General features: G+C 38.4%; 203 protein-coding genes, 1 other RNA gene, 7 pseudogenes and 1 riboswitch (2 of these 212 running past the window's edge). Of the genes and pseudogenes, 38 read left to right on the top strand and 173 right to left on the bottom strand.

What is annotated here, in order from left to right:
• Together nirB and NYE63_RS14245 are read right to left on the bottom strand one after the other, a co-directional pair.
• Positions 1-552, bottom strand: the 5' portion of a protein-coding gene (gene nirB, locus NYE63_RS14240) for a nitrite reductase large subunit NirB (protein WP_342601572.1). It extends 1,770 nt beyond the left edge of the window; only the first 552 of its 2,322 coding nucleotides appear in the window; its start codon is at positions 550-552; the stop codon falls past the left edge of the window.
• A 55-nt stretch (positions 553-607) separates the two neighbouring features.
• Positions 608-1,813 (bottom strand): nitrate/nitrite transporter, encoded by a 1,206-nt coding sequence (locus NYE63_RS14245; RefSeq protein ID WP_342601573.1) that lies wholly within the window; start codon positions 1,811-1,813, stop codon positions 608-610.
• Positions 1,814-2,784: 971 nt separating this feature from the next.
• Here NYE63_RS14245 and NYE63_RS14250 point away from each other — a divergent pair.
• Positions 2,785-3,327 (top strand): ribonuclease H-like YkuK family protein, encoded by a 543-nt coding sequence (locus NYE63_RS14250; protein WP_342601574.1) that lies wholly within the window; start codon positions 2,785-2,787, stop codon positions 3,325-3,327.
• A gap of 171 nt (positions 3,328-3,498) precedes the next feature.
• On the opposite strand, the gene ssrS is transcribed toward NYE63_RS14250, so the two are convergent.
• From ssrS to NYE63_RS14275, 5 genes are all read right to left on the bottom strand, one after another.
• Positions 3,499-3,685, bottom strand: a non-coding RNA gene (gene ssrS / locus NYE63_RS14255) — 6S RNA.
• 123 nt (positions 3,686-3,808) lie between these two features.
• Positions 3,809-5,290: a UDP-N-acetylmuramoyl-L-alanyl-D-glutamate--2,6-diaminopimelate ligase gene (locus NYE63_RS14260; RefSeq protein ID WP_342601575.1), complete on the bottom strand. Its 1,482-nt coding sequence runs from the start codon at positions 5,288-5,290 to the stop codon at positions 3,809-3,811.
• Positions 5,291-5,517: 227 nt separating this feature from the next.
• Positions 5,518-6,771: an MFS transporter gene (locus NYE63_RS14265; protein WP_342601576.1), complete on the bottom strand. Its 1,254-nt coding sequence runs from the start codon at positions 6,769-6,771 to the stop codon at positions 5,518-5,520.
• A gap of 442 nt (positions 6,772-7,213) precedes the next feature.
• Entirely contained in the window at positions 7,214-8,095 is an 882-nt protein-coding gene (locus tag NYE63_RS14270) for a mechanosensitive ion channel family protein (RefSeq protein WP_342601577.1), read from the bottom strand.
• A gap of 21 nt (positions 8,096-8,116) precedes the next feature.
• Positions 8,117-8,509: a sporulation protein gene (locus NYE63_RS14275; RefSeq protein WP_063233754.1), complete on the bottom strand. Its 393-nt coding sequence runs from the start codon at positions 8,507-8,509 to the stop codon at positions 8,117-8,119.
• A gap of 673 nt (positions 8,510-9,182) precedes the next feature.
• Here NYE63_RS14275 and NYE63_RS14280 point away from each other — a divergent pair.
• The gene (locus tag NYE63_RS14280) at positions 9,183-9,716 is read left to right on the top strand and encodes an IseA DL-endopeptidase inhibitor family protein (protein WP_342601578.1); all 534 of its coding nucleotides are present in this window, start codon (positions 9,183-9,185) and stop codon (positions 9,714-9,716) included.
• 172 nt (positions 9,717-9,888) lie between these two features.
• Here the strand turns inward: NYE63_RS14280 and NYE63_RS14285 are convergent, their stop codons facing one another.
• From NYE63_RS14285 to NYE63_RS14300, 4 genes and pseudogenes are all read right to left on the bottom strand, one after another.
• A complete protein-coding gene (locus tag NYE63_RS14285) occupies positions 9,889-10,881 on the bottom strand; it encodes a hypothetical protein (protein WP_342601579.1) in 993 nt (330 codons plus the stop codon).
• Positions 10,868-11,215 carry a PadR family transcriptional regulator gene (locus tag NYE63_RS14290; protein WP_061463248.1) on the bottom strand — a complete coding sequence of 116 codons (348 nt, stop codon included), beginning with the start codon at positions 11,213-11,215 and terminating at the stop codon, positions 10,868-10,870. Before NYE63_RS14290 ends, NYE63_RS14285 begins: the two co-directional genes overlap by 14 nt.
• Positions 11,216-11,376: 161 nt before the next feature.
• A pseudogene (locus tag NYE63_RS14295) lies at positions 11,377-11,681 on the bottom strand (GntP family permease); the annotation flags it as partial.
• A 3-nt stretch (positions 11,682-11,684) separates the two neighbouring features.
• The gene (locus NYE63_RS14300; RefSeq protein ID WP_342601580.1) at positions 11,685-12,830 is read right to left on the bottom strand and encodes a glycerate kinase; all 1,146 of its coding nucleotides are present in this window, start codon (positions 12,828-12,830) and stop codon (positions 11,685-11,687) included.
• Between the two features lie 242 nt (positions 12,831-13,072).
• Between NYE63_RS14300 and NYE63_RS14305 the strand changes: the two genes are divergently transcribed.
• Complete coding sequence (locus NYE63_RS14305; RefSeq protein ID WP_342601581.1) at positions 13,073-14,167, top strand: sugar diacid recognition domain-containing protein; 1,095 nt, start codon at positions 13,073-13,075, stop codon at positions 14,165-14,167.
• A gap of 143 nt (positions 14,168-14,310) precedes the next feature.
• Positions 14,311-15,918, top strand: a complete 1,608-nt coding sequence (locus NYE63_RS14310; protein ID WP_342601582.1) for an FMN-binding glutamate synthase family protein — start codon at positions 14,311-14,313, stop codon at positions 15,916-15,918.
• 90 nt (positions 15,919-16,008) lie between these two features.
• On the opposite strand, the gene NYE63_RS14315 is transcribed toward NYE63_RS14310, so the two are convergent.
• The 3 genes from NYE63_RS14315 to NYE63_RS14325 all read right to left on the bottom strand — a co-directional run bounded on the left by NYE63_RS14315 (position 16,009) and on the right by NYE63_RS14325 (position 19,192).
• Entirely contained in the window at positions 16,009-17,235 is a 1,227-nt protein-coding gene (locus NYE63_RS14315) for an MFS transporter (RefSeq protein WP_342601583.1), read from the bottom strand.
• Between the two features lie 205 nt (positions 17,236-17,440).
• Positions 17,441-18,379, bottom strand: coding sequence for an MBL fold metallo-hydrolase (locus tag NYE63_RS14320; RefSeq protein WP_342601584.1), 939 nt, complete (start codon positions 18,377-18,379; stop codon positions 17,441-17,443).
• A 219-nt stretch (positions 18,380-18,598) separates the two neighbouring features.
• On the bottom strand, positions 18,599-19,192 hold the full coding sequence (locus NYE63_RS14325) for a branched-chain amino acid aminotransferase (RefSeq protein ID WP_342601585.1): 594 nt from the start codon (positions 19,190-19,192) through the stop codon (positions 18,599-18,601).
• A gap of 172 nt (positions 19,193-19,364) precedes the next feature.
• On the opposite strand from NYE63_RS14325, the gene NYE63_RS14330 reads away from it, so the two are divergent.
• Complete coding sequence (locus NYE63_RS14330; RefSeq protein ID WP_342601586.1) at positions 19,365-20,483, top strand: FAD-binding oxidoreductase; 1,119 nt, start codon at positions 19,365-19,367, stop codon at positions 20,481-20,483.
• A 772-nt stretch (positions 20,484-21,255) separates the two neighbouring features.
• On the opposite strand, the gene NYE63_RS14335 is transcribed toward NYE63_RS14330, so the two are convergent.
• Positions 21,256-21,495: a DUF4238 domain-containing protein gene (locus NYE63_RS14335; RefSeq protein ID WP_342601587.1), complete on the bottom strand. Its 240-nt coding sequence runs from the start codon at positions 21,493-21,495 to the stop codon at positions 21,256-21,258.
• Positions 21,496-21,536: 41 nt separating this feature from the next.
• A complete protein-coding gene (locus tag NYE63_RS14340) occupies positions 21,537-22,364 on the bottom strand; it encodes a hypothetical protein (protein WP_342601588.1) in 828 nt (275 codons plus the stop codon).
• 228 nt (positions 22,365-22,592) lie between these two features.
• On the opposite strand from NYE63_RS14340, the gene NYE63_RS14345 reads away from it, so the two are divergent.
• Positions 22,593-23,078 (top strand): hypothetical protein, encoded by a 486-nt coding sequence (locus NYE63_RS14345; protein ID WP_342601589.1) that lies wholly within the window; start codon positions 22,593-22,595, stop codon positions 23,076-23,078.
• A gap of 97 nt (positions 23,079-23,175) precedes the next feature.
• Here NYE63_RS14345 and NYE63_RS14350 read toward each other — a convergent pair whose 3' ends face one another.
• Positions 23,176-24,375: a putative phage abortive infection protein gene (locus NYE63_RS14350; RefSeq protein WP_342601590.1), complete on the bottom strand. Its 1,200-nt coding sequence runs from the start codon at positions 24,373-24,375 to the stop codon at positions 23,176-23,178.
• 193 nt (positions 24,376-24,568) lie between these two features.
• On the opposite strand from NYE63_RS14350, the gene NYE63_RS14355 reads away from it, so the two are divergent.
• Positions 24,569-25,000 carry a hypothetical protein gene (locus tag NYE63_RS14355; protein ID WP_342601591.1) on the top strand — a complete coding sequence of 144 codons (432 nt, stop codon included), beginning with the start codon at positions 24,569-24,571 and terminating at the stop codon, positions 24,998-25,000.
• 116 nt (positions 25,001-25,116) lie between these two features.
• Here the strand turns inward: NYE63_RS14355 and NYE63_RS14360 are convergent, their stop codons facing one another.
• On the bottom strand, positions 25,117-25,902 hold the full coding sequence (locus tag NYE63_RS14360) for a hypothetical protein (RefSeq protein WP_342601592.1): 786 nt from the start codon (positions 25,900-25,902) through the stop codon (positions 25,117-25,119).
• A 310-nt stretch (positions 25,903-26,212) separates the two neighbouring features.
• Here NYE63_RS14360 and NYE63_RS14365 point away from each other — a divergent pair, with 310 nt between their 5' ends.
• The 3 genes from NYE63_RS14365 (at position 26,213) to NYE63_RS14375 (ending at position 27,452) form a co-directional block, all read left to right on the top strand.
• On the top strand, positions 26,213-26,818 hold the full coding sequence (locus NYE63_RS14365; RefSeq protein WP_342601593.1) for a hypothetical protein: 606 nt from the start codon (positions 26,213-26,215) through the stop codon (positions 26,816-26,818).
• Positions 26,819-26,943: 125 nt separating this feature from the next.
• Entirely contained in the window at positions 26,944-27,090 is a 147-nt protein-coding gene (locus NYE63_RS14370; protein ID WP_342601594.1) for a hypothetical protein, read from the top strand.
• 11 nt (positions 27,091-27,101) lie between these two features.
• Positions 27,102-27,452, top strand: a complete 351-nt coding sequence (locus tag NYE63_RS14375; RefSeq protein ID WP_342601595.1) for a hypothetical protein — start codon at positions 27,102-27,104, stop codon at positions 27,450-27,452.
• Between the two features lie 110 nt (positions 27,453-27,562).
• Here the strand turns inward: NYE63_RS14375 and NYE63_RS14380 are convergent, their stop codons facing one another.
• The 6 genes from NYE63_RS14380 to NYE63_RS14405 all read right to left on the bottom strand — a co-directional run bounded on the left by NYE63_RS14380 (position 27,563) and on the right by NYE63_RS14405 (position 32,760).
• Complete coding sequence (locus NYE63_RS14380; protein ID WP_342601596.1) at positions 27,563-27,778, bottom strand: hypothetical protein; 216 nt, start codon at positions 27,776-27,778, stop codon at positions 27,563-27,565.
• Between the two features lie 126 nt (positions 27,779-27,904).
• Positions 27,905-29,092, bottom strand: coding sequence for a recombinase family protein (locus NYE63_RS14385; RefSeq protein WP_342601597.1), 1,188 nt, complete (start codon positions 29,090-29,092; stop codon positions 27,905-27,907).
• A gap of 124 nt (positions 29,093-29,216) precedes the next feature.
• Positions 29,217-30,155: a glutarate dioxygenase GlaH gene (gene glaH, locus NYE63_RS14390; protein ID WP_342601598.1), complete on the bottom strand. Its 939-nt coding sequence runs from the start codon at positions 30,153-30,155 to the stop codon at positions 29,217-29,219.
• A gap of 327 nt (positions 30,156-30,482) precedes the next feature.
• On the bottom strand, positions 30,483-30,824 hold the full coding sequence (locus tag NYE63_RS14395; protein WP_251438000.1) for a DUF3870 domain-containing protein: 342 nt from the start codon (positions 30,822-30,824) through the stop codon (positions 30,483-30,485).
• Positions 30,825-30,853: 29 nt separating this feature from the next.
• Positions 30,854-32,071 (bottom strand): L-2-hydroxyglutarate oxidase, encoded by a 1,218-nt coding sequence (lhgO, locus tag NYE63_RS14400; protein WP_342601599.1) that lies wholly within the window; start codon positions 32,069-32,071, stop codon positions 30,854-30,856.
• Positions 32,072-32,085: 14 nt separating this feature from the next.
• Positions 32,086-32,760, bottom strand: coding sequence for a GntR family transcriptional regulator (locus tag NYE63_RS14405; RefSeq protein ID WP_063233736.1), 675 nt, complete (start codon positions 32,758-32,760; stop codon positions 32,086-32,088).
• A gap of 342 nt (positions 32,761-33,102) precedes the next feature.
• Here NYE63_RS14405 and NYE63_RS14410 point away from each other — a divergent pair, with 342 nt between their 5' ends.
• Both NYE63_RS14410 and NYE63_RS14415 read left to right on the top strand, forming a co-directional pair.
• Positions 33,103-33,414 carry an effector binding domain-containing protein gene (locus NYE63_RS14410; RefSeq protein WP_342601600.1) on the top strand — a complete coding sequence of 104 codons (312 nt, stop codon included), beginning with the start codon at positions 33,103-33,105 and terminating at the stop codon, positions 33,412-33,414.
• Positions 33,415-33,841: 427 nt separating this feature from the next.
• Positions 33,842-34,552, top strand: a complete 711-nt coding sequence (locus NYE63_RS14415) for a diphthine--ammonia ligase (protein ID WP_342601601.1) — start codon at positions 33,842-33,844, stop codon at positions 34,550-34,552.
• A 608-nt stretch (positions 34,553-35,160) separates the two neighbouring features.
• Here the strand turns inward: NYE63_RS14415 and NYE63_RS14420 are convergent.
• A complete protein-coding gene (locus tag NYE63_RS14420) occupies positions 35,161-35,733 on the bottom strand; it encodes a site-specific integrase (protein ID WP_194719377.1) in 573 nt (190 codons plus the stop codon).
• 1,467 nt (positions 35,734-37,200) lie between these two features.
• Between NYE63_RS14420 and NYE63_RS14425 the strand changes: the two genes are divergently transcribed.
• Together NYE63_RS14425 and NYE63_RS14430 are read left to right on the top strand one after the other, a co-directional pair.
• Positions 37,201-38,121: an SDR family oxidoreductase gene (locus tag NYE63_RS14425; protein ID WP_342601602.1), complete on the top strand. Its 921-nt coding sequence runs from the start codon at positions 37,201-37,203 to the stop codon at positions 38,119-38,121.
• A gap of 65 nt (positions 38,122-38,186) precedes the next feature.
• Positions 38,187-38,270, top strand: a pseudogene (locus NYE63_RS14430) (TetR/AcrR family transcriptional regulator); the annotation flags it as partial.
• Positions 38,271-38,378: 108 nt separating this feature from the next.
• Here NYE63_RS14430 and NYE63_RS14435 read toward each other — a convergent pair.
• The 14 genes and pseudogenes from NYE63_RS14435 to NYE63_RS14500 all read right to left on the bottom strand — a co-directional run.
• Positions 38,379-38,616: pseudogene (locus NYE63_RS14435) on the bottom strand (recombinase family protein); the annotation flags it as partial.
• A 156-nt stretch (positions 38,617-38,772) separates the two neighbouring features.
• Positions 38,773-39,744, bottom strand: coding sequence for a UV DNA damage repair endonuclease UvsE (gene uvsE / locus NYE63_RS14440; protein ID WP_342601603.1), 972 nt, complete (start codon positions 39,742-39,744; stop codon positions 38,773-38,775).
• Positions 39,745-39,927: 183 nt separating this feature from the next.
• Positions 39,928-40,431 (bottom strand): PCYCGC motif-containing (lipo)protein, encoded by a 504-nt coding sequence (locus NYE63_RS14445; protein WP_342601604.1) that lies wholly within the window; start codon positions 40,429-40,431, stop codon positions 39,928-39,930.
• Positions 40,432-40,849: 418 nt separating this feature from the next.
• Positions 40,850-41,953, bottom strand: a complete 1,104-nt coding sequence (locus NYE63_RS14450; RefSeq protein WP_342601605.1) for a GerAB/ArcD/ProY family transporter — start codon at positions 41,951-41,953, stop codon at positions 40,850-40,852.
• A 23-nt stretch (positions 41,954-41,976) separates the two neighbouring features.
• Positions 41,977-43,170, bottom strand: coding sequence for a Ger(x)C family spore germination protein (locus NYE63_RS14455; RefSeq protein ID WP_342601606.1), 1,194 nt, complete (start codon positions 43,168-43,170; stop codon positions 41,977-41,979).
• A gap of 28 nt (positions 43,171-43,198) precedes the next feature.
• Positions 43,199-44,698 carry a spore germination protein gene (locus NYE63_RS14460; RefSeq protein ID WP_342601607.1) on the bottom strand — a complete coding sequence of 500 codons (1,500 nt, stop codon included), beginning with the start codon at positions 44,696-44,698 and terminating at the stop codon, positions 43,199-43,201.
• 256 nt (positions 44,699-44,954) lie between these two features.
• Positions 44,955-45,644 (bottom strand): DUF1641 domain-containing protein, encoded by a 690-nt coding sequence (locus NYE63_RS14465; RefSeq protein ID WP_342601608.1) that lies wholly within the window; start codon positions 45,642-45,644, stop codon positions 44,955-44,957.
• Entirely contained in the window at positions 45,637-48,600 is a 2,964-nt protein-coding gene (gene fdhF / locus NYE63_RS14470; RefSeq protein WP_342601609.1) for a formate dehydrogenase subunit alpha, read from the bottom strand. Before fdhF ends, NYE63_RS14465 begins: the two co-directional genes overlap by 8 nt.
• Positions 48,601-48,778: 178 nt before the next feature.
• Positions 48,779-50,653, bottom strand: a pseudogene (gene pulA, locus NYE63_RS14475) (type I pullulanase); the annotation flags it as partial.
• A gap of 397 nt (positions 50,654-51,050) precedes the next feature.
• The gene (locus NYE63_RS14480) at positions 51,051-53,180 is read right to left on the bottom strand and encodes an ATP-dependent Clp protease ATP-binding subunit (RefSeq protein ID WP_342601610.1); all 2,130 of its coding nucleotides are present in this window, start codon (positions 53,178-53,180) and stop codon (positions 51,051-51,053) included.
• Positions 53,181-53,578: 398 nt separating this feature from the next.
• A complete protein-coding gene (locus NYE63_RS14485; protein ID WP_342601611.1) occupies positions 53,579-54,022 on the bottom strand; it encodes a C40 family peptidase in 444 nt (147 codons plus the stop codon).
• A gap of 214 nt (positions 54,023-54,236) precedes the next feature.
• Complete coding sequence (locus NYE63_RS14490; RefSeq protein ID WP_342601612.1) at positions 54,237-54,863, bottom strand: metal-dependent hydrolase; 627 nt, start codon at positions 54,861-54,863, stop codon at positions 54,237-54,239.
• 500 nt (positions 54,864-55,363) lie between these two features.
• Positions 55,364-56,269, bottom strand: a complete 906-nt coding sequence (locus NYE63_RS14495) for a hypothetical protein (protein WP_342601613.1) — start codon at positions 56,267-56,269, stop codon at positions 55,364-55,366.
• A gap of 243 nt (positions 56,270-56,512) precedes the next feature.
• On the bottom strand, positions 56,513-57,403 hold the full coding sequence (locus NYE63_RS14500) for a selenium metabolism-associated LysR family transcriptional regulator (protein WP_342601614.1): 891 nt from the start codon (positions 57,401-57,403) through the stop codon (positions 56,513-56,515).
• A gap of 133 nt (positions 57,404-57,536) precedes the next feature.
• On the opposite strand from NYE63_RS14500, the gene NYE63_RS14505 reads away from it, so the two are divergent.
• Positions 57,537-58,562, top strand: coding sequence for a YeiH family protein (locus NYE63_RS14505; RefSeq protein ID WP_342605769.1), 1,026 nt, complete (start codon positions 57,537-57,539; stop codon positions 58,560-58,562).
• Positions 58,563-58,586: 24 nt separating this feature from the next.
• Here the strand turns inward: NYE63_RS14505 and speD are convergent, their stop codons facing one another.
• The 6 genes from speD to NYE63_RS14535 all read right to left on the bottom strand — a co-directional run bounded on the left by speD (position 58,587) and on the right by NYE63_RS14535 (position 64,404).
• On the bottom strand, positions 58,587-59,423 hold the full coding sequence (gene speD, locus NYE63_RS14510; protein WP_063233717.1) for an adenosylmethionine decarboxylase: 837 nt from the start codon (positions 59,421-59,423) through the stop codon (positions 58,587-58,589).
• A gap of 174 nt (positions 59,424-59,597) precedes the next feature.
• Positions 59,598-60,260: an ABC transporter permease gene (locus tag NYE63_RS14515; RefSeq protein WP_063233716.1), complete on the bottom strand. Its 663-nt coding sequence runs from the start codon at positions 60,258-60,260 to the stop codon at positions 59,598-59,600.
• Positions 60,261-60,277: 17 nt separating this feature from the next.
• Positions 60,278-61,195 carry an osmoprotectant ABC transporter substrate-binding protein gene (locus NYE63_RS14520; protein WP_342601615.1) on the bottom strand — a complete coding sequence of 306 codons (918 nt, stop codon included), beginning with the start codon at positions 61,193-61,195 and terminating at the stop codon, positions 60,278-60,280.
• An 11-nt stretch (positions 61,196-61,206) separates the two neighbouring features.
• A complete protein-coding gene (locus NYE63_RS14525; protein ID WP_342601616.1) occupies positions 61,207-61,860 on the bottom strand; it encodes an ABC transporter permease in 654 nt (217 codons plus the stop codon).
• A 12-nt stretch (positions 61,861-61,872) separates the two neighbouring features.
• Positions 61,873-63,027: a betaine/proline/choline family ABC transporter ATP-binding protein gene (locus NYE63_RS14530; protein ID WP_342601617.1), complete on the bottom strand. Its 1,155-nt coding sequence runs from the start codon at positions 63,025-63,027 to the stop codon at positions 61,873-61,875.
• 201 nt (positions 63,028-63,228) lie between these two features.
• Positions 63,229-64,404, bottom strand: a complete 1,176-nt coding sequence (locus NYE63_RS14535) for an acyl-CoA dehydrogenase family protein (RefSeq protein ID WP_342601618.1) — start codon at positions 64,402-64,404, stop codon at positions 63,229-63,231.
• A 1,289-nt stretch (positions 64,405-65,693) separates the two neighbouring features.
• Between NYE63_RS14535 and NYE63_RS14540 the strand changes: the two genes are divergently transcribed.
• Complete coding sequence (locus tag NYE63_RS14540; protein WP_342601619.1) at positions 65,694-66,884, top strand: MFS transporter; 1,191 nt, start codon at positions 65,694-65,696, stop codon at positions 66,882-66,884.
• A gap of 315 nt (positions 66,885-67,199) precedes the next feature.
• Here NYE63_RS14540 and NYE63_RS14545 read toward each other — a convergent pair whose 3' ends face one another.
• From NYE63_RS14545 to NYE63_RS14615, 15 genes and pseudogenes are all read right to left on the bottom strand, one after another.
• Positions 67,200-67,598, bottom strand: coding sequence for a hypothetical protein (locus tag NYE63_RS14545; protein WP_342601620.1), 399 nt, complete (start codon positions 67,596-67,598; stop codon positions 67,200-67,202).
• Positions 67,599-68,244: 646 nt separating this feature from the next.
• Positions 68,245-68,697 (bottom strand): hypothetical protein, encoded by a 453-nt coding sequence (locus NYE63_RS14550; RefSeq protein WP_342601621.1) that lies wholly within the window; start codon positions 68,695-68,697, stop codon positions 68,245-68,247.
• Positions 68,698-68,929: 232 nt separating this feature from the next.
• The gene (locus NYE63_RS14555; RefSeq protein WP_342601622.1) at positions 68,930-69,316 is read right to left on the bottom strand and encodes a DUF192 domain-containing protein; all 387 of its coding nucleotides are present in this window, start codon (positions 69,314-69,316) and stop codon (positions 68,930-68,932) included.
• 333 nt (positions 69,317-69,649) lie between these two features.
• Positions 69,650-69,754, bottom strand: a pseudogene (locus NYE63_RS14560) (oxidoreductase); the annotation flags it as partial.
• A 641-nt stretch (positions 69,755-70,395) separates the two neighbouring features.
• Positions 70,396-72,069 carry a phospho-sugar mutase gene (locus tag NYE63_RS14565; protein ID WP_342605770.1) on the bottom strand — a complete coding sequence of 558 codons (1,674 nt, stop codon included), beginning with the start codon at positions 72,067-72,069 and terminating at the stop codon, positions 70,396-70,398.
• Positions 72,070-72,385: 316 nt separating this feature from the next.
• Entirely contained in the window at positions 72,386-72,637 is a 252-nt protein-coding gene (locus NYE63_RS14570; RefSeq protein WP_342601623.1) for a hypothetical protein, read from the bottom strand.
• Positions 72,638-72,728: 91 nt separating this feature from the next.
• The gene (locus tag NYE63_RS14575) at positions 72,729-73,967 is read right to left on the bottom strand and encodes a glycosyltransferase (RefSeq protein ID WP_342601624.1); all 1,239 of its coding nucleotides are present in this window, start codon (positions 73,965-73,967) and stop codon (positions 72,729-72,731) included.
• Positions 73,964-74,302, bottom strand: a complete 339-nt coding sequence (locus NYE63_RS14580) for a hypothetical protein (RefSeq protein ID WP_342601625.1) — start codon at positions 74,300-74,302, stop codon at positions 73,964-73,966. Before NYE63_RS14580 ends, NYE63_RS14575 begins: the two co-directional genes overlap by 4 nt.
• Positions 74,303-74,889: 587 nt before the next feature.
• Positions 74,890-75,894 (bottom strand): NAD-dependent epimerase, encoded by a 1,005-nt coding sequence (locus NYE63_RS14585; protein ID WP_342601626.1) that lies wholly within the window; start codon positions 75,892-75,894, stop codon positions 74,890-74,892.
• Positions 75,895-76,319: 425 nt separating this feature from the next.
• Entirely contained in the window at positions 76,320-77,501 is a 1,182-nt protein-coding gene (locus NYE63_RS14590) for a hypothetical protein (protein ID WP_342601627.1), read from the bottom strand.
• Positions 77,488-79,398 carry a glycosyltransferase gene (locus NYE63_RS14595; protein ID WP_342601628.1) on the bottom strand — a complete coding sequence of 637 codons (1,911 nt, stop codon included), beginning with the start codon at positions 79,396-79,398 and terminating at the stop codon, positions 77,488-77,490. The genes NYE63_RS14590 and NYE63_RS14595 overlap by 14 nt, the downstream gene beginning before the upstream one ends.
• Before the next feature lie 411 nt (positions 79,399-79,809).
• On the bottom strand, positions 79,810-81,129 hold the full coding sequence (locus NYE63_RS14600) for a UDP-glucose/GDP-mannose dehydrogenase family protein (RefSeq protein WP_342601629.1): 1,320 nt from the start codon (positions 81,127-81,129) through the stop codon (positions 79,810-79,812).
• Position 81,130: 1 nt separating this feature from the next.
• Entirely contained in the window at positions 81,131-82,036 is a 906-nt protein-coding gene (gene galU, locus NYE63_RS14605) for a UTP--glucose-1-phosphate uridylyltransferase GalU (protein ID WP_342601630.1), read from the bottom strand.
• 709 nt (positions 82,037-82,745) lie between these two features.
• Positions 82,746-83,402 carry a hypothetical protein gene (locus tag NYE63_RS14610; RefSeq protein ID WP_342601631.1) on the bottom strand — a complete coding sequence of 219 codons (657 nt, stop codon included), beginning with the start codon at positions 83,400-83,402 and terminating at the stop codon, positions 82,746-82,748.
• A 1,685-nt stretch (positions 83,403-85,087) separates the two neighbouring features.
• On the bottom strand, positions 85,088-85,684 hold the full coding sequence (locus NYE63_RS14615) for a serine/threonine protein kinase (protein WP_342601632.1): 597 nt from the start codon (positions 85,682-85,684) through the stop codon (positions 85,088-85,090).
• A gap of 342 nt (positions 85,685-86,026) precedes the next feature.
• Between NYE63_RS14615 and NYE63_RS14620 the strand changes: the two genes are divergently transcribed.
• The 3 genes from NYE63_RS14620 to NYE63_RS14630 all read left to right on the top strand — a co-directional run bounded on the left by NYE63_RS14620 (position 86,027) and on the right by NYE63_RS14630 (position 89,216).
• Positions 86,027-86,500, top strand: a complete 474-nt coding sequence (locus tag NYE63_RS14620) for an NUDIX domain-containing protein (protein WP_342601633.1) — start codon at positions 86,027-86,029, stop codon at positions 86,498-86,500.
• Entirely contained in the window at positions 86,500-87,588 is a 1,089-nt protein-coding gene (locus tag NYE63_RS14625) for a glycosyltransferase (protein WP_342601634.1), read from the top strand. Before NYE63_RS14620 ends, NYE63_RS14625 begins: the two co-directional genes overlap by 1 nt.
• Positions 87,589-88,427: 839 nt before the next feature.
• A complete protein-coding gene (locus tag NYE63_RS14630; protein WP_342601635.1) occupies positions 88,428-89,216 on the top strand; it encodes a HipA family kinase in 789 nt (262 codons plus the stop codon).
• Positions 89,217-89,278: 62 nt separating this feature from the next.
• On the opposite strand, the gene NYE63_RS14635 is transcribed toward NYE63_RS14630, so the two are convergent.
• Positions 89,279-89,848, bottom strand: coding sequence for a hypothetical protein (locus NYE63_RS14635; protein ID WP_342601636.1), 570 nt, complete (start codon positions 89,846-89,848; stop codon positions 89,279-89,281).
• Between the two features lie 517 nt (positions 89,849-90,365).
• Here NYE63_RS14635 and NYE63_RS14640 point away from each other — a divergent pair.
• The gene (locus tag NYE63_RS14640; protein WP_342601637.1) at positions 90,366-91,010 is read left to right on the top strand and encodes a 2OG-Fe(II) oxygenase; all 645 of its coding nucleotides are present in this window, start codon (positions 90,366-90,368) and stop codon (positions 91,008-91,010) included.
• 302 nt (positions 91,011-91,312) lie between these two features.
• Here the strand turns inward: NYE63_RS14640 and NYE63_RS14645 are convergent, their stop codons facing one another.
• The 8 genes from NYE63_RS14645 to NYE63_RS14680 all read right to left on the bottom strand — a co-directional run bounded on the left by NYE63_RS14645 (position 91,313) and on the right by NYE63_RS14680 (position 97,295).
• A complete protein-coding gene (locus NYE63_RS14645; RefSeq protein ID WP_342601638.1) occupies positions 91,313-92,092 on the bottom strand; it encodes a hypothetical protein in 780 nt (259 codons plus the stop codon).
• A gap of 605 nt (positions 92,093-92,697) precedes the next feature.
• Positions 92,698-93,123 (bottom strand): VOC family protein, encoded by a 426-nt coding sequence (locus tag NYE63_RS14650; protein WP_342601639.1) that lies wholly within the window; start codon positions 93,121-93,123, stop codon positions 92,698-92,700.
• A 432-nt stretch (positions 93,124-93,555) separates the two neighbouring features.
• The gene (locus NYE63_RS14655; RefSeq protein ID WP_063233687.1) at positions 93,556-93,984 is read right to left on the bottom strand and encodes a DoxX family protein; all 429 of its coding nucleotides are present in this window, start codon (positions 93,982-93,984) and stop codon (positions 93,556-93,558) included.
• A 73-nt stretch (positions 93,985-94,057) separates the two neighbouring features.
• The gene (locus NYE63_RS14660; protein WP_342601640.1) at positions 94,058-94,912 is read right to left on the bottom strand and encodes a M56 family metallopeptidase; all 855 of its coding nucleotides are present in this window, start codon (positions 94,910-94,912) and stop codon (positions 94,058-94,060) included.
• A complete protein-coding gene (locus tag NYE63_RS14665; RefSeq protein ID WP_342601641.1) occupies positions 94,909-95,325 on the bottom strand; it encodes a BlaI/MecI/CopY family transcriptional regulator in 417 nt (138 codons plus the stop codon). The genes NYE63_RS14660 and NYE63_RS14665 overlap by 4 nt, the downstream gene beginning before the upstream one ends.
• A 272-nt stretch (positions 95,326-95,597) precedes the next feature.
• Entirely contained in the window at positions 95,598-96,275 is a 678-nt protein-coding gene (locus tag NYE63_RS14670; RefSeq protein WP_342601642.1) for an NAD(P)H-binding protein, read from the bottom strand.
• 75 nt (positions 96,276-96,350) lie between these two features.
• A complete protein-coding gene (locus NYE63_RS14675; protein ID WP_342605771.1) occupies positions 96,351-96,923 on the bottom strand; it encodes a histidine phosphatase family protein in 573 nt (190 codons plus the stop codon).
• A 27-nt stretch (positions 96,924-96,950) separates the two neighbouring features.
• On the bottom strand, positions 96,951-97,295 hold the full coding sequence (locus NYE63_RS14680; protein ID WP_342601643.1) for a n-acetylglutamate synthase: 345 nt from the start codon (positions 97,293-97,295) through the stop codon (positions 96,951-96,953).
• Between the two features lie 241 nt (positions 97,296-97,536).
• On the opposite strand from NYE63_RS14680, the gene NYE63_RS14685 reads away from it, so the two are divergent.
• Positions 97,537-98,058, top strand: a complete 522-nt coding sequence (locus NYE63_RS14685; RefSeq protein WP_063233682.1) for a DUF2179 domain-containing protein — start codon at positions 97,537-97,539, stop codon at positions 98,056-98,058.
• Between the two features lie 106 nt (positions 98,059-98,164).
• Here the strand turns inward: NYE63_RS14685 and NYE63_RS14690 are convergent, their stop codons facing one another.
• From NYE63_RS14690 to pdxS, 27 genes are all read right to left on the bottom strand, one after another.
• Entirely contained in the window at positions 98,165-98,377 is a 213-nt protein-coding gene (locus tag NYE63_RS14690; RefSeq protein WP_342601644.1) for an HNH endonuclease, read from the bottom strand.
• Positions 98,378-98,392: 15 nt separating this feature from the next.
• Positions 98,393-98,791 (bottom strand): cytosolic protein, encoded by a 399-nt coding sequence (locus tag NYE63_RS14695; protein ID WP_342601645.1) that lies wholly within the window; start codon positions 98,789-98,791, stop codon positions 98,393-98,395.
• Positions 98,792-98,854: 63 nt separating this feature from the next.
• Positions 98,855-99,610: an exodeoxyribonuclease III gene (locus NYE63_RS14700; RefSeq protein WP_342601646.1), complete on the bottom strand. Its 756-nt coding sequence runs from the start codon at positions 99,608-99,610 to the stop codon at positions 98,855-98,857.
• Between the two features lie 75 nt (positions 99,611-99,685).
• The gene (gene cls, locus NYE63_RS14705; RefSeq protein ID WP_342601647.1) at positions 99,686-101,191 is read right to left on the bottom strand and encodes a cardiolipin synthase; all 1,506 of its coding nucleotides are present in this window, start codon (positions 101,189-101,191) and stop codon (positions 99,686-99,688) included.
• Between the two features lie 125 nt (positions 101,192-101,316).
• The gene (gene glgA / locus NYE63_RS14710) at positions 101,317-102,753 is read right to left on the bottom strand and encodes a glycogen synthase GlgA (RefSeq protein WP_342601648.1); all 1,437 of its coding nucleotides are present in this window, start codon (positions 102,751-102,753) and stop codon (positions 101,317-101,319) included.
• 16 nt (positions 102,754-102,769) lie between these two features.
• A complete protein-coding gene (gene glgD / locus NYE63_RS14715) occupies positions 102,770-103,876 on the bottom strand; it encodes a glucose-1-phosphate adenylyltransferase subunit GlgD (protein WP_342601649.1) in 1,107 nt (368 codons plus the stop codon).
• Positions 103,877-103,894: 18 nt separating this feature from the next.
• Positions 103,895-105,061, bottom strand: coding sequence for a glucose-1-phosphate adenylyltransferase (locus NYE63_RS14720; RefSeq protein ID WP_342601650.1), 1,167 nt, complete (start codon positions 105,059-105,061; stop codon positions 103,895-103,897).
• Complete coding sequence (glgB, locus tag NYE63_RS14725) at positions 105,061-106,989, bottom strand: 1,4-alpha-glucan branching protein GlgB (RefSeq protein WP_342605772.1); 1,929 nt, start codon at positions 106,987-106,989, stop codon at positions 105,061-105,063. The genes NYE63_RS14720 and glgB overlap by 1 nt, the downstream gene beginning before the upstream one ends.
• Before the next feature lie 258 nt (positions 106,990-107,247).
• Positions 107,248-108,261 (bottom strand): glycoside hydrolase family 15 protein, encoded by a 1,014-nt coding sequence (locus NYE63_RS14730; RefSeq protein ID WP_342601651.1) that lies wholly within the window; start codon positions 108,259-108,261, stop codon positions 107,248-107,250.
• A gap of 340 nt (positions 108,262-108,601) precedes the next feature.
• On the bottom strand, positions 108,602-108,928 hold the full coding sequence (locus NYE63_RS14735; protein ID WP_342601652.1) for an AzlD domain-containing protein: 327 nt from the start codon (positions 108,926-108,928) through the stop codon (positions 108,602-108,604).
• Complete coding sequence (locus NYE63_RS14740) at positions 108,919-109,659, bottom strand: AzlC family ABC transporter permease (RefSeq protein WP_342601653.1); 741 nt, start codon at positions 109,657-109,659, stop codon at positions 108,919-108,921. Before NYE63_RS14740 ends, NYE63_RS14735 begins: the two co-directional genes overlap by 10 nt.
• Before the next feature lie 30 nt (positions 109,660-109,689).
• Positions 109,690-110,208, bottom strand: coding sequence for a mismatch-specific DNA-glycosylase (locus tag NYE63_RS14745; RefSeq protein ID WP_342601654.1), 519 nt, complete (start codon positions 110,206-110,208; stop codon positions 109,690-109,692).
• Positions 110,209-110,946: 738 nt separating this feature from the next.
• Positions 110,947-111,846 carry a sulfite exporter TauE/SafE family protein gene (locus tag NYE63_RS14750; protein WP_342601655.1) on the bottom strand — a complete coding sequence of 300 codons (900 nt, stop codon included), beginning with the start codon at positions 111,844-111,846 and terminating at the stop codon, positions 110,947-110,949.
• Positions 111,847-111,999: 153 nt separating this feature from the next.
• Entirely contained in the window at positions 112,000-112,632 is a 633-nt protein-coding gene (locus NYE63_RS14755) for an NAD(P)-binding protein (protein ID WP_063233669.1), read from the bottom strand.
• Positions 112,613-113,374: a sirohydrochlorin chelatase gene (locus NYE63_RS14760; protein WP_342601656.1), complete on the bottom strand. Its 762-nt coding sequence runs from the start codon at positions 113,372-113,374 to the stop codon at positions 112,613-112,615. The genes NYE63_RS14755 and NYE63_RS14760 overlap by 20 nt, the downstream gene beginning before the upstream one ends.
• Complete coding sequence (cobA, locus tag NYE63_RS14765) at positions 113,374-114,150, bottom strand: uroporphyrinogen-III C-methyltransferase (protein WP_342601657.1); 777 nt, start codon at positions 114,148-114,150, stop codon at positions 113,374-113,376. The genes NYE63_RS14760 and cobA overlap by 1 nt, the downstream gene beginning before the upstream one ends.
• Positions 114,151-114,169: 19 nt before the next feature.
• Complete coding sequence (locus NYE63_RS14770; RefSeq protein ID WP_101225386.1) at positions 114,170-114,385, bottom strand: DUF3906 family protein; 216 nt, start codon at positions 114,383-114,385, stop codon at positions 114,170-114,172.
• A gap of 20 nt (positions 114,386-114,405) precedes the next feature.
• The gene (locus tag NYE63_RS14775) at positions 114,406-116,031 is read right to left on the bottom strand and encodes a nitrite/sulfite reductase (RefSeq protein ID WP_342601658.1); all 1,626 of its coding nucleotides are present in this window, start codon (positions 116,029-116,031) and stop codon (positions 114,406-114,408) included.
• A gap of 16 nt (positions 116,032-116,047) precedes the next feature.
• Positions 116,048-116,647, bottom strand: coding sequence for an adenylyl-sulfate kinase (gene cysC, locus NYE63_RS14780; protein WP_342601659.1), 600 nt, complete (start codon positions 116,645-116,647; stop codon positions 116,048-116,050).
• A gap of 46 nt (positions 116,648-116,693) precedes the next feature.
• Positions 116,694-117,842, bottom strand: coding sequence for a sulfate adenylyltransferase (gene sat / locus NYE63_RS14785; RefSeq protein WP_342601660.1), 1,149 nt, complete (start codon positions 117,840-117,842; stop codon positions 116,694-116,696).
• 29 nt (positions 117,843-117,871) lie between these two features.
• Positions 117,872-118,588, bottom strand: a complete 717-nt coding sequence (locus NYE63_RS14790; RefSeq protein ID WP_342601661.1) for a phosphoadenylyl-sulfate reductase — start codon at positions 118,586-118,588, stop codon at positions 117,872-117,874.
• Positions 118,589-118,757: 169 nt separating this feature from the next.
• Positions 118,758-118,901: a YezD family protein gene (locus tag NYE63_RS14795; protein ID WP_072273036.1), complete on the bottom strand. Its 144-nt coding sequence runs from the start codon at positions 118,899-118,901 to the stop codon at positions 118,758-118,760.
• Between the two features lie 172 nt (positions 118,902-119,073).
• A riboswitch (SAM riboswitch) is annotated at positions 119,074-119,182 on the bottom strand.
• Between the two features lie 279 nt (positions 119,183-119,461).
• The gene (gene ssuE / locus NYE63_RS14800; RefSeq protein ID WP_342601662.1) at positions 119,462-119,995 is read right to left on the bottom strand and encodes an NADPH-dependent FMN reductase; all 534 of its coding nucleotides are present in this window, start codon (positions 119,993-119,995) and stop codon (positions 119,462-119,464) included.
• 210 nt (positions 119,996-120,205) lie between these two features.
• A complete protein-coding gene (locus NYE63_RS14805; protein WP_342601663.1) occupies positions 120,206-120,793 on the bottom strand; it encodes a TetR/AcrR family transcriptional regulator in 588 nt (195 codons plus the stop codon).
• Between the two features lie 137 nt (positions 120,794-120,930).
• Positions 120,931-121,677: an SDR family oxidoreductase gene (locus NYE63_RS14810; RefSeq protein ID WP_342601664.1), complete on the bottom strand. Its 747-nt coding sequence runs from the start codon at positions 121,675-121,677 to the stop codon at positions 120,931-120,933.
• A 158-nt stretch (positions 121,678-121,835) separates the two neighbouring features.
• Entirely contained in the window at positions 121,836-122,432 is a 597-nt protein-coding gene (gene pdxT, locus NYE63_RS14815; protein ID WP_342605773.1) for a pyridoxal 5'-phosphate synthase glutaminase subunit PdxT, read from the bottom strand.
• A gap of 4 nt (positions 122,433-122,436) precedes the next feature.
• Positions 122,437-123,324, bottom strand: a complete 888-nt coding sequence (gene pdxS, locus NYE63_RS14820; protein WP_342601665.1) for a pyridoxal 5'-phosphate synthase lyase subunit PdxS — start codon at positions 123,322-123,324, stop codon at positions 122,437-122,439.
• A 133-nt stretch (positions 123,325-123,457) separates the two neighbouring features.
• Here pdxS and NYE63_RS14825 point away from each other — a divergent pair, with 133 nt between their 5' ends.
• The gene (locus NYE63_RS14825) at positions 123,458-124,852 is read left to right on the top strand and encodes a PLP-dependent aminotransferase family protein (protein WP_342601666.1); all 1,395 of its coding nucleotides are present in this window, start codon (positions 123,458-123,460) and stop codon (positions 124,850-124,852) included.
• 442 nt (positions 124,853-125,294) lie between these two features.
• Here the strand turns inward: NYE63_RS14825 and NYE63_RS14830 are convergent.
• The 8 genes and pseudogenes from NYE63_RS14830 to NYE63_RS14865 form a co-directional block, all read right to left on the bottom strand.
• Positions 125,295-126,010: pseudogene (locus tag NYE63_RS14830) on the bottom strand (D-serine ammonia-lyase); the annotation flags it as partial.
• Between the two features lie 43 nt (positions 126,011-126,053).
• Positions 126,054-127,802 carry an aminodeoxychorismate synthase component I gene (gene pabB / locus NYE63_RS14835; RefSeq protein ID WP_342601667.1) on the bottom strand — a complete coding sequence of 583 codons (1,749 nt, stop codon included), beginning with the start codon at positions 127,800-127,802 and terminating at the stop codon, positions 126,054-126,056.
• A gap of 93 nt (positions 127,803-127,895) precedes the next feature.
• Entirely contained in the window at positions 127,896-128,918 is a 1,023-nt protein-coding gene (locus tag NYE63_RS14840; RefSeq protein ID WP_342601668.1) for an LLM class flavin-dependent oxidoreductase, read from the bottom strand.
• 93 nt (positions 128,919-129,011) lie between these two features.
• Positions 129,012-130,010: an LLM class flavin-dependent oxidoreductase gene (locus NYE63_RS14845; protein WP_342601669.1), complete on the bottom strand. Its 999-nt coding sequence runs from the start codon at positions 130,008-130,010 to the stop codon at positions 129,012-129,014.
• A gap of 282 nt (positions 130,011-130,292) precedes the next feature.
• A complete protein-coding gene (locus NYE63_RS14850; protein WP_342601670.1) occupies positions 130,293-132,539 on the bottom strand; it encodes an AAA domain-containing protein in 2,247 nt (748 codons plus the stop codon).
• A gap of 231 nt (positions 132,540-132,770) precedes the next feature.
• Entirely contained in the window at positions 132,771-134,567 is a 1,797-nt protein-coding gene (gene pepF / locus NYE63_RS14855) for an oligoendopeptidase F (protein WP_342601671.1), read from the bottom strand.
• Positions 134,568-134,683: 116 nt separating this feature from the next.
• Positions 134,684-135,310 carry an FMN-dependent NADH-azoreductase gene (locus NYE63_RS14860; protein WP_342601672.1) on the bottom strand — a complete coding sequence of 209 codons (627 nt, stop codon included), beginning with the start codon at positions 135,308-135,310 and terminating at the stop codon, positions 134,684-134,686.
• A gap of 221 nt (positions 135,311-135,531) precedes the next feature.
• Positions 135,532-136,266, bottom strand: a complete 735-nt coding sequence (locus tag NYE63_RS14865; protein WP_342601673.1) for a YqcI/YcgG family protein — start codon at positions 136,264-136,266, stop codon at positions 135,532-135,534.
• A gap of 213 nt (positions 136,267-136,479) precedes the next feature.
• Between NYE63_RS14865 and NYE63_RS14870 the strand changes: the two genes are divergently transcribed.
• Positions 136,480-136,734, top strand: a complete 255-nt coding sequence (locus NYE63_RS14870; protein ID WP_342601674.1) for an alpha/beta-type small acid-soluble spore protein — start codon at positions 136,480-136,482, stop codon at positions 136,732-136,734.
• A gap of 145 nt (positions 136,735-136,879) precedes the next feature.
• Here the strand turns inward: NYE63_RS14870 and NYE63_RS14875 are convergent, their stop codons facing one another.
• Complete coding sequence (locus NYE63_RS14875; protein WP_342601675.1) at positions 136,880-138,100, bottom strand: iron-containing alcohol dehydrogenase; 1,221 nt, start codon at positions 138,098-138,100, stop codon at positions 136,880-136,882.
• Positions 138,101-138,228: 128 nt separating this feature from the next.
• Positions 138,229-139,116 (bottom strand): R2-like ligand-binding oxidase, encoded by an 888-nt coding sequence (locus NYE63_RS14880; protein WP_342601676.1) that lies wholly within the window; start codon positions 139,114-139,116, stop codon positions 138,229-138,231.
• A gap of 130 nt (positions 139,117-139,246) precedes the next feature.
• Here NYE63_RS14880 and NYE63_RS14885 point away from each other — a divergent pair, with 130 nt between their 5' ends.
• A complete protein-coding gene (locus NYE63_RS14885; RefSeq protein ID WP_098369533.1) occupies positions 139,247-139,933 on the top strand; it encodes a LuxR C-terminal-related transcriptional regulator in 687 nt (228 codons plus the stop codon).
• Positions 139,934-139,974: 41 nt separating this feature from the next.
• Here NYE63_RS14885 and NYE63_RS14890 read toward each other — a convergent pair whose 3' ends face one another.
• Positions 139,975-141,063 carry a branched-chain amino acid aminotransferase gene (locus NYE63_RS14890; RefSeq protein WP_342601677.1) on the bottom strand — a complete coding sequence of 363 codons (1,089 nt, stop codon included), beginning with the start codon at positions 141,061-141,063 and terminating at the stop codon, positions 139,975-139,977.
• Positions 141,064-141,752: 689 nt separating this feature from the next.
• Here NYE63_RS14890 and NYE63_RS14895 point away from each other — a divergent pair.
• On the top strand, positions 141,753-143,021 hold the full coding sequence (locus tag NYE63_RS14895) for an OFA family MFS transporter (RefSeq protein ID WP_342601678.1): 1,269 nt from the start codon (positions 141,753-141,755) through the stop codon (positions 143,019-143,021).
• 332 nt (positions 143,022-143,353) lie between these two features.
• The gene (locus tag NYE63_RS14900) at positions 143,354-144,421 is read left to right on the top strand and encodes an AI-2E family transporter (protein WP_342601679.1); all 1,068 of its coding nucleotides are present in this window, start codon (positions 143,354-143,356) and stop codon (positions 144,419-144,421) included.
• 322 nt (positions 144,422-144,743) lie between these two features.
• On the opposite strand, the gene NYE63_RS14905 is transcribed toward NYE63_RS14900, so the two are convergent.
• Entirely contained in the window at positions 144,744-145,196 is a 453-nt protein-coding gene (locus tag NYE63_RS14905) for a YueI family protein (RefSeq protein ID WP_342601680.1), read from the bottom strand.
• Positions 145,197-145,420: 224 nt separating this feature from the next.
• Between NYE63_RS14905 and NYE63_RS14910 the strand changes: the two genes are divergently transcribed.
• On the top strand, positions 145,421-146,164 hold the full coding sequence (locus NYE63_RS14910; RefSeq protein ID WP_342601681.1) for a L,D-transpeptidase family protein: 744 nt from the start codon (positions 145,421-145,423) through the stop codon (positions 146,162-146,164).
• A gap of 391 nt (positions 146,165-146,555) precedes the next feature.
• On the opposite strand, the gene NYE63_RS14915 is transcribed toward NYE63_RS14910, so the two are convergent.
• The 10 genes from NYE63_RS14915 to NYE63_RS14960 all read right to left on the bottom strand — a co-directional run bounded on the left by NYE63_RS14915 (position 146,556) and on the right by NYE63_RS14960 (position 153,640).
• A complete protein-coding gene (locus tag NYE63_RS14915; protein ID WP_342601682.1) occupies positions 146,556-146,729 on the bottom strand; it encodes a hypothetical protein in 174 nt (57 codons plus the stop codon).
• 66 nt (positions 146,730-146,795) lie between these two features.
• Positions 146,796-147,245, bottom strand: a complete 450-nt coding sequence (locus NYE63_RS14920) for a nucleoside 2-deoxyribosyltransferase (protein ID WP_342605774.1) — start codon at positions 147,243-147,245, stop codon at positions 146,796-146,798.
• Positions 147,246-147,571: 326 nt separating this feature from the next.
• A complete protein-coding gene (locus NYE63_RS14925) occupies positions 147,572-147,892 on the bottom strand; it encodes a hypothetical protein (RefSeq protein WP_342601683.1) in 321 nt (106 codons plus the stop codon).
• Positions 147,893-148,002: 110 nt separating this feature from the next.
• Positions 148,003-148,284, bottom strand: coding sequence for a DUF4190 domain-containing protein (locus NYE63_RS14930; protein WP_342601684.1), 282 nt, complete (start codon positions 148,282-148,284; stop codon positions 148,003-148,005).
• A gap of 332 nt (positions 148,285-148,616) precedes the next feature.
• Positions 148,617-149,267, bottom strand: coding sequence for an amino acid ABC transporter permease (locus tag NYE63_RS14935; RefSeq protein ID WP_063234989.1), 651 nt, complete (start codon positions 149,265-149,267; stop codon positions 148,617-148,619).
• Between the two features lie 14 nt (positions 149,268-149,281).
• Positions 149,282-149,920, bottom strand: coding sequence for an amino acid ABC transporter permease (locus NYE63_RS14940; RefSeq protein ID WP_089364247.1), 639 nt, complete (start codon positions 149,918-149,920; stop codon positions 149,282-149,284).
• A gap of 106 nt (positions 149,921-150,026) precedes the next feature.
• Entirely contained in the window at positions 150,027-150,854 is an 828-nt protein-coding gene (locus NYE63_RS14945) for a transporter substrate-binding domain-containing protein (RefSeq protein ID WP_342601685.1), read from the bottom strand.
• A 22-nt stretch (positions 150,855-150,876) separates the two neighbouring features.
• Positions 150,877-151,605 (bottom strand): amino acid ABC transporter ATP-binding protein, encoded by a 729-nt coding sequence (locus NYE63_RS14950; protein ID WP_342601686.1) that lies wholly within the window; start codon positions 151,603-151,605, stop codon positions 150,877-150,879.
• Between the two features lie 447 nt (positions 151,606-152,052).
• Entirely contained in the window at positions 152,053-152,466 is a 414-nt protein-coding gene (locus NYE63_RS14955; RefSeq protein WP_342601687.1) for a hypothetical protein, read from the bottom strand.
• A 271-nt stretch (positions 152,467-152,737) separates the two neighbouring features.
• A complete protein-coding gene (locus NYE63_RS14960) occupies positions 152,738-153,640 on the bottom strand; it encodes an AEC family transporter (RefSeq protein ID WP_342601688.1) in 903 nt (300 codons plus the stop codon).
• A gap of 259 nt (positions 153,641-153,899) precedes the next feature.
• Between NYE63_RS14960 and NYE63_RS14965 the strand changes: the two genes are divergently transcribed.
• The 3 genes from NYE63_RS14965 (at position 153,900) to NYE63_RS14975 (ending at position 157,345) form a co-directional block, all read left to right on the top strand.
• Complete coding sequence (locus tag NYE63_RS14965; RefSeq protein WP_342605775.1) at positions 153,900-154,352, top strand: nucleoside deaminase; 453 nt, start codon at positions 153,900-153,902, stop codon at positions 154,350-154,352.
• A 33-nt stretch (positions 154,353-154,385) separates the two neighbouring features.
• Positions 154,386-156,143 carry an adenine deaminase gene (gene ade, locus NYE63_RS14970; protein WP_342601689.1) on the top strand — a complete coding sequence of 586 codons (1,758 nt, stop codon included), beginning with the start codon at positions 154,386-154,388 and terminating at the stop codon, positions 156,141-156,143.
• A gap of 143 nt (positions 156,144-156,286) precedes the next feature.
• The gene (locus NYE63_RS14975; protein WP_342601690.1) at positions 156,287-157,345 is read left to right on the top strand and encodes a lactonase family protein; all 1,059 of its coding nucleotides are present in this window, start codon (positions 156,287-156,289) and stop codon (positions 157,343-157,345) included.
• Between the two features lie 61 nt (positions 157,346-157,406).
• On the opposite strand, the gene NYE63_RS14980 is transcribed toward NYE63_RS14975, so the two are convergent.
• The 5 genes from NYE63_RS14980 to NYE63_RS15000 all read right to left on the bottom strand — a co-directional run bounded on the left by NYE63_RS14980 (position 157,407) and on the right by NYE63_RS15000 (position 162,858).
• Positions 157,407-158,204, bottom strand: coding sequence for an endonuclease (locus tag NYE63_RS14980; RefSeq protein ID WP_342601691.1), 798 nt, complete (start codon positions 158,202-158,204; stop codon positions 157,407-157,409).
• A gap of 93 nt (positions 158,205-158,297) precedes the next feature.
• The gene (locus NYE63_RS14985; RefSeq protein WP_342601692.1) at positions 158,298-158,912 is read right to left on the bottom strand and encodes a CoA pyrophosphatase; all 615 of its coding nucleotides are present in this window, start codon (positions 158,910-158,912) and stop codon (positions 158,298-158,300) included.
• 320 nt (positions 158,913-159,232) lie between these two features.
• Positions 159,233-160,573 (bottom strand): aspartate aminotransferase family protein, encoded by a 1,341-nt coding sequence (locus NYE63_RS14990; RefSeq protein WP_063235000.1) that lies wholly within the window; start codon positions 160,571-160,573, stop codon positions 159,233-159,235.
• 70 nt (positions 160,574-160,643) lie between these two features.
• Positions 160,644-162,101, bottom strand: coding sequence for a CoA-acylating methylmalonate-semialdehyde dehydrogenase (locus tag NYE63_RS14995; RefSeq protein ID WP_342601693.1), 1,458 nt, complete (start codon positions 162,099-162,101; stop codon positions 160,644-160,646).
• 208 nt (positions 162,102-162,309) lie between these two features.
• Positions 162,310-162,858, bottom strand: a complete 549-nt coding sequence (locus NYE63_RS15000) for a GNAT family protein (RefSeq protein ID WP_342601694.1) — start codon at positions 162,856-162,858, stop codon at positions 162,310-162,312.
• Positions 162,859-162,979: 121 nt separating this feature from the next.
• On the opposite strand from NYE63_RS15000, the gene NYE63_RS15005 reads away from it, so the two are divergent.
• Positions 162,980-163,936 carry a D-2-hydroxyacid dehydrogenase gene (locus NYE63_RS15005; RefSeq protein ID WP_342601695.1) on the top strand — a complete coding sequence of 319 codons (957 nt, stop codon included), beginning with the start codon at positions 162,980-162,982 and terminating at the stop codon, positions 163,934-163,936.
• Positions 163,937-164,120: 184 nt separating this feature from the next.
• Complete coding sequence (locus tag NYE63_RS15010; RefSeq protein ID WP_029714163.1) at positions 164,121-164,321, top strand: cold-shock protein; 201 nt, start codon at positions 164,121-164,123, stop codon at positions 164,319-164,321.
• A 218-nt stretch (positions 164,322-164,539) separates the two neighbouring features.
• On the opposite strand, the gene NYE63_RS15015 is transcribed toward NYE63_RS15010, so the two are convergent.
• From NYE63_RS15015 to NYE63_RS15050, 8 genes are all read right to left on the bottom strand, one after another.
• Positions 164,540-165,394 (bottom strand): crotonase/enoyl-CoA hydratase family protein, encoded by an 855-nt coding sequence (locus tag NYE63_RS15015; protein WP_342601696.1) that lies wholly within the window; start codon positions 165,392-165,394, stop codon positions 164,540-164,542.
• Positions 165,395-165,608: 214 nt separating this feature from the next.
• Entirely contained in the window at positions 165,609-166,601 is a 993-nt protein-coding gene (locus NYE63_RS15020) for an oligopeptide/dipeptide ABC transporter ATP-binding protein (RefSeq protein ID WP_342601697.1), read from the bottom strand.
• Positions 166,602-166,614: 13 nt separating this feature from the next.
• Positions 166,615-167,628, bottom strand: a complete 1,014-nt coding sequence (locus tag NYE63_RS15025; protein ID WP_342601698.1) for an ABC transporter ATP-binding protein — start codon at positions 167,626-167,628, stop codon at positions 166,615-166,617.
• A gap of 49 nt (positions 167,629-167,677) precedes the next feature.
• Positions 167,678-168,607, bottom strand: a complete 930-nt coding sequence (locus NYE63_RS15030; RefSeq protein ID WP_342601699.1) for an ABC transporter permease — start codon at positions 168,605-168,607, stop codon at positions 167,678-167,680.
• Positions 168,607-169,536, bottom strand: a complete 930-nt coding sequence (locus tag NYE63_RS15035) for an ABC transporter permease (RefSeq protein WP_063235007.1) — start codon at positions 169,534-169,536, stop codon at positions 168,607-168,609. Before NYE63_RS15035 ends, NYE63_RS15030 begins: the two co-directional genes overlap by 1 nt.
• Positions 169,537-169,669: 133 nt before the next feature.
• Positions 169,670-171,304, bottom strand: coding sequence for a peptide ABC transporter substrate-binding protein (locus NYE63_RS15040; RefSeq protein WP_342601700.1), 1,635 nt, complete (start codon positions 171,302-171,304; stop codon positions 169,670-169,672).
• Positions 171,305-172,009: 705 nt separating this feature from the next.
• Positions 172,010-172,444, bottom strand: a complete 435-nt coding sequence (locus NYE63_RS15045; protein WP_342601701.1) for a DMT family transporter — start codon at positions 172,442-172,444, stop codon at positions 172,010-172,012.
• A 196-nt stretch (positions 172,445-172,640) separates the two neighbouring features.
• On the bottom strand, positions 172,641-173,204 hold the full coding sequence (locus NYE63_RS15050; protein ID WP_342601702.1) for a GNAT family N-acetyltransferase: 564 nt from the start codon (positions 173,202-173,204) through the stop codon (positions 172,641-172,643).
• Between the two features lie 528 nt (positions 173,205-173,732).
• Between NYE63_RS15050 and NYE63_RS15055 the strand changes: the two genes are divergently transcribed.
• Together NYE63_RS15055 and NYE63_RS15060 are read left to right on the top strand one after the other, a co-directional pair.
• Positions 173,733-174,359: a CAP domain-containing protein gene (locus tag NYE63_RS15055; RefSeq protein WP_342601703.1), complete on the top strand. Its 627-nt coding sequence runs from the start codon at positions 173,733-173,735 to the stop codon at positions 174,357-174,359.
• A gap of 1,231 nt (positions 174,360-175,590) precedes the next feature.
• Entirely contained in the window at positions 175,591-176,190 is a 600-nt protein-coding gene (locus tag NYE63_RS15060) for an exonuclease domain-containing protein (RefSeq protein WP_342601704.1), read from the top strand.
• A gap of 207 nt (positions 176,191-176,397) precedes the next feature.
• Here NYE63_RS15060 and NYE63_RS15065 read toward each other — a convergent pair whose 3' ends face one another.
• The 8 genes from NYE63_RS15065 to NYE63_RS15100 all read right to left on the bottom strand — a co-directional run bounded on the left by NYE63_RS15065 (position 176,398) and on the right by NYE63_RS15100 (position 189,310).
• Entirely contained in the window at positions 176,398-178,794 is a 2,397-nt protein-coding gene (locus NYE63_RS15065; protein ID WP_342601705.1) for a YhgE/Pip domain-containing protein, read from the bottom strand.
• A 392-nt stretch (positions 178,795-179,186) separates the two neighbouring features.
• Positions 179,187-180,185: a nitronate monooxygenase gene (locus NYE63_RS15070; RefSeq protein ID WP_342601706.1), complete on the bottom strand. Its 999-nt coding sequence runs from the start codon at positions 180,183-180,185 to the stop codon at positions 179,187-179,189.
• Positions 180,186-180,355: 170 nt separating this feature from the next.
• Positions 180,356-181,099 (bottom strand): Cof-type HAD-IIB family hydrolase, encoded by a 744-nt coding sequence (locus NYE63_RS15075; RefSeq protein WP_342601707.1) that lies wholly within the window; start codon positions 181,097-181,099, stop codon positions 180,356-180,358.
• A 176-nt stretch (positions 181,100-181,275) separates the two neighbouring features.
• Positions 181,276-182,271, bottom strand: coding sequence for a cation diffusion facilitator family transporter (locus NYE63_RS15080; protein ID WP_342601708.1), 996 nt, complete (start codon positions 182,269-182,271; stop codon positions 181,276-181,278).
• A gap of 261 nt (positions 182,272-182,532) precedes the next feature.
• Positions 182,533-183,291: a hypothetical protein gene (locus NYE63_RS15085; protein ID WP_342601709.1), complete on the bottom strand. Its 759-nt coding sequence runs from the start codon at positions 183,289-183,291 to the stop codon at positions 182,533-182,535.
• Positions 183,292-183,865: 574 nt separating this feature from the next.
• On the bottom strand, positions 183,866-185,284 hold the full coding sequence (locus tag NYE63_RS15090) for an amino acid permease (protein ID WP_342605776.1): 1,419 nt from the start codon (positions 185,282-185,284) through the stop codon (positions 183,866-183,868).
• Between the two features lie 810 nt (positions 185,285-186,094).
• Positions 186,095-187,225, bottom strand: a complete 1,131-nt coding sequence (locus NYE63_RS15095; protein WP_342601710.1) for a histidine kinase N-terminal domain-containing protein — start codon at positions 187,223-187,225, stop codon at positions 186,095-186,097.
• Between the two features lie 252 nt (positions 187,226-187,477).
• Positions 187,478-189,310 carry a sigma-54-dependent Fis family transcriptional regulator gene (locus NYE63_RS15100; protein ID WP_342601711.1) on the bottom strand — a complete coding sequence of 611 codons (1,833 nt, stop codon included), beginning with the start codon at positions 189,308-189,310 and terminating at the stop codon, positions 187,478-187,480.
• Between the two features lie 509 nt (positions 189,311-189,819).
• Here NYE63_RS15100 and NYE63_RS15105 point away from each other — a divergent pair.
• A complete protein-coding gene (locus NYE63_RS15105; RefSeq protein WP_342601712.1) occupies positions 189,820-191,301 on the top strand; it encodes an aldehyde dehydrogenase family protein in 1,482 nt (493 codons plus the stop codon).
• Between the two features lie 199 nt (positions 191,302-191,500).
• On the opposite strand, the gene NYE63_RS15110 is transcribed toward NYE63_RS15105, so the two are convergent.
• From NYE63_RS15110 to NYE63_RS15125, 4 genes are all read right to left on the bottom strand, one after another.
• Positions 191,501-192,205, bottom strand: coding sequence for a TerC family protein (locus NYE63_RS15110; protein WP_063235078.1), 705 nt, complete (start codon positions 192,203-192,205; stop codon positions 191,501-191,503).
• A 289-nt stretch (positions 192,206-192,494) separates the two neighbouring features.
• Positions 192,495-194,015, bottom strand: coding sequence for a tagaturonate reductase (locus NYE63_RS15115; protein WP_342601713.1), 1,521 nt, complete (start codon positions 194,013-194,015; stop codon positions 192,495-192,497).
• An 88-nt stretch (positions 194,016-194,103) separates the two neighbouring features.
• Positions 194,104-195,117, bottom strand: a complete 1,014-nt coding sequence (locus tag NYE63_RS15120) for a zinc-binding alcohol dehydrogenase family protein (RefSeq protein WP_342601714.1) — start codon at positions 195,115-195,117, stop codon at positions 194,104-194,106.
• 44 nt (positions 195,118-195,161) lie between these two features.
• Positions 195,162-196,667 (bottom strand): altronate dehydratase family protein, encoded by a 1,506-nt coding sequence (locus NYE63_RS15125; RefSeq protein WP_342601715.1) that lies wholly within the window; start codon positions 196,665-196,667, stop codon positions 195,162-195,164.
• A 199-nt stretch (positions 196,668-196,866) separates the two neighbouring features.
• Here NYE63_RS15125 and NYE63_RS15130 point away from each other — a divergent pair, with 199 nt between their 5' ends.
• Positions 196,867-197,736 (top strand): AraC family transcriptional regulator, encoded by an 870-nt coding sequence (locus tag NYE63_RS15130; protein WP_342601716.1) that lies wholly within the window; start codon positions 196,867-196,869, stop codon positions 197,734-197,736.
• A 96-nt stretch (positions 197,737-197,832) separates the two neighbouring features.
• On the opposite strand, the gene NYE63_RS15135 is transcribed toward NYE63_RS15130, so the two are convergent.
• From NYE63_RS15135 to NYE63_RS15170, 8 genes are all read right to left on the bottom strand, one after another.
• Entirely contained in the window at positions 197,833-199,074 is a 1,242-nt protein-coding gene (locus tag NYE63_RS15135; RefSeq protein WP_342601717.1) for an MFS transporter, read from the bottom strand.
• A gap of 157 nt (positions 199,075-199,231) precedes the next feature.
• Positions 199,232-200,233: a substrate-binding domain-containing protein gene (locus NYE63_RS15140; protein ID WP_342601718.1), complete on the bottom strand. Its 1,002-nt coding sequence runs from the start codon at positions 200,231-200,233 to the stop codon at positions 199,232-199,234.
• Positions 200,234-200,445: 212 nt separating this feature from the next.
• Positions 200,446-201,282, bottom strand: a complete 837-nt coding sequence (locus tag NYE63_RS15145; RefSeq protein WP_342601719.1) for an SDR family oxidoreductase — start codon at positions 201,280-201,282, stop codon at positions 200,446-200,448.
• A complete protein-coding gene (gene uxuA, locus NYE63_RS15150; protein WP_342601720.1) occupies positions 201,279-202,355 on the bottom strand; it encodes a mannonate dehydratase in 1,077 nt (358 codons plus the stop codon). The genes NYE63_RS15145 and uxuA overlap by 4 nt, the downstream gene beginning before the upstream one ends.
• 12 nt (positions 202,356-202,367) lie before the next feature.
• A complete protein-coding gene (locus NYE63_RS15155) occupies positions 202,368-202,988 on the bottom strand; it encodes a bifunctional 2-keto-4-hydroxyglutarate aldolase/2-keto-3-deoxy-6-phosphogluconate aldolase (RefSeq protein ID WP_342601721.1) in 621 nt (206 codons plus the stop codon).
• Between the two features lie 13 nt (positions 202,989-203,001).
• Positions 203,002-204,021, bottom strand: coding sequence for a zinc-binding alcohol dehydrogenase family protein (locus tag NYE63_RS15160; protein WP_342601722.1), 1,020 nt, complete (start codon positions 204,019-204,021; stop codon positions 203,002-203,004).
• 8 nt (positions 204,022-204,029) lie between these two features.
• A complete protein-coding gene (gene allD, locus NYE63_RS15165) occupies positions 204,030-205,040 on the bottom strand; it encodes an ureidoglycolate dehydrogenase (RefSeq protein WP_342601723.1) in 1,011 nt (336 codons plus the stop codon).
• Between the two features lie 27 nt (positions 205,041-205,067).
• The gene (locus NYE63_RS15170) at positions 205,068-206,024 is read right to left on the bottom strand and encodes a sugar kinase (protein ID WP_342601724.1); all 957 of its coding nucleotides are present in this window, start codon (positions 206,022-206,024) and stop codon (positions 205,068-205,070) included.
• Between the two features lie 403 nt (positions 206,025-206,427).
• Here NYE63_RS15170 and NYE63_RS15175 point away from each other — a divergent pair, with 403 nt between their 5' ends.
• On the top strand, positions 206,428-207,345 hold the full coding sequence (locus NYE63_RS15175) for a DMT family transporter (RefSeq protein ID WP_342601725.1): 918 nt from the start codon (positions 206,428-206,430) through the stop codon (positions 207,343-207,345).
• Positions 207,346-207,714: 369 nt separating this feature from the next.
• On the opposite strand, the gene NYE63_RS15180 is transcribed toward NYE63_RS15175, so the two are convergent.
• The 22 genes and pseudogenes from NYE63_RS15180 to NYE63_RS15285 all read right to left on the bottom strand — a co-directional run bounded on the left by NYE63_RS15180 (position 207,715) and on the right by NYE63_RS15285 (position 228,266).
• Complete coding sequence (locus NYE63_RS15180; RefSeq protein WP_342601726.1) at positions 207,715-208,353, bottom strand: urease accessory protein UreH; 639 nt, start codon at positions 208,351-208,353, stop codon at positions 207,715-207,717.
• Positions 208,350-208,826, bottom strand: a complete 477-nt coding sequence (gene larC, locus NYE63_RS15185) for a nickel insertion protein (RefSeq protein WP_342601727.1) — start codon at positions 208,824-208,826, stop codon at positions 208,350-208,352. Before larC ends, NYE63_RS15180 begins: the two co-directional genes overlap by 4 nt.
• Positions 208,823-209,731 carry a LarC family nickel insertion protein gene (locus NYE63_RS15190; RefSeq protein ID WP_342601728.1) on the bottom strand — a complete coding sequence of 303 codons (909 nt, stop codon included), beginning with the start codon at positions 209,729-209,731 and terminating at the stop codon, positions 208,823-208,825. Before NYE63_RS15190 ends, larC begins: the two co-directional genes overlap by 4 nt.
• Positions 209,712-210,482, bottom strand: coding sequence for a nickel pincer cofactor biosynthesis protein LarB (larB, locus tag NYE63_RS15195; protein ID WP_342601729.1), 771 nt, complete (start codon positions 210,480-210,482; stop codon positions 209,712-209,714). Before larB ends, NYE63_RS15190 begins: the two co-directional genes overlap by 20 nt.
• Positions 210,479-211,294 carry an ATP-dependent sacrificial sulfur transferase LarE gene (larE, locus tag NYE63_RS15200; protein ID WP_342601730.1) on the bottom strand — a complete coding sequence of 272 codons (816 nt, stop codon included), beginning with the start codon at positions 211,292-211,294 and terminating at the stop codon, positions 210,479-210,481. Before larE ends, larB begins: the two co-directional genes overlap by 4 nt.
• 215 nt (positions 211,295-211,509) lie before the next feature.
• A complete protein-coding gene (locus NYE63_RS15205; protein WP_342601731.1) occupies positions 211,510-211,662 on the bottom strand; it encodes a PfkB family carbohydrate kinase in 153 nt (50 codons plus the stop codon).
• A 23-nt stretch (positions 211,663-211,685) separates the two neighbouring features.
• Positions 211,686-212,549, bottom strand: a complete 864-nt coding sequence (locus NYE63_RS15210) for a fumarylacetoacetate hydrolase family protein (protein WP_342601732.1) — start codon at positions 212,547-212,549, stop codon at positions 211,686-211,688.
• A gap of 14 nt (positions 212,550-212,563) precedes the next feature.
• The gene (locus NYE63_RS15215) at positions 212,564-213,523 is read right to left on the bottom strand and encodes a C-terminal binding protein (protein WP_342601733.1); all 960 of its coding nucleotides are present in this window, start codon (positions 213,521-213,523) and stop codon (positions 212,564-212,566) included.
• Positions 213,524-213,590: 67 nt separating this feature from the next.
• Positions 213,591-214,538 (bottom strand): U32 family peptidase, encoded by a 948-nt coding sequence (locus NYE63_RS15220; RefSeq protein WP_048679730.1) that lies wholly within the window; start codon positions 214,536-214,538, stop codon positions 213,591-213,593.
• Positions 214,535-215,446, bottom strand: a complete 912-nt coding sequence (locus NYE63_RS15225) for a dihydrodipicolinate synthase family protein (RefSeq protein WP_342601734.1) — start codon at positions 215,444-215,446, stop codon at positions 214,535-214,537. The genes NYE63_RS15220 and NYE63_RS15225 overlap by 4 nt, the downstream gene beginning before the upstream one ends.
• A gap of 17 nt (positions 215,447-215,463) precedes the next feature.
• Positions 215,464-215,884 (bottom strand): annotated as a pseudogene (locus NYE63_RS15230) (enolase C-terminal domain-like protein); the annotation flags it as partial.
• A gap of 107 nt (positions 215,885-215,991) precedes the next feature.
• Positions 215,992-217,461, bottom strand: coding sequence for an alpha-ketoglutaric semialdehyde dehydrogenase GucD (gucD, locus tag NYE63_RS15235; RefSeq protein WP_342601735.1), 1,470 nt, complete (start codon positions 217,459-217,461; stop codon positions 215,992-215,994).
• Positions 217,462-217,483: 22 nt separating this feature from the next.
• Positions 217,484-218,641 (bottom strand): UxaA family hydrolase, encoded by a 1,158-nt coding sequence (locus tag NYE63_RS15240; protein ID WP_342605777.1) that lies wholly within the window; start codon positions 218,639-218,641, stop codon positions 217,484-217,486.
• Between the two features lie 4 nt (positions 218,642-218,645).
• Positions 218,646-218,945 (bottom strand): UxaA family hydrolase, encoded by a 300-nt coding sequence (locus tag NYE63_RS15245; RefSeq protein WP_289316193.1) that lies wholly within the window; start codon positions 218,943-218,945, stop codon positions 218,646-218,648.
• 11 nt (positions 218,946-218,956) lie between these two features.
• Positions 218,957-219,844: a fumarylacetoacetate hydrolase family protein gene (locus NYE63_RS15250; protein ID WP_342601736.1), complete on the bottom strand. Its 888-nt coding sequence runs from the start codon at positions 219,842-219,844 to the stop codon at positions 218,957-218,959.
• A 31-nt stretch (positions 219,845-219,875) separates the two neighbouring features.
• Positions 219,876-220,643, bottom strand: coding sequence for an IclR family transcriptional regulator (locus tag NYE63_RS15255; RefSeq protein ID WP_063235052.1), 768 nt, complete (start codon positions 220,641-220,643; stop codon positions 219,876-219,878).
• Positions 220,644-220,703: 60 nt separating this feature from the next.
• Entirely contained in the window at positions 220,704-222,908 is a 2,205-nt protein-coding gene (locus tag NYE63_RS15260; protein ID WP_342601737.1) for a dihydroxy-acid dehydratase, read from the bottom strand.
• Positions 222,909-222,972: 64 nt separating this feature from the next.
• The gene (locus NYE63_RS15265) at positions 222,973-224,223 is read right to left on the bottom strand and encodes a lactate racemase domain-containing protein (RefSeq protein ID WP_342601738.1); all 1,251 of its coding nucleotides are present in this window, start codon (positions 224,221-224,223) and stop codon (positions 222,973-222,975) included.
• A 24-nt stretch (positions 224,224-224,247) separates the two neighbouring features.
• Positions 224,248-225,288 carry a TRAP transporter substrate-binding protein gene (locus NYE63_RS15270; protein WP_342601739.1) on the bottom strand — a complete coding sequence of 347 codons (1,041 nt, stop codon included), beginning with the start codon at positions 225,286-225,288 and terminating at the stop codon, positions 224,248-224,250.
• Positions 225,289-225,354: 66 nt separating this feature from the next.
• Positions 225,355-226,632: a TRAP transporter large permease subunit gene (locus tag NYE63_RS15275; RefSeq protein WP_342601740.1), complete on the bottom strand. Its 1,278-nt coding sequence runs from the start codon at positions 226,630-226,632 to the stop codon at positions 225,355-225,357.
• On the bottom strand, positions 226,629-227,201 hold the full coding sequence (locus NYE63_RS15280; protein WP_342601741.1) for a TRAP transporter small permease: 573 nt from the start codon (positions 227,199-227,201) through the stop codon (positions 226,629-226,631). Before NYE63_RS15280 ends, NYE63_RS15275 begins: the two co-directional genes overlap by 4 nt.
• A 36-nt stretch (positions 227,202-227,237) precedes the next feature.
• A complete protein-coding gene (locus NYE63_RS15285; RefSeq protein WP_342601742.1) occupies positions 227,238-228,266 on the bottom strand; it encodes a TRAP transporter substrate-binding protein in 1,029 nt (342 codons plus the stop codon).
• Between the two features lie 903 nt (positions 228,267-229,169).
• Between NYE63_RS15285 and NYE63_RS15290 the strand changes: the two genes are divergently transcribed.
• Positions 229,170-230,686, top strand: the 5' portion of a protein-coding gene (locus tag NYE63_RS15290; protein WP_342601743.1) for a HAMP domain-containing methyl-accepting chemotaxis protein. It continues 334 nt past the right edge of the window; only the first 1,517 of its 1,851 coding nucleotides appear in the window; its start codon is at positions 229,170-229,172; its stop codon lies beyond the right edge, outside the window.

The raw sequence follows: 230,686 nt of genomic DNA on the forward strand, positions 1-230,686 counted from the left end.
CTGCCTTTCCATTAAATGGTCAGCAATATGAACGACATTCACTTCCATACCGAGGTTTAACAGCCCTCTCGCAGCTTCTAAACCTAATAAACCGCCTCCGATTACGACTGCTTTTTTATGCTTACGTGAAGTTTCAATCATCTTTTGGCAATCTTCAATCGTTCGAAATGCAATAACTCCTTCTTTATCAACACCGGTAACAGGAAGAATAAATGGGATAGAACCTGTGGCAATTATCAGCTTATCGTAGTAAACTTCCCGTTCTTTGTCTGTTTTTATCTTCCGGGTCTCTTTATCGATTTTTACAACGGTTTCCCCTGTAAACAATTGGATATCATTCTTCGTATACCAGTTTCGATCATTTATCGCAATATCATCAAACGAAGTGCTGCCTTGAAGCACAGTCGACAATAAGATTCTGTTATAGTTAACGTGTGGCTCACTTCCGAAAATAGTAATCTCAAAGGCAGTCGGATCCTTACTTATAATTGACTCAACACAGCGTAATCCCGCCATTCCGTTCCCTATTAAGACCAGTTTTTGTTTATACATTTTATCCCCCCAAAACAAGTACTGTAACAAACCAATATACCTAGTAAACAAAGTTCTAGATCTTAACTGAATTCTTTCCGAGTACCCACGTTTTTCTCCATGAAAGCTGAGCTAGGCCCAGGATAAGCAACGCCATGATTCCAACTGCGGAAAATACTAAAAATCCTGTAGCATATGTCCCAGTAATCTGTTTCAACGTACCTAGTATGTTTGGAACCAGGAATCCACCAACACCTCCGGCAGCTCCTACAATCCCTGTGATAAAACCAATTTCTTTAGAAAATCGCTGTGGAACTAACTGAAAGACAGCCCCGTTGCCCATACCGAGAAATAACATTCCGATGAACAGTAGGATCGTAACGACTGTAAGAGAATAAAGAAAACTAATCCCAAACATACATAATGTGAGTCCAAAAAATAAAAACATTAACAGTTTAACTCCACCTATTTTATCGGCAATAAATCCTCCGACGGGACGAAAGAAACTTCCGGCGATGACACATAATGTAACAAATTCCCCTGCCCTTATTCGTGATAACCCATACTCATCAACAAAAAAGATGCTTAAAAAGCTAGTAAACCCGACAAAGCCCCCAAAAGTCACACTGTAAAGAATACAGAAATACCAAGTGTCCTTTATTTTAAATACGTTGAAATATTCCTTGAGTGGTTTTGCAGGCGGTTGAGATGGTGCGTCTTTTGCGATTAAAATATAAATGACAAACACGATGGTTAAAGGAATCAAAGCTAATCCCATAACATTATGCCAGCCAAGAGACTCTGCAATACGCGGTCCAAACAATGTCGCAAAAAGAGTTCCGCTGTTACCGGCTCCCGCAATGCCCATCGCAAGACCCTGCAAATGCGGGGGATACCAGCGACTAGCCATAGGAAGTGCTGCAGCAAAACTCGCACCTGCCACTCCGAGTAAAATCCCAATCAAATAAAGCTCTGCTAAACTTTCTCCGAATAACCATCCCCAAAAAAGCGGAATCATCGTAACAAGCATTCCGCCGATCGCTGTTTTCCGCGGGCCGACGCGATCAGTCAAAAAACCAAGGACAATTCGAAAAAACGAGCCTCCCAAAATCGGAATGGCTACAATCATGCCTTTTTCAGCTGGGGAAAGTCCGAAATCCTTTGTAATATAGACACCTAGCGCACCCAATAATACCCAAATCATAAAACTGATATCAAAATAAAGGAATGAAGCTAATAATGACGGAGCATGCCCGCTTTTTTTCAATTCAGATATTTTCATTTTTCATCTCTCCTATACTTTATTAATTGAATATTCGTTTATTTTACTCTTATAAATACAAGATTTCTTTGTTTATGTAAGAAAACATTACACACTTTTTTTGTAAGTTATTAAATATGAATACTTTAAAGTAGTTAATGGTCAAAATTTAATAATTTCATTTCCTTTTTCTTATATAAATTGAATGATCTTGTGGTTTACTTAGGTGATGTAAAGTCACAAGCTTTTTTCCTTTTCAGTTATGGCAGTGAATACACCAAAAGATCGCTCCAATAAGTTTTTTCGTAATATTCTCCATACAAAAAAAGAGAAGCCTAATGCTTAAGCTTCTCTCTACTACAAAATTTACATTTTTAAATATATGGCTTGCATAACATGTATACTAGAAATCAATAAGCCCCGCGCCGAAAATAGTTCTCATGAATGTTCTTTCCACAGAAGAAAACGAGTTTGCCCACAGTTTCTTTCTTTAAAGAACGTTCCAGTGTTTTTAGAAACCCGCTCCCTTTCCGCCGACTGTCTGCCAAGCCTCATCAAAGCAATCGCCTGTGGGGCCTCGGCTAACCCGCTATTCGGCAGGAGTGTCGCAAATTTCTTCAATCTATTGAGGGTTTTATAAAAATGTAAAAAGCTATAAAGTATAACCTACTCTTGTTTTATAAACATTGTTCGGGGTGAGTTCATTCCGAATCGCCTTTTGTCGACAACTGAGAGAAGCTAAAGGTTTAGGCCATTATTATTTTTATTTCTTACACGTTACGAATCGAACTCTTCGATAGACCACTCATTAAGGATTTGCATTCTTAAAGAGAGCTCATTCTATTATTTTCCTCAAATGATGGCTGCATCTTCATTAGAGTGCGGATCCTTCCCACAGCACGAAACAAGGAGTTCCTTCATATGATGTGTTATGAGCGGCATGTGATATTTAATAATCTGATTATATCCGGGGAAAGGTTGGGTGCAATAATATGAGGCAATATCCATTTCATAACATCCTATTTCAAAATCTTCAGAAAAAAGACATGTCATTTGAAGAGGTATTCGTTCATATTGTTGAGTTCATGAAATTAAATCCTTCTGGTAACTATCGATTAATGGTCGGTACAGATTCGCAAGTACATAAAAAACATACGGTTTTCATTACAGGGATCGTGATACGGCAGGTCGGAAATGGTGTTTGGGGTTGTATAAGAAAAGTGATGATTCCTAGAAGGATGCTGCATTTACATGAACGAATTTCCCAAGAATTGTCGTTAACAGAGGAGATCGTATCCATGTTTACGGAAGAAAGAAAAAATCAGTTAATCGATATTGTCCTGCCTGCGGTATATCAAGGGGCAACGTTCACAATGGAAGGGCACATTGATATCGGGATTGGAAAGCGGAACAAAACCAGTGAGTTTGTAAAAGAAATGGTAGCCAGGATGGAATCCATGGGCGTGGAACCGAAAATCAAACCCAATGCTTTCGTTGCTTCAAGTTATGCCAACCGGTATACAAAGCAAGAGTAAATGTCTCCAAAAAAAATGTAATTTTTTTAATCTGATGAAAATAAATATTTTTAGAACAATATGGATTGGAAATTTTCAGACTGCAAAGCAGTACATACAATTCCTATGGTACGGTAATCGAAAAACAGCAAAAAACCGGCCTCAGACCGAGACCAGCTTTAACATTAAAAGATATAAGCCGCCATTGCCGTATTCAGTAAGAAAGTTTTAAACCACCACTCCTCAAAGTGGGTGTTTGCAGAAAAAATCCTGTTGTCCAAGTCAGTGACGAGGCATAACATTCCTGTTTCAATATAAAACTCCCTATTACAGCTTAAAGGTTAAAACTTTATTATCAATACGAACAGTGCAGCTTGTATTGTTATAATACCTGAATTCCCCATATGATACAATGTTAATAATCACCATATAAATCGCCTATGGCTGTGGAAGGGAATGGACGCCGGCTTAGCCCTTTATAAAAGCATTCATTAGAATCAAACTATTGATCAAAATAACCGATAAAATCCCCTTGGACCTTATTTTGCAAATATAATACCGTTTCTTTGTCAGAAATAGTAGGCAACCCGAAATTTTGTCCATACCTCTCCATTCCTTTACCTGTAATGATAATCCAATCCCCTTCCTTTCCTGCTTGTATCGCCTCCTGTATAGCAAATGTCCTATCTGGAATAACTTTCCCATTTCCAGCAGAGTAATCGCTTTGCAGTTTATTTAGTGACGATTCCATCGCCTCAATTCCCTCCGAATTCAGATCATCCATCGTCAAAATCGAAACATCACTATGTTCCGAAGATACTTTAACCATTTCAGCCCTTTTGGTTGTATCTCGTCCACCTCGGAAACCAAAGATATGATAAATCTTTTTGGCCCCGCATTCTTTGGCAGTTTGAAGCATGTGATGAATGGCATCCGCAGTATGGGCATAATCGATGACTATTGTCGGTCCAAATTCTTTCTTATACATTTCAAACCTTCCTGGCACACCGGTAAATTGTCTCAGTGAAGTGAGAATTTCTTCTTTTGAAATTGGAAACATCTTCGCTACTGAATACGCAGCCGTTGCGTTAAATAAATTATGAAGTCCAGGTAAAGGTAACTCAATTTTCACAAAGTCATGATTCTCATTCAATAAAATAAAGGGGGTTGTTGCAGTATTATAATTGGTGATGGTTAAATCGCAGCGATTGGATTTTCCAAATACAAAGGCACTGACATTCTTCTCCCGTAAGTATGCTTGTAATTTTTCTCCCCAGAAATCATCCCCATTAATAATCGCAAGACCATTAGGTTTTAATTTTTCAAAAAGCAGTAATTTTGCCAGAAAATAATCCTCCATCGTACCGTGGAAGTCGAGATGGTCATGATACAAATTTGTGAAGACACAGAAATCAAATTCAATCCCTTCTAAACGGTATTGAGCTAATCCATGTGAAGACACTTCCATTATGACAACCATATCCCTACTTGCAGCCAGCAAGGAATTCAACTCCACGCTACCGGGAGTCGTATTATGGGAATCGACTTTGTTTCCATTGATAATATGCTGTATCGTTCCAATGACGGAACAGGTCATCCCATTCTCTTCTAAAATTTGCTGAAGCATATAGCTTGTTGTGGTTTTACCATTTGTACCCGTAATTCCTATCATTATTTTTTGATTGCTGGGATCTCCATAAAACCTTTTGGCGATTAGCCCTAATGCTTTACGGCTGTTTTCCACTCGTATATAAGGAACTGCCAATCCCTTAATATCGCGATCGCCAATCACGGCCGCTGCCCCTAAACGTATTGCATCATTAATGTAATTATGACCATCTGACTTATATCCGGTTACGGCAACAAAAAGGTATCCCTTTTTTATTTCTTTGGAGTTATCGGTTACACCTGTGATGGCTATATGTTCAACGCCCATCGGCAAATCCCAGTTTATTGCTTCCTTCAATATGTCTTTAAGGATCATTAACTTTTCTCCTTTTTCATGTAAGTTATTCACCTAACTCTTGAAAATGAAATGCATAAGTATCAACAAGCCATTTTTAGTATTTACCAGTACTCTAAAAATAATTGTTAATCCAGAATTTGTATGACAGTCATAGGAAGAAAAAAAGAAAAGCAGCCGGAAGTGGCTGCTTTTCTTTAGGTCCTATGGCTATAGCTGTATTGAGGTATTGACACACCGAAAGATACTTACGATTGAACTTCCAGGGGTTTTGTTTCGGCCTTTTGATTGTACAATGGCAAAATGAAAAACATCCCTAGAATAAAAAAGAAAGCGGCAGTTTCAAATATGGCGACGAGTGAAAATTGCTCTTTCAACACGCCTGCCGCACTCATGGTCAACACCATCGATCCAGTGAATAATGGGCTTAAGATTCCATTGACCCTTCCGATGAACTCGCCTTCGGTCCTCTGCAATATCAATGTATTGATCCCGATTTGAATACAAGGCAGCATTAGCCCATTAAAGAACTCGGCAGTAAGTGTAATCCAAAGATTTGTTGAAAGCCCCATTACCGCTAATCCAATGGCATTCACAAGCATTCCGAAAGCTAATAATCTCTGAGGTGCTACCTTTTTGGCAAAAATCATCACCCCAGCACCACCTAAAATCATACCAAACCCATTCACCATAAATAACCATTGCAGATTTTCCTTAGGCAGTTCCAGTTGTTCTGTAACAAGGAAAATAGAGAGCGGTTGAATGAAGCCCAGTCCGAGCCCGGCTGCCAGAAAACATAAACCAAGCAAACTTAGTTCTTTTTTTCGCAATACATAGCTAACTCCGCTTTTCATTTCCTGCCATAACGTTGTTTTTGCGGCCTCTTCATTCAGTTTGCGATCTTTTGGAAGAAAGGCGAGTGCGCCAGCTGAAAGTAAAAACGCCAGACCAGTAATCGCAATCGAGATGTTTATCCCAAATGATTGGAAGGCAAATGTACCGAGAATCGGACCTAAAACCATAAATACTGCGAAGACGGTCTGATAAACAGACATCCCTGTCTGAATTTGACTTTCAGGCAAATGCATCTTAAATAGCTTCATGCCTGATGGCTGAGAAAATTGAGAAAGTATCGCCGAAATCAAAGTTGCGAAGAATACCATTTTCCAACTGCCGAAGATAAGCGAGATAAGCACAGCAAATACGGATATTGAACTTAATATATCACACCAAACCATTGTTTTTTTCGGACTCCAGCGGTCAGCAAACGTCCCTCCAATAAATGAAAAAATAAAAATGGGTGCGAACTCTGCTACTGATATCATGGAGATGGCAAAGGCATCCCCGTTTGTCTTTTCCATGACGAATAACAAAACTGCAAAATTCCGTACCCATATCCCTATTTGTAAAAACAAGCCTGAAAAGATAATGGCCCGGAATACACGATTTTTAAATATGTTAGGTTCCTTATTACTTAATGTTACGGACGTGTTTTTTCCCAATATAAAAACCTCCTGTGAAATATCTGGACAGGAGGCAGTACAATACAAATTTAACAGAACAAAATATCCCCAATGGACGGAGCACAATGATCTTTGTTTGTATTTTAATGTACAGACTAATCCTATCCAGAAAAAACTTCGTATTTAGCACGCATTTTTTCTTAAAGAATAGGATTAAATGATCATTGTTTAAAGGTCACCCTTCCATTTTATGCTAATTTCATAATAATCTATTTAATTTGATAAATCAAGGTGAAATCCATAAAAATAAAACCTTTTTTGGGGTAACGTTGTTCGACTTATTGTATAAAAAAGCGATTCCTTTAATAGAAACCCCTTTAATATCCTTAAGTTTCCAAGGACTGGGTAATGCTTCTGCCATTTGTTACCTTATCCATCATTTTTCATGACCTTTTTCCGGATTATCTCAAGTTTCTTCTTTTCAGTTCTCCAATATACGTTCTTGATTAGGCTTGCCCTGTACAAGCAAATGGGCAGATGGCATTAGAATGTGATGTTCATGTAAAGCTTTCATCATTTCAAACCTCACACTTCTCGCTGTTTCAAAGTAATGTTCAGGTTTTACAAGTCCCACAAAGCAAAGTTCATAACCAACATATTTAAGGTTCGGATTTAAATCCGTAACGCCAATGTATCTGAAATCCTCTTCCGGTGTACCATCCTCTAACCTAAGTAGGGTTTCACCATACTTCTCATTACAGATAAGGCATATATCTTCCAACAGCCGTTTTACCTTTTCAGGATTTTCTTGGTAACTTACTGTGATGCGTTCAATGATTCGCATTCTCCCTTTATTAAAGTTTTGAATTGTCCTGATTTCACTGTGTGGGATGGTCAGCAATTTTCCTGACCATTCCCTGATTTGCATGAACCGGATACCGATTTCCTCTACGGTCCCTGAACTTGTCCCATTGAATGTCACGAAATTCCCCACTCGGAATTCATTATCTGAAAGCCTTACAATTCCCAACAAGATATCCTTAAGCATTTGCTGTGCCGCAAATCCGATAACGACCCCTACAATACCAGCTCCTGCTAAAATCCCTTTAAGGTCTATAAACTGACCAATCAGATAAATAAGGAAAAGCGCGGAAATGCCGTACCTAAGAGAAGAACGAGTAACCCCCTGTATCGTTTTTTCGACTTCTTCCTCAAAAAAACTGGACCTTCTAAAGAACCATTCAACCATTTTATTCAGAATGTAATATACCGCCAATAACAGTAAAGCCAATATAAAAAGCCTCAACAATAAAAATTCTTGTAAATAATCCATAGCAAGCTCAGTAAATTTCAAGATATTCATGTTCCCACCTCACTTTCCACTTTATTCAGAATCGATTAAAATCCAGTCATCATCCTTGCCTATTATCCCTTTATCAAGTATCAGCCTCGTTTTAAGTCGATAGGAAACCCCCCGCTTATAAGGCTCATTCAATGTAGGCAGACAAAAGTTAAAAGGAATTTCATTACTTTCCCCTGAATTTATCTCTCTTGAAGATAAGATGGTGCTCGTTTTAAGGATCTCTTCCAATCCGGTAGAATGAGTATCCATAATTAAATCACATTCGATCCTCCTTATTCTTTGCGCCAAGGTACCACCTTTAATCAAGAAATACCCATTTATGCATTCACCAGATTTATACGTATTTTTCGGAAGGATTAAATCTATTTGTGCAGAACCTATCCCTAAAAGTAATAAAGATTTTCTAAGTATCAAAGAATACACTCCATTTATATTTATTTGTTTTTCTATTAAACCCACATGTTTATACATTTCCTTAAGGGCTGTATGATCCGGACTACAAAAAAACCTTTACCATTTTGGTAAAGGTTTACTAAAAGAAAATAGACCTTTACCAATAGGTAAGGTCTGGCTAACAACAATATGCTGCCAACAACACCGAGAGCAAAGAACTCCGTAATGACGACATTGTTGTAAAAGCTACTCCCCTTTGGAGAATGTATTCAAGTATATAATTTATAATACGGTAGAATTGGAAAGTTTGTCAAACCTTTATATTTTATTATTTTCGGGCATGCCCGAGAAATCGAGATCTTTGTACATAAGTTGATATTAATGAAAATATAATGAATTAACTTGTCCTGTTATTGCAAAAGAATTAACTGTTGGGTTTTAAATAGGCCTGTTGGTGGAATATGAAGTATGTAACAGCCAATGTCCTTCTATTTACAACTCGGTGAAAGCTCCTTTCAATAAGAATAAAGTGAACAAACTGTGTATATTTAATGGACAGCAAAAAATATATTTTAAAATTAACAATATTTCTCTTTTAATTACGCAAGTCTTATTGTAATATAAATGTAACAATTGTAATATTAATTAAACTTTCGTTACATAAGTATCCTATTAGGGATTGGGGAGAAAAATTATGAAAAAATTTTTAGGTATGCTATTATCCATTATCATTTTATTTTTCACATTAAGTGGTCAGGTTACCGCAAAAACGACATCACAGAATTTGTCTGACGCAAATGCATTAAAGATAGCTGATAATGCCAGCAAACATTTTTGGAATGCATTACACGGTTACACTACCAGTTCATGTTCACAAAAAACGTTCAATTATAAAGGGACCGTGTATTCATACCTTTGCCAAGAATTTAATACAAAAGATAAATTAACTAACTATTTAGCAGAGACATTTACTAATAATGCAGTTGAAAAAGGGCTGACCAAATATAGTTACATTACCCATAAAGGTAAATTAGCCCGTCCAATCGGAGACGGCGATAGCATGTTAGAGTGGAGAAAAGCAAAAATTAAATTGGTCTATCAAAAACTAAACGTTAGATCCTACAATTTAACTGTACCTACAGTCGACGGTGACTCAGTAAAAAGAACGGTTACCTTTTATAAGTCCGGATCCACGTGGAAAGTCAATCAGTTCGATGCAGTTCAATAAAAAATTGGTTTAAATGTAACGCCTCATATGCCGTATAGTTAAAAACTATATTTCATATGAGGTGTTTTTCTGTTTTCTTCGTATTCTGAGAAATAACCTTACTGACTTGTATCAACTCACTTTTCACTTAACGGAACTTTCAAACAAAAAAACACAGCTAGGATGCTGTGCCTTAACGGATTTTTGCCTTACGGAAGCCTTGATAGGAATCGTAGGCGGCAAAAAAGATGGTGATTAATATGAGACCCCAGTAAATCGAGTTTTTCCATTCATCGATTGTAAACAGTGTATTTTGGTATGCAATGAATTCCGGGTTCAATAAATTAGGATTACTGATGATGATGATGAAAGTCAGAGTGGACAACAGCTGGTATATGGTATGGAATAAAGCTAGTTTCAGGGTCCATTGTCTTAAAAATAATTTGTAAATAGCCAAGAGCACCCCAATGATAACGACGCAAGATACCAGCAGCCAATAGGAATTCAATACCTCTTGATTGAAAGAAGGTGTTACGAAAATGAGACTGTCATTCCTTTTTTCATAGACCCCTAAGAGGTTTGCTGCATTGAAATAAAGGGCCGTGAATACAGAAAGACCTAACAAACTTGCAAAAATTTCGATCATAGAAACAGCTTTTTTCTTTGAAATGTTCGGAATATTTTTTAGGTTTTCCGGTGTCCATGGTTTCAAGTCTTTTGTTAAAGGCGACTGATCCTTTGAAGTATCCACGCGTTCTAAAATGGCAAACGAAAGCGTTAACCAGAAAAAAACTTGGATACCTGTACTGATGATATTTGAAATCCCTTTCCCGATTATGGTTAAAACCGCCTCCATAACCGTATTATCCCCCATATCCCGAAACGGATTATCCCCTACTAATGCGATCAGTGAAATGACTGCAGCGATTGGTAAAATCATTTTCAGCAGACTGATATAAACATCATAATAACGCGGTCCAATCAGATGCATTGGCCTATCACGATAACCACTTGCCAGTGTAACCGGATCTCCTAATTTTAAAAGAACGGCTTTCACGTCTTGCTCCGTATGATCCTCCGGAAGCATATCTTCGATTGTAGATTGAAGCTCAAGCGCAATATCCTCCCGGTTTTTTTCTGGCAGCCTTCGGGTCACTTCCTGAATATAAAGTTCAATCAGCTCCATCTTCTCCCTCTCCTTTTAATAATATATAAAGCTCTTGAGAAGTTTTTTCCCATTCTTCCTTTAACTGAATGAAGATTTCTCCCCCATAATCACTTAAAGAATAGTACTTGCGCGGTCTGCTTTCAGAAGTATCCCAGCTGCTGGTCACCAATTCTTGTTTTTCCAGACGGCGAAGCAAAGGATATAAAGTACTTTGATCAATGGTAATTCCCGACTTCTCTAAACGCTGGACAAGCGAGTACCCATACTGAGGGGTTTTGAGCTGACTTAGAACAGCTAACGTCAAAGTGCCTCTGCGCAGCTCAGTTGTTAATGAATTCAGTAAAGTGCTCATCCAATCACCTCTTCTCTATACTATGTGACGTACACTATACCTTATACTATGCATCATACACTATTTTAGTTCTTACAACACCATAAAAATGAAAATATATTCTATTTAAAGCATAAAAAAAGAGAAGCGTTTCTCGCCTCTCCGTTTTTCCAATATTAATATCACACAAGAATGACCCATAATATCATCGTCGTGATAATCGTGACTCCCCCTTGTATTAAGGTTGCAATAGTTTGAGCTTATAGGCATCTGTGACTTTCATCCCGCTAAATTAGGTGATCACCCAGAAGAAGCTATCATTTACATGGATTACAGTCATCGCACCTGCTCCAATGACTGCCAGTGCAAGTGGAACAGCTCCTTCAATACCCAACGTTGGAAACATGGGGGCAATCAAAGATGAAGTGATGACCAGGAATGCATTGAAAGAACCTTGGGCTGTTTTCAATCCTGCAGCAATTAGAAATGATTACCCCCTATTTTTAATCGCTGCCAAAAAAGTCCGCATGACTTGTTCGGCTGAAACTTCCAACAATTCAGCTCCTCTTTCCATAGCTTCCTTTAAAGGCATAGGTGCGTTCACCATACTATGAACACTAGTTATTCCATGGTCATATAAAACTTCAATACCTGTTCCGATCGATCCAGCCAAAACAAATACGGGGATACCATGCTTTTTGGCTTCTTGTGCGACTCCCATTGGTGTTTTGCCTGAAGCAGTCTGGTAATCGATTTGGCCCTCACCGGTAAAGACACAATCGGCATCGGACAATTTTTCACCCAGTTTTGTATACTCCATAACAATATCAATGCCCCTTTTTGTTTGTGCACGGAAAAAGGCTTGAAATGCACCTCCAATTCCACCTGCAGCACCAGCACCTGCTTTATCATGCAAGTGTATGCCTGTTTTGATTTCCACTAAATCAGCCCATGATGTTAAAGCTTTATCAAGCATTTCAACCATGGCAGGAGTCGCTCCTTTTTGAGGTCCGAATACACTTGATGCACCATCGGGACCGACTAACGGATTTTGGACATCCGAGGCAATCAAAAACTCGGAATCTACTATTCTGGGATCAAAATCCTCCGTATTAATTTCTGATATCCGAGATAATTCGGCACCTCCGAATCCCAGCGGTTTACCCTCTTCATCAAACACCCTCATTCCCAAAGCCTGGAGCATTCCAACTCCGCCATCATTGGTAGCACTTCCGCCAATCGCTAAAATGAACTTTCGACAGCCATCATTCAATGCTTTTTGAATAAGCTCCCCTGTCCCGTATGTAGTAGTAATCAATGGGTTCAACTCATCTGGATCGACTAGGCATAGACCGGATGCACTGGCCATTTCAATCACACATGTATCCTGATCGCCCAAGATAGCATATGCTGCCTGAACGTCTTGAAGTAAAGGCCCTTTAACAGTCACTTCAACTTTTCGACCATTTGTAGCTGCAACAAGGCTATCCATAGTACCTTCCCCGCCATCGGCTGCAGGAACCAATACTGTCTTCGCATCCGGCAGTGCCTTCCTGACTCCTCGCTCGATTGCTTTGGAAGCTTCTGATGCTGACAAACTTCCTTTATAGGAATCTGGTGCAATTACGATTTTCATGCTCAGGTCCCCTTTGAATATATTTTTATATTAATTTAATTATAATCTTCGGAAATATTTTATTCATCCAGAAAATTTTCTGTTATTTTCCCAACTTCCTAAATTATAAGATAGCTAGAGGTTTACACTATCGACCATCCCCTTTTTCATGATAAATCATAGCTTGTTGCATGAAATGTGATTACCATTCTGTTATCGCGAACTGGATAACCAAATAAAAAAACTCTAGAAGGATGACTTGTATGTTAACCCAAGAAATTGCAATGGAAATTGTCAAACAAACCACCAATAGACTTAACAGAAATATTAATATTATGGATGATAAAGGAACCATCATTGCTTCCGGAAATCGTGAACGCATCGACCAATTGCATTTTGGGGCAATGGAAGTACTAAAAACGGGAAAGCCTTTAATCATTCACGAAAAGGGTCGTCATCAATGGACGGGGGTCCTTCCAGGAATTAATTTGCCTATTAATTTTCAAAATGTAATTATTGGCGTTATCGGGATCACCGGTGATCCGACAGAACTCTTGGAATTCGGGAAATTGGTGAAAATGATTACGGAAATGATGCTTCATCAAGCTTCTATGGCGGAACAACTCCAATGGAAACAACACTTGAAAGAATTGGTATTTGAAGACTTACTAAAGGAAGAGATCAATCAGTATTCGATTGATCAGAGACTTGAACTGATTGGAATGAAATTAGAAGCTCCCTATCAGGTGGGGGTGATGAAAATGAAATTAAATCCGTTAAATAAGAGTGAGCTGATTCAAATGACGGAAACTGTTTTTGGCACACAACACGCCCTTTTTGGGTCCCTGAATGTGAATCGAGTTTTCATTCTCACTTCGGCGCTTACTGAAAATAACATCGACCAAAGACTGGATGCAGTCATCAAACAATTAAAAGCAAAAGGCTTTGTTATACGAATCGGTTTGGGTTCTCTTGTGGAAAAGGAATCATACATTTGCCACTCTTTCCGGGAAGCTGAATCAGCACTTTTACTAGGTGAAGTCAATCAAGCTTTAACGATATATACTGATGTGGAAACAAAGGCACTGTTGGAAAGAATAGATGAGCGGACGAAACAGCAATTCCAGGAAAGAATACTAGGAAGCTTATCTGAAAAGTTGATCGAGACACTGCAACAATTTTTCCTTAGTAACTTAAATATCGGGAAATGTGCAAAAAGAATGTATATCCATCGTAACTCCCTTATATACCGATTAAAAAAAATCAAGGAAATTACCGGATATAATCCACAAGAGCTGCATGATGCCATAACGTTACAGTTAGCCATTTGGGTAAGCCAATCGATAAAGAGAAGTTGAAAAGATGTTGTAAGAACAAGAATGCCAAATAAAATTATTTCGTTCTATCCCTATTAAAGCCTTGCATTAGAATTCTGTATAATTGATCGAGGTACCGAGTAAATTAATAATACATGAATTTTTTGCATACCAGGAGGGATTGAATGAGCGGCATCGCAAACCTTTTAATTATCATTGGATTTACCGTTATCTTCATCATCATCATTGTCTTGGTTTTTCTATTACTTTATATGATTATCTTTGACCGCACGCAGAAGCATCATGCAATTTTAAGAAACTACCCCGTGCTTGGAAGAATACGTTACTTTCTGGAAAAAATCGGGCCTGAAATGCGCCAATATTGGTTTAACAGTGATAACGAAGGAAAACCCTTTTCCCGGGATGACTATGAACATATGGTGAAAAGTTCAAAATATTTACGGGATGTCATAGGTTTTGGTTCAAAACGGGATTTTGATGAAGAAGGCTTCTTTGTTAAGAATAGCATGTTCCCCAAATTGGCCGAAGAAGAAAAATACGATCGAGAAACAAAAGTGACGACTAAAAGATACATTTTAATGAAGGATCCGCTTTTCTCACAGCGTGAAGAAAAATGGGGAGATGAAGAATCCTCTGCATTTTTATTGGATGATGAAGATGCCGTGATCATCGGCCCAAACACTAAGAATCCCTTTCGTTTAAAAGGACTTATCGGCATGTCAGCCATGAGTTATGGTTCTTTAGGGAAGAACGCAATCACTGCCCTTTCTGAGGGATTGGCATTAGCAAAAGGAACGTGGATGAATACAGGGGAAGGCGGTCTTTCTCCTTATCATTTAATCGGCGGTGTCGATATAATCATGCAAATCGGTCCAGCCATGTTTGGAGTTCGTGATAGTATCGGCGAAATGGATTGGGATGAGTTAAAAAGAAAAAGTGAAATACCAGAAATCAAAGCATTCGAAATCAAATTGGCTCAGGGTGCCAAAACTCGCGGAGGGCATATCGATGCTGAAAAAGTGAATCCGGAAATCGCCGAGATCCGGAAGGTCGTTCCATACAAAGCGATCGATAGTCCGAATCGGTTTCATCAATTCAATGACGTGAAATCCATGTGCGATTTTATCGAAAAAATCAGGGACCATACTGGCATCCCAGTCGGCATCAAAATGGTCATTGGCGGCAATGACAGTGTTGAAGAGCTTGCTAGCTACATGAAAGAATCCGGGAAAGGTCCGGATTTCATTTCATTGGATGGCGGTGAAGGCGGCACGGGTGCTTCTTATCAGGAATTGATAGATAGCGTAGGATTACCGTTAAAATCCGCTTTGCCGATTTTAGTATCGACCCTGGAAAAATACGGTGTCCGCAATCGCGTTAAAATCATCGCTTCCGGTAAATTGTTCACTCCTGATAGAATAGCGATAGCTCTAGCCATGGGAGCCGACCTTGTTAACATAGCAAGAGGTTTCATGATTGCCATTGGATGTATACAAACGATGAAATGTCAATCCAATGCTTGTCCTGTCGGGGTAGCAACCACTGATCCGGATTTGCAAAAGGCACTTGTCATCGATGAAAAGAAATATCGTGTGGTCAACTTTCTTGTTACCCTTAGGAAAGGACTATTTCGAATCTCAGCCGCTGCTGGTTTGGACTCGCCTATCCATTTTCAACCTAAGCATATTAGCTATAAGGACGATAAAGGAATTGTCACATCCCTTGAAGATATCATGAATGAAGTTAAGGGACAAATAGGAGCTAGGCAATGAAAAAACCACCGCCCATCAAACTTGGGCGGTGGTTTTCTCTTTATCAATCAATGAATTCATTATAGATTGCTGTAAAAGTTCCGAAATGTATCAAGCATGTAAACGAATATCCCCTGTCTCCACTTTTCCATTACCCAGCAGCTTTCCATAGCGGTAATAAACATAAGCTGCAGCTATAAAACCAGTTACAGACAGGAATGCATCAAATATGAAGATGATTGATATATTCCCGCTTTTCGACATCCACCCCGTTACAAGCGGCATAACTATAGAAGCCAATCCAGCAGCCGTTGCCACGATACCGGTCATTGTTCCTTTTTTCCTCCAGAAAAATTCCGTCATTATCGTAATGGCTAATTGAAAGATCCCAGCAGTGGAAAGTCCGATGAAAAATGCTGTGATGGAAACGACGACCGGTACCTTTACCAAAAGGATCGTAAGTCTTGAAATAAAAGTTATGATCGGATAAATCATGATTACCGTTATTGGCCGGACGATCTTTTTTAATAAAACGGATAAAACCAATACAGAAATAAGCGCCCCTAAACTATAATAACTTAGCAATTTGATGGAACTGGCCATCGTCATGCCCACAGCTTGTTGCCCATAAGTCGGAAGCCATATCTGTGAAACTGTGAATAATCCTGTTGATGTGAAACCGATTATCACGAGAGCAAGTCCCTCTTTACGTAACACCGGTTCTGAAATGAATTTCTTGCTCCCGGTACAATCGTCCACTTGTTTTTCCTTATACATATTCGAACTTTGAAAAGAAAAGGTGAATAAAAACATCAAGTTCAATAGATAAATAGCAGCAGGAATAAAAAAGGCATATCCATAAAACATCTCATGATTCGAGAAAAATAAAATCATGAACGGGAGAAGAAATGCTCCAGCAGACATGAATGCTTTCACCAGTACACTTGCAGAACCGGCAGCTCTTGGGAAAAGCTCTGTTAAACCTGGATATGAACCTGCATCCATTGACGAATTAGCAACACCTGCAAGTATGGCAAAAACAAAAGCCAAATGATAATTTGGTGATAATGGAATACCGATCAAGAAGATACCCATCCCCAATGATGAAGCAATAATTAATGGTTTTCGCCCGATTTTATCTGATAAATATCCCGTAAATGCATATGTAAGTAATTTCCCCACTCCTATAGCTGCGATGATATAACTTACCCCGGCATTATCTGTATCCCATTGCTCCGTTAAATACGACATATTCGATGCAAGCATGATATTGACCATACCTAACAGGAAATAATTAATATACACTCCTGATGCGGTTTTCATATATGTGGTTTTCATCTCAAAACTCCCAACCTGTTTTCAGTAAGCGCACTCCATCGATTCAATATTCATAATAATCTAAAAATAATCATAACATTTTTTCCTTTTAAGTAAACAAAACCGTTTAAACTTATTCATTAACTAGTATATTTAAGACGGTGTGACTTGTTTTTGAATGCAAAAAAAGCTCATATGACATGAGCTAGAATCAATGTTCAATATATCAAATGGATTGATAATACCATTTGCCATCACGTTTAAACTTTCTGCATTGGTCATTCAAAAGAAGGTATTCAAGATGAGCCAATGTTTCACCAACAGCAAACCTGGTTTCGTGAATGGGCAGATTTCCAAATAAGATATGGCAAGCACTTTTTACAGAAATCGGCTCTTTCATGTTTTCATGAATTACAAGCAACCGGTCCTGATGGTGATCCAACAATTCAACAATTCTTTTATTAGCATTTTGAAATGGTTTCCCATGTGAAGGTATGACATATTCAACGCCCAGCCTTTGTATTGTTTTCAAAGAAGTAAAAAACTCTTCCAATGGGTTACTGTAACCTTTAAACCAATAAGAAATATTTGGAGATACCCTGGGCAATATATGATCTGTCGAGAAAAGGACACTTTTTTCCTTATTGTATAAGGAAATCAGACCATCAGAATGCCCCGGAGTGAAAATCACTTCATACTCATATTTGCCAAAATGCAGCTTCATTCCTTCTTCAAGATGATGATTTACGGTAGGATAGGGTTTTACTTGTGGCATGAACCCGCTTTCGTCACTGGATAAGGCGACGGCTACATCGCCTTCCATACCACATGCAATATAATTTTCTTTAAGCAGATTCAGCGAATCCGCTTCCCAATACGAAGTTCCCGCATGTTCATCCACTTGTGTCATCCAAACATCCGCACCGGTCAGTTGTTGTAATGCACCTGCATACCCGAAATGATCTGGGTGATAATGGGTGATGATAATATCGGTAATATCGTGTTTTTCGATGATTGGGGTCCATAAGTCCCTTGTCGTTTTATTATTTAATCCTGCATCAATGATTGTCCACCCTTTTTCACCTTCTGCGAGGAAACAATGGACATGATCCAACCTAAAAGGCATTGGGATGGTAACTTGAGTAACTTTCAATTCATTCAGCAAGTATAACTTCCCCTTCCGATGTAACTTTCATTTCATTTTCACGAACAAAAAATTACCAAATACTACACTCAAAATAAACCTATGATTTTGTTAAATAAAGGTATATCATTAATCAATTCGACGAATTCTTTCAAGTTCCTTTAATCAATATCCAGAGGGGGCATTAGTTAACTCAAGAAATAAAAAAACCGCCATTATAATTAATGACGGCACTTCGTTTTACATACCTTCCTCGATTGTTTGAACAAGGATAAAAAGAAAATGATAGACCAAATTAAAACCTTCTCCTAATGACATGTCTTCTCGAAACCCTTTTATGTTATCCAAGGCAAAATTCACATCCCATAACCCATCGCCCTGGTTAAACATTAAACTGAACGACCCAATTCCTTCTTGAAGTTCCTTAGTTAAATACGTTTTTAAAGCTTCTCCCATTTTTTTTTGGAATTTCAATCCGAACATCGCGTTATATGTACCGAAAACATCATCCACTTCTAACGAAAGTGCCTCAACACCGATTAATTCGAACCAATGTGATTCAAAGTAAAGGAATTCATCTTTGTTTTTTTTCAAATACTCGATTGGTTGTGATAAAAATGAAGAGTTCTCTTCAGAGATTAATTCTTCGCTCTCTTTATTACTGCGCTCCATATAAGCATCTGTAAAACGGGAAGCATTTTCTTTTTCCACTATAATGATATCATCGGCAATTAATTTATGCTTTTCTACATAATTCTTTTCTTCTTTAAATAACTCAACCTTTTTTTCAATTACGGATTTTGATATGTATGATTCCATTTGTTTTTTTAACATGATATGTCCTCCTAGTATCTTTTCAAGCTCTCACAATTTCAATCATAGCATATTCACTATAGATAAAATAACTTTGTGAAAAAAATTACAATATCGGTTGTGGCAATCATTTCGTGTCTTCGATATAGTAATGGTATGCGTTTATACATACGAGAGAAATGAGATGTTGAATATGCAAAAAATCATTGTAGTTGGTGCCGGAATTTTGGGAGCTTCCACTGCCTACCAGTTGGCTAAAAATGGGGCTGAAGTAATTATTATTGACCGCCAAGATGTCGGGCAAGCAACATCTGCAGCTGCAGGAATTGTTTGCCCGTGGATATCGCAAAGGCGCAACCAAGCTTGGTATCTCCTTGCCAAAAATGGTGCAGCTTTTTATCCCGGTTTAATTGAAGAACTTGAACGGGACGGGGAAACTGAGACTGGTTATTCCCAAGTCGGGGCCATAAGTTTACATACAGATGAAGATAAACTGAATGCCATGAAGAACCGTGCGGCAAAACGGAAAGAAGATGCACCGGAGATCGGGACGATTACATTACTTTCCGCAGAGGAAACAAGTGCTTTATTCCCCCCTCTTTCCAGTGAATACGCATCCGTTCACGTGAGTGGTGCCGCGCGGGTCGATGGACGCGCACTGCGTGATTCCTTATTGCGGGCATCACAAAAAAACGGTGCAAAACTTATGTATGGTGAGGCTATACTTTCATATAACGGTGCACAAGTGACAGGTGTAACACTTGGAGATGAATTCATTCCTGCTGATAAAGTGATTGTTTGTGCTGGCGCTTGGGCACCGGAATTACTGAAACCACTGGGGGTGAATTTTCAAGTCACCTTCCAAAAGGCTCAAATCATCCATCTGGAAACGCCAAATGAAAATACGAATAACTGGCCTGTAGTCATGCCTCCCAGTGATCAATATCTTTTGGCCTTCGATAATAATAAAATCGTTGCTGGGGCGACTCATGAAAATATGGAAGTATTCGATAACCGAATGACCGCAGGAGGGCTGCAGGAGGTTTTCAACAAAGCCTTGCAAACCGCTCCCGGTTTGACAGATAGTACGTTTGTTGAAGCTAGGGTTGGATTTCGGCCATTCACCCCGGGATTCCTTCCGGTCATGGGTCCTTTACCTGACTGGGAAGGCATAATCGTAGCCAATGGTCTTGGAGCTTCAGGTTTAACAATGGGCCCCTATTTGGGCTCCCTTTTGGCAAAACTAGCACTTGATAGAAAAATTGAAATCGATATAGAAAATTATGATGTAAGAGGTGCACTTTTCACATAACTTCCAAATCATTACCTTTTGGCTTAATGATGAAAAAATGATCTGAAAATTACCCAGATCAGTTTCTTTCAAATGGTCCTTTCATAAAAAATCAAGGACCTTTAATGGGTCCTTGATTTATAAAATCTTAATTTTTCGAACAGGACATTCTTGTGGGAATTTGACAAATTCATCAATTCAAAACTACCGCAATTATCTATGTACCATTGAACAATATTTGCTTGCGCAGCAAACATCGTTTATACGAAATGTTTTTTCTCTAAAGGAAATTATTGCATTCCATGAAATGAAAAAATAAGTATCTTCTATTTCAAATTTTTTTCATCTATTTATTGATATCAGGTCCACGTACTTCTTCATAAATAACTTTTAACTCTTCAATCGTAAGTGATTTTAAAAATTCCTCTAGTTCATCCATGTTAATGCCTCCTATAATAAAGAACATTTGTTCTTATTATAATCTCCAAAATATCACTAGTAAATAGTTAATTTTACTTTTAACACTATTAGATGAATTAAAGAATTCCTAATCAAATGTTTCCCAGCCTTTAATACCTATATAAAGTTTCATTGAGCATAAAGCCCTCCTCCTTAACCAATGGTCATTTACTTTGAAAAATAGTGCTGTAACATCATTTTCATTTGCTCTTTATTTGCTGCAAATTGCTTATGTCGATGACCATTTCCTCCAGATGGATGAGGAAATGCTAGAAGTATGTTGTTAGCATCCAAATAAACTTTACCCGCTAAATAGTTTAAGACCTTGGAAACATTAACGCCTAAAGGAATAATAAGCAATTAACTGTTCGTCATTCATTTTTTCTATTTCTGGGATAATAACATCCTTGTTTAAAGGAATATCAAAGTATTTACCTTCTGTAGCAACTTGACTTACTTTGTTTACATAGGAACATTTTTTTATTTTGTCGTAAACAAAAATCTGTTCCTTTTTATTAGCAAACGCTTTTAGATATGATTGCGGTACATAGTGCTCATTCTTAACTTTACTCAATCAAAAACCTCCCAGGAAAAAAATTTTTTCTTTACTAAATTTTAATTGCAATCAATAATACCAACAGTTCCATAATGTTCATCCAATCTTTTAGGTTTGATGATTTCATTAACTTGAATTAAAGCTTCTAAATCATATTCCTTAATTTCATTTTCTTCCATTGAACCAGTTGAAAAAGTAATTTCAGGAGTGATATCAAACTCTTTTATTGTTTTGTTATTTAAAACATCATAATAAGAAATTGTAAATTTTAATTTTGGTAATTTTTCAGCAGCTACCTTAAAATTATGTTCGACCATTAATACATGAATAATAATCGAAAGAATTCTAGTGTAAGAGTTTGGAAGTGGAATATTATAATCTTCATTCTTAATAAATATAGGTAAAGAACTTTCAAATTCTTTATCTAAATATATAGAGCTACTCTCATTTAAATCCAAACTAATACCTGGTTTATATTCAATAATATAATTGTTATCTTTATCATAGAGTTTAATAAAATCAATACTTGAAGATAAATCAAAATCCCATTTAATTTGAATATTTTTCGCGTGACCTACACCAATATTATTAATACGTAAATATAAATTAGTATCAAAATGATTATTATTCAAAAGTTTTTTATTTTTATAAAATACTCCAATCCCCATTTTCTTATGAAAGCTTAATCCATATTTTTCATTATTGAAAAAGAGCTCAGGTCTTACGGAGTCCTCTCTTTGCTGAATCATTTCTTCTAATTGCCTCTTAGCAGAATTTGATGAGACTTCTGCAGATTTTGCAGAGAGCCAAGCAGCAATTGCAGCCACTACAGTACCTACCATCCCAAAAAGCGCGATAAGGATTTCAGCCGATTCTTTTACATCCAAAACTTTTCCTCCTCAAATTTCACTCTAGTTATACTAATTTCCCCTATTATACCAATAACTAATTTCATATTAATGGCATTAATATCACTAAACCTCACTGGTTGATGTGCTACGGTAGTAAAAATAAATTTGTATTATTATTTCATCGGTATTTCAACTTATTAAAGGAAAATGTCTCCCTTTGTCGAAATATATTTAAGACCGATATATTCAGAATGGGAGGATTAGATGGATATTAGCAGTGTAGTAACTAATCAACTTAGAAAGTTGAATTTGTATGTAATACCTCAATACCTTTGGTTAATTTTATTATATTATTTAATGATAAATAGTTTTATTAATTTGTTTGAAAATATTGAAGATTTTAGAACATTTATAAAAAATATACCAGAAGTGTTTTTAAATTATAATAATATTGTTATGCGGTATATAGATATGTGGGTTCCGTTTTTAATTTTTTTGGGTTTTATACTTATACTTTCTGGAGTAATAATTAAAACCATTCAGGTTTTACCTTATATCGAAAATTTCCAGATTACTATACATGGACCATTTGGAATTTATTTAGGCATATGGATGTTAATAATAAGCTGTACTTATAAATCATATATTATTTTGGGTTCATGGTTTTTGCTTCTTCTTCCTGCTATTTATTGCATTGCAGAAGTAATAAAAAAATTAATAAATAAAAAACTTGGACAGTTGTATCGATAATAAAACCGCCTAGCTGATTCACTGGGCGGTCTTTTATAGCTTTACTATATTAATTCGGCTTTAACCACGGGCTACTACAGCTTTTTCCTGAGAATACTCAGTTTGCAGGGTCTAGCTTAGCAAGCTCTTCAATATCATTTTTCCAGATGAAATCTTCCGTTATTAAATGGTCATCAAAGAAATTAGTATTTATTAGTATTTCCTTGAATTTTTCACCTTTCTCGGAATATACAACATTGTAAAATATCATCAATAACTCAAAAGAAGATAATTGTGCCCTGAGAATCCCTCTATATTTTCGTTTCTCATTTTCATTTACTTCTTTATTCGTATCAAAAGTTTCGCTTTGTATAAGCTTTACCAATCTATAAAGATTTCTGTAATAATGTCCAATACTATTTTCTTTTTCTTTATAAATTTCTTCATATGCAAATGTTTTTAATTCTTTTAAAGGATTGTTAATAAAATTTTCTTTAAATTTATTTACATATCCATTTGAAATATTGTCAACAACTAGATTAAAATTTAATTTTTCCAATTCTGTCTCATACATCCTCGGTTTTCCTTTTATATGCTCTTCAAAGAATTTTAAATGTTCTTTCTTTCTACGGTTCCATTCTTCGTTTGTACCATTTTCTAAAGAATCATGAAATTCATCTATTTCACTGGTATCTTCAATTCCATTTTCATCAAAGTTAGGGTAAAAATGTTCATCAAACTCATCTATGTATAAACTTAAGTAATAATCTATAAATACTTTTTCAACTAAATCTTCAAGAAGCAATTTATCCCCCATTAAGGCTTCTCTTTTTAAATCCTCACTATACTTTCTATATACTGGATTAGAGTAGTAAAGTTTTAAATCTCCATGCATTTGTTGAATTGCATCTCTACCTTTTCTGGTATCAATTTTTATCTCATTTAGTATATTATGATGTAAATTTATCATATTAAAAAAAGTAGTCTCAAATTGCTGTCTTTTCATAGTTCTATTAGTTATTTCGTATTCTTCTCTTGTTTTTCTTACTTCAATTCTTTGTAATTCCAGCTCCTCTTTTTGCATTATAATTGCAGCAGTTACAAAAATAATACTTGATAAAGATAACAGCCCAACAGTAGTTCCACCAAAGAAATCCCCTACTACTCCTAGCTCATCAAAGCTGGATAATTTAAAATTGTGATTAGTAACATACATAATTAAAAATGGAACTAAGATTGCTACACCTGCGATAATCGCTCCAACTAAAATAATAAAAGATTCTTTTTTTATTTTTTTGTTATCATTATTGGACTCCAAACATACTTCCCCCTATTTTTTTCTTTTTATGATTTCCCTTCCATTTTACCAATAACTAGTTTAATAGTAATAGGATTAATTTCACTGCACTTCTTGATAAGCTACGGTAAATTGGTATTTATTCATTATTAAACTTCAGTTTAATACAGGAATATACTCCTATTTTGTCGAAAGGTATATGTGAGGTGAAGAAATGGGAGTAATGGAAACATTTTTAATTGCACTTTTTGGCACTTTTATTGCCAATATGGCTTCAGGTTGGATATTTTTTAAATTGGCTGCTGGTGCCGAGAAAAAACAGCAACAAAACAATTATTCAACATCAATTTACAATTATATTGAGAAAGCCCCTGAAGAAAAGATTCCTAATGGGGATATAACTGGCGGGGCAACTTATCAACAACCAGATGACCAGGCAGACGAGCAGACAATTGAAAAAACATTGAAAACAAAAACCGATTATCAATATTTCAAAGATTTCCTTGGCAAAGGTCCAAGCACAACTGTTTGGGATACTACAATGTTAAATCCTAAATTGCAAGAAATAATAAAAGAATTTGAAGATGCTGCTGGAGAATATGTGGAAGCAGAAAGAAAAGCAGCAAAAAAAGACAAAAAAGATTAAATATTAATATTCAATAAAGGCGTGCTATTTTAGCACGTCATTTTTCTTTGCTTACAATAAGACACCAAACTATTTTAGTTTGGTGTCTTATTGACGTAGGGAAAAAATTATTATTTTTAAATTTTCCATGCTTTGTCATACATTCTCCGCTCTTTTTCAATTCTTTTATTATTTTGTTGGACAGTCAACCTTTTTACTTTTTTCTTTTTCTGTATAATTTCATAATGGAAACCTGTTGAAAGCTTATATTCTTTCATATTAAAGCTATCTGGAATGAAAATTCTAAATTCTTTTCTCCATGTTTTAAAATTAATGTCGTCATACATAAAAGTTAATTTTAGAAATGGTTTCTTGTTTTCATGGTCCATTGAATTAAGAAAATAATGATTTAATAAAATTATAAAGTAATCAGGGAGAATTATTTGTGAACTTGTATTGGCCTGGATTGAGTCCAAATCTCGAAGATAAGGAACAATCTTACTTGTGAGATGTCCTTTCTTACCATTTATATTTTCATATGAAAGAAGAAGCGTGTAAGATGAATCCTCTTTAGTAACCACAAATTTATAATCATCAAAAAGTTGGGGTTCATGTTCTATATGTAGGAAATCTTCGATATTTTCTATGTCAAAGCAATATTTAATATTAAATACTGGTGTCGTTCCATAATTCCACATAGGTATTGTTGTCTTACTAAATTTTTTCGGCAAAGGTTCTTCCACGTCCCAATCACTTAAAATATTTTTTATCATAGTTTCAATATTTTTAATGCCAGGCACCACAATAGCTTCTTTACTTTTTTTATCCCTTTTCCCCTGTGTGTATATTGAATACCAAGAACCAATTGAAGCAATAGCTGCAGCTGTAGCAGATACTATAGGAGCCCATTCTTTTATTTCCATGTAGCAATCTCCTTAAAATAACTTTTTCTCCCATTATACCAATAACTAGTTTCATAGTAATAGGAATAATTTCACTAAACCGCACTACTAGTCGAGCTTCACAAGGTAATCCATTTCCGATACATTCCAATAAAAACTATACAGAATACGCTAGCGCTATGCTAAGCGTATTTTATTTTGTTCGCAAATTTGTCACAAAATCTGCATAACAAACAGCTTTCGATTCAATACAATCTCTCCATCAAGCAAAACAAGTCCCTGTACAGGACCTTCTATAAAATAAAAAATTAAATTTTTTGGAGGAATTTTCATGTTAAATCGAGTTATTTATTCTGGAAAAGTTTATTACAAAATCATTGACCTAGGACTTTTATTTGACTTATCACAATACAAATTAAAGAAAATATTAAAAGAGCAAAACATCGAAACTACCAAGCTTAAAGGTTTTGGGCGTTCGATATTTGTCCTTGAAGAAAATGTGTCTGTAATTGAAGTCAATGGTGAAATAACAATCGTTAAAACAACAATTGTAGATGCCCCACTTGAAAAGAAAGCAGTTAAGAACGCTGAGAAAGCTCCTGCTAATCAAACACAAGTTAAGAAAAGCGAGAAAAAATCGGAAAAGAATAAAGATGTAGTAGCAAAACCAGCTAGCAACACCAATGAAAAAGAAGAATTAACAGACATAGAAAAGCTACAAAGTGAACATGAGCTTTTGATTAAAAATTCAAAAGTTTATTATGTACGACTTCACAAAGTGCAAAAAGAATACATTGCTGATGAAATTATCGAAAGACATTTAGGACACGGTAATAAATTGTTGTACACCACCCTAGATGATATTGAAGCAATTCGTTTGATTGTTCCAGAATTAAAAACAGCAAGTGAAACAGAATTACAAGCTTTGACAAGCTGATGTTATTTTATATTTCCATACATTAGTATTAGAACTAACAAAAAACACGCTAGTAATACAAGCCAACCCCGTATATTTAAAGTATAATAGCAATATTATATTTTGAATTATACGGAGGCAACCAAATGGAGAAAATACCATTAATAGTGAAAACATATCATGCGTCATTCCTTAACGGATGTCAAAAAGAGTTAACGCTTCATATCCCTAATGTTAGACATGCTAAAGAAAATCATTTATTGCAAAAAAACATGGCATCACGCATGAAATGATTGAAAACAACATGAATATTTGTGGTTTTGATATTGTTTCTTATGAAGAACATAAAGGCGCTGGAACCAAAATCATCACTAAATGCTGTAATATTGATTGTGATGGTACAACTAAAAAAAGATATTATACTTATATTCAACATGAAAGATTACCTTTGTGTGAATCATGTTCCATTATTATCAACTCCATAAATACAAGTAAAAAAAGACCAATTGTTGCCATTAGAGGTTTTGAAAGATTTGAATTTGAATCAGCAGCTGAGGCTGGCAGACAATTAAATATTTCACGACAAAATGTTTACAATTATTTAAAAAAAGGCCAAAAACATTCATCTGGCTATCGGTTTGAATTTTTAGATTGATACATACGACCACCAGTTTTGACGAGCTCGGTGCTTTTTTACGGTTATAATTAATCCAATATGAACACAAATTTAAAACCGTAGCTTATAACACTACGGTTGATTAACGGTTATCCTATTTTGTATATTACTTCAAGCGATGGTTCTTCATCTGTTTTGCTATAAGTCCATTCAATCCGCTCAATTATGTAGTGTAAGCTACGATTAACTTCTTCATCTGTTAAACCTTCTCCGTCAAGACACTGCCAATTACCCAGCAAATAATCAACTTGTTTCAACACTTCTGATAAATCCGTTATTCGGTCTTTGGGAGTTTCTTGCTCCAATTTATCAAGCTCCAGATTTAATTGTTCCAGTTGCGCTTTTCTTTTAGACTTTCTTTCACGATACTGCTGAAGATTTATTTCACTCTCTTCAAAAAGTATCTCGATGTTGTCTAATGCTTGGGTAGATTAGCGTATTTGCGTTTCTAGTTGTTTTCTTTTGTAATCCGTATCATTGTCTATATTGCTTTCTTCTACGCCTACAATCGAAGCCAGTACGTCCTGACGATATTTCACTATTTCCCCTTTTATGATTTTCAACACGGGATTATATTGAAATGTCCTGTTTTTACAAACAACACAAATTTTTATATACGTTTTCCCAGTTGGTGCAACATTACATCCTTGGGGTTTCCCGCAATTACCACAAAAAATTAGCATAGTGGTTGGATATATCTTATTTTTACTTTTCGGAGCGGAAAAAGAATATGTATTAACAATCGTATTAGCTTTCTCCCAAATAGCTTCATCAATAATTGCTGGATGAGCGTTTTCAACAACTATCCATTCTTCTTTTGGACGGATTGCATCGTGTCTGCCAATTGTTCGGTTGCTAATGATAGTTCCCTTATATGCTTCATTATTTACAATCCTAACAATGGAATTGTAAAAGAATTTGCCATTTGTTCGTGTTTTAACACCCATCTCATTTAATTGGTGGTAAACATCAGATACTGTTTTACCTTCAACTATAGAATTATAAATAAATTTTACATCATCAGCTTTATCATTGGGTTCTAGCTTTTTCGTTTTTGGATTTTTGTCATAACCTAAAGGAGGAATCCCATTCATCCATTGGCCTTGTTTACTTGCGTACAACTTCCCTTGTTGCATACGTTTTAAAATTTGCTTGTATTCTTGGGCAGCCACCAACGATTGTATTCCCAAAAGCAAATTATCTTCGTCCTTGGATAAATTGTAAAATTTTGAAGGTGTGACAATTGAAGTTCCTGAAGTGAATAATATTCTTTTAATATCTGAGGAATCAAACTCATTCCTTGATAAGCGGTCAATATCCATTACTACAACAGCATCAAAATGATTTTGTGGTATCCGTTCCAACAATTCCACCATTTTATTTCGTTTTTCAATCGTTTTACTTGATGCTATTTCCTCAAAAGTTTCAAATGACCATTTATTATGTTTGCAAAGCTCCGTTAATGTATGTTTGTGACTGGCGAGCATTTCCTCAATGCCTCGATTTTCTTCATCACGAGATAACCGCAAATAAACAGCCACGTGCTTGATATTTTCATAGGTTCTCAACACGTGCGTCAGTTCAAGATTACAAGTAGAGACCCTCTTTCTTACTTCCATTAACAACATTATTCTTTTACTGAACCAAAAAAAAGATAAATTGCTTTCCAACCCTTGGGTTGAAAAGCATTTATCTTAAAATGGTATTTGGGGATGAAAAAAAATTTGGGTTTACAAAATGAAACTATTGATTGAAGCTTCCGCGCTGGCGAAGTAATTCACGGTTCAGGTTTGGATCTTTTTCAAATGCAGCGCGTCCGTGAAGCCAGAATATATTATTTACGACAACTAAATCTCCAACAGGCAATTCCAGTTCAAGGACACTTTCATCGCTTTCTAATGAATTGGATAAATCGCGTAAGTATTTGGCTTGTTCGATTGATTCAGGATAAACGAATTGATCGATATAACATATACCAGGTTTGTTATTATGATTGAAGAAAGTCAATCTTTCAATCTCCTGATCAATGTTCTTGCTTTTTGGAGCCTTATAATTGAATTTGTGGCTGGATAATGGATGATTCACATACATATCAAGCTCTTTCCAATCGTCTAAGTGCAATAAACGTGATTCGCCACCGCGTGCATTTTGTTCGATCATCTTCATCATTATTAACCAATCCGTCGGTTCATCTACAAAAGTGCCGTCCGTATGAAGGGTAAATAATCGATAAGCCTGACGCAAATACGAATCACTGCTATCCGTGTCTTGAACACTAAAGCGGGCATAATATTTTCCTGACATGGCATCATGGTTTGGAGTTCCCAGCAAGTATGAAATCGCCGTTGCAAAAATGACATATTCATCTGTATTTTCCGTTACGCCCTCCAAGCCGAGGGTGAAGCCGCCGGATTCCCGATCATGAACGATGTTCCGAAGCACTTCACCAAAGTCTTCCCCCACTTGATCCAATAGATATGATGCAACGATGAGTCGTGCATATGGTGTATATTCCAGATGTTGAACAGACTGATTATCCTTCGATACGGTTTCTAAAAAAGCGGCAATTGCCTCTTTTGAAATTTCAATATGATATAAACGGCTGGTTTGAGGGTGAACTTTCACCTCGTATTTTTCTGTTTTCCTTTCAAACTTTGCTCTCTTTTTTTCTGCAATGCTCATGAATAATTCCTCCTGTTATTTGTAATATAGGTGACAAAGGTAACGGGAAATATAAAAAGCCAGTCGCACATGATCCCCAAATAAAATAGGAATCCAACTGTACAACTGGCTTATATTCACTTCACTGCTCTATGCAAATAGAGTCACAGCGAATATGCAGTTTATGTATGATTTATTTTTCCTGTTTCCAATTATTAAGATCTTTACACGATTCTGGAAAGGTATTTTCCAAAAGGTGTTAATGTCAAAATATTGGCTTAATTACATTAAAACGTTTTTTAGTATATTTGTCAACACTTTTTACAAATTATTCTGAAAATCATATTCCTAACTTGGTAGTTTCGTTTTTTCTCCTGCTTTAATTTGCTGAAAATGGAGATCCAGGTCCTTCAAGGCAGCAATCAATGCATTAGCTGCTTTCCCCCGATAATATGATTGAATCGATTCTATCGCATCATCAACACCATCATTTAAACTGATCCCTTTTAATAAACGCCCAATGAATTCGCGGCCATGCTCTGTTGCCAATGTACAAGAAGCTTCCAGGACAACCCCGTATTTAGCATCGACTTCTGCAGTGATGGTCAATGTTTCAAAGACACTTTTAGCTGCCATTCCTTGAGGTAAACGTGCATGACCTGCAATGAAAATTGTTTTACCATTGAACATGAGACTTCTTCCTCTCTCTTTAACGAATTTTATTTTGTCAATGCAGCTTCCAATAAGTGTGATTGTTCCGGAATGCGGTTAACAACCTCTTTTCCAATTTCAATTGATGCTGTTGCTGCAGGCGAAGGTGCATTACAAACATGAATGGTCCGTTTTCCCATTATAATATGAAAATCATCCACCATATTACCATCATCCTGTAACGCCTGTGCCCGGACTCCCGCAGGTGCAGGGATTAAATCATCTTCTTGAATTTCCGGAATTAACTCCTGCAGGCTTTTCGTGAATTGCTTTTTACTAAAAGAACGGACATATTCATCCATCCCTTCCTTCATGAATTTACTAGCCAGCTTCCAAAAACCTTTATAGCTTAAAACTTCAGTTAAATCTTTCGCATTGAAATCGGTTTTCTTATAACCTTCCCGTTTGAAACTTAGTACAGCATTGGGACCGGCATCTACTTCCCCACTAATCATCCGCGTAAAATGAACCCCCAGAAATGGGAATTTCGGGTTAGGTACCGGGTAAATTAAATGATTGACTAGGAAGCGCTTTTCAGGCTTCAATTTAAAATACTCACCGCGAAACGGGACAATTTTCATATCAGTTTTATACCCCGCAGCTGCTGCGATACGGTCACTGTGCAATCCTGCGCAATTAATGACCACCCTTGCCTTTATTGTACCGTTGTTGGTGTCGATGATGACTTCATCTAAATCCTCGTCAATCTTCTCTACCTTTGTATTCAGCTTGATTTCACCGCCGTTGCCTCGGATGATATCCGCCATCTTTTCACTTACCTGACGATAATTGACGATGCCTGCTTGCGGGACGCGAATCGCACCAAGTCCATTAACATGTGGTTCAATTTCCTTTAATTCATCCACACCGATTCTTTGTATAGCTAGCTCATTTTGTAAACCGCGTGAATATAAATCATCTAGAAGCGGTAACTCTTCTGGTTTTGTTGCAACAATGACCTTACCGCAGATATCATGTTCAATTCCATGCATCCGACAGAATTCCGTCATTGATTTGCTTCCTTGACGAGCAAAACGTGCCTTGAAACTGCCTGGTTTATAATAAATCCCTGAATGGATGACGCCGCTGTTGTGCCCCGTTTGATGATCTGCAACAACAGCCTCTTTTTCAATGACTATCACTTTAGCATTAGGAAAACGCTGATAAAGTGCCATTCCCGTCGATAATCCTACTATACCCCCACCAACAATTGCGAAATCATACACAATTAACACTCCTTTTATTGATGATTTTTAGTATTCAGCAACTCCATATACGTAATTAAATTATTCTTCGTCCGTAAGATGTGAAATTCTACTGCTGCCCTTAGTTCTGCAGGATCCCCTCTTAGTGCCGCTTCATATATCATCCGGTGTTCCCGTTGCGTTTCTGGATAATAATCAATCAGCAAATTCGGCGCAATGGGTGAAATCCCCAGCGTTTCTACCATTTTTTGAACCCTTGGCCATGGGCACCCTTTTCGGAGGGTTTCATGAAAAGCCGCATTCAAAAGGATATAATGTTCATTGGTTTCATCAGATAACTGAATTCCTTCCATTTCAATCAAAATACCCTTTAATTTTTCTTTATCCTCCTTTGTTAAATAAGGAAGCGATTTTTCTACTGCAAGACCTTCAAGCAGAGACCTAGTATGATAAATTTCTTCTATATCATCCCGGGTAATCGGTGTAACGATTGCTCCTTTATGAGGAACCATTTCCACCAACCCCTCCATTTGAAGCTGTGTAAGGGCTTCACGAATGGGCATTCTGCTTACTTCCAGGCGATCGGCCCACTCCTCTTGGATGAGTCGCTCCCCCTTTTTCAACGTCCCATTCAAAATTGCTTTCCTAAGGCTTTTCGTTACATTTTTAACGATTGTTGATTTATCTCTTTTAGAATTTGCATTATCCAATTCAGCGTCCACCTTTCGATATTGGATACAATTTTAACTATATCAACTATATAAAGCGATTACAATACTGAAAATTAAATATATTGTATCCAATTTAAAAAATTCTGGATACAATACATTAGGTAAACATTTACTTCACATCTGATAATAATTTGGGCTACCCATTTATATTTAACTATTTAAACAACCTTGTATTGTTCAATTCACAAATTCCAAAGCAGGAACTAAAGACAAAACCAACCTCCAAAATTACTCTTGCACCAAAAGAATCTGGTCATCCTTTTTGAATGTGATATCATCGATGCGATATCCAAATTTATACAAATGAGGAGTTGCTAGTTAATGAGCAAAGAAGTCTACATGATTGGCGAAATAAGGACTAATAATTTCTCGGATAAGGATCTTTTCGAGAAAATCGGATCCCTTTGGAGCAAAACAAATGAACTTAATATTGAAAATGATATGAAATATGGGATATACCATCAGTACGAAAGTAACTATCGTGGAGATTATACGTTAGCTGTAGCCACTGAAGCCCCTGTATCGAATGGAAAATTCATCATTCCAGATCAAGAATACACGGTGTTTGAATGTTTACAAGATGAACATTCTTTAGGTGAAACTTGGAAAAAGATATGGCAGTTAGAAGAATAAAAAAATTGAACAGAAAATATAGTCTGGATTTTGAAAAGTATTATCCTGATGGAAAAGTGGAAATACATATTACAATTTTATAAAAAGAACCTATTATGTGAAGGAAACCCATAAAAGCTGAAACTTTATTTAGCTAGCCTTAAGGGCATGAAACCCGGTCACCTACCGGGCTCATGCCTTTTTATTGACTTGTTCACCAGGGATTTGAAATAATCCTCCTTTTGCAAAATTATCTTGTCTCTGTTGATAAAGAAATAGTTTCTTTGAGATGAATTTCTCTTTTTTTCATCAAGTTTTTTTATCAGGCTGCAATAATATCTTATCTGAAAGCTCCAACCGTGATAAAATCAAACAAATATAGTTATAAAAGGTCATATGTAAAATATGAAATTGGCAAAAAATCATTAGAATAAAGGAGAAAATATGGATGACAGAAGTAATCGATTGGAAAAATAGTGTTCGCGGGCATAAATTCATAGCTTCTTTTAGCGGAGGAAAGGATAGTGTTTTAGCCTTATATAAAGCAATTAATATTGGAGAAGCGGTAGGGCTGATAGTCATGCTGGAGGAAGAAGGAAAACGTTCCAGGTCCCATGGAATGCCTCCGGAACTTATACATGCCCAAGCTGAATCTATAGGTTTGCCTGTTTATACTGCAGCTGCTAGTTGGACTGATTATGAAAAAGTATTTATGCGCCTTTTAGAAAATGCTAAAGATCAAGGAGCTGAAGTGTTAGTAACTGGTGACTTGGATATGCCTGCCCATGGCTGTTGGCATGATAAGGTTACGAAGAATGCTGGATTGAAGCTTGGGATGCCTTTATGGGAAATGAACCATCGTGAAGCTGTCGAAGAGTTCATGAATCTAGGATTTGTAACGATCATTGTAACCGTTAATTTATCATTGGGAATGCGAGAGGATGATTTAGGACGAAGGTTAACCCATGAATACGTGAAGGAGCTTGAAATTCGCGGCATTGACCCCTGCGGAGAAGGTGGAGAGTTTCATACCACAGTAATAGACGGGCCAATTTTTAAACATCCAATCCCAGTTCGTAAATGTGAGATTATCAAGGACGGAGAATATGCTTTTTTACCTCTGGAGCTAGATCAGATGGCGGATATGGGTACCTTTTAACTGAAACTAATTATCCATTTTCCTTGCGAGCACAATACTGCACCCCAATTATTACAGTTCTCTAACAATTGGGGTCAGTTCATATGATGAGTCATTTGACAGTAGTAAAATTTTTAATTAAAGTTAACATAATATTATTATAGTAACTACATGCTAAGACGTCTTCACTCCTGTAACATCTGTTACATTATTTGTTCAAAAAGTAGAATAACAGTATTTTAGCAGACTAAATGTTTCTAATATATTGTATTGATAAGAAATTGAGTGATTTCATCCAAGCATTAGCATAGGATGATATTAACAAAAAAAAGACTAAATTCTAGTCTATTTTGAGAAGTCATTCGGTCGAGATAAGGACCTCACCAAATTCTTATAATTTCCAAAACTCTCAGTAAGGTCGATTTCCCTAGTAAAAGACGTATCCCATTCCGACAGGCCTTGAACGGTGAATCTCTTTTTCTTTCACCTCTCCACACCAAAAATAACAGTTTTCTCTACCCATTCATATATCTAAATAATGTTTAATCTGGAATAACTCCTTATTACAGGACTGTGATATCAATATAAAAATACTGAGTAATACAGGAGTTGTACTTCGTCCTGTTCTGTTAATAATAGAAATCCATTAACGTTTCGTCCATTAAATCCTGTGTGAGTCCTATATAAATCATCGTATCTTTTGGATTGGAATGATTAAGGATTTGTTGCAGTAAAGCTATATCCTTGAATTTTTGGTAATGCAAATAGCCGAAGGTTTTTCGAAGGGTATGTGTACCGACATCTGGAATGTCTGCCATTTCTGCTGCCTTGTTCAGGACCCGATAGGCCTGTACCCTAGTGATTGGACCATTACCTTTTCGACTTGGAAATAAATACTGTTCATTTTTCAGATTCGATTTCCGGACATATTTCCTTACTTCCTTACGAAGTTGAGGATTGACAAGGAACCGCTTAATTTTATCAGTTTTTTGCTCAACAATGACTATATGTGTCCCCTCAAGAATATCTTTCACTCTCAATTGTAAAAGATCCCCTATCCGTAACCCGATATTTATCCCGATTGAAAACATCATATAATCCCTGTAGCTGCAATATTTTAATAGTGACTTTTTCATCTTTTCTATATGATCCAACCGGCGTATCGGCTGGACATTTTTAATTCTTTGAGAGGTTGCTTGCATGAATGGCTCATTCCCCTTTCCCCTTCTTTCATTGTACGGGAACAGGTGAAAAAAAGGCAAGTTTTATAAATTTTGATACCCTTATAAACCTTGATTTAAAGCGTTTTCGAATGTATCAATACAGGTCCTTTGTTACATTCAGAATATTCTTATAATATTAGACGATCTACTACAAAATAATACCAACATCAAATGACACCCCTAAAGGTTTAATAGAGACGTTTTAATGCAATCTAGACCAATGACTCTAGTGATTTAAAACAACCTCATTAAAAGCTAAATATGAAGCTCGTTTTTCTTGTCTTTTCTACTTTTTTTTCGAAAACATAGCATATTAAAATTCTCTATATTTTTACTCATTATTTATAATGTCTGGATACCCCATTTATTTAGGGAATGCGGAAAACATACACGAAGAGATATTTCGGTTTAAAAAAGCCGATTATCCCTGTTAAGGAATTATCGGCCTTTAATATTATTAAATGCAGCACTAGTACCTTGATTCCAACCATTTATATTTTGACCAATCCACAAAACATTCCTGAGCCAGATCTATAAGTACGCCCATTAGCAGACCATTACCGATAAGGGGACGAATATATATAGGAATAGTAGCGAACACTTCCGCATGAATGTTCATAATAAAGATACCAAAAAGTGTCGGAGTAGCAATTCGGTATATCATTTTAGAATTAAATTGAATATTATGCAGCGGGACCGAATAATTGTATATAGGCCATAAATAAGACAGCACTCCCTTTCCTAACAGGAATTGTCAAAAATAAGGCTACTAACACAGGCACAAATCCAAGTAAAGTGAAAAGCGCTCCTCTGATAATTAAAGCTACTAGATCAGATATTTTTGTACTTTCTAAAAAACCAATAGACGAAGTATACGGTCTATATGGGATTAAACCAAGTGCAGCACCTATAATTGAAAACAATCCTTTTAGGTGAAACGTAATTTTATACATCTTGGAAGTTGTGTTTGTTTGATAGAGCTTCTCTGCTGAGCTAACCGCTGCAATCGTATTGGTCTATTGATCAGGCCGACTAGAAAAGCAATGATGATAATTCCTATTTCAAAATTAGGTGTCCTCCACGGGAACAATGAAAAAGATGAATCCGCTCTCGCTGTAACTGCTTTTTGCACAGTGAATAGGAAGCTATATGTGATTAGGTAGGGGACGGGCGGACAGTTTAGTTCACGGGATCATGTCCTTACGAACCCGTACGACCTATCCTGGCTACTTGATATCACAATCAATTGAGCCGTTTCAGATAGTTGCGACAGTTATAATAACTGCAAGCGTATTAAACACAGCACTTCCGAAGTTATGTAAAATATTAGGATGGAGAAGAAAAATTGCTGTTGATGGTTCGCAAAAAATAAATAATGAAGTTCGTTTATTTGCTAAAGAATGAATTGTTCATTCATAAATTTTCAGGGATAGAGGTTTAATAACAATGGAGAGTATAATTACGAATAAGTGGACAGTGAAAGGGAAGTACGTCGTGATTACCGGGGCAACTAGCGGCATTGGGCTGGCCACAGCCAAAGAACTCGCAATTCGAGGCGCAAACCTGGGACTCGTCGCGCGTAATCAGACTAAAGCGACTGAAGTAGTGAATCGAATTAAGGCGTTAACCGGAAATAGCACCACAGTGGATGTGTTCCTAGCAGACATGGCTTCTCAGCAGTCAATACGTCAGGTTGCTACCGAAATTCTGGCTAGGTGCCCGAAAGTGGATGTCTTAATCAACAATGCCGGCGCCTTGTTCGAAACTCGACAACTAACTGTCGACGGATTGGAGATGACCTGGGCGGTCAACCATCTAGCACCCTACCTGCTTACGACACTGCTCCTTGATCGATTAAAGGAAAGTGAGCAATCACGAGTAATCACAACCGCATCCCACGGTCACAAGATGGCCAAGAAGGGGATTGATTTTGACGATCTCAGCGCTGAGCATCTCTATAGCTTTCCCAAAAAGTTCGTTGGCGGCCCTACATTTCGCTACGCGGAAACAAAGCTCGCCAACATCTTATTCACCGCTGAATTGGCGGGGCGACTGGAGGGAACCGGAGTCACAGCTCATTGCTTTGATCCTGGACTAGTTTCAACGAACTTTAACCAGAACAACGGACTATTGGCCCGGTTGACCATGTCCGTGATGAAGATATTCTCCCGAAGCCCTGAGAAAGGTGCCGAAACTTTGGTATGGTTGGCGGACTCAGACGAAATTACCAGTCACAATGGCCGTTATTACACCGACATGCAAATTACAATCCCCTCTGTACCCGCTCAAAACATGGACTCGGCAAAGCGTTTGTGGGAAGTAAGCAAGGAACAGATCCAGTGCTCGGACACGATTGATAAAGAGTAGTCCTATAGATGAACCTCAACATAATAACATTCATGACATTGCAGTCTTAAAGTTTTGCACACCGAGGAATCGTAGGAACAAAAATGAGTATGATTGCTGCTGAGGCCGGTATTAGCCAAGGTCTTTCCTACCACTATTTCAAATCTAGAGAAGAGATTTTTTACTTTGCTCGCGAAGCCATGGAAGAAGCGCAGGCGACACTTGAGAACGTCCGTAATTTCCCTGGCTCACCAAAAGAACACATAAGAGTATTAGTAAGTGGTGTCCAACAAAGGCATATCCCTCACCACGATATCTGCTTGATATCTTTCTTGATGTCATTCCATTCCTAGAGGATATCTTCTTTGTTTCTACCAAAGCGATCCAGTGAATGAATGTAAAGACATCTCCTTTACGAATCATTCGTTTTAATATTTGATATTGAATTCGGTTGAAATTTATTTCACTTTGTTTATCTAAAAAGATACCTTGTTCATTGAGACCATTTACCAACATGAATTGAAGTTGTGTCCTTCATTTCGGCCCCAAAATTACTTTTACTCGTTTGTTGTTGGAATCATCCATATTAACCATAATAACGTTATGTAAACACAAGGAATTTGATAAAGAGAATTTTATTTACTTCCCTTTGTCAAATATAAACCCAAACAATTAATGAATATAAAAACTGGCATCATCAATGATCTCTATCTCTTTGTAACTTTTCAAATGATCCATCAACTGAAAAAGTGCTCCATCCTTTTGCTTAGCTTCAATCATGCAATCCAGTTGTGGTAAGCTGCCCTTTATTTGTTGCAAAAATTCCATGAACATTCCAGTATCCACAAAGTCAGCATGTGCCCGAAATTCTTTATCGGACCTTGGACTTGAGATATGCATTTTAGGAGGCAGTTTGGAATTCCTCCAGGTATTCAATATTCGGTCCCAATGATTTGTCCAATCTTCGCCAGGTAACTGATGTGCGAGGTAATGGTGATAATCAAAAACCATGGGAATACCCAATTTCTCACATAAATAAAGAGTTTCTGACAATGTATAGGTAGTATCATCATTCTCAAGAATGACCATTCTTTGAATCGATTCCGGAATCAATCCCCAATTATGGATAAACTGCTCTAATGCCTGTACATGTTCGCCATAACCACCGCCAACATGCAGTACACAGCGATGCTCGGGATCCAACCCCATTTTTTTCAATAAAGTATAATGCATCCTTAATGTTTTTAATGATGTCTTCAGAATATCGATATTTGTACTATTCAAGATGACAAAATGATCTGGGTGAAAATCTATCCTTATTTTTGGATGATTTGTAATGAATATTTTTAATTTAGCCAGTTCTTCTGAAATAGGTTCTATGTAATCCCATTCTGGAATTTCCGGATGATTGGCTAAAGGGATAAGTTTAGAAGAAAGCCTAAAGAACTGAATATTATTAGCTTTGTTATGAATCAGTAAACGCCAACAGTTATGAAGGTTGGAAATTGAAATGCGTTCAAGCTTTCTAATCGCTGCATCTCTGTCCTTAATTTTCGAAAACTGAGCAAAAGTCATGGTTTGGGATGGTGAACAGTTCGGCACATGATTACTCATGGCTACATAACCAAGGCGGATTAATGTCAAAGTGTGATAGCTCCTTTATGGTTTAATGTTTATTGGAAGTATTCCCCATTCTAACTAATATTATCTATGCGAAAGAATCCTTCACTCCAAGAAATAAAAAAATGGCATTTCCCGAATGAATATCGGACAAAAGCCATTTTTCCAAATATCATTTTCACGCTAGAGAGTCATACTTTTTTCCTTTTACACTTCAGGGGTCGGTGTCGGTTTGGCATATCCACTTTTATATTTTTCATCGACTTTATTCCGGATCTCTTTGATGCTCATACCGTCATTCAAGTCCAATATGGATTGTGCAGCTATTTCTAAGCAAACCCCGCATTTCGTCCCGTGGTCATCCCAAACCACTTCACCAGTTTTTTTATTTTCATGGATGAAACAATCGTAATTGTTTTTATGGTTAGCTGACTCCCCGCAACCGCAGTAACAAGGTATTTTTTCTAGTAAATCTTTATTTTGAGCAACAGCTAAATAGATTGTCTTCATATCTTCTGGTTTTTCGGCTAAGAAATCCGGTGCTATTTCCTTACTGCTGGTCTCCTCCTGAAGATCTCCGGATACTGTATGTTCTGAATGTCCTTCATGACTGCTTTCATTTTGAACAACACTTTCCTCTTCACTTGAACAACCTGAAAGTACTAATGAAGAACAGATACCCAAAGTGATGGTCATTAATTTGAACTTCATTTATACACTCCTTTATCATTTGTATACTCCCATTTTATGGCATGGAAGGCATTTCTACAAGCATTAGGTTCCATCATAATAAGGATATAAAATGACAAGTATCAAGTATCCACACATAACCTAAATACGACTTAGTGCATATTTTAAGTTGTTTAACCGCACTTTAAGAAAAAAGGGATGAGGTGATATTGTCGTGAGAGCAAGAGCGCTACCATCATTGTTAATTTTATTAGGCACGTATTTACTTATTATTCTCCTTGATAACCTACAAGGCTTGAATATATTGCACTCTTTCTATAACATCAAACAATATTTCACGGTAGCTCGTGGAGAAGACTACTTTCTGCTCATTTCATTCACTATAATCTTTCTATTATTGATCGTATTCTCAACCAACAAAAAACCGCAGCCTCCCTCTTCATGAAACTGTTGGTTTGATTTTTTGCTTTATATATGAAGTAATCAATAATAAAATGGGAACGCCAATGAGTAATGGTAGATGCAAAAGGTAAGGGACGACTGTTAGCCCTTCATCTATATGAGCCTGATAGCTAGGTGCAATCATAAGCGAAGAGACGAAAATAACACCGCCAACCAGATAAATGAATACAGGGGAAGGTTTCATTTGAAATAAGTCCGCTGCGCCAATAATGGCACAAAAGAAAAAGATCGAAATCTTAATGAAGCCTAAAATGATCATTAAAACAAGAATGAACGAGTCCAGTCTTTCAATAAAATCAGCGATATTAATATAACTGACAGCTGTAAGAGCAGGGAAATTTGACCTTAATACGGCATCTGGACCTAATACGGACAAAAGAATGATAGAATTAAGTGTTAAAGAAACTCCACCTATAATTATCGCCAAGAGGCCAACTTTCACAGCAGAACTCTTTTTATTCAAATACGGAAGAATCATCGTAAACGTAATCAATTCTCCAAAAGGTACGGTGATACCAGTAGGAATCAACTCTTTCCATACCTTTCCCCATCCGTTGCCTAAAACAGGCTGAAGGTTTTCCAATTTTGTATATCCTCCTAGTACAAACATAATGTTCAGAATCAAAAGGCCTGCGATAAGAATGGCGAAGCATATGCATGTAACACGTGCAAATGCCTCTACACCTAGGTGAGCTCCATAAATTAAAACCAGTACCATGCATATCCCTAGCGTTATAATGGATGTGCGTCTATATGTGGAGCTAATTAATAATTCTTCAAAATCCCGTAACACTCTTGAAGCAAGATAAACAAAATAGATGATATAGCAAAAACTGAATAAACCGCCAAAATATTTACCCCAAATTTTTCGGATATAACCGGTCATTGGTAAGTCAGGGTATTTTTTATATAATGAAATATACACGAAATACAGTGAACAACCAAAAAGAGTTGATAATAGATTTACAATCCAGACATCCTGCTTGGCCCCTTTTCCTATATCAAGCAGTAAATTACTGCCAAACATAAAAATGATCATCATACAAAATAACTGAAATCCATCAATTTTTATTTTAGGCAATGTCTCCTCACCTCCTCATTCTTTTATTTCGACTTATAAGGTTCCATTCGCATTCCGGAATTAATAATGTCAACGTGTACCTTCATATAAATCTCCGCATCTGAAAATAGGTTATCCCAATTTTTTTTATGCAGACGCCAATAATCCGGGTTTGTTCGAGACAAGGCATCACCAAAACCAAAAACGTCCGACTTTTCTTTTTGAGTGATGCTAATCGTCCTTTTTATTTGCTTTTTTAGTTCATTTTCCAATTTTCTTTCAAACTCACTTAACAACTTCGGATCGCTCATATCCAGGTCACATGACGTTTGCATCATTTCTCCCATTACATTCAAATTTGTATGTATGACTGGTTTTTCATGGTGGATTTTGGTTTTCATTTTGCTTTTTACTCTAATTGCCGTGATCGTGACAATTCCCTTCTCACTGCAAGGTATCACAACATCTGTCCTTTTTATATCCGATGTGACAAACTGAACACCTCTGGCCGTTTCTCCATCAAGCCATCTCACCATTTTTCCTTTTCTAAATAGGGCTAATCCCTTTGCCTCTATATAAGCTGGGGCAGTCGTCTCAAAATTACTTATTTGCTTTGCCTTTTTTGAATCATTCCTTATACTGATTCCAGGAAGTGATACATCCTTCCCTTCACTCATAAGTGCTGAAATGAATTCATATAATAACACTTCATTAGTGGAACCATAGTCGCTTTGCTCACTTTTAGTCGTGCTAATGATATTTTTACCTGGAGTCGTTTCAAGTGGTTCAATTACACCAAGCAAATACTCAGCAGTCTTCCCGCGAGCAATAAAGATCGGGACACTTACCCTTTGATGTTTGCCTCTATCGACAGCATCAAATAACAAATCAAGACCATTTCGTGCTAACTCTTCGCCGATAATAATGAGCGAAAGGTGTGAAAAATTGTTTTCTCTAGGAATAATGGCTGATGCCTTTGAATAAGCCTCAACTAGCGTTTTTGCCGTTACCGTATAGTTTATGACTGCAAGTCCTTTACCTCCGGAAGTACTGGTTTGGGAAAGCCCGCTTGGATTAATGACTTGATAGGTTACTTTGTATGGGTTGTCTGGATCGTCGTTATGGTCGATTCCCATCCCTATAATGACTCCAAGCTCGTTTAATTCCCGATAATTTGAACACCCTGAAATCAATAAGCAAATGGCTGCCATCCATAAAAATGAAATATTACTTTTCATATTTCGTTCCCCCGTATTTAGCCGAGTTTTATTTTCTTGATGTTTTTTTCAATAGTGATGCTAGTGGGAATCGAAAAAAACCATCTTTTTGCTCCTTGAAACGAAATGGAGCAAATGGTGCAAAATATGGTACACCAAAAGACCTCAAGCTGCTCATATGAAGCAAGATACATAAAGTGAAAAGCAATATGCCATATAAGCCTATGAATGCTGAAATAAAAATCAAAATAAATCGAATTCCACGAGTAACATTAACTAGACTGGTATTCGGCAGTGTAAAACTGCTGATTGCAGAAATGGCTACAATGATAACGACTGACGCTCCCACAAATCCTGCTTCAACAGCTGCCTGTCCTAAAATGAGTGCTCCTACAATTGATACAGCCGGCCCGATCGCTCTCGGCATCCTAATTCCTGCCTCACGCAAAATCTCAAAGGCCATTTCCATTACCAGAATTTCGACAATTGCTGGAAAAGGAACATTTTCCCTTTGAGCCATTAGACTGACGATTAACGTTGTAGGGATAAGCCCTTGGTGATGAGTAATCAGTGCCAAATAAATAGCAGATGCATACATGGAAAGAAAAAAGGCCCCTAATCTTAACAACCTTAAAAAGGAACCGATATATTGATTTTGATAATAGTCTTCCGGAGATTGAAAAAATTGAGAGAAAACTGCCGGGACGATTAAAACAAAAGGTGTTCCCTGTATAATGATCGCGATTCGCCCTTCCAATAAATTTCCGACTACCGCATCTGGTCGTTCCGTATTCAAAAGAAGGGGGAAAATGGTCGCTGAATCATCTCGGATTAATTCTTCAATGTAATTCGATTCAAGAACCCCATCAATATCAATGCCCTTTACTCGTTCTTTGACTTCATTCACAATACTCTCATCTGCGATTCCCTGAATGTACATGATTCCAATATCCGTTTGAGTGACGCTCCCGACTTTCAAGCTCTCTAAGCGCACATCAGGATTTTGAATCCTAGCACGTATTAGTGATGTATTGGTTCTTAAATTCTCAGTAAAACTATCTTTTGGTCCTCTAATGACCGTTTGGCTAGTCGGCTCGGTTATCGCACGGGATGGCTGATTTTTTGTACTGGCGATGAATGCTTTTGTACTGCCATTCAACAATACAACCGTATCTCCAGTCAAAACCGCTGATATGAATTCCTGCCAACTTTCTTTAACGGTTAATTGGGATACCGTTAAAATATGGCTAGCTTGTTCTTCTATCTCTGTCAATATTTGATTATTTTCTTTAAACCACTGTATTAATGGGTCCACTATGTTTTCATTAATGATGTTAGCATCAGCCAATCCGTCAAGGTGGATTACAGCTGCTTGTACCGATTTTTGGTGTGGAGATTCAATCATACGAACAGACAAATCTGAACTGTGCCCGAGTTCATTCATTAATCTCACAAGATTTTCGTTCACCACGTCAGATAAGGTATTTACTTGTATATGATTTGTTGTAGATTTTTCTTTAGACCTTTTAAGAGAACGTCCTATTCGCACTTACCCGCCCCCTTTTGTTTGTGTATGATGCTTCCTCTAAGTATTGATTTTATTATTTGTATCTAATTTAAATATATGTAATAAAAGGCTATTGAGAAAAATATTGATAGTAATTTTATTACCTCACCTTCAATCGAAAAAAGCCGATGATCCCCTATTAGGGGGGATCATCGGCTTTAATATATATCGTTCATAATTTAACTTCTTGTTTACAGGGTTTGCGCTCAATATTCCGAATATGAACGTGCATGGTACTTTATTTCTTACTTTTCGATAAAGTTAGCGGAATGGTAACAAGCGAAACTCCTGCTACAATCCAAAACCAGCTTGTGTTTCGTATTTTTTCTATTCCGCTTTTACTGGGGATGCTTGATCCGTATGACTTTCTGGAGGTAGGCCGTTCTATGTCAGCTGTTTCATTCGCTTTATGCAATTGCTGATTCTCTGGTAATTGGGTGGTTCTTTCTAAATCCCTTGTATCTTCTCCTATTCCTTTAAGGAAGGTCATCAGAAAAGTCATAGCTTGTTTGACTTCTTTGTCATTCAAGGAACGCAGCAATGCTAAATAGCTTGGTTTTTCTGCAGACTTATCGGACTCGGCAACACGGGCAATTCCTGAATTGACTTTTAGGATAAGCGGTTCAAGCTGCTGAACATTAAGTGTCCCTAACGTGCCAAGTATGAGAAAGAGATTTTTTAGCGTATTTGCTGTTTCTGGGGTGTCTGCTGTCTTGACAAGAATGTTCAGCACTTTGTCCCCTTCCTTCAACAAGCTGTTAACCATTGATAAAATTCCACGATCCTGCATGCCTTTCATGACTTCAAACGTTTCTTTAATCACTTCTTTATTTTCCAAAAGGGTGCGCTCGATATCCTCAAATTCAATTCTTCTTCTTTCTTCTTCGCTAATGGTGATTCGGTTGATCACTTTTGTCGCTTTAGCCACGGTTCCTCTCCTCCTTTTTGATTTTCAAGAGGTCACCAGGGAATATATAATCTTCACGGGCCCATTTTTTTTGTACTTGTACACCTATCTGCGGTTGTGGATTACCATTCCGATGGTTGATGCTCGGTAATGGGTTGTCTCCTTTGACCCTGAGAACTTCCATTTTTGCCTGAACTTCCTTATAAGCAGGTGTATCAGTATCTTTATCTGAATGACTGCTTGTCAATTGATTGATTGCCCCGTTACCTGAATCGTTCATCGGCAGATAAACCTCATTACCTTTTACACGATCTGTAATCAGGCATTGCACTTTTGCATTTCCATACGGTGAAGTAAGTCGAACAAGAGTTCCATCCTCAAGCCCTCTATCTTTTGCTAATTCCCTTGATACCTCAAGGAAGACTTTTGGCGTTTTGGAAGTGATGCCTTTTGATTTATAAGTCATGTTCCCTTCATGGAAATGTTCCAATAAACGGCCATTATTCACATGAATATCAAACTCTTCCCCAAAGTCAATCGGTTCGGTCCATTCGACTGGAAATAACTTTGCTTTTCCATCGGGGAAAGGAAAATCTTTTGTGAATAAAAGCGGCGTATCTTTACCATCTGGTGCCACTGGCCATTGAAGACTGTTAAAACCTTCCAACCGTTCGTAACTTACTCCAGCATATAATGGTGACAGTTTAGCTGCTTCGTCCATGATTTCACTTGGGTGCTCATAATTCCACCCAGCTCCTAACGAATTAGCCACATTCATTATGATTTGCCAATCAGGCTTTGAGTCACCTAACGGTTCAAAGACCTGATATAGTCGTTGAATACGGCGTTCGGTATTCGTAAATGTACCTTCTTTTTCAAAGCTTGGGCTTGCTGGAAGGACGACATCAGCGAATTCAGCCGTCCTTGATAAGAAGATATCTTGTACCACAAAGAATTCAAGTTTTTCAAATGCTTTATGGACATGATTGATATTCGAATCGACCAGCCCCATATCTTCCCCTTTTAAGTACATTGCTTTGATGGTACCTGCATGAATTCCTTCGACCATTTCATGGTTATTAAGGCCAGGGGTTTCTGGTATTTTTACACCCCAGATGTTTTCATATTTCGTTCGTACCTTTTTGTCCGTCACTTTTTCGTAACCTGGCAAGCGATCCGGCATACTGCCAAAATCGCTGGCTCCTTGTACATTATTATGTCCGCGTAAAGGATAAGTACCTGTTCCAGGTTTACCGTAGTTGCCTGTTATAAGCAATAAATTGGAAATTGCAGTACTCGTATCGCTTCCTCCGCCATGCTGCGTAACGCCCATGGCCCAAAGCGATGCAACGCTCCCCGCTTCATGAATGGCTTCTGCAACCGTAATTAAATCTTCTTTAGTAACGCCTGTTACTTTTTCCGCATATTCCATTGTGTAAGGTTGCAAAGTCTTGATGTATTCATCCATCCCATTTACACGATTTTTGATGAAGTCTTTATCTGTCCAACCTTTGTCGACGATATATTTAGTCACGGCCGACAGCCATATGATATCCGTCCCCGGAGCAGGCTGGATGAAGAGGTCAGACCGTTCAGCCATTTCATGCTTTCTGATGTCCACTACTATCAGCTTCTGTTTACCTAGTTTATGGGAACGTTTGATTCTTGTTGCCAACACGGGGTGTGATTCGGATGTATTGGAGCCTATGATCAATACAAGTTCGGACTTTTCGATATCCTTTATGCCCCCTGTATCTCCACCGTATCCAACCGTTCTGAATAGTCCCAAAGTAGCAGGTGTCTGACAATACCGGGAACAGTTATCCACATTATTGGTGCCAATGATTCCCCTTGCCAGCTTTTGCATTAAATAGGACTCTTCATTGGTACATTTGGAAGACGTTATGAAAGCCATCGAATCCGGACCGTGATAATCTTTTATTTCGGAGAATTTAAGGAAAATCAATTCAAGGGCTTCTTCCCATTCAGCTTCTCTGAATGCATCCCCATCTCTAATTAATGGTTTTGTAAGTCTTTCTTCACTATTCACGAAATCCCATCCGAATTTCCCTTTAACACAAGTCGAAATTCCATTTGCAGGTGCCTCAACTTGCGGTTCGATCTTAAGGATTTTACGATCTTTGGTCCAAACGTCAAAGCTGCACCCTACCCCACAGTATGTACAAACCGTTTTCGTCTTCTTAATCTTTGCTTCCCTCATGGCGGATTCCATATCTGAAATCGCTAAAATCGAGCCATAACCCGTTTCAACATTTTTCGTAATTTCTATCATAGGTCGAAGAGTTTGTTTAGCGATGCCGGTTAAAAATCCGGCTTCACCTTCCATTCCTTTTTCCATCATTGCATTACACGGACAGACGGTGGAACAGTGTCCACATGACACACATGAAGATTCATTGATCGGAACATTATTATCCCAAATGACACGCGGGCGTTTTGCTTCCCAATCAATAGTCAATGTTTCGGTGACCTGTACATCTTGACAAGCTTCAACACAACGGCCGCAAAGGATGCATTGATCCGGATCATATCGATAGAACGGATTCGTCCGATCCACTTCATATGGTTTTTGATCAAAAGGAACACTTTGATGATTTACCTTCATTTCCTTAACGGTATTGTGTATTTCACAAGTGCCATTATTATAATCGCAAACCGTACAATAAAGCTCATGGTTATACAATATCTTGTCCATCGCCATGACCTGTGCTTCTTTTACATCTGGTCCAACTGTATCAATTACATCCCCATCCTTGATCTTAGTAGAACAGGACCTTACGAGTTCTCCATTTACGCTCACTAGACATGTATCACATGTTTCGATAGGACCTAGGCTAGGATGGTAACAAACATTCGGGACTTCTATGGAGCTATCCATCAGCATTTGTAATATTGTTTGATTACCTTCCAGACTGGTCTCAGCACCATTGATTTTTATATGCACTTTCTCTGGCAAAATAATCGCTCCCCTCTTAAAAAACGATAAAATTCATCATTTGGTATTTTCTACCCCCGCACAATTTTTCTCAAACTTGCGAAAGTAAATAATGGAAGACTTCATTTGACCAATTTCATATCCGAAAATGAACTAAAGTCGAAGTGAGACATAGTATTCGCTCACTTCGACTTTATTATCATTGATAAGAGTTTGCTTTCAATACAAACGAACTTAAAGGGGCAACGGTTATCTGACTCCCTTTAATTCTTTCTATTTCTTCCAGGCCCGCCCGCTGACCATCCGCTAAAACGGACCAATTACCCTCGTGGGGAAGGGAAATGGTTATCGCATCCCAATTTGCATTATGAATCACTGCAATTATAGAATCCTTATGTTTTAAAGTGAATGCAACCGCATTTGGCGGAGCATCAATGAATTGTAAATACTCCTCAATTTCTTCGGGTGTGCTTAACCTAAAAACAGAATGATTTTTTCTGAGCGAAATTAGTCCTTTCATATACTCCACTTCCCAATCTAACTCCGCTCTCCTTCTCCAATCCAATCGGTTAATCCAATCGGAAGATTGATAGCTATTTTCATCCCCATCCTTCGTACGCATAAACTCTTGTCCAGCATGTATCATTGGAATCCCCTGTGACAGTAAAACAACGGCCGAAGCTAATTTATGCATCTGTTTCCGTACTTGTTCTGTTGCATCTGGATTAGTGATGAGAAGCTTATCCCATAAAGTATAATTATCATGTGCTTCAACATAATTGATCACTTGATCTGGTCTTTGATATGTTGCTATATCTTCATCATATTTCAAACCACCAGCGATGCCTTTTTTTATAATATCTTCCATTCCTGGTTTGCCATTCACGAATCCTTTATCATGTTCATTCATTACAAACCCTTTTAAACCATCACGGATCGCATCATTAAAGTGAGCGATTCCAGGCATTTTAAAAGCATTCTTTTGATTTGCTTTCAGCTCTTGGGCCAAGGGGGTATCCATATCCCAGCCTTCGCCCAAAACAATGAGGGTCGGATCAATTTCTGCCAGTGCCTTTTTCACTTCATTCATCGTTTCCACATCATGAATCCCCATTAAATCGAAACGGAAACCATCAAGGTTAAATTCCTTCGCCCAATAGGTTACGGATTCAACGATGAATTTTCGCATCATTTTACGTTCAGACGCGGTATCATTTCCTACACCAGTTCCATTAGATAAGGTGCCGTCGGCGTTATAGCGAAAAAAGTAAGTGGGAACGAGTTTATAGAAGTTTGAGTCCTCCACTGAATAAACGTGATTATATACAACATCCATGATTACTCGTAAACCGTGATCATGTAAACCTTGAATCATTTCCTTTAACTCCCGGATCCTGATTTTTGGTTGATACGGATCAGTCGAATAAGAGCCCTCGGGAGCGTTATAATTCTGTGGATCATATCCCCAGTTATATTGTGGTTCATTCAATTTTAATTCATTGACTGTTGCAAAATCGAATATCGGGATAAACTGAACGTGGGTAATACCTAGATCTTTAATATGATCAAGACCTGTTTTCGCTCCTTCTGGACCTTTGGTTCCGGCTTCAATTACTCCTAAGAATTTACCTTTATGATGGATTCCGCTTTCAGGATGAATCGACAAATCCCGTGTATGCAATTCATAAATGATTATGTCCTCAGCCTTTTCAAGAGGTGGTTTATTCCGTGTCCACCTTTCAGGGTTCGTATCAGTTAAATCTATCACAACTCCTTTATTACCATTAACAGTAACTGCACGAACATAAGGATCGACAGCTTCACTCCAGATTTCTCCCACTCTCACTTTATATGTATAAATCAATCCATCCTGATCTCCGTTCAGCTCAATGGTCCAGGTCCCCTTTTCAGAACGAACCATCTGAATCTCCATTCCATCGGTATCATCCCAATGTTTATAAGTAACCAGGTTAGCTTCAGATGCAAGTGGTGCCCATAAGCGAAATGCCGTTTTATCTTTTAGATAGGAATTTCCTAAATCTTTGCCTTCATAGAAATATAGTTCGTCCAATTCTGATGGGTTTACTGGATTAATATTTGCAATCGGTAGGGATTCCAACTGGTTTTCCGTTTCTTTATCCGTGGGCTTTCGATTATTAGTATTTTCTTCTTCAGAATAAGAAAGTGAATCCTTAATAAGTCATTCCTCCATTGAAATTCCCATTTTAGAACAGGAATTATTAATTTTTATAATCATGAGCGAAATTTCCCTTATGTTATGATTCCACAGGTAATATCCATCAAACATTCGATCGGCAACTTATGTCAATATTCAGAATCTATATTTAATAATCGAAAACTGCAGGTCATTTAGTTGGACCTTACCCATCCTATTATGGAAAGTATCCTAAAAAAGATAAAAAAATGCCTCCATAACAGTTTTACGGTCTTGGAGGCATTTCTAGTACTCTTTATGGTGTTTTAATAATTTTCACAGTGGTATCCTCAACAATTGCAGTGAAGTTCTTAACTTCAGGCTGCTCAAAGATAAAGTCAGTGATGCCGTCTTCGAGCTGTTCTTGAATAACACGGCGGAGCGGTCTCGCCCCGAAAGCTGGGTGATATCCGAGTTCAATTAGCCTTTGTTTCGCTTCATTAGTTACATCTAAAGATAAATCATTTACAGCAAGTGTTTCGTCTAGCTCGTGAATCATGATATCAACGATTTTCAGAAGATCTTCTTTCTTCAATGCTGAGAATTCAATGATACTATCGAATCGGTTCAAAAATTCCGGTTTGAAGAAGCTGCCCAAAGATTGTAGGATTGAAGCCTCTTCCACGGCAGAACTTGTACCGAATCCCATTACTTTTTGTTTCTCACCGACTCCAGCATTACTCGTCATGATGATCACGGTATCTTTAAAAGTAACGGTCCGACCTTGACTGTCGGTTAAGCGGCCATCTTCCATGATTTGCAAGAACATATGCATTACATCCGGATGTGCCTTTTCAATTTCATCCAATAAGATGATACTATAAGGCTTGCGACGAACTTTTTCCGTCAATTGTCCAGCTTCCTCATGTCCTACATATCCAGGAGGAGAACCGATTAATTTAGAAACACTGTGTTTCTCCATGAATTCACTCATGTCAAGACGAATCATCGCTTCCTTGTCCCCGAACAATTCCTCAGCGAGAGTTTTCGCCAATTCGGTTTTACCAACACCTGTTGGACCAACGAAAAGGAAAGAACCGGTAGGACGTTTTTTGGATTTTAACCCGGCACGACTTCTACGAACGGCCTTGGAAACCTTTTTGACAGCCTCTTCTTGCCCGATTACCTTTTTCATTAGCTCCTCTTGGAGATGAACCATTCTTTCTTGCTCATCTTCTTGAAGCTTACCTACAGGTATACCAGTCTTTTGTTCGATGATATTTTGAATGTCTTCAACGGTAACGGTTGGCTTAATTGCATTTTCACCAGCTTGCAATGACTTTTCCAGTTTTACTTCTTCATCGCGAAGAACCGCAGCTTTTTCATATGCTTCTTCTTTTAAAGCCATTTCTTTTTCTTTATAAATTTGCGCCAAACGCTCTTTCATGTTTTCTACCTGGACGTCTTCGATGGTCAAGTTCAATTTGGAACCAGCCTCATCCATCAAGTCTATTGCCTTGTCAGGCAGAAATCGGTCTTGAATGTAGCGGTTCGAGAGTTCAACAGCCGCTTTTAGGGCTTCCTCACTATATGTTACACCATGATAAGATTCATAACTATCTTTTAAACCACGTAAGATGACCAATGCCTCAGCCGTTGTCGGCTCATTAACGTGTACAGGCTGGAATCGTCTTTCAAGGGCACCATCTTTTTCAATTTTTCTATACTCGGATAAAGTGGTTGCTCCGACAAGCTGAAGTTCGCCGCGTGCAAGTGCAGGCTTCAGGATATTTCCTGCATCCATTGAACCTTCGGCTGAACCCGCTCCCACAAGTTGATGAATTTCATCGATGAATAAAATGACATTTTTTCTTTCCTGTAACTCGCTGATCAATTGCTTCATTCGTTCTTCGAATTGCCCTCTAATTCCAGTATTCGAAACAAGGGATGCTACATCAAGCATATATACAAGCTTATTACGTAATTTAACAGGCACTGAACCTTCAATTATCGCTAGTGCAAGACCTTCAGCAATGGCTGTTTTACCGACACCAGGTTCACCGATTAAAACTGGATTATTTTTATTACGTCTATTTAAAACTTCAATGACGCGTTTGATTTCTTCATTTCTTCCGATAACCGGATCAATAAGTCCTGCTTTAGCAGCATCGGTCAAATTGCGACCATACTCTTCAAGCAATCCTCCGTCTTCGGCATACTCGGCTGAATCCGGTTTTGGTACATCATTATAATTAAATGGATTGAATGGATTTGGAGATCCGTTATATTGGAATTTACCTATATCCATTCCGCCCATTGCTGCTCCAAGTTTGTTTCGTTCTTCTTTATAACAAGTGGAGCACAGTTTCACATCATGCTCCTGACCATTCATATTTAGGTGAACTTGAACATTAGCTTGGTTTACATGGCATTTTTCACAAAGCATGTAGTACTCCTCCTTTAAAATTATTTAATCAAATAATCTTTGACCTTCTTTGACTTTCTGACTTTATTATACATTGACCTTCTTTGACTTTCAATAATTTTGTCTGGGAATTTTAAAAAATAGAAATTACCTGGGATTGGTTTGCTAATCATATTAAACTATCCATTTCCAGTCAAATAAAAAGATTCTATGTATGCCTCTTAGTATATTCGGTTATTATTGGTTACCCAGTTCAGGACTAACCATAACCAATACCTATTAACAAAACACCAATTCACCCTTTATCAGGAATAATCAGGGATCTTATCCCTATTCCTCTACCACTCTTATTTTTAAAAACAAAAAAAGAGACTTCATAAAGTCTCTTAGTTTTTTAAATTAAGGTTGATTTTCTTCTATTATATACGTTTCGCACCAATATACTTTGGCTTCCAATAACTATTATTGGTTTTAGCGTATGACACTCCTTTAGATGATGAAGAGTGTATGAATTCATTGTTTCCTATGTATATAGCCACATGGGTAGGTTTTTTCGCTTTATTTGGTGCAAAAAACATTAAGTCACCTTTTTGCAGGCTTTTAACTTTCTTTCCTTTTTTATATATGTCAGCAGCGGTTCTTGGTAAATTCTTACCAGCCTTTTGATATGAATACTTCACTAAACCGGAGCAATCAAAACCTGAAGAAGAAATGCCACCCGTTTTATATTTTGTACCTAATTCACTTTTAGCCACTTTAATCGCTTTAGTATGATATGAAGCAGCTTCCACTTGGTCCCCAGCAAAGGATGCGGTTACAAGCGTGATAGCCAATGACAATCCGACGACAATTTTCTTAAACAAATTTTTTACCCCCTGATGTGATTTGCTAAACCTAATATACTAGAAAAGGTATATCACTCGCATCACAGGATCTTTACAAATATGTTACATTTAGTAGATTTAGGTAGAATGACCATATAAAACATAAAAATAAGTCGAATCAGGTGTCCATTCAACTTAAAGTCAAAGCAACTTTACTTTACCTCATAGAAAAAACAGCGGTAAAAAACCACTGTCAAAATTCTTTTGAGAAAAATGGAAGAAATAACTTTACCCCACGTTTGTTAAATGGTAAACATTTCAAATCTGCAATTAAATGACTTATGTATCCTAATAAACAAGTAGTGAAAATTCCGTCAATCCCCATAAAGGCTTCGAATTGAAAGGCAATGATGCCAAAGAAAGCGATACCTGCAATCGAATGGGTATAACTTCTATGTGCTGTAAAGGATGCCATGATAATATAAACGCCTAACAGCCACAACCAGCTTTCCTGCAAAGATAAACCTCCGCCTAAAACCGCTAATCCAGTCAAAGTCAGCATATGCCTTTGTGTAATGAATGATGAAATAATGATGATTCCGATTCCTGCCCCTACTCCGATCCACTTTTCCGTACCAGATCCTTCCAAAAGACTATAAATGATCATTAATATCCCAATCGTTTGTGCTATCGTTCGGATAAACTTATGTGAAAAAGTGATCCTATTACTTAACTTCCCATCAATATCCATATCGGGCATAAGGCCTGAAACTCCCCCAATGCCAACCAAGAATAAAGTGGTGGTTGGATCTGTTTGAAGCGTGTTTGCCGTCAAGAATCCAACTGTTGCTCCTATAGCCATGTGTGCTGTACCGTTCACTGTCTCTCTCCTGTCCCTCTAAGAAGTAATCTCTGTTTGCAAGAAACGAATGTTTGTTCGAATCCCTACATTCTAACTATACAATATTTTGGGGGGAATTTCTTTATTTCTTATAAAAAAAGCCGTAGTAATCATAATTAGAGTTTATAAATCCCTCGTTCTAAATTAAAATCAATTCTTCTAGAATGTCTATAATTGCTTTGTTTAGGTAATTTTCATCCCTAAAAACCCGCAAAATATTTTTCTGTAAATTGAGGTTTTTCATGAAATTTTAGCCAAAATATGAATATACTAATCTATAAGGGGAGTGATTCAGATAGCCTTTTTAAATGCCTTCAATAATTTTAAAAATGGGAAAAAGTCTAAGAAAATAAAGAACATGGATTTTCGGGAACAGCATGTAAATAAATCGTCTGAGCTCATTGGTAATAATGTAATTGTCCAAAATATAATTAACAATCATCTTTCCAAAAAAAATAACCACTTGTAGGGTGGTTTTTTTATTTACTTTTGGAAATCGCTTCATTCTTCTCCATCTTCTCGCTTACTTCATAAATATAGTTATACTGTAGATAGTAATCGTATATGACATTTTGCAGGATCTTGATTAGTGATTTATCGAACGTATCAAATTCAGTTTGATAGCTATTCAGGACGGTGACAAATTTCCCATCCATGTTTTCAAAATAATGCAGGAGGAAGTTCTTGTAATATTCACTGTCACCGTTGCTTTTATTGGTGATGCAAGGATCGCCAGTTTGAATGGACTTATCAAGCATCGCTTTGATGGATTTAGGCAACTTTGCTTTCTTGAACTGGTTCAGCGTATAGATATCATAGGTAAAGGAAAGCCCTAATTGATTGGAATAAAAGTCCACGGCACAGTCCAATGTATAGATTAAGGGTGTTTTAAAGTCCTTGCTGTTGGCAATTTCCTCTGATATCTCCAGTTGATATTCCTCGGATGTCAGATACGCAGCAAATTTCATTTTCGAACTGCTCATGCTGAATACTTCATAAACAGCTGCATCTTGTTTTTCAATTTCAATTTCGATATTAAAGAATTTAAAGTGTTTTAAACGGTAAAAAGCAATCGGTGCTAATAGGAAAAGCAGTATCCAAACAAGGTAAAGAAATAACGTGTTAAAGATGATTTGATAAAATTCAGACGTTACGATCGGTTCGATGATTAACGTTATCAATGTATGTTCAAAGCCCTGAGAAATAGGGGTGGCAGGTACAACGGCTTCCTCTGGCTTTTTCAAAGTTTGGATACCTAAATGTGCCATCGCAACTAGCGTATAAACAAAAATTAAAATTGTCCCAATCACATAAAATTTTGGCATGAATCCTATAATCCTGTCGAAAACAGAAATCCGCTTATCTTTCTGCTCCTCTATAGCCAATGTGGTTGCTCCTTTTAAGAGTATTAATATCAGGACAAGTCTCCAGGAACTTAGAACTTCCTGGAGACTACCTAATTAATTTATATGTTTACAATTATGTGAAAATACGTAAAATTCGTTTAATGATTGACATATTCCAAAATACTTTCGACGTTTTCAGTAAAATTAAAAATATTTCGTCGTTAAAAATGCCCATCCTCCTCATTGAAAATGAAAGGATGAGCAAATGTTTAGGGGTTTTATTTAGGTCTGCCCTTTTATCGCAAATTCTTCGACCTTCCTTAAAAACAACTCCATGGCTTTTGATGCTTCGAAGTCTAACTTTTTCACGATTGAAAAAGGTCTTATAATGGGTTCATTTTTCAAATGAAAGGTTTTCAATTCATTGGACTTCAGTTCTTTTTGTACAGTCAATCGTGATAACAGAGCAATTCCAAGCCCAGCCATCACCGCTTCTTTCACTCCTTGGATACTGGTGAAAATAAAGGTTTTCTTTATTTTTAACTCCAGACTGCTCAGAAGTTTATCGGAATATGTACGGGTTCCCGATCCTTCCTCCCTAAGTACCCATGTTTGGTTTTGGAGCAAAGTGCCCTCGATGAGATCCATCTGTGAAAGTGGATGAATCGGGGGGACGACGACGATCATCTCGTCATTCATGAATGGTCTGACATCTATATCTTTATAGTCCGTTTCACCTTCAATCAAGCCGATATCAAGCTTATTCGATCGTATCCCTTGAATGACTTCATTAGAATTCGAGATGATGATTTGTATGTCCACCATCGGATATTGAGCCGCAAATTCTGCTAAAACTTTTGGAAGGTAGTATTCCCCTATCGTGAAGCTTGCACCTATTTTCATCGTTCCGCTAACCACGTTATTAAATTCATTTATTTCTCTTATTGCTGTCTCATAATGATTAAGCATTTGCTTTGCATGTCTATACAGAATTTTTCCCGGCTCTGTTATTTGTACTTGTTTTGGAGAACGATAAATTAATTTCGTTCCTAACTCATTTTCCAGATTCCTTATGTGAAGACTGACTCCTGGCTGCGACAAGTTCAGGATATCCCCTGCTCTTGAAAAGTTTTTCTGTTCGATTACGGTGACGAATACTTTTAACGGATCCATGGTTACCTCCCTATTTACCTATGCGTTTCATTTTATCATAAGTAGAAGTAATCATTGAAATAGCAAAAATATATTTCACTTATTTTTAATTAAGCTTTAAAGTTAAGGCATCAACATAGATGGAGTGATCACACTGGAACAAACAATCGTTGAAACTAAAAATCTTGGATTTACTAAAGGAATTGCATTGACTTTGCTAATTGCCATTGCAGCAAAATACTTAGCAGAGCTTCCATTCCTTCATATAATGGGACAGTTAGTCATAGCGATACTGATTGGTGTTGTTTGGAAATCGATAATTGGCGTCCCTGCTTACGCTGTTGCAGGGACAAATTATTCAAGTAAAATCCTTTTGAGAATGGGCATTATCTTATTGGGAATGCGCTTGAACCTAAAGGATATTATTAATGCCGGTCCGAAAACATTTGCAGTTGGTGCCATTAGTCTTGTATTTGCTATATTAGTAGTTTATGGATTGACCCGCATATTTAAAGTTGAGAAAAAGCTAGGCATATTGACAGCTTGTGGAACGGGAATTTGTGGAGCTGCTGCCATTCTGGCAATTTCCTCGCAAATAAAAGCAAAAGAAAAAGATACAGCAATAGCTGTAGCGACGGTTGCTGTTTTAGGTACAACCTTCACTTTCGGATATACGATCCTATATCCATTATTGGAGTTATCCGATCAAGGATATGGTATTTTTTCGGGTGCGACACTCCATGAAATTGCTCACGTCATCGCTGCAGCAGCACCAGGGGGAAATGAGGCAGTCGACTTGGCAGTGGTGGTCAAATTGACTAGGGTGGCCCTGCTCATTCCAGTTGCCATTATAATTGGATTCATCATGAATTGGAAAGAACGATCAACAAACACCGGAAAGAAATTTTCTTGGAAGTCCATTCAAATACCGTGGTTTATTTTTGGATTTTTATTAATGAGTGCCCTTTACTCTACAGGTGCAGTTCCTGAACCATTCGCCGATAAACTTGTTATGCTTTCCTATATCCTCATGGCTATGTCCATGGCAGGACTAGGATTGAATATTGACCTTGTAACTTTTAGAAAATATGGCGGTAAACCTTTTATAGCTGGACTGATCGGCTCTATTTTATTGACTTGTCTTGGGTATGTATTGGTTCAGGTTTTCCATTTAAATTAACTTTTCAATTAAAACAAGCATCCCTTAATCGGCATGCTTGTTTTTTTCTATTGGATGTGGAACATTTGCACCATAAAAAATTTCATCCATCTCCGTTTGAAGCCTTTCTATAATTTCTTGCCTTTCCTCTTTATTCAGCTTTTCTTCTGAATAACCGAATAAGTAATTATTAATATCGAATCTTTTCAGCTTACATTTTGTATGGAATATATTTTCTTGGTATACATTCACATCAATCATGTCATATAGACCTTTTACTTCATCAGGAATATAGTTTTGGATTGAATTAATATCGTGATCAATGAACAATTTCCGCCCATCTTTATCTCTTGTAAAGCCTCTTACACGGTAATCAATCGTTATAATGTCGGTATCGAAGGAATGAATGAGATAATTAAGGGCTTTAAGAGGTGATATTTCTCCACAAGTAGAGACATCGATATCGGCCCTGAATGTGCTAATGCCTTCATTTGGATGGTATTCAGGGTATGTATGTACGGTAATATGGCTTTTATCCAGTTGCATAACCACATTATCAGGTAAAGGCCCTGGTGATTCCTCATAAGTTCCCGTAGGCACTTCGACGACAGGTCCTTCTGAAACAAGAATGGTTACACTGGCTCCTTGAGGGACATAATCCTGTTTCGCCGTATTTAAAACATGCGCCCCTATTAAATCAGAAACATTGTGCAAGATATTCGAAAGCCTATCTGCATTATATTGTTCATCGATATAATCCAGGTAGGCCTCTCTCTCTTCCCTGGTTTTTGTGTAACAAATATCATACATATTAAAGCTTAAAGATTTGGTAAGATTATTAAAGCCATGAAGTTCAATACGTTGCTCTGGTGTAAGTTTCATGATTGATTCCCCTTAGATTTTTTTACGACTATCCTTATAGTTACCCTTTTTCTGAAATAAAAAACTATGTCTGCCGTCTCAGGTTCTGTCTTCTATTCGGTAATCGTTATTTTCTGCACAAGAAAGAGCCCTTGCATTAATAATGCAAGGGCTCTTTTATTATCCTGATCTGTTTTAGGCAGTATGAATTTTTTTCTTTTTTATCGGTGAAAGGATTCTTTCCAGCCATCCGAGTAAAAGATCTGAGAGAATGGCCATCAATGCCGTCGGGATGGCTCCTGCAAGTATGATTGCCGTTCCATTTGAAGCATTCGTTCCCCTGACAATGATATCCCCCAGTCCGCCAGCCCCTACGAATGTACCGACAGCAGTTACTCCTATTGCAACGACAAGCGCTGTACGTAAGCCAGCCATGATTACAGACAGAGATAATGGCAGTTCGACCATTCTTAGTAACTGCAGCTTCGTCATCCCCATTGCCTTGCCAGATTCTAAATAAGCATGATCTATACTTGTAATTCCTACATAAGTGTTCCTCAGGATTGGTAGTAAGGAATATAAAAACAATGATAAGATTACCGTATTTGTTCCTAACCCCATTACTAGCATAAGGAGAGCTAGCATAGCCAGTGCTGGTGTGGTTTGTATGACATTCGTTATTGAAAATACCCAATTACTCAATTTCTTATGTTTCGCAATGAAAATGCCTATCGGGATGGCTACAATTGCTGCAAATAAAACCCCGTAAGCGGACATTAAAAAGTGACGATAAAATTCAGTAAGTACATACATCCAATTTTGGGAATAATAAGTTCCCAGCTGTTGCAAGGTTTCCATTAGTTTGCACCTCCCATTTATTCAAAATAATTATGTGTTTTAAGGAATTCCGATGCTACAACCGATGGCTCTTTCAAGTTTCCATCAACTTCATAGTTCAGTTCCTGCATGGTTTCAGTATTGATTTCGCCAATTAACTTGTTAAGTTCGTCTTCAATTTCAGGATATCGTTCCAATAATTCTTCGGTAACGACCGGTGAACAGTCATATGGAGGGAAATATTGTTTATCATCTTCTAAAAGCTTCAAATCATTAACCTTAATCCGTCCATCTGAGGAATATGCAAGGACAATATCCATCTGTCCATTTTTGACTGCATCGTATACCAAGCCAATCTGCATCGGATAAGTTTCCCCAAATTCCAATCCATATGTATCGACAAACCCTTTATAACCATCCCCTTTTCTTTTCAGCCAAGCACTATCTACACCTAACCTTAAATCATCTGCATCCTTTTCCAGATCAGATATTTTCTGATACCCTTTTTCCTCTGCCAATTTGTTTGAAATCGTAAATGCATAAGTATTATCGAATCCATAAGAATCAAAAAATTTGAACCCATATTGTTCTTTGAATTCCCTTTGAACAATATTCATCGCTTTTACTGGCTCCTTTTCGATTTCCTGTCCCAGGACACTCGTTAAATCAGTCCCTGTATATCGAGTTGCGGCTATATCTATATCACCGGTCTCCATCGCTTTTTGCTGAACGAAATTCGAACCTAGATTTTTGATGATTTTCGTATCAAATTCCGTATTCCTTTCAAGGAGTTGAGCGATCATGTTCGCCAAGATTTCGGATTCGGTCATGCTTTGGGCACCGATCTTTACAGTGGTTTCAGAAGATGACCCTAAACCAGGCAAGGAACAGCCGGTGATCATTAATGAACAAACTAAAAGGGCCATTAAAATTGTACTTTTTATTTTTTTATACATGGTAATCCTCCTCAAGCAACTTCCTTCATACCTTTCAATCCTTTTGGTACGACTTTTCGTTCTATGATCGAGAATACATAATCCACCAGGATAGCCATGATGATTACCGGAACTGCACCTGCGATGATATATTCTGTTTGGTATAAATTCAAACCGATAAAAATGTAATCTCCAAGTCCTCCGCCTCCAATAAAGGAAGCTAAGGTGGCCCATCCAATTAAATAGACGGAAGCCGTACGGATACCAGCCATAATGATGGAAAGTGCAAGCGGGAATTCAACCAGACGAATTCTCTCCCAGCTTGTCATCCCGATGCCGCGGCCGGATTCAAGCAGATTTTCATTTACGCCTTTGATGCCTGTGTATGTATTCCTGAGTATGGGTAAAACGGAATAGAAAAATAACGCAATAATTGCGGGTGTTTTCCCAACGCCGAGGAAAGGAATGAAAAAGGCTAGGACTGCAAGGCTCGGCAAAGTCTGCATAATGTTTGCGATTCCGATTATTAGCGAAGCGCTCCTTTTCATTCGCGTCAACATAATCCCTAGTGGTACAGCGACTATTATTCCAAGGAAAACAGCGATCATGGATATATATAAGTGCTCCCATGCTTTATAGATCAATTCTTGCCAGTTCGTTTGTAAAAAATCGAGCATTGTTTCCATCTTATACACCTCCTAAAACATTTCTGCCATTTCTACCACTTGATTTTCTTCCTCTCCCCATATGCTGTCATATACGATGTCGACCAATGTAGCCCTAGTTACAATTCCGACCAAATGTTTATTTTGGTCAACTACTGGCACGTATTTGAAGCCTCGTTTTAGAATCTTTTGAACAGAATCGCGGATTAAAGTGTCCTGTTTCACAGAATAGACTTCAGTATTAATGACTTCACTGATAAATTTAGCTTTTTTTCGATATTCACTGATCGTTTCAACATCTACAAACCCTTTCAAAACATTTTGCTCATCCACCACAAGTAAAGAGTCGACCCTTTTCTTGCGCATGATCGTAATAGCATCGGTAAGGGATTTTTCCTCTGTAATGGATATTGGATTTCGACTCATGATTTGTTCAACCAACTCCACATTGGGTCTTGTTTGAAGCAAACGATCTTTGCCGATGAATTCTTCCACAAACTCATTGGCTGGGTTTCTGAGGATTTCATCTGGTGTTCCCACTTGGACGATTTCACCAGCCTTTAAGATGACGATCCTGTCTGCTAGCTTAATGGCTTCATCCATATCATGGGTAACAAAAACGATTGTTTTATCAAGTGTGCGCTGCAGATTTTTAAATTCCTCCTGAAGGGCATCCCGGGTGATTGGATCAAGTGCGCCAAAAGGTTCATCCATTAAAATGAGAGGAGGATTGGAAGCAAGTGCTCTGAGAACGCCTATCCTTTGTTGTTGCCCACCGCTCAATTCGTAGGGATACCTTTCCAAGTATTCGGGCCCCATATCGACAAGCTGAAGCAATTCCAGTGCGCGTTCCTTTTTCTTCTGTTCATTCCATTTAAGAAGTTTTGGAACGAGGGTGATATTTTCAAGAATCGTCATGTGAGGGAAAAGTCCGATTTGCTGGATAACGTACCCGATCTGTCTTCTTAGCTCGACTGGATCTTTATCCATAATATTTTCACCATTAATAAGTATCTTGCCTTCAGATGGTTCGATAAGACGGTTAATCATTTTCATTGTCGTTGTCTTACCACATCCACTCGGACCAATGAAGCATATGAACTCCCCTTTTTTAATATCCAATGATATATTCTTTACAGCTTTCTTTCCTCCCTTATAGATTTTCGATACATTTTCGATTTTTAACATAACAAGCACCTCCATCATTCGCATACAATTACAAATTTTACAAATATATTAATTTTCTATATGCACAGTCTCTTGTACCCATAAGGTGAACTGTATAAACCTTTTTATTAAAAAAACTAGTTCGTTGTAATTATATTGAAAAAATGGTATAAAAAAACCACCTCATTAAAAATGAGGTGGTTGATAGATTTATAAGATGAATTAAAACCCGATATTTTTAGCAATCAGAAGTTTTACGGTTTCATCTGTCCCTGTAAAGAATGTTGTCAAAGGCATGCCCCGGTGACGCCGTGCAATTTTATCGTCACCTATATTTCCGTAACCATCATGTAATTGCATGCACTTATCAGATATTCGCTTAGACATCTCCGTTACCCAATATTTAGCCATCGATACTTCAGTTAAGATATTCTCCCCATTCATATGTTTACAGATCAAACCATCAACAAACGTTCTTCCCAGATGAATATCTGTCGCTATTTCGGCAATGGTAAACTGTGCATTTTTTAATTTACTTATTTTCTTATCAAATGCTTTTCGTTCTTTTATAAAATTCATCGTTAAGTGAAGCATGTCTTTCGTTGCCATTAAAGTCCCGATCGCACACATTAGTCTTTCCTGCTGCAGTTTTTGAGTGATATATGAAAGACCCTTCCCTTCCTCCCCAAGGAGGTTGCCAACAGGAACTGAAGCATCATCGAAAAATAGTTCGGCAGTGTCTGAGCTTCCCTGTCCTGCATTACCAAGCTTTCTTCCTCGTGAAAACCCTGGGGTATCTTTATCAATGAGCAGCAAACTGATTCCGTCCTGGGAAGGAACAGAATTAAGATCAGTTTTGCATGCTACTATCATGAAGTCAGCTTTAAAGCCATTTGTGACAAACGTTTTTGCTCCATTCACAATATAATGCCCATCTTTCTTGATGGCTGTGGTGTGTATATCCGCTAAGTCCGAACCCATTCCGGGCTCTGTTAATGCAAAGGCAGAAATCATTTCTCCTGAAATGAACTTTGGTAAATATCTTTGTTTTTGATCTATTGTTCCGAATGAGGCAATATAAGGGGCTACAACATCAGAATGAATTGATATTCCTCCTAGCTTTGGTCCAACCATTTCCAATTCTTCTCCCAGCACAACTGAATATCCAAAATCTGCTGCTTTCCCACCGAATTCCACATCAAGCCACGGACATAAAAATCCATGATCTCCAATCTTTTTCCAAAATGAGCAAGGTATCCCCCCCTCTTTTTCCCATTGATCATAAAATGGGACAGCCTCCTTGGCGAGAAATTCACGAATTGATTGTTTAAATAATAAGTGTTCTTCCGTTAGGAAGGTACGGGAATCATCCTTATTGATCGCCATCGTGCTAATCATGGGTTAACCTCCATTCTTTAATGATTTTGTACTTATAATCGACTACCTTGAACAGGTTAAATTTTTTAAACGCCTCGGTGTAAACGGTTACAATAGCAAATATCAAACAGTAGAAATGTTCCACAATATTCATGTTCAACAAAAGTATTGAATTCCCTTTTATAAATTCATTTTTTACTTTTTTAATTATTTGATTATTACTTAATTGCTTTGAATATGGTTTTATCTTGTATTCTGTCGAGGTTGTTTTTGGAATATAATTGGTACTAATTTAACAAGACTTCTTTTATTACGCTCAATTCTCATTGTTTTCCCTTTTAACTGCATAATAAAATGGTGTTTACTTAACGGGATCATGTCCCACGCACCGGTACGTCCTACCTTGGCTACTGATATAAAATAGATTCTATTAAAAAAGGTCAACCAGTAATTTTTACTGGTCGACCTTATAATACGAAAGCACCCGTTAGTTTAAGTAAGACATTTCACAAACTTGCTAATCTGACGCGTTTGTTCAATTTATCCGTTTTAAAAGCAGCAATTTGTATTTCTTCTCCTGTATGTTGGTTTCGCAAACTTGTGCCAAATCTAATCAAATTAGAGCTCATAAAAGTAAGGACCTCGATATCTATTACACTATCTTGGTTCCAGAAAGCTTATCATGCACGTTAGCACCATGGCTTTGTTATGACCTTGCACCCATTACTGTGGTCCAACCGCTATATCTTTTCCTTCTATAATATGTATTCTCTATTCCTTCACAAATTTTAATCTTGGATTTTTCCATTAATGACAACACACTTACCATTTGTAGGTTGCTTTATCATCCTTCCATCCATGATGTATACAGTGTAAGTATTATTGACTTTAGCATCTAATCTTGCTAGGTCTCTCGTTCTTGCTATGATATTTTTGACAGCTTCCCTCTTCAGATTATTCATAAATTTCTTTTTCCATTGCCTTATGTTTTTTTTGCTTATTTTCATCAACCATCAGGATTCCATCCTTTTTGTTTGATTTATGTTTTCTCCTGATATTAGAGTATTATATTTTTATCATCTTGTTACCCTTGTGCTTTTCCTTATTAATCCGTTTTGGATTCTTTTTTTGTTTTATAACAAACAGGTTACCGTAAAATTAGTGAATGATTCAGGTACTTTTTTTTTAGCAAAAAATAATCAACGGTAACTAAGCAAGGATTTTCCTCGTGAAAATGTTTTATGGTATGATAGTTAGATTGTTTATCTACCCTGTGACACATTTACATTCATCTAAGAAAAGAGGTATTTATGCACGACACAGAATTATCCAAGCGACATTGGCTACTCATCTTAACACTTACTTTATTAACATTTGTTCTCGGGACAAGCGAATTTGTTATCATCGGGATCTTAACCGATATTTCCTCGAGTCTCCATATGACAAATGCAAAAGCAGGTACACTCGTTTCTGCGTTTGCGATTACGTTTGCCATTGGCACACCACTCGTGATGTCGGCAACAAGCCATTTTCCAAAGCGTAAATGGATGTTGTTTTTGATAGGTTCGTTCATCATCCTGAATGCTTTATGCGTGATTTCGACGAGCTACTTCATGCTCCTTGCTCTTCGGATGATGACTGCGATTGTAACAGGAGTTTTAATTTCTCTTGCCATGATGGTTGCAAGCGAAACCATGCCAATCGCAAAACGTGGACTTGCTATATCATTCGTTTTCGGTGGTTTTACTCTTGCAAACGTAATTGGGGTACCAATTGGCACTGTCATCGCTGATTGGTACGACTGGAATGCAACCTTCCTGTTAACTACTTTTCTCGGTGTAATTGCGTTTTTGGCATCTTTCTTCATTTTGCCTACTATGCACAGTACATTTCGCAGTTCAATGCGTGAGCAATTTTCTTTGTTAACACACCCACGAATCTTAATGGCTTTTTTCATCCCATCTCTTGGATTTGGAGCAACGTATGCCGTTTATACGTATCTTGTTCCGATCCTGAAAGGAATGGAAGCACCAAGCAGTTCAATCAGTTTGATCTTGTTTGGCTACGGATTTATTTCCATTTTCAGTAACATACTCGCTGGTAAAATTGCCAGCTACAATGCTATCGGACGCCTCCGGTTCGTTTTTCTCGTTCAAGCAATTGTTCTGATCAGTTTATATTGGACGACAGATAATTTTATCCTTGGATTGGTTAATATTAGCTTGATGTCATTAATGGCCATCCTTTTAACAACATCTACCCAGCTTTATTTGATAGACCTTGCTGGTATTTATCAACCAAAAGCTACAGGACTGGCTGCTTCACTGATGCCAGTAGCAAGCAATGTCGGTATCGCCTTTGGGTCCGCATTAGGTGGAATTGTTTACCATCAGGGAAATTTGATGAGTGTGACATTGGTAGGTGGGCTTGTTGCTATCTTTGCAAGTCTTCTAACTTTCCTAAGTCATCGCTTAGACCAAAAACAAAAGAAATTAGCATAAGAGAGAAGCTATGAGCGCCTTGGTATGCTTCCTATGGTACCTGCAATGGCATAACGAGACTACAGTTAATCCTCCAATAAAATTGAAGAAAGAAGTATCAAAAACGTTGAGTTGTTCTTTGATACTTCTTTTAAAAATAGGAATAGGTGCTTACCTCTAAATTCAAGCGGACAATTGCAAAAGAACTTATCAAGATCAATGTTTCTGATTAAAAGAAATATTAATCTAAGAATCGAATTTCTCTTCTTAGAAATACCAATTTTCTCGAACGATTTATTGTATTTATTTTATATGTTCATGAAATTGCCCTGTTTCTTAAAAAGCATGTACATCTCCATAGTTCATTTTATTCTTTATTTTCTGTACGTTGCTCAGTTCATCGGCAAACGAAAGAAATGACTCCCTATCATGTGCATCGAGTGCTGCGTTTACTTTAAAGCTCAAATGGTTAATTTTTAGGTTCAAATCCAAAATCGAGCAAATGCTACCCTTGGAATACAGTTCCTCAATATCTTCCACTTGCATAAAAAACTGAAACTCGTTGTTAACAACTATTAAAGAGTGCCAACCTAGGCAATCAACGTATTTCCGTTCGTTTGTAATTGTCCAAACATCACCTTGAAGAAACTCAATGATATGTTGGTGCCTTTGCTCCGGACAACAGCAGCTTACTTGATGCTGAAATTGCTCTAATATTATAAAATTTTTATTCATAGGTGTTCCTCCTTCACTCACATTCAGATTTTTTTGTATTCTTCTTCAATCTTATCTTTTTGTTAATCAGACTGTTTTTCGTCAAAGTTACCGTCTATTATGTTAAGATTGACCTAATTTTTAGTTTTTCTTCCTGTTCCAAAACTGTTTATTCAATATTGTCGCCATTTTTATTTCGAAATTCTTTTTATTGACATGCAATAGGAATATATAAAATAATAATTGGAATTGATAATCATTTTCAATTATTATTTTATATGATAATGATTATCATTGTCAATCTGTTTTAGCCAATTGACCATAGGCATCTGCTCTGTCAACTCAACTCTTCAATTTCTTTTAGAAAGTATAATATTGATCCAATTCCTCTTTGATATGCTTCATTGAAAAGCTAATCACATACAGTTTAGATGGATCTCAAAATGCCTGAACTTGGCTCTCTTCTTTTGCCATATCCAGACCAACAATAACCAGCCTCATACATGTTTCTACAAGTAGGGGGCGGACAGTATTATTCACGGGATCAAGTCCCACGCATCCGTAGTTCCTACCCTGGCTACTGATATAATAGATTCTATTAAAAAAGGTCAACCAGTAATTTAGACTGGTCGACCTTTTAATACGAAAGCACCTGTTAGTTCCATAGCTACTTACAGTATTTAATATTACTTCTTAATATAATAGGTCCCAATTTTTCAGTTTTTGAATTAGAAAGTCGCACCTGCACTTCCACATTTTCCATTTTCGCTGTAATTTCATCAAATCTTCCAGCCCAGGTTGGACTTTCTTTTTCTGGAGAAGGATAAAGCCTGAAACGCCAACTAATTTCGTCTGGTATTAAAGCAAAACCTTCATAGCTATCGTAATTCCCATAAGAAGATGGTTCTGGAAGGTGTACCCCAAGAATACTTACATTAGTTCGTGCAAAACTTGGTGGGCGTAACTGCACTTTATAAACCAATGCTGTTCCCTTTGAATTGGTAAGCTTTTTATCAATTGGTTCCAATACCATACTACAAGGCTTAGTTGTTGCATTTGTTTGTAACGGAGAAATAACAAAAGTTAAGATAATAAATATGCCCAAAACGAATTGTTTCAAATAACACCTCTTACAATTATTTTACCCTTAGTATGATCTAAATATAGATAGTCCTTCTTCAAGTAACATGTCTCTCTAGTTGTATAAGAAAAGAAGCTGCTGATCAGCTCCTGTTAATGAAGCACCATTCCTTATAGTTTAAGTACAATTTTCCACAATCTTTTCAGTAGCATCAACATAAATGTCCATAAAAAAACTCACCTTTAAGAACTAGAGGTGAGTTGATATGAATTCAATCAAACTTTACATAATCCCCTTCTTTGATTTGATTCTTTTCAAACCATCCAAGATTCACTTCAATTGCATAATGATAAGAAAGTTCTGGATCATAGGTAGGGCATATATCCTTTTTACAAGGCTCCATATCAAGTATTTTTAGAATTTCCCCATTTGAGTCAAGAAAAGCAATTGATAAAGGAATTAATGTGTTTTTCATCCAAAATCCTCCATATATTGGTTCTGAAAACACAAATAACATCCCCTCGTTTTCGGGTAATTTCTCAACAAACATTAAGCCCTTGTCTCTTTTTCTTTGAGTATCTGCAACTTGAACGGTTAATCTAATTTCTTTGTTTCCACTGAGTATCTTTATCATTCTTGTTTTCATTCTATTTTTCATGTTCACTCACCTTCGAGTATTATTATAAGCAGGAAAGAAATTTGATGTTTTTTAAAAGAAGTTCATGAGATTGAAATTTTCTTTTTTCGAAAAAACGTCTATTCCCTAATAATAAAAAGGAAGAAAGTTGGAGATGAAAATAGATGAAAAAAATAACTAAGCAAGCTCCACTTTCACTTCTAATACTTATTCCATGTTCTTAAATTTAATACTTTGTTTTCAATAAACACAGAAACTATATATAAAAACACAGGTGTGTTTTGGAAGATATCATGAACATAAACATTACTTTTAGTAGTTTCCTCCCTCTTCTTCTGTAATGAATTGAGGAAAACCTGCTGTCCATGTAAGACCTGGAAGGACTAAGTTAACGGTTACTCCAGTTCCTTTAGTAATATCGGCAAGTCCACGGGAAAGTGTTATTAAAGGTGTCTTAGAGGCTCCTTAATGAACCAGTTCGGAGTATCCATGCTATATAAAATATATCTTTATAACATTACTATGCCGTGGTTAAATATGGGTATTTTCTTTTGTTTTAATGTTCGATTTTATGTATATGTTAAATGTCTAGTTTTACTTTTTAAGACTTCATCTTTTAAGGTTCTTTTTTTATTGGGCTTTTCTCATTGGGGACGGCCTCAACATGATCGCCATTAGGGACCCTTTTAAAAAACCTCCCTATTTAGCACCTTTCATAAGGCCCATCCTAGGGCCTGTACAACTGTACTACGTAACGTCATACGGTATCAGCAAGGCTACTATATAGGGGGATTTGGAGAATTGGATTGGAATAGTATATTATATGATCAATATTCCAATTAGTGTCGAATAGTAATAAATATCAGCATCAGCCCCGATACCCTACCACACACACCCTCATACCCAGCTCATGTTTGATAAGTACCCTGTTCACCCCCATTGGCTTAAGACGATCAATCTTGATTTCTTAGAAGGGTATTTATGACTCCGAAAGGCTGGGTGCTAGATTTAGATTGATAGACAAAAAAGGGTCCGCATTACTTTACATAATGAATGCTGACCCTTTTTATTACGAAGATCCTCAGAATGAGAGTCATTCTTTAAAGCATTTTATTGATTCTTCTCATAAAGTCTTTCATAATGGTGGATAATTTCCCTTTAGCTTCCTTCATCGAGCTTCCTTGAACACCGAAATAAAATTTAATTTTAGGTTCTGTTCCCGAAGGTCGTAAACATACCCATGTCCCATCTTCAAGAAAGTATTTTAATACGTTCGATTTTGGGAGCTTGATGTCCTCTTCTCTATTTGCCCCAAACATGTATTTTTTCCTGCTGAGATAATCCTCTTGAACCACTACTTGATGACCAGAGATTTGATCTGGTGGATTTTCACGGAATTCATTGAGAATTGCTTGAATTTGCTTGGCACCTTCAATTCCTTTTAAAGTCAACGATTGCAAACCTTCCAAGTAATATCCATATTTATTGAAAACATCCAGTAAACCTTCGTACATCGTTTTGCCTTGCTTTTTGTAATAGGCACAGACTTCCACAGCGAGAATAGTAGCCTGTATGGCATCCTTATCTCGAGCAAAATCTTTTATTAGATATCCATAGCTTTCTTCATAGCCAAACAGAAAAGAATGTTCTCCACTTGTGTGGTATTCATTGATTTTTTCAGCAATGAATTTAAATCCAGTTAAAACATCTACGGTTTTTAAACCGTTTTGCTCAGAAATCGCCCGTCCTATTTCTGAAGTCACGATGGTCTTTAATACGACTCCATTTACAGGAAGGGTCCCTTTCTTTTGTTTTTGTGAAATTAAATAATCTAAAAAGAGAGCTCCTGTTTGGTTTCCTGTTAATACGACATAATCTCCAGCATTATTCTTCACGCTAATTCCGAGCCTATCCGCATCCGGATCAGTAGCAATCAATAAATCAGCGTCGACACGGCTTCCTAGCGCGATGGCCAATTCAAAAGCAGCATGTTCCTCTGGATTGGGCACTTTAACAGTAGGAAAGTTAGCATCGGGAAGTTCCTGCTCTTTAACAATATGGACATTTCGATATCCTAGATCATGTAAAGCACGTTTTACTGATTTATTGGCTGTACCATGAAGCGGTGTAAACACGAGCTTTACATCGATTTCATCTGCTAACTTTGGATCTTCCGGAATAGTGAGCAAATGCTCATTATAAGCAGTATCCAGCTCCTCCCCAATGATTTGAATGAGCCCTCTGTCCTTTAGGATTTCTTCTTCCTCCACTACAATAGAAAGTTCACTTTCAATCGCGTTCACGTAATTAATGACTTGATCCGCCGCTTTAGGAGATAGCTGTGCCCCGTCTGATCCGTACACTTTATACCCATTATATTCAGGCGGATTATGGCTTGCTGTAATGACGATACCGGCAAATGCACTTAGCTTACGTACGGAAAAAGAGAGCTGTGGGGTAGGCCGTAATTCATCAAATAAATAAGCTTTAATTCCCTTTGTTGCCAAAGTCTTGGCTGCTTCCAAAGCAAATTCGGGAGACTTATGTCTTGAATCGTAAGCAATTACGACTCCTCTGGATTTTGCCTCGTTTCCAAACGATTGAATATACTCCGCAAGTCCTACAGTTGCTTTTCGCACGGTATAAATGTTCATCCTATTCGTACCTGGACCAATTTCCCCTCGCATACCACCGGTCCCGAATTCCAAATTTTTATAAAAGGCGTCTTCCAAAACTATCTCATCATTCTTCATTTCTTCAAGCATTAAACGCATTTCATTATCTAAATTTCTGTAACTTGTCCAAATAGTATATACAGACTTCCAGTCCAAGAAAAAACAGCTCCTTTCAGACTCTAGTTTTGCTTCGTTTGGCACGTCTTCGCTCTTTACCCTTAGTAAACATTGTAGGCTCTCAATTGAGTATGGGGTCGATCTAAAAGCCATCGTTCCTAAAGTATCCAATACGAAATCATTTTTAGTTTCCTGTGTAGTTATCCATCATGCAACAGAGTTGTAGAATCGCCTAATATCCTCCCTCCCAAAGTAGGTTGGTTCATACATATTCCCAACCAATACTTTGGTAAGAGCGTCAATTATTCTTTGGAAGAAGAGCGAAAATCGGCTGGTTTCGAAAAAATTCAATTGCGAATTCTTGAAAAATTATATCGGGATCCATATCTTCTGGCAGCTGATTGATCGGAAAGAATTGTACAGCACTTCCTTCTTTAACATCAGGTTTCAAGGTCCCTTCGATAATTATTCTCCTAACTCCATAAGTTCCCCCTGTTAAAATGACTGGCCATTTTCCCACAAGCTTGCATAAATCTTCAATATATCCCATGTCACTCCCCATTCTGCTTAAATGATAACTATTGGGTATCCAGCTTTTTTTCGAAATGATAAATTTTGTTTTTTAATTTTCCTTACTTGATTTATTTTTTCTTTTTCTTTTTCTTTTTTTTCTTTTTCGTTTGCGTTTGCGCTTCCGTTTGCGTTTGCGTTTCCGTTTGCGCTTCCGTTTGCGTTTCCGTTTGCGTTTCCGTTTGCGTTTCCGTTTGCGTTTCCGTTTGCGTTTCCGTTTGCGTTTCCGTTTGCGTTTCCGTTGTATTAACGAAAGAATATAATCTTTGTTGCTCCATAATTTGTTTATTGACATCAAATTTTTCTTCAATGACTCTCCGTGCTCTTTCCGTATAGTCGTTCCAAATCTCTGGATGTTCTAAAAAGAATTGTATGCCTTTCGCTAACTCAATATCATTTTTTTCTGGAGCTAGGTATCCTGTTATCTGGTGTTCAATCAATTCAGGGATTCCCGCATGTTGAGTGGAAACGACAGGTAAGCCGCTAGCCATGGCTTCTTTTAAGGCATTAGGAATGCCTTCGATATCACCATTTTTAGCAGTCTGACTTGCAAGACAGAAGATATGAGCTTTTTTCAATTCGCTCGAAACTTGTTTTGAATCCATAGCTCCTCTAAGAATCACAACATCTTTAAGGTGAAATTCTGTAATGACCGATTTAATTTTTTTCTCATTTTCACCTGCTCCAATAATATGCAGTCTAGCATTTGGATATTGTGTATAAATCCGTTTAAATGCTTTTATAAGAGTAACAAATCCTTTTTTTTCTACAAGTCTACCTACAGATAAAACTCTTATTTCGCCTTCTATAGGAAGAGTGGGGGTAGAATAGGCGAAAAGATCTAATTCGATGCCACCATATAACACATGAATTTTTTCATCCGGAATTCCTAAATTCCTTAATCCTTCTGCAAGATATTGGCAAACAGAAAAAAAGTGTGCACCATGTTTTATTAATGATGAATATCGCTCAGCATTCTTTTCGAAAATTTCTGGTCTGTCAGAACCATCACGTCCTCTAATGCTAACAATTAAAGGGATATTATATTTTTCACATACAGGCAAAATTTCTTGTCCGTGTTTTCCGTGATGAGCATGAATGGCTATGATATCTTGTTCTTTGAAGAAATTTTCTAGATCTATAATCTTGTTTATATTATAGTAGTTTTCAAAGGGAAATTCTGTATGATTGGTATTGTCGAATGGGCCGATTACGATTGAGCGATAGTTACTTATTTTTACGATTTGATTATATATAAAACGTTGGTGTGTTTTAATGTTTTCACTTACAAAATAAGCAATGGTTTTCATCCCACCTCAGTCCCTTTATCAAGAAATTCATATTTGCTCTTCTCACGTTCTGCTAAAACTAATAGTTCTTGATAGTTGCCTAATTTTTTTATTTTTCCTTGTTCAACAATTTGTTTCACTTGCTTGTGAAATTCATGAGGGAACATAGAATCAGCTTTATAAATGTCTTTGTATGATAGGTCTTCAGAACAAACATTAAAGTAGTTTTCAAACAGAGGATTTAATTTGAATAGAGGATCTTTTGTAGAATTACATGTAAGGGACGTCATAAGAAAATCTGACAAATTATACTCCTTAAGAACTTCCAACGGAATTTTCATATTTTCAGGATTCAAATTACTTTCTCCTTTTAACAAATTTTTAATTAATCTTCTTTACTTGCATATAATTCACCCATTTACCATCTCTTTTTTTTGATTTTGGGTTTTTACTCATTAAATTTTTAATTATATGGAACTGGTCAGCCATGTACACTTCAAATCTACTAATATCGGTTCTGTCTCCATAAATCGTTTTCCGATAGACATTTTCTGATTTTCAGCATTTCATGAATGGCATCTGTTATTTGACCTTTCATCACCAACTACGGGATTTATTTTTTCTAAATAAGAAAAAATAAATGGTGTCAATGACAGCAAAATTTGAAGGTGGTTCGATCGATGGTTTTCAGCGTTATTGAAACTTCACCTACACCAATATTATATTTTCCCATTCTGCAACACTGTAGTTTGACAACAATTGTTTTCCAACTTCACCTATGCCGAGTTTTTTTCCTCAAGGCATGACGCCATTACCTCATCTTTTGTTTCATTATCAAGTTGAAGTGATTGATATTTTTTCATATCACTGACTGATGCAGAGATTCCATCATTATTTTTTATGACTAATATCCCACTTAGTAAAATTCACTACTTCTTTTTCCTTATTTATTGTACTTATTGTACCAATTCACAAAATGAGTTAAACCTTCTTCTATTGTTGTTGAAGGATAGAACCCCACATCAGCATGCAAATCGGCAATATCTGCATATGTCTCCTTAACATCTCCCGGTTGCATTGGTAAGAATTCTATTTTTGCCTTTTTGCCAATTAGTTCTTCCAATGTGTTAATGAAATCCATTAATTTTATGGGCTTATTGTTACCGATATTATAAATTTTGTATGGGGCATAACTTGAACTTGGATCAGGATTAGCTCTATCCCATCCAATATTACAAACCGGTGGTTTATCAAGTAATCGGATTATTCCTTCAACAATATCATCAATATAAGTAAAGTCTCTTCTCATATCTCCATTATTAAAAACCTTTATTGTATTCTCTTCAATAATATTTTTAGTAAAAGAGTAATAAGCCATATCAGGTCTCCCCCATGGACCATACACCGTAAAGAAACGGAGTCCTGTGGTTGGAATATTATATAAATGACTATACGTATGAGCCATTAATTCATTTGACTTTTTAGTGGCAGCATATAAACTTACTGGATGATTCACTGGGTCTTTGGTTGAGAAGGGGATATTAGTATTTGCTCCATATACAGAACTTGAGGATGCATAAATTAAGTGCTTTACATTATTTTGTCGACAGACCTCTAAGATATTTACAAACCCAACTAGGTTGGAATTAACATAAGAATCCGGGTTGTCTATGCTATAACGCACTCCAGCCTGAGCTGCTAAGTTGATGACTATATCAATGGTTCTGTCTTTAAATAATTGATTTAATTTTTCTTTATTCAACAAATCCATTTTATGGAATTCGAAATCAGGGTTTTCTTCTAATATCTTTAGTCGATTGTTCTTTAAAAAAACATCATAATAATCATTAATATTGTCTACTCCTATAACATTGATATCTTGAGCTAACAATCGTTTTGTTAAATGGAAACCAATGAAACCTGCAGCCCCTGTTACTATAATGTTCATATTATTATTCAATCCTTTCTATACAATAGGATTTTGACACCTTTCTGGAACACTGAGTAAGCATTAGTATTTATATATATATTGATACTTTCGTTCAATAACAGAACAGTGTTCATTATGACGGATATAAAGAGGAAGCAAACTCAAAATCTTCATGGGGGAGAGACTTACGTTTTATTCGTAATCCACCAATAATGACATGATATCCTTTTTCGCTTTAAGCCTTATGAGTTTTCCACTCTTATACCCGCTGTGAAATAGCACCTACGAATGAAGTTTATGCGAAAAAACGATCTTGGAAACCGTTGAATGCAACATCACCATAGGTTTTGATATGCTCATTTTTTGTGATAACTAAAACTTCAACAAATAGGAGTAATACCTTTTTAAATTTTTCCGTTAGGATTCCAGTTACATAACTATGACTATACAAGTGTATTATCATTTTCAGTTAATGGGATTGGTGTTTTAGTCCATTCAGCATACGTACCAGGATCTAACGCCTTCACTTGTTCTAGAAAAGAATCTAAAAAATTTCTTTCTCGCAGGTCTTTAAATAACTCGAGAGGTCTTTTTTGTTCACGTGAAAACGAGTACACATGGTCGACTAATTTAAAACCATTCCTGGTTATAATAATATGCCGTAATGGGGCATCAATTTGTTTGAAACCTGATTTTTCCATTGTTTTTAATATAAAGAGTAAGCGTTTTGTTATGTCCTCAGATAGTGCAGATTGTTTTTTTAGAAACGTATTTAAATCTGGTCCTAATAGATATTCCATTAAAATATAATTTGGTCCTGTTTCAAAGACTTTCGGGATAAAAGGCAAGTCTTGACTTGATAAAAGAACCATTTTTTCCTGATTTGCATGTTCAGTTTTTCCGTAAAGTTTGACGCATGTGTCTTCAGACACTCGATAAACAGCACCTTGATGCCCTTTTCCAATGAGTGTTTGTGTTATTGCGCTATCCACTTTCACTCCATTCCCTGACCCTCCTGAGAGAACTGGAATGTTTCTATAGTCCAAACTATTTTGATTGAAATAATCCTCCCACTCATTGAAGGTGTCCGGTTCGAGCTTTTTCACTTGGGTTAAGAACGAGTCCTTTAAAAGGATTATTTTTAAATCCCTTAATAATTTTAATGGTACAGGATGCATTCTTTTAAAGGAATTTACATGGTCAATCACCTTAAGTTCCTCATTACCAACGACAAAAATATGGCGTAGGGGGGCATCTATCATGGTGAATTTTGCTTGTTTTAATTCCCTTAATATATAGAGAAGTTTCTTAACTATAGAATCAGGGATATACGTACAATTTCTCAGGTATTCTTTTAAGGTTGGAGCATTAAAATATTCCATGACGATATAGTTTGGACCTGTTTCATATACCAAAGGCATAAAGGGTAGATCTTTTCCTGCTTTAAGTGCTTCTTCCTCCATTTTTGCTTGTACTGGGTCTGAATAGATTTTTACACATTTATCTTCTGAAAGTTTAAATACTGCACCTTGAGCACCCATTCCAATCAGCGAAAAGGTAGTGGGATTGTGAATTTCCAAAGATTTTTCACCTTTGGTTACAGTAATGTTTTTAAAATTCTCCATGATCTCCTCCTAACTGCTCATCTATGGCCGTCTGTTGAAATTGTTGAAACTGTTGCATTTTATTAAGGGCTTTTTTTACTTTTTCGGCTTTTTGACTTTTTTTTTCTTTTTTACGAGTTGCCGTTGTTTCATCATTACCTTTAGCCTTCTGTTGAATTTTAGCTTTTTTGTCATTTTTATTAGATGCTACAAGTTCATCTTTGACCTTATCTTTAGTCTGCTGTTGAAGCTGTTGAAACTGTTGAAGCTGTTGGAGCTGCTGAAGCTGTTGGAGCTGCTGAAGCTGTGGAAGCTGTGGAAGCTCTTGAAGCTGTTGGAACTGTTGGAGCTGTTGGAGCTGTTGGAGCTGTTGAAGCTGTTGAAGCTGTTGGAGCTGCTGAAGCTGATGGAGCTGTTGGAGCTGCTGAAGCTGCTGAAGCTGTGGAAGCTGCTGAAGCTGTGGAAGCTCTTGAAGCTGCTGAAGCTGCTGAAGCTGTGGAAGCTGTGGAAGCTGCTGGAGCTGCTGGAGCTGCTGGAGCTGCTGAAGCTGTGGATGCTCTTGAAGCTGCTGGAGCTGCTGGAGCTGCTGGAGCTGTGGATGCTCTTGAAGCTGTTCAAGCTCTTGAAGCTCTTCAAGCTCTTCAAGCTCTTCAAACTCTTCAAGCTCTTCAAGCTCTTGAAGCTGCTGAAGCTGTTGAAGCTGTTGCATATAAAAAAGGGCTTTTCTGGCTAAATCGGATTTTTTTCTAGTCGCTAATGTTTCGCCATCATACTTACCTTGCAGTTGAGGCTGTCTAGTCTCCTTAAGGGTTTCTATATCTATTTGGCGAGGTGTTACTGAAATTTGTTTACCTACTTTATAAGGGGCTACAAGTTCATCATAAAATTCAGCTTGTTGTTGAAGCTGATTGACGAGGTTAAAGTTTTGTTCTATTTTTTGACGAGCCGCCACTGTATATGTTTCCCATCTCTCTCTGTTAGTTAGCATAAATTCAAGGGCCTCTGCCAATTCATCTACATTGTTTTCTTGTACTAAAACCCCCTCTTTGTTATTTGTTATTAATTCAGGGATGCCGGCATGATTGGTCGAAATCACTGGTACCCCAATCGCCATAGCTTCTTTTAATGTATTAGGTATTCCTTCTACATCTCCATCAGCAGCTTCTAAGCTCGCGGCGCAAAATATATCTGCATTGGTCATTTGTTCTCGTACTTGAGCTTTAGGGAGATGATTTAATAAACGAAAAGAGTCCCCTAAATTAAGTTGATTTGCCAAAGAAATGAGATATTCTTCAAGCTCCCCTCTTCCGATGATCGTCAGGGTTGCATTTGGAAATTCACCTCTGATTTTTTGAAAAGCTTGCATTAAGATGTGATGTCCTTTTTTTTCCACCAACCTACCGATGGATAAAATGTTTTGAGAGCCCCATTTATGTGGAGTCCGGTATTGGAATTCGTTAAGGTCAACGCCCCCATATAGCACTCTAATTTTTTCTGAAGGGCAACCCCAAGCAATTAACCTATCAGCTAAATAATGACAAACTGGAAAAAAACGCTCACCTCGATCAAATAGCATTTTCATGTTTTCTAGATAGCCAATGGGCTGTTTAGCTAGGGTTGCATCCCTGCCTCTAATACTTGTTACCAACGGAAGGTTTGTTTCCTCTTTAAAAGGAAGTAATAACATCCCTAATTGACCATGGTGAGCATGTAATAGGGAGATATTATTTCTTTTCACATATTCTTTTGGTGAGAAAATTTCATTGAGATAATGAACCTTCTCATTTAAAAGGGAAAGATCAGTCATATACTTAGGTTGTCGTACCATATGAATATAATCATAATCAGGAACTTCTCGAATCTGTGAGATATATTGGGTCGGGTCAACTCTTAAATTCAAATGCATAACTGTTTGCAATTAAATGTTCTCCTTTCAAGCAAAGTAAGCAAACTTCCTGGACCTTTTCAAGTATATTATGCAGGACCCCATAGGTACGCATGGACTAATAACATACAGTAAAGCTAAATGGCAGTGAGTATGCGTTTGCCTAATATAAAGGGGATGTAAGAAGGTGCTATGACACAAGATTATTTGCAAACAATGATAATAATAAAACATGTTAATAGTTGACGTTAATCTATGGCTCTAATGGTCGATGAAGTCTATTCAAAGAAATATAAAAAAGCACCCAAGAATTATCAAAGGTGCTGCATTGCCAATTTATCCGCCTATAGAATAACAACTCCCACTTTGAATGGTTAAGTTAACCTAATATATGTCTTTAAAAATCATGTTCGAGTTAATGAAGTGTTAGAAAATGTTTTCGCTTTATGTCATACCAATAACAATTGCTGGTCTCCCTATTGGATAATATTCAATTTTCTTACACGCCCTGATTCGATCTTCTTCAAGACAGTTTCTACCATCAAAAACGATCGGTTGTCTCATTGTGTTCATCAATGTCTCCAGATTTAAATTTCTAAATTCATTCCATTCGGTAACAATAAATACAGCATCCGCATCTACTGTCGCTTCGCTGATTGAGCTTGCAAATCTAATTGTATCCCCTAATATGTTTTTCGCATTATCTATTGCAACCGGATCATAAGCTACCACTTCTGCTCCAAGTTTGTTTAATGAACGCGCAATTTTGATTGATGGCGCTTCCCTCATATCGTCTGTCTCTGGTTTGAAAGCAAGACCAAGCATTGCGACCTTTTTCCCTTTTAAATCCCCAAAGCGATTTATTGCTTTAGTTACAAGGAGTTCCTGCTGAAAATCATTAATCGCTACTGTTTCTTTTAACATGGAAAAATGTACTCCATTTAATTTGGCAGTATGAAGCAACGCTTTAACATCCTTTGGAAAACAAGATCCTCCATAACCAATACCGGGCTGTAAAAAAGCTTCTCCAATCCTTTTATCTTTTCCCATTCCCTTTGCTACATCTTTAACATCTGCACCTACTACTCCGCATAAATTGGCAACTTCATTGATAAAGCTAATCTTAGTCGCCAAAAAGGCATTAGAAGCATACTTAATCATTTCCGCACTTCTTATACTTGTTAGTATAAATGGTACATTTAACGGACGATACATTTCTTGTACTTTCTTAGCCGCCTCATCATTTTCAGAACCGATGATGATTCGATCTGCTTGCATCGTATCCATAACGGCTGACCCTTGTCTTAAAAATTCAGGATTTGAAACCATATTAAAGGTGACCCTTTCGTTACAAAGCTCTTCCATAATTTTTTTAATAAAATCATTCGTACCAACTGGCACAGTACTTTTTATAACGACTACTGAACTTTGTACTAAGTTTGCAGCAATATCCTTCGCGGCTTGCACAATATACGATAAATCTGCTCCCCCATCCTCCATTTGCGGTGTTCCTACGGCAATGATGATAATCTCGGCACCATTTATTGCTTCTCGATGAGATGTTGTAAAAAGCAGTCTACCCGCTGCAGCATTTTGAGCAAGCAAATTCTCCAGACCCGGTTCATATATTGGAGAAATCCCTTGACGTAGACTTTTAATTTTCTGTTCATCCGTATCGATACAAATGATACTATGCCCTATTTCTGACAAACAAACACCAGTGGACAGCCCGACATAACCTGTACCCAAAACAGCTATTTTCATATTATTCAAGCTCTCTCTTTATAATCTGAAGTTTTTCTTTCTTATTTACATCCCTTAAATAGGAAAGTACCTCGTCTCTTATATCATCCCTGCGCAGAGCAAAGTCTATTGTTGCCTTAATGAATCCAACTTTATCACCAATATCATATCGGTTTCCTTCAAAGTTATATGCTAATACGGCCTGCTGCTTATTTAGCTCATTTATGGCATCAGTAAGTTGTAATTCATTACCATGTCCAACCGGAAGCTTTGATAGTGATTCAAAAATCTCAGGTCTAAAAACATAACGCCCCATTATCGCATATCTTGAAGGAGCCTCTTCCCTTTTCGGTTTTTCCACCAAAGATTCGATATGAAAAAGGTTAGGTTCAATCATTGTCCCTTTTGGCTTAATAATTCCATATTTACTGACATCCTTTTCCGGGACATTCTGAACAGCTACGACAGAACTGTTGCAATACTCAAAAACACTGATGATTTGTTTCAGACATGGTGTATTAGACATAACGATGTCATCCCCTAATAAAACAGCAAAAGGTTCATTTCCAATGAAGCTTTTAGCACAGAGAATTGCATGTCCTAGCCCCATCGGTTCCTTTTGACGGACATAATAGATATTTGCCAAGCTAGATATCTTCTGAACTTCCTCTAAAATATCGAGCTGATTTTTTCTTAAAAGTGCATCTTCCAACTCATAGGATTTATCAAAATGATCCTCTATTGATCTTTTTCCCCTACCGATTATGATAATAATTTCCTCTATACCCGAAGCTACTGCTTCTTCAACAATATACTGAATCGTTGGTTTATCAACAATCGGCAGCATTTCCTTAGCCTGAGCTTTAGTTGCAGGCAAAAATCGGGTCCCGAGGCCTGCGGCCGGAATAATGGCCTTTCGGATTTTCATAAGCTGCCTCCCTTTTGTCATTCATTTATCCTTTATATGCAATAGGACCACTTCCGGTCTAGTTAGTGGCCTAATTAGTCCATTTTTATTTAACAGGGTCTAGTAGGGCAAACATGTAACAATCCCAATCTGGCTTTGGCAGAGCCCCGCAACCTGTCGGTTAGTGTCAAAATAAAAACTCCATTACACTTTTATGCAATGGAGTTAACATGGTTTTGGTGTAATGGTCGATATACGTTTTGGATAAACGTGTGAGCTTTTTTGCAGTTCAGTAAACTAAACGATTTCCTGGTCAAGGAAGGCAAAACAAAAAAAACGTGATATGTATATCACGAAATGCTTTCAGGAGGTTATTGCTATGCCAAAAACGTCAAGAGTCCCTAATTATTTCCGTCCAGTACATCGCATTCCCCTAACTCAGGCCAACAGGCAGTTTAGGCTGCAGGGTTTGCAGGGTTTGCAGGGTTTGCAGGCGTTGAGTGTGTCAGAAATCATACCTTAAGAAATACATTTGGCTATTGATTTTACAAAGCCAAGAAGGAAGGAAATTGCCATGCTTCAACAGATCCTGCACCATTCCCGTCCTTCTGTCACCCTACGATACATAGGTATTACTGAGTAAAGAAACTGCACCTTTTTACAGTAGTATTGGTGGCGAATATACTAGTTTTCAAATAAAGAAGAAGGGGCTTTCTCAGCCTCTTCTTCTTTATTTAGTTTCATCTTCATTTTTATTACTACTATTGCTATTTGCTATAAACATTGCAATCTGGGCCTTTTTTTCTACATCTAAATCAAGTGTATCGATTATGCTAAAAGGCGATTTTAACAGGAGGGGTTGTGGTTGTGAAATCTTCGTTATTTCGTCTAAGATTTTATTTGAAGTTTGATCTTGTTGTTTAATTAACTGATTCTGAAGTTGAATCTGAAGTTCCTTCTGTTGTTGTTCTTGGAGTTGGAGTTGGACTTGAATATTTTCTAGTGGTTGTAAACGCTTCGTTATTTCCTGTAAGACTTTATTTGAATTCTCATCTTGTAGTTTAGATAACTTATCCTGAAGTTGAACCTGAAGTTCCTTCTGTTGTTGTTCTTGGAGTTGGAGTTGGACTTGAATATTTTCCAGTGGTTGTGAAACCTTCGTTATTTCGTGTAAGATTTTATTTAAAGTCTCATTTTGTTGTTTAATTAACTGATTCTGATGTTGAACCTGAAGTTCCTTCTGTTGTTGTTCTTGGAGTTGGAGTTGGACTTGAATATTTTCTAATATATGGTTAAAGTCAGCATACTTTTTATCATCTTTCTGACCCTTATTATATTTCTTCTTTTTGTCTTCCTTGTATTTATCTGTTTGATCATTTTTACCCATAAGGTTCCCACCCTTTTACATTTATTAGTTATGGATACACACTTGAATTTCATATTGTGTAGTAGGAAAAATCGTCATCTCAATTGACATAGTATTCACCGTTTATATTTCTAATAAATCACTTTCGTTGCGGAACCAGTTTAAGGACAATCGTAGATAGCTATTTCACCATTTCCTAGTGTTGTTATCGACATGAATATGTTGCGGTTTCCGATTATAATTACAGCAATGTTCTTGTTATTTATTGTATCGTCCACATTGATGGTGTACGCAGGAGTAGCACCTAACATACCAGAGGTGTCGGCAGTCTTTGACTCGTTATTTTCACAGTGCTACTCGGACAACTAGGAACCTTTAAGGTAGTTGCCGTAAAAAATTAATGCAGGGACAACAATTGATCCACCATAATCAATGAAGTTATTAGTTGGTGTGTCCTTAAAACAAATGAAGCTTTTCTCACTCAGAATTGATGCTGGGAGCGAGGTCTAATTCTTCAAGAGTAATGAAAGCCAAAAGAACGGTACATTCTAAGCAGTCTTAATCGAAATGGGTTGGTGTAATATTATGTATGTTTGGAAAAGACAAAATGATTCACCTTTTTTTTAGTTTAGGAAACTATACATAAGTGTATGGGTTTCCCATTTTGTTATTTCCATGGACAGAGATCTTTAATGGATAAACAACTATCACCATTCTTTCTATAGTTATTCAACATGCCTTTGAATGACTGAGCGTTGGTCACGTGTAAACGTTAAACTTATATCACCTTGTAAAAAAAATTCAAAAAAACCACTTTATAAAGGAAAAATCGTAATCCGTATGTAAAAATATAATTTTATCAATATTGTAATTTGTCCTTAAAACTGCCGTTTTTTACGTTCGTTAAAGTATATGAGACCAGGCTCGGATTTTGGACTTTCTTCGATTGACCACACAATAGATCCCTGACCTCAAAGGAAAAAAAATAAAATCTCCGAGACAAAGAAGGCAAAACGCAAAAAATTCGCGACATGTATATCGTGAATTGCTTCCTGGAGGTCTATAATTATACGAAAAACGTCTAGAGTCCTTACTTAGGAAGAGGCAGCCCCCCCTAATACTCCTACTCAGGCCTACCGTCAGTTAAATAAAACCGTCGAGTTCGTTGACGGCGGAACATATCGGCAACATACCTAAAAACGTTTGGCTATTGGTTTTACATAGACACGAAGGATATTGCCATACTACAACAGATTCTGCATCATTCCCATCCATCTGTCACTCTACGCTAAATAGGTATTACCGAAGAAGAAACAAAAAATGCACTAAAACATTTAGCGTATTCATTTTAAAAATAAAAATGCCGCATTCAAAACGTTCGTACAATGTAAACTAGTTTGTAATTTTACGAACGTTAAAAATGGTTCATGAGAAAAAGCCTCCGTTCCCGAACGTGCACATTTACGAACGGGAGTAACAATGCTATACTGCCCATTACGCAAATTTTATGTCTAAGAGAATTCCAACCTAAAAAGTCGAACTCCTTTACGTTAAGGAATCGACTTTTTTAGATTTTCATGCTTGTATAACACAATGGGTTTTGTGAGGAATTCATCATAAATTTCTTTGATGTATGCCATACTTGCACCGGTTAGAGCCTTTGCTGGAGCCACTTCCCCATTTTGTCATCCTATGGGATAGGTTTCCTATATCGCATTGAAATCGATATTTTTCTGCCAGTCTTCATATGATTCAGGATCGATTTTCTTTGCTTGTTCCAGGAATGTATCCAATAACCCCAATTTTTTTAAATCACGAAACATCTTCGGATTATATGGATCATTCATTGTGAGGCCATCTGAATGATCAATCGCTTTCAGCACATTTCCCTTTGTTACGACAAAATGTCCAATTGAGGTCTTGATTCTAATAAATCCAACTCTCTTTAGTTCCTTTCGAATCATTATGATTTGTTCTGTAACCGATTCGGGAATATCTTGCTTTCCTTTCAAATAATCTTTTAGATTGGGCCCTTTTAAATACTCCATAATTACATAGTTTGGTCCGACTTCATATAATTTCGGAACAATATTAGTTTCCTTCGCTGCTTCAAGTGCTTTCCCCTCTTTAGTTGCTGCATTTGGATTGACATAAATTTTTACGCAAATATCTTCATCAATCTGAAAAACTGCACCTTGACTTCCTTCCCCAATCAGTTTTAATGTGGTTGGATTATGAATAATAAGTTCCTTTTTACCGTTCTTTTCTATTCTCTCAACCTTTATTAATTTAAAATCATCCATCTAATCTTTCACCTCTTTCCTTCTTTTTAATAACGACAATCTATAATATGAAATCCTCGATTAGTTGCTTTAGGTTAATAACACTTTTTTACAAAATTAAGTCATACCCTCTTTTACAGGGTTCTAAGGACGAGAAGAAACCTATTAGCAATTGGTGCATAATTCTCTTAAGGCAAGCTTTTCCTAACATTTCTTCAGTGTCTTATGCTCATACACATACAATTAAGAACTTTACAAAAAAAATACAAATATATGTACTTGTCCGTTTCGAATCTTTTCTATTTTGCATTTACTATAAAAGAGGGATAACCAGAAAGGAAATGATTAGAAAGGAGACTTGTGATGGGCTACATTGAAGATTTACGTGCTCTCGTTGGGACTAGAGCTTTGATACTTACTGGTGTCACCGTTTTGGTTATCGATCAAAACAGCCGTTTTCTTATGGTACAATCCGATGAAATGTGGAAATTGCCAGGCGGCTTTATTGAATTAGGAGAATCTGCGGAAGAGGCATGCAGACGCGAAATTTTGGAAGAAACGGGAATCAACATCGGCAACCTTCAATTAATTGGCGTTTTTTCAGGGAAGGAATATTTTACGAAGCTGCCTAATGGTGATCAATACTTTCCAGTCAACATTGCTTACGTGACCGAAGACATACTCAGCGGGGATTTAAAACCTGATGATAAAGAAATACAAAAGGTACAATTTTTTAAATGGTCCGCCTTTCCGAAAGATTTAACTGAACGAGATCGACAAATATTTCAAAGTTTTATCGAAAATTTGATTTTAGGGGGAAGGAAGGGATTGAAATAGTGAAGACAATCGCTTTTTACATTAGAGAACCTATTAAAATAAATCAAGGATTTATGTACAATCAGATCATTATGTTGGATCAATATCGGCCTATTGTAATCGGCCCTTACCCAAATAGCGACAATGTTCAATATCAGTTTGAACATTATTATAATTTGAACGAAATTCAAGACCTTGGGGCCTTCTTTAAGGAGCAAAATGTAGTTGCGATTCACGCTCATCAAGGGAAACATTCCATCGATATTTTACCAACAGCTATCGAGTATGATATTCCTTTGATTGTGCATTTTCGAGGACGTGATTCATCCACTCAAACTTATAAGAGGTTTCGCAAAAATGTCCTCCGATATCAAAATTTAGTAAAACATGGAGCTGGTTGTTTTGCAGTTTGCGATTTTCTTGCAGATGAATTAATGAAATTAGGATTTAAAGAAGATAAAATACATGTATTATATGGCGGTCTAAATTTAGATTTATACCCATTTGTCCAACGTTCCCTACCTAAGGAAGGAGAAATCCGAATCTTGTCTGTAGCCAGACTTGTCGAGAAAAAAGGATTCCTTACGCTTTTGAAGGCCTTTCAACGGATTCATCAGGAATATCCCAGAACGACACTGCACATCATTGGGACAGGTGAAGATGAAGAGAAGATAAGAGTTTTCATTGATGAAAATCAATTAAACGAACACGTTTTTCTTAGGGGGCCAATGGATTCCAACCAAATTTCTAAGGAATTAAGAGATTCCCATCTCTTTTGCCTAGCCAGTGAAACGGGCGAAGATGGAGATGTAGAAGGGATCCCAAATGCATTAAAAGAAGCCATGGCAAGCGGTTTACCTGTCATCTCCACCTTTCATGGAGGGATTCCGGAATTGATTGAGCATAAAAAAACAGGATACCTTGTTCCTGAGAAAGATGATTTAAAACTGGCTCAAGGTATAAAATATTTCCTGAGTCATCCAAGAGTATGGAAGAGATATACCAGAAGTGCAAGACAGGTTATTGATGAAAATTTTGATTTGAATAAACAAATCATCGAACAACAAAGGCTATACAGCTTATTAGAAAAAAATAACGGAGTTAATTGAATTGGAAACCATGGGTCAGTCCAAATATCCAGTTGAGCACGTACAAACATTAATTGGTGGGGCGGTACATGTCATTCTTTTTAGCGATGGTAAAAAGTATGTAGTGAAATGAACGGTACTAATAACAGAGTCAAGTAAGTAGTAAATGAGTAAGTGGTCGGTAAATTAGCAATGTTCCTTCCTTTCTTTTATCCCCTTCTGACTTGTATATACCCCAGTCGAAGTCATAAAAAATACTTCTAAATTACATTCCAGAAAATATAAATTTAGTTCAGGATGCCAATATACTTGTTTATTTATCGAAAACAGTTTTGTACGAGATGAAGTATTTAAAGCTTTTCCATCCAAGATGTAAGAGAAAAATCACGATATACTTGCCGGAATGGTGGTATTCGACCTTAGGGTGAATAACATCGATTGGCCATAAGCATTTTCCTTCGAGTACAGCTTAGTGAAGGTAGCTATTTTGTCCATATGATTGATCATGGAACATGCTTTTCGGATGGATATCAGTAGTCTGAAAAACGCTTTCTCAGAAACTGAATCCCTTACCAAGAAACTTACCGACGCGCCTTCTATATGCTAAATGAAGAAGTTTTCACATCATTTGTATAAAAAATTTTATCCCTTCTAAACGAATTAACTATGAAGTTACCCTATCCATCCCTGTAGATTGGGGAGTCTCAATGGAGGAAAGTGAAGCGCTGTACAAATTTCTTGTAGAACAGAAAAGTCATTTACCGAATCTAATAATCTATTTTATCGATCAATACTAGAGCAATATGGTTAATAAAAAAGAAAAAGAGCTAGACAAATATTATTAAAGGAGACAAAGTGATATGACAAAATATCCAGTTCAATATGTACAAACATTAAGGGGCGGAACCGCACATGTCATTCTTTTCAGCGATGGTAAAGAATATGTCGTGAAGTGGTTCGATACTAAGAAAGGAAGAGAAAAAGAAGTGGTCAATGAATACCTGATCGGCAAATTGGCAGAGCTCCTTTCACTTCCCGTTATCCCATTTGATCTTGTATATATACCGGAAGAATTTATTAAGAAAACTCCTGAATTACAATCCAGTAAACTCAACTATAGTTCTGGATACCAATATGGCTGTGTTTTTATTAAAAACAGCACAGTTTTCGAGAATGTTAGAGAAAATCCTCCCACTAAGACGGATGTTAAAAACCGGGATATGCTTGCCGGTATAACGGTATTCGACCAATGGGTTAATAACTCTGATCGAGGTACGATGAATGTCATTTTGGAAAATCTCAGTGATGGCGGCTATTATGTCCATATGATTGATCATGGCAGAGTTTTTCCGGGACGTTATCAATGGTCTGCTCAAACGCTAATTGAAACACCGGTATATAACTACCATTGGCCTTTTTATAAATGGGCCTTCTCTCTTCTCGATGATCAAAAAGAGCTTACAACGTTTATAGAAAAAATAGTGAACTTGCCTAACAAATCGATCTATCAAGTGATCGAATCCATCCCTAAAGAGTGGAATGTGAGTACGAAGGATAGAGATGCTCTCTACAAGTTTCTTTTAGAACAGAAAATTAAATTGCCAGATATCGTTGATCGTATCATCCAGCATCATAGCAATCCAAAATAACGCTGGTTTTTCCACAGAAAAAAGTAACTCCTTTTTAGCATTAAAGGAGTTACTTTTTTTATTTATAAATCTTTCCATTCCATATAGGATTCGGGATCCATTTCTTTTAACTCTTTCAAGAACAATGGTAATAGACCCAACTTTTTTAAACCTTTGAATATCAATTCTGGCCTGTTTCGAATCCTTGTATAGGAGCTATAATGATCTATTACTTTTAATTCCTCTTCCTTAGTTACAATAATGTGGCGCAAATCGGCATCCAATCTGGAAAACTTTAAACGCTTCATTTCTTTTAGCACAAAAAGAATTTGCCTGATCAATTTTTCGGATAGGACCCCTCCAGATTCTAAATACTGGAATAAAGTTGGACCCTCAAGATATTCCATAATAATATAGTTTTGCCCCACCTCATAAAGCCGTGGAATAGCGGGAGACACCTGTGCAATTTTCAATACATTCCCCTCTATAACGGCATATTCTGGTTTTGCACAAATTTTCACACATTTGTCTGAAGAAATTTTAAAAACGGCCCCTTGCGCCCCCTTACCAATCATTGGAAACGACGTTGGATTTTTTATTACATCTACTTTTTTAATCCCTTCAGTAACACAGATAGATTTAAAGTCCTCCACTTTCGATCACTCCTTCACATTTCCTATCATATTATTACTTTTTATCCTTTTTTACTTTTTCTCTAAGTTTTCTTGAACAGCTCCGTAGTGGTGATAACAGGTGATTAACCTGCGTCCCCTTATCATTGTGCACATTGTGAAAGAAAACGTCTTCCATAAAGATTAGTGAAAGAATGGCTGATATAAAAATATTTTTTTGAAAAAGCCCTTCTATAATAGAAGGAAATAAATTCACGTAAGGATTTTGGTGAAAATGCACACATGAAAATCTATACAAAGAGACCTGTCCATATTGTGAGCTTACTATATTTTATGTAAAAGATTAGAGTTTGCTATAGTCAAGTGCCAGGTCAACAAGTAATGTTTAATTGTCAACCTCATATTACGAAGCACTGTTTGCAGAAATAAGAAACAGTTATATAACAACGTTCATGGTATAATTAATATAGAAAAACGCTTACAGAAATACGATAAACTAACTGTTCGGAAAATTCATTTTTTTGGGAGTCGATGAAAGTTGACAGTGGATAATAAAATATGTAAAGAACAAACGATTTTTAATCATATTGGAAATAAAATCAAAACGGAAGATAGAGAAATTAATGTGATTGCTAAATTAGAAGAACCTTTAATTGTAGTTTTAGGAAATGTTTTGAGTGACGAAGAATGTGACGGTCTTATTGAATTGTCAAAAGACAAAATGCATCGTTCCAAAATTGGAGTTACGCACGAAGTAAATGAGATAAGAACAAGCAGTAGTATGTTTTTCCAAGAAAATGAATATGACATCATTACCAAAATTGAAAAAAGGATATCAACAATCATGAATATCCCCATTGAACATGGAGATGGTATTCAAATTCTTAAATACACTCCTGGTCAAGAGTATAAAGCTCATTTTGATTTTTTTTCATCTTCAAGTAAAGCAGCAAAAAATAATAGAATTAGCACAATCATCATGTACTTAAATGATGTTGAGCATGGAGGGGAAACTTTTTTTCCAAAACTGAATTTTTCAGTGTCCCCGCGAAAGGGGATGGCTGTGTATTTCGAATATTTCTATAACAATAAAAACATAAACGAACTAACTTTACATGGTGGAGCGCCCGTTATCACTGGGGAAAAATGGGTTGCAACACAATGGATGAGGAGACAAAAATAGTCTGCAGCTTGATAATGTGTAAACGATAGACTTTAAAGGCCTCAAATTTAGGTACCAAATGAACAAAGGCCACCTTTTCGTTCATTTGAAATCTGTTTATTTCATATGGCCAAACGATGAAATCAAAAAAAGAATGATCAATAATCTAAATTAATAACAATGGTTCGGCCTTGAACTTCAAAATTCCCGAGCTCTCTTGATCCTAACAATCGATTCGCCTATCAAGGTTTCAAAACACGCTTTTACCCTAGGATTTTCGTAAAGTTTGATTTGAAAAAAATCTGCATGTATATAAACACTATTCATTTACCTTTGTTGCTCTTTCTAAAATTATCGTAATCAGTCTTAATGTAATGAAATACTTTAGCGTTGCCATTATGGTCTGGATGAGTTATTTTTAATAACCCTTTATATTCTGCTAATACTTCTTTATTGCTTGCCATTTTAGAAAGCCCTAATTTTTTACTATAATCATTTGATTGGGTAGTGGATTCAATATTGTAATTGTTTCTGATGTTTTCTTTTAATTTTATCAATTCATTACGTAATTCAATATTTTCTTTTAATAAATCCTTTGTTTCATTTTGTAATTCACTTTTCTCATTCTTTAGAATGGCAACTTCCTTTTTGAACATATCCCTTTGCTGAATCAATATTCTTTTTCCAGTCTCATGAAGTTCTTCGATTCCTTCTATATGCTTATCTTGAGCTTGTATTTTTAATTTTAATCGGTGTATGATTTCGTCCTTATTTTGATCTATACTATCATTTATAGCCAGCTTTAAAGCTGTGTCATTACTTATGTATCCAGTGTTCCTCATTCCGTTTCCCGCGTATTTAATCTTACCTTCACGAAGCCAGCGCTTAACAGTTTGTACACTATTACTTTCTGTTACTCCTGCATCTTTTAACATTTCAAAAGCTTGATCTGTGTCATCCATTATGTATCCAGTTTTTCTATTTCCGTTTCCTCCCTCATATTTAATCTTACCTTCACGGAGCCAGCGTCTAACAGTTTGTATACTACTGCTTTCTGTTACTCCTGCATCCTTTAACAGGTTGAAAGCTTGATCTGTGTTCACGTTGTTCCCCCCCCTTTCCCCTTATTAAGCAATGTAAAGTTACTTCAAATATATTAGCCTATTAAAAAGAATATATTTTAGAAAGAATGCGGCTAATTTGTATGTCAATGTTTTAAATAATAGCATAGCCATTTTCTAAACAAAGAACAAATAGATGAAGAATATATGACGAATATCACAGAGAGATAACGATAAGGTATCAAAGTTAAAAGTGTGGAACCAAAAAAAATTATCGGTAACTACGTAAATCATTATATCAATTGTGGAGTTCGGTTTTTAAGAGCAAAATATATACATTCAGATTGAATCCAGGATTTAGGGACAGTGAGAATGAACGCCTACATTATACATAAACGTGTTATCTTACATGCTATGCTACCGTGCGGGATGATCTTTGGCTGCATATGAAAAGAGATAAGACTCATACCTATAATTCCATAAGGAGTACCTCAAGCAAAACGTGGATTTACTACGTTAATGAAATTCCATTATTAAAAATCCCAATCTCTCAGTGATATAAATGAGAAATTGGGATTTATTTATTCAATAATACAGTTGCAACTAATAGTCACCAAAACTGCTGCTATTATTTGAACTAGGGAAAATTATTGTTGACCCTCTGTATAAATTTGAAAGGTTACACCGAATTTGTCTGATACAATCCCATAAGCAGGGCTGAAAAAAGCTTCCTGCAGCGGCATTTTCACTTCTCCGCCTTGTGACAAATTTTCAAAGATTCGTTTTGATTTTTCAATATCGTTTATTGAAATACAGATCGTGACTTGATCTCCAGATTGACTGGTTTGACCTGGAAACGTATCGGAAAACATGAGGTCCGTTTCCCCCACCTTTAACATTGCGTGCGCCACAAGATCCTTTGCTTCTTCTGGCAGAGGAAATTCCGGGTTTTCTGGCATTTCTCCAAAGGATTGATTAAACAGGACTTTTGCATCCAATGCTTTTTCGTAAAATTGGATCGCTTCCTTCGCATTTCCGTTCATCATTAAATATGGAGATAATCGCATGGTCATAATTAAATAGCTCCTTTTGCTTTATTTTTTTGCAAAACTTTCCAACCTTACTTTTGAACTGGTCAGTGGTAATAACACTATACCATTATTACCCATGATTGTATTTTATAATACGGAACGTGTGTTCGTCAATGAAATTTCACTGAAAACTATCAATTTTTTTGGTTTGTTAACTATTGAATTGAAATTCAAAGGTTATTGGTTCAACCTTACAGTATTGTCATTTCGCAAGGTATGTCACGTTAATGCAGTCATGGAAAACTTCTTTTGTACCAAAATCTGCTTTGATTTATTATCGGTTTTTCTAATCATGAAGCCATTTCAAACAAGAACAAGGTGAATTGAAAAAGGCATGACCCCAGTGATTGCCGGTTTCATGCCTCAAGATTGTCAAAAAAAGTGTTTAATTTTTTGTGCTATCGTTTATTAATATTAACTTGCTATCATTTCTGAATCTTGTCTTTTTTTAAGGTTAGGTAACTTAGAGTCTATAGATAGGAATCGGCTTCCATTCAATACTAGGTGAAGAGCAATAATCATAAGAACGAGATCCAGTTCGTACCCTGTACCTTCTCCATTCCCCATAAAACCTGCTGGGAATTTCACATACACAATTGCACCAGCCATGATGAATACAAGAAGAGCAGAAATTATTCTTGTTCCAAGACCTATAATTAAAGCAATTCCTCCAACCAATTCAATAATACCGACTACATAGGCCATAAATCCCGGAATGCCTATACTTTGAAACCATCCTGAAGTGTTATCCAATCCACCCTTGAATTTTGACAAACCATGCAAGAAAAATGAAATTCCCAACATAACTCTTAATAAAAACGTTCCGATCTCTTGTTTATTCATGACACATCTCCTTTTGTTTTATTTTACACTACAAAGTGTAGTGTAAAGTGGTAAAAAAATCAAGTGAAAGTCATCAGACAATCACTATAGTCATTCCCAAAAGTATAACCAAAACATAAATAGAAACAAAAATCGTGGTAGTTTCAGCCCTCAAAGGAATTGTTTTACGGGGATCAATTAATTGCTGAAGTCTATAGTTTACCGATTCATTGGAGAAATGGACAAGGACAGGCGATGATTTATCAGTGCAACCATGTTTAATTAATTTCAACAAAGCGGCACTTATGCCTAATTCAGTCCCCATTTTATTAATCGCACTTTCGTCGGCTGATAATTCACTTATTATTTTGTAATTTTTATGACACCATTTTGTCAGTGGGACAAACCATAACGCATCTGAGATCAACTGTAAAATGAAAATTACCAGTGGATCATATTTTTTTTGGTGAAAGGCTTCATGCTCTACTACCGCTTCTAGCTCATCAAAATCCAATAATTGAATTAAACCAGTACTGAACACAATGAAAGGCCTCCTGAAACCAAGCGTAAACGCAAGAGGTTGTTCAGCGTTCACAACTAAGATATCATTGTTGACCCGATTGAATGTTTCATTTATAGACCTTGTCATTTCAATGTTTTTGGAAAGAAAAAGCTTTTGATTAAACCTTCTGGATAAGAAATATTGCTCTGCAATCTTGAATAAGGTGCTCAATATACTATAGGATATTATTATACTTAGCAGGGTGACGACCACAAAGTAGTATACTGAATCTTCCTTGAATAAACTAAAACAAAATTTAAAAAAATTGGCTTTGATATTTACACCAAAAAAGATGTGTACCAAAAAAGCTCCCATTTGGCACCATACTACACAGGCAATTAAAAGACTCAGGCTTATCACAAAATAAGACTTTCTCTTCCACCTCATAATTTATCCTTTTTTAACGATTGAATTTTTTGTTCCAATTTTTCAATTAAACTTTGGTCAGCGTCTTTCATGGCATCCAGCATGTGGCTTATGACGGCCCCACCAAATTCATCCAGTAAATTCTCAGTCAGTTTCTTTGACTGCTCTTCTAAAAACTCCGCTTTGGACTGAACCGGGCGAAATAATGAAAGCCTTCCTTCAGACCTCTTTTCAAGAATGCCTTTTTCTACTAAACGATTCATTACGGTCATTACTGTGTTGAAATTGATAGGTTTGTCAAGTTCCAATGATTGCTGAACCGATTTAATGCTCTGTTCACCTTTATCCCATAAATATTCCATGATATTAGCTTCCAATGGCCCAAAGAAACGATTCAGTCCAACTTCATCATATTTAAAATTTTTAATATTCATCCTTTACCACCTCCCACTACAAATTGTAGTGGAAATCCTTGTTACAATCAAGTTTCATCCAGAAGATTAGTATCTCAGATTTCTCTAGATGACATTAATTGCTTTTCAAGACCCTATTGACCATACTTTACCAAGTTCTTCTGGTTGTCCACCTCTATTACACTCCACTACCTTTTTTCAGAAGCAAATGTTCATCCGTTCTTTTTTCCTTTTAAGCTGGGATCAAAATTTGCTTTCAAATTAAAAAATGAGCCTGTTGGAGGCTCGTTTCACTAATTAATAGTAACTCTTTGTGCAAGTTTCTCTATTTCATCAGAATTATAAAAATGATATCCTTTTGTCGTCGTTTGGGCTGCAGCGTACATTGCAGCAGCTACTTTGTTTGCTTCTATTGCACGATAAGGGCGTAAAGGGCCTACAAAGACAAATTTAGCAAAAGTACTTAGCAGCCCAGAAATCTTTTCACCTGCCCTGAATTCCTTGCGTTCTCCAAGAAGTAAGGAAGGGCGGAATATATGTACAGTATTCAATTCCAGGTGTTGAAGTGTTCCTTCCACATCGCCCTTAACACGACTGTAGAAGAACTTTGATTTAGAATTGGCTCCCATGGCCGTTATGACGAGTAATTTTTCAACATTGGATGTCTTCGCCATTTTAGCGGCTTCGATTACATAGTCATAATCTACTTTACGAAATGCTTCCTTCGTTTTAGCCTTTTTGATCGTTGTACCCAAACAAATGTATACATCTGAGACGTTGAACAAATCGGCATACTTGGATAAATTTTCGAAATCTGCAACATGTAATGTGCACTTGGGTTCCGTGAATTTCATTTCCCTTCTTGTCAGCAAATGGATTTCTCTATAAATTTTACTGTTACTTATTTCTTTAACCAACTGGGTGCCGACCACACCTGTAGCCCCTAAAATCAATGCCGTCTTATTAGTCATGATTTCCTTCTTTCTATAAGTAGCTCTCCTCAATATCAACCATATTTATTTTAACTCTAACCAAGTTTAATAGGACTAAGATAAATGATTCACTTGATTGAAATCATCAATTATCCAAGAATCGACTTCAAATCTAATCGTACTCAAACATGCATTGAACAAGCGCATTTCGTTGGTTACGAATGACTCCTTTGACATCAAGCGTAAAATAAAATGAATGACGGCTCCATGAGCAACAAGTATAACTTTCTTCTCAGGATACTCCTTCTGAATTTCCTGGAGCCCATTCATCAGCCTGTTTCGTAAAGATTCCTGATTTTCCTGACCAGGATATTCTTTATCCACGAATGCTGACTCCCTTTCAGCTGCTGTCATTCCTTCAGCGAAGCCAAAATTCTTTTCAATGAATTCCATTTTTTCAATAACCGGGACTTCAATATATTGCGAAATGATATCTGCCGTCTCCCTTGCCCTTTTTAGAGGACTCGAAATAATCACATCCCAAGAAGCCTCTTTTGACAAAAATTCACCACATTGCCGTGCCTGTATCTTTCCTAGTTCATTTAAAGGGATATCAGTTTGCCCCTGCAGTTTCCCTAATGCATTCCAATCTGTTTGACCATGCCTCACTAAACAGATAGTAGTAATTGTCCTCAAACCCTTCTATGTAGTTTGTTATTTTTTCACTTCTTCAATGATGGAATGTCCTTCACTCTGTTCAAGATCTGACCATTTCCATTTTTCGTGCAAGCGTATTCTTCCATCTGGCAATATTTCAGGGGTGGAAAGACAGCTGCCTCCTCTAATTTCACCTTTTTCATTGATATGATTATACCTGAATTCTAGAGACCCATCCATATTGACAAGCCCTATTAAAGTCCCTTTAACAATCTCTCCACCATGATAACTTGCTGAAAGAATTGAGCCTTCTTGTGTATAGTGGAAGGAAGTATTACCTGATACTTCTCCATTTTCAGAATTGACTTTAGCTTTGAATATCCGACCATCATAATTAAACATCATCATTCCCCCATATAAATTAATAAGGATAATGATACCAAATTAATTAAAAAAAGAATATTGAAAAATCTTATTGAATCTTAATTCAGTGTCTATTTAAATGCCACAAAAAATACATAATATTCCCCATTGAATTCCCCTATTATGTTGTGGTTAGATTATGGAAGATGTTACTTATGGAATGAACATTCTCCAAGTAGAAACGTCTAATCAAACTGGAAGATGTTGGTGAGGTGCTCAATTGAAAGAAATACTTCTGATTCTACTATTACAACTTATTTATGTTCCGATTTACACGTTGCGAACCATTTTCTTAGTAAAAAATATTACCATACTTGCCTCGATACTGGGTATCGCAGAAATGTTAATATACGTTTTTGGATTATCCCTAGTATTTGGCGGTGACCAAAGCATACTCGCCATGGTTGTATATGCAGTCGGTTTTGGAATCGGAATAATTTTTGGTACGAAAATTGAGCAAAAACTTGCCATCGGTTTTATTAATGTAACCGTTAATACTCAAACCAAAAATGAACAGTTGGTAGATACATTGAGGAACAACGGATTTGGTGTAACTCTTTATACGGGAGAGGGCAGAGATAGCAACCGTTATCGGATGGAAATCTTGACAAAACGCAATCGGGAACAAGAATTGATAGCAACTGTTGAAAAGTTTGAACCTAAGGCTTTCATCATTTCATATGAACCACGTTATTTTAAAGGTGGATTTTTATTGGATCGATTGAAAAATAAAGCAAGTTGAATGAAATGCAAAAGCCCATCTTTCAAGATGGGCTTTTGCATTATTTCGTTTTTGACTTTCTAATCTTTACTGCCCTCGTTACTGATTGTTTTTTAATCCACTTTAACTATTTTTTTAATGCTTCATCATCTTTTAGCAAAAGCACCGTATATAGTCGAATGGCCAGCTCTCGGTTTGAATAAAGTGCGTGAATCTGTTTATGACATGATTTACAGAGATAGGCTATTGGTAAAAGGCTGCCGCCTAATTCTCTAGGTGTTAAATGATGGATGGTAAGTTGTATCTCGCCCCTCTCACAAAGCTCACAAGTACCTTTCATCTCATTACTCGGCCGTTACGGCTTAACTGATTTTCCTTCTTCAACAATATGAAACATCAAATGGGCAAGGTGGTGGATCGGTCCATACTCTTCATTGTCATCCTCTTCTTCATCCTCCACTTCATCCATACCTTGTAAATAAAGTGCCATGAACTCATAAAAATCATTTTTAGTAAAGGAGTAACAATCACTTGGATCCTGATTATCTTCTTCATACTGTAAAACTAGATGGGATAAATCACCCTCATCATCTTCAGCATCAAAAAAAACGAAATACCCGATATTTGTATCCAGTTCAAATAATCTGCGAAATCCGCGTGATGTTGATTTTTCAAACTCAGCCGACGTCAATTTTTGCACTTGCATGCTGTCTACATTATCTTCTTGATGAAAGCCCACGATAAATGTGTTCATAATCTAACCTCCTGTTGAATATGGATAACCATTAGTATCCCCATTTAACCGAATTTATTCGATTTAGAGGTTTGTTTCCAAGACAACAGGGCAATGGTCACTGCCCATGACATCACAGTGAATGTTAGCCTCAATTAAAGAATCCGCCATGCGTTTAGAAACAATGAAATAATCGATTCTCCACCCGATATTCCGCTCTCTTACTTTAGCCATGTATGACCACCAAGTATAGGCACCTTCCTGGTCCGGATAAAAATGACGAAATGTATCGATAAACCCTGCATCAAGTAATTCAGTCATCTTTCCGCGTTCTTCATTAGTGAAACCGGAATTACCAATATTGGGTTTCGGGTTTTTTAAGTCGATTTCCTGATGTGCGACATTGAGATCCCCACAAAAGATAACCGGCTTCACCAAGTCCAGTTCTCTAAGATAATCTATCATCCCATCTTCCCATTCGAGACGATAATCAAGCCTTGATAAATCCCTTTTTGCATTTGGTGTATAAACATTCACCATGTAGAAATTCTCGAATTCAAGTGTTATGATCCTGCCTTCCGGCTCCTCGCCCAGCTCTCCTACGCCATATTTCACTGTAAGCGGTTTTTCCTTTGTGAAAATAGCCGTACCTGAATATCCTTTTTTCAATGCATAATTCCAATATTGATGGTACCCTTCCAACTCAAGTGAAATCTGCCCTTCTTGAAGCTTAGTTTCTTGAAGGCAAAATATATCTGCATCCACATCTTTAAAGTAATCTAAAAATCCTTTTTTAACACAAGCCCTTATTCCATTCACATTCCAGGAAACCAATTTCATAATCTCTTTAATTCTCCTTATGGCCAATTAATTTATTTACATTTCAACTATACTATTTAACTGCTTTTTTTCCCATTAGAGAACATTCGAAAACAATCTGGCAAATGATTCTTTTGAACGTTCCAGTAAGCCACGATTGTTATACCCGATAGGATCTATTTTGTCACTATCCATCATATCCTCTTTGTAATGAGTGACAAGATCATCAATTGTACGGCTGCCCATAAGAAAGACATTCACTTCGAAATTCAGATGAAAACTCCTCATATCCATGTTTGCCGTTCCTATGGAAGCCATATCACCATCAACGATAATAAGTTTCTGATGTAGAAAACCTTTTTTATACGAGTATACCTCTACACCGAATTGAAGCAGCTCCCCGAAGTAGGAACGACTGCCATATTGGGTTAAAAATCCATCATTTATTGCCGGAACCATAAGCCTAACCTGTATCCCCTTAATTGCGGCATGTTTAATTGCTGCTTTAATCGCTTGATTGGGTACGAAGTATGGACTTGCAATCCAGATTGATTCAGTCGCGCTAGTGATAAGTGAATAGTAAAAATCACTCATGATTCCCTGTTGTGTATCAGGACCGCTTGCAACCACTTGGACAGCTCCATCCCCTTGTTCCACTGTATTCTTGAATTCTGGACGGTCTTGCAATACATCTTCCCCACTGACATATTCCCAATCCAAAAGGAAAACAGTATGAAGCATATATACCGCTTCACCTTTAAGGACCATGTGTGTATCTCTCCAAAATCCGATGTTTTTATTTCGTCCTAAATATTCCTCTCCTACGTTTAAACCTCCCACAAAGCCAACTTCCCCATCAATTATGATGATTTTACGGTGATTTCTAAAATTAAACTTTTGATTGAAAAAACCGTGTTTCAATGGGGAAAATGGATAAGCTTTTATCCCTGCATTTCTCATTCGTTTAACCTCATTATTTGAAAGGCTTAAACTACCGGCCGCATCAAAAATGAATAAAACTTCTACACCATTTTTTGCTTTTTCAATAAGGATATCTATAATTTCCGTGCCAAGCCTATCGGAACGAAAAATATAATATTCAATATGGATGAATTTTTCAGCTTTTTTTAACTGTTTAATGATTTCTGTAAACGTTTCTTTACCATTTTTCAATACTTCTGTTTGTGATGATGTACTAATGGTAGTTTCAGATGCATTTTTGGCAAAAGCTGCGAATGATTGCTGATGATTATTCAAGAACGATAAATCTGGCGATGATACCTGTGTGACAAGACTCTTCCATTCTTCGCGATCTTTTTTCCTTTTACTTCGAAATAAATACCCTTTTAGATAGAGCTGACCTGAGAATAGATAAAATACATATCCAAATACCGGGAAAAACAAAAGCACATACATCCATAAAAGGGTCTCGTGGGCAAATCTATTTTCCAGCATGAGTGAAATCATGGTGATAAACATGACAAAAATATATAATCCAATAAAAAATAGCTTCACGTCGAAGCTAACATGAGTGAACAGGATCATATAAACTGCAGTAATTAAAATAAATAAAAATACAAATTCCATTCTTCTTCTTTTCATCTTTTCATTCTCCTACACAGCAATATTTTATATATATAAACATATACCCATATTTGATGGTAAAAGAAACAAAACACTCACGAAAACAAAATTCGCAAGTGTTTTGTGTATTACCTATCCAATTATTACTTCATGACAGGAATCAAACTTTCATATAGCTCAATATACTTTAAGGAAGATGATGTCCAACTGAAGTCTAACTTCATTGCACTTTCGGCCATTTTCCTCCATCTTTTCGGTTGGAATTTGTACAGACCAACAGATTGCTCAATTGTATGAAGCATATCGTGTGCATTGTAATTCGTAAAACTGAAGCCATTACCTACACCAGTAAATTGATTATAAGGTATGACCGTATCACGAAGTCCGCCAGTTTCCCTCACTAGAGGCAGAGTGCCATAACGGAGCGCTAAGAGCTGGCCGATACCACATGGTTCGAATTGTGATGGCATCAGGAATAAATCTGAACCAGCATATATCCGTCTTGCTAAACCTTCATCAAAATATGTATTTACTGAAACCTGATTTGGATATTGGTCAGCTAAATGGCGAAATGCCGATTCATATTGCTCTTCACCTGTACCTAAAAGAATGAATTGAACACCTTGGTTCATCATTTCATGAAAAACATGAAGAATAAGATCGATTCCTTTTTGATCAACAAGCCTGGTCACCATTGATATAACTGGAACTCCATCATTGACAGGAAGATCCAGCGATTCCTGTAACTGACGTTTATTCTCCATCTTACCCTCATAGCACTCGAATGGAACAGCAAGAAGTTCATCTGCCGCAGGATTATATTCCTCATAATCAATTCCGTTGATTATCCCTTTAAGGTCACCATTTCTTTTGCGTAAAAACCCATCCAGATTTTCCCCAAAATAGGGACTCTGAATTTCTTCCGCATAACTTGGGCTTACAGTTGTGACTATGTTAGAGAAAGCTAATCCGGCTTTCAAATAACTGACATTTCCATGGAATTCAAGACCATCGATATTAAAATATAACTCACTCAAATCCAGTAATTCTGCTAAAACAACTTTAGGATAAACTCCTTGATAGCGTAAATTATGTATGGTAAATATCGTTTTAATATCCTGATAGAACGGATGGTTTTGATAATGAGCTTTCAGCAAAACGCTGACAAGGCCCGTTTGCCAATCATGACAGTGTATGACATCCGGCTTTTCTTCTAAATAGGGTAAAGCCTCTAAAATTGCACGGGAAAAGAAGGCGAACCTTTCGCCATCATCAAAGAAACCATAACTCCCATGCCTTTTGAAGTAATACTCATTATCCAGGAAATAATATGTAATTCCATTAGCAACAAGTTTTTCGATGCCGCAAAATTGCTGGCGCCATCCAACAGGAACTTCGATGCTCGTCAAATGTTTCAGTTCCTGTTTGTATTGGTTAGGAAGATCCCCGTATTTAGGAAGGATGACACTTACATGGACTCCCTGTTTTTTCAGCGCTTTCGGGAGCGCGCCTATAACGTCTCCGAGCCCTCCCGTTTTTATAAAAGGGGCGCATTCTGAAGCAGCAAATACAACATTCATTGCCGCACCTCCTCTATTAAATTACTTCCGCTTTTTTTATTACAGTAGGCTGTTTTAAACCAATAACTGATTTTTCACTAGTAATTCTCACTTCTTTATCAGTTATGATATTTTCAACGATAGCTCCTTCTTCAATCACGCCTTTTTGCATGATGATGCTATTCTTTATTATCGCACCCTTTTTCACCTTTACCCCACGGAAAAGTATACTGTTTTCGACAGTTCCTTCAATATCACACCCGTTGGCTATCAATGAATTCGTAACCTTCGAAGAACTTGAATATTTGGTCGGTGCCTCATGTTTGATTTTTGTATAAACATCCCAAGTATCCCCGAAGAAAGAACGGATTACCGAAGGGTTTAGGAAATTCATATTACTGGAATGAAAGCTTTCAATGGAATGGATGAATGGCATATCTCCAGTAAAATTGTAGCCTTTAACTGTAAAACGATGAAGATTGGCTTTCACAGCGTCTTTCAAAAAGTCATATTCCCCACTGGCAACACAGTTTTTGATTAAGTTCACCAATAGCGTTTTGCTTATGATGAAGGTTTCTAGACAAACATGGTCACCAGGTCTAGGGATGGTATAAAAGCTAATGTCAGTAATGTCCTCATCCGAATCTACCGAGCAGGTGTGATAGATTGGTTTCTCTATCAATTCCCCTACATAATCCTTATATACCACCGTGATATCCGCTTTATGTTTTTTGTGATAATCAAGCACTTCATTAAAATCCAATTTGCATACATGGCTTCCAGGGGAGATGATGACAGTATCTGCCTGTGCACGTTCGAAAAAGCTGAGATGATCATAGAATTGCTTCATATCGCCCGTTACTGTTTCATCCGGATGGATAGGGGGCAAGATATATAAGCCTCCTGAACGCCGATCCAAGTTCCATTCTTTACCTGAGCCAAGATGATCCATAACTGAAAGATACTTTTCTTTTGGAAAAACGGCTACTTTTGATACATCTGCATTAATGAGATTAGACATCGTAAAGTCAATCAAACGGTAACGTCCGCCAAATGGCACAGATGCTACATTACGGTGAGCAGTCAGATCTTTTAAATGTTGTCTTTCATTGATTAAGTTAATAATACCCAACACATTTTCCATAGCCATCTTCCCCTTTTTCTAGTTAAGAGTGATCTTTTTTTTGTTTGGATTGGTAATGGTCTGATTTTCACCAATTAAGGTAATATCGGATGTAACTGCTGAATTGCCTACTACTGCACCATCTTCTATAACACAATTGCTGGCTATGATGCTTCTTTCTATATGAACGTTTTTACCAATCGTAACATTAGGCATAATGACTGAATCTTTTATGGTTGACCCATAGCCCACCTGTACATTATAGGATAAAACCGAATGTTCAATGTTCCCATGTATCATGCACCCTTCATTGATAAGCGACTGACTGACCTCGGCATCCGGTGATATATATTGCGGCGGGTGATTTGCATTGCGGGCAAAAATTTTCCATTGCTGATCATCCAACTGGAAATTTGGCGTATCCTCCAATAAGTCCATATGGGCCTGCCAAAGGCTTTCGACCGTTCCAACATCTTTCCAATAATCATTAAAACGATAGGCATATAGCTTTTTTCGGTCTTCAAGCATCTTTGGAATGATGTTGCTGCCGAAATCATTGGAAGAATTTTCATCTTTTTCATCGTTTATTAAATACCGTCTTAGGGTCTTCCAATTAAATAGGTAAACTCCCATGGAAGCGAGATTACTCTTTGGATACTTTGGTTTTTCATCAAATTGAGTGACTTTATCATCATCATTAGTATTCATGATACCGAAACGACTTGCTTCCTGCCACGGCACTTGAATGACAGCTATGGTTGCCTCGGCATTTTTTTCAATGTGAGAATCCAGCATCTTACTGTAATCCATCTTATAAATATGGTCACCAGAGAGAATCAGTACATGCTCCGGATCATAGTTATCAATGTATTGGATATTTTGATAAACAGCGTTTGCCGTTCCTTTATACCACTCACCGCCTTCTTTCCCTTGATAAGGGGGAAGAACGGAAACTCCGCCAACATCCAGATCAAGATCCCAAGCTTTGCCATTACCAACGTAATCATTTAGAATCAATGGCTGGTATTGGGTCAGTACCCCAACCGTATCAATACCAGAATGAGTGCAGTTACTTAATGGAAAATCGATGATTCTATATTTACCGCCAAAGGGAACAGCTGGTTTTGCCAAACCGATTGTCAATTCACCTAACCTTGAACCCTGGCCTCCTGCCAATAACATTGCTATCCATTTTTTCGCTCCCATTATTCGTTCACTCTCCCCCGTCTTTTTTTTGTTTGCTTCATAAAAATAGAAATGCCTAATGGAGGTACAGTTATTTCCATGCTGAATGGTTGATTGTGGTATGGATCCTTTTTGACATTAATGGGTTCTTCATTGATCTGACCCGATCCTCCGAAAGCTGGTGAATCACTGCTGAAAACCTCTATATATTTACCTTGGGATGGTACACCTATTTGATAATGAGCATGAGCCTGCGCAGAAAAATTACAGACAACAATGCAATAATCGCCTTTGCGTTTACCTTTTCTCATAAAGGTAATGATACTCTGTTTACTATTGTTCGGATCTATCCATTCAAATCCTTCCTGGACATGATCCAGTCTCCAAAGGGAGGAAGTTTGCCTATAAAAATCCTGGAGGGTACGGAAGTAATATGCCAGCTTTTCGTGGGATTCATATTCCAAAAGCAGCCAATCCAATTGTTCCTCATCTTTCCATTCTATGAACTGGCCAAATTCACCGCCCATAAATAGAAGCTTCTTGCCAGGATGCGTCATGAAATACCCAAGGAGTAACCGTAAATTTGCGAATTTCTGCCAATAGTCACCAGGCATCTTATTCAATAATGACTTCTTGCCATGAACCACTTCATCATGTGAAAAGGGCAAGACGAAATTTTCTGAAAAGGCATAGAAAAATGAAAAGGTTAAGAGGCTATGATGAAATGGCCTTTCATCCGTTTCAAGTTTCATATAACGAAGGATATCGTTAGTCCATCCCATATTCCATTTGTAATTAAAGCCTAGGCCTCCTACATCGGTAGGAGAAGTTATAAGTGGCCGATCTGTTGCTTCTTCAGCCATCATTAATGCATTGGGATATTTCTTGAATACCACTTCGTTAAGTTTTTGCAAAAATTGAATGGCTTCCAGGTTTTCCTCACCGCCAAACTGGTTTTTCAGCTTGACCGGCAATGGATTATCATGATTTAAATAAACCATTGACGAAACTGCATCAACACGGACCCCATCAATATGGTAAACATCCATCCAAAACATTACATTTGATATAAGGAAACTGACTACTTCCGGTTTGGTAAAATCAAAATTGTATGTCCCCCATAACGGGCGATCTGCTTTAGCATAATCAATTGGTTCATAGAGAGGCGTACCATCGAAACGGGAAAGTCCATGTGCATCTTTACAAAAATGGGCGGGAACCCAGTCAAGGATTACTCCTATGCCCTTTTGGTGGCAAAGGTTAATTAGATATTTAAAATCTTCCGGTGAACCGTAACGGCTGGTTACGGAATAATAGCCCGTGACTTGGTATCCCCACGATTTATCAAATGGGTGTTCCATTATGGCCATGATTTCAATATGTGTAAAACTATTATCAATCACATAATCAACTAATCTATCAGCCAATTCACGGTACGAATAAAATTCGCCATCTTCTTTCTGTTTCCATGTTCCGGGGTGCACTTCATAAATGGACATGGGCTTATGATAAATATTTTCCTTTTTCCTATCAGCTATCCACTTCGAATCTTGCCATTCAAAATCATCCAGCCTTTTAATGACCGAGGCTGTATTTGGTCTGACTTCCGAATAAAAGGCATATGGATCGGCTTTTAGGATACGTTTATTTCCAGGTGTATGTATTTCGTATTTATAGATTTCCCCTTCTTGTAGTCCTGGTACGAACAACACCCAGATACCTGAACGCTCGATCCGTTTCATTGCATGATCTTTTCCGTCCCAATTATTAAAATTACCGACAACTGAAACTTGCTTGGCATGGGGGGCCCAAACGGTGAAGCGTACTCCTTCAATACCTAATGATGTTACAATGTGTGCCCCAAGCATTTTATAGCTTTCATAAAGGGTGCCTTCATGAAACAAATACAAATCGAAATCGCTTGGATAATTCTCTTGCAGCTGGTCCATAATTGTACTCAATAAAACCCCTCCATCAGTATTAACTCGATAGTATTTTACCCATCCTTCCCCAGTTATTATATATATTCGGTAAAAATGATATTAATCCTTCAAATGGAGGTGAATATATTGTAATAAATGCCCGTTTTTTTGAAAATTAAAACATTTTTTCGTGAAAAATAGACATTTATTGTAAAAATATTATTATTCCAATAAAAGCTCTCCCCATTTTTTGGGAAGAGCTTTAAGTTATCATGTATGAATTCTTCATGTTATTTGTTCAGTTCGAATCATCTGAGTCTTCGTCAAGAATAAATACGATAATGAGACTGACCATGCCAAAGGAGTGTTCCTGTTTGGATTATTTCTGCCTCCTATATATAATTCAGGAACTTCCCAATTTTCCGGAATGATCATTTTCGTTTTATCTATATATTCCTTCACTTTGTTCATCATGCCAAGTTCAAGGTAGCATAAGCCCAACCACGGAAGCCCGAAACACCATTCCGCTTCTTGACCGTCATTATAATAAAGGTCCTTTTCATATCTAATACAACCTTTTGTTCTTTCTAGGCGCTCTGTGACATTTTTCAATATTTTAAGTGCTAATTCACGATCTACCAGCCGATAAGGATAAATTAAGGATAAAAGGGCTAAATCCGTCTCTTTTGAATAACTTTCCCTTGGAAGCAGGAAACGAAGTGTTTCTTCTCCCTTTTTAATCAGTTTCTCCTTGACGTTGACCAGCATTTTGACTGAATTCAAACCAGCAACACATGCACCTATGCTTGAAGCGTGGATTTCTATATTTTCTTCCCACATCCCGTTATCTTCCGACTGCCAATATTGCAGGCATTCCAAGTAATTGACCAACTTTTGAACGATTTGTAAATCACGTTGATTTCTTATCACCTTTTTACCATGCCTATACCCTTCACCTACACCCCATAAAAAGGCACCTATCGCATCATTTTGGGCATGCCCCCACTCATCGGGCAGTTCTTTAAGTTCAGTGGAATACCGAGCATGTATATGTTCAAATAGAAACTTGGGTTTCTGTTCCGTATGAATATCTATTTTCCACTCATAGGATTGAAATAAGTCGAATAAAGCATGATATGCTTTCTCGTAACGATTGGATGAATCATTTATAAAAGGCAATACTGTATAAACGACATCCCTTATCCAGACATAATTATAATCATCGGAAACGCTTGCAGTATACGCGCCATTAGGAAGCCGCATGCGATCAAGAACCTCTAGGGCACCATTTATCTTCATTAATTGAACACCTCCATAGTTATTTGCTTATTCCCATTGTTGACAGACTCCCATTTTCTAAACGTTGGTTGTTTCATTTTCAATTAAAAGCGCTTTCAATTCAGCTAACCAAAATGACTTTTCAGAAGTACATTCACCCTAGTTTATGTAATCACTGCCCTTTTTGATAATCAAGCTTCCAATGTTCATTAAAAAGCGTCATTAGCCTAATCGAAATGAACGAACTCAAAAAGTTACCGGTTAAGAAATATGTTCTTGGGAAAATAAAAACCCAGTAATGGCATTCCATTACTGGTCATATCGGCCTATCATTTAAATGTTTAGTACTTTTTAGTACTTATTAAAAGAAAAATCGTAATATCATCAAGGAAAGCACGCCAATCATAACTGTCGCCAACAGACTCCTCGTAAAAATGGCAACCAGGAAAGCTGGTAAAGCTGCTGCCAAATTCAAAGCATTATCCTTAATTGATAAGACCTGTTCCGATAATAGAAGTTCTTGAGCCAACAACGCCGCCATTACGGCCACTGGCACATGCTTTAGCCAATCGATGCCCCATTCAGGAATCTGCATTTTACTAAGCAGCATCAAAGGGACGACTCTAGGTATGAAAGTTACAATCGAAGTCCCTAGGATGACAGCAAGGATATATCCGCTTACTTCCATCTGCCAATCACCATCCCTATCGTTGAAGCTACAACCGTTGCAACTATGACCCCAGTACTGCCTGGAAAGAAGAAACTTACTGCAACAACGATTAATATGCTGCTAAAAGCGACTGCAAGATCTATGAAAAAGGCCTTTTTACTTAATATTTGTAAAACTAAAAGTCCGATGAACATAGCTGGCAGGGCGAAGTCCATCCCATATTTTTCGGGATTTGGAATCCATTGGCCAAAGAAACCGCCAGCCATATTTGCGATGAACCAATTTAAATAGGCTGCAAGATTCAGACCAAGCATCCATTTAAAATCAAGTTGTTTTCTCGTCTGTGCCGCTGTGACGGCCACTCCAAACGTTTCATCAGTTAATAAGGACCCAGTTATCAGGTTTTGTTTCAAACTTTGCTGCCTGAAATACGGTGCCAATGCAGCACTAAGTAATAGATGACGACTGTTAACAAAAAAAATCGTAAAAATTATGGCCGATACTGGATGACTTGCGGCTATCATCCCTGCCGCTATGAATTGTCCAGACCCTGCATAGAGTAAAAGCGACATAAGTGCCACTTCAATCATACTTAATCCTGACGTTTTTTCGACGACCCCTGCAGCAAAACCGATACTTAGGTACCCCAATAAAGTTGGTATACAATCCTTTACTCCTTGCCAAAAGCCTTCCCCATCATTGACCTCGGAAAGACATTCGCTTTTCCATTCAGCACTACCCTGACTCATATAATTCCACCCTTGTATTAATAAGTTCCTTCATTTGTTTTCCGGCTTGCCAAGCAGTATTGGCAACTCACTATATATTTCGATGATCTCATCTATCGGCATTCTAACTAAACCGCTGGAAGAAGGGGCAACGAATTCCATGGTTTTATTCGATGAAGGATTTTTTTGCAGCCCCCAAGAGATTTTTCGTAATTGACGATATTCCTGATAAACTCCCTTGCCTACAAAACAAACAAGTTTAGGTTTATACTTTTCAATTTTCCTTTTTAATTGCTTCCTTCCTTTTATGTACTCTTCTTTTGTGATTTCGTCGGCACCTTTTGTAGGCCTGGAAACGATATTGGTAAAACCATAACCTAAATCCAGTAATGACGAGTCTTCAGTTGGGTCATATTTCCTTGGTGTCAGGCCGGACTTGAAAAGGATTTTCCAAAAGCGATTGTTTGGATTGGCATAATGATGGCCAGTCTCGCCTGAACGAATGCTTGGATTGAAACCTACGAACAAAATATCCAAATTTTCCTTTAAATGATCAGAGATGCCTTCCATTTTAAAACTCCTATTCATATTTGCTATTTAATCATTGTACAAAACTGAAAAATATTTAACTACCTTTTCCGCCATTTTCACAAACTTATATTCAAAAACTAAAAAACGCTTTAATTAGAATCAATAGACGGCAGCCAGCTAAAGGACATTTATAATGTGGTTGCGAGCATCCAATTTTTATGTAAGGAAAAGTTCAATCATTTCACTGGGGAACAAAACAATGTGAAAGTTCACTTGGTGAACATGTTGTTGGTACGGGCAGAATTGCTTTGGAAGCAATGGCATATAAGCCTCTATCAATCAAACGCCGGTGTTCAAACAGGCAGGAATTTAAATTTAATAGTAAAAAATAAATATTACAAGCTTATTGAATTATATGAAAGTACAATACAATCATTAGAACAGCAGCAGGCCCTAAATTAATGGTTCTGCTGCTGTTTTAAATCTCTCACGATGTCTGACTTTATTGGGGGTACTATTGATTCTTTGTTAGGAGAATAAACTACATAGATATTGGAGGCATAGGTCTCTCGATTATTAAGAGCGCTAAAAAACGGGTCAAAAAATATATGAATCTATTAACTAGGGTCAAGAACCTTTATTATAACCGAAACAACTTTAAAGGCGGAATCCCATTTGGCAAATGACTTTACTCGTAGGTATTTATGTACCTACGAGTTTTTAAGTTACGTATCAGAATATGCTTTTGTATAAATTCGCTTCTTTCAAACTCGCGAATCAGGAAACATTCTGCCGTTGTTCGATATGATCATGTTTTCTCGCATTGGACATCTTATTGATGGTAAGAAGAATTCCAGAAAGCCATATAATCACGATGCCTGTATAGATATATATATGGGCTTCAATCGGAATCCATGTTGCTAATAATGTTCTTACATTGATTAAGATAATGAAACCACCCACTAAAACACCCATTAATTGTGCAGGAAGCATTCTGACGAGCCAGGCTGCAATTGGCGCGGCAACCACTCCACCAATTATCAACGCTACGACCCAAAGCCAATTGACAGCTTCCCATCCAAGTGAAATGATAAAGCCAAGACTTCCGAAAAAAGCAATGGCAAATTCACTTGTATCTACAGTCCCTACGGCTTTTCTCGCCGTCATGCCTTTTTTTGACAATAAAACGGGCGTTGCAATCGGTCCCCAACCGCCTCCGCCTGTTGCATCACAAAATCCTGCAAAAAGGCCTAACGGAATGGATTGTTTTGCGGTCAATGGCTTTACGGTTTCATTTTCCTTTGAAGGTTTAAAAATAAATAAAAAACGGAATAAAACGTATACACCAAGGCCAAATAAAAATATGGCAATATAAGGTTTAGCTAATTCGGCTGGTAGGTTGCTCAGGAAACATGCACCTACAAATGCACCAACTGAACCTGGAATGATCAAGCGATAGACCATATTTTTATCCACGTTCCCAAACTTTATATGTGAAGCTCCGGATACTGCTGTGGTCACTACTTCCGATAAATGAACGGATGCTGATGCTACTGCAGGGGCAATCCCGAATGTCAACAATAAGGACGTGGAACTCACTCCATACCCCATTCCAAGCGAACCATCGATTAATTGGGCTAAAAACCCGATAAAGGCCAAAACGATTAACTTTTTCATGACATTCCCCTTTTTTCACTAAAATAGAACCTATATAACATCGACCCTATGGTACCGTTTGCCTGTATAAATCATTTAGATTTCCATTAGACACAAAGAGACACCTAACCAAAATGAAATGACATGTTGGTTAGGTGCCTTCAGTTTTTCTGATCAGCCCAATGATATATTTTCTTCGGCTTCTACTGGTAAAAGCCTAGCTAAAAAACGATATCTTTCTTTTAGGGAGTATTTATAAATATCCTCTATTGAATCTTTCAGTAACTTAGATTTTTCCTCTTTTGAAAATGAACCATTTTTTATAATCATCCTTGCTTCAAAAAGGAATTCAAGATATTCTTCATATGATTCATCATATACTTTACCTAGGTCATTCCGAATTTTTTTTGCGAGTGTTGGGCTTGCTCCATTGGTAGAAACACTTATGGAAAGCATGCCTCTATTCAATGTGGCCGGAATATGAAAATTACCCAACTCATGATTACTAATAACGTTCACCAACTGACTTTTGGATGCATTCTCGTACACTCGTTCATTAACTTCAGTCGAATTTGTTGCAACGATAATTAAAAACGCATCTTTATAGTCTGTTTCTTCCACTTCTTTAAGTAAAACTCGAATCTTACCTTCTTTCTCCAACAGTTGAAAACCTGTGCAAATCTCGGGGCTTACGACGGTCACTTCAGCACCAGCTTCCAATAAGGGGCCCGCTTTAAAGTAACCTATTTTACCACCGCCGATGATTATACACTTTCTGTTCTCAATATTAAGCGTAATTGGATACATAAGCTCCCTCCCCACTCACTTCATGAATTCGTTCCGATATTGCTTGTTCAATCTTTGGGTGATAACCTAGATATCGGCAAAGTATGAATTTCTGCTTACCCTTTTTTTGAATCTTTTTTATACCATTTTCGATGGACTGCATTAGGAGACCGGTAAACAATAGGTAAGGAATGATAAATACTTGGTTTCGTCGAGATTCCTCTGCGAATTCCAATGCTTCTCCAAAGCTTGGTGTGGCAGCTGTCAAATAACACTCTTGCACACGGATTTTTGGAAACCTGTTCCTTAGCAAATCGGCCAGTCGAGACAAATCCCTTTTCACGTCGGGATCACTGCTGCCCCTTCCAACCAATAAAACCAAGGAATCCTCCGTAACCCTTACATTGGTTTCCTCCAACCGTTCGACTAAAATGTCAACCATTTTATCACTAACACCAATCGGCCTACCGTATTTCAAGTCAACGGCAGGGTATCGTTCTTTCATTTTGTTTAATATGACTGGAATATCATGTTTTGCATGTACAGCTGTTAACAATAGAACTGGAATGGCGATGATTCTCGTCGCACCTTTTTGTACGCATCTTTCGTAGGCCTCTTCTATCGTAGGAACTTCCAATTCTAAGAAGCAATACTCCTGAATGGAATTTGGCTGTGCTTGCATACAAACTTTAATAAAATCAATAGCTTGGGCTGAAGCTTCTTTAACACGGCTGCCATGGCAAATATATAAAATGGCTTCCATTAAAAGGCCTCATTCTCCAACAAATTTTCGGTTTGTTTTCCTTCAAACCATTTGATTTTTTCTCGTAAATTAACGACATCGCCCACGACTATCATGCAAGGATTCGAAATCTGTTCGTTATTGGCGGTTTCTACTACATTAGCCAAAGTACTGACAGCTGTTTTTTGCGTTTTTAATGTCCCCCAATGAATAAGGGCTACAGGAGTCTCTGGACTTTTTCCATGCTCCAAAAGTTTCCCTTGAATATAGGGCAGGTTTTTAACACCCATGTAAATGGCTAATGTATCGATTCCTTTTGCAAGGGATTCCCACTTGATATTATCCTCTTCATCCTTTTTCCGATGACCGGTAACAATTGCAAAAGATGAAGCATGGTCCCTATGTGTAACTGGAATTCCCGCATAAGCTGTAGCGGCGATTCCAGCCGTAATTCCTGGAACGATTTCAAAGCTCACGCCACTTTTGGCAAGGGCTTCCGCTTCCTCCCCGCCTCTCCCAAAGACGAATGGATCTCCGCCTTTCAAACGAGTGACTATTTTTCCCTTTTTTGCATATTTGACAAGAAACCGATTGATGGTATCCTGCTGCAATAAATGATAATCCGGCAGTTTACCGCAATTAATCAGCTCTACACCGTCTTTTGCATGATTCAAAAGTTCTTTATTGACAAGTCGATCATATAAAATGACATCAGCTTCTTGAATGCATTTTAATCCTTTTAATGTAATTAAATCTGGATCTCCGGGACCGGCTCCTACTAGATATACTTTCCCCATTTATGCAACCTGCCTTCCCTTAGAGAATCGTTTCGAATTCCGATAAAACGAAACCTGCTCCATTTTTAATTTTCCTTTTTTCATATAATGAGATGTCATCCACTTCAGGCATTTTCAAAAAATGTTTTTCCAGCTCGATATCAACAAGGTCAAACGCCTTTTCATCCGAATCGGCAACAATGATGACATGGATTGGTTTTTCCTTGATAGTGACTTCGAAACGGTATAAATTCATGGATTGCTTACCTTCCCCTATTAAACGGCCACTTCCGTTAATATATCATCTAGCTTACTTTGTAACTGGGATATCCCTACCCTTTCCACAAAATCAAGAAAGGTTTCGGATAGAAGTTTTGTTTCTTTGAAAAATAGGATCAGTTCTTTCAGAACATGATAGAGCTGTTCAGCTTCCACTTTTCCTTTAAGTTTTTCATTGAACTTACCGCCTTCATTCAGCGTTCCTCCGACGTATATCTCAAAAGCTTCGACCATCTTTTTGTCCTGGTTTTTCATTTTTATGCCTTGAAGCCCAATTTCGGCGATTGCTCTTTGACCGCAATTATTCGGACAACCCACCATATGCATTCTTACAGGAACATCGAGATCTATTTCCTTGTCCAATGATTCAGAAATGGTCCTCATTCGTTCTTTTGTTTCAACGAGTGCCAGGTTGCAATACTCGATGCCTGTACAAGAAACGGAATAACCAATGAATTTTTTTGGTTGATATGGAAATCTTTCAAAGATGGATTCCTGTTTTAATTCCTCAAGTTTTGCATCCGGCACATTTGGAATGATAAGATTTTGAGAATTACAGTTTCGGATTTCACCATTTCCATATTTCTTCGCAAGTTCAGCAAACTCGATCACTTCGTCTGGATTTAGACGACCAACTGGTATATTGACTCCAACATAGTTCAGACCATCTTGTTTTTGTTTATGGATGCCGTAGAAATAACCTGCATTCCATTCCTTCACCGCACTTTCACCCTTTTCAGGAAGCGGACCGGTGTACTCCAGCAATTTTTCCTTGAATTGTTCAGGACCCCAATCAGCTACAAGGAATTTCAAACGCGAGCGATGACGTTTTTCACGGTACCCAAAGTCACGGAATATCGTCGTGATGGCGGCCGCTACTTCGACTGTTTTTTCAGGTAAAATGAATAAGTCAAGTTCTTCTGCCAGCATCGGAACGGAGGATAGCCCACCGCCTACTTTTACGTGAAAACCAACTTCCGTTACTCCATCAATTACTTTAGTAGCCGGATTGAATGAAACACAGTTGATTTCAGCATTTGAAGCATTATGGATATTAGCACTTATGGACATTTTATATTTCCTAGGAAGGTTTGAATAGTCTTCGTTAAGGCGGAAATACTCAAATACATCATAAAGTACCTCGCGTGTATCAAAAAGTTCGTCAGGATCGATGCCTGCCAATGCATTACCGATGATATTACGTGTGATATCACCACATGCACCGGCCGTAGTCATTCCAACCTTTTCCAAACGATTTAAGATATCCGGGACTTGTTCGATGGTCAACCAGTGGAATTGGATGGCTTGACGGGTTGTAATGTCATATACACCCCTCCCATAATCTTTAGCGATGTTAGCTAGAGTTATCTGTTGATCATAAGTCAGAATACCTCCGGGAATAACGACACGCATCATCCAGTAACCTGCTTCTTTTGGCCGTTGCAGGTATAGACCTGCCCACTTGAACATATCCCAATTCTCTTTAGGGATGGAATCAAAACCATTTGCAGCGTAATGTGGAATATCATCGAATATCTTCAATCCGTCTTTTTCCAATTTCCAGATTTCCGTTTTATTTTTAGCGATTAGTGGATTTTCCGACCAAAATTTCTCGTAAACCATTACATTTCCTCCTTGATTAGATCGCTTTCTTTGCTGTCAAATAGCCGATTACCTGTTCAACGCACTCTTCAATGCTGTATTGGTCGGATTCTAAAGTGATTTCCGGTTGTTCAGGTTCTTCGTATGGAGAGTCGATTCCGGTAAAATCTTTAATGATTCCTTTACGCGCCTTGTCATAAAGACCTTTTGGATCACGCACTTCGCACTCTTCGATCGGACACTTTATGTATACTTCAATAAACTCCCCTTCATCGAGTAAATCACGTACAATCTGCCGATCTGCCCTGAAAGGTGATATGAAGGCGGTCAATACGAACTGCCCACTATCCACGAATAACTTGGAAACCTCACCGATTCGCCTAATATTCTCGGTTCGATCCTCTTCAGAAAAACCTAAATCTTTATTTAATCCGTGGCGGATATTATCACCATCCAAAACATAACTTCGAATATTCCGATTATATAACTCTTTAGCGACCGCGTTCGCAATCGTTGATTTTCCGGAACCCGAGAGTCCTGTAAACCATAGAACTGTGCTTTCATGCCCGTTCTGCTTCCGGCGGAGCGCCTTGGTCAATGACGTTTCATGCCACGTGACATTCGTACTTTTACTCATATAATAATCCCCCTCTTCTTTATGTGACACTTCAATTTATATCCAATCAGTTATAAACTTCATTCTTTTTTAGACCTTCGATCAACACCTCGATGACTTCTTTACGGCTAAAGGTAGCTGGAGGAATTTCTCCATTACGCAACATTTCCCTTACCTTCGTTCCAGACAGGATGACATGGTCTTCCTTGCCATGCGGACAAGTTTTAGCGGAAGCCATATTGCCACATGCTTTACAGTAAAAACTATGTTCAAAGAATAATAGAGTGATTCCTAACTCATCTGCGTTAAAATTCCCAAAGATTTTTTGAGCATCATATGTTCCATAATAATCGCCCACACCCGCATGATCACGTCCAACGATAAAATGGGTGCAACCATAATTTTTACGGACCATCGCATGGAAAATGGCTTCTCTTGGTCCTGCATAACGCATGGCAGCAGGGAAAACTGCAAGAGAGACGCGATCCTTCGGATAATATTTTTCTAGCAGCACTTTATAGCTTTCCATTCTTACATCTGCCGGAATGTCATCGGATTTAGTGGCACCTACAAGAGGATTCAAGAATAAGCCGTCGACAATCTCCAATGCTGTCTTTTGAATGTATTCATGAGCACGGTGAACAGGGTTCCTCGTTTGGAAACCGACAACTGTCTCCCAGCCTTTTTCAGCAAAAGCTTTCCTTGTATCGACCGGGTCTAAATAATGAGCTTGAAATAGCGGACGCTCTATTCTCTTGATCAACTTTATTTCCCCGCCGACATATACATCCCCGCGGTTATATAAATTTTTCACTCCAGGATGCTTCTCATCATCCGTTTGATATACTAATGTCGCTTCCAATTGCTTATCTGGAGTGTATATATCGGAAACGGATAGAACCCCGTATGTTTCACCTTCATGAGTCAACGTTACTTCTTCACCTATAGTAAGGGTTTCTGCAATTTCTTCGGTCAAAGGCAGCGTAATCGGGATGCTCCATACATGTCCACTGCTAAGCCTCATATCCTTGACCACTGTCTCATAGTCACTTTTTGTAAAGAATCCTTTAATCGGACTGTAGGCACCAGTGCCTATCAATTCAAGATCACTTAAAGCAATTTCATCGATTTCGATTGACTTTGTTATTTTACTAAAATCATATTTTGGTTCCCAAAGATCGATTAATGTTCCTCCGTGCGGTAGACTGATTGTCATGCTAATTTCCCCCTATGGTTTCTATTTATTTAAGATAAATGCAATCCGCATTCCGTTTTTTGAGCTCCTTGCCAACGGCCTGAGCGTAAATCATCTGCATTGAAGGCAGGTGCAGTACATGTTTTACATCCAATGCTCGGATATCCATTATCATGCAGGATATTATATGGAAGTCCGTTTTTATGGGCGTAGCGCCAAACATCTTTCCACGTCCAATGTATGAGTGGACATATTTTAACTGACTTGAACTTATTATCCTTATTGATATACTCGGTCAGAGCCCTTGTTTCGGATTGCTCCCTCCGCAGTCCCGAAAGCCAGGCTGTTGCCTTTGAAAGCACATCGGTAAGCGGAATGATTTTACGGATGTTACAGCACTTATTGGAATCACTAAGCCATAATTCATCCCCATATTCCGCTGCTTGTTCCTCAAGCGTCAAGTCAGGTTTCTTCATTTCGATCGAAAGCTTTGGATATCGCTTTTTCACTTGCTCGATCAATTGGTAAGTTTCCTCAAAATGAACATCTGTATCAAGGAAAACTATTTTTGCCGATGGATTGACCTTCGCCAATAAATCCGTAAGCACGATGCCTTCAATACCAAAACTACAAGCATAAATCAGTTTGTTTCCATAATGGTCATTCGCCCATTGCAGAACTTCCAAAGCTCCTTTTGTCTCACTGTCTTCAGGAAATACAGGTAAATCCCCTGTGTTGAAATTGTCATAGTTTATTAATGCAGCCAACTTTGTAGCCCCCTCTAAAAACTTGCTGTATCAGGTTAGAGTAACTGTTGATCAATACCCGTTGTAATCTTCTCCGGCTTATTTGATTCTAGGAAAAAGAGACGAATCTAACCAATACTCTCTTTATATCAGTTAAACCCGCCTCTAGTTTTTCTAGTCAGCAGATACCTTATTTAATTCTTAATTTTTCATTTCTTTCCATTTGAATGATTTTACCATCCTGGACAATAAGTGTAATGGATCCATATTTCATTGAATTAAGCATTTCTTGAAGTCGTTCAAATATTTCTTCAAGCTGATTCTCTTTATCCAAACCAGTTCCTCCTTTAAGAAAATCCGCGAATATTTTATTTTCAACGGTGATTAAATGAATTTCTTAGATTTATATAATTCCATACAACCTTACATTGTTATGGTTTGCATACAATTTTTCAAAAAAAACAAAAATCTTTCCATGATGGAAAGATCCCAAGGTAAATATCTTTACCTTATCTTCCAAAATGATCAACATTTTGTTGGAGGTAGCACCTTGCATCCATCATGCAGGTTGCTGGACTTCAAAGGGCCAATTCCCTCCGTCGCTCTGGATAAGTTTTATTATTTTAAATATTAACATATATTTAATCCTTGTCAATGGAGTTTTCTTATAAAATAACTTGGTTTAATATTATGGATGAACTGTTATTTTTATACACACTATTCAATTTTTGATTTTATGTTCATATAAATACGAAAATAGACTCGTCTTTTTAGATAAGGTCTCCAAAAAATTAAGTCTATTTTCATAAAAAACCTATTATTGACGCATGTCCTTACTTGAAAAATTAATTTCTCGAATTCCGGTCCTTTTGTAGAAAGGATTACTTGAAGTCATTAATTTCTTAACTGTATCGCTTCTACAAATTCTTGAACTTGACTCTGGACGCGATCAATTAAATGCAAATCATTAATCGGTTTTTCTGAATTCTGTTTATCTATTTCCTTATCAACAAAATAAATGCCCTGCAGCGGCTCACCTTTTAATATTGAAATTAATGGTTTAAGCGCATAGTCAATCGCCAATAGATGCCTGTTACTTCCACCAATCATGATTGGCAGCACTGGCTTACCCTTAAATGCTCCTTCTGGCAGCAAATCAATCAAGGCTTTCAATACACCTGTATAAGAAGCCTTATAAACCGGTGAACCAATAATGATTCCTCTAGCTGCTTGAATTCTCTCTGAAAGCTTTAAGATATCTTCGCTATTATATTTCCCTTGAAATAAATCATCTGCTGAGAAATCCGTAATTGAGAAATAAGCTGTGGTAAATCCTTCGTTTTCAATTAATGATTGAATATGTTTTAGTGAAATGTCCGTTCTTGATGGTTTAGCGGGACTTCCTGATAAAATTACGATATCGCTCATTTAATACCCCTCCAATGTTACATGATTTCCAGATAAAATTTTCGTGAAGCATTTCTTGCAGTATGCATTTATCGTAATAGTCTGAAAAATATAAGTCAAATCTTACACTCGGGTTTAATAAATTCACCAGTTGACTTCATCGTCTCTGAATGAAAATAAAAAGGTCATATTTGCGGCTTGATGCTCATGCCCTTCAATATGACCGTTTCATTATGTATGATTTTGTTTACCATGAATACCATATACCAAAAGTTGAGCAATGCTCTTAATTCGTTCAGAAGTAAAATATGGCTCCTTTTTTTGTTGATGGATCTCATAATGTGTAGATAATGCCAATGTAAAAGAAATGATCCCTACATTAAATAGGATAATATCAGAGATATATTTTATCTCTCCGCTATCTATTCTCTTCTGTATTTCAATATGCTTGGCATTTGGCTTGAAAATCTGATCTACATATTGCTTTGAAATATCTTGATCGAATTGTGTTTCCCTAAATAAAATCGAAAACTGTTCTTTATTTTCAAGAATTTTTTTTATCATGGTGGAAACATGATTTTCCACTAGATCATCCGTTGATAGATGGCAAGTCCCATCTTCAGCTTCCTCTTTTTCATTAGGGGTAATAGTAGCCAAAAGCAAATCTTTTTTGCTGTCAAAGTATTTGTAAATAGTAGCTTCGGAAACATTGCATGCAGAGGCTATTTCATTTGTTCTTGTCATGTCAAATCCTTTAGTGGCAAAAAGAGTCCGGGCTACATTTATGATTCGTTCTTTAGTTTGCTGCCCTTTTTTCAAAAATATCAACCTTCTTTTATAAAGATAAGACCGGTTTCACCAATCTATTTTCCATGATATCTCGATGGTATCAATCGGTCAACATATTACCTTTGATCTATTAGAATTCAATATTCCCATATATCATAAATAGAAAATCACTTAAAAGATGCATAGCCATCATCGACCATGACTACACTTCCATTAATCGCATCCGCTTCCTCTAACGATAATAGATAGACGGCATTTGCAATGGCTTCTGGCTTAATTAATTTACCGCGCATTTGACTTGCATTCAATTTATCGATGATTCCCAAATCTTTATAGCCTTGTATGATAGGAGTATCACCCCCGCCTGGTGCAATGCCCACTACGCGTATGCCATATGCACCCAATTCCAAAGCTACTGTCTGAGTCATCATTCTTACAGCGCCTTTAGTCGCCTGATAGGCAAAAGTCCCATGGGAAGCTAAGTAGCCAAACACAGAAGCGGTATTTATAATGACACCCTTGTTACCTAGCTCCTTCATTTTCCGTCCTGCTGCCATAATACCAAAGGCAACTCCGTGCTGGTTCACTCCAATCGTTTTGAGGTAACCCTCCATATCTTGATCGAGGATCATCCCGCCTGCACCAATGCCGCCATTATTAAACATGATATCGATCCTTCCGTATGTTACTACTGCTTTATTGATTAACGATTCAACATCTTCCTGCTTAGAAACATCCGTTTTAACAAAAATGGCCTCTCTACCATTCGCTGTTATCTGTTCAACAGTTTCCTGTCCCAGTTCTTCATTAAAATCCGCAACAACGACCTTGTCCCCCTTTGCTGCGAATTTCAAGCATGTTGCTCGGCCAATTCCGCTTGCCCCTCCTGTAATAACTGCAACTCTTGCTGTCATATACATTCCCCTTTCAACACCAAAAACAAGTAAGTGATTACTTATTTTATAAGTAAAAAAGTAAAGAATATTAAATTCAAGCAATATGTATTTATTTTTTATAGCGTTTTGAGCATCCAAAAGTAAAGCTGTCCTATTAATAGGACAGCTTCATTTGTTTAGCAGGTTTTCAATTCGACCTTACTTACTGAGGTCTTCACCATTTCAATGAAAAGTTGCAGAAAACGATCATCACCTGTTAATTCTGGATGAAACGCACTGACGAGGACATGGTCTTGTCTCGCAGCCACTACATTTTCTTCATAAACAGCCAATACTTCTACACCTTCTCCAATTCCATCAGCAAATGGCGCCCGGATGAAAACTGCCTTATAAGGCTCTTCCATTCCTTTGATTGATAGTTCAGCCTCGAAACTATCCCGTTGACGTCCAAATCCGTTCCTTTTCACGGAAATGTCCATTAGTCCAAGATAGGCCTTCTCATCGCCAGCCAATTCATTGGCCGCCAATACCATCCCTGCACATGTACCGAAAATAGGTTTTTTACCTTCGAAGAAAGTTTTGATCGGTTCCATAAATCCATAACGATCCATTAGCTTCCTCATCGTTGTGCTTTCTCCGCCTGGAATGATCAAGCCATCGATTTCAAGCAACTGTTCCGGTTTTTTTACAATAATTGCTTGTTCGCCGGCACCTTTGATTTGGTTCAAGTGTTCTTCAACTGCTCCCTGTAATCCCAAAACACCGATAGTTATCATATTACCATCCACGTTCCTGCATCCGTTCTGCCGGAGCTAGTTTGGAAATATCAATTCCTTTCATTGCACTGCCCAACTCTTTGGACAACCGGCCAATCAATTCATAATCGGTGAAATATGTAGTCGCTTGAACGATTGCCGACGCGAATTTTTCTGGAGTTTCAGATTTAAAAATACCTGACCCTACGAAAACTCCATCTGCTCCCAATTCCATCATCAATGCTGCATCTGCTGGAGTGGCAATTCCGCCAGCCGCAAAGTTAACTACAGGTAATTTACCTGTGCGTTTGATTTCTCTTAAAATTTCATAAGGGGCTCCGATATTTTTTGCTTCTGTCATTAATTCATCATCACTCATGATGCTCACTTTACGAATTTGTGACTGGACCTTTCTCATATGACGCACAGCTTCCACAATATTACCCGTACCTGGTTCTCCTTTTGTACGAAGCATTGATGCTCCTTCACCAATACGGCGTGCAGCTTCTCCTAAATCACGGCAGCCACAAACGAAAGGTACGGTGAAATCACTTTTTAGAATATGGTATTCTTCATCGGCAGGAGTCAGCACTTCACTTTCATCGATATAATCCACTCCCATGGATTCCAGGACTCTTGATTCCACAATATGGCCAATCCTTGCTTTAGCCATGACCGGGATGGACACTGCTTTCATTACTTCCTCGACAATTCGAGGATCTGCCATTCTAGCTACCCCGCCAGCCGCACGGATGTCGGAAGGAACTCTTTCCAATGCCATGACAGCAACAGCACCGGATGCTTCTGCGATTTTTGCTTGTTCTGCGTTAATGACGTCCATAATTACGCCACCCTTTTGCATTTGTGCCATTCCTCTTTTTACTGTGTCAGTTCCTAATAATTTATCCATTTCTCTTCCCCCTAATATTTGCATTTTTTAGATTTGTTAGATTTAGTATAAAAAATAGTTGACCGCATTGAAAGTGTCAGTTTTAATAAATTTAATGGGGTCAGTAAAATTTTTTTTAAAAGGTGGCAACAAAATGAATATGCTTTCTTGTGATTTAAATCGGTTAAGTGAAGTGCCTTTGTACGAACAATTATATTCATATATTAAAAAAGAAATTATCGATGGCCGTCTTCTTTACGGCACAAAGCTGCCTTCCAAACGGAAATTGGCAGAGTTCCTCCAAATTAGTCAAAATACTGTCGAGACTGCATATGAACAATTGACTGCTGAAGGATACGTTGAAGTTATACCAAGAAAAGGGTACTATATTCAAACATTCGAGGATTTAGAGTATACACAAACTAACCAAGTATCAGTGGAACAAATCAATCATAAAGAAGGGGAATTGCTGTATCATTTTCATCCCAGCCAAATTGACACGGAACACTTCCCATTTGAAAAATGGAGAAAATACATGAAAAGCAAAATCGATGAATCACATCAAGATCTTCTTTTACTGGGGGATTCTCAAGGGGAATATGAATTACGATGTGAAATTGCCCATTATTTGTACCATGCACGTGGTGTACAATGTGTTCCCGAACAGATCATCATTGGTGCAGGAATGGAGATCTTATTGCAGCAGCTTGTCCTTCTATTCGATAAAAATGCCATCTATGGTGTTGAAGATCCTGGGTATCACTTGATTCACCGGATTTTACGCAGCTACCCAAATGAAGTCCATCCACTGCAAATTGATGAAGAAGGCGTAAAGGTGAACCAAATTGAAGATTCAAAGATCGACGTCGTTTATGTCACTCCCTCACATCACTTCCCAAATGGGACGATCCTTTCCGTTAACAGACGGACGCGCTTGTTGAACTGGGCTCAAGGGGCAACAAACCGCTATATTATCGAAGACGATTATGATAGTGAATTTCGTTATAGTGGAAAAACAATACCTTCCTTACAAAGTATGGATGCTAGTGATAAGGTGATTTATTTAGGTTCATTCTCAAAATCATTGATGCCATCAATTCGGATCAGTTATATGGTTCTTCCCGCTCCATTGTTACAAATGCATCAACAGGAATTATCTTTTTACCATTCAACCGTTTCTAGGATTGACCAGCATGTATTGACACAGTTCATGAAGGAAGGGGATTTCGAAAAGCATTTGAATCGGATGAGGAAAGTTTACCGTCGCAAGTTGGATAAAGTGATCGATCTGTTTAAACCCCATCAACAAATAAAAATCATTGGAGAGCGGTCAGGATTGCATGTCGTCCTCATCGTTAAGAACGGCATGGATGAACAGACACTTATTCAAAAGGCAAACGAAGATCATATTAAAATTTATGGATTATCGACATATTCGATCGAAAAAATTAACGAACATCCTCCAAAAATCATATTGGGCTTTGCAGGGATCCCTGAATCCGAATTGGAAAAAGCCATTCACCTTTTATTGATCTCATGGGGTTTATAAAGAAAAAAGAAGTTTACTTTCGTGAACTGCTTTAAGTTTGTCGAACAAAATGGGGTTCGGAATGGTCTCATCCCAATTCCCTTTCACGATTTTATCGGAATGATTACCATGATTTTAAAACAACTTTTTTCTGTGATGAAACCACACTGGATTGGAGAAATTTGCGACACTCCTGCTGAATGTCTGGAGCCTCCTCACCGCTAGAGAGCTTGCGGTGAGGAGGCTTGGCAGTAAGTCGACGAAAAGGGAACGGAATCAATATGTGAACCGCAAAATGAATGCTCCGGGTACGAATACTGCGGATGACGGTCAAATAAAGCGCGGTTTAGGACGAAAAAATTGCTCCGGCTGAAGGAACGTTTTTAAATAAAAAAACTGCGGACAAACTCGCTTTTCTTCGAATTTGTCTACAGTCTGAGAAGTTCACTCTCGTGAACTTTTTTTAAGTTTTAGATAAATATTGTTCCATCCTATCCTTTGGCACCATGCTCCCGCCTGTCGCCCAGTTGATATGAGTGGACTGATTCATTTTATCCAGCAGTTTTTGATCCCTTCGATATTCCCTTCCTTCTGGAGCTGACAAAAGTTGTATCGGACCAAATGCTCCCGCTAGGGCAGATGGTTCTAAATAATGACCTTCCGACTCTGCCATTTCCCTGAGCAGTTCGAATAACCTTGTATCCTCTATGGTATAGCTGCCGCTTAACACGGTCGTCATCATACTGGAAACCGATTCTGAAGGCCTTCCGACAGCAAGACCATCCGCTTCCCTCTTATTATCAATTCCAAAGTCCTACACCGAGACTTTGTCATGAAGGCCTGTCATCAATCCGAGTGTCATGCATGGTGAATGTGTCGGCTCTGCAAAAAAACAATGTATATCATCTTCAAAGGCTAACTTGAGCCCATATGTTATACCACCGGGCCCGCCGCGCCGACTCCACTTGGTAAGTACACAAACAAAGGGTGATCTTCGTCTACTGGTATGGACATATCTTTCAGTTGTTTCTTCAGGCGCGTTGCAGCCGTCGCATAACCTAGTAGCAGATCCATGGAATTTTCATCATCAATAAAATGGCAATCTGGATCAAGTGATGCTTCAATACGGCCTTCTTCTACAGCTTTAAAATAATCATCATCTACTACAACTCAACTAACTGCATTAAAGATTACAATTTTCACTTTTTTACGAATAATCAGCTTAGAAAGTTAAATTCACTTTTAATTTCCCTCGTACGCTATTAATAAACCAAATTTCCTCAGCGTTATTTAGGTCATCCTTTGAAATGGATTTTCCCTTGATTTCCTTCTTCCTGATCAAGTCTTGACGAAATGTTCCTGCAAGGAGACCTGATTCCACAGGAGGGGTATAGTGGTCACCATTTATCTTCACCACTACATTTCCGTTCGTGAATTCCGTGATGAACCCTTCTTCATTCCAAAGCAGAACATCATGGAAGTCGGGATTATTCATTTGAAAGCCTTCATATACATCACGATTGGTAGTCTTATGAAATAGAAATGGATTTGCACTTGAAATTGGAGTTTCAGCCAAGATGGCCGTAAATTCTGAATCAAGGGGCTTGATTGCTTGTCCGGAGACTTCAATTTCACCATTTTCATTAAGTAGTACCCTTACCTTTTGCAACGTCCCATGGTTTAATTCCGCATACTTTTGGAGCCGATCTCTAAGATACAATTCAGAGAACCGAAAATCGAAGTAATCAGCGGATTGTTTCATCCGGTCGATATGATCATCCAACAAATAATATTCGCCATCGCTGAGCTTCATCGATTCCAATAGTTTGTAAGCAGGCCTTGCCACCGTCAATAATTTAGCTTTTAAAAATGCTTCGTCATATTCTTCCGATAACTCGGAATCCCAAGTGATTCCCCCGCCAACCCCATACTCGGCTTTCCCAGTTTCCATATCGATCACGACCGTACGAATCGGCACATTAAAAACGGCTTCGGATTCAGGGGAAATAAACCCGATTGCACCGCAATAAACTTCACGTGGTGAATTCTCGATATCAGCGATGATCTCCATCGTTTTAATTTTAGGTGCACCTGTTATCGATCCACATGGAAAAAGGGCCTTGAATATATCAATTATTGTTGTTCGTGGATTCGTATCGGCTGTAATCGTGGATGTCATTTGCCAAACTGTCGGATATTTTTCAATTGCCTTAAGCTGTGGAACCTTGACGCTTCCTGGTTCTGCAATCATTCCCAAATCATTTCTGAGCAGGTCCACAATCATGTAGTTTTCAGCTTGATTCTTTTCCGAGGCTGCTAACCAGTCTGCATTGAGTTGATCCATTTTCTGTGTCGTTCCCCGCTTTACCGTTCCTTTCATTGGCCGAGTAATCAGCTGACCATCTTCCCAACGGAAAAACAACTCGGGTGAAGCCGATAGGATTCGATGAGACCCCACATTTAAATATGCACTATAGTTTGAGCGTTGAGCTCTCTTCAAGCGATCAAAGAAAGCGTAGTCATCTCCTTCGAACTGGGATTGCAAACGAATCGTATAATTCACTTGATACGTATTGCCTTTCTCGATTTCGGATTTTATCCTTTGAAACCCGGAATGATAGGTTTTTGAATCCGTTTCTGATTGCCATTCAGCTAAATTAAAAGCCCCGGTCATTTTTTCAGGTATTTCTTCTTCCGGTTTATCAAAAATCCCGAACCATAATAATGGCATTTTGGCTCCATCTTTTACTTTAAAAGATTTTTCAAAAGCAGGTGCTGCTTCATAGGAAACATATCCGGCTGCATAATGCCCCTGTTCGATCGCTTCCTGGACTTTTTGGAATTGTGGAATGACATCCTCAATTGAATGGGCGGTGAACACTTTTTTCGGGTTTGTAAAATATAGAGGCCGGCTGTCACCTTGTTTATCTGTGAAGTGAAATATTAAGGATAAAGGATCTTCTCGTTTCATTACTCTCTCCTAACTTTGTTGATGAAGTCAATCGGTATGTATTTTTGATAAAAAGCTTGCAGACACGGAATCTGCAAGCTCATTCTTTGACACTTATTTCATTCCAGTAACCTCTGCAATGATTTCATAAGAACGAAGACGTGCATCCTGATCATAAATGGCAGAGTTTATAATCATTTCATCAGCCTGTGTTTCATTTAAAAATGCCTGCAACTGCTCTTTAACCTCTTTTGGATTCCCTATAATGGAAGCGTTCAGTTGCTTCATGACAATGGCCTTTTCATATTCTGTCCAAAGGCCTTCCATCGTATCAACTGGAGGAGCAAGTTGACCAGGCGTGTTCCGTATCAAATTCAAGAACTGCTGTTGATAAGATGTAGCAATTCTTTGCGCTTCTTCCGTAGTATCAGCTGCAAATACATTGATACCAACCATGACATAAGGTTTATCGAGAACGTCGGATGGTTGGAAATTATTGCGGTAACGGGCTAAAGCTGGTTGAGTATTTTCAGGTGAAAAATGGCTTGCAAATGAAAATGGCAATCCCAGCTGTGCTGATAATGCTGCACTGAAGCCGCTTGATCCAAGTAGCCAAATCGGGATATCCTGTCCTTCGCCAGGGATGGCGCGAACACGATTATGTTTAGAATCCGCATCTAAATAGCTACGGAGCTGTGCCAATTGTTCAGGAAAATCCTGACCGTTATTACGTACATCCCCCCGGAGTGCCATGGCTGTAAATTGGTCGCTTCCCGGAGCACGTCCCAGTCCTAAATCTATTCTACCAGGATACATTGCTTCCAATGTTCCAAATTGTTCTGCGATAACCAGCGGTGCATGATTCGGTAGCATTATGCCTCCAGAACCCACGCGAATTCTTTCCGTCCTACCTGCAACATAACCTATAAGCACTGAAGTTGCAGAGCTTGCAATCCCAGGCATGCTATGATGTTCCGCAACCCAGAAACGGTTGTAATTCCATTGCTCCGCATGTTTAGCTAATTCTACTGTATTTTTAAAAGCTCCCGAAACTGTGCCACCCTCAACGATAGAAGCCAGGTCCAGAACGGAAAAAGAAATGTCGCTAAGTTTTTTTGCATGTTGATCAGCACTCATATCTTCATCTTCTTTCTTTCAATTATGATAAATTGGACGCAAAGTCATCATATAGAAAATGCACACAAAATGCACACAAAATGCTCGAAAGGATTAACTGTTAAGAATTTCCCTGGCAATCAAACGAAACGAATTAAGCCTATCCTCCAACTTATGTGTGATGGTTATCAGCATGATTTCATCTGCTTGATATTTCTCCTGAATCTCCAATAGGCGATACTTCACTTGTGAAGGGGTACCAAAAATCAGTTTTTTATGCATGGTTTCCATCAATGCTTTTTCTTTTTCAGTCCAATCATGATTCCTTACCTCTTCTATACTTGGAACCTGCTTTCTTTCCCCATGTCCACTTTGTATTTTCCATAGGGTATTGCTAAGGGCGATTTCTTTCGCATGTTCCTCCGTTTCTGCGCATATGGCCGAAACCGTAACAATCGTTTTAGGTTCTTTAAGTAAACCTTTTATTTGAAAGTGCTCACGGTACTGGTGAAAGCTCTGCACTCCATCATTTTCACTCATGAATTCACCAAACGCGTATGCAGCACCATTTTCAGCGGCAAGCTTTGCACTTTTCCCGCTTGTTCCCAATATCCATGGTTCAGGCGGTACCATTGGGACAGGAGCGGCAGAGACATTTGAAAACGGATGTTCTTTCGGAAATTCACCTCTTAGAAAATTCAACAGTTCTTGAACAAGTTCAGGCATTTTGTAAACATTCTGAAGAAAATTATCGGATAATGCCATCGTTGCTTCAGCAGATCCACCAGGAGCACGGCCTAGGCCCATATCAATCCGTCCTGGAAAAAGTGTGGCAAGCATATTATAAGTCTCTGCTATCCGGTACGGCTTATAATGTGGAAGCAGCACTGCCCCTGATCCAATCCGGATATTTTTTGTTTGTGCACCAATATAGCTTATCAAAACTTCTGGAACGGAACAGGCCAATCCCGGCAGATCATGATGTTCAGTTAACCAGATTCTGCTATAACCCAGTCTATCTCCTTCTTGTGCTAGTTGGAGTGAAGCCTGCAAAGCTTCTTGTGCTGATTGTCCAGATGCAATTGGGGATTGATCCAATATGCTTAGTTTCAATTTGTTATCTCCTTTCTTTGTCTTTCGTAACTAAATGTTAAATCATAACTAGTCGAAAGTCGCCTGAAACGCTTGCTTTGTTATTTTAGTTTGCAGCCTTTAGCAGAAAATATAAGGAGTTGAATCTATTGGGGAGTATGAGGCATAAATATATTCTAGCGAGGTCTTTGTTTAAATATATTAATTACGCAGGTGACTCAAGTTGGCATCACTTATTCTACCGAGGTCTTTTTAGGGATATATGTAAATGAAGAAAAGCCCTTTTTAAGGGCCTTTCCTGAGCTATTCACTTTTTTTGAATTGAGATAGTAATTCATCTGCCATTATTTGTGAATCCAAACGAGCCGCTATAAATGGAGGCTGGACCCGATTATTGGACTCTACGGGCAAACCCAGCCAGATAACTCTTTTATCAAATATGATAAAGGAAAAGGAAACAGGTGAACAAATAAAATGATCAGAGTTGATATCAGGGTTTCTTTTTGCTGAAATGATCGTCAATTTCACTGCAGGGTTTCGTTTTGATAAATATTGCTGCCATTCTTCTGACAAACTGTTCAAATCCGGTACAGCGATAACCATCTCTTGTTTTGTTGATTCAATATCTTCCTGAAAGTCCCCCAATTTACGGGCATGCATCCATTGTAATTTCGGGTGCTGGTGCTTAACCCATTTTCCAATGTCTTTCTTTGGTACAATTTGATCATTTTGAATTTGATGATCGACAAGCTGACGAAGTGTTTTGCTGCGATATACATGTTTGTTAACAAATGAAGTGTCACATACATGTACGAACTTACCCTTAGTCCTTGTTATGGCCACGTTAATGAGTCTTTCACTTTCTCTCCCTGTCAATAACATTCCTGCCCTGTTTTGCGGATAACTATCAACTGTGTCAAAGATCATCATCTCACGTTCACTTCCCTGGAAACGATGAACAGTTGCAGCGATGATATCCGCCGTTTGCCGTTCTTTGTCATATAAGTCATCCAATAATTTTTCCATCAAGTCTGCCTGAGCACGATATGGGGCGACATAACCAATTGACCTTGACCCGTCGACATAAGCTTCATGAATCAGTTGAAAAGATAAAAGTAATTGCCATAAATTCATTCTCGAGTGGGATGTCCGTTCAGTGATGCAATATTCCCCTGATAAGCTGGTATCGAGAAGAGCTGCTGCTTTATTGGCAAAAGGTTCCGCCTGCGTTATGCTCTCCCTGCTAGTCGCAACACTTATATGATCGCCAACAAAATTGTTATAGACGACACGATTAGTGAATGCTGAAATATCCGGATGCATGCGGCGCTGTTCCTTTAATAGGAATAAATGACGATGAAGTTCTCCTTCTTCAACAGACTGGGCGACACCGGCCCGATGAAAAATGTCTTCCTTTAGCCAAAGTTTCACGAGGGAATCACGAGCCGAAGCAATAGGGGGCAATTGTTTGAAATCACCACAAACGATAATATGTTTGGATAACGCTGCAGCAAAAGCCACCTGAGGTACGTAAGCCATACTCGCTTCGTCCAAAATAACCAGATCATACTCCTTTTGATAAACCGTTTCATCATTTGCGGCTTTAGCCAAGGTCGTCCCGATGACCTTTGCCTCTTTTACGAATTGAATCTCTTTTTGGCGGATTTTCTCCAAGACTTTGGCCAGTTTTTTCTCTATTTCGATTAATTGATCTGTATCCCTTTTACTGAAGGATCCTGCCAAGTCATGTTTTAATAGACGTTTTTCTTCGCCAAGCTCTTCTTTTTCTTTAAATAATGTCGGTTCATGTTTACCTAATAATTGCCCGGTAACAATATCATCGTGTATGGCAAGTGATTCACCGATTTGAGATCCATAGCGAAGCACATCGCCTTCTTTGAAACGATCTTTCTTTTTAATGAATGCCGAAATTTCAGCCATCAAAACATCGACAGCCTGGTTGCTATGGGACAAAACCAGAACTTTTTTATCTTGTAAATAATGATTGGCTACTGTACGTGCCAATGTATAGGTTTTTCCAGTTCCCGGGGGTCCCCAAACAAAAGTGACAGGATTGAACTTAGATCGTGCATATAATTCTTTTACACTGCTTTGTTTTTCATTTGAAGGATGTTTTTGCGGCATGGACGGATCCATCAGGCGCTTGATCCGAAGCCTTTTCCTTTTGCTTCTTTTGATTTCATCCAAGCGGATAATTAATTGTTCCAGCAATTCCCAGGGGTCATGATATAAAAAGGCTTCACCGATCAAATCGCCTAACGAGCGATCAAATACAATGATTATACTTTTCCCTTCCGATGAAAGGATCCTTCCATCCTGTTTAATCCCTCCCCATTCCAGTCGAACGAGGGAACCGACAGGGATTTTTATCGATGAACCTGTTTCAAAATAATAGTTGAAAGAACCGTCATCTGTAAGCAAATGGCCGTTCGAAACCAGGTATTTTGTGCTGCCATATTTTTTCAAATGCAGGATTTCAAGTTGAAGTGCCTGCTGCCATTCTTTTATATAATTAACTGTCGAATTCATTTTTCACTTTCCTCACAAAATATGCCATTGAAGTACAAAGAAACTGGCCCACTGGCTAGGCTCCGATGTTGAAATAACGCTGTCACCATGACTTTTTTCACGCATTACCTGTTTCTTCAGCATATAAAATAAGGCCCAATCTATAGATTGGGCCTCTCCTACGCCAATGTTTTAACTATAGCATTTTTTATAACAACATACCATGGGCTCTTTTGGAAGAAATGGTTTAGGTTAGCCTTCTGTCAATTCAGTGAATTGGTCGACCAGATCACTGAAAATCTTCATTGCATTTTCAATCGGCTCAGGTTTAGTTAAATCTACTCCTGTTTTCTTAAGTAGCTCCAATGGGAAATCCGAACTCCCGCTTTTCAAGAAAGTCAAATAACTTTCAAGTGTTTTTTGGTCTCCAGAAAGGATCTTATCAGCGATCGTAATGGCTGAAACGTAACCAGTAGCATATTTGTAGACATAAAACGGACGATAAAAGTGTGGGATACGTGACCAGCCATACTTCACTTCTTCATCGAAAATAATTTCATCTCCATTATATGCACGAAAAATCGATTCATAGGCTGTATTAAAAACCTCGGCATTTAGAGGTTCATCATTTTCAGCTTTTTCATGTACGGTCTTTTCAAACTCCGCAAACATCACCTGTGTGAAGAAAGTCCCTTTAAAACTATCTATGAAATGGTTAAGTAAGTGTTTTTTCTTCTGCACGTCTTTTGTTGTCTTAATTAAATGGCGGATCAACAGGATTTCATTCACAGTGGAAGCAACTTCAGCGACAAAGATGGAATAACCTGCACTTATTTGCGGTTGGTATTTTGAGCTATAGTATGAATGCATGCCATGTCCAGATTCATGTGCAAGTGTAAAAACACTGTCTAAATCATCACGGTGGTTTAATAAGATGAACGGGTGAACACCATAAAGTCCTAAATTGTAAGCACCTGAACGTTTTCCAGGTGTTTCCCTGACGTCGATATATCTTTTTTCCTTAAAGGTTTTCAGGATTGTGATATACTCTTCGCCAAGAGGTTTCAGAGCCTCCACCATCAAAGAAAAACCATCATCGTAAGAAATCTCTTCTTTAGCTCCTTCGACTAATGGTACACTTAAATCATATGCACGCAATTCTTCTAAACCCAGCAATTTTTTTCTTAAATGAATGTATTTATGCATAGGTCCGATATTTTGCTTAGTTGACATAATCAAATTATCATATACCTCTTTTGGAACTTGATCTCCAAATAAGGATTTTTCCAAGGCAGATGGATAATTTCTTAGTTTTGAAAGATTCACATTATTCTTGATTGCTGTGGAAAGTGTGGAAGCGATTGTATTCTTCAATTGTACATATGGCTGATAATAGGCGAAATAGGCCTCTTTTCTTTTATCGCGATCATCGTCTTCAATCAATTTGGAATACATTCCTCGCGTTAGCTCTACTCTTTCGCCGTCTTCATTCGTAACTTCCCCAAATTTTATATCAGTATTGTTGATCATCCCGAACGTTTTTTGAGGTGCTGAAAAGGCTTCGCCTATTTGGGAAAGCACCTCTTCTTGTTCTTTCGTTAACACATGGGCTTTATAACGGAAGGAATCCAGTAGATCCTCTTCAAAATATTTCAAACCCTCGATTTCTTTTATGTACCCTTTTAATGTATGTTCTTCCAGGCTCAAAAGAAACGGCATGAAAAATGCAGAAGCATTACTGATTTTCTGCCCTAACTTACCCGCTCGATCCAGTAATGCTTGTGATGAGGTTACCCGAGTATCCAAATCCGCTTGCAGCATGGCAAATACATATAGTTTGTTATAAATGTACCCAAGTTCCTCACTTAAACGTAAATACTCGAACAAATCTTGAGCTGAGTTAATATGCCCATCATAAGTTTTTAATTTTTCTGTCATCTTCAGAACTTCTTGATAATCTTTTTCCCAGTTGGCCTGATCATTGTAAATATCCTTTAAGTTCCATGTTTCTTCTATTTTTATTTCGTCACGTGATTTAAACGTTTGCATATTTCCTGCACTTCCTTTCATGCTTATAGCTTACCCTTTATTATAATCGACTTTCAGAAAAATCTGCATAGAAAAACCAGTATGCTAAAAATACATACTGGTTTTCCGTTTTATAATTAGAATTTTGCTGCAGTTTCAGCAACTTTCGCCAATCCTTTTGCAACGATATCCTGTGAACGATCTGGATATTGATTATGTCCTTCGATTACGACTGTTTCTGGGTTTGTTATGCCCCATAAGTTCAAATTCATCGTTACGTATTTCTCTGCCATTTCGCCAGCATCCATTCCAGGCAAAGCATAATCCGATCCGCGTGCATTAAGTAAAGCCACTTTTTTACCTCCAGCTAAGCCGACTGGGCCTTCAGCTGTATATTTGAATGTTGTTCCCGCTTGAGCAAGATATGAAATATAAGTTACCAATGGTGCCGGAACCGTTGCGTTCCATAGCGGGAAGGCAAATACTACTTTATCTGCAGCAAGAAATTGATTCAAGTATTGTTGCACGATATCGGCAATCTCCACTTCTTCTTCAGTCAATTCTATACCTTGGCTGCGTTTATATAGGGCAGTAATTGCTGTATTTCCGTAGTAAGGTAAGTTCAGTTTAAATAAATCCAATTCAGTTATTTCATCGTTACTATTTGCTTCCTTATATGTGTTCAAAAACGTTTCATACATTTTGACACTAATTGCTTGATCCGCTGGGCGGTCATTTGATTTAACAAATAATACTTTAGACATTTTTGTTCCCCCAATTGTTAATTTTGTATGTTTTTATAAAAATAGCATTTAATCCATATATCTCGAATTAACTGCAATTGCTACTTTCACATTATAAAACTGAAAATCCAATAAGGCAAGAGATATGTTTTTTATTTTCAAATGTACATTTCAGGAATTTGCGCGAATGAATTTTTTATCCCCGACAGACGCGAAAAAAACCGAGAGCAATTTGCCCTCGGTTAAGTTAACTCTTTATGATGGAATGGACACTTACCTTTTATCGGTTCTATATCATCCCCAATGAAAAATTGTTTCCATTCATTATGATTCACATCTCCAAAGTGACTGATATCAGGATGTTTAGGAAGGTTATCCCACTTCTCAACTCGTTCACGAACCTTTTCACGCGACATGATTCCGCCTTTTTCCGTTCCTTCCAAGCCTTCAAAAATCATCCGGGGTTGGAATCCAAGTACAAGGCTATTCCCTAAATCTCGGGTTTTACGCTGTTTATAAGCAGGTGCATTACCAAAGACAAAGATTGGTTGCCCTGCAAAATGATAGTCCCATAAATAATGCTCGGGATCTTTCGGCTTTTCGATTGGCCAAGGTTTTTCATCTGCTTTATGCAGATATTGCAGGATATCCCAAAACCTTTTACGGTAAAATTCTATATCACCCTCTATGGATTCAGGCTCCATAAAGACGAAAAGGCCGTGCCTGATATATGGTGGTTCCTGAAATAAATCAAGAAAGCTTTCCACTGCTTTTGGGAGATTGGACCAATCTTCCTGTGTGATATATGCATAACGAAGTTCCCCTTTATTTTCAGCTTTCATACCAAAATAACATGGAAAGGTTTTATCGGTAACTGTATCATGGAATGTTTGATATTCCTTAATTAGCCATTGCGGCACTCGATCGGGATTTGTCATATCCTCTTTTGTTAACAAACTTGAATTAGCAGTCAGCATCATTTTTCTCCTTAAATCGTTTTATTATAAGTTACCCGCTTTAAATAAACTAAAACTTCATCGAACCGCAAATCAACTCAATCCGTTGCATCCTTTATAATTATTTCTTTATGTAAGAGTTTATGACTGCCTCAGGGTTCATCGGGATTCCCTTCATGTTAATCATTTTCTTTACATTAGGATAACCTAAGAAAAAAATAGGAGTGATGCTTAATGGCAAGGAGAAGAAAAATTCTAGTATCTGAAGCGCGAAAAGGACTCGATGATTTAAAAGCCAAAGTTGCTGGTACAAAGAATCCCGAAGAAGCAAAGTTTGAAGTAGCAAAAGAAATGGGCGTACCCCTGAAAAAAGATTATAACGGTGAACTGACATCCAAGCAGAATGGAAAAATAGGCGGAAAGTTAGGCGGAGGAATGGTCAAGGAACTTATAAAGATGGCACAGGAGAACTTAGGAAAAAATCATTAACAAGTGTCGATTCCGGTTGGGGTTGCTCTTTTAAAAGATCATATATCGAAACGAACTGACTGAACGAAAAATTTTGGGACTTAACATATGGCAATTATTACACAACGCAAAAAAGCCAACCTTTATGGGTTGGCTTTTTTTAGTATTAATTAATTCTCACGGGTGAAACTTTTGAAACTCTTGAAACTACTGACATTATTAATTCCTCTGACATCGGGTAATTAGTGGCAGCTGGATCCGTCATTACTGCTTTAAGAACCCTTTCCATATCTGACTGGTTAATTCCATAGGCGCTGAAGTCGGAGGGCAGCCCAAGATCAGATAGGAAAACCCGGAGCTTTTCAACCACTTTCGCTAGGATCCCTTTTGAATCTTCATCATGTATTTTCACACTAAAGGCTTCGGCTATCAAATGGGCCTTTGGAAGATATAAATCCGGGGTTGATTCCATGACGGCCGGTAATAATACGGCATTGGCCAATCCATGCGGAATACGGAATAACGCCCCATACGCGTGGGCAAAGTTATGAACCGGAATCGCATTCAATGCACTACAAAATGCAGTGATTCCCATCATGCTTCCATGCAGCAATTCCATTCTGGCCTCAATATTCGTTCCGTCCTTTACTGCCCTCGGTAAATTTCTTTCAATAACTCGAATGGCCTGAAATGCATAAGCATCGGTTATTGATGTCGCTGCAGGTGAGACGATCGCTTCAATTGCATGTGTCAATGCATCTGCACCAGTAAACGCCGTAATATCATTTGGCAGTCCGACTGTTAACTCGGGATCTAGAATGGCAATATCAGAACTTAAAAAAACATTGTATATATTCATTTTGACTTTTTTATGTTCATTATATATGACTGCGATCGGGGATACTTCAGAACCGGTTCCTGCTGTTGTGGCTACGGAAATATGCGGGATATTCATAGATTGGGCTTTTGGAAAACCCTCATACAGATAACCGCTTGGTATCGAATCATTAATATCCGCAATTCCTTTATATAATCCGAATTTCAATGCTTTTGCGGTATCAATGACACTCCCTCCACCAATGGCAAGTATGGCATCGGCATTCACTTCGCGAGCATATTTCAATGCTTCGTTTACACATTCACTCGCTGCGTCTTGTGTAACACCCAGAAACTGTCCAACTATTTCAGCTCTGGCACCTAATTTCTGTTGCTCAAAAGTTTCGGCAACCTTTTTAACGACACCTGCATTTTCCAACCCGGCATCACTCACGAGTAGAATCCTTTTGGCCCCGAGACCATTGAATAGGTCCGGAATGAGTGAACGGGTGTTAGTGCCACTGTAAACTGAAGACCTTAACCAAAAATTCGAATGAGCGTTTACCATCATAAAATTTCACCTCAGATATATTAGTCTATATTCGCAATTAAGAATTGTTCATGCCCTGCCACCAAGTTTCTGATGGCCAGTCATTATCAAATGTAAAATGGACACTAAACTTGTCTCTTTTATTGGCTTTACAAAACCCCATATTCCTTTTCGTTAGTTTGATAGATCTCTTCAATCCCCTTTCCTTTTGCCCTGGCTAAAATCTCCATCCGCACGGATAATTGTTTCATGGTAAAATTCAATATAGCTTGTTGGTCATTATCAAATGGATTTCCGAACCGATCATATCCCTCCGTATTTAACGCGATGGCCAGTGGTGAAAGTTCCTCCATTCTCTTTTCAACCTGTTTAAAGATATGTGGATGTTCACTGATGATTCTCTGCAGCAGGAAGGTCCCATAAGCAATATGGCGTGATTCATCCTTCTTCAACAGACCCACGCCTTTTAATAGACCAGGCATCATTTTATTAGCTTCGAGAGTCTGATAAAACCCGAAATATCCAGTTTCCGCAAGAACGCCCTCGGTAAACATATTATAAACAGTGGCTGCCTCTGCCAACGCTTCAGGGGATTGATCAGATAAAAGTTTCTCCATCGCTTCAGGCAATATTTCATAAAAAATCGATTTATAAGTGTCTGAGTGATAAACCGTCAAATCACCCGTTTCACCTATTTGATCTAACGTATAACGAAAGAACTCCATATGCTTCGCTTCCTCGAAAAGGAATGTCGTTAAGTACATTTCTTCTTCGATCCTGCCTTCCTTGGCTATCGTCATAATGAGCGGCAGCAAATCCAACGTCACCGCTTCTTCTCCGCCCTGAAAAAGGGAAATGATCCTTAATAACACTTGCCTTTCAATATCAGTAAATGACTTCCAATCTTCTTTATCCTGGCTGAAATCAATGTCACGAGGATTCCATATCCCGAATTTCTTAGCCTTTTGATAAAGTTTAAATGGTAGGGAACCTTCTCTAAAACTCCGGCTGGTTGTCGTTAAATTCATTCTTTTCATGGTAATGCCTCCTTGAAATTATGAACTTTTGAATCTCTGGATTTTTTTAATTTGTAAGAGTTTTCATTATATTGTAAGATATTAGTAGCATTTATCCTAGCACTGAAAATGTAGGGAGGAATAAAGTCGAATGCTTGAGGAAACTCTGTTGAATCATGTAAAAAAGATTTCCCAACAAAAAGATATGGCAAATAAATCACAAATGATCGTAAAGGGCTGTGTGGATTTTTTTTCATTTCAACGAGCATCTTTATTCAGTTACTCATGTTTAACGGGAATGGGTGAAGGAATATGTGCATGTACAAGTGAAGATACCTTTTCATTACATAATGTTAGAGAAAATATTCATGATATATACCCCATCCACCAAGCAGTCATCCATAACGAACCCATATTCTTAACCATCCAGCATGCAAAATCCTCCATCCCTGCAAAATACGTTAAAAGATTTTCCATCTCATCATTGGCAATCATTCCGATAATTGTGAATGACTTGGCCATCGGTTTAGTTTTGGTCGACCCCATTCACGCCAACGAGCCAATTACCAAGAATGATTTAATGAAGCTTTCCCATTATTTAAAACTGGCTTTCGGTTCAACAATGGATTCCGCCCCTCCCACTTACCTTCTAAGCAAACGTGAAGTGGAGGTCCTTCAATATTTAGCCAATGGAATGGGATTAAAGCAAATGGCACCAAAAATGAGCGTTAGTGAATTTACCGTCAGAGATCATATTTCTTCTGCTATCAGGAAATTGGGAGTGAATCATCGGACAGAGGCCGTCGCGGTTGCCATAAGACACAAAATGATTATGTGAAAACAAAAAAACCTTCTAAGAAGGTTTTTTTTGTTTAAGTATCATTGAGTCACTTTTTCTTCAACTTTCGTAGTCCAGTTCAACTCGTCTGCGACTTTACCTGTTTGCACACCTGTCAGTGTATCATAAAGCTTTCTAGAAAGTTCTCCAGTTTCCCCGTTTTGAACAATCATTTCTTCACCATTCCACAAAAATTCACCAATTGGTGATATGACCGCGGCTGTACCCGTTCCAAATGCCTCTTCCAATTGACCTAATTTATAGGCTTCATGGACTTCCTCCATCGAAATGCGTCTTTCCGACACCGGAAGACCCCAATGTTTCAGCAATTCAATAATGGAATCACGAGTAATACCCGGAAGGATACTTCCATTTAAAGCAGGAGTGATAATTTCACCATTAATTTTGAAGAAAACATTCATGCTTCCAACTTCTTCGATATACTTCTTCTCTACTCCGTCTAACCACAGAACTTGGGCATAACCCATCTTTTCGGATACTTCCTGGGCTTTTAAGCTCGATGCATAATTACCGCCCGTTTTGGCTTCACCTGTACCTCCATTAACTGCACGTGTGAAAGCTGACTCCACTGCAATTTTAACTGGATGAATGCCTTCTTTGTAATACGATCCCACTGGAGACATGATGATGATGAACTGATATTTATCCGATGGAGAAACTCCAAGATAAGGCTCAGTAGCTATAATGAATGGCCTAATATATAATGATGTCCCTTCTGCCTGGGGAATCCAATCCTTATCAACGCTAATTAAAGTCTTTAAGGCCTTCAACGCAAAATCAACGTCGATATCCGGTATGCATAATCGGCTATTTGAACTATTTAAGCGTTGGAAATTCTTTTCCGGACGGAATAAGATAATTTCTTCCTCTGGTGTTGCATATGCCTTCAATCCTTCAAAAACGGATTGACCATAGTGAAAAATCATAGCTGACGGCTCTAATGAGAGCGGTTGATAAGGAACAATTCTTGGATCATGCCACCCTTGCCCTTGTGTGTAATCCATAATAAACATATGATCGGTAAACTGCTTACCGAACTCAAGCTGGTCCGCCTGTGGTTTTTCTTTCTTTGTTGTACTAAGCGTGATTTGCATGTCATGTTCCTTCATTACCAAAACCCCTTGTTGATTAAATTTACAAGATTTCACTTCCATAAAATCTATCTTTAATTAGTTTACTCCTATCAGGAATCATAGTTCAACCCTTTAAGACGAAATTTTCGGAATTTTTTTAAAATAAATGGAATTTTTTTGATTTCCAGACTATGATTCCTGAAAAAAGAATTAATTATTCCTGAAACCTCTCAAAAAATATCAATTCCGATTGTTCGCTATGGTGTCTTGAAATCGTGAATATTAGATTATTTTAACAAAATAATTACAATAAAGCCAATGAGAATAATTCTAGTTATTCCATCATGGCACCTTAAGTAAATTCAATCGTTTCCCTTTTGGTAAACAGGAACATCGATAAATAAAAAGATGTGCAGCAAGTTCGTGATTACAGGTGCTCTAAAAACACTTAGAGCTGATACCTACAAACTTATATGTATATTAAAAACGTAAGAAAATATAACATTTTTTATTCTGATTCATAAAGTTGGTTTTTTTCTTGCCATTCCCAATTTTAATCCAATGGAATATAGAGGGAAATTTTTCATGAAATTCAATTTAGTAGTTTACTACTAAATAATAATCTTATATACTTATCCCACAAGATAGATAAAACGCATGCAAAACGATATATTATAGATAAAACGCATGCAACTTTCTTATTTTTGACGAAAAGGGGTAACAACATGACAAAAAACAGATGGTTAATCGCTTTATCCGCTATCGCCATTCACCTTTCCATTGGTGGTGCATACGCATATAGCGTTTACAAAAAACCATTAGTTGAGACTATGGGGTGGACAGAAACTGAAGTAACGTTAGCATTCACAATAATGATGGCGCTTGCAGGAACTTCTGCTGCCTTCTTTGGTAAATTCGTAGAAAAAAATGGCCCAAGAAAGTCAGCTTTGGTGGCGGCTGTTTTATTCGGTTTAGGACAAGCTGGTTCCGGTTTGGCAGTAATGGTCGATTCACTTCCGCTTTACCTATTGACATATGGGGTTTTAAGTGGACTTGGTATGGGGATTGGGTACATTTCACCAGTATCCACTTTAGTCAAATGGTTCCCAGATCGCAGAGGATTGGCAACAGGAATGGCAGTATTAGGTTTCGGTGCCGGAGCTCTCATTACAGCCCCAGTAGCTGCAAGCCTTATGGAATCCGTTGGCATTTATACTACATATTATATATTAGGCGCAGGCTATTTCATACTGATGTTCTTAGGTGCATCCTATATTGCACCTCCAAAGGCCAACTGGCTGCCTGAAGGAATGAAGAAAGATATTGAGTCCGGTAAGAAAGAACTGAAGAAAGACCTAAGGCAATTAACTGCAAAAGAAGCGGTTAAAACAAAACACTTCTGGATGTTATGGTCCATGAAATTGATAAATACAAGTGCAGGGATCATGATGATTTCTGTAGCTTCACCTATGGCTCAAGACGTTGTTGGTCTGTCTGTAGCAGGTGCAGCAACATTAGTCGGCATTATGGGAATCTTTAATGGAGGAGGAAGACTTGGCTGGGCAGCAGCATCTGATTATATTGGCCGTCCAAATGTTTTCGTCATTTTCTTCATCATTCAAATCGGAGCGTTCCTTTTACTTCCAACGACTACAAATACACTATTGTTCCAAGGACTCATCTTGCTGGTCGTTAGTTGTTATGGAGGAGGATTTTCAAATCTCCCTGCGTTTGCCGGGGATTTATTTGGAACTAAGGAAATTGGGGCCATCCACGGTTATCTTTTAACTACGTGGTCTCTAGGCGGGGTTTGCGGACCAATGTTGGTTACTGCAATCAGGGAAAGTACGAACAGCTACATCCCGGTATTCTACGTTTTCGCAGTATTAATTGCGATAGCATTCGCCATCTCCATCTGGCTGCGTCTCGACATCAAAAAAATGCAAAGTAAACAGAAACAAGGAGTAACGAACACATTTAGTAAAATATCCTAATTTAAAACCTTGCAAAAAGGCATTTTCAAGTAAACTTCCCTAAACGGAATTTACCTTTGATGATGCCTTTTTTTAGTTTGTTTATGGGCATAACGGTGTATCTTTTGGAACTGAAGCACACCGGAGATTTTATGGATTATGTCATCCCCTCCGGAACCTTTGCTCGTGCAGTTGTGATCATTTCTAAATTGAAACATTACAATCGAATTAAAGTTGAATGATAAACGTTTATCATTATAACATGTTTTGCACCAACATTTGAACAAGTTATATAGTTTAACATTAAGCTAAATCAGGGAATCATGTAAGAGATGGAATTAGGAGGGATAGTCTTGTGGATCAATAAACCGTTTTTCAAATATGCATGCGCGACCATATTGATCATTTTAATTATTTTTTTACTAGGTAAGATTGATTACGTTCTGCTGCCGCTACAAAAAATCATTGCTGCCATGTTTTTTCCTATTATTGTGGCTGGACTTTTATACTATATATTACGGCCAGTCGTTAATTTTTTAACTGAATTTATCCCGAGGTCAGCTAGCATCTTCATCGTGTTTTTGATTATATTTAGTTTAATTGGGATGGTAAGTTACTTTGGAAGTCCTGTAATAGTGGACCAATTTCAAAAATTATCTGAAAACCTCCCCAGCAAAGTCAAGGAATTCTCTAAAGAATCTGAAGTTATGATTGAAAAAAATGATTTTGGAATGGTTAATATGGAAGATCTGAAAGAAAAAGCGGTCACGCATTTGAAAAATTACTCGGAAAAACTCATTATGAATGTCAATACCATTTTTTCCACAATCACTAGTGTATTAACAGTATTGGTCATTACTCCATTCATTTTATTCTATTTCTTGAAGGATGGAGAAAAATTAAGACCATTTCTATTAAAATATATACCGAACGATGTAGAATCAGAGGGGAACACGATTTTAAAAGACGTCGATAAAGCCCTTTCAACTTATATTATCGGTCAATTCATCATTTCAATCGTCATTGGGACCTTGATGTATATCGGCTACCTGATTATCGATCTCGATTATGCACTCGTATTAGCCTTATTCGCCATGACTTTTACCGTTGTACCATTCCTTGGTCCATTAATTAGTATCATCCCTGCCCTTTTCATAGCCTTACAGCAAGACATCGGGTTGGCAGTGAAAGTACTCATTGTCCTTACCATTGTTCAACAGGTCGAAGGGCACTTGGTTACACCGAATATTATGGGAAAACGGCTTAACATTCACCCCCTTACCATTATCTTATTGCTGCTTGCTGCAGGATCGATATATGGTTTCATTGGCATTTTAATCGCTATCCCCACTTATTCCGTAGTAAAAACGATGATAGGGAATTTCAGGAAGTTTTATAGATTACGTAAAAGGATTACATAAACAGGTATGGTTGTCTACACACTTAATTAAAGGAGCTGTATCATTAAGAATCCTATTATGAGGTCTTTTCTATCAACGTTTCAGACTGTAGACAAATTCAAAGATGAGCGAGTTTGCCTGCAGTTTATTCTTTCAAAAAAGTTCCAGCTGATTTCAGAAATCCGCTCCCTTTCCGCCGACTTTCTGCCAAGCGTCTGTGGGCTCTCGGCTAGCCAGTTACTCGGCAGGAGTGTCGCCAATTTCTTGGTATTAAAATCATGGTTCAGGGTGAGACCATTCCGAGTCTCATTTTGTAGACAAACTAAAAACGTTGATAATTCTATCAACGTTTTTTTAATAATTTTTTAACCCACCTTTTGAAAAAGGCCTTGTAGCTTTTCTTTTTTATAACTTGAATGGCATGATTTTGCTTCTCGATATAAATTTCTTCTTTGTTTATGGCATTATTTTCTGCTAATACCAGACCCAAATTGGAATTATGCTCTTTGTTTAGGACGATTTTGTAAGGAATATTATGACTCATTGCCAATTTAATATATTTCCCTAGATATTGATAGTCCATCTGACCATTTAAAAACAAATTTGAACGGGGATATTGCTTCATCATTTGCTCTATCTCTGGATATACATTCGTTTCAAAGACTTGGCTTTTTTTTAGAACGATGATGACGCGCTCCCGTAATGTGCTCAGAAATTCCCTTCGTTCACCAGGCTTAATTTCTTTTGGACCATGGATGCCTTGTTCTAGATAGTCCTCCACCTTTAGGCGTGACAATTCTTTCCCACCTCCGCTTTCACTTCAATAATGTATGTAATATGGCCAAAAATAGTGCCCAGCATTCTCTATGTATGCATAAAAGGAGAAAATGGTCTAGTTTTGAAATTCCCATAGTTAATTAGTCTACCCTTATCTTAAAAAATTGTCACATTAGCCTCACTTCATGCATAGGATAGTATATGTGTAAATGTAGGTTGCTTAAATGAGGGACGGGGAAAAACATGAAAAAATTAATGGTATTTGTATTGTTATTCGCCTTTAGTTTTTTGGGATTCAGTAATACTTCAGATGCGGCAGCAAGACAACTGATCATCATCAATAAATCCAATAATCAGCTTGCCTATTACGAAAATGATAAATTGGTGAGGGTATTCATCGTGGCGACAGGAAAGAAAACCTCCTACACTCCTGAAGGAAAGTTCAAGGTAGTGACAAAAATTGTGAATCGTCCCTACTATAAAGGCAACATTAGAGGTGGAGACCCAAAAAACCCTCTAGGTAAAAGGTGGCTGGGGATCAATGCAAGGAATACACCAGGAAATACGTACGCAATACACGGTAATAATGATCCTACAACCATTGGGAAATATATAAGTGCCGGTTGTATTCGTATGTATAACGGTGATGTTCAATGGCTGTACGATAAGGTGAAAATGAACACTGTAGTCTTGATTGCCAATTCGAATAAATCTTTTGCCAACATAGCTGCCACGAATGGATATAAAGTGAGCGGATCTGTGAGCCTACCTGTAAATACAAACGCTACCCTGAAGAAAGGAAGCAGTGGCCCCCAAGTAACAGAACTGCAAAAAAGATTAACTAAACTTGGATACAGCACTAAAGGAATAGATGGGTCATTTGGTAAGAACACCGAAACAGCCGTAAAGAAATTCCAAAAATCCAAAAAACTCACTTCTGATGGGATCGTCGGACCAAAAACGAAAAAAGCGCTTGGACTTAAATAATTTTCCTTACCGATATCCACTTTTAGAGGATATCTTTTTTTATGTATTATCTGTACAACCTATACATTATTACCCATATCGTCTTTAATTTTCCACCATCAGTTATTGACTTTATGTTATAATTTATACATTAACAGCTAATCATAATCGCACTGTCATTACATACAAGGAGGTAATAAGAATGTACGATGAAATTCTCGTAGCATCCATTAAAGCAATTTTTGTAATTGGAACCATCGCGATGTTTGTGATTTTAGGATTCGTAAAAGGACGCCGGTTTTAACTTTATCTTAAATATCCTCACTTACCTGATTACATGTATAATTTTATATGGGTAATCAGGTTATTTTCACTCAGAAAAAAAGCATATCCTCTCTCGGCATGCTTTTCCTTACCAATTCCAATAATCCGTTTTATCTAAAAGTTGATCAATGTCAAATGTATCTAGATGGAATGGAACTGACTCTTCTGCAATCGCTTCAGTTGCTAATAATAATTGGTCGATATCAATAATGGCCAAAACAGTCCTCTCCCTTTTTTTAATGGTGCTTACCCTCATTTTCAATACATTAAACACTTCGTTCAAAAGAAATTTTATTAGAGGGTATCCTTTAAATTTCACATTTGACATTTAATTAAGATGCAGTGAATCTTTTTCAGATCCTTCCGGTGAAAGCGTATGTATCAATTTAACCAGCTTATAAAAAGTCCCGCTGCAGATTGTTACCTCTGGCAGATTATGAAATATTGATTTTTTATTAATATGATAATTGTCTTTCTCAGGTGAATACACTATAATTTTCTTATTTAAAGATAATGCATACCCAAGCTCATATAGATTACCTTTGCCTGCAGTTAGGAAGATCAGCATGAAGTCGGCTTCTTCAATCCCCTTTTTTTCATATTCTCCAATACCGTCAGTTATTTGGTTTTTCTCATCATTCGTAATTAAATTGAAGTCATTCACACAAATAAATCCTTTTGAAGTCAATTTCTTGATCAATGATTTTACTTGTTTTAAATTTTTTTCGTCTGATGCTATATAATATTTCACACATACACCTCCAAAATATATAACTATTGATACTTTTTACCTATGTTACCTATACTATACATATTCGTTATAAAGAACGCAATATCCTTTCCCCAAAAATTAAAAATAATTAAAGGGAATTTTTAAGCGAAACAAAAAACCATCATTCCTTTTACAGGTAATGATGGTTTTTTAAAAAATTTAACGCCTGGGTATTTTAAATAATGATATCATTATCACGTCGTTTTCACCTAACTACAAAAAATAATATACTATGTACTAATTTTATGCTCTGACATTCCGGAATACAAAATGTTCGTTGAATTTCAAGAAATACAAAATAAAAACCTTGTCCTCTAACCGGCAAGGTTTTTTTATTTTTCATATGTGATATTTTCTATTTCAATCCTGAAGGGTGCAGCCTCACATATATTAATTCCCCTATCAAGATTCACCTTTTCCATTTCACTAGCATCCGGGATTGTTTTTTTATCGTGAATAAAATGTTCGACCATGGATTCCAACAGTTCTTGAGCACAAGCTAAGGCATCTACCCGATTCCTACCGCTAACGGAAGAAATGATTCCTTTTCGCTTAAAATCCGGGAAACAAACTTGAACGGAAAATGAGTCGATAATCAACGGGTGCTTTTCATAATAGAATACGGCTGGATACTCAAAGATTTGAATGGTCAAAATATCATCCCTTCATACAATATTTAGGTTTTTATATTAATTATAACATGAATTTCCATTTTATACAGGTTTAATTTACTTTTCCTAGTTTGTCAAGTTAATACTTACATTTAATAGGTTGTTATGTTTGTATCAACTACAAAATAAAAAAACAACAGGAAAATCAGAATCATGAGAACATTCAAGATTATTCCAATAATGCTGCACACTTTTCCGGCTGTAACTAATCCCTTTCCAGATTCACCAGTAAGCTTAATTTCTTGTTTACTCTTCGATGCAAATATTAATCCTAGAATACCTAATATGATGCCTATGACTGGAATAAACAGGGATAATACCCCCATGATAAATGATACAATTGCTTTGCTATTGCTTTGTTTAATTTCCGACATATATTCCACCTTCTTTCTTCTTTTATATATACGGTTATTAAAAGCAAAAGATTCATTTTTTATGTACTCATTAATCACTAATATTCCAGTTGATTTCAGAAATCTGCTCCCTTTCCGCCGTCTGTCTGCCAAGCTTCTATAGGGTCTCGGCTAGCCAGGTATTCGGCAGGAGTGTCGCAAATTTCTTCAATCTAGTGAGGTTTTATCCCATATAAATGAATAAAATCTTGGAGGATAACCAAGTCTACTTTTCTAATCATGGTTCGTTGTGGGATCAATCCGAACCTCCTTTTGTAGACAAATAGAAAACGACTCATTTCTGAGTCGTTTTTTTAGGTTCGTTTTAATTCAAGTCTCTGGGCTACCAAAGATAGACTATAGTTCACAATGAAGTACATGAGTGCCACCAGGATCAAAATCGGTATCAAATACTTTTGACTTTGTCCATATATGATTTGACCATGATGAGTCAGCTCCGGCAAAGAGATGACAACAGCTAAAGAGGTATCCTTTAATAAAGAAATGAATTGGCTGACAATGGGAGGAACCATGCGGCGCAGCGCTTGGGGCAGAATAATATGTATCAATGCCTGTGTATAGCTCAAGCCTGATGAACGGGCAGCTTCCATTTGCCCTTTATCAATGGATTTAAGCCCACTTCGAATGACTTCAGAAAGCATGGCTGACTCGAAAATTGTCAAGGCAACAATGGCTGCTGGAATGATTTCCAGTTTAATCCGTACCTCCGGCAAAGCAAAATACGTAAAAAATATTATTAATAACAGCGGTAAATTACGTACCGTTTCTACAATCAAAGCTAATATTTGTGATAACACAGGCACTTTTGCGTAACGGATTATACCTACAAGCCCGCCAATAATGAAACTTAGAATAATGGATATAAAAGCTACCTGGAGCGTTACCCAAAATCCTTCTAATAAAAACTTAAGATTATCTGGTGTATAGGCACCTGCAAAATCCATATCATATACCTCCCTCAATTACTCTTAGCCAGACGTTTTTCCAAATAACCAACGCCAAAACTTAAAGGAATGGTAAGTATTAAGTAAAACGCTGCAACGAAAATATAGACATCAAACACGACAAATGTCCTTGAAGAAATCAAATCCCCGTGGTACATAAGATCGAGTCCTGCAACGACGGCTAAAATGGAAGAATTCTTAACTAGATTGATAAATTGGTTCCCTAAAGGAGGAATGACTATTTTAACGGCCTGTGGCAATATGACGAGCCTCATTGCCTGACCATATGTCAGACCTGAAGAACGCGCAGCTTCCATTTGACCCTTTGGCACGGAAAGTATGCCGGCTCGAATTGCCTCAGCTATGAAAGATGAAGTGTAAATGGTCAAGGCTAATGTCCCTGCGTATAGACCGCTTAGTTTAAGACCGAGAAAGAAGAAAAAGGTAATGATCAATAACGGTATGTTCCGAATGAACTCGACATAGGCGGTACCCAGCCAGTTTAGTGGCTTTATCGGCGCAATCCGCATGATAGCAATAAGCACACCAAGAATCAAACTCGCTACCAACGCGATCAAACTCGACATGATCGTATTTTTAAAGCCTAATAAATACATATCCAGATTCTCTGTTAAAATGGAGAAATCAAGCACGGCATACACTCCTTTAACTAGTAAGGATGAGCAAAGCGCTCATCCTTACAGACAAATGTTCAAATGTTATTTAAGGCCAACATCCATTATACATTTGCTAAAATGTTTAATGTTTAATCCATTTATCATGGATTTCATCGTACTTGCCTGAATCTTTAAGTGACTTAAGGGCTTTATTCAACTCGTCAACAAAGTCAGCATTTCCTTTTTTCACGGCAATTCCATAAGGCTCTTCAGTAAATGTACCGCCAACAAGCTCATAACTTGGATCTTCATCTGCCATTCCATAAAGGATGGAATCATCCGTGGTCAATGCATCCCCTTGTCCGGATTTAAGTGCAGCGAACGCTTCGGAATAGTTTTCAAATTCAAGCACTTGTGCTTCAGGAGCTTTTTCACGGATATTTATGGAAGAAGTAGAGCCCTTGACGGCCAATACCTTTTTCCCTTTTAAGCTATCAATCCCCTTGATATCGCTGCCCTTTTTGACTAACAAAGATTGTCCGGCATCAAAGTAAACATCAGTGAAGTCAACTTCTTTTTTACGATCTTCCGTGATTGTCATGGTCGCTACAATCGCATCGATATCACCATTATTCAATAATGCCATCCTTGTCTTAGAAGTCACTTCTTTAAATTCAACTTTATTCTCATCACCAAGGATTTCTGCTGCAAGAGCTTTGGCGATATCAATATCAAAGCCTTCTACATCTCCAGTACTAGGATTCTTCAATCCGAATAGCCTTGTATCATTTTTTACACCAAAAACGATTTTATCTTTTTCCTTCACTTGCGTGAGAACATCTTTTTCTTTGTCTTTGCCTCCACCCTCTTCAGCTTTGTCTGAATCCTTCCCTCCGCCGCATCCAGCTAATAAAATGACAGCCAGTAATGATAGCAAAGATAATTTTAACCATTTCTTTTTCTTTAACATGTAATTCACCCCTGTTTTTTATTTAATGATTTAAAATACGGCTAAGGAATAAACGAGCCCTCTCTTCACGAGGATTTGCGTAGAACTCAGCCGGTGATGCCTCTTCTAAAACCCTGCCTTCGTCCATGAATACGATTCGATCCGCTACTTCACGGGCAAATCCCATTTCGTGCGTAACCACCACCATCGTCATTCCTTCATGGGCAAGTGCTTTCATTACATCCAGTACCTCGCCAATCATTTCTGGATCCAAGGCTGAGGTAGGTTCATCAAATAACATGATTTCAGGGCCCATCGCCAAACCTCTGGCAATCGCTACCCTTTGCTGCTGTCCACCTGAAAGCTGAGAAGGAAATGAATTCGCTTTATCACCAATCCCTACTTTCTCAAGATACTTTTGTGCGATTTTTTTCGCTTCCTCTTCGGATTGTCCTAAAACTTTCCTGGGAGCAAGCATGATATTCTCAAGCACGGTTTTATGAGGATACAAGTGAAAATGCTGGAAAACCATACCGATATTCCGACGGAGTTTGTTTATATCCGTTTTTTTATCCGCTACATTTAAACCATTAATGGACAGGGAACCTTCCGAAATGGTCTCTAGACGATTAATGCATCGAAGCAATGTACTTTTCCCTGATCCGGACGGTCCAATGACCACCACCACTTCTCCCTGCTTAATTGTAAGATTAATTTCTTTCAATACATGGAAATCGCCAAAATACTTATTTACTCGGTCAAAAACTATCATAATTAGCCTCCCTGCCTTAATCAATCTTTTAAATCTGAAAATTTTAAATAATCAGAATTGAAAAAGCCTAGCATTCTCTTAACTCGACCCAGTTCTTATGTATAATCCTTTCTTCGTTTATTATTTCCCAATGTAACATTAGTGGTAGTGAAAAGACCTTTTTTATTGTTATTTTAAACTAGTAATTTAAATAATATATTAAACATTCACATAATTCATTATATATAACATTGCTTAAAATTACCATATAATCTTTAAATTGTTAAAAACGATACCGTATTTTATGATATTATTGCTATATTTCATAAAACATTTATATTTAAACAGATATCCCCCTAACCTTTACCATTTTTTTGAAAAAATTCTTTTATTTCCCGTATGCATAATACCGGATATAAATTAGCTTTAAAAATACGCACGAAAAAAAGACAGCAGTCGCTGTCTTTTTCATCTTTCCTTTAATGCATCTTCAAATGGTGCTAAATATAAACCTCTTGGCGCCAGCATATCCGTATCCGATTCGCGGATTTGCCCACCGAGAGTATATGGACCTGCTGGAAAAAAATCAAACATTTCACTTTCCTTATGTATGATCAAGAAATAATCGTATAAATCATCCATAAGTTCCTGATGTTCATCTATTTTCAAGATTTCGCCAAATTCATCAATTTCAAAGTTTTCATTAATCGCATCTTGAATTTCCTCATTATTTGAATACGCGATATAAAAATCGACATCCCCGCACTCCATGCATAGCAAGAGTTTTTCTTCTAGTGCTTCTTCATAAGTTTTCAGAACGATTTCATTTAAAATGGCATCAATCTTTCCAGTATTGGTCAGTTTAACTTTAGTCTGTAACACAAAACCCCTCCAATCAAATATAGGCATTTAAAAAGTAAACGCCAGTTTAACAAGCTCACCTTTAAATATCAAATGAAATTGTTTAAAATCATTTTCCAATTAAAACCTATATCCAAGTCCCTAATTTCGTTCACTAACCACGATGGAAAACTAGCCCAACACCTGGTCATCAAGGGCAATACATGTAATCTATCCGGATCCCTTATTTTTAATTAGATAGCCCGCTTCGTGTATATAATAAGTTTGCCCACATAATTAGAATGATAATCTCCTATAATACAAAGAAAAAAATGATTGGAAGCGTAATCAAGCTTAATGATGTACTAATGAACGTAGCACTTGATACGAATTCAGGCTCCGTATTGAATTGGAGCGCATACATCGTAGTGTTGGCTGCCGTTGGCATGGCAGCTACGATTATCATGATATGCCTGACCATTTCACCCACTGGTAAGGCAAGTGATAACAGGAAGGCAATGGCTGGTGAAACGGCAAGTTTAAGAAGCAGCGAAACTGATAGCTTTCGATAGGCAATTTTTTTCAGGGAAATGTTGGCCAGCTGCATTCCCAGTGTAATCATGATTGTTGGGATCGCTGCATTTGCAACAAGGTTAATAGCTTCCATAACCGAATTGCTTAAAGGTATGTTCACGAACTGAAATACTGTACCTGCAATAGCTCCATAAACAATTGGCATCCGACATACTGCTTTAATCGCTGTTTGAACTCCGTTACCTTCCGGGCTGCCCTTTGCTGCAAAATAAATGCCTATCGTGCTCATCACTAACTGCTGTCCCACCATAAGGATGATTGCATAATCGAGTCCTGCGGCTCCGAATAACAGGAAAATGACGGGTGTTCCGTAATTCCCGTTATTCATGAAGGCCGACGCCAATATCATGCCGCTTGTCTCAGTGACTGTATATTTTTTAAAAAAAGATATGATGTAGACTACCAGTATGAGAGAAAGACAAAGTACTATCGTGAATAAGAACAGGTAAAAATAATTAATCGTAAATTCTGCGGAATAAAAAGTTCGGAATACAAGAAAAGGTGACATTAAATATAATGCCATCGTGGAAATCGATTTTGTATCAAGTTTAAACTTTTTCTGACCGATGAAACCTAAAACAAATATACCGAATATCGGTAAAAGAACTCCCAAAAACCCCATGCATATCACCTTCATAATTCTAATGATTTTCTTCTAACAATATCAGTTTTATAATTATTTGTAAAAATTCTTTTAAACTACTTTAGATTGCTGTAATATATTCTAACACAAAATGATTTTTCTTTATTTTCAGAAAATAACACTCTATTTCCGCACGTCCATATGGTATATTGTTTATTATATTTACGTTAAAAAACGTAACATTAACACTTTTTGGTAATTAATCTATGAAGGGGTGTTTATAGTGGATGTAAAATTCATGGAGATGGCTGTTCGGCTTGCATATGAAAATGTTTTGGCAAAGAACGGAGGACCTTTTGGTGCTATAATCGTAAAAGATGGCAAAGTCGTAGGAAGAGGATGTAACAATGTGACAACAGCCAACGATCCTACAGCCCACGCTGAAGTACAGGCGATTCGTGATGCATGCAGGAATCTCGACAGCTTCCAGCTTACAGATTGTGAAATATACACTAGCTGCGAACCTTGCCCCATGTGCATCGGTGCTATTTATTGGGCACGTCCAAAAGCCATTTATTACGCATGTACTAAAGAAGACGCTGCACTTATTGGCTTTGATGATCACTTTATATACCAAGAACTTGCCTTGCCAATGGAAAACCGCACGATTAAAATGGAACAAATGTCTTTTAATGACCACGATTTACCATTCCGAACATGGGAAACCAATACTGAAAAAGTGAAATATTAACCGGATATTTTTTTTGCTAAAGGGGTTACGAATATGAAAAAAAGCTTGCTCAAAAGGAGAATAGACGTTGCGGCGGGCAGAACACCTGCAGATTGCGTCATTAAAAACGGGAAAATCATAGATGTTTTCAATGGTGATACCTATACAGGCGACATTGCTATCGTCGATGGTTTTTTTGCTGGAATTGGGAGTTATGAGGGTATTTCAGAAATCGATGCAGCAGGAAAATTCGTATGCCCTGCATTCATTGATGGCCATGTCCATATTGAATCTTCAATGGTCAGGCCTTCTGAACTCGCAAAAATCCTTCTTTTACATGGTGTGACCAGCATCGTTGCAGATCCTCATGAAATTGCCAATGTTTCTGGCAAAAAGGGAATGGAATATATGATTGAACAATCCGATCAACTTCCTTTTGACTTTTACTTCATGATGCCATCTTGTGTACCTGCTACGGAGTTTGAACATTCTGGTGCCGTCTTAAGAAGTGAAGATTTAATTTCATTTTATCAAAACCCGAGAGTGCTCGGTTTAGCCGAAGTCATGAATTTCCCGGCCGTTTCAGATACAGATGAGGATATGCTGCAAAAATTATACGATGCAAATAGACTAGGCAAAAGCATTGATGGCCATGCAGCAGGATTATCCGAACAACAGCTCGATGTTTTTATAAGTGCAGGCATTAAAACGGATCATGAATGCACTACAGCGGAAGAGGCAAAAGAAAGACTGCGTAAAGGAATGTATCTTATGATCAGGGAAGGCACCGTTGCCAAAGATTTAATAAACCTGATTCCAGTTATTAATGAGAAGAACTCCCGCCGTTGTTTATTCGTCACCGATGACCGGCACCTAGATGATATTGTATCAGAGGGGAGTATCGATCACAATGTTCGACTTTCCATAGAAACAGGTGTCCCGCCAATTACCGCCATTCAAATGGCGACCATTAATGCAGCTGAATGTTTTGGTTTAAAGGAACATGGTGCAATTGCACCTGGATACAAGGCAGACTTTCTTCTATTGGATGATCTTGATTCAATCATCATCCACTCGGTCTTTAAAGAGGGAAGGCTTATGGTGCAAAATAATCGTTTACTTAACTTTCCGGATGTAAAGGAACAGGTTATTGACGACGGATTGAAGCACTCTGTTCAATTTCATGAAATAACGGAGAATGATTTGGCGATACCTTTTAAAAATGAGTTCGCTAATATTATTGAGATAACTCCAAACAGCTTGATTACAAAGCATTCGATTGAACCGGTCACACTTAACCACGATGGTCTATTCCAGTTCTCCGAACATGTTGATCATATAAAACTTGCTGTTATTGAACGGCATCATATGACGAAACAATTAGGTCTTGGAATCGTCAAAGGGCTCGGGTTGAAATCAGGTGCAATTGCCACGACAGTAGCCCATGATTCACATAATTTGATCATTGCCGGGACGAATGACCAGGATATGCTAATGGCAGCTAAGGAAATCAAAAAAATGCAGGGTGGATTGACCGTAATCCAAAATGGGGAAATACTTGCTTCCCTTCCCCTTCCAATAGCTGGATTGATGAGTGAATGCAATTATATGGATGTCGTTCACTCATTGAAAAAAATCGATGGAGCCCTATTGAAACTCGGTGCAAACAGGAATTTCAACCCTTTTCTTACACTTGCATTCTTGGCATTACCTGTCATCCCTGAAATTAAACTGACGGATCAGGGTTTATTTTCCGTTTCTGAGTTTAGGCATATTCCTATCGAAGCCTCAAAGCCAGTCGATAAAATTTGACCCCCTAGTCGGGGTTTTTTTCTTATCACCCAAAATTTTTTTAAAAAAAGGTTCCAACTCAACTTAAACCGGGAAAAGGATATAATGGCTATCATCTATGTTAAAATAAAAATAAACACAAATCTTTTTTGGAGGAGATAAATATGGCAAAACATGATCAACAGAACTTCATTGGATACATAGGTACTTACACAAAAGGAAACAGCGAAGGTATATACCGCTTTACTCTAGATACAGAAGAAGGAAAAATCAGTACACCTGTTCTTGCAGCAGAATTAACCGATCCGACTTATGTCGCCATCAGCCAGGACAAAAAGAATCTCTACGCCATTTTAAAAGAAGCGGGAAGCGGTGGAGTTTCAGCTTATTCGATTAATGAAGAATCAGGTGTGCTTACCTTCTTGGGCAAACAACTGACACCAAATGGCTCTTCTTGCCATATTAGTGTCGACAGCAAGAAACAGGTATTGGTCACTTCCAGTTATGGGGAAGGCCTGATTGAATCATATCCGCTTCATGACGATGCGACCCCTTTTCCAGTATCATCCACTGTTCAACATGAGGGTCAAGGACCAAATGAAGAACGCCAGGAAAAAGCACACACCCACTTCGCTGGTTTCACACCGGATGAAAGGTTCATTTGCGTTGTCGACCTCGGTATAGATAAAGTAATAACCTATAAAATACATAATGGGGTTTTGGAAGAAGTAAACAGCTTATCTGTTGCTCCAGGCAGCGGACCACGGCATTTGACCTTCCACCCAAACGGAAAATTTGCGTATGTCATGGCAGAACTTGTACCAGAAGTCATTGTTTTGAGCTTCGATGGTCAAACTGGAAGTTTTTCTGAATTACAAACGGTTCGGACCGTCCCGGAAGATTTCAAGGAAAATAACCAAGGAAGCGCGATTCATATTTCTGAAGACGGGCAATTCATATATGCAGCAAACCGCGGACATGATAGTATTGCCGTTTACCAAATCAATCAAGAAACAGGCAAACTGGCATTCGTGGAACTGGTTTCAACCGAAGGACATTGGCCACGTGATTTTTCATTGGACCCTAGCGGAAAATTCCTGATCGCTTCTAATGAACAATCAGGAAACCTGACACTATATGCACGGAATGAACATGACGGAAAATTAACATTATTACAAAAAGATGTTCAAGTTCCCTTCCCTGTCTGCGTAAAATTCTTATAATCTATAATAAAAAAGGATGGAAGCTTGTACTACAGCTTCCATCCTTTTTTATTATCCTTCTTTAATTCCATTTCTCCGCCATTTCGGGAAAATCTATAAATGGGTTACGATTACCCTGCATTTCATGTATAGCCTGGTTTCTATGTTTTTCATAAGTGCTGACCGGAAAAAGCCGATGCCATTCCAAAAGCAGTGCCGGGTCAATTTTTCCGCTATCGATGATTCCCTCATATCTGAGTAAAAAGTACAAAGTAGCTCTCGCCACGATGCCTTTTCCGTATTCAGGCTCGAATTTACCTTCGTCTGATTTCCCGCAACCCGCTTTTATACCGGCAGCCGATTTTTCAGGGATATAATCCTCAAAATCATGGTATGGAAAGTTACTCCGACTGCTGTTACACGTTGGTTCACAGGCGAACAGATGATGCAAATCACCCCTCATCGGTTCTTTTTTATCGAACCATGATTGAGGTACGACATGTTCACAATTAACGAGAATGTTCTCCGAATTTGTTGATTCAATGCCTCTTGACAACGCTTCTAGAATACGGATATCTTCCTCAATGACTTGTACAGGATCCATCCCTTTACCGGAATACAGACTTTTCAGCTGGCCATTTTCCTGCAGGTCCACCCATGGGTAAACATGGCGATGCGGTGAGTAGTTCAGCTGGTTTTTATGGGTTGCCACAAGTAGGTCCTTCAATCTTGCCCGGTCCAAGGAACCATCTTTGTAGTATGCTAGCTTAAGTTCCTGATCTTTGGTTTCATCATAGTATTCGCGGTTTTCATTGAAGTTGACTAGTGCAGCCATTGCCATTTCCCGTTCTTTTTCAAGTACTTCAAAACTATACTTCATCCACTCATCCCCCCGCTTCTATTAAAATCTAACTTTTACCATAATTAAAGTTTAATGGAAATCAACCTAGAAAAAAAGGTGCTTTAGAAGGGTCTAGCGAAGAATTTCAATAAAATGTGTAAGTATTTTCGCCGTCATTCCCCATATTACCCGACCATTATATAAGTAAAAATATTCTTCCATCTGTTTTGGCTGCCATTTATAATTTTCCCCGCCAACGACTAAATCATGGGGAAAGTTTTCATGCGGTTCTACTTTATATTTCACATGATAAATTTCTGGCGGTTTTTCCATGAAAAAGGATAGCGGGACCGTAAAAATGGTTTCTACCTCAGCTGGATTAGGTATTATCCGATGATGGTTACGAACAAACCCTGCATAAGGATAGACAATCATCCCAAATGGGGATACCAAATAATCGATCGGAAAGACATTATCGATATCTTCTTTTGTCAAATTAAGTTCCTCATATGTTTCCCTTAGGGCAGCCGCCTGCTCATCATGGTCCAGCTTGTCTATTTTCCCGCCCGGAAAACATATATCCCCCGGCTGCCTCCTCAGTTTGTGTGAACGCTCTTCAAAAAGAACATGAATTCCATCTTCTTTCTCTATAAGCGGTACCAATACAGCATACTTTGAAAAATTCCCACTCCCTAAAATTTCAGGGATATGTAATGTTAGTTTTTTTGTTATATCATCATTATTCATGTCCCTCACCTCTTCTGCCGGATAATATTGATTTTCTACTACTCCTTATCATTCCATTTTCGAACATCCGCTATAACTAAGCAAGGAAAACGATTCCAAAATATCGCCTTTAATTCATAATAGATTTCTTTTCCTCTTATTCTTCCTTTATCATAGACAAAAGCACCGTTCAAAGTTCTGAACGGTGCTAAAACTAAACACAGCAGTCTCATTTAAAAAGCAAATATGGATGCAATCTTTCTTAAATAGTGGGTATCAAAACGTACATATAGAAACATAACTGCATGCTGATTTTTCAGTTTTTTGCTATCACCTTATTTTCATAGTTCAGCTAGCGCTCGCTTTACCGTCGTTGTGATGAATGAAAAATCCTCTTCAGTTATACTAAGTGGGGGAGCAAGAGTCAGGACGTTATTGAAACCTGCTACTGTATCACCATTTTTACCTATGATCAGTCCCTTTTCTTTGCATGATGCAATCACTTTATTGATTTTGGAAAGTTCGATCGGTTGTTTTGTCAGTTTATCTTCCACTAGTTCAATGCCTACCAACAAACCTTTCCCACGTACATCCCCAACATTGGGATGAGATTTGATTTCTTCAAACTCTTGCAGAAAGCGTAGCCCTAACTCCTTAGACCGTTCTATAAGTTTTTCATTTTCATATATTTCAATATTCTTCAAAGCAAGGGCACAGGCAGCCGGATTGCCGCCAAATGTATTTACATGTCGAAAGCGATCATAAACGTCTGAGCCAATATACGCCTCATAAATTTCACGTTTGACGGCTGTAGCGGATAATGGCAGATAAGCGCTCGTGATTCCTTTAGCCATTGTTACGATGTCTGGTTTTACATCATAGTTCATAAATCCGAATTTCTTACCAGTACGGCCAAACCCGCAAATGACCTCATCCGAAATAAGAAGGACACCATTTTTCTCACAAATTTCTTTGACACGTTTCATATAACCATCAGGCGGCATCAAAATTCCGCCCCCAGTGATGATTGGTTCCATGATGACCGCAGCCACCGTTTCGCTCAACTCCCATGTAATGGTACGTTCAATTTCCGCTGCACTTTTTTCACCGCTTTCATCCTCTGGATTTCGGTAAGAATCTGGCGGTGATACATGAAGAAATCCTGGGGCGAGTGGTTCATATTTATATTTTCGCTGCGCCTGCCCGGTAGCTGACAGGGCTCCCATTGAATTGCCATGATAGCCGCGATAACGGGAAATGAATTTATAGCGTCCATGTTCACCTTTTTGCTGATGATACTGCCGCGCAATTTTAAAAGCAGTCTCATTTGCTTCTGAACCGCTATTAGAGAAGAAAATCACATAATCCCCACCAAGCCATTCATTTAATTTCTCTGCTAGCTTAATAGCCGGAATGTGGCTATTCGTTAAAGGGGCATAAGGAAGTTCCTTCAGCTGCTCGTAAGCTGCTTCAGCTAGTTCCGTGCGGCCATAACCAACGTTGACACACCATAAACCTGACATCCCATCCAGGAAGCGATTCCCATCAACATCCGTAATCCATGCTCCTTGACCGTTTTTAATCACCATTGCCCCAGGGATGGGTTCAGCCCCTTTCATATGATGCCACACATATTTACCATCCAAAGCTTTAAGATCCTGACCCTGTTTTTCTACCTGCATAAGCTACACTCCTCCTAAAATAATGTATAAAGGAAGGCCGACCACAATTGCGTCGACCCCCACTTTCCTATCAGTATCTTGCCGTTAACATTTTCTTTCTAGTGTAAAATTCTACGCCGTCTTTCCCATTGGCATGAAGGTCTCCATAAAATGAACTTTTATAGCCGGAAAATGGAAAGAATGCCATTGGCGCTGGTACCCCAAGGTTAATACCAAGCATCCCTGCATCAATTTCTTCACGAAATTCCCGGATGGCTTTTGCGCTATCCGTATAGAGGCAGGCACCATTGGCAAATTCGGATTGATTGGTCAATTCGATTGCCTCTTCCAGGGTATTAACTCGTACTATGGATAAGACAGGAGCAAAAATTTCATCCTTCCATATTTTCATGTTTGTTTTTACATGATCAAATAATGTCGGTCCAACGTAATAGCCATTTTCCTGATCGCCTTCATTCCTGCCATCACGAAGGAGGACAGCTCCTTCTTTTTCCCCGATTTCAATATATTGTTCTGTTCTCTTTTTATGAGTATCACGAATCACAGGTCCCAGGAAAACGTCCTTATCCATTCCATTTCCAATCTTTATGTCATCCGCTGCAGCCTTTAATCTCTCAACAAGCGAATCTCCCACTTCCCCCACTGCAACAACCACTGACGCAGCCATGCAGCGCTCGCCTGCAGATCCGAAAGCGGCATTCGTTATGTTCGTTACCGCATTATCCAAATCCGCATCAGGCATGACGATTGAATGATTTTTCGCACCTGATAAAGCCTGGACACGTTTTTTATTGGCAGCTGCCGTTTTGTATACATACTCTGCGACAGGCTGGGATCCAACAAATGATACCGCTTTAATGTCTTCATGTTCCAAGATCCCATTCACGACATCGTGGGCACCATGGACAATATTGACAACACCATCCGGAACTCCGGCTTCTGTCAATAATTCCACAAGACGGTTTGCTAAGAGCGGTGTCCGTTCTGAAGGTTTTAAGATAAACGTATTTCCACAAGCGATTGCCAGCGGGAACATCCAACATGGCACCATCATCGGGAAATTAAACGGCGTAATCCCGGCAACGACTCCCATTGGATATCGATACATGCCAGATTCAATACCTGGGGAAATATCAGGAAGCTGACTGCCCATCATCAAGGTAGGCGCACCTGCTGCAAACTCCACGCACTCAATCCCACGCTGAACCTCACCATATGCTTCTGTATAGCTTTTTCCATTTTCGATCGTGACAAGCTTTGCAAGCTCATCCCAGTGTTCTATCAATAATTGCTGGTAACGGAATAAGAAGCGAGCTCTTTTTGGAACGGCCACCTTTTTCCATTCTTTATACGCCTTTTTAGCAACCTGCACAGCTTGGTTTACATCTTCCTTTGTTGATAGGGGAACGATTGCCAAAGCTTCTCCCGTTGCCGGATTAGGCACTTGTTCATGTTTCGAAGTTGTGGAATCCACCCATTTGCCACCGATATAATTTTTCAACGTTTCTACATCATTGATAACTGTCATTAAAGAAACCCTCCATTTCAACACGATTTCATATTTTTATTATATTTTTCAAACGGACTTTTTTCATTAGACGTTATGTATAGTTTTTGATTCAATATTTGAACATATTGTTTGTTTTGATTTTCCCATATTCATAATAATCTGGAACGGAAATTCACGCTTTCAATTTCCTTATTGCTTTCTCTTTTATCAGCAGAGTTCACAGCCATCATTTAATAATGGAGTATATCTTTAGGTCTTGATGCTCACCCTTAACAAACATTCCTTTTCTTATGATTCCCTCTAAAGACATACCAGTCTTTTGCATGACTCGCTCTGAACCCAAATTTTCAACGAAGCAGCGTGCTTGTATTCGAACTAGGTTCATATTTTCGAAGCCAAAGGCGATTATCTTTTGGGCTGCCTCCGTCATCAAGCCACCCCCCCAATATTCGGGTGCAAGCACATACCCGATTTCTGCACTGTGATGATCAACCTGCCATGAAACAAAATCAATAGTACCAATCAATTTACCACTTTCCTTGTGTTCTATGCCCCATGGAGCGATTTTCTTATCCTCATAATTTTGTAGGATTAATCGGATAAAATCCCTTGTATCACTTAGAGAACGATGTGCTTCCCATGTGACGTAACGGGAAACTTCACCGTTGGATGCATAAGCGAACATGTCCTCGGCATCATTCATGGTCAATTTCCTCATAACCAAACGTTTTGATTCTATAGTAGGCATCTGCCCATATATGTCTTTCACGTTCATGTATACACCCCATTCCATTGATTATTAGTATTATAGCAAGATTGTTAAGCAATCGCTTTCCCAATTGAAATATTATCGAAATTTACGTATAATTCAGAAAAAATGATACAGGAGGATAATTATGCCAAAAAGGAAACTAATAATTAGCCAAAATTTGAATGAGTTCTTATTACAGAAGATCAAAGAATTGGTTCCAGAGTGGACTGTTATCACTGGAAGATCTCCGGCACTATGGAAGGATCATATAGCCGATGCTGAAGTGATCGCAGGATGGAAATCGGAAATGTCTGAATCGATTATCGAAAGCGAAGTAAAATGGATCCAGACATGGAGTGCAGGAGTGAATGCTTTACCCCTGAAAAATTTAGAACAAAAGGATGTACAAATTACAACTGCAAATGGCGTCCATGCGTATCCCATTTCAGAAACGATTTTTGCGTTAATGCTTGCCTTAACAAGAAAAGTAGATACATATATTAAGCAACAGCAGGCAAAGACTTGGCATCACGCACATATGAAGCAGGAAATTCATGAAAAGACCATCGGGATCATCGGTGTCGGAAAAATCGGAAAGGAAACCGCTAAAATTGCCAAGGCTTTTGGCATGACCGTATTAGGAATGCGCCATTCAGGTAAATCAGAAGAATTTGTCGATGAAATGTTCACACAAAAACAATTGAATGTTCTTCTTCCTAGGTGCGATTACATTGTCGTGACATTACCATTGACCCCAGAAACACGGAATATGTTCGGAAAAAAAGAATTCCAGTTAATGAAACCCTCCGCTTTTTTCATTAATATAGGAAGGGGAAATATCGTCATTCAGAACGAATTGGTTCAAGCGCTTAAACACAAAGATATTGCGGGTGCTGGACTTGATGTGTTTGAAACGGAGCCACTTCCTGAAAATAGCCCATTATGGGAGTTGAACAATGTAATCATCACACCGCACACATCCGGAAATACGGAATTTTACGACCAAAGGCTTATTCAGGAAATTTTCATGCCGAATTTAAAGAACTATCTAAATGGTAAAACACCTTCAACAAATTTACTTGATTACAAAAAAGGGTATTAATAATTGTTCATTGTCTGTGTACATAAATAATCTTCCCTTGTTAGCTTGCAGATTCCGACATTATCTGTTATATTTAAAAAGAATTATTTTTGTTCGGGAAGATTGATAAGTGAAAAACTTTTCGTCTAATGATTGAGCAAGGGTAGTAACACAATGTGTGGATTCACACTAGGAGGCAACAACAATGGAACAAGGTAAAGTAAAATGGTTTAACGCAGAAAAAGGATTTGGCTTCATCGAACGCGAAAACGGAGACGATGTATTCGTACATTTCTCAGCTATCCAAAGCGAAGGATTCAAATCATTAGACGAAGGTCAAGAAGTTACTTTTGAAGTTGAGCAAGGTCAACGTGGACCCCAAGCTACTAACGTTCAAAAAGCGTAATTTTAAATACAATATATAACAGACCCTACTTGTAGGGTCTGTTTTTTTGATTGAAAAAGCAAACATAAAAAAACCCTATTCACAGGGAATAGGGAACATGAAACAAGTTTAGTAAATGGTAAACTCAGTATAACACACTAAGAAAAGAAACCCTAATTTATCCGAAAAGTAAAAATTATCACTCACTTCCGAAGCCCTGGATTCCCTTACCTTACCTTTCATTTCTTATCCACTTCATATGTTCGATCCGTTCCCCATGGATAAAACGGAGGCATATCAGTGCTGCTTTTCATTTTGAAATCGGCTTTCCTTTTTTCGAGGAAAGCTTCGATACCTTCTAGTGCATCCGCTTGTTTTCCGGTCCAATGAATCATTTTCGATTCTATTTTGTGTGATTCAACAGGATGGTTTGCGCCGAGCATGGTCCACATTAACTGTCGGGACAGCGTCACAGAGACGGAAGATGTATTTTCCGCAATTTCTGTTGCAATTTCCATTGCAGCAGACATCAATTCGTTTGGCTCGACGATCTTGTTTACCAACCTTCCCTCATATGCTTCAATTGCCGAAATCATCCTGCCGGTAAAAATCCATTCGGAAGCTTTACCCATTCCGACAAGCCTAGGTAAGAACCAGCCGCTGCATGCCTCCATCGTTATCCCCCGCCTCGCAAATACAAAACCCATTTTTGCATCTGTTGAAGCAATTCTAATGTCCATGGGCAAAGTCATTGTTATCCCAATCCCGACTGCCTCTCCATTTATGGCTGCTATCATAGGTTTCTTCATCTCAAAAATCCGTAATGACATCACCCCGCCTGCATCGCGATATTCAACCAAAGGAGTGTGATCCATAAAGGTTTCTGCACCTTTTTCCAAATCCATTCCAGAACAGTAAGCATCCCCAGCGCCAGTTAAAATGACGGCTCGTACGTCATCATTTTCATCCGCTTCATCAAAAGCGTGAATCATCTCCTCACACATCTTTTCATTGAAAGCATTCATTCTCTCAGGACGATTAAGAGTAACAATCATGACACGATCGACGATTTCACTAGTTATCGTGGAATACAATAACAGTCCCTCCTTCTCTCACAAATTGAAACATTCAACAGAATTTAATTTTACATATAATTACATATTATATGTTTTATTTTCAGATTCCTAGTTATTTATTTTGATATACTGATAAATAATTTAAGTCGGCAGGATAATCGCTTTTATTCTAAAAATATTTTACATAAATGTGTAAAAAAAGACCAGTCGCAAATGCGACTGGTTTTTTTGTTTACCAATATAAATGACAAGCAACGAAATGCCCCGGTTTTTGTTCTTTCCATTCAGGTACAGCACTGGAGCATATCTCCATCGCTTTAGGGCAGCGAGTCCGGAATACACATCCGCTCGGCGGATTGATTGGACTTGGTACATCTCCTTTAAGTACGATTCTTTCCCGCTTAATAGTGGGGTCAGGAATTGGCACTGCAGAAAGCAAGGCCTGAGTGTAAGGGTGAAGCGGATCTTTCGTTAAAGAATCACTATCCGAAAGTTCCATCATCCTTCCAAGGTACATGACTAAAATGCGATCTGAAATATACTTGACCATCGATAAATCATGTGCGATGAATAAGTAAGTCAATCCCATTTCTTTTTGAAGCTCTTTTAATAAGTTGACCACTTGAGCCTGTATCGAAACATCCAAGGCAGAAATAGGTTCATCACAAACGATGAATTTAGGATTTAAAGCCAAAGCCCTTGCAATTCCAATACGCTGGCGTTGTCCACCACTGAATTCATGCGGAAAACGAGTGATATGTTCCGGACTTAAACCAACCAGCTTTAACAGGTCTTCCACCCGTTTTCTTCGCTCTTTACCTTTTGATATCCCATGAATGGCAAGTGGTTCCCCAATCAATTCCTCCACCTTCATCCTTGGGTTCAAGGATGCGTAGGGATCTTGGAAAATCATTTGTATTTCACGTCGGATATGTGACATTTCCCCGGGTTTGTAATCGAAAATATTTTTCCCCTGAAAAAGAACTTCTCCATCTGTCGGTTCATAAAGTCGAGTGATTGTACGACCTGCAGTCGACTTACCACAACCGCTTTCCCCAACAAGACCAACAGTTTCCCCTGGATAGATTTTGAGATCCAAACCATCCACCGCTTTCAGAGATTGAGAACCAATAGGAAAATACTTCTTCAGATTCTTTATTTCAACAAGAGGAGAATTTTCGTTGTCTGTCTTTTCTTTTTCGGCCTTATTTTTCAGTGAAACCATTGGTTCTCCTCCTTTATACGTTAGTCGTTGCTTGTACCTGTGCTGCCTTTGCCATTGGGTGGTGCAGCCAGCATGCGGCTGTCTGACCTTCTTCCACTTCTTCAAGCTCCGGATCATGGTCTTTGCACACTTTCATTGCTGATTCACATCTTGGATAAAATGGGCATCCTTTTGGCGGATCCAATAAATCCGGTGGTGAACCGATTATGGGAACCAAGGGAGCCGTTTTTTCCATATCCAGCCTTGGCACCGTTTTAAGCAGACCTCTTGTATATGGATGCTGCGGGTTTGAAAATATAGCTTCTACTGTCCCCGTTTCCACAACCTTGCCTGCATACATGACGACTACCCGTTCACAAGTTTCCGCAACCACACCTAAATCATGAGTGATTAAAATGATGGAAGTATCCATTCTACGTTGGATATCTTTCATCAGTTCCAAAATTTGCGCTTGTATCGTTACATCTAAAGCAGTTGTAGGTTCATCGGCAATCAACAATTTCGGTTCACATGCAAGGGCCATCGCTATCATCGCCCTTTGGCGCATACCACCTGAAAACTCATGCGGATATTGCTGCATCCTTTTTTCCGGCTGAGGAATACCTACCAATTTAAGCGTTTCCAACGCCCGTTCGTATGCATCATTCCGGGACATGTTTTTATTATGCTTTAAAATGCCTTCCATGATCTGGCTGCCGATTTTTGTAGTTGGATTGAGTGAAGTCATCGGATCCTGGAAAATCATGCTGATTTCATTTCCGCGAATCTTCTGCATTTCCGTTTCACTCATTTTAAGAAGGTCTTTACCGCCAAAGTTTATCGCCCCTTTTCCATACTCTGCTGGAGGTGTTTCCAGTAATCTCATGATAGATTTCGCTGTAACACTTTTGCCGCATCCGGACTCCCCAACAATGGCAACGGCTTCCCCTTTTTTCACTTCAAAGTTCACGCCGCGAACCGCTTGCACTTTTCCTGCATAAGTATGGAAGGTGATGTGTAAATCGTTGACTTCTAATAGGTTCTCCATCATCGTCCCTCCTATTCTAGTAATATCAAATCTTTATGTTAGGACTCAATTATTTCCGTAGTTTTGGATCTAGGGCATCCTGCAATCCGTCACCAGCCACATTGAACGCGAACATGGTTAAGGAAATCAATATTGCAGGGATTAAAAGTTGATAGAAATTCCCTACCAGAATGCTTCCCAGAGCATCACTTGTCAATGTTCCCCAGCTTGCCTGAGGAGCCGGCACTCCCAGTCCCAAAAAGCTAAGTGTAGCTTCGGCAAAAATAGCAGTAGGTACAGTCAACGTTAAATTGACAAGGATCGGTCCCATTGTATTTGGAATCATGTGCTTTCTTAATGTCCAGCTCGTATTGGCACCAGAGATGGTTGCAGCATGGATATATTCATTCTCTTTTAGTTGTAAAACCTGTCCCCGTACTAGTCGCGCCATCGGAATCCACCCTGTAATCGACATCGCAATGATGATCGGCAGAATACCAGGTTTTAATACGACCATCATTAAGATAACCATCAATAGGTATGGGATCGCATAGATTACCTCAGCAAACCGCATCATGATATTATCTGTGCGTCCACCGCGAATGGCTGAAATCCCGCCATAAATGACACCAATTAAAAAGTCAATCAGCGCTGCCATCAATCCAATGAACAAGGATATCCTCGCACCATACCAAGCTCTCGTAAATAGATCCCTTCCTGATGAATCCGTGCCAAACCAATGCTCGCTATTTGGGCTAAGATTCTTTTTCTCGAAATCTTGTCCATAATAGGTATATCCGTTAATATATGGACCAAAAATCGCCATCAAGACCAAGAGGATTATAAGAACAAATCCCGTCATCGCCAGCTTATTTTCTTTAAACCGACGCCAGACGTCAGACCAATATGAAACTGTAGGTCTGGCTATTTTTTCAGCTTCCTTAAAGTTGTCTTCTGCGGGTTGGAACATATCTTCAGTTAAATGCACTTTATCTGCCATTATTTCTTCTCCCCCGTCACTTTAATTCTAGGATCAATCAACGTATAGGCTATATCAACAATGAATATCAATAGGATAAGCACCGCACTATACACAATTGTGGAACCAAGAATGACCGGGTAGTCTCTGTTGGATATTCCCTTTACGAACATATCTCCCATGCCTGGAATACCAAAAATACGTTCAATGATGAAGCTTCCTGTCACGATATTGGCCGTAAGGATGCCCAGAATCGTGATAATCGGCAATAACGCATTCCGAATCGCATGTTTGATTATGACACCGCTCCGTTTCAATCCTTTGGCCTTTGCTGTCAAAATGTAATCCTGCCCCATTACTTCAAGCATGCTTGTCCGCATCAATCTTGCGATGAAAGCAAGCGGCATCATCGAAAGGGCAATGGATGGTAAAATGGTATGCTGCCATGTCGCCCATGTAGCAACCGGGAATATATTCCATTTTATCGCAAAATAATTGATTAAAATAGTCGCCAAGATAAAGTTAGGAACAGAAATCCCTACGATGGCAATGATCATTGATAAATAGTCGGGCCATTTATTTCTTTTCAGTGAAGCCACTACACCCAAAATTAGCCCAAAGAAGATGGCAATCACCAATGCTTGTGCCCCTAAGTGCAAGGACACTGGAAATCCCTTCAAAATGTAATCATTCACAGAAATGGATGAGGATTTCAATGAAGGACCAAAATCAAATTGAACGACTTCCAATAAATAATTTCCATATTGGGTCAACAACGGCTTGTCCAATCCATAGTGGACTTGAAGGTTTTCATAAACAGCAGGAGGCATAGCTCCTTCTTTTGCAAATGGATTTCCCGGAATCGTATGCATTATGATGAACGTTAATGTAATAACAGCCCATAAAGTAATAATCGCCCATTTAAAACGGTTTAATGTATATCTCAACATGGTAATCACCCCAATCATCGATTTTCTAAGGAGTTGAAAACGGAAATGAATTCATGAAATATTCAAATTCGCAATTGAAAAATGGGGTATGTCCTTTATCGGACATACCTCCCATTTCACTTTTATCCTTCTCTTACTTTTTATCCGCATAAATAAAGTTCGGATAAGCGTTAATCGGAGCATAGACTCCAGTAACATTCGATTTAACCATATATGGTTTTGTATAGAAGTAAACCGGAAGGATCGGCATTTCTTCAATCAGGACTTCCTCTGCTTTATGTAAAGCAGCCATGCGTTCTTTTGGATCCATTGTAGATTTTGCCTCTTTTAATAAACCATCATATTCTTTGTTCGACCAATTTGCATCATTATAGGCACCGTCCGTTTCCCAAAGCATGAAAGTCATTGGGTCAACATAGTCACCAACCCACCCTGCACGGGAAATTTCAAAGTCGCCAGCTTTTTCACGGTCAAGCTTAACTTGGAATTCTGCATTTTCAAGTGTCACTTCAACACCCAGGTTATCGCGCCACATTCCTTGAACGGCTTCAGCAATTTTCTTATGAGTATCTAAAGTGTTATACAAAATTGAAAAATCAGGTAATTCTTTCATGCCTTCTTCAGCAAGACCTTCTTTTAACAATTTCTTGGCTTCAGCAACGTTTTCCTCAAATAGGTTACCTGTATTTTCCTGGAAATCTCCAGTTGCATCAGGAATGCCCGGCGGGATTACTCCATAGGCAGGCTTTTGACCGCCTTGAGCAACATTTTCGGTAATTTTTTTGCGTTCGATCGCCATTGAAAGCGCTTTCCTAACCTTTGCATTATTGAAAGGTTTTACTTCCGTATTAAAGTTGTAATAGTAAACGGCAAGTTCTGCGCCATTTTTGAATTCTTTGTCTCCAGAATTAACTAATTGACCTTGCACGTCCACTGGCAGTGGATAAGCGATATCCAATTCGCCACTCTGATACATTTGCCATGCTGTATTTTCATCTTCAATTAGAGCAAAGTTAACCGCATCCAATTTGATTTTATCTTTATCGTAGTAATTTTCATTCTTTTCGATTTTCAGGCTTTCTTTATGTTTCCACTCCGTTAATTTGAACGGACCGTTTGAAACGTGAGTTTTTGCATCCAAAGCCCATTTTGGATTTTCTTCCTGTACCTTTTTATTGATTGGATAGAAAGTATAGAAAGAAGTCAAGTCAAGGAAATATGGTGTAGGCTGTTCCAAAGTAACGACTAATGTATGTTCGTCTGTCGCTTTAACGCCTACGTCCTCTTCCTTCCCTTTTTTACTGTTGTAAGCTTCCCCGCCTTTAAGATAATAAAGTTGATAAGCATAATCAGCAGCTGTTTCAGGTTTCAAAGCATATTTCCAAGCATATTCGAAGTCATTGGCTGTAAGCGGATCTCCATTTGACCATTTCAAACCATCTTTCAATTTGAATGTCCAAGTTAATCCATCTTCACTGATTTCCCATGATTCTGCAGAACCAGGTACGATTTTGCCTTCTTCTGTTTTCTTTGTCAGTCCCTCAAACGTGTGTTCAAGGATCCATGATTCATGAGTACCTTGCGCATTGGCAGGGTGAAGCGAACCAGGTTCACTTGAGTTGTTTACGTTTAATACTTTTGATCCGGATGAGTCACCCGAGCCGCCTTCTTTTTCATTCGAAGTTTCCTTCGAACCACCGTTGCATGCCGCAAGCATAAGCATGATGGCCATAAGAAGAGCAAGCACTGAAAATTTAGACTTTTTCAAAAAATATTCCCCCTCATCTTTAATCTTTCTTAGGATATTCCCATTTAAGAGATTATCCTTCTACCACCTATTAATCTTCCGTATAGTACATATAATGTCAGCGAGGAAAGTTAGAAGCATTCATTGCAGGAATTCACCAAAAACAACTAGCGAACCGTTTGCATAAATCTGTATTTCTCCCTAAAAAAAGCATTAATGCAGTTTACTAGTAAAAAATCACCCTCTTTTCAACCTCGCTAAGGGTACTATACCTCGAATTAAAGATGTTGAATTTTAAGTATATTACGAATAAATCAAAAAATCAATAAACCGATGAGTACTTTTTCACAAGATAGTAATTATTTGCTAATCAATTCGATCTAGATACTAGGTAAAAAGAAATGATAACCAATTTGATATAAAATGACTTCCGACTTCCAAAGATTTTTTCAAACTCATTTATACCAGTATTCATATAAGTTCGCTCGTCTATTTTTTCTAAATTTTCTAATAATTTTAGTGAGGTTGGTTACTAAGACCACTTTCCTAGCAAACCATTCCCAATTCAATAATATATTTTAGTAGAATAATATTTTTTCTCAATAAAATATTGAGTTCTTTCCAAAGATATCCCAATTAATGGATAATAACTATGTAGGAATAGAAATTTTCCATCAGTTTTTCACTTATATATACTCGTCAAATCCAATGAATAATGACCCTTCCTTATTTATGATTAAATAAATATAATGACACGAAAAGTAAGCAAATGCCTGCCACCTTTTTCGCATCCAATGGGATGCGTACGCCCCCAAATAAACCGAAATGGTCAATGATTGCCCCGATCAGTATCTGCCCTGCGATTACCCCGACCAATGCAGGTGCCACACCAATCTGAGGGACGACCAACACTATCACAATGACATAAATAGCCCCTAACAGTCCGCCTATTAATTGCCATTTTGGTACAGTCGCAACGGCAGAAATATTTCCATTTCCTGCAAACAAAACAATGAATAATAAAGCGAGTGTTCCGATTCCAAACGAAATGAAAGAAGCCTCAATAACTCCCACTTTTTTCCCTAACCCACCATTGATTTGTCCTTGTATGGCAATGGTGATTCCGCCTAGGACCGCAAGCAACGGAAATAATATCTTCACAATGATTTTTCTCCTTTTTATGTCCACCCGGACTTAATAATGAATCCGCATTCTAATTTTAACATGAAAAATATGTATATTGTCCCTTAGTGATATAAAATGATCCTAATGGGAGAGATATTATACAAATAAAAAACTGGCACTATCGGCCAGCTGCAATCTTCTATATAGTAAACTAATATTCATTTTATAATGATCAATGAACACTTTGTTGCAGTAACTGACAATACTCTGTGCTTAACAAGGAAAATACCAGGGCATCATGCGATTGTTCACGAAGAAATAGATAACTTCGGAGACTGCCTTCCTCTTTAAATCCAAATTTCTTCAATAGGTTTCTGGATGCAATATTATCCTTGAAAGTTAAAGCGGCGATTCTGTTCAGTCTCAATCCTTCAAAGCAATAGCGCAATACTTCGTTGACAGCTTCAGACGTAAAGTGTTTCCTCCAATATTCAGGATGGATTTCATACCCTATTTCAGCGCGTTTGTTGGCAAGACTCAATTGATTCAGGCCAACGGTACCGATGAATTTATCTGAATCCTTTAAAATGACTCCCCACCGCATCCCACGTCTGTTTATATAAGCACTTTTAAACGAGTCGATTAAGCGGCGGGCATCTTCAACTCGAGTTAAACTTTCTATCCCATCATATTTGGTCACTTCATCCTTAGAGAGTATTTCAAACAGACTCTCAGCATGATGGTAACCTATTTCGATTAAACGCAGCCTTTCTGTTTCCAATTCCTTAAACCACATCGAAGAATCCCTCCGTATATTCAGCTGTCTACTTTATTCTATTCACGAAGAAGAGATACCTGTCTTAATGGATAAAAATTTTTGAAAAATCCCTTTCCATAACATACAATGCCGAGTCCTCATGTCCTCCCTTTGTAATCAAATCCCTTATTATTTGGGAAAGAATAGCACTTTAAGCCATCCGTTTCCGCCATAACAATTATAAATGTACTAATAGGATGATATTTTTCACTTAGTTCCATATAACTATATCGTTTTGATGTTCTTATTATTTAACCTGACAAACATGGCCTGCAAACGTAAAATGATTCTTTTTCTACATGAAACAAATCTTCCAATCTATCAAAAAGCCCTATGATTTTGGTTTACCCTTAACACTTCCAGGTTATATGGCCCCTTAACATTCATCTTCCCATTCGATACCTTTGTCCCATACCAACAAAGAATGTGAATGAGCTAATTTTACACAAAACTATTTTTATAGCATACTATACTTCCAATCCAGATATTCTACTAGGAGGAATTAAAATGAAGAAAATCATCCTTTTTTCAGCACTGTCACTATCCCTATTATCTCCAAAAGTTGCTCTGGGAGCCACTACTTACGAGGTGGCAAAAGGAGATACCTTAACGAAAATAGCTTCTGAATATGATGTCAGCATTGACGAATTACTTAAAACGAACTCTGCTATAAACGATGCTAATCAAATTCGAATCGGACAAATTATAAATCTTCCCACATCCAACCACACAGTTAATCGTGAAGAAAGTCAATCAGTTGAACAACAGGTCCTTAGTTTAGTGAACGAAGAACGGTCAAAATCGGGGCTCCCTTCACTTAAAATGGATACAGCCATTTCCAACGTAGCAATTCTGAAATCTGAGGATATGCGAGATAGTAATTATTTCAATCATACAAGCCCCAGGTATGGATCGCCTTTCGATATGATGAAATCCTTTGGGATCAGTTACAAGTACGCAGGTGAAAATATCGCAGCAGGTCAGCCTAGTGCGGATGCTGTCATGAAATCATGGATGAACAGCCCTGGACATAAGGCCAATATCCTGAACAAGAACTATACACATATTGGAATTGGGCATGTGACCGGAGGGAAATACACCCATTATTGGACCCAGCAATTCATTGGAAATTAAAAACGTTAGAGGTGGCAGATTGCCGCCTCCTTTTTTTATCCTTTAATTCCAAATCTAAAGCTTGCTATTATCCGTTGACTATAGACTCCAAGAAAAAAATGCAGGGACCTTTCTCACTTTATATAGAAAAGAAGTCTTGCATTTGATCGCTTCAATATTTTTTGTTGGTAGGGTACGCAAGGAAAACACGTAATGTAGTTATACTGATAAAATCAAATTATGTTAAAATAGAATTCTATACATAGGTACAAAGGGGCAATTGTAATGAAAATAGAGGTTGGCTCCGTTATCAACGAATTACGAATAAAACAAAATCTTACAAGAGAATAACTGGCTAAGGATATAAGTGAACCTAATGTCCTGTCAGATTTTGAAAGAAGCATCACTTCTCCAACCATTGGTGAATTGGCACTTTTTGCGGATAAACTTAAAGTTGACCTGCAGTATTTCTTCACTACCAAAAATGAACCGATTTATAATTACATAGAAACCATTAAACTTTTGATTAACAAATACAAACGTACACGTAATTATGAAGCAATTTATGAAATCGTCCAAAAAGAAATGGCAACGGAACCCGAAAAATCGATATCATTTTATCAATTCTTGAAATGGCATGAAGGTATCTCTTTTTTTTATTTGTACAATGACAAACAATAGTCTATAGAATTATTGAATGAGGCCATTCAGATTACCATGGGTAAACGAGTCATTCTTCATCAACAGGAAATAGAAGTTTTAAATAGTATCAAGATCATCTATTTTAAAACGAAGAATTATGAAACTGAACTTCATTATTATCAGGAATCATTAAATTATACCCTTAAAGGTATCAACATTTGTAATTCGATAGAAGCATATATTTATATGCGGAACTCCATCTTTTAACTGTAAGAATCTGGTTCATCTTCAACAATCTGAAGAAGGACTGCAATATATAGTCTTCAAAAAAAAACGAAGAATTCATACAAATTGCCGAACATGAATTGGAAAGCATTTTGCAATGCTTATGAACTACTATGGATTAAAGAAGATAGAGATTGCTTTGAAAAAAGCAATCTCTATCCTCTTTTTAGCATCGTTAGTTCACCCTTGCTCTTAACAATCATTTTTAAGGAATGCCTAATCTTTTTCACGTTAAAAATGATACTTTAAAACAATCATTACACTTTCAATAGCTATCCTATGTCAGCTATAATAGAAGAATGTAACCCAACTGGAGGAAAAAAAATTGTCTAATAGATTAGGTTTAGTGCTTGACGTAGAAACAACTGGTTTACGTCCCTCTTCCGATGAAATTATCGAGCTTGCTCTTATACTCTTTACATATAGCAGTGAAACAGGCGAAATTATTAATCTTATTGATCAGGAATCATTTTTAAGGGAGCCTCTCTCCTATGGAGCAAGAAGGGATTATGATCAAGCATACAGAGTTCATGGAATTCCATACAGCTCCGTCGAAGGAAAAAGTTTTCACGATGAAAAAATTAAATCTTTCTTTGCCCGTGCCGATTCGATTTTTGCACATAATGCTTCTTTCGATAGAAGTTTTCTCTACCAAATGTATCCGGAAATCAATGATCAAAAGTGGTTCTGTACGATGCGGAATGTACCTTGGAAGCAATACGGGTTTGAGAATAGTAAACTCTTAACATTACTGCAGGCACATAATATCACCAATTTCCAGACACACAGGGCTCTGGACGATATTTCTTACCTAATGGAACTTATGAGAAAACCCGGTCCTTCTGGTCATCCTTATTTAAAGGATGTCATTGCTAAAAATCCGATGAAGAAATATGCACCTGCTTCTCAAAAGACAAGGGTATAGATGATTCAATATTTTTAATTCCGCGTTCAGGCTGCACCAAAGTTTTGTCACAAACAAACCGTTTTATCGCAAATTGCTATTCATGAGAACAGGAATACATATCTTTACGCTGGTGTTATTTAAGGTGCACTTTTATTTTCCTGCGTTTCAATTATTACCTGATATTGATCAAAAAACAGCGACCCGTCATGGGTCGCTGTTTTTTGATCAATGTACAGTTGCATCTTCCTGTTTTTCATTTAATGCGCCGTTCAATTTCTTATACCGATAAATAAAGTAAAGAAGTGATAATATTAATGCCGCAACGAGGAATATGGCCAAGATGCCAAGATTATGCCACATGAAGCTATAATCTCCTGTTGAGATGACTGCACGAAAAGCATTAATTGAATAAGTCATCGGTAAGAACGGTGTGAATCCTTGCAGGAAGCCAGGAACCAATTCATTTGGGAATGTTCCGCCACTGCTGGTCAGTTGAAGAATTAAAATCAATAATGCTATGAACCGGCCAGGGTTGTCAAAGGCTGAACCCAGGAATTGAATGATTGCCATGAATGTGCAGCTAGCAAGAATGCTTACTGCAAAAAATAGCGGCAGGCTCGTAACATTGATTCCAAGACCTAAAATTAAAATCGAGTCCACCAAAATGGCTTGACAAATTCCTATGATTGCCATGACGCTGTATTTACTTATAAACCAGCTAAATCCATTTGCAGGTTTAACAGCAGGATCTCTTAATGGGAATATGATCGTCAGAACGATAGCCCCGATAAATAAACTTAATGAAATTAAATATGGTGCAAAACTAGTGCCATAGTTCGGTACATTATTAATTGGTAATTTATCCACTTTAACTGGGCTTGCAAACATATCATATACTTCTTCATTGGATTTTATCTTGCCTGCTTCGTTTGCCCCATCATTCAATTCGTCATGTAATTCTGCAGATCCATCTGAAAGTTTGGCGATTCCATCTTGTAACTTAATGGCTCCATTCGCCAGTTCTCCCATACCATTAGTAAGGCTGGATGAACCTTCCTTCAACTTATCCGTTCCTGTAACCAGTCCTTTCGAACCTTCGGAAAGCTGTGAAGTTCCACTTGATAATTGCTTTGAGCCATCTTCAAGCTGATCAAGCCCACTTACCAAGTTATTGCTGCCTTCGGTTAATTGTCCAAGCCCACTCTGGGCTGAATCTATACTTTCACCAAATGTTGTCAAACCTGACACCAATTGACCTTGACCATTTTTCAGTTCATTCGCCCCATTGGCAAGTTTATCCTGAGCCTGCTTCAATTGAGTGAAACCACCGCTTAATGCACTTGTACCTTCACCTAACTGATTAGCTCCATCACTAAGATTATTTGAGCCTTTAGCAATTTCACTTGCACTGGCTGATAGTTTCCCTACTCCTTCAGAAACTCCTTTACTTCCTTCACTGATGCGGGTTAGAGAAGAAATCACTCCCTCCAAACGCGCTTTCTCGTTAGGATCATCCGTAGCTTCAGATTGTTGTTTCAATCCTGAAATAACCTCATCCAAACCTGCCGATACTTCAGATGCCCCCTCTTTTGCTTCGTTCGATGCTGCGCTCCATTCAGACAATGAACCTGAAAGCTGAGCAGCGCCAGCAGCCACACCATTTGCACCCTCTGTCAAAGCGGGCAGCTTTTCTTCAATTTGATTGAAGCCCTCTATTGACTGTTGCAGTCCGGAGGCCAATTCACCAGTTCCAGCTTCAGATTTCTTGGCTCCTTGCAAAAGCTCTGATTGCCCATCCTTCATTTGTCCAACACCAGAGCTAAACTGTTGTAACCCTTGATTAAGTTCTTTTGATCCCGCAGCTGCCGAACCGACCCCATTCGAAAAGGTCAATGATTTTTCAGCTAACTTTTCCAGATTTTCATGGATTTCAACAGAACCTGAATGAAGGGAATCAATTCCTTCATCCACTTTTTTGGAACCTTCTTTAGCTGAGTTAATCCCTTCACCAAGTTCACTTGATCCGTTCTTCACTGTATCTGTTCCATCTTTCAATTCACCAGCTCCATCACTGGCACTTTTGAGTCCGTCAGCCACTTCGTTCAAATTATCGAACATTGACTCCGCATAGGTTTTTGTAACGGCTGACGAAACTTCCCCTTTGATTCTCTCCGAAGCTGCGTCACCTATTTTTGTGGATATATAGTTGAACCCTTCATTGGACGTATAAATTAAATCAAGTTTTTCCGGATTGTCATCCTGTAAGGTCGTTGCATTTTTCGAAAAGTTTTTCGGGATTTCTATTTTCATGTAATAATCTTGATTTTTCAGGCCTTCATTGGCTTCTTTTTGACTGACGAAATGCCAATCGAAATCCTTCTTTTCCTTTAACTCCTTGACTAAATCTTTTCCTATTGTAAGTTCCGAATCATTGAACTCCGCACCCTCATCCATATTGACAATGGCAACAGGCAATTGGTCCACCTTACCATATGGGTCCCAAAATGCCCACAGGAACGTGCCGCTGTATAATAAGGGAATCAGAATGATCCCTATTATGGAAATGAGTATCATAGGATGTTTTATTATGGCTAAAAATTCACCCTTTAAGGATTTTAACACGCTTACCAAGCCCTCCTATACGACGAATATGCCGTTTATTTAATCTATCTCGGTGAAAAACGGATTGAAGAATACATATTTAAGTCATTTGCTTCTGCAATATATATTTAAAATTCTTTATCTTAAACCTTTAATATATATTACTTTTTAAACAAATAATAACTAATGACTATATTGTTCATTCGGTCATTATCACGAAAATAATATAACATTTATCCGTCTTTTTATCAATATTTTTTCTCTTTATATCCTATGTGGATTGCCTTTTTAGCTGAATAAAACCTTACTAGCTGGTAAAATTACCTCTGATATTACGTGGCAAAAAAGGGTATCCATAATGGATACCCTTTTTAATTAGCTATATTTGCATAATTAAATGAAGCGCTTTCATATCATTTTGATATAATGCCCTTTAATTTTTCCGCCTGCCCGGTCAATTTCTTTAAGGACTCCTGATACTCTTTTTCTAATTGTTTAATGATGCCGGCAGCGGTATCTATTTTTTTAATCGCCCCTACACCATGACCCGCTGACCAAATATCACGCCAGGCTTTAGAATCAGATGATTTGGACATGCTGTCAAAATCGACCTTTTCTTTTTTAGCTAATTGTTCTGGGTCCATGCCTTCCTTTCTGATGCTCGGTTTAAGCATATTACAATTAACGCCTGAAAATGCATCAGTCAAGATTATGTCATCATGATTTGAATCTACAAGCATTTCACGATATTCATCATTTGCCCTGCTCTCTTTTGCCACGATAAAACGAGTACCCATATATGCAAGATCAGCTCCTGCAGCCTGAGCTGCCAGGATACTGTGACCAGTACTGATGGATCCAGCAAGCAAAATGATTCCGTCCCAGAATGTCCTTACGCTGTCAACGAAAGCAAAGCTATTTATCTCACCCGCATGACCACCGGCTCCCGCAGCAACCAAGATCAATCCGTCCACACCTGACTCCGCAGCTTTTTTTGCAAAATCCACAGAGCTGACATCAGAAAAGACCAAGCCGCCATAGCTATGTACGACATCCACCACATGTTTTGGTGAACCTAAAGATGTAATGACGATGGGAGGCTGATGCTTTTTGACCAATTCCAACTCTTCTTCAAGACGGCTATATGTACGGTGAACAACCATATTCATTGCCCATGGAGCAATCTTTGAGCCTGGTTCTTTAGCCTTTGCTTCAATCAATGTGTCGTTTATGTCACCCATCCATTTATCCAATACCTCTATCGGCCGCGCATTCGGCGCTGGAAAAGAACCGATCACCCCATTCAAACAGCATTCTTTCACTAACTCAGGACCGGATATTAAAAACATAGGTGCTGAGATAACTGGTAAAGATAATTGATTCCACCACTGTTCAGGCAAACTTCTTGTCATCTTGAAACCTCCCATTTTTAATATATTACCAAAATATAACACTACTAGATTATCATACTTCTAAAATACACAATTTTCAAGAAATTAATTCAACGGCAGAATCTCTTTGTCATGCAGCGCCATTTCAATAAAAAACTGTATATGGAATACGTCCCATATACAGTGTCGATTCAATTTGAAAGCGCCCATTTACGAATGGCCTTAGCCACACCATCTTCTTCATTTGTTGCTGTAACCCAATCTGCTTTTTCTTTCACAATTTCTTGGGCGTTTCCCATTGCCACACCCACTTTTGCATCAGAAATCATTGCAAGGTCGTTAAGGCTGTCACCTACTGCCATAACATTATCCATAGTAATATCGAGCAATGAACAAACAAGCTTTATCGCTTTCGCTTTATTGACGCCCATGGCATTCACTTCAATATTCGTTGGGCTTGAATTGCTTATTTCAAAGTTTCCTTTTGATACCAGTTCACCCATGATGATTTGGCGGACTTCATCATCATTTGTATCAAATCCGAATTTAAGCCATTGCGAATCATGGATTTTTTCAGGCATTTCAGCCCTGTAAATATTATCGCAACTAATTGCCCAAAAATGTGTACCATGTTTTTGACTTAATTCCCACATCCATTGTATGGACTCACTATCGACGATATTCCTTTCCACCAGTTTTCCTTGATTATCGTATATTTCGCTTCCGTTTACCGTAATGAGGTATGATTGGAGTTCCATTGACTTTGCAAAATCACTGCATGTCGCAAAGGATCTTCCTGTGCTCAATACAACAAAAATCCCTTGATCTTCGGCTTCTTTTATCGCTCTCCGATTTTCTTCAGATATCTCTCCAGCCTTATTGAGCAGCGTGCCATCCATATCAAGTGCAACTAGCTTAATATCTTGTTTCTCCATTCTTATTCACCCTTCCATAATCCTTCTTTATGTAACTAAGTCCATGATAGCTTATAATGCATACGGAAGGAAAGTACGTGAAGAATTGAACAGGCATTACCATTAGTGTCATGCTTTTTATAATCAACCAAATATCCTTATCCGGACACTTTGTATTCCGCCAATTTAAACATATTCTACTCCATGTTTTTTTTCATTTCATTCAATTCTTTTTTTATCTGACCTTCCCATTTTGGAACACCATCATTTTCATCAAATTCTATAATGACATCCGTTACTCCTCTTTCCTTGAATATCTCATTAAACAACCGATCTTTGATGTCATCCGCCTGGGCGATTGAAATATGGGGATCAAGTTCAACTTCAAGTTCAACATGAAAGTCTTCCCCTTCTTTTATAACGGCCAGTTTCTGTATATCCCTAACGTCTGGATCATCCATGACCATAGTTCCAATTTTTTGGCGCATTTCAATATCGGCTTCCCCAAGAGCACCTGCAGCATTATCAAGAAAAACCCTTCCAACCACATAGAACATTCCAAGACCGATCATGACGGATGCAACTCCTTCCGCTTGAATGAAGGGCGTGAAGTTTGCTAATAAAATGGCAATTATCGCAAGTACCCCACCACCGGTTGCTACCATATCTTCCATGAATACTAATTTCGTCGCTGGTTTTGCTCTTTTTAAACCAGAGAAGCTCTTAACTATGACGGCTGCTCCTTTAGCTTCGATTCCAGTTTCATGCACCACTTCTTTCATCGCTTTAAATAATACATATGATTCCAACACAACCGCTAACGAAAGGACGGACAAGTTAATAAGGATACCAGTTGATTCTGCAGGGTGCAAAATGTGATGGAACCCTTCTTTAATCGTTTCATAAGACATGATCCCGACAACCAATACTGCCCCTAATAATACGAGGTTAACCAAACGTCCAAAACCATCAGGGAATCGATCAGTTGGTGACTTTTTACTTAGTGCGGAACCAATGAAGACGAAAAACTGATTCGCAGCATCCCCCAAAGTATGTAAAGTTTCAGCAAACATAGCGACATTCCCTGTCATGAAATAAGCAATCCCCTTTAGCACAGCGATGATACTATTCACACAGGCAGCAATGAACGCCGATTTATTACCTTGTTTTAATAACCGAAATAATTCTTTCATATAAAAACCCCCCCTAATCTTTTTATAAATCCATTATCATAATGTATTATCCCCAACACTGGAATATATGAAACCACAAAAGCGAAACCCTTAACCATACGATTGGAGAATGGTTATAAGGTGTATCTCCCACAAACGAATATATTCCAGGAATGAACTCATCTATTCTAATAAGTTCACAATGGGCATTCATTTCTTTAGAAAACTGATTAATGCAACAAAAAAGGGAGTAAGCGGTGGCTTACTCCCTATCTTCTGCGTTTAAGCTTCCATCCCCTTTTTCACTAACTTAGATGGATTATTTATTTTATACCGTATTTCTTTATTGTATTTTTTGTCGACCACTTTTCCATCAAATTCGATTGCGTCCCCTTCTTCGAGCTCAGCTTTTTTTAGTGTTTTGCTATAACCACACCAAGCATCGCCGATAGTCAATTCAGGTTCCGTTGTCACTTTGACATTCTCCAAGAGTATTACTTCATCTTCTTCACCAGTGAAATGGTTCATTTTCGCCGTGAACTCCTTGACGGTTGCAGTGAAATGCACTTTTTCCCCAGGTAAGTCCAACTTAGGTTTTGCTGTCGTCTTTTTAGTTTTGGTTTTTGCTTTTTTTGGTTCTTCACTTAGCTGATCGGAGTTTTCCGTAATTGGTGCTTCAATCACCTGCTCAGTTTCACTTGGATCTGCAGATGTTTCGGAAACCGGTCCACTTAACAATTCTTTTCCGAAACTGGAGCTTTGCATTTCCTTTAAATAGGAAGGGTGAATGCAACTAAGCTTACCATTTTCAAATTCAACGACTATTGTGTCAAGACCATTTCCATATTGCTCATAACCTGCCAATTTGACTTTTGCTTGTAAACTGCCGCTTTTATATAATAGTTCTCTTTTTACCGAACGGGCAGTGAATAATTTCCATTCCAATCCTTTAGCGATATAGTCCGTATCATCTAAAAAAGGGATATACTCTCCTTTTGGTGCAATATAATGAATCAAATCCTCAGCTGGAGTTTCAGCCACAGTCACCACTCCTAATCTTTTCTATAGATTATATTCTAGCAAAGGATTTCAAAGTTGCAAATGAATGAGTATCATAATCTACTACCACTCTAATAATCCTCCAGGTGTGATAACAGTCATAATTCTGAACACCCTCAAATCCCCCCTGAAATGCGATCATTTTTTGGACCAGAAAAAAGCTGCCCACTAAGAGCAGCTCAGACTGAAGACAAATTCAAAAGAGTCTTTGCCTGCAGTTTTTTTATTTTAAAAACGTTCCAGTGATTTCAGAAACCCGCTCCCTTTCCGCCGACTGTCTTCCAAGCCTCATCAAAGCAAGCGCCTACGGGGTCTAAGCTAGCCAGTTATTCGACAGGAGTCTCGCAAATTCCTTCAATTTAGTAAGGGTTTCATCGCTATAATAAAAATCAAAAAAACATGAAGAATAACTAAATCTTCTTTTAAAATCATGGTTCAGGATGAGACTATTTCGGAACCCCTATTGTCGAGAAGCGGAGCTGCCCACTAAGAGCAGCATTTTATTAGAATAGTCAATCTTTTCTTTCTGTATTTGCAAAAAAATCGACTACATCCGTTACCCTTCCTTAACGTGAATTTTTTTTAGTGTTGCTTCTTGTTCAGGAGTTATTACTTTTTTCTTATGATAAAACAGAAAGTATGATCCAATTACTAGCATCGTGAGAAGGGTTGTAAGAAAGAATTGCAATCTCATGGATTCAATAAACGCCTGAGCAACGAATATAATAAATAATACGGCAATTGTCGCGTAGGTTAAATAAGGGAATAGCCACATTTTCACTTTGAGTGTCCCGGGATTTTCTTTTTCCGTCTTTTTCCGTAAATATAGATGAGAAAAAGCGATAAAGATATACATGATCATAGTAACTCCTCCAGAGCTGTTTGCGAGAAAAGCAAACAATTTATCAGGAGAAACAAATTTAAATGTCGTGCACACATAAGAAAAGAAAACACTTGCCATTAACGCCCAAATCGGGATTCCCCTCTTATTCACACGAGAAAGGATTTTCGGTGCATCACCTTTTTTTGATAAAGAATATAACATACGGGAGCTTGTATATAGCCCTGAATTCAAAACAGAAAGCAATGAAATGAAGACTACGATATTCATTACTTGACCCGCTGCCGGAAGGCCTGCCATATCAAATACGCTAGCATAGGGGGTTTTTAGTAAATCTTCAGCCCCCTGGGGGATTACGAGAACCAACACGGTCACTGAACCAACAAAGAAAAGAAGCAGACGCCATACAACACTGTTTATGGCTCTAATAATATTTTTTTCAGGGTTTTCAGACTCTCCTGCAGCAATGGCAGCTACCTCACTTCCCGATAAAGAGAAGGTAATGAATATCACACTAAGTAGGACAGGCAGAAAACCTTTTGGTAAAAATCCTCCATCCCCAGTAATGTTTGAAAGTCCTGGTGAATCATATCCTGGAACAAATCCAAAAATCATGGCGGCACCCAGGAAGAGGAATATAACAATGGCAGCCACTTTCATGAAAGCTAGCCAGTATTCAAATTCCCCATAAGCTTTGACTGAATAGATATTCGTAACCATCATTAATATAGGGAAAGATAGACTGGCAGCCCACATAGGTATACCAGGAAACCAATCATGAATCATAGTACCCAATAACGTAGTTTCAATAGCAATGATGATAACCCAGTTGAACCAGTATAACCAGCCGATCGTGTATCCGGCCCAGGGACCAAATGCTTGATGTGCATATGTTGAAAAGGATCCGCTATCAGGATTTACCACAGCCATTTCACCCAGCATGCGCATTATAAGTACGATCATCAATCCTGCGATTATATACGATAAAATAGCACCAGGTCCTGCTGAATCTATTATTGTTCCGCTTCCGATAAATAGTCCTGCCCCAATTACCCCGCCAATAGAAATCATTGTGACATGCCTGGTCTTGAGACCATGTTTCAATTCATTTGTTTGAAGTGCCACTATTGTCACCATCCTTTAAAACTGTCTATTTACCGTTTTGTAAGCAGTAAGCCACTGCTCATGGGTACCCTAGTAGAAATCTTTCATTCAAAAAAATGTTACAACCTTATCTCGTTTCATCATTAGTTTTAATGAGGCCAAATTCACAATTGATATATGTATATTGCACAGTATATACTCTATTAACTGTATCCGCTTTCTTTTTATACTCCTACCATTAGCCCCTCAACGAAATACACGGAAAGTACAATGTTCCGGTTGATTTTGCACTTTTTGCTTTTTGTTGAGTGAAGTCCTTTTATGTGAAAATATAGTTACCCAGCTCTATTATTCCTTCCTCTCTCTTCTTTTTTTATAAAAGCACCCTCTCTCACTAATAATTTTATACATATATTTATAAAAGCAATATCCATGCCAAAAAAAGGATAGTTATTTTAGTAGTGTTTATCGCTTTTATGAATTTAAAACGATTCGATATTGAATCATTAATTCAATTTTCGATTCAGATATTAATTATTGGCCCTTTTTGATTCACAATCGAATTAAAAAATGACAATTTAATTGTTTTCTTTTAAAATTTCGACAAACATATATATTGAAAAATAACAGGGATAAAAAAAAGATGCTAAAATCCACATTATGATTTCTTGGCATCTTCCAAATAGATTTATTTTAACTGAGAATGATTTATGTAATATACCGGCAGACCCGGAATGACCTTCCACTATTAATCAAATATCTATGTACAAGCGTCGAAAATATGATATGTATATAATGCTGTATGTAATGTCACTATATGTGTATTAACCCCTAATAAATTCAGTTCTGAACTTTGGGGAAATGGATGCTGAATGTGGTTGAATTTTCATTGGAGACACAATTCATATATCCATCATTACTTTCAATGATCTTTTTACATACGTATAATCCAATTCCCGTTCCTAACTCCTTCGTTGTGACAAAAGGCTCAAAAATAGATTCGATCAATTCACTGGCAATGGCCGGTCCATTATTTGAAATTCGAATTATTCTTTCATTCGCCTCAATTATAGAGTTTATCCTCAAAATTCTAGGATGTTCCTTATCCTTTAAGGCATCAATGGAATTTATAAAAAGATTCAAGAACACTTGTTTTAACCCATCCTTGCTCGCTGTCATGACAAAGTTTGGATAAATATCTATTTCCACATTAACGCTGGCATCCACAATATTTGCATAAGTCAGTTCTTGTATTTCTTCAATTAACTTTAACACGGAAATTTCCTCTCTTTGTTCCTCATTAAAATCAGATTTAGAGGTATGGAGGAATTGGGTTATCCTGAAATTCAGCTGATTTAACTCATAATCAATGATATCCAAATATTTCAAGCTCGGATTCTCCCTCTTCAATAATTTATTGAACCCCATGATAGCTGTAAGAGGGTTTCGAAACTCATGTACAAAGCTTGATGATATCTGACCCAGTACCGCTAATTTATCCTTGTGATTTTCACTAATATAAGACTTTTTTTCCTCAATCACTTCATTTGTAAGATTCGTATATCTCGTTACTGCATGGTAGCTGAACGTATCAAAGTGCAGGTTGATGTCATTAATGAATTTCTGCATATAAATAATTGGGATATTGGCCCCAAAAACATTTCTGATTATGATATTTCTTCCCAAATTGATATTATATAGAAAATCCCCAATGTTGATATTTGCTTCAAGACGTTCTTTTGCAACCTGGTAAGCCAATTTTATCAGCACATCATCAGACAATACCTCCTTGAACGTTTGGATGACCAGTGAGTACATCCCATAACCATTTTCTTTAATCTTTTCTTTGTAGGGGTCTATTTCATTGATCTTAATAGTCTCGTTCCATTCATTTAAAAACGCTAATTCATTTTCTTCCAAATATTGAATCAATACATGTTTATACTTTTTATGTTCTGATGACAACTTCATACTATTGACCACACATCCCTTGCGGAATTTTAGATACTATATCAATAACATCATTCTATATGAGATTTTGATTTCCTGCACTTCATTATTTATTGTTTTTCAAGGTGAAATGTAGCTTATAAGGAGACAAGGTATGCTGGTCCGCATATAGTTACTTACGATAACAAAGAACCGACCAAATCAGGTCGGAAATCCGACATTGTCATAAAAAGGAAACGCATCATACATGTTTTTTTATATACGAAGAAACTCTTACTTTTGATAGTTGATTCCATATTTTTTCATTTTTCTATAAAGCGTATTTCGGCCGATGTCAAGTTGTTTCGCGGCGTTACTGATATTTCCATTTGTTTGTTCCAATGCATTTCTGATAAATTGGGTTTCTTGTTCTTGAAAGTTTCTTGGTTCTCGATCGGCATTTGCCCCTTCCTCATGTGTAATAGAAGAAACAGGACAAAGTGCCACAAGCAAGTCCCTTCTAATCGGGCCATTATCTGCTAGGAATGCAGCCTGACCGAGCACGTTTTGTAATTCACGGAAATTTCCTGGCCACGAATATTCCAAAATGAATGTTTTAGCTTCGTCTGTTAGTTCGGTATGTTCGCTCTTATAAGGTAAATCCGCTAAAATGTATTCTGCTAACAGCAATAAATCTTTACGACTCCTTAGATTTGGAAGTTTTAAAGATAATCCACAAAGGCGGAAAAATAGATCTGCACGGAACTCTCCAGCTTCAATTTCTTTTTGTAAGTCTTTGTTGGTGGCGGCAATGACCCTTACATCAATGGGAATGGAAGCATGTCCGCCGACACGCGTCACACATCGTTCCTGAAGCACACGGAGCAGTGTCGCTTGAGCTTGAAGCGGCATATCCCCGATTTCATCCAAAAACAGGGTTCCGCCATCTGCCGCTTCGAACTTCCCCTTATGCCCGCCGCTTTTTGCGCCAGTAAAGGCACCCTTTTCATACCCAAATAACTCACTTTCCAATAAGTTTTCAGGAATTGCGCTGCAATTGATGGCGATGAATGGCTTATCACTTCTTAAGCTAACCCCATGAATGGATTGAGCGAACAGTTCTTTTCCCGTTCCGCTTTCTCCAGTGATTAGCAGGCTGATATCAAGCGCTGCAGCTCTTTTAGCAATGGATATGGTTTGATTCATTTGCGGATCATTACTTATTATATCTGTAAATTGATAACGATTAGTTGTTAAACCATCATTCAGTTTTTGTTTTTTTAACCGCACAATCACGGATGATTGATGTTCTATATTATTGCCAAGGGTTTGAACCAAAAATTCCTGGTCTTTAATTGATACCTTCTGTTCTAAAACAAGTGGGTCTGTTCCTGATATTATATTCGATACCGGTTTTTTCAATGTGCCTATAACATGTGACGCCGCTAAATTGAGATCTGTAACTTTCCCCTCTTTATCAAGAGTAATTAACGGATCAGGGTACGAATCATAAATAAAATAAAGGTTTTTCTCCCTTTTTTGTGTATGGGACAATAATAGTGCTTGTTTGATGCTATCAGCCACCCTCTGAACTAAACTAATGGAAAAAGGATGATAATTCTGTTGATGACTGCTTAAGTTCAAAACACCCAGCAGATGCCCATCGGGGTGATAAATGGGTGATGCGGCACAAGTAAGGAAATGGTTATCCTGATGAAAGTGTTGACTGCCATGAATCAATACTGGGTTTTTCTCTACTATGGCAGTTCCTATTGCATTTGTTCCTTTTGATTCCTCTAGCCAATTGGCCCCTTTTCTCAGGGAAACATTATCTGCATGGCGAATGAAAGCTGGATCTCCAACTGTTTCGATGATATATCCTTCAGGAGCAGCAAGTAATAATATGGACTCCAAACCATTAATCGAGTGATAAACTTCTTCTAAAATGGGGGAAGAATGGTACAGGAGTTCAGCATATCGATCGTGGTATTCGGCCAACTCAAATGCTCCAAGCATATCTTCCTTATCCATCATGCTTGGCTGGAGTCCCTTTGAAATGCACCGCTGCCATGATTCTTGAATAAATGCCGGTATGGTTCCTTTATCCGCGCTAATATTAACAGACATTGAATAATCCTCCCGTATGTATAATCCAGTAAAATGGCCACTGTTTTTTATTCAATTTCATTTATGAAATTCTATGCAAAATTTCAGAGCATTTAGGATTCGTTCATTCAACTTAATTATAACAGAAAATTCAGATATCCACCAAAGTGAAAGCAGCCACCTGCGAACTACTTCCCTTTTTTGTTCCATATTGGAACACCTGACTGTTCCAATATGGAACAAAACGGCACCTTCCCATATCCCTCTACCACCTTCTTTAACTGGTTTCATTGGTTATTTGTTATTGGCATAAGTCTTGCATAATTACATGTCGAGAAATTGATTCCTTTTTGATAAGGGGGGAACGAAGTCAAGTAATCCCGTTTTTAAAGATATTGAGACATGCTGCAAGCAGCTAAAGAGAAATGTATCGAAAACATAAACTTATACCTGATCCTTTTACTTAGAGGAACGCCATTGCACAGATTTTATGATCGAACTTAAAATCCAAATGAAAAGGGGTATTATACATGGAACAAACTATTAAACTTAATCCACGAGTGCAAGAATTCTTGAAGGGTACTAAAAAGCTTTTGATTAATGGGGAATTGGTGGAAGCTGCTTCAGGAAAAACCTTTGAGACTCTTGATCCTTCAAACGGCAAGGTTTTAGCGGTTGTGTGTGAAGCAGGTCCGGAAGATGTAGATAAAGCAGTCAAAGCAGCCCGTAAGGCTTTCGACAACGGTCCTTGGAAAAAAATGAGTGCATCGGAACGCAGTCGCCTCATTTATAAATTAGCGGACCTCATGGAGGAACATAAAGAAGCTTTAGCACAATTGGATACCCTGGATAATGGCAAGCCAATTGGCGAAACGACTAATGCCGATGTCCCCCTTGCAATCGATCACTTCCGTTATTATGCTGGTTGGACCACTAAGATAGTGGGACAAACAATACCTGTTGCTGGGAATTACTTCAACTATACCCGCCATGAAGCAGTTGGAGTGGTTGGGCAAATCATCCCTTGGAATTTCCCTCTACTTATGGCCGCATGGAAATTAGGCGCAGCCCTGGCAACCGGATGTACGATTGTTTTAAAACCAGCGGAGCAAACGCCGCTTTCAGCATTATATTTAGGTCAATTGGCGCTTGAAGCTGGTTTTCCTCCTGGCGTTCTTAATGTCATACCTGGATTTGGGGAAACAGCAGGGTCACCGCTTGTAGACCATCCAGATGTCGATAAAATTGCCTTTACCGGTTCAACCTCAGTAGGTAAAATGATCATGCGCCAAGCATCGGGAACTGTGAAAAAAATCTCGTTGGAATTAGGCGGAAAATCACCTAATATCATTTTACCGGATGCAGATATGAGTAAAGCCATTCCTGGTGCTTTAATGGGCATCATGTTTAATCAAGGACAAGTTTGCTGTGCCGGTTCCCGCCTGTACATTCAAAAGAAATCCTATGACAACGTGGTAGCTGACTTAGTGTCCCATGCAAAAAACATTAAACAAGGGGCCGGTCTTGATCCAACTACCCAGATAGGGCCGTTGGTATCCAGTGAACAATTGGAAAGAGTGGGCAGTTATATTGAAAAAGGAAAGTCTGAAGGAGCCGAAGTGGTTACCGGGGGCAATTACGGACAAGGAGAGGGTTATTTTGTAACACCTACAATATTTGCAGGCGTTGAAGATGAAATGACAATCGCTAAAGAAGAAATCTTCGGTCCAGTTGTAGCCGCCATGCCATTTGACGATTTGGATGATGTGATAAACCGTGCAAATAACTCTGAATATGGATTGGCTGCTGGTTTATGGACACAGGATGTAAAAAAAGCCCATTATGTGGCTAATGAATTAAAGGCAGGTACAGTTTGGGTAAACTGTTATAACGCCTTCGATGCCGCTTCACCATTTGGCGGTTATAAACAAAGTGGAATCGGACGGGAAATGGGCAGTTATGCTTTGGATAATTATACCGAAGTCAAAAGTGTATGGATTAACTTAAACTAATAAAAGAATGAACGCTCCATATGATCATTTGTCTCGGGTATCGTGATTGGAATGCATGTTATCGATTCCTTAAATATTTGGAAAAGGGAGTACCAAAGTGCGGACTTTGGCACTCCCTTTTCTTGTTTTGCAACTTTTATCATTGAGGGCATAGAAAAAAAGAGAGACCTTTCATTTTAGAAAGGTCTCTTTGTGTCCATTATCCATTACGTTCGATTTGCATTTTCTCTCTGTTTGCTTTTGCTTTTTCTATATTTTTCTGTCTTGAAGTCCCTGCAACCAGGATTCCAATCACCACTATCGCTTCAAATCCATATTTAATGAAGGGATTTGCAAAATAGTCGTGCATGAAGGGTTCAGCTACAATCATTTTAGCAGCTGTCCAACCAAGTATTCCCGCACCAATTATTATGATGACTGGGAAACGTTCAATCAGTTTCAGGATCAAAGTACTTCCATACATCACTACTGGGATAGATACAAGTAAACCGATCACTACTAAAGTGAAGTTACCATGAGATGCACCTGCAACCGCTAGGACGTTATCCAATCCCATCAAAGCATCCGCAATAATGATAGTTTTTATAGCAGCCCACATAGAGTCTGCAGGCTTCAAATCATGTTCCTCTTCTTCGATAAGGAGCTTATAAGCAATCCATACAAGAAGTAATCCCCCGATTAAATGCAGTCCAGGCACCTCTAAGAGCCAAACAACCAGCAGCGTGGCAATGATCCTTATCACTATTGCCCCGACCGCTCCCCAGATTATCACCTTTTTTTGCTGATCTTTTGGAAGCTTTCTTGCAGCCAATCCAATAAGGATCGCATTATCACCGGCTAGAACCAAATCTATCATAATGATCGCTAAAAGTCCTGAAATGAATTCACCTGTTAAAAAATCCAACATATTTTCCTCCTTTATACAAAAATAAAGAGACCTCTGCCATATATGGCAAAGGTCTCGCTAAGCACTAAATGAATTAGGCCAATAAAGCCGGTGGAATTCCCACGTAATGACGACTTTATTTCAGGTTATCCCTGACGCTACTCCCCTTCACGGGAATAAAGAATATGTAATTCCTTTGATATCTTTCCATTAGGAAACTACCAAGTAATTATATCACTTATCCAGTATACCAAAAATACAAATAAAATAAAGAAAAAAATAAGAGATAGGAAGGATATTCATGAACTTAACTTTGCCCGAATCCTTTCAACGGATAATCTCCATCAATCATTCCTTCTAGATATTGGCATAATTCGTTTCCAAGGTTCGGGATACCGCTCAAATCCTTCCCCCATAGATATTGATTACTTAAGGTGGCTTCTATCAATTGTCTAAGCGGGATTTCTCCCCTCTCATAACCAAGCCATTGTTCCTTGAAAAATTCAATAGTCTTTATATCATCTTTAACAACATAGACTTTGCCCGCGAAGCTTTTACCAATATAACTCCCTTTTAGTTCATGAACCTTATAAAATCGGATCAGGCCCGAAAAACCTCGGACGATACAGTCGGGCAGCTTGCCTTTCGCCATATGATATTCCTCTAATGTAGGCAGAAGACGAACCTTAAACTTCGAAATACTATTCAGCGAAATGTCGGCCAGGAGGTGATGTACAAAAGGATTCTTAAATCGCTCAAGAACACTTTCCCCATATAGCATCATCTCATTTTGATCAAAAGGTAATGAAGGAATTATTTCCTTTTCGATGGCATTGCTCAGGAATCGGTTGAAATCAGGATGATCGATTACCTGTTTTACTTCTTCCAATCCAGATAAAATGCCTAAAGGAGCCATCAAGGTATGTGAACCATTAAGAATCCGTACCTTCCTCATTTGATAAGGCACTAAATCTTTAACCCAACGCACATTTAATCCGGATTGTTGTAAGGGAAGACGTTCATCAATAGAAGGGTCACTTTCAATAGCCCATAAATGATAGGGTTCTGCCGTATTTAGCAGAGTATCCTTATATCCCCATGAAGCAAATAGTTTTTCCGCCTCATTAGCTGGGAATCCTGTAACGATACGGTCTACAAGCGAGTTTAAGAATAGATTGTTCCGGTCCACCCACTCCATGAAGGGCTTTGGCAAATCCCAATCCCTGCTATGGTTAAGAACACATTGCTTCAATGAATCACCATTTCTCTCTAAAAGCTCACATGGAAGCATGGTGAGTCCTTTTTCCGCATCTCCATTGAAATGCAGATAACGATGATATAAAAAAGCAGTCAGTTTTCCTGGAAAAGATTCAATCGGGATTCCTTCTTCCAAAGGAATCGGCTGGTAATTGAGTCCTGCTTCAGTCGTGTTGGAAACTACAAATTCCAATGTAGGGTTTTCTGATAGTGCTAAAAAATCCATCCATTCTCCATATGGATCAATTACCTTCGAAAAAACGGAAATGATCTCTGTATGTTCCACTTTCTCCCCTTGGTGAAAACCACGTAACATTAATGTATACAATCCATCTTGCCGCTTTACTTCCTCTATTTTGCCTTTTCCTGAGGGGCGTGGCTGGGTAACTGCAATACTTCCCAGGAAATGGCCTTGTTTATTACATTCATAAATCATCCAATCAAAGAAGCCCCGAAGAAAATTCCCTTCCCCAATCTGCAATACTTTTATGGGAAAATCCATCATATGTGAATATTGGACAGCTTTTGTATCTTTACTCAGACCCTTCAGTTGGCTTTTATTAAAGTTCATGTCCAAAGAACTCCTTTCTAACAGAAATATCCAATTCGAGTGTGGTTTCAAGTGGTTAGCCTTACGACAGCAAACCTAATGCTTTTGCTTATATTTCGACAATGGCCTTGATCACTTTAGCTTCAGGAGTTAACCACCCTTCAAACTGATTGATCATTTCATCCAAATGTGCGCGGTGTGTAATATATTGACTCATATCCAACTTATCATTTTTCAGCGTATTCACGACATAATCAAAGTCTTCCCTTGTTGCATTACGGCTTCCCATTAACGTAAGCTCTTTACTGTGGAATTCAGGATCATTAAAGGAAATATCCGCTTTAACTAAACCTACATATATCAATCTTCCGCCGTGAGCAGGATATTTAAATGAATCCATCATTGATCTAGCATTACCTGTCGCATCAAATACCACGCTTGGCATATCTCCATTTGTCAATTCAGCTAATTTCTCCATTGGATTCTCCAAAACGTTCAAAGTATAATCGACATTTGCCCATTTGTCAGCAAACGCAAGGCGTTCATCATTTACATCCATTGCGATCACCTTCGCACCCTGTTCTTTAGCGAATGCCATGACTCCCAAGCCAATTGGACCAGCACCAATTACAAGTGCAAATTCCCCTTTATGAATAGCAGCGCGCCTAACTGCGTGAGCCCCTATACTTAAAGGCTCTATCATTGCGGATTGGTCAAGTGTAAGACCTTCAGTTTTCACCAAATGATTATAAGGAACCGTCATCCACTCACTCATGCCGCCTTCAGCATGTACACCCAACACTTTCATATCCGTACAGCAGTTCGTTTTTCCACTTCTGCAAGCCAGGCATTTTCCACATTCCATATAGGGGATGATCGATACCTGATCCCCGACATTCAGCCCTGATTCATTCTCCGGTATGGACTCAATATAACCGGAAAGTTCATGGCCAAGTATTCGAGGATAGCTAAAAAAGGGTTGATTACCACCATAAGCATGAATATCCGTTCCGCATATTCCTATGCGCCGCACACGAATCAAAGCTTCCCCTGAATTTGGAACTGGTTTTTCCGACTCGATCATCTTAAATTCAAAAGGTTGTTCACAAACAATACTTTTCACTGAATAACACTCCTTTTTAATAATTTAATAGATATGTACACCCGTTATAGAATGACGCCTTCTTTAAAGATGCTTATCTCCCTATATCCGAATTTTTCATTATTCGTTTTCTTTTTACCTGATGAAAGTTCAAGAATGTATTGGAATAAATCGTCCTTTAATTCATCGATCTTTTGACCTTCAATCAACCGCCCGGCATTATAATCAATCCAGTGTTTTTTACGATTGGCTAAATCCGAATTCGTTGCTATTTTCACAGTTGGCACCGGTCCGCCAAATGGTGTTCCCCTTCCCGTAGTGAATAGAACGATATGTGCGCCCGCTGCTGCCAAAGCCGTTACTGATACCAGGTCATTGCCGGGGGAATTGATCAAGTTCAAACCATGCTTCACTACTCGTTCTCCATATGGGCTTACATCCACCACCGTGGCATGGCCGCCTTTTTGCGTGCATCCAAGTGATTTTTCCTCCAGCGTACTTATGCCGCCTTCCTTGTTTCCGGGTGAAGGGTTTTCATAAATTTCCTGATCATGGCGAATGAAATACTGTTTGAAATCATTAATAAGGCCAACGATTTTATTAAAGGTTTCTTCATCTCTTGCCCTGTTCATCAATATCGTTTCCGCTCCAAACATCTCAGGAACCTCTGTCAATATCGTTGTCCCGCCATTTTCTACAATAAGGTCGGAAACCGCACCAACCAACGGATTAGCGGTAATGCCTGAAAAACCATCAGATCCCCCGCACTTCAAGCCTATTTTCAACTTTGAAACCGGTACGGGCATGCGTACGAACCCTTCCGCATATTCCACTAATTCTCCCATTAAACGTAAGCCGCTCTCCAATTCATCTTGAACCTCCTGGGCTTTTAAAAATTTAATCCGATTTGGAGGAAATTCGCCTATGACTTCTTTAAATGCCTCGATTTGATTGTTCTCACATCCTAATCCTACAACCAAAACCCCTGCTGCATTTGGATGTTGAGCCAAGGCCGCCAATAGTTTCTGTGTATGGGTCAAATCATCTCCCAATTGAGAACAACCGTAGGGGTGGGAAAAGTGATGAACCCCATCAATTTGTCGATCTTTAAATTGCTCATTTCCCATTTTAGCGAGAACTTCACATGTTTTATTGATGCAACCAACCGTGTTGATGATCCAGATTTCATTCCGGATACCCACTTCCCCATTTTCACGGATATACCCTTGGAAGGTATGATTTTGACTTTGCACTTTTGTATATTGACTGCAAGGTTGATAGGAATAATCCAATATACCATGCAAACCGGATGCTAGATTATGGGTGTGAACCCAATCGCCAATTGAGATATCTTCTTTAGCTTTTCCGATCGAGTAACCAAATTTGATTACGTCCCCGCCTCGTTTTACCGGTTTCACTGACATCTTATGCCCTTTAGGAATGTCAGCACTTGCCTTTATATGGATCATTCCCATGTCTTCTGTTTGAATCTGGAGGCTCTGTCCTTTATGAATGCCCTCCAAGGAAATAACAACATCATCATTTGAATGCAATTGAACAAATCTATTCATTTTGTCCCCTCCTTATCATGAGTGAAGACGTTCAAAACCAAACGTCAATTCATTCAGAAAGCCCTTTCATTTTCCCGCTTGAATTTTTTTAATTTTTAAATCTATTATAATTTTAACATCAATTTTTGAAATATTAATTGCATATTTTGCTATAAATATACTCATTCTTGTTGTAATATACATTCAGGAGATGAACGAAATGAAAAAAATCCATAATGCATTAAATCATGATTTACTCTTCCCATTTTCTTTTGTCTATCAAGATACGAAAAGTCCTCAGAATGAATTGTCCGATCATATGCATGACTATTATGAAATTGTTTATGTTTATAACGGTAAAGGAACGTTTTTTATCGGTGATGTGTTTTATGATATGCAACAAGGGGATGTATTCCTAATCCCCAATAATACCATTCATAGGGCATTACCCAATAAGGACGACCCTGTTACCTCCACCATTATTTTTTTCAGTCCCACATTAATATATAAAGATATGGTTGATGATTCTTTTTCTTATTTAAATTTGTTTGACCTGACAAAAAAGAGTAAGAATTACAAAATATCAATGCCGCAAAAGGAACAAGTAAAGATGGAGGAACAGCTACAACTCATCCTGCAAGAAACAACTAGCCAATCAATGGGCTCAAGGCATGCTTGTTTGCTGATCGTTCATCAAATCATACTTGATTTATACCGTACCCGGAGAAATGGCAAAGAAGATTTACCCGAGGGCAATAGCTATAGTTCAGAATGGATCAAAGATATTTTAATCTATATTAATGAACATTTGGATGAACCATTAACGCTCACGATACTTGCACAAAAAGCTTTGGTCAGTCCCGCTCATTTCAGCAGGGTTTTTAAAGAAACGACTGGAATTGGGTTAATCGTGTATCTAAACACGAAAAGGATCATCAAGGCAAAGGAACTTTTACTGGAAACGAATCACACCATTGCCAACATTGCCGAAATGTGTGGTTTTGAAAGCATGCCCCAATTTTATCGTACCTTTAAGAAATACAATGAAAAGACACCAGCTACATTTCGTAATGAAAACCGTATCCGCTAGGCATGTCTAATAAACATGAAAAGTTTTAATTCATTAAAAATGGAAGTGTCTTCCCCTGATATTTCCTTTGGGAGACACTTCCATTCTAACAATCTATTACGCAGGCTTTACTATCGGTCGTACAAAACGGATGACTGCAAGCGATGCAACGATGGCCAATCCACCTGCAAGTAAGAATGCAACCGTGTATGTGCCTGAGGTATCGACAATGTATCCTGTTAACGTCGGTCCGATGATTCCTGCAGTATTTGCCAAGAAATGCATAAAACCTCCAACAGATCCAACATTACCAGGGTCGACAACATCGTTGACGATTGCCCAGTAAATGGCACCAGTCAAATATAGGAAGAAGACGGAAAGTGCGACAAGTGTTACCGCACTGACCGTTGTGGATACAAGTCCGGCAAAACCGATACATACAGCTGATAAGAACAAACATGTTACAAGCACGAGCTTACGTGAGAATAAAACACCTTTTTGAGCGAATTTTTTAAAGAAGAAATCCGACACGAATCCACCCAAAGCAAGTCCGATGAATCCAAAAATCCAAGGAATCACTGTAATGATACTCATATTTTCTACACTTAGGCCACGTGCATCCACCAAATAGCTTGGGAACCAAGTTAAGAAAAAGAAGAGAATATAATTGTAAGAGAAAAAGGCAAGAGCTGTAAATAAAACCGTTTTTTGTTTTAAATAAAAGGTGAATTTCACCTTTCCTTCCGATGTTGCCGCTACATAAGATTTTCCCGTATGTTTCTGTTCTTTTGACTCTTGTGGTTTTTCTTTAACGAACTTCCACCAGCAAATCGCCCATATAAGACCAATTATCATAATGGCAATGAAAGAAACTCTCCATCCATATGAGATGGCAATAAATCCAACTATTGGACCTGCAATCGCGCCACCAAGCGGCGTCCCGCTATTCGTCAAACCAACGACAGATGCCCGCTGATTCGCCGGGAACCAGTTATTCACCATTTTATTGATGGTTGCAGAAAGAGGGCCTTCTCCCATCCCAAACAGTATGCGGATGACTATCATACTCGCAAAACCGACAGCCAGTACAAGTGCACCACTGAATAAAGACCAAACGATCATCGCCACGAAAAGCGTAAGCTTTGCACCCCATCTATCGGACGCCATTCCTCCAAGGAAGTTAAATATGGCATAACCAACTGAAAAGCTACTAAAAATAATTCCCATCTGTGTTGCTGTTAAAGATAAATCATCTTGGATGAACGGAGCTGCAATAGACAGTGCAGATCTGTCCAGATAATTTATTACCCCAGCCAAGAATAAGAAAACGATGACCATTCCTCTACCATTTGAAAACATAAAGTACCCCCCTGTACGCTTCAATAAATGCAGCTGCATTTTTGGAAACGTTTCCATTTAATAACCAAGAGTAAAGCCTATATGACCTATAACTAAATCGGTTTAGAATTCCCGTAAAAAAGCGCTTTCTTTTTCACGGAAATTCTTACATCCGGTTCTAGCAAGAATTCCTTGAAAGCAAAGTCGGTTTCAAGCGATGCACACTTGTATCCTCTTTTCCTGTTTTATTGATTTGACTCAGCAGTAACTCTGCTGCCAAGTTGGCCATTTCAATGGCTGGCTGATTGACCGTTGTGATGGTCGGTGTATAGAAACTGGCATACGGTACATCATCGATTCCTATGACCGCGATGTCATCAGGTATGTTGATTTCGTACTGTTTCATATAACGCAATACTTCATTAAGGACGATATCATTTCCTGCCAAAATGGCCTGAGGCGGCTTTTCCAATTCGAAAAATTCTGAAAGTGCAACAGGAATTTCATCTGCGTTCACGGTTTTAATATATTCAGAATTGAATGGTATCCCATGTGATGCCAGTGAATCCTTGTACCCTTGGATCCGTTCGATTCGTGGACTGATATCGCGTATTATTGAAGTGGTCATGATTGCAATGTTTTCAAAACCCTTTTCAATAAATCGGTCGATCGCTAACTTGGAAGCAAAGTGATTATCGAGCATGACTGTTGCAATATCCAATTCTTCGATCGTTCTATCCATGAATACAATCGGGAATTGATCACTCTTCATACGTTGATATAAGTCAAGATTGTCACCTGTGGGGAAAATGATGATCCCATCCACTTGTTTAGCTCTCAGCATTTCAATATAATTCTTTTCCTTTTCAGGGTTGTCATCTGCATTGCATACGATTATATGAAACCCTTGTTCATAAAAGTAGTTTTCTATCGCTCTAATAACTTGCGTTGAAAACGTGTGAAGGATGTTGGCAACCACCACCCCAACGGTAAAAGTGGATTTTTGTTTTAAACTGCGCGCTATTATATTAGGCTGATAGTTTAATTCTTCTATAGTTTCTTCAATTTTTTTCCTGGTTTTTTCACTCATATACTCATATCGCTTGTTCAGGTATTGGGAAACTGTGCTTTTTGATACTTTCGCATGATTGGCGACATCAGTAATTGTAATGGTTTTCATTTCATTCATTCCTGTCGTGTGATTTCTTTTCTCTGCCTAATTCCATAAAACAATATGGCTTAGTATATAAGGAATATTCTATTATAATAAGTAAAGCATTACAATCACCTTCTGATGCAGTAAAAAAGTCAATTTCCCATAACGTGTAACAAATTCAATCAACTAATGTACAATCGTCACTTGATTGCCTTTTTATTGGCTCTGAATTCAATTCAGACGCCTGAGTATGCCATGAAGCCCCCATCGACTGGTACCGTAATTCCTGTAACAAAGCCCGAATAGGATTCATCAACGAGCCAAAGCAAGGTACCAAGTAAATCTTCAGGCTGCCCAAAACGCTTCATGGGTGTTGAAGTTATGATTTTATTTGACCTTGCCGTCAGGCTGCCATCTTCATTAAGCAGAAGATCCCGATTTTGCTTCGTCAAAAAGAATCCTGGAGCAATGGCATTCACCCGCAAACCTTCTTCGGCAAAATGAACAGCCATCCACATGGTAAAATTATTTATCGAAGCTTTGGCAGCACTATATGCTGGTACTTTAGTCATTGGAGAGTAAGCACTCATGGAAGATATATTTAGGATAACTGGTGCTTCCACTTGCAATAACTCTTTCCCAAAAACCTGACTGGCCAAAAATGTACCGGTGAAATTACTGGCAAAAACCTGGGAGAAACCATTTTCATCTAAATCAAAAAAGGATTTTCCTTCTGCTTTTTCCCCATATTTCTCTGGAGCTGTAATGGCATCAGGATGATTGCCTCCTGCTCCATTTATTAATAGATCCACTCTTCCGAATCTTTCTATTATTTTTCCTCTTGCATTCTCCAAGGAGGTTCTGTCCAAAACGTCTGCCGCAATGGATATCGCAGTGCCCCCTGTTTGTTCAATGAGTTCGACCACTTCTTGCCCTTTTTCGGCCGTTCTGTTCAATATAGCTATCTTGACACCATGACGTGCCAATTCCACAGCCATTTTGGAACATAAAACACCGCTGCCTCCAGTGATCACTGCCACCCTGTTCGATAAGTTTTCATGGATGGGAATCATGATTCCCCACCTGATTTACCAGCTTCATATGCATCCCATAATCCGAGCAAATACATGATTCCCAGTGCTCTGTCATATAAACCGTAACCTGGGCGGCAAACTTCACCCCATATATGGCGGCCATGATCCGGTCTGACATAACCAGTATAATTTTGCTTATTCAATTCTTCCACGACGCCCTGTATATTGATGGATCCATCCTGGGTATGATGGGATGTTTCCACAAAGTCACCATTTTCATAAATCTTCACATTCCGTATATGGGAAAAAGGCGAACGGTTTGCATACTTTTTAGCCACCTGGACCATGTCATTTTCAGGGTTTGCCCCCATCGAGCCTGTACACATGGTGAACGCATTCGATGGTGAATCCGAAATCGAGATCAGTTTTTCATAGCTCGACTCTCCGGTGATGATTCTTGGCAAGCCAAAAATGGACCATGGCGGATCATCCGGGTGTATTGCCATTTTTATGCCGCAAGCCTCGGCAACAGGTAATATTTCTTTTAGGAAGATTTCTAGATTCGCCCATAGCTGCTCTTCGTCCACAGTTTTGTAAGCTTCGAATAATTCAGAGATTTGATCCATTTTTTCTGGTTCCCAACCTGGTAAAGTTAAATCTGAAGCTTCGGTTACAGTACGAATTAAATCTTGTGGATCTAACGTATCCACTTTCGCCTTTTCATAAAACAGGGCAGTTGAGCCATCTTCCAAAGGATGGAACATTTCCGTCCGAGTCCAATCAAAGATCGGCATGAAGTTATAACAAATGACTTTCACTCCTGCTTCCGAAAGATTCCGGATCGTCTCTTTGTATTTCTCTATATATATCATGCGATCTTCGTTACCCAATTTAATCGATTCATGGACATTTACACTTTCTACGACATCCGTGTGAAAACCAAATGATTGGATATACTCGATTTCTTCTTTAATTTCTTCCTTTTCCCATACCTCGCCAACAGGTTTTTGGTGTAGTGCCCAGACAATCCCTTTCACTCCAGGAATCTGTTTAATGTGCTCCAATGTAACAGTATCATTGTCTTTCCCGTACCATCTAAATGTAATGTTCATCATGCACCTCCATCATTCCGCAATTTTCTGCATGTATTTTCTGCTTAACTCCACTGCGGCCTCATAGCCGCCACTCTGATAGGCTTTGTTCAAGTCACTGCCGATCCCGATTGCTACCGCGCCAGCATTAAGCCAGTCCTTCATGTTATCCAAATTAATTCCGCCGGTTGGCATGATCCTTATATTGGGCAGTGGACCATTAACCGACTTGATGAAAGAAGGTTCGAAATGGTTTGCCGGAAATAATTTTAAAACATCACAGCCTGCTTCCAATGATGTTGCCATCTCTCTAATTGTCATGCATCCAGGCATATAGGGAATGCCGTATCGATTACAAAGTTCGGCTACGCCATTGACAAAATAGGGACTGACGATAAAATTGGCGCCAGCTAAAATCGCATGTCGTGCCGTTTCAGAATCAAGTACGGAGCCTGCTCCTAAAAGTGCATCAGTATTTTGCAGTTCTTTGAAAGCTTCTTCAATTCCCGGTGTTGTATAAGTCAATTCGATTGCCCGAACACCACCTTCCACAGCTGCTTTTGACAGTTGTGCCGCCTCCTTTGCATCCTGTCCCCGGATAACAGCAACAACTTTCGTTTCCGTTATTTGATGTAAGATTGAATGTTTATCCATGTTTCCTACCCCCTTAATTAAAAACGATGATCGCTTTTCGAACTTGTTCGGGATGATTTTCAACAAAATTAAATGCTTCCTGGATATCATCGAGCGAAAATGTATGGGTAACTAAACCTTCATGTCTGAGTTTGCCTTCATTCAAAAGTTTAACCACTTTTGGAAACTGGTCAGTTTGCAATCTAGATCCTTTCACAGATATTTCCTTTTTAGTGATTGGTAGCTGGGAAACCGATGAAGGACGTTCATCAAAACCGAGTACCACAATCCGCCCCGCCGTTGACACGACATCGAAGGACAATTCAAATGTCATCGGCAAGCATACTGCATCAATGACGACGTTGGCCCCTTCGCCATTCGTCCATTCTTCTACTCGTTTTTGAACATCTTCTTTTCCCGCATGGACGATGATATCTGCACCGCTTTCTTTAGCGAATTCCAAACGCTCATCACTTAAATCCGTGATCATCACTGATGCTCCTTGCAGTTTTGCCATCTTTAATATGCAAATTCCAATAGCCCCAGCTCCCTGGATAAGAACGGTTTCCCCTTCCTCCACTTCGCCTCTCCAAACGGCCTGTGCGCCAATTGTGTATGGCTCAGCCAATACTATTTCTTCCCAGGCTAAAGCGGAATCCACAACATGTAATTGTTTCTCGGGAAGGACGAACCATTCCCTCATCCCACCATCTTCATGCACACCAAAAACGGAAAGTTTTTCACAAACATTTTGACGACCTTTACGGCAAGCGTAACACTCTCCGCAATAACTGATGGGCTCAACAACAACGTGGTCCCCCACTTTTATGCCCGTGACACCTTGACCTATTTCCACAACTTCTCCCGCTACTTCATGCCCAACGACCCGCGGAAGCGTTGCAAGAGGATTCGTACCATGGTAAATATGCATATCCGATCCGCAAATTCCTACTCTTTTTACTTTTACAAGGACATCCGTCGAGTTCGAAATCCGTGGTTTTTCCACTTCTTGAATGATAAGTTCATGAGCTTTCCGTACTTGAACCGCTTTCATTTCCCCACCTACTTTGTAAGAAATTCATAAACACTTGATGCTATCGTAATACCTTGTTTCAGGTTTTTTTCTTCATTGATTTGTTCAATTTCACCCGGTACATATACCCGATCGAACCCTGGAGCAGGTTCAACCTGTTGCAGCTCTTCGATCATTTGATCCATTTGCTCTAAAAATATGTCAGTATCCGTAAAGAACGAAGGATTAATTACACAAAAATAGTGTCCCAGCTTCCGTTTCTTATCAAGATCGTCATACATTTTCCCAATGTGCGGACCAAATGCCGCACCGGCCAATAATCCAGAAAATACATCTACAATTACGGATAGTCCATAGCCTTTCGGGCCTCCGAAAGTGGAAAGGGAAACGACTTTATTCGGGTCTGTGACCGCAGCTCCATTTTCATCCACTCCCCATCCTTCAGGTATTTCCTTTCCTTCTTCGCGTGCCTGGAGGATTTTCCCCAGCGCAACATTGGATGTTGCCATATCAAGAATAAAGGGTTTCTTCGTTTTGGCAGGAACTCCGTAAGCGATTGGGTTGGTGCCAAGAAATGATGTTTTTCCTCCGAATGGAACCACAATTTTATCTGTGTGTGACATCGCGATGCCAATCAACTTTGCATCAGCAGCTTTTTGAACGAAATAGCTTAGTGCTCCGCAATGGCTGCTATTAAAAACAGTCACCATGCCCACGCCATTATCTCTAGCCATTTCGATTGCATGGTCCATGGCCACGTCGCCAATCACATGCCCAAAACCATCATCTCCATCAACTACACCGGTAACGGGACCTGTCTTTTGAAAGGAAATCTGTGCATCGGGATTTATGCCTCCTGCCTGTAAACGGTTCACATAATGTTCTGTTCGCAAAACACCATGAGAATTGACATTTCTGAGATCGGCATGAACCAATACTTCCGCGATTTTTCCGGCATTTTCTTCATTTAAACCCACATTGGTCAGCTGTTGTATGACTAATCGTTTTGCTTCCTCGGCTTGTATCGTTACTGTTGCCATTTTCTCCCCTCATTTCTTTTCAGTCATCTATCTTTCTATAACAGCCTCATTCTGTATGAAAGGTATTACTTCATCCAAATATGGTAATCCTTCATTGTCCCCTGCAACAGTGGTGACAAGGGCTCCTACACCATTTGCGAATGTCAATCTTTCATCAATTGTTAAGCCATGAAGATATCCGTATATATAACCGGCATCATAACCATCTCCCGCACCAACAGTATCTACAGGTATAACAGGGAAGGCTTCTTTTTCATGCCATTCACTTTTGGTATATAGTTTTGAACCATGTTTCCCGTCCTTAATGACAAGCTGATCAATATCATTCACCTTTGCGAATTCCGCCAATGATTCTTTAGAGTCAGTTCCGGTGATCAATCTTATTTCATCTAAACCAGTAAGCAAAATATCAACAAATGGAAAAATATTATAATAAACTGATCTTGCTTCCTCGATGGACCATAGCTTTAAGCGGATATTCGGATCAAAAGAAACAGGTATATTTTTTTGTTTTGCAATTTCCATTACCCTTTTGGCAATTTCCACATTTTTGGGATCTATAGCCAAAAATACTCCAGTAAGGTGAACTATATCAATCTCTTCAAACATTTTCTCTGTTATATCTCCCGGCAATAAAGTTAAAATAGGAGATTGATAGCGGTAATAAAATGTCTTTCCGGAACCATCCTCCCGAATTTCTTTAAAGTTAAGAGATGTTGGATATCCATTTACATAGGCAACATCACTCATGTCCACGCCTTCCCCACGAGCGAAATTATATATAACTTTACCGAACTCATCCTTGCCTAAACGGCTTATCCATTTTGCCCGCATGCCAAGCCTTGCACAGCCAATCGCAAAATTCAGTTCAGCGCCTCCAACTTTTCGTTCAAAACGGGTAACGAATCTTAAAGGTCCTGTCTCTTCCGGATTTAGCGTAATCATGGCGTCGCCCAGCGTTAAAACACCATATTTTGATGTCAATACAGTACCTCCTTCTTTCGAACAATCACAAATAAAAACAAAACATTTGATCATATCACTTTCATTAAGCTTTATTGCTAAATCGATTTAGTTAATTACTAAACCGGTTTGGTAAATCATAAGGAAATTGTAAATGAAAACCCTACCAAAAACAATAGAAAAGTTTGATAATTTGTAATTTTATTTTTATTTGATGTTTTTTCAGATAACACTTCAGCTAAATTTATGATAAAAAACCATATTAAGGTAAAGTGGAAGGGATTATTTCTTCCCTCTTTTTTTAATATTAATAATTTCTGATTTTTCATCCTAGGGATTTCAATCAAATTTTACTCTTTGCTATTAATTTGTAGAAAGTTGTATAATATATCAATTGTTAAATAAGTTTGAAAGGTTGTTTGGAATGAGTTTTTTGAGAATATACATCTTACTTACCGGAATAATGATCACATGGGGGTTAAATGTCTCAGTTATTAAAATTTTAGTTGCGAATACGCAGCCCGTAACAATAACTTCTTTGAGAATTTTTACTGCATCCCTTATAGTCATTATTATCCTTTTCTTCTTTGGATTAATACGTCTTCCTAAAAAAAGTGAACTTTTTTACGTTTTTGGAGGAGCACTTTTGAGTGTCGTTTTTCATCATTATTTTTTAGCTGAGGGATTGACGAAGACTTCCGCCTCGAATGCTGGACTGATTTTGGGCATGGGGCCAATATTGACTGTCATCTTGACCATGATATTCTTTCGTAAAAAGCCCACTTTAATCCGGCTTCTTGGCTTTATTTGCGGTTCTCTAGGTGTGAGTTTTACCGTTATGGCAGGAAGTGGAGGAGTTCATTCTATTAATCTGGGAGATGTGGATATTTTACTTTCCATCCTTTCACAGGCATTGAGTTTCATACTCATTAATAAAGCCTCAAAAACAATGGATCCACGATTACTAACCGGCTACATGATGCTTATCGGGTCTTTTATTCTTTTTGCCATCAGCTTATGGAAGGAACCAGAGGGCTTATCTTCACTGGCAACGGCACCGCCATCCATCTGGGGAGCTTTCTTGTTCTCCGCTATTTTTGCCACTGCCCTGGGGCACATGAGCTATAATTATGCCATTGGTAAGGTAGGCGCAGCTGAATCATCCATATTTCTTAACTTAAACACCTTATTCTCTTTATTAGGGGCAGCATTTTTCCTCAATGAAGCCATTGTGCCTGCACATTTCATTGGACTTATCTTCATTGTTTCAGGAGTATTGCTTGGCTCAGGTGCAATTGAAATATGGATTCTCCAAAGGAAAAATAAACGTATATCTGCCTAGCGGCAACAGCAAAAAAGGCCCTATGACACTACCATTCTGAAAAAAATGGCTTAGCAGTGTCATAGGGTCTTATTATATATGTCCATCCTCTCCTCCATTTACAGATAATAATAAACCTTGAAACATACTTGCAGTATAATAATTAGAGATTCATATCCGTAACAATATACCCCGAAAGTTGCCTGGACATGTCCATTGAAGATTCCCATTAAGACAAATCTTTTGTCAGTTGTGGTCCTTTTCTTTCTGAGAAACCTCCTTGAAGACATATTGTCTACTTAATATTGGTTTTGATGAATTTATAAATATAAAAGAGACTGTCAATGGGTTACAGACAGCCTGAGATTACAGTCATGCTTATAAAGTAAATCAATTAGCCCAGAGTGCAAACAAGCCTTCTGTTACACCCAATTTGTATATATAATAAAGTCCGAACGCAAAACTTATAGCTCCCGCCAGTTTGATGAAGATTCGGTTTAAAACGATGTCTTTTCCATTCAAAGCAAACGGTATGCCTAGTAAAGTTGTAAAGCACAGCATGCCAATAATTGTCCCTGCGCCAAATATAATGATATAGATGGATCCTTCGCCTATACCGGTTACGGTCGACATCGTTAGGATGACCATTGCGGCACTGCCCGCGAGACCATGGACGAACCCAATTAAAGCAGACACCAAAAAAGGACGGAATCGATCTTTATCGTTCGTGATATTAGGCCGATTTTTAAATAAACTTTTCGCCCCTAGCATAACAAGCATAATACCAACGCCAAATTCCAGCGTCATACTTATCGACTCCGGAATTTCCCCTTTCATCCAAATGAAAAGCATCCCTATAAGAAACAGCGTACATGTATGGCCTATTCCCCAATACACCCCCGTTAGAGTGGAACGCGATAATTTTTTCGTATTTCCTGCCGTGGTTGCTACTGCAATTACGTGATCCGGCTCTAACGAATGCTTTATCCCCAATAGGAAGCCTAATGAGAGAATTGACACCAAACTCATTTCTCTACCACCTCCCCGAGACGCTTCCATACTTCTTCATACACTTGTTTAAGCGGTATATTGTTCTGTACGGCAATTTTACGGCAATCTTCATACTCAGGTGCCTGCTGCATGGGTAAACCCTCATGGAACCCTCTCTTTATCGTCACTTCCCCCCATTGTGTATGTACAGTGAAAAAAGATCGTTCGAGCCTGTGCACGGTAAGAGGATAGTAGCGTATACCGAGCGTCGTCGTTTCAGCAAATAATATCTTCTTCATTTTCGAAATCATCTGATGTGAACAGAGAAGTTGCAATAACACCCCCGGTCGATTTTTTTTCATAAAAATTGGCGTATAATATACATCATTTGCTCCCGATTCAAACAGCAAATCCATTACATGTCCAAGCCATTCACCGGAAATATCATCAAGATTCACTTCCATTTTTACCATTTGTTCATCAAGATGCTCATGATCAGGTGGTCGGTTCATTGAATTTCCCCAATGATAATGCGAAGGACGTTCGGATGATTTTCAAATGTTTTTGTTCCCGCACCATAGCCAATCGATTCGACAGTCATGGCTGGAAGCGAGCCAAATGTTTCAGTTAAAACAGCAGCGATGGCAGCACCGGTCGGCGTTGTCAATTCAAATCGAATATCGTTTGAGGCAATTGGTACCCCCTTTAATATTTCAAGAGTGGCAGGTGCAGGAACAGGGTATATGCCGTGATCAATATGTATATGTCCAGTTCCCGTTGGAATGGCTGATGACTGAACTGATTCAATCCCTAGCTGATCGATTAAAATTGCAGCTCCGATAATATCTATTATTGAATCTACCGCTCCTACCTCGTGAAAGTGAACTTTTTCAAGAGGTAGCCCGTGTATGTGCCCTTCCGCTTCACCAATCTTCTTAAAAATGGCGAGTGACCTGTTCGTAACCGATTCATTAAAGTTCGCCTCATTGATAGCCTCCACAATTTGTTTGTAGGTACGGCTGCCATGATGATGGTGAAGCACATGGCTATGGTTGTGGTTGTGGTTGTGTTCATGACTGTGGCTGTGTCCATGCTCTTGACTGTGTTCGTGTCCATGACTGTGGCTGTGTCCATGTTCTTGACTGTGTTCGTGTCCATGACTGTGGCTGTGTTCGTGTCCATGACTGTGGCTGTGTTCATGTGTTTGCTCTGATTTACTGGTAAGAATGACATCAAATTTAGTACTCGTAATGCCATTTTTGACGACCTTCCCCCATGACAGTTTATATTCTTCATCTATGTTCAGCTTTTTTAACTCTTCTTCCATTTGTACAGGGTCTGCACCTGCATCAATCAACGCACCAATAACCATATCTCCGCTTATGCCGGAAAAGCAGTCAAAATATAAAGTCCTCATCACAATTGACCTCCTTTTTATGTACAAGTTTGTAAATAATTGCTGCATTGTAGGCTGCACCAAATCCATTATCGATGTTCACTACACTTACACCCGATGCGCATGAATTGAGCATCGATAAAAGTGCCGATAAACCGTTAAAATTAGCACCGTATCCAATACTTGTCGGTACAGCAATAATTGGATTCGTAACAAGGCCTCCTAACACACTTGGGAGTGCCCCTTCCATCCCTGCGACACAAACTGATACTGTAGCCCCTCGTATCTCGTCAATATTATCAAGGAGGCGGTGCAGTCCAGCAACACCCACATCGTATATACGCCTGACTGGAATACCTAGAGTTTCGGCCGTCACGGCTGCTTCTTCAGCAACGGACAAATCTGATGTCCCGGCGCACACAATTGCAATATATGAACCAAATGATTTCGGCTTTTCTTTAACCCAAGCAAGTGTCCTTGCCATATCGCTATACTCAAAATCACTACATTCTTTTTGTACAAATACTGCTTTTTCCCGAGATATACGAGTCACAAGCACAGAATCATTCCTTGTCCGCAGTGATTGTACAATCGTCAAAATTTGTTCAGCTGTTTTTCCTTCTCCAAAAACAATTTCGGGAAAGCCTTGTCTCCTTTTACGATGATGGTCGATTTTTACAAACCCTAAATTTTCATAGGATGCAAGTTTTTCCTTTGCTTCCGCGACTGTCAATGACCCCTTTTGAACCTGCTCCAAAATATCGTCAATCATAACATTTCTTCCTTTTTAAGCGCTATATTCATACTTCCGCTTGTATAGCCCGTGAGATCCATTGATACATACTTATAACCAAATTGCTTCAGCCGTTTCGTGATCGCCACATGGTATTGAAGCACTCGCGGCATATCATCGGGTTCAACTTCAATTCGGGCTGTATCCTCATGCGTCCTGACTCTTACCTGATGAATATCCAATGATTTTAAGTAAGCCTCTGATTTATCTACTTTGGTCAATTTTTCCTTCGTAATGATATCGCCATATGCTATTCGTGAGGATAGGCAAGCAAATGACGGTTTATCCCAGGTTGGCAAATCGGCTTCCCTAGACAATTCTCTTATTTCTTCTTTGAATAAATCGGCTTCTAGAAGAGGACCCCTTATTCCTTTTTCTTTAGCTGCTTTCATGCCTGGACGAAATTCGTTTGCATCATCAGCAATAACTCCATAAATAATATTATTAAAGTCATATTCTTCAAGAATAGGAAGCAGGTGGTCAAATAAACTACTTTTACAAAAGTAACAGCGATTTTGATTATTTGATGTATATCCAGGAATGGCCAACTCTGAAGTTTGAATGACACGATGGTTGGCACCAATCCATTTTGCTAGCATAATGGCTTCTTTCAACTCACTCGAGGGATAGGTTTCCGAATCCGCTGTAATGGCTAACACATTATCATAACCCAAAGTATCAACCGCGACTTTTAGCAAAAAGGTGCTGTCCACCCCTCCTGAAAAAGCGACCACAACCGACTCCATTTTTTGGAGAATACCCTGCAGATTTCTGTACTTTTCTAGTAACATAGCACTTTTCCCCTTTCTGGTGATAGTAATTCCTCCGTCATTATGCTGGCTGCCGAATCTTTCCGATAATAATAAACTCGAGTATCATTCAGCCGTCTGAATTCTTTAAAAAAGACTTCGGTAGGCGCATCAGGGGCTCGGGTCACAAATGAAACATCACCGCGAGTAAACGATTGCATGGCATCACCAAATTCATCCTCGCCGAGACGGCTTATTCAACGTGACCTATGACCGAGTCTGCTTAACCTGATTGCGACATTGGATTCCACACCGCCAAACTTCATCGAAAAAGATCGGGCTTGGCGAAGCGGCCCTTCTTCATTCGTGGAAAACACTGTCATTGTTTCTCCGATAGTTACAACATCCATACCATCATCTTTTTTCTTTCTTGTCAGGCTTTTACGTAGTTAGAAAGCGTGCCGATCCTCTCAATACTGACGTTCATCCGGTCACCGTTTTTCAACCAGATTTTCGGATTCCGTCCCATTCCAACGCCAGGTGGTGTACCTGTTGCAATCAAATCACCTGGCTTTAGTGTCATGGACTGTGATAAAAATGATATGATTTTCGGAACCGTAAAAATTAGGTTGCTTGTATTTGAATCCTGCATAATTTCACCATTTAATTCAAGCGAAATCGCTAGATTGTGGGGGTCACCCACCTCATCATGTGTAACGACAACAGGACCAAATGGAGCAAATGTGTCCGCCGTTTTGCCTCTTGACCACTGGCCGTCCTGAAATTGCAAATCTCGGGCGCTAATATCATTCATAATCGTATAGCCAAAGATGTAGTCATCCGCCTCTTCTTCTGACACATGTTTCGCTTCTCTTCCAATGACAAACGCAAGCTCTGCTTCAAAGTCGACCTCGGTTGAATTAATTGGGATTTCAATCGCATCATTATGTCCGGCAATCGCATTCGCATATTTTGAAAAAATGACCGGCGATTCTGGCGGCTCCATCCCGGTTTCCTTGCAATGATCAAAATAGTTAAGTCCTACGCATATGATTTTATCCGGCTTTGTGAATGGAGGCAGGATCTTTACTTCTGACAGTTTGAATATTGCATCGTCATTTATCCGTTGCTCGATTAACTGTTCAGCACGTGAACGCAACTCGCTGCCTCGTTCTATAAATTTTTTCATACAAGCAGGAAATTCTTCTGGACCGAGAGCCGTTAAGCTAATAATTTGATCATCTTGAACAATGCCGATGTGCTGTTCGGTTTGCACGGAAAAAGTCGCTATTTTCATATTTTTCCCCTTTCTTAGGTTAATGCGTAAGGTGTTTTTTCTCCTTTTAAGACCTGAACGATATTTCTTGCTGCTTTTTGACGAAGTTCAACCATCGCTTCCTCAGAATACCAGGCGCTGTGCGGTGTAATGATGACATTGTCCATTGTGAGTAGCGGGCTATCGATGCTGACTGGCTCATTTTCTGTCACATCAAGTGCTGCACCTGCAATTATCCCTTTTTCAAGTGCATAGGAAAGTGCTTTTTCATCGATTATCGGTCCACGTGCCGTGTTAATGATTACCGCATTACTCTTCATTTGTTTAAGGCGCTCCTCATTGATCAGGTGGTATGTATCATCAATTAAGGGCACATGGATCGACAAATAATCTGCTTCGCCTATAATTTCGTCGAGATCCATTTTTTGTACCCCGACAGCGGCCATGTCTGCCGCCGATACGAAAGGGTCGTAAGCAGCAGTTTTAAAACCGAGCGGTCTCGCCTTTTCAATGAAACGGCGCGGAATCCGGCCAAAGCCAAGAACCCCAACCGTTTGCTCGTTAAAACGATGAATCGGTACACACACTTTAAAGTCCCAGTTACCATTTTTCACTTCCTTGTTTAACAGTGTCACTTTCCGCGCCGACGAAAGTAAAAGTGCCAATGCATGATTCGATACTTCTTCCATGCCATAATCCGGTACATTGGCGACAGTAATCCCCTTTTCCAGAGCCGCATTGAGATCAATTGTATTGACGCCGACACCATAGCGGGAAATGATTTTGGTATTCTCAAGCGACTCAATGACTCGGCGTGAGATAGGAGCATATTGATTTAAGATTGCATCCGCTTCTTTTGCCTGCTCCATTACTTCTTCCTCCGTTTTACATTGCGCTTTGATGAACTCGATATCTAGACCGCTTTCTTGAAAAACCTTTTCTTCATATTGCAAATGCTCAAATTCGTAATCCGTTAATAATATTTTAAATGTCATTTGGGCTCTACTCCTTAATAGTAATAAACACCAGAATATCAGAGGGGATCACTCTCATTAAAATCATCTATTTTGCTGCTGCCTTTTCGATTTTCGCAATTCCGAGTCCTTCTGCACCGAGTTTCGATGTTTTTGCTTCTGGAAAGTATCGTTCGATCATTTGAATACCAATTGCGGCCCGGCGTACACGTTCTTGAGCGAGTGAGATGTTCGTACTTTCCCATTGTTTCCCTGATGGGTATACATCAGGGTGATTACGTAGACCAAATTTGATGTATACAGGCGCCAATACACGGATTATTTCTGGTATTTCATAATAGCGAAGAAAGCCGCCGAAGGTATCCGGCACTTCAACGTATAAATCAATTGGAATGTTTATTGATTGTCGGATCGCTGCAAGTTTAGACAGCGTTAATGCAGGTGGCACGTTGTAGGTATCCGCTCCGATGTCTTCCATTAATTTAACGGATACTGGATTGGCTGAACCCATTTGAACCGATACTTTAACAACAAAGTCTTCCGGAAGCTGTCCGTATTTTTTCATTTCTTTCGTTAAAAGAAGGAGTCCTTCATCCGCAACTAACGCACCGCGAAGACCAAGTGCAGCTCCTCTTTTCAAGTCTTCCATGGCATAAACAAGCTGGTCCGATCCTTCATGACGTATTCCCTGAGATTTACCTCCTGGCGTAAGCGGTCCTGCACTGACATCCCATGAACCCCTGGGACCGACAAACAAACTCAGTTCCATTCCGCGCTCTGCTGTCATTTCACACATTTCTTTAATTTCTTCATCCGTTTGAAGCATGATGCCGCTGCCCTGAGATATTCGGTGAATAGTCAAACCGAGTCGGTCAATTTCTTTCAATGTTTCTTTTAGGGCAGCTGGACCCTCTACACTTGGTAGTTCAATGCGGTATTGAGCGCCATCTGGAAATGTTTTCGTTGATGTAGGAAGTTCTTTAAGATCAGTAGATGGGTAGCCTAATTGTTCGAGCAAGTCGCGTGATTCTTTCATTTTTGGACGCCTTCTTTCATATCTATATTTTTTAAGAGAGCAGCTACTTTGTCACTCAAATCAGCAGGATATACATCGCATGGTGGACGGTGTCCAGCCGCAATGTCAAACCAGCGCTGATGAACGGCTTCTTTCATGGCTGTAAAAAATGTCGGACCGTAATTGTACACATCCATCAGTTTTGAAATCACTTGATGATTTTTCTGTGCTTCCTCCAGATCACCTTTATGATACGATTCATACAATTGAACGGATATTTCGGGGGCAAAGACAGCGCTTCCATTAATGCTCCCGGCTGCACCAATCATTTGAGCCGGAAGCAAATGTTCGTCAAACGCAGAGAAGACTCGAAAATCACTGCGAACTTTCTTCACTTCCGCCAGCACTTGACGAAGGTGGCCGAAATCACTGACCGTCTCTTTAATACCCGCAATGTTAGAATGATTTTCGGCTAATTTTTTAATCAATTCGATTGATAAATTTTGTCCCGTCAAGAGCGGGATGTTATAAATGAAAACTTGCAGATTAGTATGATTCGCTACGCTGGAAAAATGTCGGTATAATTGCTCGTCAGACAGCTTCCAGTAATATGGGTTGACTACGAGAACGCCGTTCGCTCCATGCTCTTCTGCATAAGAAGTCAGTTCATGCACCTCTTTTAATGCGGTATGACCGACTCCGACCATAACTGGCACTCGTCCGTTAATGTGCTTTATCATTTCGCGTACGTATAATTTTCTTTCTTCTGTTGTAAGTGATGAGAACTCACCTGAACTACCCATTAACAAAATACCGTCAATATTCCGGGAGATTAATAGGTCGATATACCTTCTGTTCAGTGCCATATCTAAGTTCCCCGTTTCATCAAATAAGGTGACTACCGGTGGAATGATGCCATGAAAGTCCATTATTTTTCCTCCTTTTATTACCATTCAGCGATACTTCCGTCTTCATTACGCCAAATAGGGTTTTTCCAATCATGTCCGGTTTCTGCTGCCTGCTTCACTTTTTCCTCATCAATTTCCACACCAAGACCCGGCTTATCCGGAATATTCACATAACCATTTTCATAATCGAATAATTCTGGATTTTCATATAATCGAGAATGTCCATCGTTGTAATGAATACCAAGGCTTTGCTCCTGAATATTGAAATTCGGTGTCGTTGCGTCCAAATGAATCGATGAAGCAAGAGTCATCGGAGCGGGCAGTGCGGCGCAGGCTGCATCATACGCTTCTGCCATTGCGCAATTTTTTTCCTTCTAAAATACCACCTGTATGAGACAGATCCGGCTGTATTATATCGACATAACCATCTTGAAGTAGCTGATTAAAAACAGCCCATCGGGGTCAAACTTTGTATAAAGAAATTTTTATGATTTTCATCAAGCACTTCGCAATGATTTTTTGGAAGAAAGAGAGATTTTCAAACATAAAAACCTCCCTTGCACTTGTTAAGAACCTTTAATAAAAACCGTTTTTATGGCTGTATAAAATTCTTTCGCCGCTTCACCCTGCTCTCGCGATCCCGTGCTCGATGCTTTCATGCCTCCGAATGGAGCTTGCAACTCTACGCCCGCGCTTTCTGCGTTAATGCGGACAAGCCCTGCTTCAATTTCATCAATGAATTCCAGAATTGAGCTAATATTTGATGTAAAGATTGATGCACTCAATCCGTATTTCGTATTATTTGCCAAGTCAATCGCTTCGACAAGATCGGTTGCTTTTATAAGCGCGATAACTGGCCCAAAAATTTCTGCCTGTGCAATCTCCATTTCGGACGTCACGTCTTCAAAAATCGCTGGTGTAATGAAAAAGCCTCTATCGTAGTCTCCGCCAGTTAATATCTCCCCGCCATGTATGAGTTTTGCGCCCTCCTGCTTGCCTTTTTCAATGTACTCTGTCACCGTATTGAACTGGCTTTCGCTTGCACATGGTCCCATCCAAATACCTTCTTGAAGACCGTTGCCGACTGTAATTTCCGCTGCTGCTTTTACCAGTTTTTGTTTGAATTCATCATAGACCGACGATTCAACAACAACACGACTTGAAGCTGTGCATTTCTGTCCGGAGGAACGAAATCCACCGCTGATGACCGCCTCGACAGCTTGGTCGATGTTCGCATCTTTCGTTACGATGACTGGATTCTTGCCACCCATTTCAAGCTGATATTTTATCCCGCGGGCGGAAGCTGATTTTGCGACGCTCTGACCGACACTTTCAGAACCGGTAAATGTGATCGCATTTAAAAGCGGATGATCGATGAGTCCTTGACCGATGATCGACCCCTTACCGGTAATGAAGTTCACTACGCCCTCAGGGAAGCCTGCTTTAGTGAAGCATTCCATCACTTTCGCTGCTGTAACGGCTCCCTCTGTAGCGGGTTTCCATACGATTGAGTTGCCATATACAAGAGCAGGAGCCATTTTCCAAATGGGAATTGCAACCGGGAAGTTCCATGGCGTGATTATCCCGACAACACCAAGTGGGGTGCGTTTCGTAAACATTAAGGCTTCTTTATCGGATGATGGAATAACATCGCCGTCTTTCCGCATCCCTTCCCCAGCATAGTAACGCAGGATTGCAACACCCCGTGCCGTTTCACCTTTTGCTTCCGGTAACGTTTTACCCATTTCGCGAGTCATGGTTTCCGCAATTTCATCTAGATTTTCTTCCAATACATTGGCCGCTTTGAAAAGGATTTGTCCACGTGCAGACTGCCCAAGCCTGCGCCAATCCCTCTTTGCTTTATGCGCAGAAGCTACAGCTTTATTCAAGTCATCTTCCGTTGAGCTTTGAACGTAGCCAACCGGTTCTTTGTCCGCAGGATTAATGCTTTCGATTGTATTTCCAGAAGATGCATTCACCCACTCATTATTAATGAAATTTTTATATGTTTTCGTTGCAAATGTAGTTGATATCATAATCTTTAGCTCCTTTTTCGTTTTAGAATGTCGGTCCAATTCTCCATATACCAAAGTCATGCTGCTTTAATATCTCCGCTTTTGTTAGTTTTCCGTTTGAAACATGTTGAATTTCTTCCATAATGCGCCTGCCCACTTCATCAACGGTTTCTAAACCATCGACAATCGTACCAGCATTTAAATCCATATTTTCATTCATCCTGTCAAACATTGGTGTATTAGTTGAGATTTTTATGACGGGTGAAATGGGAGAACCCGTCGGCGTGCCTCTTCCACTTGTAAAGAGAACGATTTGGGCACCGCCTGCGACCATTCCCGTCAATTGCTCAATGTCGTGGCCAGGCGTATCCATCCATACGAGCCCTTTCTTTGTGGGCACCTGGGCATAATCAATGACTTCTTCCAGTCTGGTTGTACCTGATTTTGTCGCTGCCCCCAGGGATTTTTCTTCGAGTGAGCTGAGACCTCCCTCAATGTTTCCCGGACTCGGATTTCCGGTGCGGATGTCTACGCCCATTTGAATCGAGCGGTCTTCCATCATTTTAATAACCGCATAAGCTTTTTTGGCTACCTGGTCGTTTGCCGCCCTGTTAGCGATCAAATGCTCTGCACCGATGAGTTCAGTCGTTTCCGCTAATATTGCGGTTCCCCCCTGCTGAACAACCAAATCGCTTGTACGTCCGACTGCGGGGTTAGCCGATAAGCCGGAGCACGCATCCGACCCACCGCATTCTGTGCCGACAATCAGCTCGCTAAAATCACATAATTCCCGTTGCACCATTGAGGCATCCTGGACCATTTTGACCGCAATTTTAGCTACTTCGGCAATTGTTTGAAGAGTGCCACCATGATCCTGAATCGATACAGTTTCCATTGGTTTACCGCATTTGGCAATTTCATCTCCAATGCGGTGCGCCTGATGTGTTTCACAGCCAAGTCCGAGTACTATGACTCCATATACATTTGGATTCATGCCCATTCCCGCATAGGTTCTGGCCGTTTGATCATAATCAATACCCACTTGCGCACAGCCATGCTGATGAATGAATGTGACGGTTCCGCTCACCAATTCTGTGACGCGCTGAGCTGTTTGAGTTGCGCATGTTATCGTTGGCAAAATCAGTACATGATTCCGGACACCGACGCGGCCATCCGGACGGCGGTAGCCCCAAAACTGCATTTTTTCATTCAGCAATTTTGTCACCCCTTCCTCTTTTACCTTCTAAATTGTGTACATGAACATGTGCACCAGCGGGAATAAAAGCTGAGGCTGCACCAATGACTTCCCCATATTTAATTATGTCTGCTCCTTGTTCGATGGATTTGACTGCGAACTTATGTCCAAAACGAATCGGTTCAAGAATGGATACGGCAAGTTCTTCAAGCCCTGTCTTCACAACTACTGATGTGTTTTCAGGGATTTCGGATAAAGCGACAGCTACACTATCTTTATTACTTAAGTAAAGTGTTTTATATTCGCTCATTTTGTCACCCCTTAAATTGTTTGGACTGCTTTACTTTGGATAACCGGGTTGTTTAATACTCCAATCCCTGGTATTTCAATTTCGATTCGGTCATCGCCTTTCAATGTAAATTCATTTGGCGGAACCACGCATGTACCTGTAAGTAAAACTGATCCGTCAAAAACAGTGTTATCTAAGACTAAATAGTCGACAAGCTCTTCCAATTTTCGTTTCAGTTGGTTTACTTTCGCTTCACCTTCAAATACTTTTTCTTCATTTCGATAAATACGGCACATGATTTTAAGCTCATATGGATCCGGAACAGCCTCTTTCAACAAGATGGCCGGTCCAATGGAGCAAGAATTTTTCCATACCTTTGCCTGTGGAAGATAAAGCGGATTTTCACCTTCAATATCACGGCAGCTCATGTCATTACCTGCGATATATCCGAGTACCGTTCCCTCTTTATCGATGACAAGACCAAGCTCCGGCTCAGGAATTTGCCATTTTGAATCTGAACGCAAGTATACCGGATCATTCGGGCCCACGGTCCTTGCTGCAGTCGATTTAAAGAAAATCTCAGGACGCACTGCATCATAAACTTTGTCATAGAATGTTTGGCGGTCCAGCTTTCCTTGCGTTGCTTCATAGTTACGTGCTTCCTTGCTTTTTTTATAGGTAACGCCAGATGCCCATACTTCTGGTGCGTCGATAGGAGTTGTTAATTGAAGACCTTCCAATGGCTGCTTTTTCCCTTCGGCGGCAATTTGTTTTACAATATCAAATGCTGTTCTGTTATCATGACGTGCCGTTGTAATCAACGACATAAAATCCGTAAATGGAAGGTCCACCACATTGTTTTCGTTTGTCACGGCAGCAAGTTGTTTCTTATTTTCTTTTACATAGCGAATAATTCTCATTTTATAGTTCCTCCTATATGGCAGGCCTCATTTATATTTTTTGATATTCATAACCGAGCTCCTGCGAAATTTTACTGCTGCATTCCTTTAAGAGACGTACATAATACTCATGTGTTTCTTCGTTTACTTTCGATGCTGGCATCGATACACTCATTGCTGCGATTACCTTTCCTGAATAATCTTTAATCGGTACAGCCAGACAGAAAATGCCCGGTTCGTTTTCTTCATTATCCATTGAATAGCCATCAATGCGTGCTTTTTCGATTTCCGCTAAAAACTGCTCCTTGGATCTAATCGATCTTTCGGTCGGACCCGTATAATCATATCCGTCCAAGAGCAAATCCAGTTCACTGTCCGTTTTAGTTGCAACAAGAGATTTCCCAACAGCACTCGTATGAATCGGAACACGCCGGCCAATACGGGAATAGAGGACCGTTACCCCCGTGCCCTCCACTTTATCGACATAGACACCTTCCTGACCGTCTAATATGACAAGGTGTAGCGTTAAATTTGTTGTTGCTGAAAGCCATTCAAGATGTTTTCTTGCTACGTTGCGCAAATCGAGATGGGTCACAACAACGCTTCCCCTCTCCAATAGCTTTAATCCTAGCGAGTATTTTCCATTTTCTTCGCCTTGTGAAATATAGTGATGCTCCTGTAAGGTTTTTAATAGTGAATGAACCGTACTTTTATGTAAATTCATTCGTTTACTTATCTCTGTGATAGTTAATGCGCGCTCACGCTCATCAAATAAATCCAATATTTTCAAGGCACGCTCCACCGATTGGATGATAGGCATCGTTCCTCACTCCTTTTATTCTGTCTACCTTTATATTATCGGATTTATGACGAGCATTCCTCATTTTATTTCTACTTTTTTTCCTTGAAGTAAAATATCCTGTTCATAATCCAGTACCGCATCCTCAATGACAGCGATAGGGACAACACCATTTGCTGCATCTGTATGTCCAAACATCCTGTTGCTGGCTGCAACCATTTTTTGTCTTACCTTCATACGCAGCTTGCGTTCAGTCGCCAATGATTTCCTTTCTTCTTTAAAATGATCCGCAAAATCATGAACAACCTTTCCTGAATGAAGTTGAGTGGAATCGACAAAATCAATCCGTCGATCACGAAGCTGAAGGTGAATTACATCCCCTGATTTAAGTAAGCCAATGCCGCCACCTTCATATGATTCCGGTGTCATATGTCCTATAGCAGCACCATATGTGACTCCTGAATAGCGGCCGTCGCTAATGATTGTAGCGATTTTTTTCATAACACGATTTGCATTGATGTGTTGCATTGGTGTAAACATTTCCGGCATTCCGAATGCCACTGGCCCCTGCCCTGAGATAATAACCGCAATTTTCAATGTGCCTTCTTCAACCATCCTGTCAAATAACTCCCCATAGGAAGCGTCTTTTAGAAGAGACCATTCCGGCTCATTGTTGTATTTAAGAGATTCGAGCAATAGATTATGTTCGAAAAGCTTTTGCTCTTTTATTTTTGAAAGCAGATTTGAATCGAGCAGGCTTTTATTTGCATCATCTTCATTTTCGTAATAAAGGACAAATGCCAGCTTATCATCGAATTGGTCAAGCTGTGGTGTCGGCATTCCGCTGATTTTTACAACAGCGCTTTCAAAGAAGTTTCCTTTTAATACATCAACACCGCTGAACCCACGGCGTGGGTTGGATAAAATGACCTGATTTTTCTTTACATTCAACGCTTTTAGGCTGCTTGTAATCGAAAGACGTTCTTTCCAAGTTTTTGCTGCGACAGTCGGCGCATCCTGATCCATTGGTACACCATTTTCAATAAGTTCATAAAAAAGTGTTTCCATTCCTCTGCTTGTCCCGCTGCAACACTGCATCGCAAGTGAATAAATGTCTCTTCCTTCCGTCAAACTGTAATCAAATAAGTCAGGAATCGGATGTGAATGATGAATGCGGTCAAGGTCCCATAAGCTGAATTTGAACCCTGCATAAAGCATGCCTGCGACAATATGCATCATTAAGTTAGTAGAACCACCTGAAGCGCTGTGAATACGGATTGCATTTTTTATATTCGCAGCGACAATGTTGGCCACGCCGTAGCGCTCTTCGTTTATCATGCCGGCAAAGCTATCAAGCACCGAGTTAATCTGGCGTTGTGTTGGTGGATCGGTTAACAGCTCCACGGCTGGATGAACGAGACCCATGCCTGCCACTAAATGACGTGAACTATTCCCCGTACCATTGAAGGCACATACACCTCCCTGTCCGTCACATGTTGCGACAGCAAGTCTCATTTCAAAATATTTATGCTGTTCCTTCGTCAATATTCCTCGTTCATAGGCCCGTTCAAACACGCCCTGAAATGCAGTATTCGATGAACATTGCAATATATATGCCATCGTATCTCGTAAATCAACGGCTACATCAGTAGCTCCTTTACTTTCCGCTTTTTTCGCAAGAGTTTCCAATTCTTCAATTACGTCAGCTGGAATCGAACCGCCTTCTAATACGTGAGCAGGTGCGAATGTTGCGAAAAAGGGTGCTTCACCACGGTTTCGGCGAACACGATCAACATGTGCGAGTGCACTTACAACACCTAGAGGCTGCTTATCACACCCTTGAATGACGAATGCACCATGATAACTGTGAGCCTCTAGCTGGTTAACAACCATTTGTGCAACCGCGTTGCGGCTCTGGAGAGAGTAACTCATTCCTTGATTGTTTTGCGCAGTGCCATCACACATTACCGGTGTAGAGAAATGAAACGGAACGCCGCCGTTTTGCCAGATGCGGATTGCTGCCCGTGCCGACGTTTGGTAATCCATTATATGAGCTGGATGATCAGACGAACCACCGATAATCGCGATACGCGGGGCATTCCTCTCTAGCCTCATATAAATTTCTTCAAGCGTCCAATCAGGCTTGCCCCCTTCATATGTGGAGCCAAGCGTCAGCTTCGAACGGTCCAATAGACCCGCAACCGTAATGGGTTCATTTGCTTTTCCCTGTACATTATCGCGGTAAGGGTTTATTTCGTTATCAATAAGTGGATATAGGTGTGTCATTTCAGCACTCCTTTTCTGATTTCAAATGAATTCTTCCATTCTCTAAAAATATTAAAGAAGGTTTTTAGTCTAGTGCCAATCCTTCTGGTTCTGACAGGATCTCTATATTTTTGTTTTTTAAAGCTTCTTCCATCATACTTTCAGAAATCCAAATTTCACCGATATCAAGCGTGTTTTTTATCCTTACTACTCTCGCTTTATTCAAATCGAAGGCATTGCACGTTTTGATAGCAGCTTTAACAGCCAATTCCTGCGTATCTAAAAACATCGGGAGCTTTACTACATCTGTCACTGTGCTTGTGAGTGCATTTGCATAGCCTTTTTCCCATTCGATTTCATTCATGACGGCCTTCGTCGTCATATCAGCCATGCCGATGCCGTTTGCATTACCGTGAGTTTTTTCAGTAAGTCCAAGTACAACGGTCCGTTTAACGTCTGGCCCCCCGGTAGCATATGGAGTGGCGAAGTTACCCGTAATATTCGGATCCATTCCATCACCCGAAATGTCCTTTCCGAGTTCATTTACAATAAGTACATCCATCGAATCGAAATGTATTTTTGGCATCAATGATTTTGCTTCAAGCAATAGTCCCGGCTCTACTTCCTCCAGTTCCTCTGCTGGGACTGCGATGATTTTCGCTGGTTTATCATAGGCATTTTCAATAGTCGCAAGACCAAATATGATAGGAGCTTTCGCTAACGAAATTTTCGCCATTTCAGGGACATGTTCCGCCATATACTTAAAGCTGTATGCATGTGCAGCTTCGGCTCCCTTTTGCTTGCCTAAACCGATTGTAATCATTTTCATAAGTCCGCTTTCAACCGGTCCACGAAATGCCGTATGTGGTTTTATCCGATTAATGACTATGATTTTATCCGATTCATATGCAAGCTTATCAATATAGACAGGGAGCCCATTTGGCAATTCATCCAGTTTAATAACTTCCATCGATGACATGATTGGCGCTCCAACCGCTTCTTCTGAAATACCCAGCTGATGCAACACATCGATTTGGCCTTCCGCTGTAGCACCTCCATGACTTCCCATTGCAGGGACTATAAAAGGATTGCCACCAGCCTCCATAACGGCCGCTACCGTTTCTCTTACTAAAATAGGAAGGTCCGCTACCCCTCTGCTTCCTACTGCAATTGCCACCCTGTCATCTTCATTAATTCTTGATAAGACACCAGCTTCTTTTATCGCCTTCTTCACCTCACCAGCTACATCAGCGATTTGAGGTGTACGAAATTTCTGTCTCACCTTGACCATTCTCGGTAATTGGATTTCACGTAAAAGTTCAGAGATAATATCCATTTTCTATCCTCCAAACAGTCTGGATTATTTACCGCGTACTTTTTCAACTTCGCTCATCATTTCTTTTACTAGATCCTGACCAAATTTCTGAGCATATTCGTCCGTTACTGGTTGGATGACTTTCTTCATTTTTTCCATTTCTTCCGGCTCTACTTCATTGATTTTCATTCCTTCTTCTTTTAGATACTTAAGTGCTTTTTCATTTTCTTTTTGGTTAACTTCCCGTTGATACTTTCCAGCCTCTTGTGCGGCCTCACTCATGATTTTTTGCTCTTGTTCTGATAGGTCATCCCAGAACTTTTTACTTACAAGGAATACAAATGGTGTATAAACATGATTTGTAAGACTTAAGTAGTCTTGCACTTCATTATATTTTTGCGTTTGAATTGTTGCGAGTGGATTCTCCTGCCCATCAACAGTGCCAGTTTCCAACGCAGTAAATACTTCAGAGAAGGCCATCGGCGATGGATTCGCCCCTAACTTTGAAAATGCATCTAAATGCACTTCATTTTGCATGGTACGAAGTTTAAGACCTTTGAAATCATCAGCCGTTTTAACAGGATGTTTACTATTGGTTATGTTTCGGAAGCCGTTTTCCCAGTATCCCAAACCTACTAAATCATGTTCCGGTAACTTATCCAATAGTTTTTTGCCTACTGCACCATCAAGTACTGTATAAGCTTCCTCTTCATTATTAAAGACAAATGGGAAGTCATAAATTCCAAATTCCTTAATCATACCAACAAGTGGAGAAGTTGAAGGCACTGTTACTTCCTGTAAACCGCCTTGAAGTGCTTCAGTCATTTTCTGATCATCTCCAAGAGTGGCATCAAAGAAGTTTTTGACTTTCATTTTCCCACCGCTTTTTTCTTCAAGCAGTTCTTTAAATTTTTCCATCCCCTGCCCTTGTGGGTGCATTTTACTATTTCCGATTCCTGCTTTGATTGTTCTTTCCTGTATACCGTCAGCTGTAGCGCTTTCACTTTGTCCGCTTCCGCAAGCACTTAATAGTAGTACTGAAGGCAGTAAAACTCCAACCGCCAAACGTTTGAACAAATTATTCATTTTCATTTTCCTCCCATAAAATAAGATGAATATCAGCATACTGACCCAATTACTTGTTTAATTCCGTTAGGAGGTAAACCATTCTAGAGGAACCATTACTAAGGAAGGAAACAAAATCAACAAGATCAATACAATTACTTCCACGAGCAAGAAAGGCCAAATCCCCTTCATGATTTCTTCCATACTGATCTTACTTATGCCGCACATGACATTTAAAACGGTTCCGACCGGTGGTGTAAGTAAACCGATGGCGTTATTCAGGATAAACAGGACACCAAAGTAAACTGGATCAATACCTGCAGCGACCACCAAAGGCATCAAGACAGGTGTAAGAATAAGGATCGTCGGCGTCATATCCATAGCAGTTCCAACTACGATGACCAATAAATTTATCATTATTAATAGAAGGAATGGATGATCCATAAATGGTTCCAGCAATCCAATTACCTGTCCAGGTAAATCGGCTACAGTTATCAGCCAGGATGACACGAGTGCTGCAGCCACCAGAAACATGACAACACTCGTCATTTTTCCTGCATGAACAAAGACTTCATACAAATCTTTCACTTTCATTTCGCGATAGATTACAAGTCCGACAAATATTGCATAGACTGCAGCCACCACTGCCGCTTCAGTCGGTGTGAATAAACCGAATTTCAATCCACCAATGATAATGACGGGCAGGAATAGAGCCCAAATGCCTTGACGAAGAGAAGTAAGTATTTCTTTTGCTGAAGCTCGAGGGTTTACGGCGACTTTATCTTTTCGTGCAACAATGGCCCAGGTAACCGTAAGTCCAACCGCTAGTAAAATACCTGGAACGATTCCTGCCATAAACAGCTTTGTAATGGACACACCACTCGCGACACCGAAAATGATAAAGCCAATACTTGGCGGAATGATCGGGGCAATGATACCACCAGATGCAATCAACCCACTTGACCGGTTCACATCATAACCAGACTTCACCATCATTGGAATTAGTATAGCCCCAAGCGCTGCCGTATCGGCAACGGCAGATCCTGATAAACTCGCAAACAACACACTCGCAATGATCGCAACATAGCCAAGGCCTCCCTTGATATGGCCAACCAAATTCATTGCCATCTCAACGATACGCCGTGATAAACCGCCCCGATTCATCGCCTCTCCTGCCAGCATAAAGAACGGTATGGCCATTAGCGGGAAGTTATCCGCGCCACTGATTAGATTTTGTGCGATAATTTGACTATCAAAAATACCAAGGAAATACATTAAAACCACGCTACTCACAAGTAAGGCAAAGGCAATAGGTATTCCAAGTCCCATGGCTCCCAGTAAAGATCCGACAAATACACCTATCATCCCTGTTTCTCCTCCTTGCCGACCCTAATATCTGAAGCAAATTCATCAGTATGGAGAGAAATTAGCTCTTCTGACTCACTTATCATCACCAATTCTTCGTCTTTAATTTTATTGAAGAAAATCCGATACAAATTGTAAATGATCATGCTGCCCATTGAAACACTCACAAGAATACCTGTCCCATATACAAATGCCAGTGGCATGCCGGTAGCTGGTGCAGTACTATCAATGTTTATCAATGTCATTTTCCAGCTACCATCCAGTATCAGGAGAAGAACGAATAACATCATCAAATCACTAATAACAAGAACCACTTTTTTCATCTTATTCGGGAGCCGTTTGATTACCATGTCGACACCTAAGTGTTCTTTGTTTTTGAAAGCTCCGATGGCGCCGAGGAACGTCAACCAAATAAAGAGATACCTTGACATTTCTTCTGACCAAGTAATCCCTGAATTAAAGAAATAACGAAGAACTACATTACCAAACACAAGAACAACCATAATTGCTAACGCAGCTGCCATAATAATGTTCAACGAATTTTCTAAGGTTCTGGAAATTTTATTCACCTATACATCTCCCCCTTCCTATCTAAAGCGCCTGCTTCATTCTGCTTTTATTTTTCCGACAAGCTCCTCCGCCCAGTCATTTTCCTCAAAGACTTCATCATAAACAGGTTGAGATGCTTTTAACATTTTTTGTGAAAATTCTTCGTCAGGCTTAGTAAATTTGATTCCATTATCCTTAAGATATGCTTTGTCATCTTTATAACTTTTTTCCATCAAATCAAACTCATATGCTGCCGACTCTTTTGCTGCTTTTTGAATGATCGTTTGTTGCTCCTTTGTTAGACCTTTATAGAATTTGCTATTGATAATGTAAATATTGGGGCTGAACATATGCTTGGATTCTAGTACATCACTTTGAACTTCATTCCACCCCGAGGATCTAAGCGTGGCAATGGGATTATCTTGAGCATCAACTACCTTTTGTTCAAGTGCGGTAAAAACTTCTGAAATAGGTAATGGGCTAACGTTTGCCCCCAATGATTCACCTAATTTTATGTAATTTGGAATGTTCGGCATTCTGAGTCGAAGTCCATCAAAATCTTTCATACTCTTAATTGGACGATTACTCGAAAACATCCTAAATCCATTTGCACTCCATGCGAGCGGTGTCACTCCATGTTTTGGATCAAGCTCTTCTGTCAATTCATCTCCGATAGGTCCATTCAATACCTTCTTTACATGATCGTAATCCCTAAATAGGAAAGGCCATTCCGGAACACCCATTTTCGGAATGTCCGACTGCATAATTAGTCCTGGAACACCCATTTCAATCGTTCCGTTTCTGACGCCGTCATAAAATTCTTTTTCTGCACCTAATGTACTGTTCGCATAAATCCGAACCTCTAGTTCACCATTACTCTCCTTTTCTACTATTTTTTTGAATTTTTCTTTCAAAGCAATGTTTTGAGGATGATTTTCAGCAAAATAATTTGCCACTTTAATTGTTTTCTTTTCAACTCCAGATCCACTGGTCTTTTCTCCCTCACCTCCACCACATCCTGATAAAAGGACTGCCATTGCAAGAGTTAAGCTTGTGGAGAATACAAAAAGCTTTCTTTTTTTCAATAAAAACCCTCCCAAAAGTTTTTTTGTAAGCGTTATCATTAATGACTGATTTTAAGAACTTCTCCTCACCCTTGTATAAGCCAAAGTTAAATTGTTTTATATTATAAAACTCCGTTTTTGTTTAATTCGGAGTAAGGAAAACACTTCACTTCTATTTGCGTTTTCACAGTTGATTCATGAATTTTTAAACAATTAATTTTAATAAAATGAAGAGTTAATTTGTTCTATAATATAAAACTCGGTTTTTGAATTTGAAATCTTACGTTGATTATAAGCTTCCATTTTTACTAATGTCAAACCATTTTTTGAATTTTATAACAATTTAACAAATGCTCTATTTTTCACTTTAGAAGATCAACATTTATTAATCTTATCCTTTCCAGTCAAGATTTATAGAATTAGAACGGGAAAGCTGATTTTTTTCTATACTAAGATATTTATAGGGTAGAAAATCAAACATAACAATAGGGTTTTCCTTAAAATACATTCCTCTCCTTTTAATTGAGCTTTTAGTCGGTAATTTTTGTTTTTCCTGCTGAAAAATCTGTCTTTAGGAATTACTTTACTTTCTCGGGGAGGGCGACATGATTCGAATGCAATTCCATTATCTCGTTTATAATTTATTTCATTATCAACCCTACTCTCCGAGAAAAGGAATGACCCTTTTAATCAAAATAAAATAAAGATATAAATACATTTTTAAAGATTTATACTTTTTTCACTTTTGAAAAACTACATTCCATTAATTATATTGAGATCATTTCATAATGAACCTCTCTTACAACAGGTTAAAGGAATAAAAACTCCAACCGAAGGTTTTAAACAGGTCTCATTAAATATATTTAATTATTTCCGATATATAAAACATGGTTAATATATAACATGGGGAAGGAATAAACAAAGATGAATAGACTCAGTACGAAAATAGGTTTTGTTCTATTAACAGGCATGATCATTACATTAATTGGAAGTTTACTATTAATGTATAAAAGTACAAATGATACGGTTGAGAAAACAATCGCTATGAGCAGCTTAGACATAGCAAGCAACATCTCTCAAGGAATAAATCCAACATCTTATGCTGATTTTATAAGTAATCAATCCGAAACCTCTGCATATTGGGAGATACGCGAACAGTTAGACGATTATAGACAAAAAACTGGAGCATTATATGTATATACATTGGGGATTAACGAAAGTAGCGAAAAAGTCCATATTCTTATAGATGGAATAAGTAAGGGAGATAAAAAAGCATCTCCCATTTTAACCCCCACAACCGCAACTTCATATCAGGATGTAGAAAGCGTCATGAAGGGAAAGGTTTCTACCACTTCCATCGTTCATGATCCTGAATATGGTGACTATTTATCCGTTTTTGTTCCCATAAAGAAAGGTGACGAGGTCATTGGAATACTAGGAGTGGATATTAATGCCAGCAAAGTCGATGCTACGGCCAGCAAGGTTCTGGGTGGCATCCTTCCCCTGACTATAATAATCAATGTAATCTTAATGGCGATCGTGGTGGGTGCCTTAATATGTTTCTTGACTAGAAAATTAAGCCCCCTTCTCAAGGTCAGCTTGGCTGCAAAGGAAATCTCAAATGGAAATTTATTAACAGCCAATAAACTGATTAGCAACATCAAAGTAAATGGAAACGACGAAATCAAGGTTTTAGTGAAATCCTTTGAAGAAATGATTACAAATACGATTATGATCGTCAACTCCATGAAAAGCTCATCATTCCAGATTTTGGAGTCATCAAGTGATATCGAACACAAAATCAAAGAAATGGACACTTCCACACAATATATCGTTAAAGGCATTCAGCAAGTTGCACGAGCTGCGGAAGTACAATTGCATAGAAGTGAAGAATCATCGAGGGTCATCGAGGAAATGACCATAGGGATACAAAGAATTGCCGAAGCTTCTTCAGAGGTAAGCGAACAGACAAATCATGTTTCAACTAGGATGTCCATTGGAAATAAAGATATAAATGAACTCTCAAATCAAATTCTGCAAGTAAAAGATGTGATGCTGCAAACAAGTTCAGAAATAAAGAAATTGGACGAACAAGCAAATGAGATTGTGAATATTGTACATTTAATTACTGGAATTGCCGAGCAAACAAACCTGCTATCACTAAATGCGGCAATTGAAGCTGCTAGGGCCGGTGAACAGGGTAAAGGATTTGCGGTGGTTTCGAACGAGGTACGGAAATTGGCAGTAGGCACGAAGGAATCAGCAATCAATATACAAAAGTCTCTACTTCATTTTAAATCCATCATAAATGAGTCAGTTAAAATGATGGAAACTGGAACTAAAGAGGTAGAGGAAGGGACAAAATTTGTCTTGAATACAAGACAAACTTTTAAACAGACGATAAAATCTTTTGAGCATGTTAGTGATCAGATTCAAGAAAT

The organism is Peribacillus sp. FSL E2-0159 (assembly GCF_038643155.1).
GTDB lineage: Bacteria > Bacillota > Bacilli > Bacillales > DSM-1321 > Peribacillus > Peribacillus simplex.

Bases quoted from the DNA above. Each gene is read 5' to 3' on its own strand.
- NYE63_RS14245 (WP_342601573.1), bottom strand. From the start codon at position 1,813: ATGAAAATATCTGAATTGAAAAAAAGCGGGCATGCTCCGTCATTATTA.
- NYE63_RS14250 (WP_342601574.1), top strand. From the start codon at position 2,785: ATGAGGCAATATCCATTTCATAACATCCTATTTCAAAATCTTCAGAAA.
- NYE63_RS14260 (WP_342601575.1), bottom strand. From the start codon at position 5,290: ATGATCCTTAAAGACATATTGAAGGAAGCAATAAACTGGGATTTGCCG.
- NYE63_RS14270 (WP_342601577.1), bottom strand. From the start codon at position 8,095: ATGAATATCTTGAAATTTACTGAGCTTGCTATGGATTATTTACAAGAA.
- NYE63_RS14280 (WP_342601578.1), top strand. From the start codon at position 9,183: ATGAAAAAATTTTTAGGTATGCTATTATCCATTATCATTTTATTTTTC.
- NYE63_RS14285 (WP_342601579.1), bottom strand. From the start codon at position 10,881: ATGGAGCTGATTGAACTTTATATTCAGGAAGTGACCCGAAGGCTGCCA.
- NYE63_RS14290 (WP_061463248.1), bottom strand. From the start codon at position 11,215: ATGAGCACTTTACTGAATTCATTAACAACTGAGCTGCGCAGAGGCACT.
- NYE63_RS14300 (WP_342601580.1), bottom strand. From the start codon at position 12,830: ATGAAAATCGTAATTGCACCAGATTCCTATAAAGGAAGTTTGTCAGCA.
- NYE63_RS14305 (WP_342601581.1), top strand. From the start codon at position 13,073: ATGTTAACCCAAGAAATTGCAATGGAAATTGTCAAACAAACCACCAAT.
- NYE63_RS14310 (WP_342601582.1), top strand. From the start codon at position 14,311: ATGAGCGGCATCGCAAACCTTTTAATTATCATTGGATTTACCGTTATC.
- NYE63_RS14315 (WP_342601583.1), bottom strand. From the start codon at position 17,235: ATGAAAACCACATATATGAAAACCGCATCAGGAGTGTATATTAATTAT.
- NYE63_RS14325 (WP_342601585.1), bottom strand. From the start codon at position 19,192: ATGTTAAAAAAACAAATGGAATCATACATATCAAAATCCGTAATTGAA.
- NYE63_RS14330 (WP_342601586.1), top strand. From the start codon at position 19,365: ATGCAAAAAATCATTGTAGTTGGTGCCGGAATTTTGGGAGCTTCCACT.
- NYE63_RS14345 (WP_342601589.1), top strand. From the start codon at position 22,593: ATGGATATTAGCAGTGTAGTAACTAATCAACTTAGAAAGTTGAATTTG.
- NYE63_RS14355 (WP_342601591.1), top strand. From the start codon at position 24,569: ATGGGAGTAATGGAAACATTTTTAATTGCACTTTTTGGCACTTTTATT.
- NYE63_RS14360 (WP_342601592.1), bottom strand. From the start codon at position 25,902: ATGGAAATAAAAGAATGGGCTCCTATAGTATCTGCTACAGCTGCAGCT.
- NYE63_RS14365 (WP_342601593.1), top strand. From the start codon at position 26,213: ATGTTAAATCGAGTTATTTATTCTGGAAAAGTTTATTACAAAATCATT.
- NYE63_RS14370 (WP_342601594.1), top strand. From the start codon at position 26,944: ATGGAGAAAATACCATTAATAGTGAAAACATATCATGCGTCATTCCTT.
- NYE63_RS14375 (WP_342601595.1), top strand. From the start codon at position 27,102: ATGAATATTTGTGGTTTTGATATTGTTTCTTATGAAGAACATAAAGGC.
- NYE63_RS14385 (WP_342601597.1), bottom strand. From the start codon at position 29,092: ATGGAAGTAAGAAAGAGGGTCTCTACTTGTAATCTTGAACTGACGCAC.
- glaH (WP_342601598.1), bottom strand. From the start codon at position 30,155: ATGAGCATTGCAGAAAAAAAGAGAGCAAAGTTTGAAAGGAAAACAGAA.
- NYE63_RS14395 (WP_251438000.1), bottom strand. From the start codon at position 30,824: ATGTTCAATGGTAAAACAATTTTCATTGCAGGTCATGCACGTTTACCT.
- NYE63_RS14410 (WP_342601600.1), top strand. From the start codon at position 33,103: ATGAGCAAAGAAGTCTACATGATTGGCGAAATAAGGACTAATAATTTC.
- NYE63_RS14415 (WP_342601601.1), top strand. From the start codon at position 33,842: ATGACAGAAGTAATCGATTGGAAAAATAGTGTTCGCGGGCATAAATTC.
- NYE63_RS14420 (WP_194719377.1), bottom strand. From the start codon at position 35,733: ATGCAAGCAACCTCTCAAAGAATTAAAAATGTCCAGCCGATACGCCGG.
- NYE63_RS14425 (WP_342601602.1), top strand. From the start codon at position 37,201: ATGGAGAGTATAATTACGAATAAGTGGACAGTGAAAGGGAAGTACGTC.
- NYE63_RS14445 (WP_342601604.1), bottom strand. From the start codon at position 40,431: ATGAAGTTCAAATTAATGACCATCACTTTGGGTATCTGTTCTTCATTA.
- NYE63_RS14455 (WP_342601606.1), bottom strand. From the start codon at position 43,170: ATGAAAAGTAATATTTCATTTTTATGGATGGCAGCCATTTGCTTATTG.
- NYE63_RS14480 (WP_342601610.1), bottom strand. From the start codon at position 53,180: ATGCTTTGTGAAAAATGCCATGTAAACCAAGCTAATGTTCAAGTTCAC.
- NYE63_RS14500 (WP_342601614.1), bottom strand. From the start codon at position 57,403: ATGGATCCGTTAAAAGTATTCGTCACCGTAATCGAACAGAAAAACTTT.
- speD (WP_063233717.1), bottom strand. From the start codon at position 59,423: ATGAAACTTACACCAGAGCAACGTATTGAACTTCATGGCTTTAATAAT.
- NYE63_RS14515 (WP_063233716.1), bottom strand. From the start codon at position 60,260: ATGGAAACCTTGCAACAGCTGGGAACTTATTATTCCCAAAATTGGATG.
- NYE63_RS14520 (WP_342601615.1), bottom strand. From the start codon at position 61,195: ATGTATAAAAAAATAAAAAGTACAATTTTAATGGCCCTTTTAGTTTGT.
- NYE63_RS14525 (WP_342601616.1), bottom strand. From the start codon at position 61,860: ATGGAAACAATGCTCGATTTTTTACAAACGAACTGGCAAGAATTGATC.
- NYE63_RS14530 (WP_342601617.1), bottom strand. From the start codon at position 63,027: ATGTTAAAAATCGAAAATGTATCGAAAATCTATAAGGGAGGAAAGAAA.
- NYE63_RS14535 (WP_342601618.1), bottom strand. From the start codon at position 64,404: ATGATTAGCACGATGGCGATCAATAAGGATGATTCCCGTACCTTCCTA.
- NYE63_RS14540 (WP_342601619.1), top strand. From the start codon at position 65,694: ATGCACGACACAGAATTATCCAAGCGACATTGGCTACTCATCTTAACA.
- NYE63_RS14545 (WP_342601620.1), bottom strand. From the start codon at position 67,598: ATGAATAAAAATTTTATAATATTAGAGCAATTTCAGCATCAAGTAAGC.
- NYE63_RS14555 (WP_342601622.1), bottom strand. From the start codon at position 69,316: ATGAAAAATAGAATGAAAACAAGAATGATAAAGATACTCAGTGGAAAC.
- NYE63_RS14565 (WP_342605770.1), bottom strand. From the start codon at position 72,069: ATGCGTTTAATGCTTGAAGAAATGAAGAATGATGAGATAGTTTTGGAA.
- NYE63_RS14570 (WP_342601623.1), bottom strand. From the start codon at position 72,637: ATGGGATATATTGAAGATTTATGCAAGCTTGTGGGAAAATGGCCAGTC.
- NYE63_RS14575 (WP_342601624.1), bottom strand. From the start codon at position 73,967: ATGAAAACCATTGCTTATTTTGTAAGTGAAAACATTAAAACACACCAA.
- NYE63_RS14585 (WP_342601626.1), bottom strand. From the start codon at position 75,894: ATGAACATTATAGTAACAGGGGCTGCAGGTTTCATTGGTTTCCATTTA.
- NYE63_RS14590 (WP_342601627.1), bottom strand. From the start codon at position 77,501: ATGGAGAATTTTAAAAACATTACTGTAACCAAAGGTGAAAAATCTTTG.
- NYE63_RS14600 (WP_342601629.1), bottom strand. From the start codon at position 81,129: ATGAAAATAGCTGTTTTGGGTACAGGTTATGTCGGGCTGTCCACTGGT.
- galU (WP_342601630.1), bottom strand. From the start codon at position 82,036: ATGAAAATCCGAAAGGCCATTATTCCGGCCGCAGGCCTCGGGACCCGA.
- NYE63_RS14610 (WP_342601631.1), bottom strand. From the start codon at position 83,402: ATGGGTAAAAATGATCAAACAGATAAATACAAGGAAGACAAAAAGAAG.
- NYE63_RS14615 (WP_342601632.1), bottom strand. From the start codon at position 85,684: ATGGATGATTTTAAATTAATAAAGGTTGAGAGAATAGAAAAGAACGGT.
- NYE63_RS14620 (WP_342601633.1), top strand. From the start codon at position 86,027: ATGGGCTACATTGAAGATTTACGTGCTCTCGTTGGGACTAGAGCTTTG.
- NYE63_RS14630 (WP_342601635.1), top strand. From the start codon at position 88,428: ATGACAAAATATCCAGTTCAATATGTACAAACATTAAGGGGCGGAACC.
- NYE63_RS14650 (WP_342601639.1), bottom strand. From the start codon at position 93,123: ATGACCATGCGATTATCTCCATATTTAATGATGAACGGAAATGCGAAG.
- NYE63_RS14655 (WP_063233687.1), bottom strand. From the start codon at position 93,984: ATGAATAAACAAGAGATCGGAACGTTTTTATTAAGAGTTATGTTGGGA.
- NYE63_RS14660 (WP_342601640.1), bottom strand. From the start codon at position 94,912: ATGAGGTGGAAGAGAAAGTCTTATTTTGTGATAAGCCTGAGTCTTTTA.
- NYE63_RS14665 (WP_342601641.1), bottom strand. From the start codon at position 95,325: ATGAATATTAAAAATTTTAAATATGATGAAGTTGGACTGAATCGTTTC.
- NYE63_RS14670 (WP_342601642.1), bottom strand. From the start codon at position 96,275: ATGACTAATAAGACGGCATTGATTTTAGGGGCTACAGGTGTGGTCGGC.
- NYE63_RS14680 (WP_342601643.1), bottom strand. From the start codon at position 97,295: ATGTTTAATTATGATGGTCGGATATTCAAAGCTAAAGTCAATTCTGAA.
- NYE63_RS14690 (WP_342601644.1), bottom strand. From the start codon at position 98,377: ATGAAAGGTACTTGTGAGCTTTGTGAGAGGGGCGAGATACAACTTACC.
- NYE63_RS14695 (WP_342601645.1), bottom strand. From the start codon at position 98,791: ATGAACACATTTATCGTGGGCTTTCATCAAGAAGATAATGTAGACAGC.
- NYE63_RS14700 (WP_342601646.1), bottom strand. From the start codon at position 99,610: ATGAAATTGGTTTCCTGGAATGTGAATGGAATAAGGGCTTGTGTTAAA.
- cls (WP_342601647.1), bottom strand. From the start codon at position 101,191: ATGAAAAGAAGAAGAATGGAATTTGTATTTTTATTTATTTTAATTACT.
- glgA (WP_342601648.1), bottom strand. From the start codon at position 102,753: ATGAATGTTGTATTTGCTGCTTCAGAATGCGCCCCTTTTATAAAAACG.
- glgD (WP_342601649.1), bottom strand. From the start codon at position 103,876: ATGGAAAATGTGTTGGGTATTATTAACTTAATCAATGAAAGACAACAT.
- NYE63_RS14720 (WP_342601650.1), bottom strand. From the start codon at position 105,061: ATGGGAGCGAAAAAATGGATAGCAATGTTATTGGCAGGAGGCCAGGGT.
- glgB (WP_342605772.1), bottom strand. From the start codon at position 106,989: ATGGACCAGCTGCAAGAGAATTATCCAAGCGATTTCGATTTGTATTTG.
- NYE63_RS14730 (WP_342601651.1), bottom strand. From the start codon at position 108,261: ATGAAGATAAATGGTGCCCTAGAGGTTCTTGATCGCATGCGGCTTCCT.
- NYE63_RS14735 (WP_342601652.1), bottom strand. From the start codon at position 108,928: ATGGAAGTAAGCGGATATATCCTTGCTGTCATCCTAGGGACTTCGATT.
- NYE63_RS14740 (WP_342601653.1), bottom strand. From the start codon at position 109,659: ATGAGTCAGGGTAGTGCTGAATGGAAAAGCGAATGTCTTTCCGAGGTC.
- NYE63_RS14745 (WP_342601654.1), bottom strand. From the start codon at position 110,208: ATGGAAGGCATCTCTGATCATTTAAAGGAAAATTTGGATATTTTGTTC.
- NYE63_RS14750 (WP_342601655.1), bottom strand. From the start codon at position 111,846: ATGAAAAAGTTAATCGTTTTGGCCTTTATCGGGTTTTTAGCCCAATTA.
- NYE63_RS14755 (WP_063233669.1), bottom strand. From the start codon at position 112,632: ATGTATCCAATTACGCTTAATATTGAGAACAGAAAGTGTATAATCATC.
- NYE63_RS14760 (WP_342601656.1), bottom strand. From the start codon at position 113,374: ATGGAAGCCATTTTATATATTTGCCATGGCAGCCGTGTTAAAGAAGCT.
- cobA (WP_342601657.1), bottom strand. From the start codon at position 114,150: ATGGGGAAAGTATATCTAGTAGGAGCCGGTCCCGGAGATCCAGATTTA.
- NYE63_RS14770 (WP_101225386.1), bottom strand. From the start codon at position 114,385: ATGAATTTATACCGTTTCGAAGTCACTATCAAGGAAAAACCAATCCAT.
- NYE63_RS14775 (WP_342601658.1), bottom strand. From the start codon at position 116,031: ATGGTTTACGAGAAATTTTGGTCGGAAAATCCACTAATCGCTAAAAAT.
- cysC (WP_342601659.1), bottom strand. From the start codon at position 116,647: ATGAGTAAAAGTACGAATGTCACGTGGCATGAAACGTCATTGACCAAG.
- sat (WP_342601660.1), bottom strand. From the start codon at position 117,842: ATGACAATCAGTCTACCGCACGGAGGAACATTAATCGATCTTTGGGAA.
- ssuE (WP_342601662.1), bottom strand. From the start codon at position 119,995: ATGAGCGATATCGTAATTTTATCAGGAAGTCCCGCTAAACCATCAAGA.
- NYE63_RS14810 (WP_342601664.1), bottom strand. From the start codon at position 121,677: ATGACAGCAAGAGTTGCAGTTATTACAGGAGGGGCAAGCGGAATTGGC.
- pdxS (WP_342601665.1), bottom strand. From the start codon at position 123,324: ATGGATAAATTATTAGGAACTGACACAGTAAAAAGAGGAATGGCACAA.
- NYE63_RS14825 (WP_342601666.1), top strand. From the start codon at position 123,458: ATGAATATGCTTTCTTGTGATTTAAATCGGTTAAGTGAAGTGCCTTTG.
- pabB (WP_342601667.1), bottom strand. From the start codon at position 127,802: ATGAAACGAGAAGATCCTTTATCCTTAATATTTCACTTCACAGATAAA.
- NYE63_RS14840 (WP_342601668.1), bottom strand. From the start codon at position 128,918: ATGAGTGCTGATCAACATGCAAAAAAACTTAGCGACATTTCTTTTTCC.
- NYE63_RS14850 (WP_342601670.1), bottom strand. From the start codon at position 132,539: ATGAATTCGACAGTTAATTATATAAAAGAATGGCAGCAGGCACTTCAA.
- pepF (WP_342601671.1), bottom strand. From the start codon at position 134,567: ATGCAAACGTTTAAATCACGTGACGAAATAAAAATAGAAGAAACATGG.
- NYE63_RS14860 (WP_342601672.1), bottom strand. From the start codon at position 135,310: ATGTCTAAAGTATTATTTGTTAAATCAAATGACCGCCCAGCGGATCAA.
- NYE63_RS14865 (WP_342601673.1), bottom strand. From the start codon at position 136,266: ATGCTGACTGCTAATTCAAGTTTGTTAACAAAAGAGGATATGACAAAT.
- NYE63_RS14870 (WP_342601674.1), top strand. From the start codon at position 136,480: ATGGCAAGGAGAAGAAAAATTCTAGTATCTGAAGCGCGAAAAGGACTC.
- NYE63_RS14875 (WP_342601675.1), bottom strand. From the start codon at position 138,100: ATGATGGTAAACGCTCATTCGAATTTTTGGTTAAGGTCTTCAGTTTAC.
- NYE63_RS14880 (WP_342601676.1), bottom strand. From the start codon at position 139,116: ATGAAAAGAATGAATTTAACGACAACCAGCCGGAGTTTTAGAGAAGGT.
- NYE63_RS14885 (WP_098369533.1), top strand. From the start codon at position 139,247: ATGCTTGAGGAAACTCTGTTGAATCATGTAAAAAAGATTTCCCAACAA.
- NYE63_RS14890 (WP_342601677.1), bottom strand. From the start codon at position 141,063: ATGAAGGAACATGACATGCAAATCACGCTTAGTACAACAAAGAAAGAA.
- NYE63_RS14895 (WP_342601678.1), top strand. From the start codon at position 141,753: ATGACAAAAAACAGATGGTTAATCGCTTTATCCGCTATCGCCATTCAC.
- NYE63_RS14910 (WP_342601681.1), top strand. From the start codon at position 145,421: ATGAAAAAATTAATGGTATTTGTATTGTTATTCGCCTTTAGTTTTTTG.
- NYE63_RS14930 (WP_342601684.1), bottom strand. From the start codon at position 148,284: ATGTCGGAAATTAAACAAAGCAATAGCAAAGCAATTGTATCATTTATC.
- NYE63_RS14935 (WP_063234989.1), bottom strand. From the start codon at position 149,267: ATGGATTTTGCAGGTGCCTATACACCAGATAATCTTAAGTTTTTATTA.
- NYE63_RS14945 (WP_342601685.1), bottom strand. From the start codon at position 150,854: ATGTTAAAGAAAAAGAAATGGTTAAAATTATCTTTGCTATCATTACTG.
- NYE63_RS14950 (WP_342601686.1), bottom strand. From the start codon at position 151,605: ATGATAGTTTTTGACCGAGTAAATAAGTATTTTGGCGATTTCCATGTA.
- NYE63_RS14960 (WP_342601688.1), bottom strand. From the start codon at position 153,640: ATGGGGTTTTTGGGAGTTCTTTTACCGATATTCGGTATATTTGTTTTA.
- NYE63_RS14965 (WP_342605775.1), top strand. From the start codon at position 153,900: ATGGAGATGGCTGTTCGGCTTGCATATGAAAATGTTTTGGCAAAGAAC.
- ade (WP_342601689.1), top strand. From the start codon at position 154,386: ATGAAAAAAAGCTTGCTCAAAAGGAGAATAGACGTTGCGGCGGGCAGA.
- NYE63_RS14975 (WP_342601690.1), top strand. From the start codon at position 156,287: ATGGCAAAACATGATCAACAGAACTTCATTGGATACATAGGTACTTAC.
- NYE63_RS14980 (WP_342601691.1), bottom strand. From the start codon at position 158,204: ATGAAGTATAGTTTTGAAGTACTTGAAAAAGAACGGGAAATGGCAATG.
- NYE63_RS14985 (WP_342601692.1), bottom strand. From the start codon at position 158,912: ATGAATAATGATGATATAACAAAAAAACTAACATTACATATCCCTGAA.
- NYE63_RS14990 (WP_063235000.1), bottom strand. From the start codon at position 160,573: ATGCAGGTAGAAAAACAGGGTCAGGATCTTAAAGCTTTGGATGGTAAA.
- NYE63_RS14995 (WP_342601693.1), bottom strand. From the start codon at position 162,101: ATGACAGTTATCAATGATGTAGAAACGTTGAAAAATTATATCGGTGGC.
- NYE63_RS15000 (WP_342601694.1), bottom strand. From the start codon at position 162,858: ATGAACGTGAAAGACATATATGGGCAGATGCCTACTATAGAATCAAAA.
- NYE63_RS15005 (WP_342601695.1), top strand. From the start codon at position 162,980: ATGCCAAAAAGGAAACTAATAATTAGCCAAAATTTGAATGAGTTCTTA.
- NYE63_RS15010 (WP_029714163.1), top strand. From the start codon at position 164,121: ATGGAACAAGGTAAAGTAAAATGGTTTAACGCAGAAAAAGGATTTGGC.
- NYE63_RS15020 (WP_342601697.1), bottom strand. From the start codon at position 166,601: ATGGTTTCACTGAAAAATAAGGCCGAAAAAGAAAAGACAGACAACGAA.
- NYE63_RS15025 (WP_342601698.1), bottom strand. From the start codon at position 167,628: ATGGAGAACCTATTAGAAGTCAACGATTTACACATCACCTTCCATACT.
- NYE63_RS15030 (WP_342601699.1), bottom strand. From the start codon at position 168,607: ATGGCAGATAAAGTGCATTTAACTGAAGATATGTTCCAACCCGCAGAA.
- NYE63_RS15035 (WP_063235007.1), bottom strand. From the start codon at position 169,536: ATGTTGAGATATACATTAAACCGTTTTAAATGGGCGATTATTACTTTA.
- NYE63_RS15050 (WP_342601702.1), bottom strand. From the start codon at position 173,204: ATGTGGTTTAAGGAATTGGAAACAGAAAGGCTGCGTTTAATCGAAATA.
- NYE63_RS15055 (WP_342601703.1), top strand. From the start codon at position 173,733: ATGAAGAAAATCATCCTTTTTTCAGCACTGTCACTATCCCTATTATCT.
- NYE63_RS15070 (WP_342601706.1), bottom strand. From the start codon at position 180,185: ATGACAAGAAGTTTGCCTGAACAGTGGTGGAATCAATTATCTTTACCA.
- NYE63_RS15075 (WP_342601707.1), bottom strand. From the start codon at position 181,099: ATGGAGAAACAAGATATTAAGCTAGTTGCACTTGATATGGATGGCACG.
- NYE63_RS15080 (WP_342601708.1), bottom strand. From the start codon at position 182,271: ATGAAAGAATTATTTCGGTTATTAAAACAAGGTAATAAATCGGCGTTC.
- NYE63_RS15095 (WP_342601710.1), bottom strand. From the start codon at position 187,225: ATGAAGTTGTCATCAGAACATAAAAAGTATAAACATGTATTGATTCAA.
- NYE63_RS15100 (WP_342601711.1), bottom strand. From the start codon at position 189,310: ATGTCTGTTAATATTAGCGCGGATAAAGGAACCATACCGGCATTTATT.
- NYE63_RS15105 (WP_342601712.1), top strand. From the start codon at position 189,820: ATGGAACAAACTATTAAACTTAATCCACGAGTGCAAGAATTCTTGAAG.
- NYE63_RS15115 (WP_342601713.1), bottom strand. From the start codon at position 194,015: ATGAACTTTAATAAAAGCCAACTGAAGGGTCTGAGTAAAGATACAAAA.
- NYE63_RS15125 (WP_342601715.1), bottom strand. From the start codon at position 196,667: ATGAATAGATTTGTTCAATTGCATTCAAATGATGATGTTGTTATTTCC.
- NYE63_RS15130 (WP_342601716.1), top strand. From the start codon at position 196,867: ATGAAAAAAATCCATAATGCATTAAATCATGATTTACTCTTCCCATTT.
- NYE63_RS15135 (WP_342601717.1), bottom strand. From the start codon at position 199,074: ATGTTTTCAAATGGTAGAGGAATGGTCATCGTTTTCTTATTCTTGGCT.
- NYE63_RS15140 (WP_342601718.1), bottom strand. From the start codon at position 200,233: ATGAAAACCATTACAATTACTGATGTCGCCAATCATGCGAAAGTATCA.
- NYE63_RS15145 (WP_342601719.1), bottom strand. From the start codon at position 201,282: ATGATTCCCATCCATGAAAACTTATCGAACAGGGTGGCAGTGATCACT.
- uxuA (WP_342601720.1), bottom strand. From the start codon at position 202,355: ATGAACATTACATTTAGATGGTACGGGAAAGACAATGATACTGTTACA.
- NYE63_RS15155 (WP_342601721.1), bottom strand. From the start codon at position 202,988: ATGGATAAACATTCAATCTTACATCAAATAACGGAAACGAAAGTTGTT.
- NYE63_RS15160 (WP_342601722.1), bottom strand. From the start codon at position 204,021: ATGAAAGCGGTTCAAGTACGGAAAGCTCATGAACTTATCATTCAAGAA.
- allD (WP_342601723.1), bottom strand. From the start codon at position 205,040: ATGGCAACAGTAACGATACAAGCCGAGGAAGCAAAACGATTAGTCATA.
- NYE63_RS15175 (WP_342601725.1), top strand. From the start codon at position 206,428: ATGAGTTTTTTGAGAATATACATCTTACTTACCGGAATAATGATCACA.
- NYE63_RS15180 (WP_342601726.1), bottom strand. From the start codon at position 208,353: ATGAGTTTGGTGTCAATTCTCTCATTAGGCTTCCTATTGGGGATAAAG.
- larC (WP_342601727.1), bottom strand. From the start codon at position 208,826: ATGAACCGACCACCTGATCATGAGCATCTTGATGAACAAATGGTAAAA.
- NYE63_RS15190 (WP_342601728.1), bottom strand. From the start codon at position 209,731: ATGAGGACTTTATATTTTGACTGCTTTTCCGGCATAAGCGGAGATATG.
- larB (WP_342601729.1), bottom strand. From the start codon at position 210,482: ATGATTGACGATATTTTGGAGCAGGTTCAAAAGGGGTCATTGACAGTC.
- larE (WP_342601730.1), bottom strand. From the start codon at position 211,294: ATGTTACTAGAAAAGTACAGAAATCTGCAGGGTATTCTCCAAAAAATG.
- NYE63_RS15205 (WP_342601731.1), bottom strand. From the start codon at position 211,662: ATGGATGTTGTAACTATCGGAGAAACAATGACAGTGTTTTCCACGAAT.
- NYE63_RS15210 (WP_342601732.1), bottom strand. From the start codon at position 212,549: ATGAAAATAGCGACTTTTTCCGTGCAAACCGAACAGCACATCGGCATT.
- NYE63_RS15215 (WP_342601733.1), bottom strand. From the start codon at position 213,523: ATGACATTTAAAATATTATTAACGGATTACGAATTTGAGCATTTGCAA.
- NYE63_RS15220 (WP_048679730.1), bottom strand. From the start codon at position 214,538: ATGAAAGAATCACGCGACTTGCTCGAACAATTAGGCTACCCATCTACT.
- NYE63_RS15225 (WP_342601734.1), bottom strand. From the start codon at position 215,446: ATGGACTTTCATGGCATCATTCCACCGGTAGTCACCTTATTTGATGAA.
- gucD (WP_342601735.1), bottom strand. From the start codon at position 217,461: ATGATATCAACTACATTTGCAACGAAAACATATAAAAATTTCATTAAT.
- NYE63_RS15240 (WP_342605777.1), bottom strand. From the start codon at position 218,641: ATGCAGTTTTGGGGCTACCGCCGTCCGGATGGCCGCGTCGGTGTCCGG.
- NYE63_RS15245 (WP_289316193.1), bottom strand. From the start codon at position 218,945: ATGAGCGAATATAAAACACTTTACTTAAGTAATAAAGATAGTGTAGCT.
- NYE63_RS15250 (WP_342601736.1), bottom strand. From the start codon at position 219,844: ATGAGAATTATTCGCTATGTAAAAGAAAATAAGAAACAACTTGCTGCC.
- NYE63_RS15255 (WP_063235052.1), bottom strand. From the start codon at position 220,643: ATGCCTATCATCCAATCGGTGGAGCGTGCCTTGAAAATATTGGATTTA.
- NYE63_RS15260 (WP_342601737.1), bottom strand. From the start codon at position 222,908: ATGACACACCTATATCCACTTATTGATAACGAAATAAACCCTTACCGC.
- NYE63_RS15265 (WP_342601738.1), bottom strand. From the start codon at position 224,223: ATGGATATTATCTCTGAACTTTTACGTGAAATCCAATTACCGAGAATG.
- NYE63_RS15270 (WP_342601739.1), bottom strand. From the start codon at position 225,288: ATGAATAATTTGTTCAAACGTTTGGCGGTTGGAGTTTTACTGCCTTCA.
- NYE63_RS15275 (WP_342601740.1), bottom strand. From the start codon at position 226,632: ATGATAGGTGTATTTGTCGGATCTTTACTGGGAGCCATGGGACTTGGA.